The sequence below is a fragment of the Enterobacter adelaidei genome (assembly GCF_041937165.1).
Taxonomy (GTDB): Bacteria; Pseudomonadota; Gammaproteobacteria; order Enterobacterales; family Enterobacteriaceae; genus Enterobacter; species Enterobacter adelaidei.
The window spans coordinates 1,945,602-2,175,418 of the sequence record NZ_CP154353.1 but is presented as its reverse complement, the minus strand read 5'-3'; the positions used below and the strand labels follow the sequence as shown (position 1 = coordinate 2,175,418).

The following is a 229,817-nucleotide window of genomic DNA, read 5'->3' as shown; positions in this document are numbered from 1 at the left end:
CGCGTTCGTTACCTTACCGGTCAGGGTTTGCCCTGCCGCCACTTCCGCTGCGTTAACGATGTTGTCGCCCGCCAGCGTGTTGATCGTCACAACCGGCAGCGAGCTGTCCACCAGCACGTCGTGTGAGGTTGACGCGCTGTTACCTACGCTGTCGGTGACGTCCGCCGTCACGGTGTAATGGGCTTCACCCAGCGCGCTCACCGCGTAAGCAGGCACGGTGACGCTCCAGTTTCCGCTGGCGTCAGTAGTGGCTGTGTAGTGAATGCCGTTCAGGGTCACCGTAACGGTGGTGCCTTCCGGCTGGTTGCTGGTGCCGGAGAGCAGCAGATCTTCGCCTTTCTCTGTAGCATTGATCACATCGTCCGCCGCCAGCGTGTTGATACCGATGACAGGCGTCACGGTATTCACTACCACATCCAGTGAATGGCTTCCGGTATTACCGGACTGGTCGGTCACGGAGACGTTAATCGTCCAGGTACCGTCAGCCAGACCTTGCACCACTGACGCAGGCAGTCCCAGGCTCCAGTGACCTGCCGCATCGACCACGGTGGTGTAATCCACGTTATTAATGGAGATGGTTACCCTGTCGCCCGCAGCCGCACCGGTGACGGAGCCGCTCAGGATCTGCGCCTGTGAATGGGCGATTTGGTTAACGGTGTTGGTATCGGTGACAAAGTCGTTAATCGTCACCTGCGGCACGGTCGCGTCCACCAGCCCAATGCGATCGGCACTGCTGGTGTTCCCCGCCACATCGCTCACGGTTGCCGTCACGGTCACAATGCCATCTGCCAGCGCGCCGACGTCAGCCGCTGTTACACTCAACTGCCAGGTACCGTCCGTCTGAACCGTGGTCTGATAGGTTTTACCGTTCATCGTCACAGTGACCACCTGGCCTGCTTCAGCATTGCTGCTGCCGCTTAACACTAAATCCTGCTGCGCTTCTGCCGCATTGATGATGTTGTCGGTGGTCAGATTATCGATCGTTATTGTCGGCGGCTGAGTATCTACGGTGACCACGCGCGACGCCTCGGCACTGTTACCGTTGACGTTAGTGACGCTAACGCTCAGCTGCGCGCGACCGTCGATCAGGGTTTCCATGGCGCTGACGGGTACGGTCAGGCTCCAGGAGCCATCCTGCTGCACCTGTGCGGTAAAGGTCTGGTCAGCGAATTTCACCACCACTGTCTGCCCCGCTTCCACGCCCTGCGTCTGGCCGGAAAGGGTTAAATCACTGCCTTTTTCTGCCGCATTCAGCAGGTCATCGCCGGAGACGGTATCAATAGTGACCGCCACTGCGTTCAGATCGAGTTCGATCGGGTGTTCAGCCGCAACAGTGTTGCCCCAGGTATCTTCAGCGCTGACGCTGACCGTCATACCTCCCGCCGTCCAGGCCTGAAGGTCCGCCGCGGGTACGCCGATCTGCCAGTTGCCGCTGGCGTTAACCGCGGTGACATACTCGACGTTGTTAATGGTGACGACAATCTGCGTCCCCGCTGCCAGATGAGTACTGGAGCCGGTGACGCTCAGATCCTGCTGCTGCTCGATGGCGTTGATCACGTCATCGCCGGAAATGGTGTTCACGCGCAGGCCCGGCAGCTCAGCGTTGATATTGATATCACGCTCGCCGGTGCCGGTATTGCCGTGCCCATTGGTCACCGATGCGGTGAAGGTTAAATCACCGTCGCCGAACGCCTGAAGATCCGCTGACGTGATTTTCACGCTCCAGGTCAGATCGCTGCCAACCGTTGCGGTATAGCTCTTGCCGCCGACGGTGACAGAAACGGTATCGCCCGCCGCCGCGCCGGTGACGCGGCCGCTGAGGGTTTGATCGACGCCCGCTTCGGCGTTATTGACCAGGTTGTCGCCCGCAAACGTATTGATAATGACCTGCGGAAGGATAGTATCCACCAGCAGATTCGCTTCTGCAGAACCGCTGTTACCCACGCTGTCGGTACCGCTGACGCTGACGGTATAAAGCGTGTTCGCCAGATTCAGCACGTCGGAAACCGGCACCTGGACCGCCCAGATACCGTTTTCGACGGTCGCCTGATAGTTAACGTTGTTCAGCGTCACCGTGATAGCGCTGCCGTTCGGCAAATTGCTGGTACCGGTCAGGCTCAGCGGCTGCATCGCCTCCTGAGCATTCAGAACATTGTCCTGACTGATGGCGTCAATCGTAAATTCTGGCGGGTGTCCGCTCAGCGTAATGCCGTGCGTGGCGCTGCCGGTGTTGCCTGCCGCGTCAGTCACGGAAACCGAAAGCGTGTGGCTGCCTTCACCCAGCGCGCCCAGCACGGACGCAGGAACGCCGACGCTCCAGCTACCGTCCGCAAGCACCACGCCGGTGAAAGTCTGGCCGCCAAGGGTCACGGTGACCACATCGCCCGCAGCTGCACCGTTCGCCAGGCCGGAAATAATCTGTGCCTGACCCTGCTCGCTGGTATTGAGAACATCGTCGCCCGCCACGGTATTGACGGTGACAACCGGTGCGGTGATATCAACCGTGAAATCTGCGGTAACAGACGAGCCGTTGCCCGCTTTATCGCTGACGTTCACCGTCAGGGTGTGATTGCCCTCGCTGAGCGCCTGCACCTCGTTCGCCGCCAGCGTGACGGTCCAGGTACCGTCACCCGCCACGGTGGCGTTGTAGTTTTTACCGTTCAGCGTCACGGTGACAATCTGACCGGCTTCCGCATTGGTTTTACCGGTCAGCGTCAGCGGCTGGTTGTGCTCAGCCGCATTGATGATGTTGTCCTGCGCGAGGGTATCAACAGACAGCGTTGGCGCGGTGGTATCGACGCCAATCGTCTGGCTTCCGCTCACGGTGTTCCCCGCCGCGTCCTTACCGCTGACGTTGACCGTCCAGGTGCCGTCGCCCAACGCCTGCGCGTCAGCTGCAGGCACGTTAACGAGCCATGCGCCGTCTGCGCCCACTTCAGTCGTGTAGGTTTTGCCGTTCAGCGTTACGGTGAGTTCAGTACCCTGCGCCAGGTTTTTGCTGGCACCGGAAAGCGTAAAGCCCGCGGATTGCTCGCTGGCGTTAAGCACGTTATCGCCCGCCGTGGTGGCCAGCGTAATAGAGGCATCGGCGGTAGAAACCGTCACGGTAATACTGCCCGCAGCGGTGGTTTTACTGCCGTCGATCTGCACGACCGACCAAGTATGCTCCCCGTCGGTCTGGGTTGGTAATTTTACCGTCCAGGTACCGTCTTTAGCGACCATTGCACTGGCGATGGTACTGCCGCTGCTGTCTTTGATCTGGATGGTTGCGCCCGGTTGGCCGGTACCACTAAAGGTTGGGGTGTTATCGTCCGTGACCTCTTTTGCACTCAGCACCCCCTGCTTGTCACCCGCTTTATCTGTCAGCAAAAAGGTGGGCGTTGCGCTTTCAACCTCTTTGGTATTATCAACAACCCTTGTTTTGGTTTCGCCGTCTCCCCCGTGAGCCAGCAGTGCCCCGATGGCACCACCGCCTAACGCAGCGCCCGCAATCCAGCCCCACGGCGCGTCGCTCAAAACGCTTCCCTGCTCGAGGAAAGGCTCAATGCTGCTAATCGGTGTGGCCTGCACGGTTAATTCAGTTACTGCAGCGCCTGACGCTTCCCCGGCATCGGCAAAAGAAATATGTGTCAGTTCCTGACGGTCGTTGAACACCAGTTCTGACTGATTATGCGTTTCTGGATCTTCGACAAAATAGTTATTGCAGCGAATAACGCTGCCATCTTTCATATAAATGAGGAGATCTTTACCCTGGCGAACATAACGCGCCACATCCTGAGCAGAGCCCTGGATTTCAATCACACTTGGCGATGAAATAGAGACCGACAGATTTCCTTCACCTGTTAATTTCGTTTTCTCCGCCGTTTTGCGAATGATGACATCAACAACCTTTACGTTACTCATTTTCTTCTCCTTGCAGGTGTAAGGATTCCTGTGGATATGTCCACCAGATGGATGTAGCTATCCCTGGGAAAAATCACCCATTATTTTCAGACTTATTTTGCGCAACCAATGTGCGCCATTTTTTAACTCAAATCGGGTAGTTTTGCGGTAGCGCTTTTCTCTACTCCAATAAGTGGCATTAAATTATCAACCGCAGCAGCATAATTAATTGCCGAACTCCAGCCATCATACTCAGCGATTATTTTTGCCGAGGTGGCCTGCCAGACATCCTGCTCAACGCTGAGCAGATCGTTAATGCTCCGCTTGCTCAGGGTGTATTCATTTTTATAGACATCGCGGGCGCGCAGTGCATTTTCCAGCTGTTGCTTCCCGGCTTCCATTCTTCCCCGAGCGCCGGTCCAGTCCGCCTGCGCCACGGAAGCCTTTTGCAGGACATCGAAACGCGCCTGATCGACCTGAGAGGAGGCCATGGCTCGTGCGCCTTCCGCCTGCCGAACGCGTGCGGAAACCGCGCCCCCCTGATACAGTGGGGCATCAATGTTGAGCTGTATCTGGTCGTCCCAGTAAGAACGGTTGTCCGATTCATAACGGGTACGCCCTCCTTTCAGACTTAGCGTCGGCCAGTGCTGGGACTTCGCCGTTTCCACACCATACTGAGCAGACCGTTCCATGTTCTGCGCGGCCATCACCGCCGGTATCAGCGAATAATCTATGCGATTAAGCGAGTCCGGCTCCACGGCAAGATTTGCAGGCACCGGCGAATAGACCTCTGCCTGCATTCCGGTTAAAACCGCTAGCCTGGCGCGGGCGCCGTTAAGGGCGGCCTGATACTGAGCGACCGTCGCCTGCATGCCGGCAATACGCGTGCGGGTCTGGAGCTCATCGGACGTGGAGCTCACGCCTGCATCAGCGCGCAGTTTTGCCAGCTGCTCGACGTTTTTGAGCGCCTGAACATTCTCTTTTGCCGCCAGCAACAGATCGGAATAGCGTTTGACCTCTACATAGCTCAGCGCCGTTTTTTCCGCCACATCCGAAAGCGTGCCCATCAGCTGATAGCGGTAGCTATCACGCTGGGCGGAAGACTGACTGATGCTGTTATTGGTTTTGCCAAAATCGTACAGCAGCTGCGTCAGGCTCAGCCCCCAGGCGGCTGAATTCTTCAGTGACCCGCTGGAATCGGTGGTCTGGCTGTGCCCTGTACTCCCGTTTAACGATATTTGCGGCATCCAACCGCTGCGCGCTTCATCTATTTGTGCCTGACCAATATCTAATTGCGCGGCCTGCTGACTAATTGACGGATCGCGATCGATAGCAAAAAGAATACTTTCTTTTAATGTTGTTGTGGAAACCGGGGCAATCCCCACTTGCCCGCTATTGGCACAAGCGGTATTTATGGCTATCGAAAATAGTGCCATCGCGGCGGTATATCGAAGTAACATAGGTTTACTCAATTTCGTCATTTTATCTCCCTGACTCTGAGTGATACTCAAACAAATACCCAAAAAGAGGTATGGATAATTAGACAAATATTTCTTCGGTTTCCTTGCCGGATTTCAGGTAATACTTCCCATACCCATTTCCATTGGAACTGAGTTCTGTCTGCGTCTTATTTCAATTAAGAATTTACTTATTTCTTAAACTGATTAGCAGCATAACAAAATGCGGTATAGGCCACTACACCCACAATGTTAATGCGGTGTTACAAATAAGAAAAAACATGGGGTTTCTGGACAAAACCTCGAAAATGGACTTTCAAATGAAACATATAAACCCCCTGTTATTTAAGGAAAATTCCTAATTCGTTATATGCACATTTTTGCGTTAATTTCATGACGGGTCAGACACAAAGATTTTCAAAGAAGTGTCAACTTACGTAGTTAAAGCCTACACTTCGGCATATATGACCATTAAAAAACAAATTTACGTTATTTTAATTCGTTAATTCAAATTTAATTGAAATATATAGCCAGGTAAGGGTGATACAATAGCAACATAATCCAAACTATTAAATAAAACATAACAATAACACTATGATTAACATTTAAAACGGTTTACTTATAAGCACTTAATATAATTTTAATAATCACCCACCTGAATCATTACCCCACTTGCATATCCTGGTGACGACATTGTGCTTCTCTCTGCGCTGAAATGCTGTATTATGCGAACTATTGCGACATTTTGCAGGATTTGTTCATGCACAAAACGGCTCGTCAACGATATGTACTTGATATTATTAGTGAGCAAGGACAGGCCAGTATCACCGAGCTGGCAGAAAAGCTTCAGGTTTCAGCAGACACCATCCGCCGCGATCTGACTGACCTTGAAAACCAGGGCCTTGCGCAGAAGAATCATGGCGGGGCTATTGCACTCAATCTTTCCGCCATGAATCGTCAGGGGCGCAGTACGTTGCTGCCCGAAGCCAAACAGCGTCTGGGTAAACAGGTCGCGCAGGCAGTTCCGCCGGGCTCCACCCTGTTTCTGGATGCCGGAAGCACGGTGATGGCTGTTGCCACCTTTCTTCAGGGGCCGCTGACTGTTATCACCACCTCGCTGGATATTGCCCAGCATTTTAGCGACCAGGATAATATTGAGCTGATCCTGCTCGGTGGAAAATGGGACCAAAAGCAGCGCCTGTTCGCCGGAAGCGCCACCCTGTCCCTCCTGTCCCGTTATCGTGCGGATATCGCTATTCTCGGGGCGTGCGCCATCCATGCCGATCTCGGTCTGAGTGCCAGTACAGAAGCAGATGCGGAGGTCAAGCGCGCGATGCTTGCCGTAAGCCATGCTCACTGGATTGTCGCCGACCACCTTAAAGTCAACCGCTGCGAACCGTATCTGGTTTGCGAGTTATCCAACATCCAACAACTGTTTCTGGATCGTCCCTGGCCTGAGCTTGGGGACCATAGCGCATTGCAGGTCACGGTTTGCGCGAATCAACGTGGAGAAGGTCATGAGTAAAGTGAAAACAATCAACATTGCATTGATCGGGTATGGATTTGTCGGCAAAACTTTCCATGCACCGCTGATCCAGTCCGTTGATGGACTTAAGCTGGCGGTCGTCTCTTCTCGTGATGAAGAAAAAGTAAAACGCGATCTTCCGGATGTTCAGGTGGTTGCAACACCGGAAGAGGCCATTCAGCATCCGGATGTCGATCTGGTCGTTATTGCCTCCCCCAACGCCACCCACGCGCCGCTGGCCACGCTTGCGCTGAACGCCGGGAAACATGTGGTCGTGGATAAGCCTTTCACCCTCGACATGCAGGAAGCCCGCGACCTGATTGCGCTGGCGGATGAAAAGCAGCTTTTGCTCTCCGTCTTTCACAACCGCCGCTGGGACAGCGATTTCCTCGGCATTAAGCAGCTTATTGAGCAAGGTACGCTCGGCAAGATTAAACATCTGGAGTCGCATATTGACCGTTTCCGTCCGGAAGTACGCGTGCGCTGGCGCGAGCAGAACGTCCCCGGGAGCGGCCTGTGGTTTGACCTGGGTCCTCACCTGATTGACCAGACGCTTCAGCTCTTTGGCCTGCCGCAGTCGGTTCAGGGGAATATCGCGACGCTGCGCGACGGTGCAGAAATTAACGACTGGGCGCACGTGGTCTTAAATTATCCGCAACATAAGGTCATTCTGCATGCCAGCATGCTGGTCGCAGGCGGTACGGCACGCTTTACGGTCCACGGGGATAAGGGCAGCGTGGTGAAAGCCAGAATCGATCAGCAGGAAGCGCAGCTGCTCGCAGGGGTGATTCCCGGCAGTGCAACCTGGGGCGAAGACAGCGACAGCATGGTGCTCTATGGAGCAGACGGAGCACAGCAGACTATTGCGACCCCGAAAGGCGATCAGCGCCAGTATTACATTAACGTACGTGATGCGGTTCTCGGGAAAATCACCAACCCCGTTAATCCTGTCGAAGCATTAGCGGTTATGGCTGTACTGGAAGCGGCAGTGAAATCATCTGAGACCGGATCAACGCAGGCGCTGGCGTTAACTGCTGAAGAGCGTGCTCAGCTGCGCTAAAAAAAAAGCCGGGTGGCGCTGCGCTTACCCGGCCTGTTTTCCGCATTTATTGACGCTTTTTCGGCATCATGCGCAGAAGGGTATTATCTTTCCAGAAATAGTGGTGCATCAGTGCTGCCAGTGCGTGCAGGCCAATCATAAAATAGCCCAGATTCGCCAGCGTAACGTGCCACTCTTTCAGCACATCGACCAGGTCAAAATTGGATTCCGCCGCATGCGGCATCACCATGCCAAAAGCAAACCAGTCGCTGCCCCGGTTGTACATCATCACAATACCAATCAGCGGTAACGCAATGAACAGCATATACACCACCAGATGCCCCAGATGAGACATCCCCGTCACCATCGCTTTTGGCTTTGGTTGAATCGGTGGCGCGCGGAACTTGAGACGAACCAGCAGACGCGTCACCATCAGCACCAGAATGGTGATTCCGCATGAGACGTGGATCATATTGATCAATGGGCGAGCGGTACGCGGGAAGAAACCTTTAAACTCCATCGCGCAATAAGCAACGATGATTAACAGAAACACCAGCCAGTGAATTGCGATTTGCAGGCTTGTATATTTAGTACGCATGGGATTTCCTGAAAAAAACGGATATCGCGTCAACATAATCCCCTTTCCTTAAAAATTCATCAATTTTTCTGTATGGTTTTTCAAATACTTCCTTCCGCATGAAGCATCTTCAATTGCCGCCCAGCCCGTGATGGTCTAAGCCTGGATGAGTTCAAACTGTCGTATCGACACGTTCACAGGAGAACACCATGAGTAAAATTGGCATTAACGGATTTGGACGCATTGGACGCCTTGTACTGCGCCGCCTTCTTGAAACCCAGGATAGCAACACCGTCGTCGCCATCAACGACCTCACCTCTCCCAAAGTATTGGCCTATCTGCTCAGGCATGATTCCAACTACGGTGGTTTCCCGTGGAGCGTGGATTTCACTGAAGATGCGCTGATTGTTGACGGTAAAACCATTGCGGTATACGCCGAAAAAGAGGCGAAGCATATTCCGTGGAAAGCCGCAGGTGTGGATATCGTTGTGGAGTGCACCGGCTTTTACACCTCCGAAGAAAAATCACGAGCGCATCTGGATGCAGGCGCAAAGAAAGTGCTTATTTCTGCCCCTGCCGGAGAGATGAAAACCATCGTTTATAACGTGAATGACGACACCATTGACGCCAGTGATACCATCATTTCCGTCGCTTCCTGTACCACCAACTGCCTCGCCCCACTGGCAAAAGCGCTGCATGATGCCTTTGAAATTAAAGTCGGTACCATGACGACTATTCACGCCTATACCGGTACCCAGGCACTGGTAGATGGGCCTCGCGGAAAAGATCTTCGTGCCTCACGCGCGGCGGCAGAAAATATCATTCCGCATACCACCGGTGCGGCGAAAGCCATCGGCCTGGTCATCCCCGCGTTGAGTGGCAAACTGAAAGGCCACGCGCAGCGCGTGCCGGTTAAAACCGGCTCCGTCACCGAACTGGTCGCCATTCTGGGTAAAAAGGTCACGGTTGAGGAGATCAATACCGCGTTGAAAAAGGCGACGCAGGGAAATAAATCGTTTGGTTATACCGATGAAGAGATTGTGTCGTCAGATGTGATCGGTTCGCACTTTGGTTCGGTATTTGATGCCACGCAAACTGAGGTAACGGAAGCGGGCGATCTGCAACTGGTGAAAGCCGTCGCCTGGTATGACAACGAATATGGTTTTGTGACGCAGCTGGTGCGTACGCTGGATAAGTACGCCGCACTGTAATGCCTTCCCCCTCTTTGCGGAGGGGGAAACCACAGGATGCTCAGAGAAGCGAGCGCCGGGATAAGGCGGTTTTCAGGACCGGATCCTGCTGTAGCAATGCCCATGCGTCAGCCACGGCATCAGGAAACTCAACGTGAGCGATAAAATCACGTCCGGCAGGACCATAGCCGTTAACGTCATCATACAGTCGCGGCAGTTCCCCCAGAACCAGTGACAGGTAGCGGTCAACGGGCCACAGTCCGGTGTTGCCCTCGCTAAATTCCACCCCATCTTTGCCGTTCTGCAGTGTCGGTATAACCCCCGGGTGACTTATCCACCGCGGTGCAACGGGTTCATCCCGGCACACGCGGGCAAACGTCGCCATGGTACGTCGCTGCATCGTCGGATCCTGCACCACCAGCACTCGCCCGGTAGCTCGCTGATGCTGTTTCAGTATGTTCCAGCTAAAACGCGCGTTTTCACCACAGTTGGTGGATTGATCTTCGATCCACAAACGTCCCTCAGGGATCTGCCAGAACTCGCGCGCAATGTCGGCCAGAATACTGGCTTCCGCCCGCCCAGTGACCGGTATCGTGTGATAACGCGGGTGACTGCCAATGGCCGCATATAGAAACGCGGTCGAATGGCCGATACCGCCGCTAATCAGCAACGGGATCTCGTTTTGCGCGGCGATACGGCAGGCCGCATCAATAGTCGGAATGACCGCGTTTCCTGCCAGAACCACCCCATCGACATCCGGGTTCTGACGGGAACCGCTCAGATCATCCTGCGCCAGCCATGTGCCGAGAGTATTAATCGCCGCCAGAGTGGCATCAGGCAGAATGGGGAAATGGGTCTGAACCATGATGAACTTCTCCTGTGAGTCTCTTCAGGGGGACGGCTTCTGGCTAATAAAGTACAGGCGAGCGCCGAATCGGATTGCATCTGCCTATTATGCTATTGGTTTTCTATCACTCAAAACATTCTGTTGCGTGTGCTGTTTAAAAAAGTACCCAGTGCGGCTCAATTATACCGTGAACGATTTTACAGGGAACTTCGGGGCCAGATTTACGAAGGTTCAATGCCTGAAGTGCTACGATTACCAGGTCCCTATTTCGCCCCCAGTTTTTACTCTCAGGAGCCAATCTATGCAACAACAGTGGTCAGCAGTAGATAATTTCATGATTTCTTCGCTTATTCCTGAAGATGATGTCTTGCGTCAGGTACTGGAAAACAACAAACGCGGCGGGCTCCCCGAACACGATGTAGCGGCCAATCAGGGTCAACTGCTGGCGCTGTTTGTCCGTCTGACGCAGTCGCGGCGTGTTCTTGAGATTGGCACGCTCGGTGCCTATAGTTCCATCTGGATGGCTCGCGCTCTGCCGCCAGACGGAAAGCTGATTACGCTTGAAGCGGATCCAACCCATGCCGAAATTGCCCGCCAGAATATCCACCTCGCGGGGCTAAACAACCGTATTGAACTGGTAGAAGGCCCGGCTCTGAACTCGCTCGAGAATTTCGGTGATATACCGCCATTCGACCTGATCTTTATTGATGCAGATAAGCCAAACAACCCAGGTTATCTGGAATGGGTGCTGCACTACTCCCGCCCAGGGACGTTGATTATTGGTGATAACGTGGTACGCGAGGGCGAAGTGATTAACGAGCAAAGTGACGATGCGCGCGTGCAGGGTGTTCGTCGGTTTATCGAGATGATTGGGGACAATCCCCGTTTAACCGCCACCGCGTTGCAGACGGTGGGGGTTAAGGGGTGGGACGGGTTTACGCTGGCAATTGTGGAACGATAACCAGCCAGGTGGCGGCTACGCCTTACCCGGCCTACATTTTCTTCCGTAGGCCCGGTAAGCGCAGCGCCACCGGGCAAGGGTTTTAACCGGAAATCTGCTCCATTGTCTGCAAAATACGTTTATCCGAAATCGGATACGGCGTACCGAGCTGCTGGGCAAAGAAGCTGACACGGAGCTCTTCGATCATCCAGCGGACTGCCTGAACGTCTTCATCGTCGCGGCGTGTCGGTGGCAGTTTATTCAGCCACTGCTGCCACGCCTGCTGCACGCTCTCAACTTTCAACATCTGAGCGCGATCGCGATGTGGGTCGATAGCCATTTTCTCGAGCCGTTTTTCAATCGCCTGCAGGTAACGCAACGTATCGCCGAGTCGCTTAAAGCCGTTTCCGGTGACAAACCCGCGGTACACCAGCCCGGCCATCTGTGCTTTTACATCTGACAGCCCCAGCGCCATGGTCATATCCACGCGCCCTTTCAGACGTTTGTTGATATTGAAAACGGTGGTGAGGATTTGCTCGACCTGTTTGGCAATATCTACCACCGTGTCGTTCAGCTCCGCGCGCACCTTGTCATGAAGCTGAGCAAAACCTGCTTCCGTCCAGACCGGACCACCCGCCTCGTGGATCAGTTTGTCCACGCCGCAGGAGATGCAGTCGTCGATCAGATCCAGCACTTTACCGTATGGGTTAAAGTACAGCCCCAGTTTGGCTTTGTTCGGTAACTTCTCGTGCAGATACTTAATCGGCGACGGGATATTCAACAGCAGCAAGCGGCGCAGGCCGCGCCACATCATCTGTTGCTGTTCCTGCGGGTTATCAAACAGCTTGATCGCCACACTGTCGCGCTCATCGACCAGCGCAGGCCAGGCCTTCACCTTATAGTTACCGCGCTTCTGCTCGTAGCTTTCCGGAAGCTGACCAAAACTCCAGATGTGCAATCCGCTCTGCTCGATACCGTCATCCGCAACCGCAGAGAGCGTCTCCTGGACTTTGCCTTTCAACGCCTCTTTCAATTCGGTCAGGGAACGCCCTTCCTGCAGCTTTTTGTTTTTATCGTCCACCACGCGGAAGCTGATTTTCAGGTGATCGGGCACCTGATCCCAGTTCCAGTCATCGCGGTCGATGGTCGTGCCGGTCATGCGTCGGAATTCACGCTCCAGCGCGTCCAGCAGCGGCAGTTCCAGCGGTGTGACGCGGCCTAAAAAGGCTTCCGCATAGTTTGGCGCAGGCACAAAGTTGCGGCGCACCGGTTTAGGCAGCGATTTGATTAATGCAATGACCAGTTCGCGACGCAGGCCAGGAATTTGCCACTCGAACCCGCTCTCTTCCACCTGGTTTAACAGTGGTAGCGGAATGTGTACGGTCACCCCATCCGCGTCTGCGCCGGGTTCAAACTGATAGGTCAACCGCAGCTTGAGGTTGCCCTGATGCCAGAAGTTCGGGTAATCAAGTTTGCTGACTGACTCTGCCCCTTCCTTAATCAACATGCTCTTCTCAAAGTTGAGCAGGTCTGGCGTCTCTTTGCTGGCCTTCTTCCACCAGCTGTCGAAGTGACGGGCAGAGATCACATCATGGCTGATGCGCTGATCGTAAAACTCAAACAGCGCCTCGTCGTCCACCAAAATGTCGCGACGGCGGGATTTGTGTTCCAGCTCTTCCACCTCGGCGCGCAGTTTGAGGTTTTCACGGAAGAAGGCGTGGCGAGTCTGCCAGTCACCTTCCACCAGCGCATGGCGGATAAACAGCTCGCGGCACAGCGCCGGATCGATCTGGCTGTAGTTGACCTTACGCGCGGCCACGACAGGCAGACCGTAGACGGTCACCTTCTCAGTTGCCATTACCGCGCCCTGCGCACGCTCCCAGTGTGGCTCACTGTACGAGCGTTTCAGCAGATGTTGCGCCACCGGCTCAACCCATTCCGGATCGATACGCGCCGCAATGCGCCCCCACAGACGGCTGGTTTCCACCAGCTCGGCCACCATGGTCCATTTCGGCGGTTTTTTGAACAAGCCGGAACCGGGGAAGATGGAGAAACGGGCGTTACGCGCGCCGGTATACTCCTGCTTTTCTGCGTCCTTCATCCCGATATGGGACAACAAACCGGTCAGCAGTGCGATATGCACTTCCCGGTATTCCGCCGGTTCACTGTTGACCGGAATGCCCAGCTCTTTCACCACCTGGCGGAGCTGGGTGTAGATATCCTGCCACTCGCGTACGCGCAGGTAGTTGAGGAAATCCACGCGACACTGGCGGCGGAACTGGTTCGAGGAGAGCGCTTTCTGCTGCTCGCCGAGGTAGTTCCACAGGTTCACGAAAGCGAGGAAATCGGACTCTTTATCGTGGAAGCGGCGGTGTTTTTCATCAGACGCCTGCTGTTTGTCCATCGGACGTTCACGCGGATCCTGAATGGAGAGCGCCGAGGTGATGATCATCGCTTCACGCACGCAGCCGTGTTTTTGTGCTTCCAGCACCATACGCGCCAGACGCGGGTCGACCGGCAACTGGCTGAGCTGACGGCCCAGCGGCGTCAGCTTATAAGCCGTTGCCTGCTCATCGGTGGCAATAGCGCCGAGCTCTTCCAGCAGACGTACACCGTCCTGAATGTTGCGTTTGTCCGGCGCTTCCACGAACGGAAACGCCGCGATGTCGCCCAGCCCCAGGGCAGTCATCTGCAGGATAACGGACGCCAGGTTGGTACGCAGAATTTCCGGGTCAGTAAATTCCGGACGCGACAGGAAATCGTCCTCAGAGTAAAGACGAATACAGATCCCTTCTGACACACGACCACAGCGGCCCTTACGCTGGTTCGCCGAGGCCTGGGAAACCGGCTCAATCGGCAGGCGCTGAACTTTGGTACGGTAGCTATAGCGACTGATACGCGCCGTACCCGGGTCGATAACGTATTTGATCCCCGGTACGGTCAGCGAGGTTTCCGCCACGTTGGTCGCCAGCACGATACGTCGCCCGCTGTGCGCCTGGAACACGCGGTTCTGTTCGCTGTTTGACAGACGTGCGTACAGCGGCAGGATCTCCGTGTGGCGCAGATCGCGCTTGCTGAGCGCGTCGGCGGTGTCGCGAATTTCGCGCTCGCCGCTCATAAAGATCAGAATATCACCCGCGCTTTCGTTACCCAGTTCGTCAACGGCATCGAAAATAGCCTGCAGCTGGTCACGCTCGGTATCATCCGCCTCTTCCACAATCGGGCGATAGCGCACTTCCACGGGATACGTGCGTCCTGACACCTCGATAATCGGCGCATTGTTGAAATGCTTCGAGAAGCGTTCCGGGTCGATGGTTGCGGAGGTGATGATGATTTTCAGATCCGGGCGACGCGGCAGCAGCTCTTTCAGGTAGCCGAGCAGGAAGTCGATGTTCAGACTGCGTTCGTGCGCTTCGTCAATAATGATGGTGTCGTACTGCATCAGCAGGCGATCCTGCTGGATTTCCGCCAGCAGAATACCGTCGGTCATCAGCTTGACCATGGTGTTATCGCTAACGTGGTCGCTGAATCGCACCTTGTAACCGATGCAACCGCCCGGCTCCGTTTGCAGCTCTTCGGCAATACGGTTCGCAGCAGTACGCGCCGCCAGACGACGCGGCTGGGTGTGGCCAATCAGCCCTTTGATCCCGCGCCCCAGCTCCATACAGATTTTCGGCAGCTGGGTGGTTTTCCCCGAACCGGTTTCACCCGCGACAATCACCACCTGGTGATCGCGGATAGCTTCGAGGATGTCCTGTTTTTTCTGACTGACGGGCAGGTTATCCGGGTAATTGATCGCCGGACGTGCAGCTTCACGCAGCACAACTTTCCCTGCCGCCTGTTCAATCTCTTTTGCCATCTCCTGGTAAATGGCCTGTTGTGCATCAGGATTTTTAACCTTCTTCACGCCGTGTAAACGTCGGGCAAAGCGCTGTTTATCACGCAGCGTCAGCGAATCAAGCTGTTGCAGTAGCATCGCGAAGGTGAGTTTTTGTTGTTCTGTCATAGCGTTAACGGGCAGTGCACTGCCAGGTAAAATCTCTTTTTAATGATTGCTATAGAGTACCACATTGGTGCTTTCAGCGCCTTATTCAAAAAATTCGAACATAGGCTTCGATATATTGCGCTATCTCTATGGCAGGATTGTGAATAGAGTGTCAACAAGCAACGGGGCAACCCCCTTCAATCAAATGCAATAACAGGAATCACCCATGAGCAAAGTATTAGTTTTGAAATCCAGTATTCTGGCAGGGTACTCTCAGTCTGGTCAGCTGTCTGATTACTTCGTTGAACAGTGGCGTGAACAGCATTCTGCTGACGAAATCACCGTGCGTGACCTGGCTGCAAACCCAATTCCTGTGCTGGACGGCGAGCTGGTTGGCGCGCTGCGTCCAAGCGATGCACCACTGAGCCCACGTCAGCAGGAAGCTCTGGCCCTGTCCGACGAACTGATTGCTGAGCTGCAGGCGCACGACGTTATCGTCATTAACGCCCCAATGTACAACTTCAACATCCCAACTCAGCTGAAGAACTATTTCGACCTGGTGGCGCGTGCTGGCGTAACCTTCCGTTACACCGAGAACGGTCCTGAAGGCCTGGTAAAAGGTAAACGTGCGATCGTACTGACCAGCCGTGGCGGTATCCACAAAGACACCCCAACCGACCTGGTTGCACCATATCTGACCGTTTTCCTGGGCTTCATCGGTATCACTGATGTGAACTTCGTGTTCGCTGAAGGTATTGCCTACGGTCCTGAAATGGCGACCAAAGCGCAGACCGATGCGAAATCCGCTATCGACAGTTTCGTAGCTGCTTAAGATATTCCCCTCTCACCGCCCGGTGGGAGGGTTTTTCTTTTCTCCGCATTTCGTTATCATCCGCACCCACTCTCCAGCCGGGCGGCCTGATGTCTGCGATTATCGATTCTTTTATTGCCCCACCGTGTCACGACGACATCGAGATCCTCTGGCAGGATGAACATCTGCTGCTGATCAATAAACCTTCCGGTCTGCTCAGCCTCTCGGGCAAAAATCCGCAAAACCTCGATTCTGTCCATTATCGTCTGGTCCAGACGTTCCCTGGCTGCACGCTGGTACACCGCCTGGATTTTGGTACCTCAGGGTTGATGGTGGTTGCGCGCAATAAAGCTATCAATGCCGCACTGTGCGAACAGTTCAGCCAGCGCAGCGTGGAGAAAGTCTACAGCGCCCTGCTTTGCGGACATGTTGAAAATGACGAAGGTGTAATTGATGCGCTGATTGCCAAAGATCCGGCGCTATTCCCATTGATGTCGATCTGCGCGAAAAACGGTAAACCCGCCCGCTCCCACTATCGGGTGGTGGAACGGTTTTATCAGGAGACGGGACTGCCGTTAACACGGGTGAAACTCACCCCGGAGACCGGGCGAACCCACCAGCTGCGCATTCACTGCCAGCAGCTGGGGCACCCGATTCTGGGCTGCGATCTGTATGGTGGTCTCGAAGCGCCGGGAGCGGAAGACGCGCCCCGGCTGATGCTGCATGCCTGCGAATTGAATTTTATTCATCCCGTGAGCGGAGAGCCGGTTAACGCCCGTCACGCCGCCCCGTTCTGAAGGGGATTTACCACATCAAATCGTCCGGAATTTTGAAGTCCGCGTACGGATCGTCTTCGTCCTGCTCTTCCTGGCTGAGCGCGCTGTTTAATACGATACTGTCGGCATCGCGCTGGGCAATTTTGTCTGCCACCACCGCCGGGATAATTGCGTATTCGCAGTCGCCGCTGGCGTTGATGACCAGGCGGGCAATCGCCAGACGACCGTTAATCAACTGAGTTTGAGTCTGCTTATCAACCTCGATTCTCTTGATCAGATTACCGTCGGTGAAGTTAAAGGTAATGTTGCCCCTTGAAACAGTGATGCGGTTCATCTCAATCAACTGTTTCACCTGGGCTTTAAACTCTTTCGCCAGTACTGCCTGTTTTTGCTGCTCGCTCAGCAGTTTATCGCGCTCGATCTGCGCTTTCTTGTTCTCTTCAACCGCTTCCCGAGCTTCACGCGCCTGAACGCGTGATTTCTTTGCCGTGCGCTGCACTTTCGCCGCTTTCTTGCTGCTGACCAGGCCTGCTTTCAGCATCTGCTCTTGTAAGGTGAGTTTTGTCATGATCGTTTCTAAACCGATTGGAAATTTTGGGGATTATAGCGGGAATTGGTCTCGCGGTGCTAGTTATCGAGGATGTTAAAATGCATTATTAGACTATGTAAAGTACTTCATCCATGTATTATAATCACAACGATATCGTTAAGGTATATAGTATCTTATAACTACTGTTTTTAACTCCCCTTTTCATAAAGGACTAATATGTTCACTAAAAATGATTATGATAAGAAAATAAAGAAAATAGTCGAGCGAAACAAAGGGAAATGCTACTTTCCAGGTTGTAAGAATATTAACATTTTTTCCCATGTAATTTCCAAATCCATTTCAATGAGTGTCATAGCAAAAGACAATCATGTCCTTAAGTTTTCTCCATCCAGATTCAAGGACGAAAAGATCCCTAAATTTCTCCCAGCCGGAATTAATGAGACACCCGCATTTAATGGTTTCTGCAAAGAACATGATAATATTTTCAAACAAATTGATGATCACGAGATTGAGAATTTATTTGGTGTATACCTTCAAATATATAGAACGATTACTAGTGAAATTCATTCGTTAGGAATTGGCTCAGTTCTGTACCCAGATCTCGACATAGACACCGCCATAGCAAAGATAGCTGCTGATACAAGATGCGAGCTTGAGGAAAAAAATGAAATCATTGATGAAGAAAAATTCCAAATAGCACTCACCAAAATTAAAGAAACCCTTGTAAAAACAAACATTGAGAAAAATAAAAAATTAGAATCATCACACAAGACAATTGAGGTAACACAAGGTTATTTTTTAAGTGAAATAATATCCAACAAAACAAAGCTGACTAACACCTCACTCACCAAAAACACACTCCAGGTATTTGATCTTGAAGTAATAAAAAGTCAGTTATTTATATACATAACAGACTTTCAAATTCCTGTTGCAATTAGTACAATGCACACATGCCCAGGCATTTACATTGATCAACCTAACACAAATCATTTTTTTATCGTAATACCTTATGTAAACGGAAATATTATCATAGGTTTGATAAATAACCTTATACCTCAAAAAATGCTTTGGAAAATAACTAATAAAGTTAATAATTCTTTTAAGAATGAGATCTCCATACTCAATTTCGTAGAAACTCTGGTTATTTCATCGCCCGATGGTACATATTTTTCTCCAGATGTTATTGAAAGCATGGAGGATACAAAGCGTAAAGCGTTCACGGAAGACTGTATGTTCCTCCATGAATTCTTAAGCTCCGAGAAATATTTTTCTGACTATGATCTCTCGATCTTTGATCACGTCAGATCTAATCTTTTCACTAAATTATCCATAGAAAGTCAAGATGTTATAGCCAAAATATACTCAATTCCAGCCAGGAAATCTTACGAAGAGAGACTTTACGAAATGAAGGATAAAATAGATAAAGAAAACATTATTTTACAAACACTTAACTGATAATCCTATTCCATCCGCTACTATCCAGTAGCGGATTTTTCTTCAAACAAGGGAGTTTCATTCATTACATCATGAACTTCCCTCATGTTGCATTGAAATTAAGTCACTTCCCCTGCGCCGCGGGCTCAGGCATAAATTATGCATCGGTAACTTCTTAGCAACATGAACTTAGGATGCATAACCACAATGAGCAAAGCTTTCACATATACCCTTAAGCGCAGTTGCTTCGATGAGAATTACAACCCGTCTGAAAATACGCGTACGACCACCAACTTTGCCAACCTGGCGCGCGGGGAAAAGCGTCAGGAAAACCTGCGCAATACGCTGGTGATGATCAACAACCGTTTTAACGCCCTGGCGCGCTGGGATAACCCAAATGCCGATCGCTATGTGGTCGAACTTGAAATCATTTCAGTTGAGATGAATATCGGTGCTGAGAAAGCATTCCCGGCCATTGAGATACTGCAGACCACCATTGTCGACAAGAAAAACAACCAGCGTATCCCTGGCATTGTCGGGAATAACTTCTCGTCGTATGTGCGGGATTATGATTTCAGCTTGCTGCTGCTCGAGCACAACAAGAACCAGCAACACTTCAGCATTCCGGAAAAATTTGGCGAACTGCATGGCAATATCTTCCGCCATTTTATGAACTCATCGGAGTACAGAGAGAACTTCAATAAGGCACCTGTAATTTGCCTGAGCGTCTCCAGCAAAGATACCTACCGCCGTACGGGAAACGAGCACCCTGTGCTCGGCATCGAGTATCAGCCGGATGGCGAGTCTTTAACAGAACAGTACTTCGCGAAAATGGGCCTGAACGTACGCTATTTCATGCCTGAAAACAGCGTCGCACCTTTTGCGTTCTTTTTTACCGGCGATTTGCTGAGTGATTACACCGATCTGGAACTGATCGGCACCATCAGCACGATGGAAACGTTCCAGAAAATCTATCGCCCGGAAATTTATAACGCTAACTCGGCGGCGGGACTTTTCTATCGACCGGATCTGAACCAGCAGGATCACTCATTAACAAAAATTGTTTATGACCGCGAAGAGCGAAGCCGTCTGGCGATTGAACAGGGTCGATTTACCGAAGAATACTTCATTAAGCCTTACCAACACATTCTTGAGCAGTGGTCTGATAACTACACGCTTTAATACATCAAAAAAGGTCTTTTACTATGAAAACATTGCTCCCGACTTCTACGGCTGGCAGCCTGCCTAAGCCGACCTGGCTTGCTCAACCTGAAACGCTGTGGTCACCCTGGAAATTACAGGATCAGGAATTACTCACGGGGAAACAGGACGCACTTCGTTTATCTCTGGATGAGCAGATCCGTGCGGGTATTGATATCGTCAGCGACGGTGAACAAACCCGCCAGCACTTTGTCACCACCTTTATTGAACACCTGAGCGGCGTTGATTTTGAAAACCGCCAGACGGTGCGCATTCGTAACCGCTATGACGCCAGCGTGCCGACCGTGGTCTCTGCCGTTGCGCGCCAGAAACCGGTATTCGTGGATGACGCGAAGTACCTACGCCAGCTCACGGACAAGCCAATCAAATGGGCCCTGCCCGGGCCGATGACCATGATCGACACCCTTTACGACGCGCACTATAAAAGCCGTGAAAAGCTGGCCTGGGAGTTCGCCAAAATCCTGAATCAGGAAGCAAGAGAATTAGAAGCAGCTGGCGTCGATATTATTCAGTTTGATGAGCCAGCGTTTAACGTCTTCTTTGATGAGGTCAACGACTGGGGCATCGCCGCGCTGGAACGCGCCGTTGAAGGCCTGAAATGTGAAACGGCGGTACATATCTGCTACGGGTACGGTATTAAAGCCAACACTGACTGGAAAAAGACGCTCGGCTCGGAGTGGCGCCAGTACGAAGAGGCCTTCCCTAAACTGCAGACCTCTACCATCGACATTATCTCCCTGGAGTGCCACAACTCCCGCGTACCGATGGATCTGCTGGAGCTGATTCGCGGTAAAAAAGTGATGGTTGGCGCGATTGATGTCGCCACTAACAGCGTCGAAACGCCAGAAGAAGTGGCCGATACGCTGCGTAAAGCCCTGCAGTTTGTTGATGCCGATAAGCTTTACCCGTCAACCAACTGCGGTATGGCTCCTCTTTCCCGTCAGGTTGCCAACGGTAAACTGAAGGCCCTGAGCGCCGGGGCGGAGATTATTCGCAAAGAGCTCGCATAACGGCGAATCACTCACCCTTCCGGTTAAAGAACAGCGTCACCGTGGCGACGGTGACGCCCAGCTTCTTCATCTCGGTTTTGTTGAACAGATGTGTCTCATCCTGCAGGTACATCCAGTCGTCAAACTTGAGCAGCCAGGTACTGCCGTTAGCCTTCACATTCATGCTGTAATGCCAGTTAAAGGCGTTGCCTGCTGCCTGCCCGGTGGCGACCCCTTCAATGTCCCCTGCCGTTCCCTCGTAGCGATCGTTCCCCACGCGGCGGATATGCCAGACCCGCTGCTGCTTTTCACCGTCGTCATAAACAAAGTGTTCATTGAGCGTCAGCGTATCGCCGATAACGTCCCCGGTAATCTCCACATGAAAACGGCGGATCTGCTTGCCGCTGCGATCCTGCACCATCCCCCACGCTTCGGTTTTGCCCTGGAAATAGTGGAAGATATCGAGCCGTGGCTGCTGCTGGCGATACTCGGTCACGTCGGTGCTACAGCCGGCCAGCAGCATCAAGAATGCCAGCGCCATCATCAGGATACGTTTCATTTTTGGCCTCCGATTAACTGCTGACGCAGGTCTGGATACTGCGTGCGTGGGCCAAGCCAGATCGCCAGAAAGCGAGTACTGAATGCTTCTGACTGGCGTGGTCCCAGGGGAATAAAACTTTTCTGGGAAGTGGGCTCGCGATACCAGAACTGCCCCTGCTTATCATTGAGGACAAATGCCAGTTGCGAACCCGGTCTGACATCCGGCCACAGTGACTGAAGCATACGCAGCCAGGCTTCGCTTTGCGGTTCCTGCGCCAGGATCCCCTGAGCCTTCCACTGGTCGCGGGTCGCTTCAACCAGCTCATCGCGATCGATATCGCGCGCATAGGTAATAATTAGCGCCTGATCCTGATTTTCCCGGCTGTATCGACCATCGGGAGTGCGCAGCTGAGAGGTATAGACGGTGAACGGTCCCCACGTCAGCGTGGCATCCCCTACCTTACGCCAGGCCAGCCAGTCGGCCGCCTGAACCAGAGGGGATATGGTCATCAGCCAGATAAGCAAAACGGCAGACCTCATTTTTGTCTCCCAAGCAGCAGGTGGAAAAACAGCATCAACACCAGCCAGCCCGGCACCATCCAACTGACGACGATAAAGGTCGGCTCCAGAAACGTGATGGCCCCCAGTCGCTCGCCAATCAGGTACGCCACCGGTCCTCCTGCGGCTGGCAGCAGAGTCAGCAGCCAGCCGGGTAAGGTCGTAGTGAGCGTAAGCTGTGTCCAGACGGTGGCGAACATCAGCCACAATGCCACCATCCATAGCGGTATCAGGGACTCGCTCCTGAAGGAAATCAGCCCCGTTAACACCCAGAGCGCATCCAGCAGGCAGCCCGCTGCGGCCAGACCAATTGCGTACAGACGGTATGCTGACGGCAACAACAGACAGGCAAGGATCGCCAGCGCGAGCCAGATAATCAGGCCCTGTTCTCGAAAAAGCACCACCAGCGCCCAGTAAAGATCGAACGCTATGGCCAGCAGGAAGACCTGAATGTATCGTTTCATACGCGCTCAGCGGTCAACTGCACTACGCTAATGGTGCGGGCGTTAAACCCGGCTTCGCAGTAGCCAAAGTAGTAAAGCCACATCCTGCGAAAACGCTCATCGAACCCGAGTTTTTCAATCTCCTGCCAGGTATGGATAAAGCGCTGCCGCCAGTGGGCCAGCGTGCGGGCGTAGTCAGGCCCCATGTCGAAGAGATTACGCACCACGAAATCGGTGTGGCGTGTCATCAGCTCATTCATCGCGGTAATGCTTGGCAAGAAGCCGCCGGGAAAAATATAGCGCTGAATAAAATCGACGCTTTTGCTGTAGTCGCGATAGCGCTGATCCTGAATGGTAATGGCCTGAATTGCCATGCGACCTCCCGGACGCAGCCGCGCCTGGCAGGTACGGAAGAACACTGGCAAGTAGCGCTGCCCTACGGCTTCAATCATCTCTATTGAGACCAGCTTGTCATACTGCCCGGTAAGGTCACGGTAATCGCAAAGCAGTACCTCGACGCGATCCTGCAATCCCGCGCGGGCGATCCGCTCCGTCGCCCAGAGATATTGCTCTTTCGACAACGTGGTAGTGGTTACCCGACAGCCGTAGTGACGCGCGGCGTATTCCGCCATCGCACCCCAGCCCGTGCCAATTTCCAGCAGGTGATCGGTTTCGCTCAGTGCCAGTTGTTCGCACAAACGCGCCATTTTTGCCTGCTGCGCCGCCGTCAGATCCTGCTCGTCCGCGGTAAACAGCGCGCTGGAATAGAGCAGCTCCTTATCCAGAAAATGGGCATAAAAGGTGTTGCCCAGATCGTAATGGGCGGCAATATTTTCACGTGCCTGCGCGCGGGAGTTACGCCGAGTCCAGTGACGTAAGCGCTCCAGAGGCTTACCGAGAAAACGGAATCCTTTCTCCAGACGGCCAAGTACCTCGCCGTTAAGCGCCAACAGCTCGAGAAGCGGCGTGAGTTGCGTGGTTTCCCATTCGCCGTCCATCCAGGCTTCTGCCGCGGCAAGGCTTCCGCCGGTTAAGACACGCCAGTAGACGCCGGGAGAAAGGATTTGCACATCCGCATGCAGCGCGGAGGATGTCTCGCCAAAATGGAAAGTTTGTGCCCCTTCGCGCAGCGTCAGCGAGCCGCCGCGAATACCGCTTAGCAAACGAAAAAGCAGCCAGCGCGCGATGCGGACGTTGCGCGGGATATCGGGTTCAAGCGCAAAGACAGGATCGGTCATGAGCGTTCACTCCTGCTGACGGGATGGTTATACAGCGGCACACGCTTGAGCCACAGGCGCAGCGCCTGCCAGTAAATGGCGAAAACGGTTTTCAGGGTCATGAGCGGGATGCGCAATAGCAGTGAGCGCAGTGCCGGGCGTGTCAGAGGCGCCCGGCGTAGCGCCAGCGTGGCATCGAAAACTTTCCCTTCCTGATGATTTTCAATGTGCATATGCAGCGTGTTATCCGGGTCGTTAAAGCGCCAGTGATAGACCATGTCCATCGGGTTGAAGGGGGAAACGTGAAACGCTTTTTCGGTGGGCTGCGCATTTTGTCCGTTAACGGCATAGTAATGACGTTCATTCCACGGCATGTTGCGAACCTCCGCCAGCACCCAGCGCAGCATTCCCTTCCCGTCGTAGCAGTAGTAAAAGTTGACCGGATTGAAATGAAAGCCGAAATAGCGCAACTGTGTCAGAAGCATCACCCGCCCGTCCGGGCGTTCTCTGGTCAGGCTTTCCAGCCTGTTCAGCACGTTCTCTTTGAGCGGCAAGCCGAGCGGATAGTCCGCGTCATAAAACGCGGCGGCGGCAAAGCGATTGCGCCGCACGCCGATGGAGGCCAGCAGCGGCAGTTCATCCAGATCCAGCCAGGCCATAAAGACGCTGTAGCGAAATTCATGGGTTTTCGGCTGAAGGCGACGGTGGCGCAGTACGCCATGATAGAGGCAGCTGTTCATCTCAGTTCCCCTCTCCGGACGCTATCGCATTGACCACGTCCAGCGCGCTGCGCACGCCATCTTCATGAAAACCGTTGTACCAGTAGGCCCCGCAAAACCAGCTTCTCTGGTGGCCGTTGATCTCGCCCCGCCGCGCCTGTGCCCGCCAACTTTTCGGGTTAAAAAGCGGATGTTCATAAACAAAACGTTGCAGAACGAAGCGTTCATCCACCGGCGTGTCCGGGTTCAGGGTGACGCAGAACAGCGGGCTACCCACAGGCAACCCCTGCAAAATATTCATGTTGTAGGTAACACAGGCGCTGGCCTGCTCGTGTTCGCTCAGGCGGTAGTTCCAGCTGGCCCATGCCCGCTGCCGCACCGGCAGCCAGCGCGGATCGCCGTGTAAAACGACCTCGTTGCGCTGCCAGCCGATATCGCCCAGCACCTCGCGCTCTGCGGGCGTGGGGTCATCAAGCATCGCCAGGGCACTGTCGGAGTGGCAGGCAAAAATGACCTGGTCGAAGGTATGGCTGCCGTTTTCAAGCTGAAGCGTAACCCCGCGAGCGTGTCGGCTCACCCGCTGCACCGGCACGTTGAGGTGTAGCGTCATGCGGTTGCCCAATTTGTCCAGCATGGCGCGGATATACTCCCGCGAGCCGCCGGGTACCACGTACCACTGCGGGCGATGGGTGATATCCAGCAGGCCATGATGGTGAAAGAAGCGTAAAAAGAGCGGCAAGGGGAAACGCTTCATCTCCTGCAACGACGATGACCAGATGGCGGCCCCCATCGGCAGAATGTAGTGGCGCGCAAAAAACGGCGTGAAGCCGTGCTGCTCCAGAAACGTTTGTAGCGTGGCATTCGGGTTCACCTCCCCAGCCAGCGTCTCTTTCGCCAGCCGATTGAAGCGGACTATCTCCCCGAGCAGCCGCCAGAACGTCGGATTCGCCAGATTTCGACGCTGGGCAAACAGCGATGTCAGGGTGTGTCCGTTGTACTCCAGCCCCGTCGCGGGATTGTGCACCGAAAAGCTCATCTGCGTTTTTTGCCCGCTGATGCCCAGCTCGCTGAGTAGCCCCATAAACCGCGGGTAGGTGCGGTCGTTGTAGACGATAAACCCGGTATCGATCGCGTATGTGCCCTGAGGTGTCGTCACGTCAACCGTTGCGGTATGGCCGCCGGGCGTGGCTCCCGCTTCAAACAGCGTCACCCGATGGTGCCCGGCCAGGCGCCAGGCGCAGGTCAGGCCGGCGATGCCGCTGCCGATAATCGCAATGTTCATGAACGCACCATCCTGCGCAGCAGCGCACGCTGAAGAAACGCAGGCAGTCCGGAGAGTAATCGCATAATCAGGCCGAAACCGTCAGGAAACGCGATATGCATTTTTCCTGCCGCCAGCCCGGTGCGGATCGCCTTAACCGCGTCGTCGACAGTCACCCGGCCAGGCATGACAAAATCATTTTTGCGCGTCAGAGGCGTGTCAACAAAACCCGGAGAAACAACCGTGACAGCAATCCCTTTTGGCTCCCAGTCAAGGCGCAAGCTCTCGGCAAACCAGCTCAGCGCCGCTTTGGACGCGCCGTAGGCCTCCGCGCGTGGAAATGGAAGCCAGTGGGCCATCGAGCTCACCAGCACCACACGGTTGCCAACAGCCATCTGCGACTGCAGCATCTCAAGGCAATTCACCGGGCCGAGGAAGTTTGTCGCCATAACGCGTTCCACCAGCGCCGCATCTACCTCGCCATGATCGAGGTATTCGCAGGTACCGGCGCAAAGAATGATCAAATCGGCATAGCTGCCGGTCAGGGCCTGGCGACAGGCGTCCCTGTCTGTCATATCGAACAGGCGAACGGTAAGATTGGGGCAACTCTGGTGCAGGGCTTCAAGACGTGCAGGGTCGCGCCCGCAGGCAATCACGTGGTAGCCGTCAGCGGCAAATGATTTCGCCAGCCCGGCGCCAATACCCGAGCTTGCGCCAGTAATGAGCACCGTCTTCATGATTTCACCCTCCGCTTCACGCCGCGTACCGCCCAGCCAAGTAGAGGAAGGTGTTCGTAGAGCATCTCTCCCGCATCGTAGTAATCACGTTGACGCGTGATGAGATGGTTTTCCGTCTCCACTACCGAACACCCCGGCAGTTCGAGCGGCTCTCCACCCGCAATGCGCGGATGCGACCAGTGCATTACCCAGGTGACAGCAAAGCAGCTTTCGCTGCACAGCGGCGGATCGATAGTGAAACGGCAATCTTCGACATTGGCCAGCAGATGGGTGAAATAGCGCTGAAGTGCAAAAATCCCCTGATGCTCGCCGAACGGATCGATAAGCGTGGCATTTGAATGATAAAGCTCAGCCAGCGCAGAGGGTGGCTGGCTATCCAGTGCGGTGTAGTAATTCACAAAACGACTCACGACAGTGTGCAACGTGCTCATGGGTCACATCCCGGCTGTATATAACGTGGCGTAATCGCATAATTAAAACTTACACAATTGTAGTTATTTGTCCAAGTTTGTGTGATGATTTTTTTTATATCATTTATATTTCAGTTGGTTAAAACCATACTTCGAATGACTAATGATGTAGCCCGGATAGATGCCTTCCCCCTGCTCGTTATATAGAACGCGTACTCCCCACTAAAACAAGTGGTAGAACATTTTCGCCAGAACGCGCTAGTCTGCCTGCGACGAGTGGATGACAGACGATAAGATTTTTATGGAAATTATTTTGATGCGACATGGAAAGCCCCAATACGCAGGCGCGCCAAAAGTGTCGTGCAGGGAAATGCCGGAGTGGATCGACAACTATAATCTCTCTTCTACGGGCCGCGATATGCCACCGGAAATCAGTAAAGTGCTGATTTATCGCGCACTCACCTTCATCAGCAGTCCGCTTCCGAGAGCCCTCTCATCGCTAAAAACACTGGGGTGTGAACCCGGCTTCATTGATGACGTGTTTCGGGAGGCGGAGCTACCGGTATTCCGTATCCCGGGGTTGCGGTTATCGCCTTTTTACTGGGCAGCGTTATTTCGAGTACTTTGGCTCTGTGGCCTGTCTGGAGAGGTAGAGTGCGTAAGAATGGCAAAAAGTCGTGCCGTTAAGGCGGCAGAGCTCCTCGTGACGGCGGCTAAGGGCTCCGACGGACCCGTTTTGTTCATGGGACATGGGATCATGAACCGGTTTATTGCAAAAGAACTGATCGCATTGGGCTGGAAAGAACAGACTCGCCCGGGTAAGGGATACTGGGGAGCCGGTGTTTACAGCATTGTATAGCGGCGCATACGGAGGCCGAGGTTTTTTATCCTCGGCGCTTGGATCATCGGGTCTGGCTAAGAATAACGCGATCGAACAGACGGTCACCCAACCAGACGCGCATGCGGATGAGCATCTTTGCATACTTGCCGGCAGCATAACGTGTACGCGGATGAGGACTGTTAACGGCGCGGGCAACCACGTCCGCAATCACCTTCGGGTCGCTGCCTCTGCCATTCCCGTAAGCATTTTTGACCGAGTTCGCCACCTTCCTCACCAGATGACCATAAGGGCCACTAGCTGAACGTTTGACAATACTGCCGCTGACCACTTCACCAAAGCCTGTCTCGATTAAACCCGGTTCAACAATCACAACCTTAATTCCATATTCAGCCACTTCAAGACGCAGACAGTCAGACCATCCTTCGAGCGCATGTTTCGTTGCGTGATACCAGGCTCCCAGGGGGGTGTAAATTTTCCCTCCTATCGAAGTGATATTGATAATGTAACCACGGCGTCTGGCGCGCATGGCCGGGAGCAGCAGTTGCGTAAGGCGGGCCGCTCCAAACACGTTCACCTCAAACTGATAGCGAGCTTCATCAATACCGATCTCTTCTACCGGTCCATAGAGCCCAAAACCCGCATTGTTGACCAGTACGTCAACCCCACCTGTCTGCGACACGATGGTATCTACTGCAGCCAAAATGTCTTCATCACGCGAGATATCCATCCGCAGAGCGCGCGCACCAAGCTGGGCGAGATCGTTCATTTTCTCAACGCTACGGGCAGCAGCGTAAACCTGATAGCCATCCTGAATAAGACGACGGGCGATGACTTTGCCCATACCTGACGATGCACCGGTGACCAGCGCGGTTTTCTTGTCCTGAGTAAACATAAATACCTCGGTGAGTAGACTGTCGTTATTTTGCCCTCCTTCGGCCCTACGTTAACTAGCGTACCGCGCCATATGACTCGCAAACTGCGCCATCGAGCGATAAATATGCACCTGCTTACTCAAGACGCATGGCTGTCCTGGCCGCTTCAGGGGTCTGGCCCGTCCAGGTCATAAATGCGCGATAGAATGAGTTAGGATCTTCAAAGCCAAGCAAAAATGCGATCTCATACCCGGAAAGACGCGTATTACGAAGATAATGACGGGCCAGGTGTTCACGACAAGCATTAACAAGGTTGCGAAAGTTGCCCCCTTCCTGCTCAAGCCTGCGTTGCAGCGTGCGTTTGCTCATTCCCAGACGCTCCGCCGCTTTTTCAATAGTCGCTTCGTTACCGGGAATAAGTTCCAGGAGTACCGCACGTACGCGCTCGGCGGTTGAAGCCAGTTCATTTAACTGACTGAGACGACGCTGAAGTTCTGGTTCAAATACCTGCCACATCCCCTCATTTGCCGTTAAAAACGGCCGAAGAGCATCGGTCGAGGAAAAGCTGATGGCAGGCTGTTCTCCATATTGCACGTCAGTTCCAAAGAAATGGGAAAAGTGGCTGTTCTGAACCGCTGACGGCAGTGCAGAGACACGGACCTGTAAGGGGTTAACCGGTTCGCGGGTCCCCAGCCGCAGAAGCTTGAGCAGGAAGCCCAGCTCTGCCACCTGCAGAGACGGCGGGATAGCTATCGCATAGAGCCAGCGCGGTGAAACGGTAAGTATGCCGTTTTGTTCCACCGTTGTTTCCAGAACCATGGGTGCAATAAGCTGTTTATATCTGGCCAGACGCTGGACAGCCTGCATCATATTGCTACTACACAGTGCGGCAAAAAGTGGCGGATCAAACACATCCGCTGAGATCAACTCAATGAGCGGTACGGGAAAGGCAGGATCGTTCGTTTCGGCCTCCAGCGCGCTCCAGAAGCGGATGTATTCATGCGTATCGAGTCCGCGCGCTTTTTGCAAAAAGAGATCGTCAGGTAATCCTGCCCTGCGGAGAATGCGTACTGGCTCAAGCCCCGCGTCTTTCAGCAGCGTTTTCCAGCTTATATCGAGAGCGAAAGTACGGTTATAGGCCATTTGCTCATTTCCGGTGTGAAGGTTATTCAACGCTTAGCGTTATTGCTCATAGACTATGCAGTATTGTTGGCTCGCACGTCACAGGGAAATTCAGCGAGTTAGCAATAAAGCAAAGCTCATGCGCGCGGTGATGAAGTGCCACAGCGCGATCGATATCATCCCCAGGACGAAGCGTAATGTCGGGCTTGAGCACAATAGAGGTGAAACATCCCTTTTCTCCTTCGCGCATCGTTCCTTCCGCCCGGTCAATATAGGTATAAACGCTTATCCCCGCTTCAGCGCAAAGATGCAAATACCATAATTTGTGACAGGCAGAGGCTGACGCGACAAGAAGATCTTCAGGATTCCAGCATGATGCATCACCAAGAAATGCAGGGTCTGATGAACCTGCAATCGGAGATTTATCGCCCGCCGTGATGTCATAAAGCCGATCATAGGCTTTATAGGCTTCCGTCCCACGGCCTTTGTTCCCTTTCCACTCAACCTTAACCTGATAATGATGCTCACGATGGCTCATCTTGATACTCCCGATAATGATACCCGATGGGTTTTACTCGCGATGTTTGTTCGCACATCCCCTGACTCGACGTAAGCTAGCAGATGGTATACCATTATTCCATCTTTTCAGGAGAAACAGTATGCAACTGAACGCCCTTTCGACCCCGGACGTGCTCGCCAGTGAATTAAGAAAGATGATCAACAGCGGACGTCTGCGTGATGGAGAAAGGCTTGTTGAAAGGGATCTCGCCAGTTATTTCTCTGTCAGCCGAATTCCCATGAGAGAAGCGATCAGACAGCTTGAACGCGATGGGCTGGTGGAAATTTTCAGGAATCGCGGCGCTGTTGTCAGAACGCTATCCGTTGAGGATCTGGATGAGATTTACTCCCTACGCGCCTTGCTGGAAGGTGAAGCCGTCTTTCAGAGCGCGAAAATGGTGAATTCTAATACGCTGGCGAGAGCAGAACTGACGCATACGCTGCTCGCCAGAACGACTGAATTTGAAATGCAGGGCGCACTAAACCGGGAGTTCCACGATCTTATCTACAGTGGGTGCAAAAACCAACGCCTGCTGAAGTTGATTAATGATACCCGCAATCAGATAGAGCGATATGAATATCTCCAGCGAAAGCTCCTTTCCGAAACCCCAGTTTTTCAGGATGACCATGCTGGCATCCTTACAGCCTGCAAGGAACGGGATGCAGAGAAAGCACGGGCTGAAGTCATGCGACATATTCATAGTGCAGGAGAAATACTGAAAACGTTCATCAGCCGCCGCGTTGAGGGTTAAGGGGAAGTCTCATTAACCCTCTATCAACCCGGCTAATGCCCTCCTCAATGGAGGGATGACATCATCCGTATCCATGCCCATTTGTGCATGGATAATTGCGCCGTCAATGAGCAACATGATTTCGTTGGCGACGTTCTCATTCGTCATGCCCGTCAGCTGCGCAATGATTTTCTTTGTTTCGATTTTATGATCGCGGCATATCTCTTTTATTTCGCTTTCAATATCTTCCGATTTTGCCTCTGCGCTGGCATTAATAAACGCGCAGCCGTGGAAATCGGACGAAATAAACCATTCGTAAAGCGTTTCAGATATCGCATCAGAAGGTTTTTTACCTTTGACGAGATGTCGACGCAGCGTGGACTCAAACCAGCTAATCCATATTTCATGCCGATAGTGCAAATAGGCAAGAATAAGTAAACTTTTACTCGGGAAATGGCGATAGAAAGTCACCTTTGTCACTTTCGACGCTTTAATCAGCGTATCCACCCCCGTCGCCCTGAAACCTGTGGAATAAAACAGATCGTGCGCCGTCAGTAATATCTTATCCCTGACGCTGATTTTTGTATCGTTGCTTACGGGGTCTGTTTTCACTTTTCGGTAGCCTCAAAACGGATGTTGACAACGTTATTTCACAGGCATAGATTACCGCAAGTAGACAGACCTGTCTACATAATATAATCCTGAGGTAATCGCCATGAACACACGTCCTCCTTTACCGCCCTTCACGCGTGAAAGTGCTATCGAAAAAGTCAGGCTGGCAGAAGATGGCTGGAACAGTCGCGACCCGGCGAAAATCGCACTGGCCTATTCACTTGATACCCAATGGCGCAACCGTGCGGAATTCGCCACCAACCGTGAAGAGGCCCAGGCGTTTCTGGAGCGGAAATGGAAAAAAGAGCTGGATTATCGCCTGATTAAAGAGCTCTGGGCATTTACGGATAACCGGATCGCGGTTCGCTACGCCTATGAATGGCATGATGATTCAGGCAACTGGTTCCGTTCATACGGCAATGAAAACTGGGAGTTTGAGCCGAATGGGCTCATGAAGCGTCGTTTTGCCTGTATCAACGATATGCCGATCAACGAATCAGAGCGACTGTTCCACTGGCCACTGGGCAGACGCCCGGACGATCACCCCTCTCTGAGCGATCTGGGTTTATAGGATTTTCGCATCACTCCGGGCAGACCCCGGAGTGATGAATTTACAACGCCCCCAGCTGTTTCATCAGCGTCAGGTTGTCCTCAATATGCCAGTTAGCCACAATTTTGCCGTCACCGATCTCATAAATATCCGTGGCGATAAAATCTATTTTCTGCCCCTTTCCTTTTAGCTTGCCAAATGTCCCGGTGAATGTGCCGTGAAAATGTAAATGGGATACGACACGGCTACCCGAAATAATCATTTGCTCAACGTCACAGCGTAAATCAGGTACGGCCGTACGAAATGCCCGGGAAGCTAAAATAGCGCCTTCGGGACCTTGCTTGCGACCTTCAGGAGGCGTTTTATCAATAAAATTAATCGCCAGGGCATCACGGGCCAGGGACTCTTTCCCCGTATTCCAGAACGTTGCATACTCTCTGGCAACATATTCATTCGCCGCTAATTGCGTCTGCGTCAGGCTTTTATCGACAATAAGATGTTCCGGCTTCACCAGTTCAACCTGGGCCGAAAATGCGGTTCCCGTGGTACCAGCAAGAATAAGCGCCATTATGCCTGGGGAAAAAAATGTTGAATATTTCATAATCTCTCTCGATACGTTATTTAGATAACTGCAGATCATTCTCTTGCAGGTTGTATATTGGATAATCGGTATATCCCGTCGCAGTGCCACCAAACAACGTGGCGGGGTCTCGCACCTGAGCCAGAGGCAACTGGTGCGCCAGCCGGTGAGGTAAATCCGGGTTGGCAATAAACGGCCGTCCGAACGCAATCAAATCGGCATAACCGGCAGCAAGTATTTTTTCCGCTTTATCAAGGTCATAGTTTCCTGCGACGATAAGGGTTCCGCTAAACGTCTCGCGAAGCGATTGACGGAAATGATCAGGCACCTGAGGCGCATCGTCCCAGTCAGCTTCCGCCAGGTGGATGAACGCGATCCCTTTTTGCTCACACCAGGCCGCGAGAGCGAGTATGGCTTCCGTCACCTGCGGATCGTTCATCCCACGTTGGGTAATAAACGGTGAAAGTCGGATGCCCGTACGCTCGGGACCAATAGCCTCCGCAATCGCGTTCAACACGTCCTGGGCAAAGCGGATCCGGTTAGCAAGCGTGCCGCCATACTCATCCGTGCGTTTGTTGGAGGTTTGACGCAGGAACTGGTCGATCAGATAGCCGTTTCCGCCGTGAACCTCTACGCCGTCAAACCCGGCCTGAACGGCATTCAGTGCCGCCTGGCGGTAATCCGCGATGATGCTGTGAATGTCCTTTCGCGAGAGCGTTCTCGGCTGCGGGCAGTCAACCATTTGACCTTCCCCCTGTTCATTCACCACCCACACTTTGGCGTCCGGCGCCAGTGCTGAAGGGGCGACGGGCTTACCGTCCTTGTGAAAACTGGCGTGCGACATCCGGCCGACGTGCCAGAGCTGAGAAAAAATCACCCCACCCGCCTGATGCACAGCGCCCGTCGTGAGTTGCCATCCTGAAACCTGCTCCGGCGAATGGATGCCGGGTGTCCATGAGTATCCCTGGCCCTGAGGCGAGATCTGCGTGGCTTCCGTAATGATCAATCCCGCGCTGGTACGCTGTCGGTAATACTCAGCCATCAGTGAGGTCGGAATATTTCCTGGCTGAAGGGAACGCGCACGGGTCATCGGCGCCATAACGATACGATTTTTGAGGTTTAGCTCACCTAGCCTGTAACGTTCAAAAAGTGAAGTACGGTTCATGATTTCATCTCGAGTGGTTTGGATGAAATCACTATACAGCTCACACTTTCTTTTGATAATTACAGCAAAAACAGATGCACTTTTCGGAAAAAATGAATAATGGGCAAACTTGAAGACATGGCCTTACTGGTTGAAATTGCCGAGGCGGGTAGTCTTTCCGCCGCCGGACGACGCCTGTCGCTTTCCCCTGCCACCATGACGGCCAGGTTAAAAGCGATTGAAGAGCGTTACCAGACACGCCTGTTCCATCGTTCTACGCGCGCCATTACGCTGACCCGTGCAGGCGAAGAGTTTTACCATGCCGCGCTTCGCGTGCTGGAAGAGATGCATCACGCCGAGTCGTTACTGACGCAAAAAGAAGGTGTACTCAGCGGCAATATTCGCCTTTCTGCACCCTCTGACTTTGGCAGACAGTATCTTAGCCCCGCCATTATTGAATTTTCCCGATGCCATCCTGAAGTGAAATTTTTCATCTACCTAAGGGAACATGTTGAGGATCTGGTCGCTAACCGGCTGGATATGAGCATTCGCTTCGGCAACCTGCCGGACAGCAGCCTTGTCGTCAGAAACATCCGTCCGAATCATCGGGTGCTGGTCGCCTCCGGGGCATATCTTAGCGATCGCGGTACCCCCTCCACCTTTGCCGATTTAGCCCAGCACCGGTGCCTAGCACTTGAGTCTCAGGGCGTGGTGATGAACGAATGGCGTTTTGAAAGTGAGGGAGAAGAAACCATCGTTCGTATAGAACCTGCCATGGTGTGCGACGACGGAGCATTGCTTCGTCAGTGGGCGCTCAGTGGCGCGGGTATTGCAGGAAAATCGTGGTGGGACGTCAAAGACGATGTTGAGAGCGGTAAGCTCATGGTGCTGTTTGCCGACAGCTTCACCGGGTTTAGCCGTTACGACCGCAAAGACGTCGGGCTGCAGTTTGTTTACCCACAACGCAAATTACAGCCGCTTCAGGTCACGGCATTTAGTCAGTTTTTTCTCGACTGGCTAAAAGAGCATTAATTTGTCGCCGAAATAAGAGACAGCACGCATTTCGGTGACACCCTCAGGACTACCCTAAGAGCGGTTTTCAGGAGGAACAAAACATGAAAAAGCTTCTGATATGTTGTTTGTTTGGTAATACCGCAAACTCGCTCGCCAAAAAGATGCAGTCTCTGGCAGAACGCGAAGGTTATCCGCTGATGATTAGTGCTGTAGGGCTGGATAATTTCGCCAGTGTCGCTCCCGCTTTCGATGGTTTCCTCATTGCGCCGCATATTCAGTACAAACTCGATGAGATAAAAGAAACGGTGGGGAATACGCGTTCAATCGCCATTGTTGAGAGTCTGCCATATGCGTCTCTGGACGCGAAAAAGGTATTGAATTTTGTGAAGGAGCAGATGCCTGAACTGGCTGCCTGACATATAAGGCCGCATTGCACTGGAGTACCCTGCTCGGGTACTCCAGACAACGCCTGCAAGCATCTGCATTGATAAAAATGATTGTAGCTAAACCGGCTATAGCGTTCAGGAACTGGAACACCGTAGCACGGTATACTCGATGGAAGCCCCAAATTTTACATCACTGCCAACGACGGGAACCTGCCTACTACACGAGTTGTAGCCGATAACCCCGTCCGCTCCGGTGAGAAGTACCTCACCAGACAGGGGCTGGTAGTCTGTTATCTGGGAAATGAGGCCTCCTGCCTGTTGAGCTGACCGTAACATCGACTCCCTGATGAGGATTTCCTGTCATAGTAATCACCGTCAGCGCCTGATCGCTCAGTAGAGCGTACTTCTGTATCAGGTGCCGCCTCAGCAGATCGCTATTGGTGGTCAGCACAAGATTCATATCTGGATTCTGTACTGAAAGCACCCTGAAGATATCGACCATTGCAGCGCGGTTTAGATCGTCAAGATGTGCCACGGGTTCATCCAGAAAGAATGTGCCCCCCAGAGAGCGTGCCCGCGCCAGATAGAGAGAAAGTGCCAGATCCTGACGTTGCCCCTGGCTGAAGTAGCTGTCGGCCACCAAAGCATCATCATTGTCTCCCGGACCTTCAACCAGAGCCCGCCAGCGAAGTTCTCCTTTGCCTGCAATATTCAGTCCCTTATAGACCTCATTGGCATGCATTCTGGAGAAGAGCTCTGAAGCCGGCACGATCAGCTCATTAATGCGTGCATCTGCCAGTTTCTCAATTTCATGCGTAACTTCTGACAGAGCAACATTAGCGACCTGTTTGCGTTTTGCCTGTAATTCAATACGCTGACGAAGTTCCTTCTCTTCACTGAGCAGAAGGATATAGTCTTCACCAGCTGCGGCGGCATGAACGGCAATCTTAGCCTTTTCATATAGCAGGGTGATGTTCTCGTCGGCAGTAAGATCGCTATCCAGTGTGTTTTTGTATTCAGAAAGTGTTTTCTGACTTACCGGAGAGTTTCCGGTAAAACTGTCCCATAATGTTCTGAATGAGTCCCAAGTTTCCCTGTACCCTCGAAGCACTATTTCAATGTGATTACGCTCGGAAATCAGTTCATTTAACAAAACAGACTCCTGCCCGAGCTTTAGTTCAAGCTCTGCTTGCTGGCGAGCAAGATTGGTCAGCAAAATATCATGTGTTCGTTGCGTAGTTGTAAGTCTTGAACTGTATTCCTCAGGTAGATCCCCCAGAGCGACATCATTTCTCAGTGTCTGGTCATCCAGTAGCCTCTCAGCTTGCCTAATTTTATCCGCAAATTCGGCAATCATCCGGCCCATATTCAGCCGGGTTAAGTAGTTTTCCAGTGTCTCATGTCGCCACGTTTCCGGAGTCAAGGGCGTGAGCCACTCCACATCAAGAAGCGCTTTTTGTTCAAGAAACGTTTTATCAGCACGACGCAGACGTTCCTGATAGCTAGTAGCGCGATCTCTTTTAACTTTCAGGTCACGGATCTCTTCCCGGAGCTGCCCCATCTCCTCTTCGGTTTGCTGCAGCTCGGTCTTAAGTGCCTGTAAAGCTGGCGAGAGCATGCTTTCTGACTGCCGTATCGCCTCCATCAGAGATGCATTTCCCTCCCAGTCATGGCTGCATAATGGACAATGAGTTTCACCAGAATGACTGACGATACGCTCGCCGAGGTTCATGAGCTGAGTCAGAGTGTCGTTGAGATGTATCTGTCTGAAACGGAAAGAATCGCGCTTTTCCCTAAGCACCTGAAAACGCTCCCCCCTGGCTTTCAGCGGAGCTTCATCACTGTATTCCAGTATGTATTCTTGCCACTCCTTTCTCGTATCTTCGTCAAGCCAGCATGCCCGGTGTACGGCGAGAGCTTTATGCAGTAAGGAAAGTCGTTTTCCGCTCATGGCAGAGGAGAGATGGGATTCAGGCACCATTGCCTGCAACTGCGCTAATGTGAGTCGGTCTGGATACTCCCCTATGGTTTCAAAAACGCGCTCACTGACCATTTCCCACTGATTGTTAAGAGTGGTGAGAGTTTCGGTTACCCTGTCCCGTTGGTGATTCACTTCCGCAATATGGTGTTTTAAAGCACGTATCTGCGTCTTCCGTTCACTCTGCTTTTCCTCACGGGAACGGATCTCAGATTCAAAATAAAGATGTTTTTGATCCGCAAGCGTCAGTTCTTTTTCCGCATAGTGTGCAGATTCCCAAGTTTCGGCGAGTTGTCTGTAGCGAGTTTGCTGAAGCTGATGATCAAACTGCCGTATCTGCAGTGTCATCAAGGCCCGATCAAGCTGTGTCCGGGGAGGAACGTTTTCCCTAGGGATCCGCAGCGCATCACATAACGCTGTCAGCCTCTCTTCAGTGCGGGTAGCAAGTATCCCATAATGCTCACGCTTTTGTTCGAGTTCCTGCCGTTTTGTTTCCGTATCCCTGAGCTTTTTATAAAGCGAGACGGAATGTGGCAAATGCCGCAGATAGTCCATCAGTAATTTCTGCTGAGGAAGTAAGTGACCATAGCCAAGTATATTTGCAAAAATTTGTGAACGCTGTTCCGATTCGGCTTCATCAACCAGCAGAGCCAGCGAATGCGAATAAAGCCAGCGACTGTGCCGTAACCACTCGCGTTTGTTTCTCGTGGCAATGTTTGATCGCGCTTTGAGACCAGCTTCTGCCGGCGTCAGCATCGCGAGCAACTCGTCATCTTTTATATGCCTCTCTTCTCCTTCCTCTGTTTGAAGAGTGGCACCCTGCAGGGTGCGAACCAGGGTTGTTTTTTTTCCATCAAGAAGACAAACACAGGTCACCTCCGTCGTGCCGGTGGCGAAATGGCACACCAACGCATCCGCAGGGACCTCAGCCACTTCACCTGTGAGAACCCACTCAACGGCATGACATAACGTGCTTTTCCCCGTACCATTTACCGCATAAATGACGGTCAGCCCCGCATCAAGTGGAAGTGTAACCTCTCCCTTAATACCCCTGAAATTCTTAATCTTTACCGATAAAATGCGTAAATCAAACATCACCACTCTCCCATTCATTTGCATGTCGGCGGGCAAGACCGGAGGGACTGCTGTGGGTAATGTCCATGATCAGACGCTCTGTAGCGTCGGTAAAACGTGCGCCATCGGATGCATGAATTTCTGTCGAGACTGGGGAAAGCCCCAGAACAGTGATCCGTTCTGTCCGGGTCCAACGGCCGCCTACCCTGATAACAACGTGCTTACGGGCCAGATGTGTGTCACGTTCGATCCGCCCGACAAGAGCTGAAGGACATAGGGACGGATCCCTGAAGGCATAAATGAGAGAGGCATCGATAACGTACCCTTTTGTTTCTCTTTCGCGCGTCAGGGTATCAAGAACCTGCTCACCGTAATTTATCACACGGATGAGGTCGTTTTGAGGCACATAACTGACATCCCAGAGCAGAAGCGAGGCATAATCGGACTCCCAATACCCTGCCGCATGCTTCACCTGCGCAAATCGGGTGCGGGCTTTTTTATGGGGTAAAAACCCTGTCATGCTGGCTCTGGCATTTATCAGGTTTACTAGGTTATCCATTTTTTAGACCCTGTATCTGTTTCAGAAAGGACGTGCGATCCGCTGCGGTTGTGCTTGTCATGCTGTTTTGCACCAAGTCCATCAGCCCCACCACCCAGGCCCTGCGGGAAATCCTTGGCATAACGGTGCTGTCCGGAATTTCGTCGGGCTGTACAATGTCATTGCGGGTCAGATCGAGCGGTACCCGGTTTTGCCCGGCTGGCATATGCCCCTCGAAAAGAGCGAAAACAAATAAGTCGGGGTGCCATGAACCATCCCTCATCCATTCGAGCAGGCGACTCTGCACCTGGATATAATTCATTCCCTGAGCATCCCAGCCAAGGATCCCGTCCTTCTGCCCACCCGACTGCTCCCAGGAAAGGTGTGCCGTCATGCTTGTGTCAGACTGCCAACTGATATTGACATCACCGGAGAGATAACTAAGCGCTTGCAGGATCCGTAGCAGGGCAATCCTATGATAGTGCAGGGAGTCCGGTTCGGTGTTGTTTTCAGAGCCCGTACCATTGAGTGCATATTGCACCAGGTTTTCCGGATATGGGATTGTTCCCGTCAGTATTCCCTGGCGCAGATCAGTAAGACCGACGGAAGTCATAGGATACATCGTCGACGGGATCAACGGGCTTAACATACGGTCAAGCTCCATCTGAATGCCCTTGCTGAGAGACAGTAACTGCCCCGCATGCCGCTGATATAAAAAGGAATCAATCAGGCTAAAACTGTTACGGGTCTTGTCAAAGGCAAGCGTTAGTATAACGGAGGCAATGTGGCTGCTTCTCAGGAGGAAGAAATCCTGCGCCTTCGGACAGAGGAACAACCGGTCGTCGCCGGTACTCAGCGGGAAAAATCCCGTGGCATGTCGCAGAGCCTCACTGATTTCCGGGTTTTCTGCCGCGTGACAAAGTACCACCCCTAACTCCGACTGCCTTCTGAGCATATTGAACAGGTTCACCTGACGACAGACTGTGTCCTGCTGAATGGGGCCGGCAGAAGAGACGAGCAGGATATTACCTCTTCCTGAACGATCATCCTTCATCCCGACCAGAACTTTTTCGCACAGCAAGTGTTTATTCAGCGTATCCGGGTAAAAATCACCACTCAGGGTGCACCAAAGATTGATATCCGCAAAACTCAGTCGAAGGGACAATCTGCCGTGTCCAGTCCCCGAACCGCGGTCAGTGGTTTCGAGTAATAACCACACCTCTGGAGCTGAATTCTCTTCCTTTATCCAGCACCAGCCCCCCTTATAGTCTGCGTCAGCCGGGTAAAGCGTTGTGTCACCGTCCGGGAAATTTATCGCTAATTTTCGTAACCCATTAAGCTCACTGCCTTTTACGCACCCGAAACCAGCTTGCAAAACAACGGGAAAGGGATAGCTGCTGACCAGATTATTAAGGGTTGCATAATCAGATAGCGTGAAGGCATCTGCACAGAACACAATTACAGAAGGCTGTGAGCCCGTCTGGCGGGGAAGATGCGTTGTCAGCATCTCGTCTAGTGTCTTGAGCGCCTCATGTCCTCGCTGGTGGATGAGTACCGAATGAAGTCGTTTACCGTACAGCATTGTTGCGTTGGAATACCGTGTATATACGGACCTGTAAGCAAGGTAATTTGACGCAAGCAGCTCTGGCTGTTCCGGCATATACTCCCGGAATAACCGGTGGATCTCATCTACCGAACAAACTTGCTCCCGGGCAAAATAGGTATTCATGACATAGTCGCACCTCCTCACTAGCGGAGAAAGTGACTCCTGACGGAACAGCGTATATTTAAATGCTTTTAATCTGTCGCTCACCATCGCCAGAAGCTGGGCATCGGTTTTACCGGTAAACACAGAGCTGTTTTTAAGAAGGGCATATTTGCTCTTAACGATTCTGGCCGCCGTTTCCCACTTACTTTGGTTATTCGTGAGATCTTTAACCACAGCATTTTCTTTGTAAAGAAACTGAACACATCTGCCGCGACGTTGTTGGATACCGCAAGAATATACCGGAAGGGTGTTGAATGATCCTCGGGAGGAAGCAGGTCGTCAATGACAAGTCCGCGCAGAGTAAGAGCAAGCAACTCCTGACGAACCAGCGTCATGGTAACGTCAGCACTTGAATAACGTTTGCACTGCACAATGCCCCGGCTTTCTTGATCGAGAGATAATAGGACATCAACGCCATTATCGGCACCATCATTTACGCGGCAGACATCATCATACCAGTTCCAATCGACTCCAGTGCCCTGCAGATGCCGGAAAAGATCGGCAATCAATAACTCAAAATGTGAGGCATCAATGTTTCCGAACGGAAGCTGACCACTGTCATGCTGATAGACATTTACCCCCCCGGATTTGTTCCCTTAGGGAGTCGTCATCAAGCCGCCGTAATGAATGGGTCATTTTATCATTCCGTTTTAAAAGAGGACCGTTCGTAATATTCCTGACCGCAAGTGACTGGCCTTTTAAAATGCCAGTTGAAAAGGAACGCATTTCGGCGCGCCTGACACATTGTAGATAAATTACAACGTAAAACCACCGTCACCCACTTGTGCCTGAGCGTACCATTTCATTAGCTCCGCGGTACCTGGCTCGTTTTCAGCAGGTGCCCATGGGGCTGAATCTTGTTCGGCAACAGGCTGGTAGCCACCGTGTTTTACCTCAAAAATGACCCCGCCTTTATCCAGCGATAACACGGCATGCCAGATCCCCGCGTCCATCTCCAGCACCTTGCAATCTTCACCCAGTACAACACGCTGGGTCACGTTACCGTTGTCATCAAAATTCAGTACTAAAAAGCGCCCGCTAAGAGCCGTCAGCAGTTCAAACGTGTGCGGGTGACGATGAGGACGAACATAGGTACCTGGTTCCATGGCAATAGCCAGACGCTGAACCGGATCGCTGAGCTCAGGGTGCAAATTTCGATGAGCGCGTAAGCGAGGGGAATTTGCGGCTTGCTCGCTTTGTTGCTGCAGGTCACTGAACGTAATTTGTTTCATATAAACCTTTGGGAGTGTAGTTAGCTTACGGCAACTCGATTGCCGCAGCACGTTATACCATTAGAAACAGACAATCAGCTACGGCGATCCTCAATAAATTCTCCTCAGAGCCAGCAAAGACCTTAACGCGTCTGCAGGTTCCGAGCCCTGTGTTATGGGTAAAATTCAATGTTGAGTAAAACTCACGCTGAGTCTTACTATTTGTCGTTTTTCAATTTAACCGCACTGAAATATCATTCCCTCAACCTTTTTTATTGCTGTTCGATGAAATGAACATCGAGACGCATACTCTAAATAATAATGAGAGTTGATGAGGAACCTATGACGCTAGAAATTTTATGCCATTTAATGAATATAGTTTTGCCACATAAAAATACCACGACTGAAAATTTACATACGTTTATAAAAATACTTTCAGCTGAGAAAGGAAACTCTGAAGCACTTTCACAATTTATACATCGCCTGCATCTGCTCTCATTCGCCCTTAGTGAGCCTGGCAAAGCTGAGGAGTTGCTTTCTGCGTATTTACCCAAAGAAGACATCCCCCTTCCCCTGCCTGACTTCGCGGAATGGTCCCGGGTGCCTAACACCGCGTCAGATGAAATGCAGGCATCTGAAGCAGTGGATTATTTTCATAAAATGACAGCGGCTGCCAACGTATTACGCACTGCGTTGATCGATGCAGAGCGGGAAAAAGGAGCACCTGCCCTCTACATTCTGGATAAATTGCTCAACCTGAATAGTGCATTGCCGGATAGATATAAGAAAATGGCTAACATCCCCTACGCATAAATAATGCTGACAGACAGGATACTCCGCAGGGAATATCCTGTTTCAGTACGACCTTTTATAATCCCAATCAAGACATACAATATCCAGAGAAGGAACAACCGGAGTATTAAGATTAAGCCAGCCTAACAGGCGTTCGATACTTTGCTTTCTGAGCGAATTTTTCGGCCAGACAATATAGTAGCCCTCTCCTGTTGCGATGGCCTCCCGAAAGGGAAGGACGAGAAGGCCACCCGTCAGGGCTTCTGACGAGAGACGAAGGTCAGTCATAGCGACACCATGACCGTTCATGGCTGCAAGACTTCCCTGTTCAAGGGTATCAAAGACAATCCCGCCACTCACGTCGAGTCCGGGAAATTTCCCCGTCCTTTTCAGCCACCTTCTCCAGTCTCGTCTGTCCGGTGAGGGATGGATAAGATCGCACTGAGGAAGATGATGCCGGGCAGATTCCAGCAAAGAGGGGGCGCAAGCGGGGATAAGCCATTCACTGAAAAGCAACCGGCTCTCTGTGGCTTCACCAAAATACCCATTTCCGAGGAGTATCGCGCAATCGTAAGGCTCGCGAGTGAAATCAACGGTATCAATGTCCATCCAGACACTGGCTATTTCAACTTTGGGTTTCGCATGGCTCTCGCGAAAAGTTCTCAGGGCATCGAGCAACCACCTCATGGTAAGCGAGCTGGGGGCTTTGAGGCGCAGGAGGTGATGTTCACTTCTGAATGCCCGACAGGCCCACTCCATGCTGGCGAAACTTTCGCTGAGTTGCCCGGCAAGAATCCGTCCGGCCTCACTCACCTCGACTCTCGGGCCTTGTCGTTTAAAAAGCTCACAGTCGAACCACAACTCAAGCGTCCGGACATGTCTGCTGACCGCGCCCGGCGTAATATTGAGCGTTTCAGCGGCTTTACTGAATGAGTTCAGCCGTGCGGCCGCTTCAAACGCGCGTAGGGCATACAGTGGTGGTAATGACATCATTCACCTTGTTTTTTGCGATATTCCGGCCAGTGCTCAGTCATTTATCCCCCGACGCCTCCGGAGGAAATGTCAGCAGTAATTCCCTCAGCAGGGATTCAAGCTGCCCGTGTTGTTCGCCCGATAACGGTTTCAGTAGTGCATTCTGTGTTTCTGTATGAACGATCAACGCGCGTTCAATACACTCCTGCCCGTGAGGCGTCAGGCTGACGAGGGTGCTGCGTTTGTCTTCAGGGTCAGCAATCCGCCGGATAAAACCTTGTTGTTCCAGATGATTGAGCCGGTTAGTCATTGCCCCAGAGGTGATCAACAGCGATTTATACAGCTGCGTGGGCGACAGGCAATAGGGTTCACCGGCGCGACGCAACGTGGCAAGCACATCAAATTCGCCCTCGCGAAAACCGAACGACGCCATGGCCTGCGCACGCTTTTTTGCAAGATGCTTCATCAACCTGAGCATGCGGCCAAAAATTTTCATCGATGAGACATCCAGTTCCGGCATGGCACTGCCCCACTGGTCAACAACAAAATCGACATGGTCTTTCATTTTCACCCCTGATAACGCGGGAATTTATCCTGTTGTGCGGTACATCTTACACAAAAAAAGATTTTATCTTAACGTTAAGATAAATGCTTGCGGTGTTTTGCCCTGGCTGCTCACTACCGAAAAGGATCTCATGTTGAAACGCACATCGCCTTTACTCTTTGCCGTTCTCGCTTTTATCGTCGGGTTGAACCTGCGCCCTATACTTGCTTCTGTCGGACCGTTGTTTTCAGTACTTCAACGTGAAGTGGGGTTATCAGCCACAGAGTTCAGCCTGCTTACCACGCTACCTGTCGCCATGATGGGGCTGGCGGCATTAAGCGGCCCCTGGCTTTTAGCCAGAGTGGGCGCCGTCCGGGGGATTATGATCGGACTTTTCATCCTGCTCCTGGCCTGTTCATTCCGGGGGATGAGCGCCACGCTGACCGGCCTGATGACCACAGCATTATTGGGCGGGGCCAGCATAGGCATGATCCAGGCGTTAATGCCTGCTCTGATAAAAAGGGAGTATGTACAGACGGCCAGCACGGTGATGTCCCTGTTCAGCACGGGCATTATGGCCGGGGCCGCATTAGCGGCCGCCAGTGCCGAGCCGTTATTTTCATGGCTTGCGCTGAAGCCCGCGCTGGCGATGGCAGGTGTGTTAACGCTGCTTGCGCTGGTACTGTGGCTGGCGTTGGTTAAGCATCATCGCGGGCAAACGCCAGTGCGCGAATCAGTGACTCTCTCCTCTTCCCGTACCGGGCTATTGCTGCTCTTTTTCGGTGTGGGGACGGGAGCCTACACGCTGGTTCTGGCGTGGCTGCCACCGCTCTATATTCAGGCGGGATGGAGCGCACGCAGCAGCGGTTATATGCTGGCCTGGCTAACATTAACCGAAGTTGTCGCAGGGTTTGTTGTCTCTGCGCTGATTGGTAAATTCCCCGACCGTCGCGTTCCGCTGATTACTGTTCTGCTGTTGCTGCTGGCGGGGTTAATGTGTCTGGTCTTTTCGCCAGGAACCACGCCCGTAATATCAACCTTACTGCTTGGCACAGGTATCGGCGCCCTCTTCCCGCTGTCGCTCATCGTCACATTCGATCACGCACAAACACCCGCCCAGGCAGGGAAATTACTTTCGAAAGTGCAAGGCGGCGGGTACTTGATTGCGGCACTCATGCCATTAATTGCGGGGATCGTTCGCGACAATGCGGTTTCACTGACCAGCGCCTGGCTGGTAATGAGCGCCGGTGTCGTGCTGTTGATCGTCATCGCCCTTACGTTTAAACCCGTGGCGGCATGCCCGATACGGTAAATGAGATACCAGAATTGAGGGTAGTGTTAATGCCAGCCATACTTTAAATTCAGCATTAATTTCAGGCAATCCAGGGGGTGCTATGTCGCAGATTTTACCGGGAGTTGACGTGTTATTTATCGCGGGTTTCGGACCCATTTCGCGAAATACAGAGTCCAGTTACGGGTTTTATGTCGAGACGCTCGGATTGCCGCTAAAGCCGATGGAAGGTAATAGCGACTATCTTCTTGCCGAAGAAGGTCTTTTGCAGGGGGTTAAACATTTTGCCGTCTGGCCGCTTTCGCAGGCTGCCACGTCATGTTTTGGCCAGGAGCAGTGGCCAGCCGATCATCCGATACCTCAGGGATGGATTGAATACGAGGTGCAGGATCTCGCTTCTGCTACCCGTATCCTGAGGGATAAAGGTTATCGCCTGCTGGTGGCTAACCGTACTGAACCGTGGGGGCAAACCGTCACTCGCCTGCTTAGTCCGGAAGGTTTGCTGACCGGGCTGACGATCACACCGTGGCTTCGGGGGTAAACGGTGTCCGCGTCCGGCACGAAGCAGACCTGCATGAGTAAATGTGGGGGTATTCTTTGAGCGAGGAGCGGACGTTGCGACCAGGATCTAAACGCGCTTCGACTCAGGCGTTCCCTGATGGAATACCAATTGCCATTGGCCATTTCCATTCATTTCCCAGCATGAAGAACGAAGAGAGGCATTACTACCATCTGGATCAAAAGTCCTATAATGCAATATTGCGAAATTATTTCTAACGATGATAAGTCTAAATTCGTCACTGTGTATTATTGAACCACCAACTTCAGTAGAAAGTACCTCTATTGTTTCTGCCCGATCAACTAACATGCCAGATCGCGTTATCTCTCGAAATTCCTCATGAAGTATCTGTTCAAGCCATTTCCGATCGTTCCGCTTGTTATTATGAAGAGAGCATTCGAGACGTTTAAGTTTCTCAAGGAGCATAGTATTGTCCTGATTACATAGGGTCATTAATTTTTAGGACAATCAACGCTGGAAAGCCACGTCCGCCTTTGGCACTGAGCTGACATACTATCGTCAGGCAACGTCCGTTTCTGGTAAATCAATGATAACCAGTGTGCCAAAACTGCCGGGTTCTACCGTATGAGGAATACCCGCTTTCGCGACATAAAGCTGGCCGGACGTAACAGAGATTTTGTTTCCTTTCACACTCAGCTCCAGACGTCCATCAATAACCAGTAACCCCTCGTCGTACGCATGTACCTCTTCAATGACTGAGCGTTCATCCATGCGTAAAACTTTGAGATTTGCGGTGCCAATGCGGCCTAATACAGTAGAGTGCCAGCTCTCAGGTAATGCAATTGCTTCGGCTCGAAGGTCATAAAGCGTCATAATGTCACTCCTTTTTATGTTCGTTAATCACTCTTATGCCATACAAACTCGCTGTCGTCATATGACAAATATGGACAAACAAGTCGAATAAGATGCTAAACCCTTTGGCTATGCAACATTACCTTGTGTTACTCAGGATTTTTGCTCAATTTCTGCTGCATGAAATCAATGAGCGCTCGTGTTTTAGCAGGCAAATAGCGTCGTTCTGAATAAAGTGCAAACAATTGCAATGGCGCTGGCGATTGTTCAAACTCAACTTCGATTAACTGTCCATTGTTAATGTATGGCTGACAGGCTTGTTTCGAAAGAATGGCAAAACCGACACCTGCGACCGCCGCTCGCCCTGCCATTTCTCCGCTGTTTACCCGGTAATGACCTTTAACCTTAATGGTTTCAAATCCCCCTTTTTTACTAACAAACTGCCAGGGAGCACCTCTCAGTGCACTTACCGTTGTAATACAGGGTAACTCTTCAAATTGCTGTATCCGAGAAGGTGTACCATAACGCTGAATAACGGAGGGGGCTGCAACAATAGTGCAAGGGATAGTCACCAGATGACGGGCTATGTAGTCACAGTCATCCATTTGACCACGGCTAACGATAACAGCTAAATCAAGATCATCTCGCAGGGATTCAAAACCAGACAAATTTGTTACGCAGCTTATTTCCAACTCGGGATACTGGCAAGCGAAATCGGCAACAACAGAGCCCAGCAATGCAGGACCTATTTCATTCGGAATACAAATGCGTAATGGACCCTTGAGTTGCATTTGCCGTAACGTTAATTCTGTTTCAGTTTGCTCAAGCGCCTCCAGTAGTGGCTTAGCCCGGGCATAGAGTAAGTGCCCCGCCCGCGCGTTTCGCCGATCATGACGCATCTCCTGCATGTTTAAACGGCAAAGAATAAGTGATTTTACGCAACGGCTTCAATCAGTTTATCCCTTGCGGTATTGTATACGCCCCCCTGTCAACGGGCGGTCATACTACCTGCCGTTTGCCGAAAGTACGCCAGAAGCAAATATCTCGAATAACGGGAACACTCAGATCTTGAGTGCGGCGAGGATGGAGGCTTCCATTTTCTCCGGCGTCGTGAACGGTGCAAAACGCTTAAGCGGTGTGCCGTCGCGACCTATCAGGAACTTCGTGAAATTCCACTTGATCCGTCCCCCCAGCACCCCGGGCAATTCATTTTTCAGGTAACGAAACACCGGGTGCGCGGCGTTGCCGTTGACCTCTACTTTCTCGAACATCGGGAAGCTCACACCGTAATTGATATAACAGGTCTGCTCGATTTCATCAGCACCGCCGGGTTCCTGCTTACCAAACTGGTTACAGGGGAAACCCAGCACCACAAACCCATGGCCAGCATACTTCTTGTAGAGCGCCTCAAGGCCAGAGTATTGTGGCGTGAATCCACACTGACTGGCAGTGTTCACCACCAAAACCAGTTTGCCAGCATAGTCAGCCATTGAGATAACCTGGCCGCGCAGACTGGTAGCAGAAAATTGATAAAAGGTGGTCATATCGCGCTCCTGAGAGTAACAACTGTCAATGCCGGCAAAGCCTGGAACCATTTTAAAACAAAAATTTTATTTAGAAGCGTGCCATCATTACGTAGGTAAGATCAATATCCGGAGAATAACGTGTTCGGAAAATTTTTTTTAAACTACATGCCAGGGCTGCAAAATTTATTAGCCTACGATAAAAGCTGGCTAAAACATGATGTTAAAGCTGGGTTATCCGTTGCGGCTGTAGCACTGCCCGTTGCTATTGCTTATGCTGAGTTGGCGGGTGTTGGGGCTATCGTAGGTCTGTATTCATGCGTTTTACCAATGATAGCCTATGCGCTGTTTGGCTCTTCACGTCAGCTTATTGTTGGCCCCGACGCAACGACCTGCGCGGTGATTGCCGCCGTCGTGTTTCCTCTTTCTGCCGGAAATCCCGAACTGCACTGGCAACTGACGATCGTCATGACATTGATGATGGGCGGATGGTGTCTGCTTGCCAGTAAATTTCGCCTGGGTGCCCTTGCCGATCTGCTTTCTCACCCTATTCTGACTGGCCTGCTTAATGGCGTAGCCGTAACGATTATTGTCGGGCAATTAGGCAAGGTTTTCGGGATCAAGCTTGATGAAGCGCAGGTTATTGAGAAAATAATTGCCTTACCGGGCCGAATTTCAGAGAGCCATTTATTAACCTTAGGAATATCCATTTTAACGTTAGCGATTTTAATGGCGATCAAAACGTTTCGCAGCCACTGGCCCGCACCGTTGATTGCCATCGTGATAACGACGTTTCTGGTATGGGGGACATCTGCGCAACAGTATGGTATTGCCACTATTGGGGGGGAAGGCTTCCAGCCCGGTTTACCGGTCGTTAACTGGGTGGCGTTCCAGCCGGGCCCGATGCGTGATTTAGTGATCCCTGCGCTGAACCTGGCTTTGGTTAGTTTTGTCAGTCTGATGCTGACCGCCCGCAGTTTTGCCGCGAAAAATGGCTATGAAATTAATGCTGATGCAGAGTTCAGAGCGCTGGGTATTGCGAATATCATGTCGGGGTTATCTCAGGGGTTTGCTATTAGTGGGGCCGATTCCCGGACCGCGGTTAATGATTCCACTGGAGGAAAAAGTCAGCTGGTATCCATTGTCGCAGCCTTAATCATTGGAGTCGTATTACTCTTTTTCACCCAACCCTTACAATTTATTCCGGTCTCTGCCTTAGGCATTGTTCTTATGTATGCGTCGTGGTCATTAATTGATTTGCGTGGGCTATGGAACCTGAGACGAAGAAATAAACAGGCATTTCGCCTGGCCTTTTTCACGTTTGGTTGTGTTTTAATTATCGGCGTTATTCAGGGGATCGGCCTTGCTGTGCTGCTTGGCCTGTTACAGTTCCTCCGTACAGTCTTTCGCCCCTCTGAGCATTTACTGGGAACAGACGAAAATGGCATGATCCACTCATTAGGGAATACCACCGATATTAAAATGGTTCCGGGCGTGCTGATGTATCGATTTAACTCACCGTTGACCTATTTTAATGTGGCTTATTTTAAACGCCGCGTGTTGAACTTAGTTGAAGGCGCAGCAGAACAGCCTAAATGGGTGGTCATTGATGCCGTTGCCTGCTTCACGTATTCAGATATCAGTGTCCTGGCAACCATTAATGAGCTAAAGCGTGACCTGAAGGGTCGGCAGATTAAGCTCATCCTTGCGGGCAGGAAAACGGAATTAACACGCTGGTTCAAAGAAAGTCGACCAACTATCAATGATGATGAAATGATTCTGGCGCCAGACCTCTATCTGGCACTCCGCTTCATTCAAAGCAAAGAGACTGCGAGTGAGGGTGAAACCGGTAGTGTTATATAACCCCAAACGGGTTGAAGGCGAATATTACCAGAATTTTCAAAGGGCTGCTGTCGCAGCCCTGCGATAAAGCGGAGAGAAAGATGTTACTATATGTCGCACAATCAACAGGTGGTACATCACTTCATTCTATAATGTCGTCACACCAGGTGAAGGATTCATCTAAAGCTCCACTGTGCTGTAATGACAAATACGGATGGAATTATAATACCTACATCCATCCCAAAATAAGACGTAAAATTGTATTGAAATCCATGGTATATGTAGGGAGAAAAGCCGATTCCTGTTACTTTTTTGAAATCATGGTATGACCCATGGTCACCGCAATCATTGAAAGCATCAAAGAAAAACTCGCCGACATATCCATATATCCCTTTAAAAACCCAACCGTTATCCCACCCTGCCCAGTCTCTTCTGACGCCGGCAGCCAGACATCTGTTATCAAAGCTGTTTTTCATTGTGCCTAGCACAAAGCTATATTTCGAATCATCCGAGAACTTCCTCTCCACGGATATAAAGTTATTCTCAAAATTCTCAGTATATTGTCCGTGATTGTTTGTAAGATGATAGACGTATGAACCCGTGTTTATTGAGTACAGGTTTATTTCATCTGCAGAACAATGCAATGCAACCAGATAAAAACTTCCGCACCACAACCATGCGCGGTATCTTTTCCAAACTGTCTGTTCATGTGGACTATTATCCATAATCACTCACTTTGGCTAACGCGCTGAAATTGCGACGTTTTATCTTCGGCTTATCGCTGTACAAATTTTAGCATACTTTCGGATATGTGGGAGACACCCAATATTGGTTGGGTTGCTGAGATGACCTCCCAACAACGCCAAAAAATATTGCTTCCCTATCGTGTACTGGCGGCCAGCCTCGTCTACCAAATGAACGTCTTTTTAACCCGAACGGAGGTACGGAAGTACGGGATCCAGATACAAGCGTATATCACATGCATAATAATAGGCATTATCTGAGCCATATTCAGGGAGATCTGCGGAAAGATGTAAGAAGTGGCGACCCTGTCAATTAGCATCAGAGCGATACCCGAAACAAGCAAAGCACAATAAGCCAGAGGTAACTCTTTCTTTTTCCGCAAAAACAGAGAAACAATATAGATGATAAAAAGCAGGAAAACTAAGTTAATCCCACTAGCAACAAAGAGATAGGTCGTCTGGGAGAGCGGAAGACGACCTACCGTTTCCATCCCGGCACTTAACGTTACTGCCATAGAGTTAAAGTAGGCGTAAGCGATAAACAGCATATTGATAAATGGCAGATATAACAAACCACCTATTTTGCGATATCGTTTTTCTTCGCACTCAGAACAATATTCAAGATGCTGTGGGATCTCTTTATCACATTTAATGCACGTCCACTGAAACGCTGAATTGGTCATTTTATGTCCTTATTTCATAATAGCTCGGTAAGGCCTGGTTATTGATTATCGCGTCACACTCACATTTTCCAGCGTCACCAACCTTTCAGGCTTATCGCCCAGTTGCTGAGCAACAGGGACGAAGATATTGAGATCCTGCAGCCAGGCTAATTTGCTCCTGTTATCCGGTTGCCCCTCATTACTTTCGTGACACTCAACTAACAAATATTTCCCACTAAACTCAGGTGCGATACGCTGTGCATCCCCTTCCCCCGTCACTTCACAGCGCATCGCTGACGATGTGACTTTCTTATCCGCATCAATATTTTCCAATTTAGCCTGATATTTTTGACCCTGTACTAACGGGAAATGCAGATCCGTCTGCAATGTGTTGAGCAACATGGCACCGCTACTGATGGACATGGCGAATTTCAGTTGCAACAGATTAGCCAGCGTTAAACGTTGAACAGTCCAGATGCCATAATCTTCCAGCTTACGTATATAACCATCCGATTGCGCATCCAACTGGACTTTAATCTTACCGAGCGCGCTGACTTCGGTATACCGAACCTGTTTAAAACGCGGTATCGCCCAGGATTTGATCAATGCCTGCGCCTGGCGATCAACGGCAGCAGAAAGGGGGTATTTGCTCAACCATTGCGGATTATTATTGCTCAGATCGGGCATTGAGGGCCCCATCAACGTGGACGCTGACTTGTTCACCGCGGGTACAAAGCGCCCTTCAGCGGTGAACGTTTTGCCTGCAGGTAGCTGGCAGAGTTGCTCAAAGTGTTGTGCCTTTTGAGCGTCAATCTTGAAGCTACTTTTGCGGCGAACAATATCAGCCGTGATGAGTGAGTCCGTTACGCGACCCTGGCCATCGAAGTTCATTGCAGCGACAGCGTCGCCCTGATGGGTTTTGCAATTATAGAAATAGTGCTCAATCTTTAATTCAAGCGGCGCGTCATAAGGCGGTTCCCAGATGATATCGGCAAAATCATATCCCATGCGTACCGTTAAAATGTCGCCAACGCGATGAATGCTGTTAACATCGACAAGATCGGTAATGCCCGTTGCAGACGTGGCTGATAATCTTTCCCACAGAGGTTCTTTTACCGGTAGCTGGCAGATCTTACGGATATCCTCTGCCGTCATCAGCTTATCATCCTGTGCTGGCGCATACCGCATGTAGCTGTCGCCGTAAAAACGGACTTTGGTTAACCCTTCATCATCCAGTAAATCCTTGTACAGAAGCTCGGACTTACCCTGCTTACAATCCACTGAACGCCATTGTTGCGCTGTTTTGCCGTTATTGAAGTTTAACGACACCATATAACTCACACGATCGTGGATGCGGGTAACAGACAAGGGGTTAATGCCACCGCCGATAAGTTCAGGCTTTTCAGCGGCCTGAGCAAAAGAAAACGGCAACAGAGAAAGTAAAAACAGAGGGCGAAGAAGAGGCCGTGCGTAATGCATACATGTTCCTTCATATATAACCAGAGAAAAAGATTATCGGCAGCAGGGATTAAATAATTAGCCTCATTTAATTGCAACTGTACAGATAACCGCAGCATGGGTCGGTTCCATCCGCCCCTGCTTCAATATCTCACCTCACACCGCCGACTTCGGCCTTAAATTCTCATCAAACGTCAGCCTTTTCCGCCCAGGCTCCACTTCACGCAGCGGTTCCACCTGGTGCATGGTCAGCTTACAGCGCTCCACCAGCACCTGATATTCCCTTGTACCCTGTTTTTTCCACGCCAGTTCCTGCTCGCTCAACTCGCGAATCGCTTTGGCCGGGCTGCCAATAATCAAATGCCCTGCGGGCATTTCCGCTTTCGCCTTCACAAATGCCGCCGCGCCGACGATGCTGTTTTCACCAATCACCGCGCCGTCCATCACCACAGCGTTCATTCCCACCAGTGCGTTACGGCGAATAACACAGCCATGCAGAATCGCGCTGTGGCCGATATGTCCGTCCTCTTCCACCACCGTGTCCTGCTCAGGGAAACCATGCATCACGCAGTTATCCTGAATGTTCGCGCCATCTTTCACCACAATACGGCCAAAATCTCCGCGCAGGCTGGCGTTCGGGCCGACATAAACACCTTTCCCCAGGATCACATCACCAATGAGTACCGCCGTCGGGTGAACATAGCTCTCGTCAGGTACGACCGGCGTCAGACCATCAATTTGATAAACAGGCATCCTCACTCCTTATGTGCTCGTAAGACCACCAAAGCGTTGATAGTAGAGCGTGCCGGGCACGGGCAGTTCACCGACGGAGGTTTCGCCTTTCTCACTGACAAACGCCAGCGCCCCTGGTGCCACACGCTGATAAATATTGATGCAGAGCTGCCGGGCGCTTTGCCCGGCCCAGTGCGCTGGCAGTAGCTCTTCCGGCAGCAATGGGTCTTTCAGCACCACACGACGATAAAAATGGATAAGCAACAGCTGGATCTGGAAACAACGCTCTGGCGTCAGCTCCTCTGGTGTCGCCTCTTTCAGCAGCGGCAGCAGCGGTCGGAACGAGCTAATAAACGTTTCGTACATCGTGTTTTGTTCGGTCAGTTGCCAGCACTCTTCCACCCGCGAACGCAACGCAGCGCGGGATAAAGCCAGCGGCGAGTGAGCTTCAAAGAAGATGACGTTTTCCGCCACGCCAGCATCATGAAGCAGGGACTGCACATCCGCCAGATGCTGCGATGGCGAGGCCATCAGGCTCGGCGCCAGCGTGCCAAACCCCTGCCAGATCAGCTGTTTTTTGACATCGGCAAGCGTGGTTTTGTCCAGGCCTTCAGAGAGCAGCAATAACCATTTTCCGTCCCAGGCGGGCAACTCCGCGCGATAGATCTTATTCTCCGCGCGGCGGGTTAAGCGTAGCCCTTTGTCGCTCAGGCGATAAAAGCTGCGGCGTCCAATGCGCGAGACGTCAAGCCAGCCCTCTTTGTTAAGGCGGAATAACGCAGTTCGCACGAACCGTTCGCCGAACCCCATACCCTCCAGTAATGCCGCCAGGCTTCCGAGCCAAATCTCGCCCCCGCGATGGGAAAGCGCGTCACCGTATAATGAAGAGATAAGGGATGTCCCGCTGACCGGAACGGAGCTGACCGCGTGCTGGATGAAGGCGTCGAGTTTCATGTGATTCATTCTGTTGTAATTTTTGTCCCGGATGAATCATAGCATAGTTCTGCATTCCCTCTCTCCGGCGGAGAGAGGGAAGAAGAAACTCAGCCGTTGGCCGCGACTTTACGCAAATCAAACACCCGGCAGGCTTTCCCCTCTGAGCGCGGGATACTGCCGCAGTTAACGATCATCACGTCGGTTGAAATCCCGACCATCGATTTAATGCGGTGGCGCAACTGGTGGCACACCTGGCAACGCTGTTCGTGCGTCAGCGTCAGGCTGCTCTCTTTCAGCTCCACCTTCACGGAAAGTGAATCAAGATGTCCGCGACGGTTCACCTCCAGCTGGTAATGCGGCGAGAGATGTTCGAACTTCACAATTTCCTCTTCCAGCTGCGACGGGAAGACGTTGACGCCACGGATGATCAGCATATCGTCACTGCGACCGCTGATCCGGTCCATACGACGCATACTGCGCGCGGTTGCTGGCAGCAGGCGTGTCAGGTCACGGGTACGGTAGCGGATCACCGGCAGCGCCTCTTTCGTCAGCGTGGTAAACAGCAGTTCGCCCTGCTCGCCGTCATTAAGCGGCGTGCCGTCGTTCGGGTTGACGATCTCCGGATAGAAATGATCTTCCCAGATGGTCGGACCATCGGCGGTTTCGATACACTCCATCGCCACGCCGGGGCCCATCACTTCAGAGAGACCATAAATATCCAGCGCTGTGATCCCTAGCCGTTTTTCAATCTCACGGCGCATGGCCTGCGTCCACGGCTCGGCGCCGAACACGCCCACACGAAGAGAACAGGTACTGGCATCGCCGCCCATCTGGCGTTCCAGTTCTTCAATCAGGTTAAGGCAGTAGGATGGCGTCACCATGATCATATCTGGCTGGAAATCCCGGATAAGCTGCGCCTGCTTCTCCGTCTGACCACCCGACATCGGGATCACCGTTGCGCCTAAACGTTCCGCACCGTAATGCGCGCCCAGACCGCCGGTAAACAACCCGTAACCATAGGCTACGTGAATTTTGTCTTTTGCACTGCCGCCCGCGGCGCGCAGGGAGCGGGCCACCAGATTGGCCCAGGTGTCGATATCATTTTGGGTATAACCCACCACCGTTGGCTTGCCGGTGGTGCCTGAGGAGGCGTGAATACGCACTACCTGCTCCATCGGTACGGCAAAGGTATCGAACGGATAGTTATCCCGCAGGTCCTGCTTGGTCGTGCACGGGAATTTACGGATATCCGCCAGCTCTTTGAAATCGTCAGGGTGAACGCCCGCTGCGTCAAACTTGCGTTTGTACATCGGTACGTTGTTATAGGCATGGTGCAGCGTCCATTTCAGACGCTCGGTCTGAAGAGCCTGTAATTCGTCAAGGGATGCTGTTTCGATCGGGTCAAGCTTTGTTGTATTTGTCATTGTAGGGTACTCACATTGTTATTCGCTCAAACACGCTCAAGGATCATGGCAATGCCCTGACCCACACCGATGCACATCGTACACAGCGCATAGCGCCCGTTGCGTCGATGCAATTCATTGCTTGCGGCCAGCGCCAGTCTGGCACCGCTCATCCCCAGCGGGTGGCCTAACGCAATAGCGCCCCCGTTCGGGTTAACGTGAGCGGCATCATCGGGTAACCCTAACTGACGCAGCACGCCCAGCGCCTGCGAAGCAAAAGCTTCGTTAAGCTCGATGACGTCCATATCGTTGATACTGAGTCCGGCTCGCTCCAGCACTTTGCGGGTGGCAGGTACCGGGCCTAAGCCCATCAGACGCGGCTCCACGCCTGCCGTCGCCATCGCCACAATACGCGTACGCGGGACTAATCCCTGCGCGAGCGCCATCTGTTCACTGGCGACGATCAGCGCTGCTGCGCCGTCGTTCACGCCAGAGGCATTCCCCGCCGTAACCACCCCATTTTTACGAAACGGTGTTTTCAGCCCGGCAAGTTGTTCAAGTGTCGTATCCGCTCGTGGATGTTCATCCACGCTACATTCCGTTACCGCGCCTTTTTTACCTGGCACCAGCACCGGCACAATCTCCTGCGCCAGAATACCGTTCTGCTGCGCCCTGGCGGTTCTCTGCTGGCTGCGTAGCGCAAAAGCGTCCTGATCGGCACGGCTGATATTTAACAATTCAGCTACATTCTCTGCCGTTTCCGGCATACTGTCAGTTCCGAAGTGCTGATGCATGAGCGGATTCACAAAACGCCAGCCGATGGTGGTATCAAAGATCTCTGCCTGACGCTGAAACGCGGCGGTGGCTTTCCCCATCACAAACGGCGCGCGGGACATAGACTCCACGCCGCCCGCCAGCAACAGATCGCCATCGCCTGCTTTAATAGCGCGGGCTGCAAAGCCAATCGCGTCCAGCCCCGAACCGCACAGGCGGTTAATGGTGGTGCCGGAAACCGTCTGCGGCAATCCCGCCAGCAGGGACGACATGCGCGCCACGTTGCGGTTGTCTTCCCCCGCCTGGTTGGCGCAACCGAGGATCACATCATCAATCCGCTCCAGATCAAGCTGTGGATAACGCGCCAGCAGCGCACGCAGCGGAACGGCGCCCAGATCGTCAGCGCGAACAGCGGAAAGTGCGCCGCCGTAACGCCCCACCGGGGTTCGTACGCCATCACAAATAAATGCATCACGCATCAGGCTTCTCCTGTCACACTGCCGCCAATGCGGTGCGATTTTCCGCGAAAAAGGGCGACGGTTTTCTGTTGTTGATTCTGAATTTCAATGTCATACACGCCGGTGAGTTTGCCCTGATGCTTTACCCGCGCGGTGGCGGTCAGCGTATCCCCCGCAAAGCCCGGACGCAGAAAATCAATCGAGCAACCGGAGGCGACCGCAGCCAGCCCCTGGCTGTTGCAGGCGTAGGCAAAGGCGGTGTCCGCCAGCGAGAAAAGCTGTCCACCGTGACAGGTTTTATGGCCGTTAAGCATCTGTGGGGTGATGGTCATCGTCACCACCGCATAACCTTCGTCCATTTCAATGATGTCGATTCCAAGCGCCTGCGCGCAGGCGTCCTTTTCGTACATCGTGCGGGCGTTATGCCAGGCGTTAGGACTCATAGCTACTCTCCAGAAGCGCACGCTGGCGCAGCAGTGAACAGGGACGATAACGTTCTTCACCATAATGACGTTGCAGGTTCTCCAGCAGCGTCAGCAGACGTTGCCAGCCCAGACGCTCCCCCCAGGCAATCGGACCGCTCGGGTAGTTCACGCCGAGGCGCATGGCGGTATCAATATCCTTCTCGCTGGCCACCCCTTTTTGCAGGGCATCCAGCGCTTCGTTGGCAATCATCGCCAGCGTGCGCCAGACCAGCATGCCCGGATAATCGGCAATTTGTACGACCCGTTTGCCCTGCTGTTGCAAGTACCAGATGGCTTTTAACGTCGCGGTCTGCGGGTTGCTGGCTGCCGCCGCAATCACCGCCACATCGCGCTCAATACGGTCAACCATCACCACCGGGCAGTTAAACCGTAACGCCAGCGCCTGAGCGGTTTCACCCTGCGTTTCCATCAGATACACATCGTCAATTTCAGTGACGCCGTCACTTTTCTTTTCGATGCGCATCGGACGATAACTGTCATCCACGGGCTCAACCCACTGCACGTCGGGTTTATCCCCTTGCCAGTCGTAAACGCCCTTTCCGCTTTTTTTACCGAGTCGCCCCGCCAGCACCAGCTCCTGCTGGACCAGCGAAGGCAGAAAACGGCGTTCCTGCCAGAAGGCGTTAAACACCGAACAGGTCACGGCAAAGTTAACGTCCTGACCAATCAAGTCTGTGAGTTCCAGTGGCCCCATCGGGAAACCGCCGCCTTCGCGCAGTGCGGCGTCAATCACTTCCGGCGCGGCCACCTGTTCTTCCAGTGCGCGCCAGGCTTCAGAGTAGAACGGACGTGCAACGCGGTTCACGATGAACCCCGGCGTTGACTGGCAGCGAACGGGTTGTTTCCCCCAGTTGAGCGCCAGCTCGCACAGCGCATCGGCCACTTCCGGAGAGGTCGCCAGCCCGCTGACCACTTCCACCAGCTTCATTACCGGTGCCGGGTTAAAGAAATGCAGTCCCGCCACGCGCTCCGGGTGGTGCACGTCGGCCGCAATCGCGGTAACTGAAATAGACGAGGTGTTACTGGTCAGCACCGTCTGAGCCGGGCAGATCGCGGCCAGCTGTGCAAACAGCGCCTTTTTCACCTCCAGACGCTCAGAGGTCGTTTCAATCACCAGATCTGCCGCCGAGAGTGCCTCGATATCGGTCACTGGCAGCAGTCTGGCCAGGATTTGGCTACCGGCATCTGCGGAGAGTTTTCCCCGCGTCACCCGGGAAGCCAGACGCTGGCGAATGCCGTCAATGGCGCGCGAGATCGCATCTGCGGAGATGTCGTATATCAGGACGTGATGACCATGGCTGGCCGCGACTTCGGCAATTCCGGCGCCCATCGTGCCGCTGCCAATCACGGCGACAGTGCGTATGTTCAACATCTTATTTCCCCGTAAAGTTCGGCGCGCGCTTTGCCAGGAAGGCGCTGACGCCCTCGCGGTAGTCGTCGCTGCGCCCGGCCAGGCGTTGATAGTCGCGCTCGAGATCGAGTTGCGCATCGAGGGTGTTGGTTTCCGCCGCGTTGATGGCCTGCTTGATCAGCCCCAGACCAAACGTCGGCTGTGAGGCAAAATGCAGCGCCATCTGCTGTGCCGTGGCGGAAAGCTGCTCGTCGTCCACCACCTGCCAGATCATCCCCCAGGCCTGCGCTTGTTCGGCGCTGAGTTTGTCCCCCAGCAGCGCCAGCCCCATGGCGCGAGCGCGTCCGGCAACGCGCGGCAGCAGCCAGGTGCCACCGCAGTCCGGGACTAACCCAAGCTTGCTGAAGGCCATCACAAAGTTGGCGGAACGCGCCGCAATGACCATGTCGCATCCGAGCGCCAGCGTAGCCCCGGCACCGGCCGCCACGCCGTTGACCGCGCAGATGACCGGCTTCGGCAGTTTTGCCAGGCGGCGCACCAGCGGGTTGTAAAACGTCTCCACGGACATGCCCAGATCCGGCGCCGGGCCGTTGGGGTCAACATTGCGGTCATTCAGATCCTGACCGGCACAGAAACCGCGTCCTGCCCCGGTGATCAGCAGACAGCGGATGGTGTCATCACGCTCGGCCTGTTTCAGGCACTCCGAAAGCTGCTGATGCATCACGTCGTTAAAGCTGTTCAGACGCTCCGGGCGGTTCAGCGTAATGGTCATTACGCCTTGCTCTACGTTACTCAGGATAAATTCCACAATTAGCGTCCTTTAAAGTCGGGGGTGCGTTTCTGTAAGAAGGCATTGATTCCTTCCCGGCGGTCTTCGGTCGCGGAAAGCAGCGTAAAAAGCTGACGTTCCTGTGCCAATCCTGCCTGCAATGGCACTTCCTGAGACTGGCGCAGCGCCTGTTTCGCGGCCTGCAATGCCAGCGGCGAATGACGCGCCATCAATGCCGCCTGCTTCAGGGCATACTCCAGCGTCAGGGAGACCGGGAACACATCGCTGACCAGCCCAGCACTCAGCGCCTGTTGTGCGGAGAGACTTTCCCCGGTCAGCACCATTTTGCTGGCGAGGGATTTGCCCACGCTGCGAATGAGACGCTGCGTGCCGCCCGCGCCAGGCATAATCCCGAGGGTGATTTCCGGCAGACCGAAACGCGCGTTATCCCCGGCGATCACCACGTCGCAGAGCAGTGCCAGTTCACATCCAGCCCCCAGCGCGAAGCCGTTCACGGCGGCAATCAGCGGTTTGTTAAATGCGTCTATCCGCTTCCACAGCTGCGGACGGATATCGTTCAACGTGGCCGGCAAGTCTTTATCTGCCATTTCGTTGAGATCCGCCCCGGCCGCGAAGCAACGCTCGTTGCCATAAATAACGCAGGCAGAAATGCCGCTATCACAGGCCGCCGCCTCAAGCTGTTCCGCAATCTGCGTCAGCAGCGAATTGTTGAGGGCGTTGCGTGCCGCCGGACGGTTCAGCGTCAGCTGCAACACGCGGCCATGGCGGGTGACAATCAGTTCGCTCATGCCATCCCCTTCGCGTCGAAATCGACGATCACGTCAGCGGTTAACGGCAGCGACTGACAGCTCAGCACATACCCGGCGGCCAGTTCGTCCGGCTCCAGGCTATAGTTGGTCACCATGTCCACTTTGCCGCGCAGCACTTTACATTTACAGGTGGCGCACACGCCGCCTTTACAGGCATACGGCAGATCCGCCCCCTGGCGCAGCGCGGCATCAAGAATACTTTCATCGTCCGCCGTTAGGGTGATTTCACGGTCACGGCCGTCCTGACGAACGGTGACTTTCTGCCCCTCAGCCTGCACGCTAACCGTGCGTTTAGCCGCTGAGCCTGGCGTATTAAAACGTTCCAGATGGATGGCTTTTTCCGGCATCCCCAGCGCTTTTAATGTGCTTTCGGCCTCATCCATCATCGCCGACGGACCGCAGATAAACGCTTCGTCGTACTGGCGGAAGTTGATCAGCGTTTTCGCCAGTGCCTGCAGTTTTTCCCCGTCAATACGACCATGGAGAAGATCGCTGTCCAGACGCTCCTGGCTGAAGATGGAGACCAGCTGCAGCCGCTGCGGGTATTTGTCTTTCAGGTCCGCCAGCGCCTGGCGGAACATCATGCTCTGGCTGCTGCGGTTGCCGTAAATCAGGGTGAAATGACTGTTCGGTTCGGTGGCAAGCGTTGCGGATAAAATCGCCAACATCGGGGTGATCCCGGAGCCTGCAGCAATCGCCAGATAGTGTCCTTCACGTTCCGCCTGCGGCTGGTAGCCAAACTGGCCCTGAGGAACCATCACCTCCAGCGCCATACCCTGTTTAATCTGATCCCGGGCATAGCGGGAGAATCGTCCGCCCTCGATGGCTTTGACCGCCACGCTGATCTCACCCGGTGCGCTGCTCCGGCAAATGGAGTAACAGCGGCGCAGTTCATCCCCGCCCAGTTTCGTTTTCAGGGTCAGGTGCTGCCCCGGACGAAAGCGGTACGCGTCCTGTAATTCCTGCGGCACCGCGAAGGTGATCGTTACCGCATCACGGGTTTCGGGTTCCACTTTTGCCACTGTTAATGAATGAAACGTTGTCATGGCAGCCTCAAATACATTTGAAATAGTCGAAAGGCTCACGGCAGGTGTTGCAGCGATAGAGCGCTTTGCAGGCCGTTGAACCAAATTCACTGATAAGCGAGGTATCGGTGCTCGCACAGCGCGGACACGTCACCTCAGCGGGCGCATGGGCATGGCAGCTGTGGCCGACCGGCGGGCTGATGCCATATTCACGCAGACGCTCGCGGGCATCGGCGGTCATCCAGTCGGTGGTCCAGGCGGGTTCAAGCTGGAGCACAATATGAACCGGCGTAAACCCGTGTGCGGTCATCGTTTCGCGGATAGCACCCAGCAGGTGTTCCGTCGCCGGGCAACCTGAGTAGGTCGGCGTGAAGCCAATGACCCAGCCTTCACCTTGCGGTGCGACGCTTCGCACCATGCCCAGATCGGTGATGGTTAACACGGGCACTTCCGGGTCCGGGATCTGGCTTAGCAGCGACCAGATCTGCGGGATCTCCGCCGGTGCAATCTCAGCAAAACGCTGCATCATGACCTCCGCTATTACCACTGTTGACCCGGATACGCGCGCTGGAGATATTGCATTTCCGCCAGCATCGGGCCCAGATGTTCGGTATGTAGCCCTTTCTTGCCCCCGGTGCGATACGCCACTTCGTCGGGTACCTTCAGGTTGGCTTCTGCCAGACCGGCAAACACTTCGCTTTCCCACGGTTGGCGCAAGGTGCGCGGGTCAACCGCCACGCCGGAGGCAATCAGCTCCAGCTCGACGTCATCGGCTTCGAACAGTTCGGCCGTAAAGCGCCACAAAGTGTCGATGGCCTGCTGCATTTTTTGCGTGGAGGTTTCGGTGCCATCACCCAGGCGCACCAGCCAGCCACGGCTAAAGCGCAGATGGTAGCGCGCCTCTTTAATGGCTTTTGCAGCAATGGCGGCAAGCTGACTGTCGCTGCTGTGTGCAAGGCGTTCATATAGCGCCACATTCCAGGCATCCATCAGGTACTGACGGGCAATCGTGTCGGCGAAGTTGCCGTTCGGCTGCTCCACCAGCAGCACATTACGGAACTGACGCTCGTCACGCCCAAATGCCAGCGTGTCTTCATCGCCCTGACCTTCCAGCTCCGCGGCATAGGTCAGGAAATTGCGCGCCTGCCCCAGCAGGTCGAGACCGATATTGGCCAGCGCGAGGTCGATCTCAAGCTCCGGTGCGTGACCGCACCAGGCGCCGAGACGCTGCGAAAGCACCAGACCGTTGTCGCCCAGACGCAGGGCATATGCAGTGACTGTTTTCATCCCCAACCTCACATGTGCTCGATGCCATCAGGGATGGTGTAAAACGTCGGGTGGCGGTAGACCTTGCTTTCCGCCGGGTCGAAAAACTCGCCGCTCTCTTCCGGCTGGGAGGCGATAATCTCGCTCGCCTTGACCACCCAGATGGAGCACCCTTCGCTGCGGCGGGTATAAGCATCACGCGCATTTTCCAGCGCCATGCGATCGTCAGCGGCATGCAGACTTCCCACGTGACGGTGGGACAAACCTTGTTTGCTGCGTACGAACACTTCGTACAGCGGCCAGTAGACATTGCTCATCGTGATTCCTCTCAAGCCACTTTGCGGGCATGTTGTTTTTCTGCGTGCGCCAGTGCAGCTTCACGCACCCACGCCCCCTCTTCCCAGGCCTTGCGTTTGGCGGCCAGGCGTTCGTGGTTACAGATGCCACGCCCGTTAATCACCTCTTCAAATTCCTGCCAGTCGATCTCGCCGAAACGGTAATGACCGCTCTCGTCGTCAAAACGCAGGTCGGGATCGGGCACCGTCATGCCGAGCATCTCCACCTGGGGAATGGTGTTGTCGACAAAACGCTGGCGAAGTTCGTCATTGCCGAAGCGTTTGATTTTCCAGGCCAGGCTGCGGGCGCTGTTCGGCGAGTTGTCATCGTTCGGCCCAAACATCATCAGTGCCGGCCACCAGAAACGGTTGATGGCGTCCTGCAGCATCTGGCGTTGGGCTTCACTACCCTGCGCCAGCGCCATACAGGCTTCAAAGCCCTGGCGTTGATGGAAGCTCTCTTCTTTACAGATTTTCACCATTGCCCTGGCATACGGCCCATAAGAAGTCCGGCACAGCGCCACCTGATTAACGATGGCAGCGCCGTCCACCAGCCAGCCGATCACGCCGATATCGGCCCAGCTCAGGGTTGGGTAGTTGAAAATGGAGGAGTATTTCATCTTGCCGTCGAGCATCTTCTGGTAGATGTCTTCCCGCGCGCAGCCCAGCGTTTCTGCCGCGCTATACAGGTACAAACCGTGTCCGGCTTCGTCCTGCACTTTCGCCAGCAGGATCGCTTTACGACGCAACGTCGGTGCGCGGGTGATCCAGTTACCTTCGGGCAGCATGCCGACAATTTCGGAGTGCGCGTGCTGGCCAATCTGGCGGATCAGCGTCTTGCGGTAGGCCTCAGGCATCCAGTCCTGGGGCTCTATCGCCGTCTCCTGCGCTATGCGCTGCTCAAACCGTTGTTCTTGCGTCACGTCATCACCTTTATGATTCGTTAGTTTGCAATCTAAAGCGAAATGTTGAATCACTTTGTTTTTTAAAAGTTACACAAAGGTTAAATATAACCCCAAGAATTGTTTCCTGGTTTTGTGATGCCGCTCGCAAGGCTTTTACAGCACACCCTAACATCCGGGCGTTTGCGCACTGCACTTCATCAGTGCCGGATCACAATGTTAACAAATCATTAAAACTCAGCTTGATTTTTATGATTCACGATCAAACTATTAATGGTGAATTTTCGTAACATTTGGAGATAAGCGATGCAGCAGTTAGCCAGCTTCTTGTCCGGTACCTGGCAGTCTGGCCGGGGCCGCGAACGCACTATTCATCACGCCATCACTGGCGAAGCGCTGTGGAGCGTGACCAGCGAAGGGCTGGATATGGCGGCCGCCCGTCGCTATGCCATTGAGCACGGCGGCGAAGCACTTCACAAAATGACCTTTATCGAACGTGCTGCCATGCTGAAGGCGGTGGCGAAACATCTGCTTAGTCACAAAGAGACGTTTTATGCCCTGTCCGCCCAGACCGGGGCGACAAAGGCAGACAGCTGGGTGGATATTGAAGGCGGTATCGGTACCCTCTTCACCTATGCCAGCCTGGGCAGCCGCGAACTGCCGGATGACACACTGTGGCCTGAGGATGAGTTGATCCCTCTGTCGAAGGAAGGTGGTTTTGCCGCACGCCATGTCCTGACGTCAAAATCGGGCGTGGCGGTTCATATCAACGCCTTTAACTTCCCGTGCTGGGGCATGCTGGAAAAGCTGGCCCCTACCTGGCTCGCCGGGATGCCTGCCATCATCAAACCCGCTACCGCCACAGCGCAGGTGACCCAGGCGATGGTGAAATCCATTATCGACAGCGGCCTGGTACCGGACGGCGCCATCAGTCTGATCTGCGGTGGCGCAGGGGAGCTGCTGAATCATCTCGACAGCCAGGACGTGGTGACGTTTACCGGCTCCGCCAGTACCGGGCAAAGCCTGCGCGTCCACCCCAATATTGTGGCGAACGCCATTCCCTTCACCATGGAAGCTGACTCCCTGAACTGCTGCGTGCTGGGGGAAGACGTTACGCCAGACCAGCCAGAATTTGCCCTGTTCATTCGGGAAGTCGTCCGTGAAATGACCGCCAAGTCCGGACAAAAATGTACGGCGATCCGCCGCATCATTGTGCCGCAGACGCGGCTCGATGCCGTCAGCCAGGCGCTAATCGCGCGGCTGGAAAAAGTGGTGGTGGGTGACCCGGCGCAGGAAGGGGTAAAAATGGGCGCGCTGGTGAACAGCGAACAGCGTGCGGACGTTCAGGAGAAAGTGGATCAGCTGGTTGCCGCAGGCTGTGAAATTCGCCTGGGGGGCAAAGCGGATTTGCAGGCTACTGGTGCCTTCTTCCCACCGACCCTGCTTTTCTGTCCGCAGCCGGATGAAACACCGGCAGTTCACGCGACTGAAGCCTTTGGTCCGGTTGCGACCCTGATGCCGTATCGCAATGCAGCCCACGCGATGCAGCTTGCCCGCGCGGGCGGTGGAAGCCTGGCCGGGACGCTGGTCACTGCGGATCTGGCAACCGCCCGTCAGTTTATTGCCGGCGCGGCACGCGCTCATGGACGTATTCAGGTCCTCAATGAGGAATCCTCGAAAGAGTCTACCGGCCACGGTTCTCCGCTTCCTCAACTGGTCCACGGTGGTCCAGGTCGCGCGGGCGGCGGTGAAGAGCTGGGCGGCCTGCGGGCAGTGAAGCACTATCTGCAGCGCACCGCCATTCAGGGCAGTCCATCCATGCTGGCTGCCATTGGCAAACAGTGGGTGCGCGGTGCCGACGTGCAGGAAGACCGCGTTCATCCGTTCCGTAAATACTTCGAGGAGTTGCAGCCGGGCGACAGCCTGCTGACGCCGCGTCGTACGCTCACAGAAGCAGATATCGTGAACTTTGCCTGCCTGAGCGGCGATCACTTTTACGCGCACATGGACAAGATTGGCGCGGCAGAGTCAATCTTTGGCGAACGCGTGGTCCACGGTTATTTCCTGATTTCCGCCGCAGCAGGATTGTTCGTTGATGCCGGTGTCGGGCCGGTGATTGCCAACTACGGCATGGAAAACCTGCGCTTTATCGAGCCGGTTAAACCGGGCGATACCATTCAGGTGCGCCTGACCTGCAAACGTAAAACGCTGAAGAAACAACGCACCGCCGAGGAAAAACCGACGGGCGTGGTGGAGTGGGCCGTTGAGATTTTTAACCAGCATCAGCAGGCCGTGGCGCTCTACTCCATTCTGACGCTGGTGGCGCGCCAGCAGGGTGACGCCTGACACTTTTCTCTCTCGCACGTTGACCGGGGTGTGATGCCACCCCGGTCTTTTTTTAACCTGGCAAGACTGACAAATAATCTGGCAGATGCAGGCAAACGCTTTTCTCAGGCGCCTGTCAGGATAAGGCTGTCACCACACAATAAACACAACAAGATGAGGTCTACGATGGGAAGCAATTCTTCTTTTTCTGCCCGTAGAACGGCACTGGCTATGGCTGTTGCGCTGTGTTGCGCCTGGCAATCCCCTGTTTTCGCTCACGGCAGCGAGGCGCACATGGTCCCGATGGACAAAACGCTGCAGGACTTTGGCGCGGATGTCCAGTGGGATGATTACGCACAACTGTTCACCATCGCGAAAGACGGTGCTTATGTGAAGGTCAAACCGGGGGCGAAAACCGCTATCGTCAACGGTAAAACCCTCAAGCTGCAGGTACCGGTGGTGATGAAAGGCAAAAAGGCCTTTATCTCTGACACCTTCATCAACGACGTTTTCCAGTCCGGCCTCGACCAGACTTTCCAGGTTGAAAAACGCCCTCACCCGTTAAACGCGCTAACGGCTGACGAAATCAAACAAGCCGTAGAGATCGTCAAAACCTCTGCGGATTTCAAACCGAATACCCGTTTTACCCAGATTGCACTTGCTGAGCCAGATAAGACCAAAGTGTGGGACTTTGTGCTTAACGGTACGGCAGTGGATTCTCCCCGCCAGGCAAACGTGGTTATGCTCGACGGGAAGCACGTTATCGAAAGCCGGGTGGATCTGAAGGACAAAAAGATCCTGAGCTGGGAACCGGTAAAAGACGCACACGGCATGGTGCTGCTGGATGACTTCACCGCGGTTCAGCAGATCATCAACGAGAGCACTGAGTTTGCAGAGGTGCTTAAAAAACACGGTATCACCGATACGAAGAAAGTGATTACCACGCCGCTGACCGTCGGCTATTTTGACGGTAAAGACGGCCTGAAGCAGGAAGATCGCCTGCTGAAAGTGGTCAGCTACCTGGACGTCGGTGACGGTAACTACTGGGCGCATCCGATTGAAAACCTGGTGGCCGTAGTCGATCTTGAGCAGAAGAAAATCCAGAAAATTGAAGAAGGCGCTGTTATTCCGGTTCCCATGGCTCCGCGTCCGTATGACGGCCGTGACCGTATCGAAACAGCGAAAAAGCCCCTTGAGATCGTCGAGCCAGAAGGCAAGAACTACACCATTACCGGTGATATGGTGCACTGGCAGAACTGGGATTTCCACCTGAGCCTGGATTCCCGCGTCGGCCCGATGATTTCGACTGTGACGTACAACGATAACGGCAAAAAGCGCCAGGTTATGTATCAGGGCTCCTTAGGTGGCATGATCGTCCCTTACGGCGACCCGGACGTGGGCTGGTATTTCAAAGCCTATCTGGATTCCGGCGACTATGGCATGGGCACCCTGACCTCTTCGCTGGTACGGGGGAAAGACGTGCCGTCTAACGCCGTGATGCTCAATGAAACGATCCCGGATTACACCGGTGCGCCAATGGAGATCCCGCGCGCAATCGCCATTTTCGAACGCTACGCCGGGCCAGAATACAAGCACCAGGAGATGGGACAGCCAAACGTTAGCACCGAGCGTCGTGAACTGGTGGTACGTTGGGTGAGTACTGTCGGTAACTACGATTACATCTTCGACTGGGTATTCCATGAAAATGGCACCATTGGAATTGATGCTGGTGCGACGGGTATCGAAGCGGTGAAAGGCGTACTGGCGAAAACCATGCATGACGCCACCGCGAAAGACGACACCAAATACGGCACACTGATCGATCACAACATCGTGGGTACCACCCACCAGCATATCTATAACTTCCGTCTTGATATGGATGTGGATGGCATCAACAATAAACTGGTAGCGATGGATCCGGAGGTTAAACCGAACACCGCCGGTGGCCCGCGCACCAGTACCATGCAGATCAATCAGTACGACATTGATACCGAGCAGCAGGCAGCACAGAAATTCGACCCGGGCACCATTCGCTTGTTAAGCAATACCAGCAAAGAGAACCGCATGGGCAACCCGGTCTCGTACCAGATTATCCCTTACGCGGGCGGTACACACCCGGTAGCGACGGGCGCGAAGTTTGCCCCGGACGAGTGGATTTACCACCGGCTGAGCTTTATGGATAAGCAGCTGTGGGTCACCCGCTACCATCCTGATGAGTTGTACCCGGAAGGGAAATTCCCTAACCGTTCCATCCACGATACGGGCCTGGGGCAGTACAGCAAAGATAACGAGTCACTGAATAACCAGGATGACGTCATCTGGATGACCACAGGGACAACCCACGTCGCCCGTGCCGAAGAGTGGCCGATCATGCCGACGGAATGGGTACATACTCTGCTTAAACCGTGGAACTTCTTTGACGAGACGCCAACGCTCGGCAGGAAAAAAGACGAACAAAAATAATCAGCAGCCGGGCGTAATGCCCGGTTTTTTTTGCCTTTCATTTTGATGATTCATCCAACCTGCTTATAGTTAATGATATCTCACCTTCACGCCCCCGGACGGGTAAACAACCTTTATGGAAAAAAGACGCAATACACCACCCGAGCTAGCCACCTGGCCCACCCGAAAATCCATGGTGCACCATGGCCTGGCGATGAATCTACCGTGGCTGGCTTTCGTGAACGTGAGCTTTGCGCTGATGCTCCTGCTGCGCAACGTCTTGTTCGGTAACATCGACAGCCAGGTCGGTGCAACGAAATACCTAACGATGATGGTCGATACCTCAATGCTGGGGGTCATTATCCTTTCAACTGCGCTGATGGTTATGGCCTGGCGACGTATCGTCGGGATCAGTGTCGTGCTGTTTATCTGCAGCCTGCTGTGGTCATTGTGTAGTTATTTGTTGATCACGGTTGTTCAGCTTCCTCACGCCTGGCCAATCTTCGTGATTCTGTTGCTCGCGGGAATGACCGCGCTCTATTTTCACCCGTCGGGGCTGCTCTCTTTTGTCCTGCCGCTCTGGATCGCCCTGCCGTCTGCAAGCATCGCCCTGAACCAGAGCGTTAACCTGCACTTTGCCGTGATCTGGGTGGTATTCACCCTGATCCTGATTTGCGGGCGCTTTATCCTCCTGAACTGGTTCGAAGAAGCCTGGCGACGTAACCAGCAGAATCAGCGACTCATTCTGCGGCTGGATGCGCTGGCGCATCTGGATGCGTTAACCCAGACGGCAAACCGCCGGGCCATGGAAACCGTGCTGGAAAACGCGGTTGATCAGAAAAAAGCCTTCTCGCTGATTATGCTGGATGTCGACTATTTCAAACTTTACAACGACACTTATGGCCACCAGGCGGGTGACGACTGCCTGGCGCAGGTAGCGCAGGTGCTGAAAAAGTCAGTACGTACACCTCACGACGTTGTTTCTCGCTACGGTGGTGAAGAGTTTGTAGTGATCCTGTTTGACTGCCCGGAGAACATGGCAGAACAGGTTGCTATACGCATTCAGGAGGGGTTGTATTCAGCCGCGATACCGCACAGTGGCTCGAAGGTTAGCGGGGTTGTCACCGCCAGCATGGGGATTGCGGGAATGGAGGACGGTCTGGCTGGCCCCGAGATCATCGCCCGGGCTGACGCGGCGCTGTATCGGGCGAAAGAGGCCGGGCGGGATCGGTGGTCCCGTTAATAAAGCCGGGTGAGGCGTAGCCGCCACCCGGCTTGTTTTTTAATACCGCACGCACACCGACTTCGTTTCGCACCAGCCGTCCAGCCAGTCCGGGCCAAAGTCACGTCCGGTGCCAGACTGTTTCATCCCGCCGAACGGCAGGTTAGCGTCGATCAGCGTATGGCTGTTTACCCAGACGGTACCCGCCTGCAGCCTGTCGGTATATTCCAGCGCCTTGCTGATATTCTGCGTCCAGACGCTGGCCGTCAGGCCATACTCGGTGTCGTTTGCCAGCTGGAGCGCCTCTTCACCATCGGCCACTCGCACCAGGTTGACCACCGGGCCAAATACCTCTTCACGAGTAAGCCTCAGCGCGGCATCCGGGTTCACCACCAGCGTTGGTGAAACGTAATAGCCTTTGCCTTCCGGGCCACGGTTACCGGCGATCAGTTCCGCATGACGGGACTTCGCTTCATCGAGGAAAGTCTGCACCTTGTCGCAATGCGCACGCGAAACCAGCGGGTTAATAAAGGCTTCCGGCGACATGCCCGGCCCGACGCTCAGCGATTTCACCGCCTGTTCAAACCCGCTGACCAGCGTGTCGAACAGCGGCGCTTCGATATAGATGCGGGAGCTTGCCGCACAGACCTGTCCCTGATTCAGGAAGCTGCCGGTCATCAGGCCTTCAATCACCCAGGCAGGATCGGCATCTTTCAACACGATGGCCGGGTTTTTCCCGCCCAGTTCCAGGGTCACCCCGGTTAACGTGTCCGCCGCCGTGCGGGCAATTTGCTTACCCGTTGCCGTTGAACCGGTAAAACTCACTTTCGCAATGTGCGGATGCGAGGTCAACGCTGCGCCACACACCGCGCCGCTCCCGGTCACCACGTTGAACACCCCGTCCGGGATGCCCGCTTCACTGGCCAGCTCCGCCACGCGCAGCATGGTCAGCGGCGTGGTTTCTGACGGTTTAATCACAATGGAACAGCCCGCGGCCAGCGCAGGCATCACTTTCCACATCCCGATCATTAGTGGGAAGTTCCAGGGTACAATTCCGGCCACCACGCCAACCGGCTCTTTGCGCGTCCACGCCTGGTAGCGGGCCCCCTGTGGCAATGGGATAGAGAGATCCAGCGTTTTGCCAGCGATCTTCGTGGTCAACCCGGCGGTATAGCGCATCCAGTTCAGGGTGCAGCCAACTTCAAAAGCGCGGGAAATGTTAATGGATTTACCCTGCTCCAGCGTTTCAAGCTGAGCCAGCTCCTCACTGTGCTGCTCAACCAGATCGGCAAAATGGAGCAAGATCCGCTCGCGTTCAGCCGGTAATTTTCCGGCCCAGCTGCGGGCAACAAACGCGCGCCAGCCGGACATCACGGCACGGTCAACATCGTCAACGCTGGCATCGGCAGTCGAGGCAATCACCTCGCCCGTGGCCGGGTTGTAGACATTCAGCCGTTTTTCACTGTCTGATGCGGCCTGACGCCCTTCGATCCACAGGCCATGATGTCGGTCTAGAAACTGCTGCACAGCAGGTTGGATTGCCACCAGTGATTCAGACATAGGGTACTCCTTCGTTATTATTCGTCGGGTGTTGATCCAGTCTAAGAGGGGTTTCGCATTCTCGCTTTTGTCTGTGTGACATTCGCTTTGCCACCTGTGACAGGCTCCGCAAATCGTGATAATTCCGCCTTATATCACTGTTCCCGGTGAGTGTTCTTTCCTATATTCAGCCTCATAGCTCTGACAAAATGCAACACAAATGCAACAATGCGAAAACGTTGACGGCGCAGTGAGAGAAACGATGGCGTGTGCAAGCGAGCAGGAACAGTATCAGCAGTGGCTGGCGCAAATTAACCAGGTTTGCGGGCGCTTTAACGCGCGTCCTCTGGAGGGAAAATTCTTCGGCGAACTGGAAACCAGCTACGCGCGCAGCCTGAAGCTCAGTACCGTTACCGCAGGCGGCGTGAATCTGTTCCGCTCCCGTCAGGAGATCGCTCAGAGTAATGATGCCTGGTTCTATACCGTGTTCCAGCTTGAAGGCAGCGCAGAAATTGAGCAGGATGACCGGCGCTCTGTGCTTAAAACCGGTGATATCACGCTGCTTGACGCATCCCGCCCCTGCTCAATCAACTGGCAGGAAAAATCCCGTCAGATTTCGCTGCTGGTACCCCGTCAGATCATTGAGCAGCAGTGTCGGTTTCAGGAGATCAACTGCGCGCTCACCCTTTCCCGTTCGTTGCCAACGGTACAGCTGAGTCATCGTCTGTTAATGGACAGTATGAACAATGCCGATCTGAGTGACCGGGAGAGTGAAGCCGCGCTCGAAGCGATGGTCTGCCTGCTGCGCCCCGCTTTCCAGCAGCGCGAGTTGATTCAGCCGCGTAAGGAACGCCAGTTCCAGCACGTGGTGGCACTGATCGACGATCATATTCAGTCTGAATCTCTGCGTCCGGAATGGATTGCCGCCGAGAGCGGTATGTCCGTGCGCAGCCTCTACCGCATGTTTGCCGAGAAAGGGCTGGTGGTGGCGCAGTACATTAAAAACCGTCGTCTGGATCTGTGCGCGCAGGTGTTGCGTTCTACCAGTGATGACGAAAAGCTGGCGGGGATTGGCTACAGCTGGGGATTTACCGACCATAGCCATTTTTCCACGGCGTTTAAGCAGCGTTTTGGCGTCTCGCCAGGTGAATACCGCAAGCGCTACCGCTAACTATTTTTTCAGCCATTTTCCGTTAATGCCCTTCACATACTCGCCGGGTTGAGCACGGGCAACCAATTTTTGTCCCGCCATTTTCGCCACTTCATCGACCGGTAAATTATTGCTGTCAGCCAGCTTCTGGTAGTTTTCCGTGCGCGCCGCATTGATACGGTTAACCAGCGCCAGCGTTTCCGCATCCTGTTGGATCGGGGCAAGATACCCGCTCAGGGTTTCTCCTACACGCCCCTGCGCCCGGGCATCATTTAAGGTGAGCGCGGCCGCCTGCACGTTCATCCCCAGTGCCAGTAAAATCAGAGCTAATCGTTTCATGGCGTCCTCAGAACAGATCGCTGCGCGATTTCAGCAGAGTTTCAACGTCTTTATCGACCTTAATGTGGATCTCATGTTCGATTTTGACATTCATATTGATGGTAATCGGCTCTTTCGGTGCCGCGACTTCAATGCGCGGCGTACAGCCAGACAGTAGCGCGACAACGGCAACGGTGAGTACACCAGCCATCTTTTTCATTGTTGTTCCTCACTTTCCTTGCCAGTCGAACTGCGGGGACCGGGTATCGCCGCGTGTTGCTCAAACCAGGTTTGCAGGTTGTCTCCAAAACGCAGGCTGCGCCAGAGGGTAAAGACATTCTCGTCATGGGTATAGTTCAGGTTGACGGTGCTGCTTTTGCCATCGACACGGCTGGTCCCCTTGATGGTGGCCTGCATGGTTAATTGCCCCAGGTTATCTAAATTGATTCTCGTCCACGAACGCGAAATTTCCATATAGCGGAGCCAGTTAATCGCGGCACCCGCGACCATATTATCGTTCACAATGGCGTCTGCAGTATCTTTGTCGATACGCAGCGTCATGGGCCCGGGGTTGCTCAGCCAGCCATCTTTGATGATCCATTTTTCATTGTCCAGCCAGAACGGTAGCGCCCCGCTGACCGGCCCCGACATGGCAAACTGTTTCGGATTGACGGCGCTAATCAGCTCGCTGGAAGATATATTGTCTACGCGCAGCAAGGCCGGATCGTGTTGCGGCATTCTCAGCTGCTGCATGGTGATTTTCCCGCCGAGGGTTTCCACCTTCACGTTGGTGAGCAGGAGCGGGTTTTCCTCGGTCCATGGGTAGTCCCCCTGGAGGTCCGCCGTAATATTTCGCGCGGTCACCAGGTTTTCCACTTCATCTATGCGCAACGTTACCGGGCCTCGCGTGCCCAGGGACCAGGTCCCTTCGCTGAAGCGGAACGGCAGCACAAAATCGACGCCGTTGACCTGGTTATCAGGCATCCAGGCGCTGCCGGATTTCAGCACGCCGTGCCCACCGGCTTCAAAGCCCTGATCGGCCGCCGCCGAGAAGGCGACCTGCGCATAGAGTTCCCCGTCACGCAGCGTCATTTTCCAGTCCGGTGGTATCAGCGGCTGAAATACGGTAAGCGACTGTTTCGGCCACCAGGCCTGCCCGCGAAGACGTTCCCCATCCCATCGACCATTTACCTGTACCGGGCCAATTTTGTCTGCATGGAGGTCGCCCTTGAACTGGAAAATCGTTGGGTCTGTTCCGTCGACGCTAAAGGTCAGTACTGAGGGCGGTAACACGCTCCCGCCGGAGAAGCGGGTTTGTCCCGCATTGAGCGCCAGCGCGCCGCTGAAGGTGGGTTTTTCGGGGTCACGGAACCAGCGCACCGGTTGATCCAGCACCAGACGTGGCTTGCTAACTTCCATCGTACCGTACTGAAGTTTGTCAAAACCGGTGGAGAGCGCAGTTAGCTCAATGAGATTGTCACGCCATTCGCCTTTCCCGGCGACATCCCAGCGCGCATTCATCGGCGTAAAGCCCCCTTTTCCCCAGTAGCGCCACTGCCACAGACCATTGTCGGGTAAAAAGTCGTTGGCCTGGCCGTCCAGGTGGAGCTCAAAATCGCCCATTTCGTTTTCATGGGCCCGCAGAATGGCCTGCAAACGGCCATCTACACCCTTTTGCGTGAGCTTGACGCCCGCCAGTGGCCAGCGAATTTCATCAATATTGAGGGAGTTAATAATGCGTCCGCGTGAACGAAGCAGCGCCCCCGGCTCAAAGGAAAGCTGAGGTTCATACAGGCTTCCGGTCAGTTTTGCCGGCAGTCTGGCGTAGAGAATAAGGTCGTTTTGTTTCACCTCACCGCTCAGATACAGCGGCATGTCGCTGTTTTCCATACTGAGCCTGCCCGGCCCAAGGTTCAGAACTGCGTTGCCTTTCCCTGCATCACCTCGGGTAAGCACATTGAGACGTCCGGACAAGGTTGCTTTCTCCAGTCCCTGCTGCCAGTTGTCGACTCGCAGGCCAACTCGCCCGCTCAGCGGCATACCGGAGAGGTCCCAGTTCCAGCGTCCGTCACTGATATTCAGCTGTTCTGCCGTGATCTGCCACGGGAGGTCGAGCAGCGGGTCGGGGTTATCGCGCGCCATCACCACCAGTTGTCCCTGATTTTCCTCCCAGTCCAGATCGGCATCGACCAATGAGGTGAGCTGTGGCACGTTAAAGGTCGCGACCGCGTGGCCTTTAACCGGTACCCCATCGGGAACCAGCGGCAGAGTGAACTCGCCCACCAGTTTTATGGGCTGAGGCCGGTCGGGAAGCTGTACATCGAACTGGCTGACGGAGAGCAACTGTCCACGAAGTTTCCCTTTAATGCTGACCTGCTCGCCTTTATAGGTAATCTCCTGGCTGGCTGGCGTCAGCGAGGCATAAAGCTCGCCCTGCCATTGTTGCCAGGGCGAGAGCGTCAGGCGATGAACGGTAAGCCAGGTCTTCGGTAAAACCGCCTGCCACTGTGCCAGCGTTTTGGGCGCAACCGTTGAGGGTGCAGACTGAGGGATTTTGCTTAAACACGCGGAATTAAGCTCAAGCGCACCGATATCCAGTTTCCAGCGACTGGGACGTGACAGCGTCACGTTATCGACCCGGGCAATCTCACAGTCTTCAACCAGATAGCGAACATCGGGAATGACCAGTGCGTGACGGGTGATTTTGGGGCTTTGTTCAAAGGCGATACGTGTCCCGACGGGCAGCCAGATACCGGCAAGCGTTGGGACCCACTGGGCGAGCGTCATCAGCAGCGTCAGCGGCAAGAGGATGAACAGCAGTAAAAGCGCAATTGCGGCTTTGTATTTACCCTTCATGGGCAGTTAATATCCTGATTTAGCGAAAGAATTAAGCCGACATTGCCGATCATTGTCGCATGTTTAGCCAGTCAGTTGAAGGGAATGCCATTTTTAAGGATAGATGCTCTAGAATAATTGATAGAACTTATTGAATTCAATAATATTTCAAAAATTGTAAGATAATTTTAATCATGCTAACGTGAATGCAAAATCACTGGAGAAAGTCTTATGAAACTCGCGGTATATAGCACAAAGCAGTACGACAAAAAGTATCTGCAACATGTTAACGAGGCTTACGGGTTTGAGCTTGAATTTTTCGACTTTCTGCTGTCCGAAAAAACCGCCAAAACGGCGCACGGCTGCGAAGGCGTCTGCATTTTTGTGAACGATGACGGCAGTCGTCCGGTACTGGAAGAGTTGAAAAAACAGGGGGTGAAATACATCGCCCTGCGCTGCGCGGGTTTTAACAACGTTGACCTCGACGCGGCGAAAGAGCTGGGCCTGAAGGTGGTTCGCGTGCCGGCGTACTCCCCGGAAGCGGTCGCGGAACATGCGATTGGCATGATGATGTCGCTCAACCGTCGTATTCACCGCGCTTATCAGCGCACCCGTGATGCTAACTTCTCGCTGGAAGGACTGACCGGCTTTACCATGTACGGCAAAACCGCCGGCGTGATCGGCACCGGTAAAATTGGCGTCGCCGCCCTGCGCATTCTGAAAGGCTTCGGCATGCGTCTGCTGGCATTTGATCCCTACCCAAGCGCTGCGGCGCTGGAACTGGGCGTCGAATACGTCGACCTGCCAACCCTGTTCTCACAGTCTGACGTGATCTCCCTGCACTGCCCGCTGACGCCGGAAAACTACCACCTGCTGAACCAGGCGGCATTTGACCAGATGAAAGATGGCGTGATGATCATCAACACCAGCCGCGGTGGGTTGGTTGACTCTCAGGCCGCCATCGAAGCGCTGAAAACGCAGAAGATTGGCGCGCTGGGGATGGACGTGTATGAAAACGAGCGCGATCTGTTCTTTGAAGACAAGTCTAATGATGTGATCCAGGACGATGTGTTCCGCCGCCTGTCTGCCTGTCATAACGTGCTGTTTACCGGACACCAGGCGTTTCTGACTGCCGAAGCGCTGATCAGCATTTCGGAAACCACGCTGGGGAATCTACTGCAGTTGGAAAAGGGCGAAGCGTGCCCTAACGAACTGGCATAAGCCTAGCGCCGGGTGGCGGCTATGCCCCACCCGGCGAACTGTCAGTTTCCCATGTCCGATGAGCACAGCGCCACCACAGCAGGACGGCCACCAGGGCAATCGCGCTCAGTACGCTGAACGCCGTCGCAAAAGAGTAATGACCGGCGATCGTACCGGTTAACGCCGGACTCATGGATGCCCCAATCCCCTGCATCAGCATCACCACGCTTTGCCCGGCATTGACGTGCCCGCTTCCGCGCAGCAGCACCACAATAAACGACGGTACCACGACACCCAGGATCCCGGCGGCCAGTCCGTCGAGGATTTGTACCGGTATCATCATTAACGGCGCGTCCGTAGATGCCGCCAGCGCCGCGCGCACCGGCATAACCAGCAGCGCCAGCATAATTAAGCGCCAGTAGCCGTAGCGTTCTATGCGGTGTGCGACCCAGATGGCAACGGGGATCATCACGGCCTGTGAGATGATGACGGTACCCGCCGCATACAAACCGGGGTTAATCGAGGCAGGTGCCGCTGCAACTCTCATGCTCAGCATCGGCAGCAGCGCGGCGTTTGCCAGGTGGAACAGCAGCAGCGTCAGCCCGGTCACAAACAGCGCACGGTTTTTCATCAGCACCGCAAAGCCGGGAACCGGCAGGCTCGCCTGAGATGACAGTCCGCGCGCGGCGTTGTTGTCGATATCGCCGTGGCGAATGGCAAGCAGCGCGCAGAGCGTGAGCAGCGTCGTGCAGGTCATCAGCAGGAAAATCCCGCCCACGCCCCAGTACCAGGCAATGCCGCCTGCAATCAGTGCAGTGACAAAGTTGCCGCCGTGATTGAACGCCTCATTTCTGCCCATCTGCGCACTGAACCCGCCCTGGCCGGTCAGCCCCAGCGTTATACCGGCGATCAGCGGCCCCACAAATGCCGCACTGATACCGCTGACAATTTGCGAAACAGCGACAACGCTGCTCTGCTGGCTAAACCAGAGCAGGAGCGTACTAAGGGTGATGAGCAGGCACACCAGCGCCAGCACGGATCGCTTGCTGCGTGAGGTGTCGGTGATAAATCCCGCCGGCAGCGTGGCCAATAATCCCGCCAGACCACCGGCCGTCATCAGTATGCCGATATCATCAGGGGACCAGTGACGTTCAGTCAGAAAAATACCGAGAAAAGGACCAAGACCATCGCGGACATCCGCAATGAAAAAACTGGTCAGGCACAACGCCCGCAGTGAACGAAGAGACATACTGTCTGCCTTAGCATGTTACAGCCTGTTATAAATACAATCGAGTATACCGGGTATTGTTGAAAATCAGGTGACATCTTTAAAAACTTTTTCCCGAACTTAAACAATTCATAACGAACGTTGTTTTTTTGCTTTACTCATTATAAAGCCTTATTATACTGGCGATAAATTTACACAGGAGTCCTTCGGTGGAAAGTCACCTTATATATGATACGAAGGTAAGCTAGTGCGATTTCACGCTGCTTACCTGAACGGTGGGCAGCAATCATCTCAACGCGATTGCATCCCGACACTTTAAGAACCGCTATAATTGTGGGTAATCGCTATGTTTCTGTTTACACATTCACTCTTCCCGCCGCCGTCGCGCTGAAAATACGTAGTGTTTAAATGGCGTCATATAGTGCTTTAGCACTGACGTTTATTATTGAATAACGTAAACAGGCGACAGGATGATGTTCCCATATATCTCTCATCTGCTCGCAGCAATGCTGCTGGGCGCAATTATTGGCGCAGAAAGACAATGGCGCCAGCGGATGGCCGGGCTTCGTACCAATGCACTGGTTGCTACAGGCGCGGCAGTATTTATTTTAAGTTCCGTCTCCACTTCTCCTGATAGCCCGGGGCGCATCGCAGCACAGATCGTCTCCGGAATAGGTTTCCTCGGCGCAGGCGTGATTATGCGTGAGGGAATGAATATTCGGGGTCTGAATACCGCGGCAACGCTGTGGTGTTCGGCCGGAATTGGTGTGCTATGCGGATTAGGTCAATTCTGGAATGCCGCGATGGCCAGCGTAATTATTCTCTGTGCCAACATATTGCTTCGCGAAGCCGCGCAGCGGATTAATCAACTCCCCGCGCTTCACGAAGGCGAAAAATGTTATGTTCTGAAAGTGACCTGCAATGATGAGCATGAAGATGCCGTGCGGCAGAATGTTGTCAAAATGGCTCAGGAGCTGACGTTAAGTCTGAAAGCCATTTATTCAACGGCAGCGAAAACAGAAGGAACCACCGAAATTCGGGCTGAAGTGATTACCCGGGAGGAATACCGAAAATTACTCGATTTGATTATGGGTAATATGGGTGGTAATAAAATTATCGCTTCCGTAAGCTGTCATGCAATATGAACATAAGCCGGGCCCTGTGCCCGGTTACGCGACCACTCAGCAAGCCCACGCGCCCAGACGGCTAAAATAAAATTTGCTAATTAATCCAGTCCGTGTATTAATGATCTCGTTGGTTCGATGCAATACTGAATGTAACATTTTACTAAGCAGTCCTCATAACCAGGCGCTATCGCTGATACCCCCTCCTTTTGAGTCCATACGTATACAACTTATACGTTCTCTATCATAACGTTACTACTTTAAAAGCATTCAAATGGAGTATATATGTCGTCAAAAATTTTAGGTCTGGTTAAGTGGTTTAACGAAGATAAAGGCTTTGGTTTTATCTCCCCGCTTGATGGCAGTAAAGATGTTTTTGTCCACTTTTCCGCCCTTGAGGGGGACAGTTTCAACACGCTTTTTGAAGGTCAAAAAGTCGAGTTTGCTATCATTAGCGGCAGTAAAGGCCCTGCGGCAGGCAACGTAACGCTGTGCGATAAATAATATCACCACGGACCCGCGATAACGATGACGGTTTTCCTGAGTAGACGGGTCCTTAGCATTGCTTTTTAATTGTCTGGCGAAATTATTTTTTTAAAATCGTTGAGAGGACTTAAAAAGAGTATTGCAATATGGGCAAACAAGCTGTGCGCCCTTTTGTACGCGATTATAGCTGTGCTCTGAATCTTTCGAGCAGTTTGGGCAGGGACATTTGACTAAATGATTTCGACGAAATTGCGTATTTTTACGTCCAGACATAGGCTTCTCCTGATTAAATGGACTGCCACAGTACACGTTAAGTCAGGATATTGCTTGCTTTAATTTTCGAAAAAGTTAAAGCAATGAATAAATCAGTCTCTTTGGACGGCATCAGCTTAAAAAATCACGAATGATTACAGGGTGATATATGAAAAAGGTGATAGTGTTCTTTAATGGTAAGCCGAGCAAAGTTATGACCGTGCTTAAGGGCATTACATCCATACGTGAAGAATACCCGAATGGCGAAGAGGTTAATCTTCAGATAATGTCTGCTGGTTTTCCGTCTTTAACAGGCGATCATGATGTTATCTATGTTGCCTCGGATCGGGAACTTACCTCTCAGGAAATACTCGCTGCAGCACAAAAATATTTGTGATGTATCGGGTTCGCAATTAATTTTTTGAATTAAGATTAGAATAACAATTATGCATCATCATTAGCGCCTGCTTAACGCAGGCTTTTTTTATGACCATTTGTCCTCAACGGTGAGCGGGTCAAGCGGGCGCTAACCCTGGATGACCCGCCAACTATGGCATTACGCGCTCAATCCGCGATTCTCCAGCATCGGTTCAATCTTTGGATCGTGCCCGCGCCAGTTACGATACAGTTCCGCTAAATCTGTACTATTCCCACGGGATAAAATCGCCTCACGGAATTTTTGCCCGTTTTCACGGGTTAAACCGCCCTGCTCGACAAACCACTGATAGCCATCGTCCGCCAGCATTTGCGTCCACAGGTAAGCGTAATACCCCGCCGCGTAACCGCCACCAAAGATATGAGCAAAGTAGCTGCTGCGATAACGCGGCGGTACGGCGGGCAGATCCAGCCCCTCTTTTTTCAGGGCGGCGGCTTCAAACGCCTCGACACTTTCAACAGGCTCACGAATACTGTGCCAGTTCATGTCCAGCAGCGCGGCACTGAGTGTCTCCGTCATGTCATAGCCTTTGTTAAACTGAGTCGCACTCAGCATGCTTCTCCGCAGCGCTTCCGGCATCGGTTCACCGGTTTCAAAGTGACGGGCGTAATGGGCAAATACCTGAGGATGGCTGGCCCAGTGTTCGTTTATTTGCGACGGAAACTCAACGAAATCACGTGGGGTATTGGTCCCCGCGAGCGTGGCGTAGCGCTGGCTGGCAAACAGCCCGTGTAGCGTATGGCCGAACTCGTGGAACAGGGTAATCACGTCATCCCAGGAGAGTAGCGCCGGGCGTCCATTACCCGGTTTCTGATAGTTACAGACGTTGTAGATAACCGGACGGGTGGCAAATTCATAGGATTGCACGACAAAACTGTCCATCCACGCCCCACCTTGCTTGGAGTCACGGGCAAAGAAGTCACCGTAGAACAGTGCCATACCAACACCCGTGTGGTCGAAAATTTCCCATACGCGAACGTCAGGGTGGTAAAGCGGAATATCGAAACGCTCCACAAAGCGGATGCCAAACAGCTGGCTGGCCGTCCAGAATACGCCATCGTGCAGTACGTTATTGAGCGCAAAATACGGCCTGATTTGCGACTCATCGAGGGCATATTTTGCCTGACGTACGCGCTCCGCATAGAAGGCCCAGTCCCAGGCCTGCACGGTGAAACCACCCTGTTCGTCATCAATGACATTCTGAATATCGGCCTGCTCGCGTTCCGCGCGGGTACGTGCGGCAGGCACAATGCCACGCATAAATTCCAGCGCGGCGGCCGGGGTTTTCGCCATCTGGTCAGCGATGCTCCAGCTGGCGAAGTCCTCATAACCCAGCAATCGGGCCTGCCGGGCACGTAGCGCCGTAAGACGGAGGATCAGCGCGCGGGTGTCGTTTTCATCCCCTTTCTGAGTACGCGTCCAGCCTGCGTTAAACAGATTTTCGCGCGTCTGACGATTGCGTAGCGCCGAAAGCGCGGGTTGCTGGGTGGTGTTCAGGAGCGGGATCAACCAGCGATCGTTAAGCTCTCTCTCGGTGGCAGCCTGTGCGGCATCAGCGATTTCGTCAGCGCTAAGCCCATCAAGCTGGTGTGCGTAATCCACCACCAGCCCGCCAGCCTTATCAGCAGCCAGCAGACGCTGATTAAACTGGCTGGTCAGAGAGGCCGCCTCGGTATTAAGCGCCTTCAGCTCGGTTTTTTCTGTCTCATTCAGACGTGCGCCGGCCAGAATAAACCGCTGATATGTCTCCTCAACCAACCGACGGGATTCAGCGTCCAGCGCGGCACGGTCCTGCCAGACGCTCTCCACGCGTGCGAAAAGCGTGTCGTTTAGCCAGATATCGTTCGCCAGCGCGGCAAGTTCGGTAGAGAACTGCTCTTCCAGTTCCTGCAGGTACGCATTGGTGTGTGCGGAGGTCATGGCGAAGAAAACGCTGTTGACGCGCGTGAGCATGGCGCCGCTTTTCTCCAGCGCCAGTACGGTGTTGGTGAAGTCTGGCGCAGTGGTCTGAGAGACAATGGCGTCAATATCCGCCCGCTTCTGGCGAAGCGCTTCATCGAAAGCCGGGCGATAGTGGCTATCGTTGATTTCATCAAAATGAGGTGCCTGGTAAGGTAAAAGGCTGATTTCAAAAAAGGGATTCGTGGCCGTCATCTTTTGCTCCTGAGTACGGGTATCCTCCCAGATTAGGCCAGGCCGCCATCCCCTGCAATGCTGCCATACAAATGTTGCCTTAACGCACCCTCGGCGACCGTGCTATGTTAGTACAACACAAAAAGCGTTGAGGAACAGTGAGATGATTATTTTAGTTACCGGGGCGACAGCGGGTTTTGGTGAAAGCATCACGCGTCGCTTCGTCGCCAACGGACACAAGGTGATTGCAACGGGCCGTCGTCAGGAGCGCCTGCAGGAGCTGAAAGACGAACTGGGTGACAGCATCCTGACCGCGCAACTGGATGTGCGTAACCGCGCGGCCATTGAAGAGATGATTACTAACCTGCCTGCCGAATGGCGTGCCATTGATGTGCTGGTCAACAATGCCGGTCTGGCGCTGGGCATGGAGCCTGCCCACAAAGCCAGCGTTGAAGACTGGGAAAACATGATCGACACCAACAACAAAGGGCTGGTCTATATGACCCGCGCGGTGCTGCCGGGCATGGTCGAGCGCAACCGCGGCCACATTATCAATATTGGTTCCACCGCCGGGAGCTGGCCATATGCGGGCGGCAACGTCTATGGCGCGACCAAAGCGTTTGTGCGCCAGTTCAGCCTGAACCTGCGTACCGACCTGCACGGTACGGCCATTCGCGTCACCGATATCGAACCGGGTCTGGTTGGCGGGACTGAATTCTCCAACGTGCGTTTCAAAGGCGATGACGCGAAAGCGGGTAAAACCTACGAAAACGCTAACGCGCTAACGCCGGAAGATGTCACTGAAACGGTGTGGTGGGTGGCGACGCTGCCGAAACACGTCAACATCAACACCGTAGAAATGATGCCGGTCAGCCAGAGTTTTGCCGGACTTAACGTCCATCGTGGCTAACTGAGCCCTTCCCGGCCTGCGGGCCGGGTCTGTTTCGGGTTATAAAAGAATGGTAGTATGTTCAGGCTAACTCTCTGAGAAATGACAACTCATGGCCGCTGAATCGCAACTCAATCCCACCCAGCCAGTAAACCAGCAAATCTATCGCATTTTGCGACGTGATATTGTCCATTGCCTGATCCCACCTGGTACACCGCTTTCTGAAAAAGAGGTGTCCGTGCGTTTTGACGTTTCCCGTCAGCCGGTGCGCGAAGCGTTTATTAAGCTCGCAGAAAACGGTCTGATTCAGATCCGCCCGCAGCGCGGCAGCTATGTGAACAAAATTTCACTCTCTCAGGTGCGCAACGGCTGTTTTGTTCGCCAGGCGATTGAATGTGCCGTCGCACGCCGTGCTGCAACGCTTATCAACGACAACCAGTGTTATCTGCTGGAGCAAAATCTGCACCAGCAGCGTATTGCGATAGACCGTAAACAGCTCAATGATTTCTTCCTGCTGGATGACGAATTCCACCAGAAACTGGCGCAGATTGCCGATTGCCAGCTGGCCTGGGACACCATCGAGAACATTAAGGCCACCATCGACCGCGTGCGCTACATGAGCCTCGATCACGTCTCCCCGCCGGAAATGCTGCTCCGCCAGCATCATGATATTTTCAGTGCGCTTGAAAAACGCGATGCAGACGGTGTGGAAAAAGCGATGACACTGCATTTGCAGGAAATTAGTGAATCTGTGCAGCTTATTCGCCAGGAAAATAGCGAGTGGTTCAGCGAAGAGTAACATTTGCCGCACCCCTTACGGATGCGGTGAAGAAATTAACGAACGACTAATACCGGAATAGTGGCGTAGCGCAGAATAGATTCCGCATTTGAACCAAGCAGATGAGTGGTGATGCCCGGGTTTTTCGACCCGATGACGATCACATCATATTCCCCCTCCTTGCTCAGCTTGATAATTTCATCGCGGACATTGCCAAAACGAACCATGCCGTGAATATTCTCAGGGGAGATATCGAACAGTCTCTTTAACTCGTTCATTTTCTTCCCGGATTCAGCGGTCATATACTCTTCAAACTTTTTAATATCAGCGTTAAACCCGCGCAGCAGTGAGCGACTGCTGGCCGGAAGAATGTTGACCAGGGTAATCGACGCACCCTCAGCCTTTGCCAGGTTGGCCGCATGGCGTACCGCTTTATCGCTTAACTCCATTTCAAACACATCAACAGGCATCAAAATCTTCTTATACATAAGCCTGACTCCTTATTCCGATGAAGGGTTATTTCCTGCCTCCAGAATGGCATCACAAATATAAACCAACCCTCAACGCTTCCCTATCGAAACTATCAGCTTATGAAAATAACGGTCTGCTTTGTAAATTGCTGTCGTGAACCGTCAGCACTCGATGCAATAAACAAAAAAGTGTGAGTTTGATCAAAAACAAAAACATGAAGCGCGGACAGGCGTATTTATATGCCCCGTGAACGGCAAACCTGAATTAGCGCCGTAACGGATAAGTTAGAGAGGAGAATATACCATGATGACATACGACCGTAACCGTAATGCAATTACCACTGGCAGCCGCGTCATGATAAACGGCACAGGCCATACCGGGGTCATTAAAGCGATCCATAGCGACGGTCTTGATGCCGCGCAAGTGCGTCGTAGCAAAACGGTGGAAGTGGAAGGATGCGAAGGTAAGTTCGAACCGATTGAACTGATTCGCCTGGGTATGCACTAAATTGTACCCGTACATGCCGCCGCGAACGGCGGCATGAGATGAATTATCGTTGCGCGGCGTACTGTGCCACCGTGGCTTTTGCTCCCTTCTGTAGCAACGTCTGATACGCGCTCATCACCGCATCCACAAAGCTAGCCTCTTCAGGTAACTCTCTGCCAAAAATAGCCTCGATGCCAAGCAGGGCTTTCACACGGCTTTCCCCCTCGGTACTTCCCTTCACTGCCGCCTGAATCACGGCCAGTTGCGGATCGCTCACCTCAATGGTATTACCCTGTTCATCCACACCGCCAACATAGCGCATCCAGCCAGCCACACCCAATGCCAGTAGCGGGAACGGCTTTTGATGCACCAGATGCCAGCGCACAGAATCCAGCATACGCTGCGGGAGCTTCTGGCTACCGTCCATCGCAATTTGCCAGGTTCGATGACGCAGGGCCGGGTTACTGTAGCGAGCAATCAGCAGATCGGCATAATGACCTAAATCGACGCCTTTCACTTTTAAGGTTGGCGCCTGCTCGTTGAGCATCAGCTTATGCGCGGCGAGGCGGTAATTTTCATCCTGCATACAGTCGTTGATATGCTGGTAACCCGCCAGATAACCAAGATAGGCAAGGAATGAATGACTGCCATTGAGCATACGCAGCTTCATCTCTTCAAACGGAATAACGTCTGACACCAGCTCGGCCCCGGCTTTTTCCCATTCAGGACGCCCGGCAACAAAGTTATCTTCGATCACCCACTGGCGGAACGGTTCGCAGGCCACTGCCGCCGGGTCGCGCACGCCAGTCAGTTGTTCGATTTTATTCAGCGTGTCTGCCGTTACTGCAGGCACGATGCGGTCCACCATCGTTGACGGGAAGGTGACACTGGATTCAATCCAGTCCGCCAGCTCACCATCGACAGCGCGAGCATAAGCACAGGTGACATTGCGCATCACATGGCCGTTCTCCGGCATGTTGTCACAGGACATCACGCTGAAAGCAGGCAAACCCGCAGCTTTACGGCGCGCCAGGGCTTCAACCACTACCCCGGGTGCGGATGTCGGGTGATGGGGGTTTTGCAGGTCGGCAGCAATTAACGGATGATCGAACATCAGTTGTCCGGTCGCGGGTGAGTGACAATACCCTTTCTCGGTGATCGTCAGCGAGACAATTGCCACCTGCGGTTCACACATCGCGGCCAGCACGGTCTCCAGCCCGTCAACCTGCGCATGGAGTGCTTTTTTGACCACTCCGACCACGCGAGATGTCCATGCATCGGCAGACATCTCCGCCACGGTATAGAGGTTATCCTGCGCGTTGAGATCGGCAATCTGCTGCTCGCCGCCAATCAGGTTTACTTCACAATAACCCCAGTTGCTGCCGTGTTCCGCTGCGAGAATGTCGGCATAAACCGCCTGATGCGCACGGTGAAATGCGCCGAAGCCAAGATGAACAATGCGTGCCTTCAGGTCGTCGCGAGTGTACTGAGGAAGCGTGGCTTTCGCCTGTAATAACCGGTTTTCCATGATTAAGACTCGTTAAGTAGAACGCTGTGAACCACTGCCGCTCATTGACCAGAGCGGCAGTGCCTGCTGACTACACCAACTAGAATGGCAGTTGGGGTAAAAAAATAACTGCCATTAACCATACTGATACTTCAGTTTGAAATTTTGATTTATATTAACTTTTGTTCATGTGGTGTGACACACGCTGAAAGTTGTGTGACAAATTACTCAAGTTATAAACCATCAGCGCCGTGAGGAGACGGCTCCGAAGCTTACGGACTCTTCTGGCGCGACTTCCGCTGCATCTTGCGCCGCGCTCAGATCACGGTCACGCACTTCCGGCATCAGGAATGCAGAAACCAGCCCAATCACGGAATAGGCCACCAGCATGGCGACAATCGGCCACCAGGAGCCGGTCATATTGCAGAAGATCCCGGCCAGCACAGGGCCAAACCCGACCGCCACCAGACCACCCGCCTCTTTTGAAATGGCCATACGGGTAAAGCGATTACGCGAACCAAACATCTCCGCCATGGTGATGTTTTCCAGCGCAAACAGCCCCAGAACGGCAAAATTATGGATAACGATGATCGAGAGCATAATCACGCCCGGCGCATAACTTTTATCAACGATGATCGACAGCATCGGGTACGCCAGAATAATGGCGGAGATATTCAGGATAATGTACGGCAGACGACGACCTACTTTATCCGACAGCCAACCTAACAGTGGGATGGTGATAAACCCGAGAATCGAACTGATCATCAGCGCATCAGTGGGAATCGCTTTATTAAACAGCAACGTCTGGACCAGATACCCGGCAAGGAACGTCTGAATCAGACCTGAGTTACCCGCCTGACCAAAACGCAAACCTGTTGCCAGCCAGAAGGATTTGCTCTTAAACATGGCACCTAAAGATGTATCGGGAACCACGGTCTCTGTATCGCTGACTTTCTCAAATACCGGGCTCTCTTTGAGATTCATCCGCAGCCAGATGGCGAAGATCATCACCACCACACTGGCAAGGAACGGTACGCGCCAGCCCCATGCGAGCAGCTGTTCACGATCGAGGGCAAAGAACATCACTGCCCAGATAGCCGTTGCGCTCAGCGTCCCGCAGTTGGTCCCCATCGCCACCAGCGAGGAGATTATGCCGCGTTTCCCTTTCGGGGCATATTCTGCCAGCATGGTCCCGGCTCCGGAGATCTCTGCCCCGGCGCCCAACCCCTGAATAATGCGCAGCGTCACTAACAGAACAGGTGCAAAAATCCCGATTTGCGCATAGGTTGGCAGGACACCGATGAGGGTGGTACAGATCCCCATCATCGTGATGGTGATGAACAACACTTTTTTACGGCCGATGCTGTCCCCCATTCTGCCAAAGATAAAGGCCCCGACGATGCGCGCAATATAGCCTGCACCGTAGGTTCCCATCGCCAGGATCAGCGCCATCGCAGCAGACTGTTCCGGGAAGAAGATCTCATGGAAGACCAGGGCGGCCCCAAGCGAGTAGAGCTGGAAATCCATAAACTCCAGAGCGGTGCCCAGCCAGCCAGAAACGGCGGCTTTCACCAGATCGGAGGTCGTTCTTTGAGGTTGTATTTGCGTCATAATGGCTATCTCTGAAAGGTAAGATGCGTACCACATAGAGCCTGTCTGCGCAGGCTCTTAACCGCGTGAATTATTATTTGTCGAACGTCAGCAAGACCTTGCAGCATTGCCGCTGATCTTTTTCAAACAGTTCGATGGCGTCTGTTACGTGGTGATAGTCAAAGGTGTGCGTAATCAATTTTTCAGGGTCGATAAGCCCCTTTTCCAGCCAGTCAATGACGACCGGGAATTTGTTGGCGTTCAGGCGTGAAGAGAAAATCGTCAGCTCTTTACCGGTGATGCCCTGCTGGGCAATCTGGCTTGGTTCGCTTGAGAAGCCCATCAGCACGATGCGCGCCGCCGGAGAGGCCAGCGTAATGGCCTCCTGCAAAATCGACGGATGACAGGCGGCATCAATGATTAACGTCGGTTTGATGCCTTTTTCGTCTAGCGCGGCCTGCAACGACTGCTCTCCGTTATTCAACACCCAGTCCGCGCCGCTGCGCTGGGCCATTTTCAGGCGTTCATCGATGCGGTCAACCACGATAACCTGCTTCACCTTGTAGACACCCTTCAGCGCCTGAACGGTGACCAGCCCCATCGGTCCTGCGCCGTATATCAGCGCAACGTCCTGCTCGGTGGGGTTGGCCTGCCCCGTCACGTTGGCGGCAATGGTGAAGGGTTCAACCATGACGGCGTGTTTATCCGGGATCGCGTCCGGGATAGGCCAGGCATTTTTAGCGGGCACTGCCGCATAGTCGCTGAATCCGCCGTCACGGTGAACCCCCAGCACCACCAGCGAGGTGCAGACGTTCGGTTTTCCGACGGAACACGGATAGCAGTGCCCGCAGCTGATCACCGGGTCAACCGAGACGCGCTGGCCCAGACGCGAACTGTCGACGCCCTCGCCCACTGCATCAATGACGCCAAAAAACTCATGGCCAATCACACGCGGATACTTCGCAAACGGGTTATGCCCCCGGTAAATATGGCTGTCTGAGCCACAAATCCCGGCCAGTTTAATGCTGACACGCACTTCTCCGGCTGCAGGTTCCGGGCGTGGACGCTCTTCAATCACCAGTTGGTTCGGCTGCTGAATCACTATGCTTTTCATCGTTCGCTCCTCACTTACCAGTTCCACAGTGTGCCGTCTTCAAGACGGGCCACCGGCAGATAGGCAGGATCGTACGGATACTTCGCTGCCAGCTTTTCATCAAATTCAATGCCCAGGCCCGGCTTATCGCCCGGGTGCATATAACCATTATCAAAGCGCCAGCTGTGCGGGAAGACCTCCAGCATCTGTTCGGAATAGCCCATATATTCCTGCACGCCAAAGTTCGGTACCCACAGGTCGAAATGCAGCGCGGCCGCATGGCACACTGGCGAGAGATCCGACGGGCCGTGTGAACCCGTACGCACCTGGTAGAGCGAGGCAAAATCCGCGATGCGGCGCATCCCGGTGATCCCCCCCGCATGGGTAATGGTGGTACGGATATAGTCGATAAGCTGCTCCTCAATGAGCTGTTTGCAGTCCCAGATACTGTTAAACACTTCACCCACCGCAATTGGCGTAACGGTGTGCTGGCGGATCAGGCGGAAGCACGCCTGATTTTCCGCAGGCGTGGGGTCTTCCATCCAGAACATACGGAATTCTTCGATGCTTTTGCCGAAACGCGCCGCTTCGATGGGCGTCAGACGATGGTGCATGTCGTGCAGAAGATGTTCATTGAAACCAAATTTACTGCGTACCGCGTCAAACAGCTTTGGAGTGAAGTCGAGGTATTTTTCGGTGGACCAAAGCTGCTCTTCCGGCCAGTCTCCTTTCGTGGCAGGCTCATACGCCAGCCCTTTCCCTTTTGACATGCCGTAGGTGGTTTTCATGCCCGGTACGCCACACTGGACGCGGATCGCTTTAAAACCCATCTCTTTGTGACGGGCGTAATCTTCCAGCACGTCGTCAAGGGTGTGCCCGGTGGTGTGGCAATAAACCATCACCCCTTCCCGGGACGCGCCGCCCAACAACTGGTAGAGCGGCATGTTCGCCGCTTTGGCTTTGATGTCCCACAATGCCATATCCACGGCAGAGATGGCCGACATGGTAACCGGGCCACGACGCCAGTAAGCACCTTTATAGAAAAACTGCCAGATATCTTCGATGCGGTGGGCATCACGACCAATCAACTGCGGGCAGAGGTGATCCTTCAGATAAGACGCTACGGAAAGTTCGCGCCCGTTCAGCGTGGCGTCGCCAAGACCGATAATCCCCTCGTCGGTAGTGATTTTAAGCGTGACAAAGTTCCGCCCCGGGCAGGTAACAAACACGTCAGCCGCGACAATCTTCATAATTCCTTTCCTTACATCGTTGGTTGTGATGTTGGAAATTTACTCAACTACACTACTACCATACAAGTATAATGATCATAAAATCAGCGAGCGGTCACAAAAACCGGGCGCTCAGGCTCGCCCCCATCCCGCAACAATAATCAGCATACCGCACAGGGCAATCAGCGCGCCGGCCCAGTCGTATGCGCTGAGTTTTACGCCATCCACCACGCGCAGCCACAGCAGTGCGGTACAGACATAGACTCCACCGTAAGCCGCATAGACACGACCGCTGGCTGCCGGGTGTAGCGTTAACAGCCAGACAAACAGCGCCAGCGCCACGCCGGCCGGGATGAGCAACAAGACCGTTCCGCCCTTCTTCAGCCAGAGCCAGGGCAAGAAGCATCCGATGATTTCGCAGAGCGCGGTGGCGAAAAAAAGGAGTGTGGTTTTGATCATATTTAACGTTGTATGAGGATTTATTTAGACATCATACCTGATGATGTCCTTTACTTTTCCATACCCTGGCTACGGGTATGACGTAATTTTACTTTGGTGTAGAATCTGAACGGGATAACGTGATTATCTGCACTCACTTAAAAGGAAACGCGATGACTACATTAAGCAAACGCCTTTGTCTGACAGCCCTGCTGGCGCTGTCATCGTTCGCCTTTGCCGCCTCAGCAACAGCGGAAACCAGTAAACTCGTTATTGAGTCTGGTGATAGCGCGCAGAGCCGCCAGAACGCCGCCATGGACAAAGAACAATGGAATGACACCCGCAACCTTCGTCAGAAGGTTAACAAACGTGCGGAAAAAGAGTGGGACAAAGAGGATGTCGCTTTTGACGCGCGTGATAAATGCCAGCAAAGTGCAAACGTTAATGCTTACTGGGAGCCAAATACCCTGCGCTGCCTGGATCGCCGTACTGGCCGCACGGTCGCGCCTTAATGTCAGCGCCCTGTGATATAAAACTCCGTCCGCTGGAGCGTGAGGACCTGCGCTTTGTCCACCAGCTCGATAACAACGCCAGCGTAATGCGCTACTGGTTCGAAGAGCCTTACGAGGCTTTTGTCGAGCTGTCCGATCTTTACGATAAGCACATACACGATCAGAGCGAACGTCGTTTTGTGGTGGAGTGTGAAGGTGAAAAAGCCGGGCTTGTTGAACTGGTTGAAATCAACCACGTTCACCGTCGGGCAGAGTTTCAGATTATTATTTCACCGGAACATCAGGGGAAAGGTCTTGCTTCACGCGCGGCGAAGCTGGCGATGGATTACGGATTTAACGTCCTGAATCTCTACAAGCTTTACCTGATAGTCGATAAAGAGAACGAAAAAGCGATTCACATCTACCGCAAGCTGGGCTTTATGGTGGAAGGTGAGTTGATACACGAATTCTTTATCAACGGTGAATACCGCAATACCATCCGCATGTGCATCTTCCAGCACCAGCACCTGGCCGGACATAAACCCTCCAGTGCCAACCTGCTGAAACCTACCGCGCAGTAACCTGCGCGGCTTTATGCTCAGTAGTACTCAATCGTGTTTTTGATCGTGTATTTGCGCTCAACGGCGGGTTTGACGCTATCGTCCGTTATTGTGAGATCGCAACTGACAGGATTATTATGACGATCGTAGTCGCAGCTCTGCTTCACGTTGCCCAACGGCTTGTCATTCAGCATGCTCACTGCCGAGTAATCCATCCTTTTGCGAATATCCTTAGACGGTGTCGACTGAACGGATAAATGCTGATCCCCGGAGACGGTGGTTTTACCCAGCGGGTAACCGTCCGCGTCGTAGCGGTACTTCACCTCCATCTCTTTGCCGTGCGCCGCCACCACAAAACCGTTATCGTCGGTGTCCCACGTCACCCCGGCTGATGGTAATTCCGCCAGCTGGCATTTCCCCTGCAGTTTCACTTTGCGCTGCTGAGTTTCCGCATCAAGGTAGTAATTGGCATCCAGCACCAGCGCCACACCGGTGTTAGCCTCGAGGTCATGCAGCTCCAGGGTATCGAAGCACCCTTCTGTCGACACGGTACCGGCGACCCGTTTAGACACTTCCCCTTTTTCATTGAACAGCGTCTGGGTAAAGTCTTTGACCGGACCGCGCAGAGGGTCAAAATCAAACTCGTTAGAGAAGCTCGCCATCTCGGGGGTAAACGACAGCGGCGCGGTGTTGTTATCACACCCCACCAGTGTCGCTGCCAATAGCGTTATCGCTGCGTATTTATTCACATTCATTACCGTACAGAGAGATTATTCCCAATCATATTAGCAAATACAGTTGTTTACACGAAGCCTGCTAAAATTAATCTACACACAGAGATAAGGAGCTACAGATGAAACGGTTACCCTGGATTACCGCCCTGCTGTTAATGAGTGCTTCAACGGCCGCGCTGGCGGCACCGGATTCCTGCGAACGCGTGAAAAGCGACATTCAGCAGAAAATCATCAACAACGGCGTGCCGGAGTCAGGTTTTACCCTGAGCATTGTGCCAAACGACCAGGCTGACCAGCCGGGCACGCAGGTGGTGGGTCATTGCGCCAACGATACCTTTAAAATCTTGTACACCCGTACGGGCAACGGTGCTGCTGAAGCTCAGTAATTCACCCTCAATCCCCTTTGATTTGATGAGGATTAATATTTAATACCCCCACCCATCATTAGCCCGGTTGTAATTACGGGAAAAATAATACGCAATTATAATGATGGGGTGAGCCATGTCCGATACTGAACATCACGGCGGAATTAGCCGTCGAACACTCGTGAAATCTACTGCCTTAGGTTCTCTGGCGCTTGCCGCCGGTGGTTTATCGTTGCCCTTTGGCGTGAAAAGCGCCGCCGCTGCGGTGCAAAACGCCATAAGCCCCGTGGAAGATAAAGTGGTCTGGGGTGCCTGCTCGGTCAACTGCGGTAGCCGCTGCGCATTGTGTCTGCACGTCCGTGACGACGAAGTGTATTGGGTCGAAACCGATAACACCGGTGAGGATATTTACGGTAATCACCAGGTTCGTGCCTGCCTGCGCGGGCGTTCTATTCGGCGTCGCATCAATCACCCTGACCGTCTGAACTACCCGATGAAACGCGTGGGCAAACGCGGTGAAGGCAAATTCGAGCGTATTTCGTGGGATGAAGCGCTGGATACGATCGCCAGCAACCTGAAAGGGGTAGTGGAAACATATGGCAACGAGGCGGTGTACATTAACTACTCCTCCGGTATTGTTGGCGGCAATATCACCCGCTCCTCCCCTTATGCTTCTCTGGTCGCGCGCCTGATGAACTGTTACGGCGGTTTTCTGAGCCATTACGGCACCTACAGCACCGCGCAAATCGCCTGCGCGATGCCGTACACCTACGGCAGCAATGACGGCAACAGCACGTCTGACATCGAAAACACCAAACTGGTGGTGATGTTCGGCAATAACCCGGCGGAAACCCGCATGAGCGGCGGCGGGATTACGTATTACCTCGAGCAGGCTCGCGAGCGTTCCAACGCGCGCATGATCGTCATCGACCCGCGCTACACCGACACCGCTGCAGGACGTGAAGATGAATGGATCCCGATCCGTCCAGGCACCGATGCCGCACTGGTGGCCGGTATCGCCTGGGTATTAATCGACGAAAGCCTGGTTGACCAACCTTTCCTGGACAAATACTGCGTTGGCTACGACGAAAAAACGCTCCCGGAAGGCGCTCCCGCTAACGGTCACTACAAAGCGTATATTCTCGGCCAGGGTGACGACCAAACAGCCAAGTCCCCGGAATGGGCCTCTCGCATTACGGGCATACCGGCAGACCGCATCATTAAGCTTGCGCGCGAAATTGGCTCCGCAAAACCGGCCTGTATCTGTCAGGGCTGGGGGCCACAACGTCAGGCTAACGGCGAGTTGACAGCCCGCGCCATCGCCATGTTACCGATTTTAACCGGAAACGTGGGGATCAACGGTGGTAACAGCGGCGCGCGTGAGTCGACGTATACCATCACCATCGAGCGAATGCCGCTGCCGGATAACCCGATAAAAACGCAAATCTCCTGCTTTAGCTGGACGGATGCCATCGCTCGTGGGCCGGAAATGACCGCCCTGCGCGACGGCGTTCGCGGTAAAGATAAGCTTGATGTGCCCATCAAATTTATCTGGAACTATGCAGGCAACACCATCATCAACCAGCACTCGGATATCAACAAAACCCACGACATCCTGCAGGACGAAACCAGGTGCGAAACCATCGTGGTGATCGATAACTTCATGACGTCATCGGCGAAATACGCCGATATCCTGCTGCCGGATCTCATGACCGTCGAGCAGGAAGACATCATTCCCAATGATTACGCCGGGAACATGGGTTACCTGATTTTCCTTCAGCCCGTGACCGCACCGAAGTTTGAACGCAAGCCGATCTACTGGATCATGAGCGAAGTGGCAAAACGTCTTGGGGCTGATATTCATCAGAAATTCACGGAAGGCCGTACCCAGGAACAATGGCTGAAGTATCTGTATGCCAAAATGCTCGAAAAAGATCCGCAGCTGCCGTCGTATGATGAACTGAAACAAATGGGCATCTATAAGCGCAAAGATCCCAACGGGCACTTCGTGGCCTATAAAAAATTTCGCGATAACCCGGAGGCTAACCCGCTGAAAACCCCTTCGGGTAAGATTGAGATTTACTCCAGCAAACTTGCAGAGATTGCGGCAACCTGGGAGCTGGCCAAAGATGAAACCATCAGCCCTCTTCCGGTTTACGCTTCGACATTTGACGGCTGGGATGCTCCCGAGCGCACCCAATTCCCGCTGCAGCTGTTCGGTTTCCATTTTAAAGCTCGTACTCATTCGAGCTATGGCAACGTCGACGTGCTGAAAGCGGCCTGTCGTCAGGAGGTCTGGATTAATCCTGTTGATGCTGAAAAACGCGGCATTAAAAACGGCGATACGGTGCGCGTCTTTAACGATCGCGGTGAGGTGAGAATTGAAGCGAAAGTCACGCCGCGCATCATGCCCGGCGTGAGTGCCATGGGACAGGGAGCCTGGCACGACGCCAATATGAACGGCGATCGTATCGACCATGGCTCTTGTATCAACACCCTGACAACCCATCGACCTTCTCCGCTGGCGAAAGGCAACCCGCAGCACACCAATCTGGTGCAGATCGAGAAGGTGTAGGGAGTGAAACGCAAGACCATGGTTTATTCTATGGTCAGTATTATAGGTTAACACAGTCGCGCGGACGTCATCCGCGCGAGCAAGGAAGGTTTAATGAAAGACATATCGCATCGTGAATCGTTAGCGTTTAGCGCCCGGGTACTGGGCGCGCTGTTTTATTTTTCTCCTGACAGCGAGCAGGCTGCACCGCTGGTGCAGGCCCTTTGCGCTGGTGAATGGGTTCAGGACTGGCCCCTGCCATCGGAAACGCTGCTGCCTGTTGCCGATACGTTTGCCTTATCTTCCGATGAGCCGCTGACGGACGCCTGGCAACGGCTGTTTATCGGCCCTTACGCCCTGCCCGCTCCGCCATGGGGTTCCGTCTGGCTCGACCGCGAATCCGTGCTGTTTGGCGACTCGACTCTCGCGCTGCGCCAGTGGATGCGGGAAAACAATATCGCCTTTGAGATTCAGCAAAACGAACCGGAAGATCATTTCGGTACCGTGCTGCTGCTTGCGGCGTGGCTGGCCGAGAATGGCCGCGAGGCGCAGTGCGATCAGCTTCTGGCCTGGCATCTATTGCCGTGGAGCACCCGCTTCCTGTCGGTGTTTGTCGACAACGCCGGGCATCCGTTTTATGCCGCGCTGGGCAAGCTCGCACAGTTGACGCTTGCGGACTGGCAATCAAGATTGATTATTCCAGTCGCGGAAAAAACGCTCTACCGCTAAGGGCTGTGGCTTGCTTACGATTTAAGGGTTGGCTGCAGTTGGTGCAACCCACTCATTCTTAAGAGATAGTGTATGTCTGCCATGGATTTATCAAAAATGGGCATTGCCAACGTGGCGCTGAATATAAGTGACTGCGGTCATACCGTTATTGAAAAATATCCAGTTGGCGAGGTGGAGTACCGTTTCTATCAAGACGTTGCCACGGAGCTTAATCAGGCAGGAATTGCGACCCCAAAGCTCTTTTCTGCTGATGCTTCCATGCGTATGTTAAGAATGGAATATATTCCTCACAAGGTTGAACAGAACGATGTCGCAGATGATGATGCCATCATTATGCTGGAACGCTTGCACTGTTACCCTGCAAATTCTGAATGGCGCTACCACACTCACTTATGGTCAGAACTCGCGCTCGAAAAGGCCCTCAAGCTCCTGGCATTACCTGATAAAACTGCGCAGCAGCTACGGCTTTTTCAGAAATGTAGTGAGGTTTTGTTTGGTAAACAAAACCTGGTATCAGGCGATAGCAATGCCGGCAATTGGGGAAGAAGAGAAAACGGTGATTTAGTTCTTTTCGACTGGGAAAGATTTGGAAAAGGAAGTGCCGCTATCGACCTTGCGCCTCTGATAAAAGGCCTGGGAACGAAGCAAGCGTTTATTGATATTTCTAAACGCTATTGCCAGTTCTCTTTCCATTACGATGCTAATACGTTAGCGAGAGAAATTGCCATTGCCAAAGCATGGATTGTCACCGAAGTCATTGTGCTGCTCAATGAACGGCAAAAAGCAGCATTTCCCTTGTATCTCAAGTGGTATAGAGAACATCTTCCAGACTGGCTGGATGATGTCGTCAAAATGCTATGAATGAACAATGGTCTAGTTACAGACAAAGATGTCTGCTCTGTGCCAAGACGGAAGTTGCTAAAAACAGTTTGTGTGGATTACGGGGGGCAGGTCAGGCTTTCCGTGGGCTATCAGTGTGGGATCTCATTTGCAAACACACACTGAAAAAGATCTGCCGTATTGACTCAAAATAGAGCAGATGCCATATCATAGGTCCGAAGCTTCGGTAGACAAGCGATAATAATAAACAGGAGTGTCGATTTGGTAACCAGTACGCCCTTATTAGACAATTGTTCTTTGTCGGACCTGATTTTCTTGAAGGTGAACAAAGGTGACAGCAGCAATCCGGAAAAAGTAGCTGACGATTTATTGAGAGAGGCTCGCTATGAGCAGGCATTATCCAGCTACCTTCAATTAGATCAAACCGACCCTCGACTGGTGGCAAAGATTGCCTATTGTGAATGGATGCTAGACCAATACGAAGAGGCCAGGCAACGCCTGATAGTGCGAATTGAAACGCTTGATGGGGATGGTATTGCACTGTTGAGCAAACTCATCAGTATTGACCGTGATTTCTGGAAAAGAGATGGCGATGATGAAGCGCTTATTTGGCCGCGATTGAAAACCGTCACCTCCGCTAGTACCGTCCCATTAATAGCGGTTTTCGCTCGTATTCAGGGCCGCTGGACAGCAGATATCCGCGATCCTGCACAAAAGCTTCATGACTTATCCCGCTTGCTTGCTTTTTATCCAGACTGCCAGCCTCTTCGAATTGCCGTTTTTGAGAGCATGCAACGGATGAAAGTCTCTGCTGAAGAGCAATATGCGTTACTGCATGCCCACTCCTCTTCACCTCTAATGCCTAAATTTATGTGGCTACTGGCCAGTGCCGCCGCTGAGGTAGGTAGATTCGATGAAGCATTGGGATATCTGACTCAGCTTGAGTCAAATGAACATCTCGCCGATCAACCCTCACAGGAGGTTCTGTGGGAAATTGAGATTGCCCGATGTGCTATATACGCAAAAACCAATCCCCTTGAACCCGCATCGGGTTTTATCCGACTTGGAAACGATGCCTCCTGTTCATTTGAGGGGCGGGTGATTGCCCACAGATCAGCGCTGGCTGTTGCCTGCGAAAGCGCAGTCCATCTGATCCCTGAACTGGCAGACTCCTTTTTAAATACGCTCGAATCAATCAAGAATGACATACTCATAAGTTCTGCAGGATTAATGAATCCACTCTCCCCATTTACCGGTAATCGATGGGGTGGTTACGTGACGTCCTGGTCCTGCGGAGACCTGACACCCTATAAGCAACTCCTTATCGACACTACTAAGGACCGTTCTAATCGACTCATTTGTGCACTGTTCGTCATTGAAACATTGGAATCGGCTTTCCTTTATACAGACACCGATGAGCTTAGCGCAGAGTTCTGGGATAACTTGGCGAGAGATCTCGGAGATGTTACTGAGTATCCTGATGAGTTCAAGGGAGAATTGCTCTCACTTTATACCGTTATTCACGCCCATAGAGTCCGCCCCAATTGGGCAAAATTGGGTCAGTACTGGATGATTTCTGCCCGGGTGGCTCAAGAGCATGAGGCCGAACTGCCTCACCACGCCTTAATAATTGAAGTCCTTGATAAACAGGCAGAATCTGCGCGTAAGTTTGCCACTGGTGTGATTAAATATCTTAAAAATCATTCAATTACATCACCAAGCGCCTTTGACCTAGTGGAAGAGCTGGTGCAGTCTCTGACCCGTCACCGATTATATAAAGAGCTCTATCAGTTAATGGTCATCGTGGCAAAGGATGACGAACGAAGTGATGTCCAATTTTACCTGGGATTATCATCTCAAAACATGAAGCAAAAAAACGAGGCTGTTTCTGCATACCAGCACGTGCTTACGAAAAACCCCGAGCATCATTCAGCCCTTTTCAACGTGCTATTACTTTGTACAGATCACTCGGATACCCCTCTACTTCAACAGATTGAGCCCTATATCCTCAACTTCAGCGGTGATGCTGAACAGGAAGAAGAGCTGAGTGAAGCTTGGATCAGTGCACAGAAACGCTGTGAAGACAAAAACGCGGCAAAGACACATATTATCACTCGCTATTTGTCCACATTCCCCCCGCTACTTGAAGACATCGTGAGACCGGAGGATATCTCTTTGCGCTCAGCAGTTGCATTGATGGCGCTTTACCGGTGTACTCATGCAGAACCACATGATACAGACCTCTACTCGCTTGACGAAAGCAGCCTTTCGTTTTCTCCTGTTATTCCAAATAGAGCCATTTTGTTTGATCTTCTGCAATCTGGGCTTGCATCCATCCACCCGGCAACTCCCGCTGATGCTTTTCCAGTTTCTGATGGAAAAGTGTCTGGCATTCGCTTCGGCAGTGTTCGCTGGCATATGTCCGCTTCATGCGAGGCACTGATCAAACAACTCCGAACCCTCAACGGAGACCTTCCTGAACGCTGGCAAAAAGAGCTTATACCTTTCGCCCGGGAAATCGCGCAGGGAGAAATCATGGAGTATTTAGGCTTTCTCGCGGAAGAACGCAGATGGCCTGAACCCCGCAATACGGAAACACTTTCGGATCTAACACGTGAGCTAATCAATGAGTTATCCGTCGCCCAGGCTTTCAACCTGGCATATCTGGGTGCTATGTCAGCGAGCGACTACAAACAGAAATATCCAGTTAATGCACAGCAGGCGACGGATATGCTGATCAGGCGTACCGGAGACAGACTCGAATCTGTGCGCAGCGGGAGGTATCAAGCCAAACCTTACGATCGGCCATGGAAATTACCACGCTCTGCTGTAAGCATCGTACTGTGGGGAACATTGTTAAACCGGGGAGACGATGGGTTTACTCAAAGGATGTCAGATATAAAATTAGAGTTTTTATCTAAATAACTAAAAAAGCTGATTCAGAATGGTACTTCAGCTACTCAATACGCTCGTGTAATGCTAATACAGGAAACACGACGCTAATAAAAGCCTTTGCATCAGTCTTTCGCCCATTCAGCCGATATAATCAGATACAATCCGGTTGGGTGGGCAAAATAGTCCATAAGAAAACAACTCAACAACCCGCCTACTAACACTAAAAGTCATATTGGCTGAGCAATGCACCTCCACTGACTTGAGTTAGCAGCAACTTAACCGAATTTTTAAGGAGTCTGTGACCAGCCTCTGTTGATTATCTCACGGAAATGCTATAGATGCCCTTCGCGATTCAATTGCAAACTCCCGCTCCTCGCTCACAGCGGCCCCTTCAGTTATTGAGGCGATCCGCTTTGTGCTGTGAGGCATCCCAGTCCCTGTAATGTCATACGAACAGCCTCATCAAGAGGGGTATGCGGCTCGGCACCTAAAAAAGTCACGAGCTTCGTATTGTCCAGGCGGACCGATTGACGCCACAGATACCGCATTTCCAGAAGTTCGCGCAAGGTTGCGTTGAAAGGTGCCGCCAGGTACATAAACCACCACGGAAATGAGTGTATTTTGGCAACAACGCCATAGTATGCGGTGATACGTTGTATCGCCCTGACCATTTGGCTGCCGTCGGGATCCCAATGTCCTTGCATATGGAATCGCGCAAATGGCTCAAGTTCTTCACGTCGCGCCAGCAATGCAGTAATAGTTTTCGCGATATCAGGTAAATAGGCCCACTGATGACCTGTTTCAGCCGTACCTGGATTAGAAATTACTTTTGGCAGCGTGCCAGGCTTGATCAAACCTTGAGAAAACCAGCTATTACCAGCGTGTGGACCGAAAAAATCCCCCGCGCGGACGACCAGAACCCGTCCGCCACGCTGTGAATAGGCCTCAAGTTCTTTCTCCATTTGTACCCTGATCGCTCCTTTCCTTGTGACTGGCCTTTGCTGAGCATCTTCTCGTAACAGCGGGAAGGCATCAGGGCCATAGTTGTAAACGGTACCTGGAAGCACTATCAAGGATCCATTTCGTTCTGCTGCATTGATTGTGTTGCGCAGCATAGGCAATACAAGATGCTGCCAGTTTCGGTAGCCGGGTGGGTTGACGGCGTGAACGATCACAGAACAGTCTTTCGCCGCAGAGGCGACTTGTTCTTTGTCGAGAGCATCGCCCGCTATCCACTGGATTTCGCCATTAAGTTCGCTTCCATGGCTTCCTCGTTTTAATGCACGTACCTCCCATTTTTCCCGAATGAGTTGTCGAGCAGTTTCACCACCAATACCGCCTGTAGCGCCTAGTATTAAGACCTTCCCTCTGGTTTCCATCGTATTTGCCTCTTTGCTGATTTCAGATTGACAGCATAAGTACAGGCAGAGCTAAATGGTATTGCATATCAATATAGGGCAGGTATACAAATTTGTATGAAGACATCTATTCCATGGGAGTGGTACCGAACATTTCTTGCGGTGCTCAGAGAAGGATCTCTTTCCGGTGCATCGCGCATGCTTGGTATTACGCAACCAACGGCAGGTCGGCACATAGCTGCACTGGAATCTGCCCTCGGCCAGGTATTGTTCACGCGGTCGCAAACGGGATTGCTGGCAACTGAAACTGCGCAGGCGTTGAGGGTACATGCCGAAGCGATGGAGAGTACGGCTAACACCCTGGAGCGTACAGCGGCCAACGTTGGTGCTAGCAGCGCGTCCATTCGCGGTGTAGTACGTGTCTCTGCAAGTGAGATTATTGGTGTCGAGGTACTCCCGCCACTCATTGCGCAGCTCAGGGAATCCAACCCGCAAATCACGATTGAATTAGTGCTGTCCAATCGGGTTCAGGATTTACTGCATAGAGAAGCAGACATTGCGATACGCATGACGACGCCAATACAGGAGCAGCTTATTGCTCGTCGCGTTGGCAGCATTGAGCTCGGTCTACACGCGTCCACTGCTTATCTTGCCCGACATGGCGCGCCTGAAAGTACCGAAGATCTGTTGAAACACGCGCTGGTTGGTTTTGATCGGAATACGCCCTTCATCCGTAATGTATTGAAAAAATACCCGCAGCTAAATCGGGATCTCTTTTCTATACGCACTGACAGCGACGTGGCTCAGTTGAGCCTGATTCGCGCCGGTGCAGGCATTGGCATATGCCAGGTACAACTGGCCAATGGATATGTTCCGCTACAGCGGATACTTCCACATTTCTTTTCTTTATACCTTGATACATGGCTCGTTATGCACGAAGACCTGCGTAATAGTCGGTGCTGCAAATTAGTTTTCGATGTTCTGTCAAAGGGATTAGCGGAATATATCTACCCGAAGCGAACGTAAAAATGCCAAAATACATCACCCATGTAATGGCATGCCACCATACAGTTCGGCCTTAGATCGTCCTTAATCAGATTACACTGAGCGCTATCGTGCAAGAAATATTGACTCATGCACGCGTGTTTATCGGCGTTCTTCATATTTGCTGCGTTTATGCTGATAGAGTAACTCGTCGGCTTTCAGCATCGCGACATCCAGCGTGTCTCCAGGCCGCAACTGATATGCCCCCCAGGAAAATGCCACCAGTTTATCCGGGTCAATCGTGAGTAATTGCTTCTGCGCACGGGTAATAACTTCGCGGGATTTATTCAGCGTATAATCGATAAGAAGTAAACAGAACTCATCGCCCCCAAGCCTGATACCGTAGTCACTTTTACGAATGACATTGCCAAGAACCATCCCCAGCGTCTGTATCGCTTTATCCCCCATATGGTGACCGAGAGAATCATTGATTCTTTTGAGGCCATCACTGTCAATGGCGATGATCGTGACAGGGATAGCTCTGTCAACGAGTGAGCGGATTTTATGTTCCAGCTCAGGTGTAATGACTTTTCTGTTATACAGTCCGGTCATTGCATCCGTCACATTATCCCTGGAAAGCAACGTTTGTCTGATTAACTGCTTATACGCATATCGGCATAATGCCCAGGTTCCGAGGAGATAAAGCAGAAACAGCCACAAATTCGCAATAATGACGTAGAAAGCATCCAGTTTCACATGCAGAGTGTAATACTGGGTGAGTGAATCTTCATAACTGATCAAAGCAAAAGATTTGATATATGGCTTATGGAAAGCAATATGGATGCCGGTTCCATTATCGGTGACATATAAAGAAAGGAATCGCCATAACAACGGACGATCGACAGTATTAAATGAAACAACCAGATCGTCAACATTGATGTCTGTAATCAGAATGCCTTTTACTTTATCACCCAGAAATACCGGGGTAAGCATGCTAATAATATTATTGCGAGTGTAGCCATCCTGATAAATATGAGACAGCGTGGTTTCCCCCTTCAGTAGATCTTTAAGGGCATTATCATCAATCGAAATCGTGTGTGCGCTATGTGCAATATTGATGCTGCCATTATTACCCTCAAGCCAGTTACTGAAGGTATAGTTGTGGGTATTAACTAGCTGATTAATATAAATATAGTTATGAGCAAGATCGATATAGTATCTGATGTTCCTGAACGTATAGCCGGAATAATTTGAAAAGCTGTACTTCGACTGGGCTGCGCGCTCAGCGGTGTGGATAACCGAAAGTGCGCCAATGTCTCCCGCCCACTCGTTACACGAGGTATTGCGGGTTTGCAGCGTACCTTCAAGGTTATTCCTGTTTTTCTTCAACAGATTGAATCCGTAAATATTACCCTCGGTTTCTAACTGCTGACATATTGATGCCCGTTCGCTATCGTCAGAGTGCGCATCGGCTATTCGACGATAAAACTCGCGCGAGAGCCGGGTGGCAATATTCTGGTTAATAGACTCTTCATGAAAAAGTGCCGATTTCCCATTTTCAGCAACGTACCCCAGATAGTTCTGTAAATCATGCACGTTACGAACAGCCAGCGCGGTAAACAGTGAGGTTGTGCAAACCACGATCAGAATAATCGCACTGATATATTTTTGTCTGATCAAGATGGCTCATTCCCTGTTGTACCACCTAAAAATAATAGCAATTATAGCACTGGCATCTTAGCCGATGCTTGCTCAAGGAATAAATTTTCAATGCCACCCATAATGCCAATCTATTCCAGACAACCACCAAAGGTTACGATGGGATAAATGCCATAGATATCAAATAGTTGCAGTGATATTTTATATGACGAAGGTATAACAAATGCTGATGCCGCATGAAATATATTAATATTGCCGGAATCTAATGCAATTCATAATGACCTTGATTATGGAATGAGATATAACGTGCCCCGAAGAAAATTAACATTTTCATAACGTAATTAAGGTTAAGCAAATGAAGCAAGTTGGTATTGTTGGCTGGCGAGATATGGTCGGTTCTGTTTTGCTACAGCGAATGGTTGAAGAGAACGACTTCGACAATATTTCTGCACATTTTTTCAGCACCTCCAGTGCAGGTGCTGCTGGTCCTGTCATTAATGGTGTCAGCTACACGCTTAAAGATGCTAATTCCATTAGCGCCCTGGCCGATATGGATATCATCATAACCTGTCAAGGTGGGGATTATACCAAAGCCGTTTACCCGGCTTTGCTTAACCATGGCTGGCAAGGCTACTGGATTGACGCGGCCTCCGCGCTGCGGATGGATGAGAAAGCCTGCATTATTCTCGACCCCGTCAACCGCACAAATATTGATCGAGCAATCAAAGAAGGTATTAAGCTTTTTGTCGGTGGCAACTGTTCCATTACGCTGAGTCTTATGGGCCTGGCTGGGTTGATAAAGGCTGACTTAATCGAATGGATGAGTGTGATGACCTATCAGTCCGCATCGGGTGCGGGTGCACAATATGTACGGGAATTAATCACACAAAGTGCTTACATAAGTAACCATTTATCTTCGGATGAGCTGGCGTCCTCAGGTTCAGTGCTTCCTTTAGTTAACAAGGTCAGTGAGTTGATTAACAGCGCTGATATGCCGACCCAGAACTTCGGTGCTCCTTTGATGGGCAGCATCATTCCCTGGATTGACAGCGATTTAGGCGATGGCAATAGCCGTGAGGAATGGAAAGGTGAGGCTGAAACGAACAAAATTTTAGGTCTGTCTCCCGGCACGATCCCGGTAAACGGCTTATGCATACGAGTCGGCGTAATCCGCTGCCACAGTGCTGCTATAACCCTTAAGCTCAAGCGTGAAGTCCCTGAAGAGGAATTTGCAGAATTAGTGATGAATTCTCACCCTTGGGTTAACTATGTGCCCAATAACAAGGCTGAGAGTATCAGCACACTAACACCGGCATATATCAGCGGTTCGCTTAAGGTGGGTATTGGCCGTTACAAAAAAATGTCGCTAAACAATGAACCTATCTACTCGGTCCTGACGGTAGGCGATCAGCTATTGTGGGGAGCAGCGGAACCATTGCGTCGCATGTTGAATATTCTGCTTGGTAAAGTGTAAATCATAATATTCCGACAAAACACCTACTTAGTAGGTGTTTGCAGAACTTACTTTAGCGATTTCGTTTCACCTCGTATTGCAGGCACACTACCCCCGACGGGAAAATATGACTCTTCACCAACATGAGTGAGGTTCTGTCTTGTATATTTTTGAACAAGGGAATGCCTTGCCCCAGCAGAACGGGATTGACGAATAGCCAATATTCATCGATGAGGTTTTCCGCCATTAGCGCGTGAGTCGCTGAGGGGCTACCAAACAATAAGATTTCGCTGCCCGCGTTTTGCTTGAGCTTATTGATTTCGTCGCTTAAGTTGCTACTGATAATTTGCGTATTAGGATGATTTTTTTCCAACAGCGTTTTCGACAACACCACTTTTTTGGCAGATTTATACCAACGCGAATGCGCAAGGTCATGCGGGCTGGCGTCAGGCTTATCGGCAGCAGTGGGCCAGTACGATTCCATCATCTGGTAGGTGGTACGCCCATATAGGGCGGTGTCGGTCTGCTGAATCCGCTTCTCCACGTATTCAAACAAATCGGGGCTTATGCAAATCCAGTCCAGACTCGCCTGCCCCTCAGCGTTAGATGCGACAAAACCATCCAGCGACACATGAACAAACGAAACGATTTTTCTCATGGTTTTCTCTCTGATTAAGTGTTGATTACGTAGCCTTTGGTTTGTCCATTCACCACCGATCACGCTCAAGTTGTATCGGATCGCGATGAACAAAAGCGTGAAGCGGTGAAAAAACCAGGATGTTCGATCACGAATGCCGCAGATTGCTTCAAAAAAATGACCGTATTTGTTATATTGTTGCTCATTGATTATTCACCTCTGCGGTGCCAAAAAGAATAAGATTCACCGCAACCCAGGAAAGAGAAATGTTAGATTACCGCTTCCCGACAGCTTTGCAGATGGTTCTCAGCGTAGCGATGGCGGAGCAATTGGGTGAACGTTCGACGAGTGCCATTCTGGCCTACGGCCTGGAAGCCAACCCGAGCTTTATCCGCAAATTGATGGTTCCGCTCACGCGTGATGGCATTATTGTCTCAACGCTTGGCCGTAACGGCTCTATTCATCTTGGTCGCCCGCCGGAAGAGATCACCCTGCGCGACATCTACCTTTCGGTCATCGAAGATAAAAAGCTATGGGCGTCGCGTCCAGACGTACCGGCTCGCTGCGTAGTCAGCGCTAACGCCTGCTGGTATTTCAAGTCAATTTCCGAAGAAGCGGAGCAAGCTTCGTTAGCGGTATTAGCACGCCACACTGTGGCAAGCGCGCTGGAAGAGGTCAAAAAAGCCGATACCAGCGGGTGCGATCCGGTGCCTGAACTTATCGCCCTGTATAAAAAAGCCCATTAATTTTTACGAAAAAAAACCGCCTTCACAGTGAAGGCGGTTTTTTATTATCTGCAATGTCCTTACGCAGGCAGCACTTCCCTTTCCGCTTTACCGCGCGTCACGAGTTTACGCAGCGTCACGTAGAACACCGGTGTCAGGAACAGACCAAACAGGGTCACGCCCAGCATCCCGGAGAAGACGGTGATCCCGGTGACGCCGCGCACTTCCGCACCCGCACCGTGACCGAGTATCAGCGGAATTGTCCCGGCAATAAAGGCGATGGAGGTCATCACAATCGGACGTAAACGCAGACGACAGGCCTCCAGCGCCGCTTCCATAATGCCTTTGCCCTGAATTTCCAGCTCGCGGGCAAACTCCACGATAAGAATCGCGTTTTTACAGGCCAGCCCCATCAGAACCACCAGCCCCACCTGCACGAAGACGTTGTTATCGCCCCCGGTCAGCCAGACGCCAAACAGCGCGGAGAGCATGGTCATCGGCACGATGAGGATCACCGCAAGCGGCAGCGTCCAGCTTTCATACAGCGCCGCCAGCACAAGGAACGCCAGCAGTACCGCTACCGGGAAGACGATCAGCGCCGTATTGCCCTGGGTGGCCTGCTGGAAGCTCAGATCCGTCCATTCAATATTCATCCCGTTCGGCAGGATCTGCTTAGACATCGCGTCCAGCTGCGTCATCGCCTGCGCTGATGAGAGCACGCGCGGGTCAGCATCACCAATCAGGTCCGCCGCCGGATAACCATTGTAACGAATCACCGGATCCGGCCCGTAGGTGGTCGTGATTTTCACCATACTGCCAATCGGCACCATTTCGCCCTGGCTGTTACGGGTGCGCAGATTAGCAATATCTTCCACGCTGTCACGGAACTGCCCATCGGCCTGCGCCATCACGCGCCAGGTACGCCCGAACTGGTTGAAGTCATTCACGTACGACGAACCCAGATAGGTCTGCAGCGTACCGAAAAGATCGGTCAGCAACACGCCCTGCGCTTTCGCCTTATCGCGGTCAACCTGCACGTCCAGCTGCGGCACGTTAGCCTGGTACGTTGAGATCGGGAAATGCATCCCCGGCGTTTGCATAATCGCACCGGACATGGTGTTCACCGCGTTTTGCAGCGCGCCATAGCCCAGACCACCGCGATCCTGGATGTACAGCGAATAGCCCGACCCCTGACCCAGACCTAAAATCGGCGGTGGCAGGATGGAGAAGCCAAAGCCTTCCTGGATTTGCGCGATTTTTGCGTTGATCTCAGCGTTAATTTCCGCCGCAGTATGTTTGCGCTGGTCGAACGGTTTCAGGCCAAAGAAGACCGTCCCGGTATTCGGCGTGTTGGTGAACTGCAGCGCATTCAGCCCCGGAAACGCGACCGCATAGTCCACACCTTCGGTATTCATCCCGATTTCGCTCATTTTGCGGATCACCGCATCGGTGCGCGCCAGCGACGAACCTTCCGGCATTTTCACGCCACCAATCAGGTACAGCTTGTCCTGTGTCGGAATAAAGCCGCCGGGCACCGCTTTAAACATCACGCCCGCCGCACAGAGCAGCAGCAGATACACCGCAAATACCGCACCGCGTCGTCCGAGCGTTTTCCCCACCAGCCCCTGATAACCGTTCGAGCTGCGGTGGAAAAAGCGGTTAAACGGACGGAAAATCCAGCCGAACAGACGGTCAATAAGCCGGGTCGGAAAATCCTTCGGTGCACCGTGCGGTTTTAACAGCAGAGCCGCCAGTGCCGGAGAAAGCGTCAGCGAGTTGATGGCGGAAATCACCGTCGAAATCGCGATCGTCACCGCAAACTGCTTATAGAACTGCCCGGTGACGCCTGAGAGGAACGCCATCGGCACAAACACCGCACACAACACCAGCGCAATCGCGATAATCGGCCCCGAAACCTCACGCATCGCCTGATGCGCCGCCGCAAGCGGAGCAAGCCCTTCTTCGATATTTCGCTCGACGTTTTCCACCACCACGATGGCATCGTCCACCACGATACCGATAGCCAGTACCAGCCCGAACAGGCTCAGGGTGTTTAGTGAAAAGCCCAGCAGGTAGAGAATGCTGAATGTCCCCACGACAGAGACCGGCACCGCGATCAACGGAATGATCGACGCGCGCCAGGTTTGCAGGAACAGAATCACCACCAGCACCACCAGCACCACCGCTTCCAGCAACGTTTGTACGACAGCACGAATCGAATCGCGCACAAAGACCGTCGGATCGTAAGGAGCCGCCCACTTCATGTCTGCAGGGAAACGCGTGGATAGTTCGTCCATTTTGGCGCGCACCGCGTTAGACAAATCAATGGCGTTCGCCCCCGGAGACTGGAAGATACCAATCCCGACCGCGTCTTTATTGTTGAGCTGAGAACGCAGCGCATAGCTGCCGGAACCCATTTCGATACGCGCCACGTCGCGCAGGCGGACAACCGTACCGTCCTGCGTCGTTTTCAGGACAATATTGCCAAACTCGTCTTCAGTATGCAGACGCCCCTGGGCGTTAATGGAGATCAGGAAATCACTCTCTTTCGGCAGCGGCTCGGCACCCAGTTGCCCGGCGGACACCTGAACGTTCTGCTCCTGCATCGCCGTGACCACATCCGAAGCGGTCAATCCGCGGGCTGCCACCTTGTTAGGATCCAGCCAGACGCGCATCGCGTATTCGCCTGAGCCGAAAATCTGAATCTGGCCGACGCCGGGCAGGCGCGCCAGCTCGTCCTTCACCTTCAGCGTGGCGTAGTTACGCATATACAGGGAGTCGTATTTCCCGTTGGGCGAAAACAGATGCACCACCAGCGTGAGCGTTGGCGACTGTTTCTGGGTGGTAATCCCCAAACGCCGCACGTCTTCCGGCAGGCGCGCCTCGGCCTGCGCGACGCGGTTTTGCACCTGTACCTGCGCCTGATCCGGGTCGGTTCCCGGACGGAAGGTGACGGTGGTCACCAGTACGCCGTCCGAGCCCGCAACGGACTTCATGTACATCATGTTTTCAACGCCGTTGATCGCCTCTTCCAGCGGCGTCGCCACGGTCTCGGCAATCACTTTCGGGTTGGCGCCCGGATATTCCGCGCGCACCTGCACGCTTGGCGGCACAACGTCAGGATATTCGCTCACCGGCAACAGCGGGATGGCGATCAATCCTGTGATAAAAATCAGAATCGACAGGACGGCGGCAAAAATGGGCCTGTCGATGAAAAAACGGGAAAAGTCCATGGGTCGGATTCTCAGGTAAGGGATCAGTTAAGGGCGGCGCTGGTAGTCATGGCAACGGTTTTCGCGTTAACCGGCATCCCCGGCATGAACACTTTTTGTAAGCCCTCGACGATGACTTTATCGCCAGGGTTCAGCCCCTGCCGCACGATGCGTAAACCGTCTGCCAGACGCCCCGGCGTGATGTCGCGACGCTGTGCTTTCCCCTCTTTATCCACGATATACACGTATTTGCGATCCTGATCGGTCAGCACCGCTTTGTCGTCGATCAGCGTGGCTTTGAATTCCGCGCTGCCCGGCAGGCGTACGCGGGCAAAGAGCCCTGGCGTGAACTGACGCTGCGCGTTATCCAGCAGCGCGCGCATACGGATGGTGCCGGTACTCGGCGTTAACTGATTATCAAGGAAGTCCACTTTGCCCTGATGGGGATAACCCTCCTCGCCCGTCAGACCAATCTCCACCGGAAGCGCCATGTGATTGCTGGACGCCCCCTGCCCGCTGCGGGCCAGATTTTGGTAGTGAAGATAGGTCGACTCATCCACGTCAAAGTAAACGTAAACCGTTTTCTGCGAGACCAGCGTGGTGAGGACGCTGGCGGTGTCCCCCGCAGTCACCAGATTACCGCTGGTGATCAGCGCCCGGCTGGCGCGGCCATCAATAGGCGCGGTGACTTTGGTGAAATCCAGGTTAAGTTGTGCGGCGTCCACTGCCGCCTGAGCGGCGCGAATGTCGGCCTGTGCCTGGGTGGCAGCTGAACGACGCTGCTCCCATTCTTCACGGGAGACTACGTTGGTATTGACCAGTTTATCGGTACGGTTGGCCTCGCTTTGTGCCAGGCTGGCCTGCGTTTTGGCTCTCGCCAGGTTCGCCTGCGCCTGTTCCAGCGCCGCACGATAGGTTCGGTCATCAATGGTGAATAACACCTCGCCCTTTTTCACCTCCTGGCCATCGGTGTAATTCACTTTATCAATGTAACCGGAGACGCGCGGACGTAACTGAACGCTCTCCACCGCCTCAATCCGACCGTTAAAGCTATCCCACTGGCTAATGGATTTCACAACCACGTCAGCAGCGCTGACGGCGGGCGCAGGTGGCGCAGCGTTTTGCGCGACACTGTTATCGCATCCGACGAGCAGCACGGAGAGCAACATTACCCCCAGCGCGCTCAGATGAAAGTTACCCCAGGTTTTTTGCAGGCTCATTATTTTTATTCCGATAATTGTAGCCGCCGGACAAGACGCCGCAGGAGATGCCGCGCCACTTCCTTTGTCCGGTAGCTGGCTTAAGGCCATTTGTGCCGTTCATCGCCACAAAACTGTAACAGTAATGAATACACTATTCGCGGCGATTGTAGGAAGGCGCTTAACTAAGTGCAAGAATAATTGTTGCACTTTATGTGCTATTTGAGTCGAAGGGAAAAGAGCCGTTTCGCTCAAGGATTTAAATGCAACAATAAAACTTGCAATTAACGTAAAAACCAGCCAACCTTTAAATGCAACAGACAAAGATACTTTTAGACGAGCGGTATGAGGGTAACCAGATGAACACTGGCGCATTTATGCATGATTTACTCGACTGGATCGACAACAACCTTGATAGCCGTCTGGACATTGAGTCCGTCGCCAGGCGATCCGGTTACTCAAAATGGCACCTCCAGCGGCTCTTCAAAGAGCATACTGGCTCCCCTCTCGCCGAGTATATTCGCGCGCAAAAGCTGCAAAAATCGGTCGAACGGCTGGCTCAAAGTGATGAACCGATCCTGAATGTGGCGATCGCGCTGGGCTTTGACTCACAGCAGTCCTTCAACCGCAGCTTTAAGCGTCAGTATGGTCAGGCGCCTGGCGCATGGCGGCGGAGTCTGGGTGGCCCGGAAACGCAGCAGCTACGCTAGCAATGAAATTGTCACGGATGACATCCTCCCTGCTTGCATCCCTGGCGATGCCCACCTCCCAGCTTATTGACTCCCCCGTTAGCGGAAAAATCATCAGTTCCGGCGGCGCGATATGGGTCACGCTGGTGGGCAGAATGGCCACACCGATCCCCGCAACCACCATCGCGACGATAGTTTGTATATCGTCAGTCAGTTGCGTCGATGAGATGAAAAGACCGTTGTCATGCAGGAAGCGGTCAATCTGTGCGTTTAAACCCCGTCCTCGCTCATCATATAGCCGCAACAGAGGGCGTTTCGTGAGCCACTCAGCCACAGACATTGTCGGCGACGCGGCGGGCGCAACCAGAACCAGCCGATCGGTAAATAACGGCAGGTATTCAAGCGCCACGGGGGGAGGAACCCTGACAAACCCCACCTGTAGCTCATCATTTTGCAATTGCTCGTACTGCTGGAAGGAAGGCAGATCCGTCAAGGACATCTCGACTCCCGGGAAGTCGCGACGAAAGTCTGCAATACAGCGTGGTGCCAGATAAAAGCTTGAGAGACCAAACCCGACGGCAATATGCCCTTCAACCCCTTTTGAGACCCGCTCAGCATGCTGCATAAATAACTGGGTTTGCCTGACCACTTTTTCAGCCTCTGGCAGTAAACGTTTGCCGTTGGCCGTCAGTACTGCGCCGTGACGACCTCGTGAAAAAAGAGACATATTCACCTGAGATTCGAGGAGATTAATCTGTTTGGTCAATGCCGGTTGCGAGATAAACAGCGCCCGCGCCGCATCGGCATAGTTCCCTTTTTCAGCCAGTACCACAAAGGCTTTAAGCAACCGGATGTTCAATTTTGCATTCCAGATGGTTATTAAAATCAGAAATAATTTGATTATACAGTTATTGATTTGATTATACAGTTATTGGAAAGCGTTATGTAATTCAGTTTCGAAAACAACTGGAGACGCATCATGAACGAACATCAATCCTTAAAGGCGGCAACCGTACAGTTTCAGCATCAGGCCAGTAATAAAAAATACAACCTGCTGATAATGGAGAAATTTATTGAGCAAGCGGCGCTTGAGCAGGTGAAAATTCTCACCTTCCCTGAAATGTGTATCACCGGCTACTGGCATGTCCCCAAACTCACCTCAGCGGAGGTATCAGCTCTGGCAGAGCCGATTGCTGAAAGCCCTTCCCTGACGCTCATTCGCTCTCTGGCGATCAAACATCAAATGCTTATTGGCGCCGGTCTTATTGAACGCGCCGACGATGGCCGCCTCTACAATGCGTATGTTGCCTGTATGCCGGACGGCTCAATGCATACGCACCGTAAGCTCCATGCTTTTGAACATCCGGCTATCAGCAGCGGGGACAGCTTTACCGTTTTTGATACGCCGTGGGGAGTGAAAATCGGCATATTGATTTGCTGGGACAATAATCTGGTCGAAAATGTACGCGCGACGGCGTTGCTGGGTGCCGATATTCTTCTCGCACCTCATCAAACAGGCGGTACCGATTCCCGCAGTCCTCACGGAATGAAGCCTATTCCGCTGTCGCTCTGGGAGGAGCGGGAAACGCGCAAGGAGGAAATTACGGCCGCATTCAAAGGGGCAAGCGGTCGGGAATGGCTCATGCGCTGGCTGCCTGCCCGTGCACATGACAATGGATTAATTGTTCTCTTCAGCAACGGTGTGGGTGCAGATGATGACGAAGTGCGCACAGGGAATGCCATGATCCTCGACCCATATGGAAGGATCGTGAATGAAACCTGGGCGGCTGAAGATGCGATGGTGAGCGCTGAGCTGGATTTAAGTCTGCTTGCCATGAGCACCGGTCGCCGCTGGATCCACGGTCGCCGCCCCGATTTATACCAGATATTGACCCAGCCGCAGGGCTATGAACGTGATGCGATCAGCGCACGATTTTCGAATGAGCCCCCTGCCCGCTAGAAATGTGCGCATTTTTTAGCTGCAACATAAACCCGGAGCTGTTATGCTGTATATAATTACAGTACGAGGTGCGCATAATGGCTGTTGAAACAAAATATGTTGTCGTAAGAAAAGGTGAAGAGAAAATGACATTTGCCAGTAAGAAAGAAGCTGACGCTCACGACAGGCTGCTTGATATGGCAGACGCGTTCACCGACTGGCTGTTGCAAAGCGGAATGCAGATGGATGAAACACAGGCTGAAGACCTTGGTCTGTATCTCGCCGAGCAGAAAGAGGCCGTGCAGCATATTCTGCGTACCAGCAAGCTTCCCGATCTCAATGCCGCCGCTGTTGCAGATAAAACAGAATCCGATGCGGTTGATGATAAAAAAATCAGAGCGGTGAAAGTGGCTTGATTGCAAGAATAATCATTACCTGTTCCGAAGCCGTAAGGAGATAACTCCTTACGGCTTTTTTAGTTGTCTGTAGGGTTCCCCTTTAATCTTTCAGCAGGCTTATTTCTTCGAGCAGCCATTGCTTCAGCGTTCGTATTTTAAACGAATCCTTATTATCCAGACGGTAAACTAAATCGTATCCCCGCTCTGCTTTAAGTTTGTATTGCGGAAACGGAACAACAAGCCTTCCGGCAGCGACATCATCTGCAATCAGCACACTCCGTCCCAGAGCCACGCCTTCGCCACGTATAGCGGCTTCGGTCGCCATGCTGCCAAGCGTCCATAAGGTCCCCTGATGGCCGCTGAAATGGTTTTCTCCGGCCATTTCAAACCATGCCTCCCAGTTCGCCAGCATTCTGTACTCATGAAGAAGGACGCAGTTTGAAAGATCCCTAATATCTTTCAGACCGTTATGTTCCTCAATAAAGTCGGGGCTACAGACAGGAGTGACTGTTTCACTCAAGATTCGCTCAGAACAGACGTCGCGATAATTACCACGGCCATAACGAATTGCTGCATCGACCTGACCATCGTTAAGGCAGTGGCTTCAAAAGCCCGAAGCGTTTGCAAGGGTGGGAGGCGATCGAACATCATATGCGTGATAATAATTCACGCATGGTGTGAGAACAAATGATTTGTCAGACCCTCGTCCCAAAATCAAAATCGACACAAATGACTATTTTATTTTCATCATGTTATCGGAGGGATAATGGAAAGTTTGTTCGTGTACGGGACGCTCGGTCCAGGCAGACCTAATGCGCATATTCTTGAGAATATCGGTGGGTCGTGGCAGGAAGGACACGTGGGCGGGTCTCTGTTAAATAAAGGCTGGGGTGCAGAGATGGGGTATCCGGGGATCGTGCTGGATGACTCAGGTAATCGTGTTCAGGGTTTTATTTTCACTTCAGCGAATTTGCATAATCACTGGGATGTACTCGATCGGTTTGAAGGTACTGAGTATGAGCGTGTACCGGTAGACGTCACGACGACTGCCGGTCAGACAATACATTCGTGGGTGTACCGGCTTAAGCCATTCGCTCATTTTACGCAACACTGCATTTACTGAATGCCCGTTTTTAACGCGGTTCGAACGCATTATGATGGCGCTATTCCGTTATGAAGGGGGCAACATGCGTTTTGAAAGGCTGCAGTATTTATTTGATCCACTTTGCGGCTGGTGCTACGCCAGCGCGCCGGCGCTGGGTTACCTTGCTCAGCACCACGCTGATAAACTTGAGCTAATGCCCAGCGGGCTTTTCAGCGATGAGGGAGCCCGGGACATCACCGCGGAATGGGCGGAGTACGCCTGGTCCAACGATCGACGCATCGCTTCACTCACCGGGCAGCCTTTCAGCGAGCGCTATCATCAGCTTTTGCTGACCGGTACGCGGTTTGATTCGACGTTTATGAATCGTGCACTGACCTTGGTTCGTGACATCAACCCGTCGGCCGAGACACATCTTCTTCATACGCTACAGCATGCCCGCTATGTTGAGGGGCGAGATACCTCAAGACCTGACGTGGTGGGTGATATCGTTAAGGACTGGGCCGGGAAAAACAACCTCGCGTTAAAGCATGAACGGGTCGCTCTGGCGCTTGAAACCGATAACGCGCTGCGGCATATCACGGACGAGAGGATCGCGACAGTGAAGCGTCTTATGAATCAGCGAGGTATCCGAGGAGTGCCTTTGCTGCTGGCGACGGTTAATGGCACGGAGCATATGATTAGTGGACATGCTCTTTACGGTGGCGCAGAGAAATTACGCGCTACGCTATCAACGCTTGCCTGAATGAATTTTCCAGCATAACGGCCATTCCTTAGCTAATCGGGCTGCAGCTGGCGTAAACCATTCTATATTGCACCGGGAACCCATTCTCTGACAGGTTCCCAGGTCAATATTAACGCCAGCAGGCTTAGTGGCGAGAAAGGCTGCAAAAACATGCTGTTACGGCACAAGCTGTCAGAACTAATCCCAGCTGCTGCACGATACCGGCAAGTCCCAGCATCATTCCCAACAGCATATAGTAGACTAATCCAAACAGCGCTCCGGCTGCTCCGGCCTGTTCACGATACTGGCTCAGGGCCTGGCTCAACACGTTTGGAATCGCGATGCCATAGGCAACCACAATCCCGGCCATCGGCAAAAGGATCCATACAGATTGCTGTAAAACCCATGCTGCAATACCCGATAACAGGGCCAGCAGGCACGCATTCTTCACCAGCTGTTCTGGTGACAAACCGACAGACAACAGTTTCCGGTTCCAGAGGCTGCCCGACAGAGAGGCAAAAGCCAGTAAAACTCCCGTCCATCCAAAAGCCCTGGGGCTCCAGCCCAGTTGCCCGAAAAGAAACGGCGCAAGGCTGTAGTAACTGAAAATCATCGTATTGAGCAGCGCAACAAGCACTGCATTTTTCCACAGCCTTCCATCACCCGCCATTCGGTAAAACAGCCCGCCAAAACGGGCACTGGAAGTATTTTCCGACCGCGTTTCTGGCAGCAAGAATGCGGTCAGTATCAGCAGAACCAGCGCCAGTGACGCCAGCGCAACAAATACGCCGGTATGTCCGTACAGGCTAACCAGCCAGCCTCCACTCACCAGACCGAAAACCGGGCTGATTGCCAACGCCGCACCCATAACAGAAAAGACGCGGGCTAAGGCCGTCGATTCGTAACGATCACGTAGCATGGTCTGAACGACAACGGATCCGGCTGCTGCCCCCATGGCCGCGACCATGCGTGCCATGAGCAAAACACTAAAGCCTGGAGCGACAAGCGCCAGTGCAGAACCGGCCCCGTAGCACAGTAGTCCGGCCATCATCGCCGGTCGCCGACCGATATGGTCGCTTAACCAGCCCCAGAGCGTAACGCCGACGGCAAACGCGACAAAATAGACAGAAAGTGTCTGCGCGGCACGTTCACTGCCTACCTGAAACGCACGGGCAATGCCAGGCAATGCGGGGCTGTAAATGGTTTCGACCAGTTGAGGAAACATAATCAGTAATGTCAGAAGCCACAACGGTGGCTGTTTATCGGTGTTCATAACAACAATCCTCAGATAAGCAGAATATGCTGCTATCATTGCGGAAGTTGCTATGTCGAATTACCATTATTACGACTACATATATTTAAAATCGGACATTCAATGAAGATAAACCCTCAAGATTCTTTCGATCCGGATCTGTTCGACGATCTGGTTATCGGAATTGCATCCGATATGGGGGTACATGATTCAGGGATGCACAGCCACCTTCGTCATCAGTTACTTTTTTCGGCGGCGGGAAGTATCACAATTGAGCTGGATAATACCCTTTGCCTGCTTCCACCCAGGCGTGCGGCATGGATACCGGCCGGCACGGCTCATCGCGCCATAATGAAGGGTACGATGGCCTACCGTTCTCTGTACTTTTCTAGCACTTTACCGTTATCAGCATTACCTCTGCAGATTGTTGAAGTTAATCCCCTGTTCTTTGAGGTGATCGAGCGGATGGCATTCTGGCCATGGAGAATGCCCGCAGAACGACAAAGCAGTCTAATCAATGTTTTTTGTGAGGAAATTAAAAATGCCCATCGCGAAAACTGGACGTTACGGTTTCCCTCAGATATTCGCCTGAATACCTGGTTAAACACCATCCGCAATGGCGAATTACCCCCACGGCTTGGACAATTAGTCCAGAAGGTAGGGGCATGTGAACGCACGATAAGCCGTATATTTATCCGGGAAACGGGAATGAGTTATCAGAGCTGGAGGCAACAGTGGAGGCTGCTGAAAGCGATGAAAATGTTGTGCGAGGGTATGTCGCTAAGTCAGGTTGCACAGCAGCTGGATTTTGTCAGTGACAGTGCCTTTATTGTCTTCTTCCGCCAATATACGGGGACAACGCCGACCCGCTACCTCCGGCATTCAATTGCTGAACTGACATGTTCCCAATTGTTTGACTCACGGCATTGCTAGCAATAACCATGGATACTCAATGACAAACGTCTGCTGTTCGCTCAAAGCAGACCTCTAGTCCTGTAAGCTTGTCTGCTTTGTGCTAACAGCGGAAGTTGGAGCGCCAGAGACTCTAAAAGTTGATGGTTCTTTTTGCAGGGATGCTTACTCCTCTGATTGTGTCCATGTATTATTCTCTAAATGTGATAAATTGTATGAACGTTAAGCTCAGGCGTAAATTATAATGGCTATACATCCCTAGATCTCAACTTCAGCACCCTATTAAAAAGGAATAAAAATGGATCCGGATAAAATTCAAAACGATATTGATGCTTTATTGATTTTTATGAATGACGATATGGAACGAATCGGGGGAACTATAAAGGATACGTATTGGGGTTTTGCTCAGGGGCAAGGGGATCGTAATGCAGTAGAAAAGTTACATGGTTGGTCAGAAGAAAATTTATTTGGAATTATAAATAGATGCCATTCACGCGGCTTGTTGAAAAACATGTCAACCAGATACGATCGTGTGGTATTAACAGAAGAAGGACAGAGCCGCGCTCTGTCGGTTAAGCACGGTAAGAACCGCTCTTATGAACTTGCAAGGAGCAGTTATACCATTGGCTCTATCCATGTTGCCGGGTCAGCTCAGGTAGGCGATGGTAATACGCAAAATATTTACAATGTCTTTCAGGAAATAATAGACAAAATTGACCGTGCTGAAGCGACTTCAGAAGAAAAGGCAGAAGCTAAGTCACTTTTAACAAAGTTCTTGGAGCATCCACTCACTTCTTCTGTGGTAGGAGGTGTTGCTGGTTCTCTTACCGGACTTTTATAAAAGGTAAGCCACATGGAAGAACTGAAGAAATCCATCGGCCTGAGATGTACTTTCTGCCACTCCGTGCTGTTTGCATTGCCACACGAAAAATACGCCCCTCTTCATGGCTCGCTGATTGTGTGCGCAAACTGTGGGCGCGAAAATGATGTGACTTCTCTCATCTTTGTTGTTAAGGCTAAAGCGATGAATATCGCAGAAGACTATGCAGACAAGCTCATTGATAAATTTCAAAAGGATTTAAAGAAAGCATTCAAAGGAAGTAAGCACCTAAAATTTAAATAAATTCTGTAAGAATGTTGCAAGCTATTAGTTAACCATCTGTTTTAAAAGGAGTTTACCTTTTCATGTTCAAAATTTACTTTCATTTAACATGATGGTGAATAATTCTTAACACAAAACCATCTACTCAGGATTTTTTGTGAACCATATTGATTTACATAGCAATGAGTTATCAGGTGGTTTTACATCGATAATTTTACTTAAAAACAGGTGTGGTACCTTAGGGCTAGTTACGTTTTGCACAAGATTAAATGCTGGGTCTTTCTGACCTCAGCAATAACTTTATGGTGATTGTCTGTAATTCGCTCTTAGCAGACCTCGCAACGCTTCAGGCGGTCCGCTTTGTGCCAGGAGCGGATGTTGCTATGTTGTGGTGTGTTAATCAAGCGTACGGCCAAGAAAAATGCGAGAAGAAAAAGGCCGCTAATGCGACCCCAAATTGAACAGGAAATCAGCTATTGATATTGAGAAAGATACTCTGCAACTCCATTCGCCGGATTTAGTCCACCGGTATAGACTGTTCCTAGTTCTTGAGGCGTAACATATGTTGTAGGCCATATAACCATATCTTTAAAATAGTTATCTATTTTAATTCTTTTGAGCTCTTTAAAGAGATAATCATCTAATTCATTTCGTTTTAAACAATTAACATAATAAGCTGCCGCACTTGCTACTATATCTGCGATTTGTAGTTGAGGATATTCTTGCGATGAATGGAATGTCAAAGAGCGAGCTTTAATTGGTAGCTCAAAAGTCCTTCTATCATATCCATATACCTCCGTAATTTTTGACATATCCATAAATTTATTAAAAATATCTTGTTGTTCTGTAATCGCTTTGGAATCGTCATGCTTAATATAAAAACCGTTGGGATATAATTTACCCCATTCTATACAGTGCTTGAAGAGAGAGGGTATGGAAGGATCTAGTGTATTTTTTTCAACATCTTCTAGAATGTCATCAATTTCATTTTTGGTAATGCTAATTCTATTGATTGTGTCTATAAACCTTTTGTCGCTTGAACATGCCTTTAGCTCATCAACTGACGTGTAAAATTCATCAATAGATTCAGGGGCTTGATTTCTAATCATGCTCATAAATTTTTGATACATTTTATCTGTTTTCTCCTCTCCACAGAAAGCAGGAAAACAGAAATAATAAACATTAGATAGAGCAAGATTCTGCCCATTTTTATAAAGATCCAACCCTCGATTGTAACACCATGTTTCAATTAAAATATCAACAATTTTTGTTGTTAACATATACTTTTTATCGACCAAAAAAATTTTGACATTTTCTTCATTGACGTACTTGCTTTCAAGCAGTCTAATAATTCCATCTTGGCCTGATTTTCTACGTCTAAGAGTTTTAAAGTGAGCTTCTGCTGGTGACTTGCTTCCAGTTAGCTCTAATGCTTTAAGTGCATCTGCTTTATTAATGCTACTTGAACTTAAGGTGAAAAAAGGTTGTGTTGAATCAAGTAAATTTCCGCCGGTATTACCCGACTCATCAAAGAATATATCAGGTTTTGTGTACATCATTTTATTTTTCTTTGCAGTTAATACTCTAATTTTTTCGTTTTTCTGCTTTTTCTTATTCACGCGTCTACTTTGACTATTCTTACCCATAAAACCTCCTGATTAATTTGCAACAAGAATGTTAATTTAAAACATTAATGACATAGCGATGATAATATCACTTAATACAAGTTTAATTCTATATTTTACATCAAGATTGACTCATTATTTTTTGATAAGAGTAAAATAGTGAGCATGTCCGCTCCCCGCTCAGAGCAGACCTTCTGCACAGTGAGTTAGTCCGCTCCGTGCCAGAAGCGGACGTCGAAATATGTCACAAGTTCAAACATGTGATTAACTATTTTTTCATTTAATGCTATAGTTTTAATGCATTATATCAGTCCATTTTTATTAGGCATTCATGATAAATAAGAGGGATTATGAAGTTTGAATTTGGTGATTTATACAGATTTATCGTTTCATTGGGTATTTTCTTGATAAGTTCTGCATTTGTTTTTCCATGGTTATTTTTAAAGGAGAAACTGGAATTAAATACCGATGCTATATGTAAGATATCAAGTCTTGATTGTGATGTTGCGCATACAAAAAAAGAAATAATTTACTATATTCTTAAATCAATACCGGTTATTTCCCCTGTGTTTTTTATCGTAGGGATATTGGTTGTTATTTTTGGTGTGGCAAAATGGAGAAAGAATCAATTACTATTGGATGAGCAAATAAAAATTGAACACGATTTGAAACAAGCCAGTCTAAGACCTGCTACTCAGGATGAGATCATTGATAAACTTGAGAGTGAGATTATAGAGTCAGAACCTGAAGTAAGTTGCGTGAATAACTTTTCGGAGAAGGTAAGTGTTTGGGAACGTATGGAGGATAAAATTGCCGAAAAATTAACAAACACTAATGTAGGCAATGGACTGGAAAGAAATGTTATCATAGCAAATCATGAAGTGGACTTTATTATTAAAGGTAACCTCTTCAGAAGGGATTGTTTGATAGAAGTAAAATACATACGCAAAGGATTTAATTTTGGTTGGTTAAAAGAGGTATTTCTAAAGCATCTTTATAAAAAAAGCTTATATGAACAGTTCAGAGGAAAAAAAGCAATCGCTCTTGTATTAATATTAATAGAGGATGGGGTTTTCAGTAAAGATAAATATGAAGAATTGCAGACAAGATTGATTCAATCAAATGTTTATCATGATAAAAATGACAGGATAAAAATCTTCCCAGTGAGTCAATTTATGAACATTGAAGCATCCAAAATGGATTCAGTATTGTTTGGCTAAACTTACAGACGTATACTTTCTCCGTTGCACGTAAGAACCATATATATGGCAGCTCTTCGCTCATAAGGGACAACCATACTCAAATCTCCCACATTGCAGGAGATTTGAGTATGAACACGTCACGGTGGAACAAAGACCGTATCATCGGCCAAAAAAACCACTTCAGATATCTCATATCTGGGAGATCCGAATCCGGCTTGAACTGGAAGGTAAAACGCGCGATTTAGCTCTGTTCAATATGGCCCTGGACAGTAAGCTTCGGGGCTGTGATCTGGTCAAACTCAAAGTATCGGATGTGGCATATGGTAGTTCGGTTTCAAGCAGAGCAACGGTGTTGCAACAGAAAACCGGTAGCCCTGTGCAATTCGAGATAACCAAAGGGACAAGAGAAGCTGTTGCTGCATTGATAAAGCTTAGCAATTTGCACAGTAAAGACTTCTTGTTTCGGTCTCGGGTCGGAACTAACCAGCACATTTCAACCCGGCAATACAACCGAATCTTTCATGGGTGGGTAGAAAAGCTTGGTCTCGAAGATTCTCTTTACAGCACACATTCCATGAGAAGAACAAAACCTTACCTGATCTACAAGAAAACCAAGAATCTCCGGGTGATCCAACTTCTGTTGGGTCATAAGAAACTGGAAAGCACAGTCCGTTATCTGGGCATTGAAGTCGATGATGCGTTAGAGATCTCTGAATCGATTGAAGTCTAAGGTTGTCAGGGCTGCAACAGCAGCCCTGTGCCAGAAGCGGACATTTTAAGCATTCGAGTGTAAGATCTGTTTTTTAATTTGTAATTTTAGGAGGTAACATGCCAAAGAAAAGACGGTCTATTAGCCAAGTAAAAGAAGACATTTCAATCAGGGTTCTGCGGGAAAAACTACCTCGCGAATGGGTCGTACATAGCTATGGCGCTGACTATGGTATTGATTGCGTTGTTGAATTATTTGATTTTATTGATGACAGTGAAAGTATTGCAGAAACCCTTGGTGAAAACTTCTTTGTACAACTAAAATCTTCAGATTGTATTGAATATTGTACACGTAAAGCCTATGCTCGTGGAAATGTAACCAAAGGAAATTTAACAGAAGATAAAAGCGATTTTGTCGAAATCCCTGTCGCAAAATTCAAGTTAGATATATCAGATGTTTTGACTGTTCAGTCTATAGGTATTGCAATTCCAGTATTATTGATACTAGTTGACACTAATACAGAAAAGGCATTTTTTATTTGCCTTAATGATTACATAGATAAAGTTCTTATACCAGAAGACCCGAACTATTCTAAAAAAGACTCAAAGACTATATATATACCTCTTGAAAATGAGATTCTGGATGATGAAGATGCGCTTATTCCATTACGTGCATATGGTAAAAGATCAAAAATGTATGGTGCATTCTCACTTTTTAACTATCAATTAAAAGAAATAAACCGATTACAAGGTAAAGCGGCCGTACAATTTCCTGTCTCTTTCGATGAAGCTATAGAGATGGTAAATAACTTTATTGTAATTGCTCTTAGACAAGATATATGGTCTGGACATGAATTTTGGAAACCGATGGTATGGAGCCAAAAGGAGTTGATCCAACTTCAAATAGATATTGATAAAGAGGTAAAACCTGAACATTATGAACATTTATTGAGTTACTGTTCCGAAGTGGTTTGGCATAAGTTAACAAATCTTTCAAATATGTATGAGGAGCTTGTTAGAGAATGGTTCATGCCAACCTTGCTAGCGACATTAACATCAGCCCGCCCTAAATAATAATAGTAGCAATGCTACGCAAAAGCATCCTAGCCCTAAATTCTTAAATAAGGGCTTCATATCAAATTGAAGCCTTTGTGAACAATAGAAACAACACTAAAGGACACCCCTATCACATTTAGTTGAATAGAAAAATAATAATGCGCCCACGACGATACAATTACTAACGTCCGTTCCTCGCTCAAAGCTGTCCTTGGGCCTAACCTACGATAGCTTCGTGCAAAGAGCAGACATACATATCTTTATATTGAGAGACTTAAACCGCTTTGCTAATGAGGACAGGCGATCTGTGCCCAACACGCAATACGACTTCCACAACTCGTTCAGCGCTGAAACTCACCAAAGCCAACGTCTCCTGGGCTCCTGCCAGGCTCCCTGCCACAGGTCAAAACGTGTGAGTGGTTCAATTTTTTTTAGGATGGCAGCTTCACCCGCGGATGAGAGACTTCGCTCCGAAATGGAAATACCGAAAAGGCCTTCAGCGATCGGGAATATTTCACATTCTGACGTCAGCAATCCCAATGCTTTTTCTATCTTGCTACGTTCTGCTTTGATAATTAACTGAAGTCCCATCAGCTTTTAAACTCCACAATGGCTACTTGTTCAAGCGCTTGCCTGACCTGGGCCTGAACATGATCAGGGATGGATTGCCCTCTGATGTCATAGACGACCCGGCATGTGTGAATATGCGGTGGAAGCTGCGATAGTCCCCAGCCTATTCTGGCAATATTGTATGCAATACTGAGTCTTATCGATTCTGGTGATAGCAGACCGTGGTTGGCCACAAGGAGAAACTCGCCGCGTTCTTCATTTATAAACTCCGGGGTAAACATTATTCCTCCCTTCCATTGTCTTCGCCAGCTTCTGGCAATTGAATGCTTTTTCATCAATGCCTTATTTTAGCAGGAATCCTGTTCGAGTTACGACGTCCGCTGGACGTTCAGAACGGATCTTAAACGTCGTTATCTCGTCAGCTATTCGCTCATAGCCGCCCTAACGTTACCTAAACCCCGAACTCCCCCCATAAAACCTGGTAGCTATACAAACGGACCAGGCTGTTACGTTAATACGTGTTAATCACTTAAAAAGGAAATGCGCATGACCCCACATCCGCTGCGTCAGATCATCGAATCCTGCGATCGCGCCATCACCACCAAAAACTATGACGCCCTGATGGTGTACTACGCCGAAGATGCGGCTCTGGTGGTCAAGCCCGGCATGACCGTTAAAGGTAAAGAAAACATCCGCAGCGCGTTTATTGCCATCGCAGATTATTTTCAGGATCAGCTGGTTGTCGAACAAGGAGAGATGCAGGTGATAGAAGGTGGCGGCAATGCGCTTGTTATCATGGAAACCATTCTGCGTTTTCCTGATGGCAAGGGTGGAAGAACGGAAATATCACGTCGCGCCACCTATGTTTTTCGACAGGAGAGCGACGGTCGCTGGCTTTGTACCATCGACAATTCCTACGGGACGTCACTGCTGGATACCGGGAACTGACAACTTCTATCACGACGTCAAAGGGGCACTACCGCCCCTCCATACCAGCACCCTTAATGCGCAGTAATGCGCGGCTCCTTCACAAACTCCGCCAGCAGCCACACCATATCGTGCAGCAAGCCCGTTAGCTCTTTCGCTACATTCGCAGGTAGCGTTCCGCCCTTAACCGCTTGTGTCAGCGCCAGAGCATAGTCCACCTGGGTCACGGTATCTTGCCAGCAGTCCGGTACGCAGGAGTTCAGTTTCTCACCCATGATCAGTTGCGCGATCAGGTCTGGCGGAAGATCGACATCGCAGAGTTCCCTTAGCTTCCGCAGGGCGTGCAGCAGACGCTCGCAAAGCGTCGTTAACATCGTTGCATCCTCGATTTCGACCAGCACACTTACCAGTGCAGCGCAGTTGTCGGCGACGACAAACAGATCGGCGTCAGCCGGAAGTGGCCGGGAGATAAGTTGCAGAATGACGCTTTCGTCAGATGGGAGGTAAGTCAGGGTTGGGATCGTAGACATCGTAAGGCATCCTCAGTGTACAAATTGGGTGAACCACCCGATGAGTTCCTACGCTCGAGGGGGTAGCGCTGACAGAGGTAGGAATACCGCCCACAGAGAAAACGGCCAGCCTTGCGGCTGCTCCGCCAGCGCCACCGCAATTTTAGCGATTGAAGCGCTGCCGCGACAAATAAATATCACTCTGTAGATACGGGTTCCTACGCCCGATTGCGGATGTGCCGCAACGCAGGCACTTTACGACCGCGATCGGTATAAGAAAAGACATAACCCTTAATTTCACAAGGTTACTTTGCGGTTTGCGAGGCGTCTTCCAGAAACGTTCCGTCTGGTCAGGAAAAGCACTCCCCACCAAATTTTGCCCCAACCTCCTCTGCTGAACTGATGTATTGTTTTCGCACAATGAACGCCTCTAAAGGACACCTGCGCAATGATAAACATCCTCGGTAAAACCACCTCTATCAACGTTCGTAAAGTGCTCTGGACCTGCGAAGAAGCCGGTATCGCGTACCAGCAGGAAGATTACGGCAGCGGCTTTGCCTCCACCGAAACGGATGAGTTTCGCGCGCTGAATCCTAACGCCATGGTGCCTGTGCTGATCGATGACAATTTCGTGCTGTGGGAATCCAACTCTATCTGCCGCTATCTGGCGCGCAAGGCAGGACGTTATGATCTGCTGCCGTCAGAGCCTCAGGCCTGTGCCAATGTCGAACGCTGGATGGACTGGCAGGCAACCGAGTTCAATAACGCCTGGCGCTATGTCTTCCCTGCGCTGGGGCGTAACAACCCGGACTATAACGATGCCGAAAGGATTGCAGCGGGGATAAAAGAGTGGAACAGGTGCATCACCCTCCTTGAGGGGCAGTTACAGCGCACCGGTGCCTTTGCCGCAGGCGAAGTGTTTACGCTTGCAGATGTTGTGCTCGGGCTGTCGGTGAATCGCTGGAAAATGACCCCTTTCGACAAACCTGATGTACCCGCCGTTGATGCCTGGTTTGAACGACTCAACCAGCGCCCGGCATTTTTGCGTCACGGTAATAACGGAATGGTGTAGAAATACGGCCGGGCGTCGCCCGGCTTTTTCGCACGCATACCTTTTGCTAACCCTGCCATTTCCCGCCACAATATTGCATCGACTCCGTTTAATCGCGACTCATGCAACGTCTTCACACTTATCCCGACATCCGGGCAATGTTTCGTCGACTCCTGATAGCCACCATCACTGGCGTACTGGCCGCGCTGGCCGTTGCGGTGTTCCGCCACAGCATGTATCTGCTGGAGTGGCTGTTTCTCAGTAACGACAGCGGCAGCCTGGTGAATGCCGCCGCCGCGCTCTCTCCCTGGCGGCGCGCACTGACGCCTGCCCTGGGTGGGCTGGCGGCCGGGTTACTGTTATGGGGATGGCAACGATTTACCGCGCAGCACCCTCACGCCCCAACTGATTATATGGAAGCGCTGGAGACCGGTGACGGTCAGTTTGACTACGGCGCCAGTCTGGTGAAATCCCTTGCGTCACTGCTGGTCGTTGCCAGCGGGAGTGCCATTGGCCGCGAAGGCGCGATGATCCTGCTTGCCGCCCTCGCCGCCTCCTTTTTCGCCCGCCGCTTTACGCCGAAATCCGAATGGAAACTCTGGATCGCCTGCGGCGCCGCGGCCGGGATGGCCAGCGCCTACCATGCTCCGCTAGCCGGAAGCCTGTTCATTGCGGAGATTCTGTTTGGCACGCTGATGCTGGCCTCGCTTGGCCCCGTGGTTATTGCTGCGGTGGTGGCGCTGCTCACGACGCATCTTTTAGCGCCCGGAACCCTCACGCTCTATGACGTACATCTGAGTGGCATACTCACCGCGGCAGATTATGCCCTGTTGCTCGCTATGGGTCTGCTGGCGGGCCTCTGCGGCCCACTGCTGATGTGGCTGATGACGTTCAGCCATGGGCTATTCCTGCGTATCAAACTTTCACCGCCGTGGCAACTGGCGCTCGGCGGTTTGATCGTCGGGCTGCTGTCCCTTTTGACGCCTAAGGTGTGGGGGAATGGCTACAGCGTGGTTCAGGCTTTTCTACTCGCGCCCCCGTTGCTGTCGGTCATTGCCGGTGTGTTTATCTGTAAACTGCTGGCGGTACTGGCCAGCAGCGGCTCGGGTGCGCCGGGAGGGGTATTTACGCCTACGCTGTTTGTCGGTATGGCGACGGGGATGCTGTTTGCTCAACTTTTCGCGCTGTGGTTACCGGGCTCTGAGACGGCAATTTTGCTGGGGCTGGCAGGGATGGCAACGTTACTCGCCGCAACCACACATGCGCCCATTATGTCGGCGCTGATGGTCTGTGAAATGACCGGGCAGTATTTTTTACTGCCCGGCTTGTTGGTCGCCTGTGTCGTGGCGTCCGTGCTGTCGAGGACGTTACGCCACGACTCGATCTACGGTCAACACGCCACCGAGGGCAGAGAGATCGATGTATTGCGCTAACTCGCGCTGCTCTGCGCGGGGCAGGTACGGCAACTCACCGACCAAAGGCCCAGGCAGTTTTGTGCTCAGCACGTCGATGATTTCAGCGTAGTGCGCAAGTCCTGGGTTGATGCGGTTTGCCACCCAGCCAATCAACGGCAGGCCGTCATTGGCAATGGCTTGTGCCGTCAGCAGCGCATGGTTAATGCAGCCTTCCTGGATACCCACAACCATCACCACAGGAAGTTGTTCCTGCACCACCCATTCAGACAGCGGGCGCAAATCATTCATCAGGCTGCGCCAGCCGCCCGTCCCTTCAACCACAACGTGATCAACCTTCCCGCTCAGGTTTGCCAGGCCATCAGACAGCAGGGGGTAATTAATCATACCGCTGTGCGCCACGCTGCTCTCCTCTTCGCTTAACGCAATTGGATTAACCGCGTCATAAGGCAGCTCCAGCGACGAGACGCTTTGCAGCACCAGAGCGTCTTTATTACGCAATCCCTCTGGCGTCTCTTTACTGCCTTTTGCGACCGGTTTGTACCCTGCAACGCGTTTACCGCTTGCAGCCAGTGCCTGCAGTAATGCGCGGGATACCACTGTCTTTCCGACAGAGGTATCTGTACCAGTAACAAAGAAACGCTTAAGCATGACTCGCTCCACCTCTTGGGTATGCTTCGAAATATAAACCAGGTAAATAATTCAGTGGGGGAAGTCTACGGGAAGCGTGCGCTACCCGGCTTGAGATAGCGCAATTTTTCTTACATCTGCGGAAAAGAGTTAACCCTGTAACAGGCGGATCAACAGCGAGCCGTTATACATGGCATCTTTGACCAGCGCCGCACCTGCCATCGTGCCCTGGTTGGAGAATTGGGTACTTTCTACCGCAATATTTTTGCTATACGCAGGGAGCGACTGCTGATGAATGCAGGCCGAAATAGCCGGGAAGAGGATCTCCGCCGCCTGGCTGAGTGGTGAACCAATCAGGATTTTTTGCGGATTAAAAAGATTCACCATAATGGCCAGAATGCGGCCAACGTTGTTACCTACACCGGTAATAATGTCCTTCGCCAGGAGATCGCCCTGACGCGCGGCAGCGCAGAGGGAATCCACCGTTAAGGGTTGTCCGTGTAGCGAGGAACTCATGGACTGGCCGAGCCTCGCCTGCGCCAGTTCCAGCACGCTTTCCACGCTGGCAATCGTCTCCAGACAGCCATGGTTCCCGCAATAACAGCGTTTACCGTAAGGGTCGACCTGGGTATGGCCGATTTCGACCAGACTACTGCTTCCGGCATGCAGAAGGCGTCCGTCAGTGATAACACCCGCCCCGACGTTATGATCGATGACAACCTGAATGACGTCTCGCGCACCACGTGACGCGCCAAACAGTGCCTCAGCCATCGTCCAGGCGCTGATGTCATGCTGAATATAGACCGGCACACCGGTATGGTTTTTCAGCACTTCACCCAACGGCATCTCTTTGACATCGTCGTAAAACGGCATACGGTGAACAATGCCGTTTTCGGTATCAATAATGCCCGGCATGGTGATAGCTATCGCCGTTAAGCGTTCAAGCCGCTGCTGATGGCGGATAAAGAAGTTATCAATATGCGAGACAATCGCATCGAGGAGCGGTTCCTCAGCATTGAGCGGCAGTTCAAGCCTGTCTTCCACCACCAGTTTGCTGCTCAGGTCGCGCAGCGCAAGGAAGATTTCTCCCCGACTGATGCGCAGTGACAGGTAGTGCCACGCTTCCGTCTCGACCACCAGCCCGACCGCCGGACGGCCACGGCTGCCCGGCTCCTGGATCTCGGTCTCCTGAACCAGGTGGGCTTCCAGCATTTCGCGGACAATCTTGGTGATACTGGCAGGTGCCAGTTGTGCCAGGCGCGAAAGATCGATACGCGAAACCGGACCAAGCTGATCAATCAGGCGATACACCGCGCCAGCGTTGGTCTGCTTAATCTGATCAATATGCCCTGGCTGACTATCAGCAACCACCTCGTACTCCCTTATTTTCGAGCTTCGAAATAAACTGTGGGCTATGGTGAAGCACTTCCATGGCCGTCGTCAAATATTTACTTAGCCATGTGATTTACTGCACATTTTTACCCGTATTTCCCTATAAATATCGCCCGGCAGAGGCGCTAATTAACTGCTGTTTAAAACGCTGAGCGGCATGACTCTGTTCATGATGTTTTGACCATACCAGCCACATCTCTGAAACGGCGTCCTCTTCAGCGATGGTAACCCAGCGCATTTCGCGCAATTGTACCCGTTTAAAGGAGGCCGGAAGAATAGACACGCCCAGCCCGGCAGCGACCAGACCAATAATGGTCATCGCCTCCCCAACTTCCTGAGTGATAACCGGGGCAAGATCGTAGCGGCGCATCAAACCCAGAATATCATCATACAGGCCCGTCCCGACCTGCGGGTCAAAAAAGACAAACGGTTCTTTTGCCAGCTCTTCCAGCGTGACAGACGAACGCGAAGCCAGCGGATGATCGTGAGGGATCATCGCCATCAGCGGTTCGCGCAGGATCACCTGCCACGACAGCGTGTCCGGCAATTGAGTGTTACGCATCAGCCCCAGATCCAGCGAACCTTCATTCAGTGGCGCAATCTGTTCGCGGGTATTAATTTCGCGCGTCTGAATATGAACATCCGGAAAATGCCGGCGGAATGAGGAGAGTGTCTCCGAGACGGGGCTGATAAACGGTGCGGACGAGGTAAACCCGATCCGCAGTTCTCCGGTTTCCCCGAGATACAGCCGTTCTGCCCGGGCCGCGGCCTCCTCGACCATACTCAGGATTTGTCTGCTGTCGGCCAGAAACTGTTTTCCCGCTGCCGTCAGACTCACGCTGCGGTTAGTACGGGCCAGAAGACGCGCCCCAACCTGCTGCTCCAGGATCTGAATCTGCTGGCTTAGCGGTGGCTGAGAGATATTCAGTCTTGCCGCCGCGCGGCCAAAATGCAGTTCTTCTGCAACGGCAACAAAGTAGCGGAGGTGACGCAGCTCAATATTCATATTTTTAAAGTATCATTTGAGATTATTAATATATTAGACAGAATATTTACATTTTCCTACTCTGATCGTGTGGTCATACCCGTCACCAGAAATCACGGGGATGTTTAAGCAAGGAAACTGTGTGAGTCGTACAACTGCCATTGATATCGATCCGGCCAGAGATATCAATGATTTACCCGTAGCATCTCAGCCGGTTCAGTTCATTAAACGCGGTACACCTCAATTTATGCGCGTCACGCTGGCGCTCTTCTCAGCGGGTCTGGCAACGTTTGCATTGCTCTATTGCGTTCAGCCGATCCTGCCCGTTCTCTCTCACGAGTTTGGCGTATCGCCTGCCAGCAGCAGCATTTCGCTCTCAATTTCCACCGGGATGCTGGCGATTGGCCTGCTCTTTACCGGCCCACTTTCCGATGCCATCGGTCGCAAACCGGTGATGGTTACCGCGCTGATGCTGGCCTCGGTCTGTACGTTACTCTCGACCATGATGACCAGCTGGCACGGTATTCTGGTGATGCGCGCGCTGATTGGTTTATCGCTCAGTGGGGTTGCCGCTGTAGGGATGACCTACCTCAGCGAAGAGATCCACCCGAGTTTTGTTGCCTTCTCAATGGGGTTGTACATCAGCGGGAACTCCATCGGCGGGATGAGTGGGCGTCTGCTGAGTGGGGTATTTACGGACCTCTTTAACTGGCGTATTGCGCTGGCTGTCATTGGCTGCTTCGCCCTTGCCTCTGCACTGATGTTCTGGAAAATTCTGCCGGAATCGCGCCATTTCCGCCCCACCTCGTTGCGCCCTAAAACGATGTTTATCAACTTCCGTCTGCACTGGCGTGATAAAGGGTTGCCGCGCCTGTTTCTGGTCGGCTTCCTGCTGATGGGCTCCTTCGTCACGCTGTTTAACTATATTGGCTACCGCCTGATGCTCTCACCGTGGCATCTGAGTCAGGCCGTTGTCGGTTTGCTTTCTGTCGCTTATCTGACCGGAACATGGAGCTCCCCAAAAGCCGGAGCGATGACGGCACGCTTCGGGCGGGGACCGGTGATGCTGGTATTCACAGGCGTGATGTTACTCGGCCTGCTGTTGACGCTCTTCTCCTCCCTGTGGCTGATTTTTGCCGGGATGCTGCTCTTCTCCGCGGGATTCTTCGCCGCCCACTCGGTTGCCAGCAGTTGGATTGGCCCACGCGCCCGTCGGGCCAAAGGTCAGGCGTCGTCGCTTTATCTGTTCAGCTACTATCTCGGTTCCAGTATTGCCGGGACGCTCGGCGGCGTGTTCTGGCATAACTACGGCTGGAACGGCGTGGGTGGGTTTATTGCGCTGATGCTGTGCGCCGCGCTGCTGGTTGGCGCCAGTTTGCATAAACGTCTGCATTAACAATCCGCCGCCTTCGTGTTTAAATCAAGCCGATGCTAATTTTTGTCATCGGCTGATTCAGACACGAGGACTTCATGAAAAACAACAACTACCAACAACTCACCCGCACCTTCCAGCGTCTCTCCCGATTCTCCCACCTCTCCTCCATCGCCAGTTGGGATATGTTCACCATGATGCCGCCAGGCGGCAGCGCTGCCCGTGGCGAGGCGCTGGCGGAGATAAGCGTCCTGCAACACCAGATCCTGACCGATAAAAAAGTCGGCGACCTGTTAGCGGCGGCGGCAGATGAAAATCTGAATGATATCGAACAAGCCAACCTGCGCGAAATGACGCGTCAATATCAGCAGGCCTCGCTGCTGCCAGAATCGCTGGTGGAAGCCAAATCCCTGGCGGGCAGCAAGTGTGAACACGCCTGGCGCACGCAGCGCCCCGCCAACGACTGGCAGGGCTTTTCCGCCAACCTGAAAGAGGTGGTCAAACTCAGTCGCGAAGAGGCTCGCCTGCGGGCCGAAGCCAAAGGCTGTACGCCGTACGACGCGCTGCTGGATATTTTTGAGCCCGACATGACCAGCGCGCGTCTGGACGTCCTGTTCGGCGATATGAAATCCTGGCTGCCGGACCTGCTGGCAAACGTGGTGGAAAAACAGGCTCAGCGTGCGTTTGTTCCACCGCAAGGCCCCTTCCCGACAGCAACACAGCGTGAGCTGGGGCTGGAAGCTATGCAGATGTTGGGCTTCGATTTTAACGGCGGACGCCTGGACGTCAGTGCGCACCCTTTCTGCGGTGGCGTACCGGAAGATGTGCGAATTACCACGCGTTATGATGAGAATGAACTGCTGAGCGCGCTTTTTGGTGTGATTCATGAAACCGGGCACGCCCGCTACGAACAAAACCTGCCGCGAGCGTGGGCAGGACAGCCTATCGCTCTGGCACGCTCCACCGCCATCCATGAATCCCAGAGCCTGTTCTTTGAGATGCAACTCGGCCGCAGTGAGGCCTTCCTCAAACATCTCCTCCCTGCAGTGCACGCTCGCTTTGGCAGCCAGGCGGCGTTCAGCGAAGAGAACTTTATTGCCTGGAACCAGCGCGTGAAGCCGGGCTATATTCGCGTCGATGCGGACGAAGTGAGTTACCCGGCACATGTGGTGCTGCGCTATGAGATTGAACGTGCGCTGATCAACGGCGAGATCGAGGTGGACGATATTCCCGCCCTGTGGGACGAGAAAATGCAGGCCTGGCTCGGATTATCCACCAAAGACAACTACCGCAACGGCTGCATGCAGGATATCCACTGGACCGACGGCGGTTTTGGTTACTTCCCGTCCTACACGCTGGGCGCGATGTATGCTGCACAGCTATTCCATGCAGCAAAGACTGCGCTTCCGGGTCTACAGGCCTCCATCGCTGAGGGCGATTTTTCCGCTTTGTTTGACTGGCTGCGCCAGAACATCTGGCAGCACGGTAGCCGCTTTACCACGTCGCAGTTAATTACCCAGGCGACAGGTGAAGATCTGAATATCCGCTACTTCCGGGAACACCTGACTTCGCGTTATCTGTAATCTGTTTGGCCAGGGCTGAGGGATCTCCAGTAAATTTTTTAAGCAGAAGCGATTCAGATTTTCCAGGCGTAATAATTGACTCGCAGCGACGCCCTGGCCCGGGGTCGCCATGGTGGTGGCGATTGAGCCACCCTGGCACGTTCACCGGTGTTGTCATTACAGAGTAGCAAGGAACGACCACTACAGCCGTATGTTCCCCCTCACTCCTGCCCTCTCCCTCTGTACACCCTCAAGGGAGAGGGGGTCATCTGTGCAAGCATTATTTTCTGGGGAGCCCCGGCAATGTACATATGGTTACACAGCGATACCAATCACTCACGGAAACCTCGAATTTACAGGGATATAGTTATTTCAACGGCCCCGCAGTGGGGTTAAATGAAAAACCAAATTCGAGGGTATGAGAATGAATAAAGTATTAGCTCTGGTTGTTGCCGCTGCTATGGGTCTGTCTTCTGCTGCGTTTGCTGCTGAAACTACTGCAACCGCTGCACCGGCTGCCGCTCCAGCTGCAACCACTACTGCTGCTCCAGCAAAAGCGGTTCACCATAAGAAACATCATAAAGCAGCAGTGAAAAAAGAAGCCGCTGCACCAGCAACCGCAGCACCAACCGAGCAGAAAGCTCAGGCTGCCAAAAAGCACCACAAAAAAGCCGCTAAACCGGCTGTAGAGCAGAAAGCGCAGGCCGCTAAAAAGCACCACAAAAAAGCGACCAAACCAGCTGTAGAGCAGAAAGCGCAGGCTGCTAAAAAGCACCACCACAAAAAAGCGACCAAACCAGCTGTAGAGCAGAAAGCTCAGGCCGCTAAAAAGCACCACAAAAAAGCAGTAAAACACGAAGCTGCTAAACCAGCTGCACAGCCAGCTGCGTAAGAGTACAAGCTTAATCGTGCCCTTCGGGGCACGTTGGTAAACCGGCGCTGAACCGGAACAGGTTCCGCGCCGTTTTTTTATCCGGAGGGCGTATGCTGCGACGCTATCGGTTTGAGCTGATCCTGATCCTGCTTATTTTATGCGCGCTCATCGCAAGCCATTTTTATCTTTCCTGATTGTAGCACGCTGATTTTACTCCCACTTTAGCGCTGTCCCGTCTATAGTATTTTCATAGGGTTCACTTTTAATAATCATAATTACCCCCACCAGAGTGTGATATGCGTAAATCTGTTGTGTTGTTACTGGGAACGTTTGGCCTTTTTTCTGGATTTTCACATGCGGATGATGGCGGTGATGACACCATTAGCGCGAAAGATCTAAAAACGCTTTTTTTCGGTCATGATGACCGGACTCGCGTCACCGATCCTACCCAGGCGCCCTGGGATGCGATAGGGCAACTGGAAACCGCCAGCGGTAACTTGTGTACCGCGACGTTGATCACCCCGCAGCTTGCCCTGACGGCCGGCCACTGTCTGTTGACACCGCCAAACGGTAAGCCAGACAAAGCGGTTGCCTTGCGGTTTGTGTCGCAAAAAGGAATCTGGCGCTATGAAATCCACGGTATTGAAGGCCGGGTTGACCCTTCTCTCGGCAAACGCCTGAAACCCGATGGTGATGGCTGGATAGTGCCACCGGCAGCCGCCTCATGGGATTTTGGCCTGATCATTTTGCGCTACCCGCCTTCAGGTATTACGCCGCTGCCGTTATTTGACGGAGATAAAGCCGCACTCACCGCCGCCCTGAAAGCTGCCGACCGCAAGGTGACGCAGTCAGGCTACCCTGTTGATCATCTGGATGCGCTTTACACTCACACCGACTGTGTTGTGACGGGCTGGGCACAAACCGGCGTGCTTTCGCATCAGTGCGATACGCTGCCAGGCGACAGCGGTTCACCGTTAATGCTGAAAACGGATAATGGCTGGCAATTGATTGGCGTCCAGAGTTCCGCGCCTGCGGCGAAAGATCGCTGGCGCGCAGATAACCGGGCGTTGTCTGTTACCGGTTTTCGCGACAAGCTGGAAGCGCTGGCGCAACAGTAAATCAGCACGATCTGATCTGATAGTACGACAGGCAGCGAATTTCGCTGCCTGTAAATAATGGCTGTCAGTATATCAGGCGAGTTTTATCATGATCATACCAGCAAGCAGTAATATCAATCCTACCCAGCCTTTGTTATTTAAACGCTGACCGAAGAGCACCCAACCTGCTGCCAGCGTGGCGGCGATACCAAACCCTCCCCACAACGCATAGGCAACAGAAAGGTCGATTCCTTTTACCGCCTGGGACAGGGCACTGAACGCCCCCAGAACCGCCGCAATCGACATCAGTCCGTACACTTTACGGCGAAAACCATCCGAGAATTTCAGCAGGACGTTAGCCAGAATTTCCAGCACGATGGCAAAACCCAGCCAGGCCGCATGAACCCATTCAAACTGTTGCATGGTTCTGCTCCTTCTGCTGTTTTGTCGGCTTACGAGTACCCGATTTAATCAGCACAATACCCGCAACCAGGGTCGTTAACCCGGCAACCTTCATCGTGGAGAGCGTTTCGTCAAATATCATGACGCTGAACAGTGTAATCAGCAAAATACCGATCCCCTCCCACAGGGCATAGGCCACACCCAGCGCAATTTTTTTCACTGCAAATGAGAGGAAAATATAGGAAAGTGAAATCATCACCAGCATTAAAATAAAACCGGTGTTGCCATCGCTGACACTTGCCCATTTCATCGACAACGTGCCAGTAATTTCAGCGATAATAGCCAGAGCTAATAAAATCCAGTAAAACATGTTTTTCTCCTGCTTGAGAATATAATCCATCGTGGCCCGCCGCGAACAGCAAACCAAAAAATATGAAATTAAATCGGACAGCTAAGCGCGTAGCGCCAGCTCAGGCAGAAGATGTGACTATAGTGCGGTGCGCCAGTGTTGCTCACCAGAAAGCAGGCAGAAGGAAGAGGAAAATACAGCAGTATTGTTTGAAAAGTACGTCCTGAACAAATTGTCCATAAAATTACAATTATCCGCGGTGTTGCTTCTCGTCTTTGCGGATCAAAATTGTCCTCGGTAGTTAAACACGCCAGATTTGTACCATAAGTCAGGATTTTACTCAAAGTCTTTGCAATTCTTTACCCACCCCGTTTGATTTTGGTTGCTTTATTACAGCGGGTTTCGCATTTATTATAAATAAAAAGATTATTCCGGAGTCACCATGGCTAAACCCATCATTACCCTGAACGGGTTAAAAATTGTCATCATGCTGGGCATGCTGGTGATCATTCTGACAGGCGTTCGTTTTGCCGCCGACATCATTGTCCCCTTTGTTCTGGCGCTGTTTATTGCGGTGATCCTTAACCCGCTGGTACAGCGTATGACTCGATTACGCATTCCGCGCGTACTGGCGATCACCCTGCTTATCAGCATCATTATTATTGCGATGGTTCTGCTCGTCGCTTACCTGGGGACGTCGCTCAATGAACTGGCGCGAACATTGCCGAAATACCGTTCGTCACTGGCGATACCGCTCCTGCAAATTGAACCCTGGCTGCAGCGCGCAGGCATAGAAGTCTCGGTTGAGGAGCTCCTGAAATATATCGATCCCAACGCGGCCATGACGCTTGTCACCAGCCTGCTGGCGCAACTCTCCAATGCCATGACCTCTATTTTCCTGCTGTTCTTAACGGTGGTGTTCATGTTACTGGAGGTACCGCAACTTCCCACAAAGCTGCAGCAGATCATGGTTCGTCCGGTTGAAGGTATGGGGGCAATTCAACGTGCGCTGGACAGCGTTTCCCGCTATCTGGTGTTAAAAACGGCCATTAGCCTGGTCACAGGAGGGGTGGTCTGGGGAATGCTCATGGCGCTGGATGTCCGCTTTGCATTTGTCTGGGGGTTACTGGCATTTGCGCTGAACTACATCCCTAACATCGGCTCCGTACTGGCAGCAATTCCTCCTATTCTTCAGATGCTGGTTTTCAGCGGGTTCTATGACGCGTTGATTCTGCTGGCAGGATATCTGGTGATTAATCTGGTGTTCGGCAACATTCTTGAGCCACGGATGATGGGACGTGGACTGGGGTTGTCCACACTGGTGGTATTTTTGTCCCTTATTTTCTGGGGCTGGCTGCTCGGCCCCGTTGGGATGCTGCTTTCCGTTCCGCTGACCATCATTGTGAAGATTGGCCTGGAACAGACGGCAGGTGGGCAAAGTATTGCCGTGCTGCTGAGCGATATGAGCCATCAATAGCGGTCACGCCATCATCGACAGGATAGGCTTGCCGGTTCTGCCACCTTCACGGTACGCACTTAGCGCCCTCTGCCATTCCGTCAGAGGGTACACCGTGGCATGGCTGTACTGGCTACCACGCAACTGAGGCCAGATGCGTTCGAACTCGGCATGCCACGCCTCCACGCTGAGGGCATCGAGATAGTTGCGAATATGAAACCATGCCACGCGCGGCATGGGGCGCTGCTGACGGAAGGTTTGCCCGGAGAGCAGTCCGTAGCAAACAAACATGCCCTGCTCGGGCATCACGTTGAGAATAGCTTCCGCAAGCGCTCCTCCGGTCGCATCGTAAACAACATCGGTACACGCAGCGATAGCGCCGATTCTCGTCGTATCCTGTTGCGCGACGGGAATGATCCCCATCGCATCCAGCCTTTCAGCATGTACAGGCGAACGGTGAATACCGTATACCGCTTGCGCTCCCCTCTGACGCGCCCACTGCCCGAGCAGAATGGCACAGTCAGAACCGGCAGCCGTGAGCAACACCCGCTTTCCCTGTGGTGGATAGTGAGCGAGCATCATCTGCGCCGCCAGCGGATTGATATAGGCCCGTGCGGCCAGGCGTGAGTCGATATTGTCCGGAACGGGGATCGCATACTCAGCCGGGCAATCAACATAGCGCTGCCAGGTTCCCTGCCCCCGTAAGGGTAAGACGCGCTTGCCCACCAGCCCCGTGAAGGGGGCTGGTGCCTGGGTCACAATCCCGACGCCTTCATACCCTGCCACCGCCGGTAGCGGCGTCCGGTGGCGATAGGCCCCGGTAATGGGGATAAGATCGGACGCGTTCACCGGGGAAAACAGCATTTGCACACGAAGATGACCCGGTGCAAGCTCGCCCAATGGCGCTGTTTCCGGCTGCAGAACAGAATCTGGCTCGCCAAAACGTCGATACCAGAGGGCCAGGTTTTCCATTACGATCTCACGGCTGATTACAGAATGGCTACTCGCGCCAGCCCATTGCCGGTGCGACATGTTTGAGAATGGACTCAATCACATGCGCATTGTAATCCACACCAAGTTGATTCGGCACGGTCAATAATAACGTATCTGCCTCGGCAATCGCGTCGTCCTTTTTCAACTGTTCAATCAGCTTATCAGGCTCTGCGGCATAGCTACGTCCGAAGATTGCACGCGTTTTCTCATCAAGATAACCGACGCTATCGCTGTCGCTCCGGCTGGAGCCGAAGTACATCCGATCGCGATCGTCCATCAGCGCAAAAATACTGCGGCTAACCGAGACTCGTGGCTGACGCGTATGCCCTGCTTCCGCCCACGCCTGACGGTAAGCGCGGATCTGTTTTGCCTGCTGAATATGGAACGGCTCACCGGTTTCATCGTCTTTTAAGGTAGAACTTTGCAGGTTCATTCCCAGTTTTGCCGCCCACACTGCAGTCGCATTCGAACCGGCTCCCCACCAGATACGCTCGCGCAAACCGGCGGAATAAGGTTCAAGGCGCAGCAACCCCGGCGGGTTCGGGAACATAGGTTGTGGATTCGGTTTTGCAAAACCTTCTCCACGCAATACCTCAAGCAGTACCTCGGTATGGCGGCGTGCCATATCAGATTCGTTTTCCCCTTCCTGCGGGACATAGCCAAAATGACGCCAGCCATCAATAACCTGCTCCGGGGAACCCCGGCTGATGCCAAGCTGCAAACGCCCACCTGAGATCAGATCCGCGGCTCCAGCATCCTCTGCCATGTACATCGGGTTTTCATAGCGCATATCAATGACGCCAGTACCGATTTCAATGGTTTTCGTTTTGGCGCCTATTGCGGCCAGCAGGGGGAACGGGGAGCTCAGCTGCCGGGCAAAGTGGTGCACACGGAAATACGCGCCGTCTGCACCCAGCTCTTCGGCCGCCACGGCCAAATCAATGGACTGAAGCAATGTATCCGCTGCTGAACGCGTGCCGGACTGCGGTGAAGGTGTCCAGTGACCAAACGACAGAAACCCGATCTTTTTCATAACGATTTATCCTGATGGGACTTTGCATCTCACCTACTTTACGCATTACCCGGTAAGAATAAATGCCGTTTATTTAACGGAATGATTCAAATAAATTGACAGAATTGAGGGGTTCGTCATTACGCTCCATAATGGGATATAATATCCCCCACTCTTTTCATGGCAGGTAAAACCGGCAATGGCTTTGATCCCTAAAAACTACGCGCGACTGGAAAGCGGCTATCGCGAAAAAGCATTAAAAATCTATCCATGGGTGTGTGGACGCTGCTCGCGAGAGTTTGTTTATTCCAATCTGCGTGAACTCACGGTTCACCATATCGATCACGACCATACCAACAACCCGGAAGATGGCAGCAACTGGGAACTGTTGTGCCTGTTTTGCCATGACCATGAACACTCGAAATACACCGAAGCGGATCAGTACGGTACCACCGTGGTTGCAGGGGAAGACGCGCAAAAAGAGGTGGGCGTCGCCACGTTTAACCCGTTCGCCGATTTAAAAGCGATGATGAATAAGAAGAAATAAGCTCGCACCGCCCATACCAGCCGTATGGGCGGCTCAGGAAAGGATAAAGGCCATGGACACCCTCCGCTGCTACTGGGATATGTTTTATACACCTACGGTTTACTTTTCACGAGAATACTTTGCCTCATACTTCTGGTCTGGCTGTGCCATGATTTTCTGCGCCGCCCAGGGAAAAACGCTGCTGATGCCGCTGGCCCGATCGCAGAAGCCGATGCCCGGGAGCGATATCAATGGCGTTTTCAGCTGTGGTCATTGCGAACGTTACAACTCCTCTGCCTGCTCTCACTTTTCTGGATGCTTATTAAGGGACTCTTTGCCTGACCCTTTCCCTCGTTAAAATGTCCAGGTAATTGCGGCGGTTGCAGACCCCTCATTACGCCGCATCACGATCGGGCTGTTATTCGCATGGTCGCCCAGCCAGGTATAGTCCGCACTCAGCACCGTCCCCCAGTGGGCATCGAACTGATGGCTCCAGGTCAGGCTGGTGTCGACGCCATAGAATCCACCCGGCGCAGCATAGCGGCGATATCCGGTGCGTCGGCTCTGCTGCTCGCTTACCCCATACCAGGTATTCAGATAACGGCTGTCGCCAAACAGGGCCGCAGACTGAAAGGCGACCGTGTCCTGGTTATTTTGTACGGGGATCAGCGTAACGGAAGCCTGATAGCTTGCCCCCTGGCTGTCCGTTAACGGCAGCGTCGCTTTGCCTTCCATACTCAGCCATGGTGTGGCCTGCCAGCCCACGGCAAGGCCGGTATTCAGGGTGGCATCAATGCCCCTCATCCCTTTCAGATTGTTTGCGCCCTCACGCCAGCCAGAATTTTTATCAGCCCTTCCGAAGTCGTAGCCCAGCGTGTGTTCGAAATACCAGCCGCTGTCGTTTTGCAGGTCATATCCCCCCCCTTTTTGCGCATCAATAAAGAAAGCGCCTTTGCGTCCCTGCAGCACCGGAACCACCTGCCACACCTGCTTGTCTGAGCCTGAGTAACGCGGGGCATACTGCCCCCCAAGCCCGACTGTGAGGGAATCGAACGCGGTGCCATCATCCGCCTGCGCGCCGGAAGCCACGGCCATCAGAAGCGGGACGGACATATACAGGACTTTTTTTATCGCTATCATACTGCTCTCCATACGGACGCTGGCGCCTCCTGATACGGGGGCAGCCACACAACGTTGGCGCAGTATGATTTGGGTGAATCAATGAATCGTCGGGATAGTGTTAAGAAATGGTCAAGGTGAACGGATGTTGTCCAGAAGAGTGCTGATTATTGAAGATGACGCCGATGCGGCCGGCGTGCTCGAAGCCTATTTACGGCGGGAAAATTACGACGTGACCATTACCGGAGACGGTCATTCCGGGCTGGATATGGCGCAGCGGTGGAAGCCCGACCTCATTCTGCTGGACGTGATGCTGCCGGGGCTTAACGGCACCGAGGTGCTGGCTGGCCTGCGTCGTAAAAGCGATGTGCCGGTGATCATGGTCACGGCCATGGGGGATACCCCTGACCGCATTGGCGCCCTGCGATACGGTGCCGATGATTACGTTGTGAAGCCTTATCATCCGGGCGAAGTGGTGGCTCGGGTGCAGGCGGTGCTGCGGCGCAGCAGTAAAAAAGAGACGGACGAAGCAATCCTTCGCTGGCAAACGCTGGAGGTGGACGTGGCCGCCATTGTGGCGAGCGTGGATAACGGCGGCGACGCGCCAGTGATGCTCGATCTTACGCCAACGGAATTCTCGCTTCTGGCAACGCTGCTGCGTTCTCCGGCGCACCCGTTCTCCCGCCAGTATTTACTGGAGCACTGTTTGCCGGAAAGCGAGGCGCTGGAGCGCGTGGTGGACACCCATATTTATAACCTGCGTAAAAAACTGGAAGCGGCGGGGATCTCCGGCGTGCTGATCAACGTTCGCGGCGTGGGTTACAGGTTCAGACAGCCATGATTAAAAATCAGCACTCCTCTCTGTGGCGCTGGATTTGCGCGCGTATTCTGGCGCTGGCTATCGGCAGCGTGATCGTCATTGCCACCTGCATGTGGCTGCGCTATGCGGTTCAGAACTACTGGATAATGGGCAAAATGCCAGCGGCGGTCCGCCAGGAGTTTCTGACGCTCAGCCAGAACCCGCAGGCCAATCCGGCCCGCTTCCACTCGATTGTGGACACCTGGTGGGGCCTGAGCTATTCCACGCCGTCTATCGCCTCAGCCGACTGGGCCACGGTGGCCCTGCTGGTGCTGGTGATGATCCCGTTTATTGTGGTGATGGGGCTCAAACACGCCCGGCCGCTGGCGCTGCAGTTCAGCCGCCTTCGCGATGCGGCAAAGGATGTCGCCGACGGGCAGTTTGGCCGCCAGGCGGAACTGATCGAGGATGCGCCGGCTGAAATGGTCAGCTTTGCGACCGACTTTAACTCCATGACGGGGCAACTCGCCCGCTATGAAAAAGAGCTCCGCGCATCGCACGTCGCGATGGCGCACGAGCTGCGCTCGCCCCTGACGGCCGCCATAGGGCGTCTGCAGGGCATGTTAGACGGCGTGTTTGATGCCAGCCCGGCGCAGCTGGGCATGGTGATGAAACAGCTCCAGCACCTCAACCGCCTCACCGATGAGCTTCACCTTCTCTCGCTCGCCGACGCGGGTAACCTCGTGCTGGAGGACCAGCCGTTCTGTCTGGATGAGCTGATTCAGGAGCGGGCTGCCTGGATCATGCCCGAGGCTGACGCGCATCATTTTCGGATAACGCTTCGCAACCCGCGTACCAGCCCCTTCAGAGGCGATGCGTTCCGTCTTGGACAGGTCGTTACCATCCTCATTGAAAATGCGCTACGTTACGGGCGCGATGGCGGCCACCTTGAGGTGGCGCTGCACTACGCCAGCGGGCATTACATCCTCGAATTTACCGATGACGGGCCGGGCGTTTCGCCACAGTTCTTACCGGAAATGTTTAAACGCTTTAGCCGCGAGGAGCAGTCCCGCGCGCGGCATTCCGGCGGCAGCGGCCTCGGTTTATCCATCGCCCGTGCGATTTGCGAGGCGCATGGGGGTGAGATTAGCGCGTCATTACCGGAAACCGGCGGCCTCGCCGTGTGCATTTTATTGCCCTGGCATCCGTCCGGTAATGAAAATCTTCACTCTTGATAAAGCCTTGACAGAACATCGAATCTTTCTCGACGTAGCGCGCATTTAATAACTCCATTCCCTTTATGGAGCGGCGTTATGTCAGACGAATTTTTTCTCTCCCTCCGCCACTGCCTGCATCATTTGTACGGCGTGGCGCGCACCCTTTCCTGGCTGCATTTTCTTCCCCTGGCCCTGCTTGCGCTGGCGATTTTTCCGCTAACCGGCTGCGGTGATAAACACGAAAATAAGCCCGACCCTGCGCGAGCGGTACGCTACGTCGTCGTCGGGACCGCCCAGACCCTTCCCGCGCTGGAAAGAACCGGTGAGATCCATGCCCACGATGAAACGACCCTGAGCTTTCGGACCGGGGGCCGGATACTGACGCGCAGCGTTGATATTGGCGACCGGGTCACTGCCGGACAGCTGCTGGCCACGCTTGACAACACGACCGGACAAAACCAGCTCGACGGCGCGGCGGCCGACTATGAAGGTGCCAAAGCCTCAGCGCAGGTCGCCGCGCTTAACGTCAGTCGAATGCAAAAGCTCATGCCAACGGGCGCGATAGCCCGCACGCAGCTCGACAGCGCCCGTGCGGACTGGCTTGTCGCCCGCGCGCGCTTAAAAAGCAGCGAGGCCGCGTGGAGAAATTCCCGCGAAAGCCTGGTCTGGACGCGCCTGATCGCGCCGCAGGCGGGCGTCATCACGGCCGTGAACGCTTCTGCGGGACAGGTTGTCAGCGACGGTCAGTCCGTGCTGACGCTGGCAACGGGTGAAGCCCGCGACGTGGCGTTTGATATTGCCACTCCGGATGCGATCCCGCCTCTGGATAAGGCGGAATTGCGGGTTTCACTCCTCAGCGACCCGTCGGTACAGGCGTCTGCCGCGCTGCGGGATGTCACCCCGCAGGCCGATCCTCAAACCCGCACCTGGCGCGTCAGGGCCACCCTGCAAAACCCGCCGGCGGCCATGGCGCTGGGCGCCAGCGTTACCGTCACGTTGCCATCGTCTGCCCCGCGCGGATACACCCTTCCCGTCTCGGCGCTGACCCGCATCGGCGACAAACCGGCCGTTTTTGTGATTACCCCGCAGTCGCGGGCGCAGCTGCGCGCGGTGGTGCCCGCGAGCTATACGGCCACCTCCGTCATGATTGCCTCCGGCCTTGAGCCGGGCGACAGGGTGATTACGGCGGGCGTGAGCACATTGCGGTCCGGTGAGCCGGTAGTTGCCGGAGAGGTTCAGCCATGAACACAGGACCGGAAGCCAAATTTAACCTCTCCGCCTGGGCGCTGAAGAACCAGCAGATGGTCAGCTTTTTCATGCTGCTGGTAATTGCGATGGGCGTGTTTTGCTATGAGAAGCTGCCGCGTAACGAAGATCCGGCTTTTACCATTAAAACGGCCGTCGTCTCCGCGCAGTGGCCGGGAGCCTCCGTGGCGGATACCACCCGCCTGCTGACCGATACGCTTGAAAAAAAGCTGCAGGAAACGCCCTGGCTGGACTATCTCGAAAGTGAAACCCGGGCCGGACGCACCGTTATCCACGTCAACCTCCGTGACGATACGCCCCCGCAGAGCGTGCCGGACATCTGGTATCAGGTTCGCAAAAAAATGCAGGACATCGCGCCGTCCCTGCCTGAAGGGGTGCAGGGCCCTGCCGTGGACGACGAGTTTGACGACACATTCGGCACAATTTATGCCTTTATTCCCGAGGGTTTCACCCTGCGGGAGGTGCGGGATCGCGCAGAGACAATTCGTCGCGAGCTGATGTCCCTGCCGGATATAGGCAAAACCACCCTGCTGGGCGAACAGCAGGAGCAGTGGGTTCTCGCCTTTTCTCCCGCGCGCCTGGCCGGGATGGGGCTCGATATTCAGGAAGTTGCCGACGCCCTCCGGGCGCAAAACGCCGTTGTCCCGGCTGGCGTTATGCGTACCGGACAGGAGAACATGGCGATAAAGGTCAGCGGGGCGCTCACGACCGAAGAGAGTTTACGTGCCGTCACGCTGCACGTTAACAATCGCTATATTCCGCTGACCGACATTGCCACCGTCACCCGGGAAATCGCCGAGCCACCGGCCCCAGCCTACCGGGTGAACGGCAAGCCGGCTATCGGGCTGGCGGTGTCGATGGCGCCAACGGGCAACATGCTGCGTTTCGGCGCTGCGCTGAATGCCAGAATGGCGGCCCTCAGCGCCGGGCTGCCGCACGGTATCGAGATGGTGAAAGTTGCCGATCAGTCAGCGGTGGTCAGTGACGCGGTAAGCGGGTTTATCCGGGTGCTTATCGAAGCCGTTGTGATCGTGCTGGCGGTTTCATTTGTCTCGCTGGGGTTACGGGCCGGACTGGTGGTGGCGACGGCCATTCCGCTGGTGCTCGCCATGACGTTTGCCGGCATGATGCTCGCAGGTATTGGCCTTCAGCGTATCTCGCTCGGGGCGCTGATTATTGCCCTGGGCCTGCTGGTGGATGACGCCATGATCGCCGTCGAAACGATGGTCTCCCGGCTGGAAGCGGGGGATTCCCGTCGGCATGCGGCCACCCATGCGTTTAAAACGACGGCATTTCCGATGCTCACCGGTACTCTGGTGATGATTGCCGGTTTTATTCCCGTTGGTTTTGCGGCCTCCAGCGCCGGTGAATACTGCTTTTCCCTGTTTGCGGTGGTGCTCATTGCCCTGCTCTGCTCCTGGGCCGTCGCGATCCTGTTTTCGCCGCTGACGGGCACGTGGCTGCTGCAGGAAAAAGTCAGACACCACGCGGCAGGCCCCGGCAGGATCGCGCGCGGGTACGGACGCCTTTTACGCCTGGCACTGCGCCACCGGCTCGCTACCGTGCTGTTCGCCCTTTCCGCGCTGGGGCTGTCCGTGTACGGCACGACGTTTATGCAGGGCGAGTTTTTCCCCGTTTCGGACAGGCCTGAGCTGCTGGTCAGCCTGACGCTTCCGGCCAACGCGTCGCAGCCGGAAACGCTAAGAGAGGTGGAAAAGCTGGAAAAGGCGCTGGCCGGCAACGGCAACATCGATCGCTATTCGACGTACGTCGGGTCGGGCGCCATCCGTTTTTACCTGCCGATGGACGTGCTGCTGGAAAATGAAAATATCGCCCAGATGGTCGTGGTGGCTAAGGATCTTGAGGCGCGGGATCGTCTGCATGCGCAGCTCAACAGGATCCTGGCGACGCAGTTTAGCGACATCATCACGCGCGTGTCGCCCCTTGAGCTGGGGCCGCCCGTCGGCTGGCCCATCAAATACCGGGTGAGCGGGCCAGATTATCTGCAGGTTCGGGCGTTGGCGAACCGTCTCACGGACGCGATTGGCCGGTCTCCGTTCTCACGCGACGTTAACCAGACGGCCGGAGAGCCGGAGAGGGTCATCACCCTTAAGGTGAATCAGACGGCGGCCAGGGCGGCGGGAATATCGTCAGAAAGCCTCGCCCGCACGCTGAACACCGTCTGGTCCGGCAGCGTTGTTACCGCCATCAGGGATAATGACCGCCTTGTCGACGTTGTGCTGCGGGCCACGGACGATGCACGTCACAGCACCGCCACCCTCTCCTCGCTCACGATGCAGGGGAATGACGGTAAAAAAATTCCGCTCAGCGCCGTCGCGACGCCGGTCTGGGGCGTGGACGATCCGGTCATCTGGCGTCGCCAGCGCGTGCCCTTTATCACGGTGCAAACGGACCTTGCCCCGGGGCTGAAGGCTGAAGCGGTATCCGCGGCGCTTCGTCCGGCGGTCGACAAGCTGCGCGCGAGCCTGCCCGCTGGTTACAGCATTGAAGAGGGCGGCGCGGTTGCCGAATCGGACAAGGGGAACAGCTCCGTCTTTACCGTTCTTCCGGTAACGCTGGTCCTCATGCTGTTCCTGCTGATGCTTCAGCTGCGGCGATATTCCCGTATGCTGCTGGCCCTCCTGATGGCCCCGTTTGGCTTGCCGGGGATCGTGCTGGCTATGCTGCCCGGCGGCACGCCAATGGGGTTTGTCGCGCTGCTGGGCGTCATCGCCCTGGCGGGGATGATCGTGCGCAACGCGGTGATACTGATTAGCGAAGTTGACAGCAATCTTGCTCAGGGGATGGCAAACGATGCCGCAATTATGGCGGCCGCGGAACACCGGGCCAGACCCATCTGTCTGACCGCCTGCGCCGCCATCCTGGGCATGATCCCGATCTCTCATCAGGTCTTCTGGGGGCCAATGGCCTATGCCATTATCGGCGGGCTACTGGTCGCGACGCTGGTGACGTTGACCGTGTTACCCGCGTCGTTTAGCCTGCTGTTACAGTGGGGCGCTCAGCGCAACGCCGCAGAAGACGGACTGCGCTGAGGCCCCCTCGTTCCCCGGCAGTTTACGCGGCGGTCAGCGCAAAACGATCCTTCAGGACATGGCGGATTTCATCCTCCGCCAGTTTCCGCGTTTCAGTGCCGTTCGCCGTGATGGTTTTCAGCATATCGCCCAGTAAAATCTGGCGTCCTTCCGGGCTGTGCTGCACCACCACCCGCTTCTGCACAAAGATGGCATCCGGGTGAGTGGAGTTAAGGTAGTTGGCCGGAACGAAATCAATCCATTCCTGAGGGGTGAGATCAAAGCCGTACTGCCGGGCCCACTCTCCCTCAACCTTCGCCTCAAGCAAATACTCACCCTCCGCGCTGCGGCTCAGTCGGAACGTGTCGAAATCCTGTGCGATCTCAACATCAAGCGTGTCCAGCGCCATCGGTACACGGATGCCGTAACTACCGAACCCGAGATCGCAAAGCCACTGTCGACTATCTACCTCAGCGATGAGCGCCATATGGGTTTTCGGCCGTCGCGCAGGGTAGAACATCGGGCGTGCCGCCACGAAACGGTAAGGAATACCTACCGCCTCCAGCGCCATGGCAAAAAGCCCGTTCACCTCATAGCAGTAACCGCCGCGCCCCTGGGTTAACACCTTATCGGCAATATCGTCTGGCGCCAACGAGACAATTTTGCCCGCCTGCACGTCCAGATTTTCAAAGGGAACTGAAAATAGCTGATGGCGCATAAGTGCATGCAACGTGGCCGTATCAGCAGCCACCGGTCCGGTGTAGTTTATGCGTTTGAAATAATTAGAGATGTTGAAATTATTGCTCTGCATAATGCCTCCTTGTCCTGAACATGTCGGACACTATAGATGGCGCGCATCATTGGCTGTATAGTCAGTTTTATCGAAAATCAGCCTGAACAGATGCCCATGTCTGCCCCATCTCCGTCGTCCCCACATTACCGCCGAATAGCTGAGATGCTCCGTCTAACACTGACTTCTGGTGCGTTGCGGGTCGGTGACCGGATGATCTCCGCGCGTAAACTGGCCGAACGCGAGCACGTTAGCCTTCCGACGGCGCTGGAAGCCCTTCGTTGTCTTGAAGCCGAGGGGCTGATTGTGGCGCGTCCACGTTCGGGCTACTTCATCTGCCAGACCAGTATCACTCCGCGTGCGGAACCTTCGCACTCCGTACCAGGCCCGGTCCCTGTGACAATGTCCGCCGTGGCCCGCTCGCTGTTCAGCAGTGCAGAAGCCCGTCTGATACCGTTGGGCGCAGCCCTGCCTGACCCCGCATGGCTACCCGGCGATATGCTGCAACGGGCGTTGCACTCTGCCGTCCGCCGTCTGGACGCACACGGACAAAGCTATAGCCTGCCTCCGGGAAGGCGTGATTTACGAAGTAAGATTGCCGCGCGTTCTGCGCAATGGGGGGCTCGTTTCGGCGCGGATGATCTCATCATCACCGCGGGTGCTACACAGGCGCTGCGCCTTGCCCTTCAGGCAGTGTGCCAGCCAGGTGATATCGTAGCGATTGAGCAGCCTGCCTACTTTGGTACACTCCTGCTGCTGGAAGATTTAGGCCTGAAAGCCTTAGCGATCCCGACCGATCCCGTTGAAGGCCTGTTACTGGAACCGCTGGCTGACGCCATTCGCTGCCACCGCCCCGCTGCCGTTTTGGCCTCACCCACCGTGCAAAACCCTTTAGGTGCCAGTATGCCCGTTGCACGCAAGCAAGAGCTTGTTGCTCTGCTTGAGCAGGCAGAGATCCCTTTAATTGAGGACGATGTCTATGGTGACCTCGTTGGCGAAGGGCAACGCCCTCCGGCCTGTAAAGCGTTCGACCAGAGCGGAAACGTGATTTACTGCAGTTCGCTCTCTAAAACGCTTGCGCCAGGCTGGCGGATCGGCTGGATTGCCGCCGGGCGCTACCACGCGCAGGTATTGCAGACGCGTATGGCCGGAGAGTGGGCAGGTGCGCCAATGCTGGAAGCCGCAACGAGCGAGATCCTCGCAAGTGGCGACTACGATCGTCATCTGCGGCGGTTAAAGCACCGGATCGCAGAGGGAATAGACGCCGTCGTTGCGCGGGTCGAGACGAGTTTCCCACCGGGTACACGTGTTAACATGCCCACTGCCGGCTTCCTGTTGTGGGTAGAACTTCCTCAGCAGATCAACGCGCTGGAAGTGCATCGTCGTGCGCTGGCGTTGGGCATCGGCGTCAGCCCTGGCCCGCTGTTTTCCCCTGGCGCAGAATTAACGCACTTTCTGCGGCTAAACTGCGCAAACGAACCAACGCCCCTCCTGCTGAATGCCGTGGAACAGATTGGCGCGCTGTGTCACGAGCTGGCTGGCAGAAAAGTCGTAAAGTTACGGGTCCAGAGAGATTGAAGGGTTGGGAGATATCTTTTTTAGACTCTCGTGCATATTCCTGCCCTGCCATACCTTATTATCAGCGCGTGAGTATAACGCGCCGATCGTCACTGCCCCCCCCTCTTACAGTCAGGGAATAATACGTGCCGCTCTCAGCTGCGCGAACAGGTTGAAAAACATCTCATCGGTTGCCTGTATTCGCGTGAAGCCAGACCGCCGAAGCTTGCTGCCATCACCGAACATGTCGTAATTCCAGCTAAAGACGAAATCGGCAAAATGTCCGTCATTCAGCTGCATAATATCCGTTTCTACCAGCCGATCTCTGGCAAGCTCGCGCCATACCTCACGATAGTCCTTAAACAGCTGATGAAATGACAACCTCACGGGCGGAGCAGATTCCAGTTCAAACCAGCGTGCGATGCGCGGCCATAGCTCACTCCAGCGCCAGATATCGCCGTTATTCACGTTGAAAGCCTGATTCTGCGCCGCAGATGTCGTGGCAGCCCACAGCGTTGCCTCGGCCAGCAACCCGGCGTCAGTATGATCAACGATACTGTGCCAGGTCTGCTCGGTACCGGGAAAGCGCAAAGGTAGCCCCTGAGCCTTACACAAAGACGCATACAGAGCGATGCTCAGCGCCAGATTCATCGTGTTGCCGGGCACGGTACTTCCCACCACGCCCGGTCTGATGGCATTCCAGTGCCAGCTTTTTCCACGCTGAAAATCGCTGAGCCACGTGAGCTGAGCGGCGTTAAATTCTGCACCCGGTACGCCAGGATCGCTTTCGCGTGCCGGGGTTTTGAACGGCCCCAGATGTGCACCATAGACTTTGTACCCCTGCATCAGGCTGACCGTCTGCAGCGGTGCTGTTTTTTCGATATGACTGACCAGATGACGCAGCATCGTAACGTTCGGCTCGACCATGTCTGTCCAGTTTGCTGCGTTCGCCCAGGCGCTGTAAAAAATATGGGTGATACCACTCAGGGGTTGCAGCACCTCTGCGCTGTTCTGCGCATCCAGTAAATCGACATTCACCATCGGAATAGCATCCGGATGGGTCACTGCATTGCGACTGAGACCGATCACCTGCCATTTATTGTGCAGGAGCGTTTTGACGAGCTGTCTGCCCACAATTCCGCTGGCACCAGCGACCAGCGCGACGTTTTGTTGCGCCATCTTATTCATGAAGTTTCTCCAGAAAGGGTGACAGGCGCAGTGTCATATATTATTTTTTTATTGGATATCCCCTTAAACCGATGGCACTTATCAGAAAAATCATTAAATGAATAATAAACTCAACGCCATTTCCACCTTTCTTTGCGTTGCAAAAGCAGGTTCCTTTTCTGCCGCCGCCCGCCAGAGCGGGATGAAGCAATCTGCGGTCAGCCAGCAGATCGCCGCCCTTGAACAAGAGCTTGGTGTCGTGTTGCTGCATCGTACAACGCGATCAATGAAGTTGACTGAACAGGGAGAGCGTTACAGCCGTGATATGCAGCTTGTGCTGGATGCCATGCGGGAAGCTGAGATGCGGCTGGATCCTGTCGATCAGCAATTTCAGGGGAGAGTGCATGTCCAGCTGCCGAGCGGGCTGGGCCAGATCTTTTTGCCACATTTGCTTTCGCTGCAACGCCTGCATCCAGAATTGCACCTGATGCTTTCCCTCGATGACCGCATTGCCGACCTGGTGACAGAAGGGGTGGATGTCGCAATACGACTAAGCAGTGAGCCTCCTCTGGCGCATGCGGCTCGCGTGCTGGCACGTGTTGAAACCGCGCTGTTTGCCGCCCCCGAATTTCAGGCGGTGCACAGCGTCAGCGAGCTGGCGACGCTGCCACATGTACGATTTAGCGGCATCCCGCTGGATGCCCCATTGCGGCTGCTTTCTCAGGAAGAGACCCTCGACGTGAAGGTGAATACCGTTTTCCGCGCCAATACCAGCGACGCGCTATTACAGGCGCTGGAGTCAGGCATCGGAATCGGAGGCATGCAGCTACCGCTTGCGGCCAGAGCATTGAAAAATGGCACACTGGTGCCGATCTTACCCGCCTGGCGGTTACCCGACCGATTCCTCTATGCCGTTTTCCCTGATGCCCGCTTTATTCCACAGCGCGTCCGACGTGTCGTCAGCGTGATTGAGCAATTACTGCCTGAGATCATGAAGAAAAACTGAACATTCCCCCCGCAAATCACGTGCACTTTTTGACCATAAGGAATAGAGTATTTTCACCGTATCCTCTTCTTTATGGAGCACATATGCCCGATTACAGTTTCTTCAGGAAAGGCCCGGATCTCGTTGCGATCGAGAGCGCAAACATCGATGCAGCTTCTCAGCTGACCGCTCAGGGGTTTGAAAAGCAGTTTGAGGAGATCAGCGCTGCGGATGAAAAAACGGCGCTTACCCGCTTTGCTGATATCCATAAAAATAATGACATCGATCGCCATAACTTCCTGGCAGGTGCGGGCCAAATGCCGTTGATCGGCGTGCTGACGGCGGCGGCAACCTGGTTGACGCAAAAGAAATAACGCAGGAGTACTCTACCTCGCCACCGGCAAATCCGCGTACCGCGTGGTATAAGCCGGAGACAGCATCTCGCGTTTCATTGCCCAGGATTTCTCAATCCCCTGCCCGGCAAACCATATCTTCCCTTTGCCGGAATGATTGACGCTATCGATCATGTCCATCAGTGCCGCACTGTTGACGCGCAGACGGTTATCGTCAAACAAATTAAGCTGGGCGACACCTGTACTGAAAAAGTCCGCCAGCATCACCCCCGCTTTCATGTAGCGATACCCGTCAAGCCATATACGCCCCAGCGCCTCCGTGGCAGCACGGATGATATCGCGTGAGTCGTTGGTCGGCGTCATCAGGATGGTTGAAGCCTGATTGCCGTAATAAATTTCGTTGTCGGCATGAGGGCTAGTGCGCAAAAACACGCTGATAAAGCGGCAGTATTGATGCTCGCCGCGTAGTTTTTCTGCGGCACGTTCCGCGTAGGCACAAATGGCCTGATGCATCTCTTCGTATTGCGTAATCCGGTGTCCAAACGAACGGCTACAGATAATTTGCTGCTTTGTAGGAGTAAACTCTTCCAGATCAAGGCAGGGTTCGCCGCGAAGCTCTCGCACCGTGCGCTCCAGTACCACGTTAAAATGTTTACAAATGACCCAGGATGAGGCATCCGCCAGCGCCAGTGCCGTGGAGATCCCCATTGCATTAAGTTTTTTCGTGATGCGCCGTCCAACGCCCCACACCTCGTCTACCGGTACATTCGCCAGCAGTTTGCGCTGCCGCTCGCGATCCGATAAATCAACCACACCGCCAGTGCCCGACCACCGCTTGGCCGCATAGTTGGCCAGCTTCGCCAGCGTTTTTGTCGGAGCAATACCGACGCCAACAGTTAAGCCCGTATTTTTAAGTATCTGTGCGCGCATCTGACGACCAAACGCTTCCAGCGACATGCAGTGGCTGACACCTGACACATTCACGAACGCTTCATCAATGGAATAGATCTCTATTGCCGGGGCAAGATCGGTCAGGATTTGCATTACCCGGCTGCTGAGATCGGCATAGAGCGCATAATTCGAACTAAAGACGTATACCCGGGAGGGGTAGCTCTTCTCTTTGAATTTGAAATAGGGCTCACCCATTTTTATACCGAGCTGCTTTGCCTCCCGCGACAGCGAAATAATGCAGCCGTCGTTATTCGAAACCACTACGATGGGCTTCCCCTTCAGATCGGGACGGAACACCTTCTCACAGGAGGCATAGAAACTATTCACATCAACCAGCGCGAACATGTTTATGCGTTTTGAGCGTGTGAGTGACGACACCGAAGATTTGCAGCTCCTCTTCGGACTGAAAGGTAATCGGCTGATAGCGGACATTATGTGGCAGGAGTCTCAGGACCGGACGGGTCTGCAACTCCTTCACGGTAAATTCACCGGCGACCGACGCCACCACAATATCGCCATGTTCAGCATTTAACGAGCGATCAACCACCAGCAGATCGCCGTCGCCGATCCCGACGCCAATCATCGAGTCTCCGCTCACCTTGACGAAATAGGTTGCACTCGGGTGTCTGACCGCCAGTCTGTTGAGATCGAGACGATCCTCCACATAATCCTGCGCAGGGCTTGGGAAACCACAGGCAACACGCTCCAAAAATAAAGGTAATTCAATGTATTGATTTGGATGATAAGAAAAGAGAGTGCTCATAAATGCCTTTCTCGCCATATACTGTATATAAATACAGTATTACGGATATTGACCCAGGATCAAGGTCATTTCCGCAGACGATCCCAAACGCATTGAAGTTTGAGCGGATTTAATTCAGCAGCAGCGTCTGTAGATTACTCCACCACCACTTTCACCTTCGGCTTCGACAACAAAATTTGGATAAGCCTGGTAAAAGGAACCGGTTTAAAAAAGTAGTACCCCTGCTGAAAGACGATGTGATTGCGATTGAGGTAGTCTAACTGCGCCTTCGTCTCTACGCCTTCCGCTACAATGCTGATGGAGAGTTTACGCGCCAGATCCAGCACACAATCAAGGATGCGGGTTGAGTCCACGTGCTCGTTAACCCGGCTAACGAAGCTCTGGTCAATTTTGATATAATCAATATGCAGATCATGCAGATAAGAGAGTCCGGAATAGCCGGTGCCGAAATCATCCAGTGCAATGGCGAACCCTTTGTCATGGAGCACATTCAGGGTCTGGACAAGGTTCTCATCAATATCCAGCGGTTCCCGCTCTGTCACTTCGATCACCAGGTTCAGATCTTTTCTGACGAAACTATCCTTGTACTTCAGGCACTCATCCAGGAAGGTCGGCATCGCAATATGGGGAGCACTGAAATTCAACCCGACGTGAAACCCTTCCGGTAATTTCGTGGAAATCGCGTTCATCTGTGTCGCCACCTGCGCCATCAGGCTCTGCGTCAGCGGAACAATCAACCCCGATTTTTCGGCAATGGGAATGAATGTGGCCGGAGAAATATAACCCGCCTGCGGATGTTTCCATCTTGCCAGCACCTCTACGCCCCGCAACGTGCCTTCCCTGCCATTCACCACAGGCTGGTAAAACGGAACGATTTCCCCTCGGGCAATAGCGGTACGAAGTGACTCTTCAGGTAGCGTGTTTTTGTTCAGATATTTATACAAAACGTAAGCGGCAGTAGCGGACATCAGCAGTAAAAACAGCATGATGCCCGCCCCCTGTTCGATCAGCCTTTGTACGCTAAACAGAGGAGGAAGATTATATCTGACGCTATAGGGGTAATTTCCCGACCGGGCCTGCCCGGCCTGCGTTTCCTGGCGATGAGTGATGGTGAAATTGCCGGAAGCATCAAGAGCGTAACCGCCCACCACCAGTGCGTAATTAACATGCTCCAGAGGCGTACTCAGAGCGTCACGGATATGGCTATCGCTCACGCTGACTATAATACGCCTGGTGGCAAAGTGAGTCTGAAATAACAGAACCGGTCGTCCATTTACCGTATCGCTCGCCGGCGTGAGCAGTAATTCTGAAAAAGGTATACTGTCAATATTCAATAATAAAATCCGATTCCCCGGCAGAGAAGAACACCAGGGTTGCCCCTTTTTGAGAATGACGATGGTTCTGAGATGGGGTTGCAGAGCGGCCTCCGTACCAAGCTGATACTGCCCTTCTGCATCGCATCCTTTCGCAATAATTTCCGTCGCGGTTCTGGCTGCAACCCGTGCTTCATCAAGAATGGCATTGATATGGTTAACGGCGTATCTGGCTCCCGACGAGCTATCAACCCGAGCTGAATACCATAGCTGTATATTGAGGATAAAAATGCCTGCAATAAAAATAGCCACTGCTGTTATGACAGGAATAAAGACATTGCGCATTGTCATCTCTTTATATTTAGCGTTATCAGTACAAAGAGCATGGTCGACAACATTAAAAATAACCACTGAAAAAAGAGACCAATCTCAGGATGTTGCAAACAAAACCCGGAAATTTTCCGGGCTTTGCTTAAATCAGGTTTAGTCCACCAGCGAATTGAGCGTTTTCACAACTTCAGGCGGTAAGTGCAGATCCCCCGCCGCGAGGTTTTGCCGCAGATGGGCCACGGAAGAGGTTCCGGGGATCAGCAAGATGTTCGGGGAACGTTGCAGCAACCACGCCAGCGCCACCTGCATTGCCGTTGCGCCCAGTGAATCAGCAACGGCCTGCAGCCCGGAAGATTGCAGTGGCGTAAAACCTCCCAGCGGGAAGAACGGTACATACGCAATGCCCTGCTGTGCCAGCCCATCCACCAGCGCATCGTCCTCCCGGTTTACAATGTTGTACATGTTCTGCACGCACACCACCGGCACCATCTTCTGCGCTTCCGCAACCTGAGTGGCCGTCACATTGCTCAGACCAATATGACGCACCAGCCCTTGCTGTTGTAACTCTGCCAGGGTGGAAAGCGGTTCCGCAATCGACCCTTCTGCAGGCCCGTGTGTGCTGAACATAATTCGCAAATTCACCACGTCCAGCACGTCAAGCTGCAGATTACGCAGGTTGTCATGCACCGCCTGAGTCAGTTCCTGCGCGGAAAAGGCCGGCAGCCAGGCACCTTTACTGTCGCGACGGGCACCGATTTTGGTCACGATAGTCAGATCGTCCCGGTAAGGATGAAGTGCTTCGCGGATCAGCTGATTGGTAATATGCGGACCATAAAAATCACTGGTATCAATGTGGTTCACCCCCGCCGCGACGGCTTCACGCAGCACCTCCAGCGCGGTGTTTTTGTCCTTCGGTGGGCCAAAGACGCCCGGCCCGGCAAGCTGCATCGCGCCATAGCCCAGTCGTTTAACCGTCCGCGTCCCGAGCGCGTACGTCCCGCTTTTATCAATGCTGCTCATGTTAACCTGCCTCATAAAAATGATCCGGATTTACAACAGGTTCCCTGAGAGAACCCTTGGTTAAGCGCGAGTTAAATTAAAGTTTAAATTCTCTACGACGATAGTATTGGAGTACCCCTGCATTTTCTCTAACGGACGACCGCTATGCTGAAAAACCTGCACGTGATTACCGGTATTATCTTTGCCCTCACCATATTCTGTCTGTTGCAAGTTGTCACGGGAGGGTTGTTCTACTCTGCTGTCAGCAACGATCGCCATAACTTCCAGAACTCCGGGGTGCTCAATGCCCAACAGGAGAGTCTGAGCGACAGCGTGAACACGCTGGTGAAAACCCGCGTCACCGTCACCCGCGTGGCGATCCGCTACCTGAAAAACCAGCGTGACCCGGCTTCCCTTGCGGCGATAAACAAACTGCTTGGCACCGCAGGCGACTCGCTGGCAAAAGCCGAGGCCTACAACAAAGAGTGGCAGAAACTGCCGCAGGTTAAGGGTCAGGATGCGGCATTAACCGACGAAATGCAGAAGTCCTGGAACCAGATGCACGAAGTGATGCGTTTATCGATTGAGTACCTGCGTGCCGATAACTACCAGGCCTATGGCGATCTGGACGCTCAACAGGCCCAGGACGATATGGAAGCGGTCTATAACCGCTGGCGTGCCGAAAACAACACCCTGCTGAAGGCCGCTACGGAAGAGAACCAGAGCAGCTTTACCCAGATGCAATGGACGCTGGCGGCTATTTTGCTGGCCGTTATCGCGGTACTGGTAGTGATCTGGCAGGGCTTACAACATCTGCTGTTAAAACCCCTCAACACCATTATGAACCATATTCGCGCGATTGCGGGCGGCGATCTGACGCAGGATATCGTCATCACGGGTCGCAATGAGATGGGTCAACTGGCCGCAGGTCTGCAGGATATGCAGCAGTCGCTGGTGACCACCGTCAGCGCCGTACGTGGGAGCACTGACTCCATCTACACCGGCGCTGGCGAAATTGCCGCAGGCAGCAACGATCTTTCCGCCCGCACCGAGCAGCAGGCCTCCTCGCTCGAGGAGACCGCCGCCAGCATGGAAGAACTGACCGCAACGGTTAAACAGAACTCCGATAACGCCCGTCAGGCTACGCTACTGGCGAAAAACGCCTCTGAAACCGCAGCCCGTGGCGGTCACGTGGTGGATAACGTTGTTCGCACCATGACCGAAATTGCTGACAGTTCGCAGCAAATTGCGCACATTACCGGCGTGATTGACAGCATCGCTTTCCAGACGAACATTCTGGCACTTAACGCAGCGGTGGAAGCTGCTCGTGCCGGGGAGCAGGGTCGTGGTTTTGCGGTTGTGGCAGGCGAAGTCCGTACGCTGGCGAGCCGCAGTGCGCAGGCGGCGAAAGAGATCAAAGGGCTTATCGAAAACTCCGTCAGCCGGGTGAATACCGGTTCTGAGCAGGTTAGCGAAGCAGGCACCACCATGAAAGAGATTGTCGCTGCCGTTACCCGTGTGACCGATATTATGGGTGAGATTTCGTCGGCATCCGATGAACAGAGCCGTGGTATCGAACAGGTAAGCCTGGCCGTTTCACAGATGGACAGCGTGACACAGCAAAACGCCGCGCTGGTGCAGGAGTCCGCCACGGCGGCGGCGGCGCTGGAAGATCAGTCTGAACAGCTGCGCCAGGCAGTGGCGGCATTTCGTCTGAACGGCAAAGAAAAAGTCGCAGCCCCGCGCCCGGCCAATGTGAAGACACCGCAGTTGCTGCGTCCGGCAACGACAACCGCCTCTACCGACAGCAACTGGGAAACGTTCTAAGTCTATGGCGGGCGAGGCTATCGCCCGCTAGCGGCTGCGCTTGGCGTGCCGCTCCCAGTTTTCCTGTTTCGCTTCATCGGATTTTCGTAGCGAAACATAACATGCCCCGCTGCCGCCGTGATGCGGCAGCGCCACGCAGAAAGCCTGCACTTCCTCAAACTCGGTTAACCAGCGCGCCAGATAGCTGCGCACCACATTAGGATGGGAGTTCTGCTCACGCCCTTTCCCGTGAATGATAATCAGGTTACGTAACCCGTCACGTCCGGCCTGGCGAATAAAAGAATACAGCATCTGACGGCAGCGTTCGGCGGGCTGACGTAAGAGATTTAAGCTGGCCTGGCGGGCATATTTACCCGTGCGTAGCTTATCAATAACGCCCTGCTGCACCCCTTCGCGCTGGAACGCCAGCGCCTCTTCAAGGGGCAGAAGTTCCAGAAAGCCCAGGGTCAGGAAGTTATCCAGCTGTTCGGTATCCATCTCCTGGCGCGACCGCGTATTGCGGCTTGGCTGCCAGTGAATATCCGGGCTGCGCTTCAGGGGCTGGACATCCTCCATGGCGTCAAGAAAAAAGGATTTGTCGTCAGGGTTCATGGATATCCTCCGGCTACATCTGAGGACTGTACTATACCTGTGCCAGACAGGGGCCTCAATAACCGTTATACCGCAAGGTATGGTATAAATATTAACCTAATGAATAGATATAATAATCCCCCCACAGACTTAAACCACACTTAACTAAAATTTTAGCAAAGATAAAATAAGTGATTTGTGTTAAAAATTCGTGAAATCAATCACTCACCCGCCTTTCAATTTTCAGGAAAGGTGTTATAACTAAATAAACCTGCCCCATGGATATAACACTCAGGATCTGCGAAAGGACGCACTGCTGTGTGTACTGTAGGGTCTGTCTGATGTCGGGCAGACCCTTTTTTTTTATTATATAAACTTCACTCTACGACTATTTTTCTCGCTTCTCTTCTGAATTGCGTTATTAACGATTCGGCAAGAGGCGTCTGACGTGAATCACGGCGCTGAACTAAATAATATGCCGCTTTTGGAAGCGACTCGATAACCGGGATCATGACCAGACGGTGCGCCAGCAGCGGGTCACAGCCCAGTTCCAGTGGCAATATACTTAAAAAATCACTTTGCGCGACAAGGCTAATACAGGAAGTAAACGTTTCACAGACCACACCAATCCGCGGTATTTGCGAGCGATGGTTAAATACATCCTCTAATTGCTTATAATAACTTCCCCGTGGCGTCGGCATTGTCCAGTTATAATGCAAAAGTTCATTAATAGAGGTTGCTCCTGTCGCCGGATGCCCTTTCCGGCAAAATACCGCAAACGGTTTTTCGAACAGCTTTTCAAACGTAAATTCATGGTCGTAAGGTCCCTGATAATAGGTGTTGATGGTAAAGTCCAGCTCCCCCTGGCGTAGTTCATTGATCATCGACACCAGTTGCCCTTCCATAATCCGGACTTTGACCTGCGGGTGCTGCGCATGAAAGCGGGTGATGACGGCGGGCATGAGGCTGCGTGAAACACTGGCCCCCATCCCAATGTTGATTTGCCCGGCCAGTTCCCCCTGCCGCTGGCGAATGTCATCCTGCGCCGCACGTAACTCTTCCAGAATCAGCCTGGCGCGCGGGTAAAAACCTTCGCCACATTCGGTCAACGCCACGCCCTTACTCCTGCGCACAAAAAGCTGCGCCGCCATGCCCTCTTCCAGCTCTTTGATGGATTTGGTCAGCGCCGGTTGTGACAGATTGAGCGCCCTGCTGGCACCACGAATACTGCCCTGGCGCGCGACTTCAACAAACGCCCGGATTTGATGAAATTTAATCTGAAATGACATAGCCCGACCGATAACCGTTGTTTATCAGAGTAAAGAAACTGTCATCTACTTTAATAGAAAGGGATGTGCGAGGGTAATTCCTGAACGGTTAAAACTGTGAAAAAACGGTTAGTGATAAGTAAAAACTATCACAGCGTGAAGCAGTTCACATATTTTAATGATAACAGGAACAGATATGGACACACTGGCGCAATACATCCAGACATTAACGCCGCAGCTAAGGGCATGGCGTCGCGATTTTCACCATTTTGCGGAATCCGGCTGGGTGGAGTTTCGTACCGCCGCGAAGGTCGCGGAAATCCTTGACTCAATGGGTTACGAACTGGCGATGGGCCGCGACGTAGTGGATGCCGAAAGCCGTATGGGGCTGCCTGATGACGACACCCTTGCGCGGGAGTTTGACCGAGCCCGTGCACAAGGCGCGCCTGAAAAATGGCTCGCGCCGTTTGAAGGCGGATTTACCGGGATTGTAGCGACCCTCAATACCGGCCGACCAGGGCCGACTCTGGCGTTTCGCGTGGACATGGATGCCCTTGATTTAAGTGAAGCACTCGACGACAGGCACCGCCCGTATCGCGACGGATTTGCCTCCTGCAATCCTGGGATGATGCACGCCTGCGCGCACGACGGCCATACCACCATTGGTCTGGGACTGGCACAGGTGCTTAAGCAGAGTGAATCACAACTCAATGGTACCCTCAAACTGATCTTCCAGCCTGCCGAAGAAGGGACGCGCGGCGCACGCGCCATGGTCGCTGCCGGAGCGCTGGACGACGTGGACTATTTCACGGCCATCCATATTGGTACCGGCGTGCCTGCCGGTACGGTTGTCTGCGGCAGCGATAACTTTATGGCGACGACCAAGTTCGACGTGAACTTTACCGGCGTTGCCGCACACGCAGGTGGTAAACCGGAGGACGGGCGTAACGCTCTGCTCGCCGCGGCGCAAGCCGCCATCGCCTTGCACAGCATTGCACCGCACAGCGAAGGTGCATCCCGGGTGAACGTTGGGGTAATGCAGGCGGGCAGCGGACGCAACGTGGTGCCCGCCAATGCGATGATCAAGGTTGAAACCCGCGGCGAAAGCGAAGCCATTAATCAGTATGTCTTTGAACGGGCACAGTCTGTCATCACCGGCGCGGCGGCACTCTATGGCGTGACGGCCGAGATACGCCTGATGGGAGCCGCCACCTCCAGCGCCCCCACCCCCGCCTGGGTCGATTATCTGCGCGAGCAGGCAGGCCAGGTGTCCGGCGTGGTGCATGCCATTGATAACGTTAAAGCCCCGGCGGGTTCCGAAGACGCCACGTTAATGATGGCCCGCGTGCAGCAGAACGGCGGCATGGCGTCATATATGGTGTTTGGCACGGATTTGAGCGCCGGACATCACAATGAAAAATTCGACTTTGATGAGCAGATAATGGCTGTTGCCATCGAAACGCTGGCGCGGACTGCGCTTAATTTCCCGTGGACGCGAGGTGTGTGATGCAGGAGAACTACGCTTTTATTGCCGATGCGATCGACACGCGATGTCGGATGTTAACCGATATTGCCGACGAGATTTGGGATCATCCCGAAACGCGTTTTGAAGAGTTCTGGTCAGCTGAACGGCTCGCCAGTGCGCTGGAGGCCGAAGGCTTCACGCTAACCCGTGAAGCGGGTGGCATTCCGAATGCCTTTATCGCCAGCTTCGGCAGCGGGAAACCGGTTATCGCTCTGCTGGGCGAATACGACGCGCTGGCCGGCTTAAGCCAGCAGGCGCACTGTGCAGCAGCGCAATCCGCCACGCCGGGAGCTAACGGCCACGGCTGCGGGCATAATCTCTTAGGTACCGCAGCATTTGCGGGGGCAATGGCGGTAAAAAGCTGGCTGGAACAACACGGTGGTAGCGGAACAGTGCGTTTTTACGGCTGCCCCGGTGAAGAAGGCGGCTCCGGAAAAACCTTTATGGTGCGTGAGGGTCTGTTTGATGACGTCGATGCCGCCGTCACCTGGCACCCGGAAGCGTTTGCTGGCATGTTTAACGTCAGTACGCTGGCCAACATTCAGGCCGCCTGGCGTTTTCACGGCGTGGCGGCGCATGCGGCCAACTCTCCCCATCTTGGACGCAGCGCGCTGGATGCCGTAACACTGATGACTACTGGCACCAACTTCCTTAACGAACACATCATCGAGAAAGCGCGCGTCCATTACGCCATTACTGACACCGGGGGCATTTCACCCAACGTGGTGCAGGCGCAGGCCGAAGTGTTGTACCTGATCCGCGCTCCGGAGATGGCCGACGCGCAGCAGATCTATGAACGCATTGGGAAAATCGCCCAGGGCGCAGCGATGATGACCGAAACCACCGTCGAGTGCCGCTTTGATAAAGCCTGCTCCAGCTACCTGCCGAACCGTACGCTCGAAGCGGTGATGTATCGCGCAATGCAGCACTACGGTACGCCCGAATGGACCACCGAAGAGCGCGATTTTGCCCGCGAGATCCGCGCCACGCTGACGCCAAACGATCTGCAAAACAGTCTGAAAAATATTGCTGCAACAGGTGGGGAAGCAGGTAAGGCCTTTGCCCGGCGCCACCAGGAGACGCTGCTGGTGGATGAAGTCGCGCCCTATGCCATCACCGACAACGTGCTGGCGGGTTCAACCGACGTGGGCGACGTCAGCTGGAAAATGCCGGTCGCCCAGTGCTTCAGCCCCTGCTTTACCGTCGGCACGCCGCTGCACACCTGGCAACTGGTGGCGCAGGGACGTACCTCCATTGCCCATAAAGGCATGCTGCTGGCCGGAAAAGTGATGGGAGCTACCGCGCTAAATCTGCTACAGGATGCAGAACTGCTGAAAAAATGCCGGGAAGAGTTCGAACAACAAATACAAGAAAAACCGTACGTGTGTCCGATCCCACAAGGTGTGACACCGTCACCTTTAAAATAAAAAAACACAACACAACAACACAATAGTCACGAGGAACGCCCATGAGTATGTCATCCATACCTTCGCATTCCCCATCCGGTAAGCTCTATGGCTGGGTTGAAAGGATCGGCAATAAAGTACCGCACCCTTTCCTGCTGTTTATCTATCTGATTCTGATTTTAATGGTCGCCACTGCCGTGCTCTCCGCCTTTGACGTGAGCGTGCGCAGCCCGGCTGACGGCAGCCTGGTGGCGGTAAAAAACCTGCTCAGCGTTGACGGGCTGCATTGGTTTTTACCCAACGTCATCAAAAACTTCAGCGGTTTCGCCCCGCTTGGCGCCATTCTGGCGCTGGTTCTGGGTGCAGGGCTCGCGGAACGCGTAGGACTGTTACCGGCCCTGATGGTGAAAATGGCCTCTCACGTCAGCGCACGTTACGCCAGCTATATGGTGCTGTTTATCGCCTTCTTCAGCCATATCTCTTCCGATGCTGCGCTGGTCATTATGCCGCCCATGGGCGCGCTGATTTTCCTCGCAGTCGGACGTCATCCTGTAGCGGGTCTGCTGTCGGCAATTGCGGGTGTCGGGTGCGGTTTTACCGCCAATCTGCTGATTGTCACTACCGACGTACTGCTCTCGGGCATCAGTACGGAGGCGGCGAAAACTATCGACCCCGCGATGCATGTCAGCGTCATCGATAACTGGTACTTTATGGCAAGCTCGGTCATTGTCCTGACGATTGTCGGCGGGCTGATAACCGATAAGATCATCGAACCGCGTCTGGGAAAATGGGAAGGTCGCAGCGATGAAAAGCTGGAAACCCTGAGCAAAGAACAGCGCTTCGGCCTGCGCGTGGCGGGCGTGGTCTCGCTGGCCTTTATCGCGCTGGTGGCGCTGATGGTGGTGCCGGAAAACGGCATATTGCGCGATCCGGTTAAACATACCGTTCTTCCCTCACCGTTTATTCAGGGCATTGTGCCGCTAATTATTCTGTTTTTCTTTGTCGTGTCGCTCGCGTATGGCATCGCTACCGGCAAGATTCGCCGTCAGGGCGATCTGCCGCAGCTGATGATCGAGCCGATGAAAGAGATGGCGGGCTTTATCGTGATGGTTTTCCCGCTGGCTCAGTTCGTCGCCATGTTTAACTGGAGCAACATGGGCAAATTTATGGCCGTCGGCCTGACCGACGCGCTGGAGGCTGCCGGGTTAAGCGGCGTCCCGGCGTTTGTCGGTCTGGCGCTACTGTCATCCCTGCTGTGCATGTTCATCGCCAGCGGATCGGCCATCTGGTCAATTCTGGCCCCGATCTTCGTGCCGATGTTTATGATGCTGGGGTTCCACCCGGCATTTGCCCAGATCCTGTTCCGTATCGCTGACTCCTCCGTCATCCCGCTGGCGCCGGTATCACCGTTTGTTCCGCTGTTTTTAGGCTTCCTGCAGCGCTATAAACCGGAAGCCAAACTGGGTACCTACTATTCGCTGGTTTTGCCCTACCCGCTTATCTTTTTAGGAGTATGGCTGGTCATGCTGGTGGCGTGGTATCTTGTCGGCCTGCCAATTGGACCGGGGATCTACCCGAGGCTGAACTAAAGGAACGAGGATGCTGAGATTACTCGAAGATAAGATTGCGACGCCGCTTGGGCCGCTGTGGGTGATCGCGGACGAGCAGTTTTGTCTGCGTGCCGTTGAGTGGGAAGAGCACAGCGATCGCATGGAAGATCTGCTCGATATTCATTACCGCTCACAGGGGTATGAACGTATCAGTGCCACCAACCCTGGTGGACTGAGCGACAAGCTTGCGGCGTACTTTGAGGGCGATCTCAGCAGCATCGACACCCTACCCACCGCCACGGCCGGAACACCTTTCCAGCGCGAAGTGTGGCAAGCACTGCGGACTATCCCGTGCGGACAGGTCATGCATTATGGCCAGCTCGCGGAGCAGTTAGGCCGCGCCGGGGCGGCACGCGCAGTGGGTGCCGCGAATGGCTCCAACCCGGTCAGCATCGTGGTGCCCTGCCATCGAGTGATTGGCCGCAACGGCACCATGACGGGGTATGCCGGAGGCGTACAGCGCAAAGAGTGGTTACTGCGTCACGAAGGGTATCTTCTGCTGTAAATCCCAGGCTTTTTGTGCTTAATTTTCTAACGGTTAGGCTAAAAATCCATAATCAAGCTGTGGAATTTCAAGGAGATGGCAGCACATTGCCGTCTCTTGTTCTTATTGAGAGTTTGCCAGGCTTACGTACTTACCAAAAAGATGTTAAAATTGACCAATATCAATTAAGGCTTGAGCAAACCTATGATCCCGGAAAAGCGAATTATACGACGCATTCAGTCTGGCGGTTGTGCTATCCATTGCCAGGATTGCAGCATCAGCCAGCTCTGTATCCCGTTTACCCTGAATGAGCATGAACTTGATCAGCTTGATAATATCATCGAGCGTAAAAAGCCTATTCAGAAAGGGCAGACGCTGTTTAAAGCGGGAGACGAACTGAAATCGCTCTATGCTATCCGTTCTGGCACCATCAAGAGCTACACCATCACCGAACAGGGTGATGAGCAGATCACCGGCTTCCATCTGGCGGGTGACCTGGTTGGCTTTGATGCCATCGGCACTGGCCACCACCCGAGCTTTGCTCAGGCGCTCGAAACCTCTATGGTTTGCGAAATCCCATTTGAAACTCTGGATGACCTGTCCGGAAAAATGCCTAATCTGCGCCAGCAGATGATGCGCCTGATGAGCGGTGAGATCAAAGGCGATCAGGACATGATCCTGCTGCTTTCCAAAAAGAATGCAGAAGAACGCCTGGCTGCGTTTATCTACAACCTCTCCCGTCGCTTCGCTGAGCGTGGTTTCTCTCCACGCGAATTCCGTCTGACCATGACTCGTGGCGATATCGGCAACTACCTGGGCCTGACCGTGGAAACCATCAGCCGTCTGCTGGGCCGTTTCCAGAAAAGCGGTATGCTGGCTGTTAAGGGTAAATACATCACGATCGAAAACGGCGAAGCACTGGCCGTTCTTGCCGGGCACGCCCGTAACGTGGCATAAAGCCCATATGTATATTGCCAGACCAATAAATTTTCTTGATTTATTGGTCTGGCATATTAACACTTCCGTTATCTGACATTTTCACCGTAGCACGTCCCCACACAGCGCCCAAAAGGTTCTCGTTGAGGTTATGAATTGAGAGAAAGTTTATTTTTCGTTTCAGTCGTGATTGCCTCAGTGACCTTTATCTTCATCTGGATCATGCTTGTCGGCCCGATGAAGGGGGAGGAAAAAACCTACGTTCAGGATTCCACGACCTTTGCGATAGCAGTGATGGTGTTGCTGTTTATTGCATTTATTGCGGTGACAACGACCGTTCTTTTCCTCTGATAATTTTTCATGAATTATTGATCTGGCAAAACCTCCCCCCTGTTTCATTCAGGATATATAGGTTACTCTTTTAATTACAGACTGTGGTGACAGTAGTAAGGAGACCTGTATGGCAAAGTATCAAAACATGCTGGTAGCTATCGATCCGAATCAGGACGATCAGCCGGCATTACGACGTGCTGTGTATTTACATCAACGGATTGGCGGCAAAATCAAAGCGTTTTTGCCGATCTATGACTTCTCATATGAGATGACCACCCTTCTGTCGCCTGACGAGCGCACCGCTATGCGTCAGGGAGTGATCGGCCAGCGTACCGCGTGGATCCGCGAACAGGCGAAGTATTACCTGGAAGCGGGAGTTCCTATTGATATTAAGGTGGTCTGGCATAACCGACCTTTCGAAGCCATTATCCAGGAAGTCGTTGCCGGTGAGCATGACCTGCTGCTGAAGATGGCGCACCAGCACGACAAGCTGGAATCCGTGATCTTCACCCCTACCGACTGGCATCTGCTGCGTAAATGCCCTTGCCCGGTCTGGATGGTGAAAGACCAGCCGTGGCCTGAAGGCGGTAAGGCCGTCGTGGCAGTCAATCTCGCCAGCGAAGAGGATTACCACAATGCGCTGAACGAGAAGCTGGTTAAGGAGACAATCCAGCTCGCTGAACAGGTCAACCACACCGAAGTGCATCTGGTTGGCGCGTATCCGGTGACGCCGATCAATATCGCCATTGAACTGCCTGAATTTGACCCGAGCGTGTATAACGACGCCATCCGTGGTCAGCACCTGTTGGCCATGAAAGCGCTGCGCCAGAAATTCAGCATTGATGAGAAAATGACCCACGTGGAAAAAGGGTTGCCTGAAGAGGTTATCCCGGATTTAGCCGAACATTTGCAGGCCGGGATTGTCGTGCTGGGCACCATTGGTCGAACCGGTATTTCTGCCGCATTCCTCGGCAATACCGCCGAACAGGTGATCGACCATCTGCGTTGTGACCTGCTGGTCATTAAACCGGATGAGTACCAGACGCCGGTTGAGATGGACGACCCGGAAGACGATTAAACAGCGTTTGGGGATAAAAAAGCCGCCAGAATTGGCGGCTTTTTCATTTAGTACAACTTACAGCGCTTTCAGAATAGCATCCACGCTGGCTTTGGCGTCGCCAAACAGCATATGGGTGTTCTCTTTGAAGAACAGCGGGTTCTGAACCCCGGCATAGCCAGTGTTCATGGAGCGTTTGAAGACAATGACGTTCTGCGCCTTCCACACTTCCAGAACCGGCATACCGGCGATTGGGCTACGCGGATCGTCCTGCGCCGCCGGGTTAACGGTGTCGTTAGCACCGATGACCAGCACGGTGTCGGTCTCGGCGAAATCATCGTTGATCTCGTCCATTTCCAGCACGATGTCGTAAGGCACTTTCGCTTCCGCCAGCAGTACGTTCATGTGACCTGGCAGACGCCCTGCCACCGGGTGAATACCAAAGCGAACCTTGATCCCGCGCGCGCGCAGCTTCTCAGTGATCTCCGCGACCGGATACTGAGCCTGTGCTACCGCCATGCCATAGCCTGGGGTGATAATGACCGAATGCGAGTTTTTCAGCATATCAGCAGTATCTTCCGCGTTAATCTCGCGGTGCTCACCCACTTCTTCGTCAGAACCCGTCGAGGAACCATCAGAACCAAACCCACCGGCGATAACGCTGATGAACGAACGGTTCATCGCTTTACACATGATGTAAGACAGGATCGCACCGGAAGAACCCACCAGCGCACCGGTGACGATCAGCAGGTCGTTGCTCAGCATAAAACCTGCCGCCGCAGCCGCCCAACCGGAGTAGGAGTTCAGCATGGAGACAACCACTGGCATATCCGCACCACCGATGGAGGCTACCAGGTGCCAGCCGAATGCCAGCGCAATGATGGTCATCACCAGCAACGCCAGTACCTGCAGACCCACGCTTTCGGTACGCACGAAGACCACCAGCAGCACAAACGACACCACCAGCGCCGCCAGGTTCAGCTTATGACGGTTTGGCAGCATCAGCGGTTTAGACGAGATCTTCCCGCGCAGTTTACCGAACGCAACAATGGAGCCGGTGAAGGTGACCGCACCGATGAAGATTCCGAGGAACACTTCCGTCAGGTGGATGTTCACCAGAATCGGTTCCAGACCCGGGGTGTGGTACAGGTAGCTGTTGAAGCCTACCAGCACCGCCGCCAGACCGACAAAGCTGTGCAGAATCGCAACCAGCTCCGGCATCTCGGTCATTTCAACGCGTTTCGCCAGACGAATACCAATCGCACCACCGATGATCATCGCCACCAGGATCCACGCAACGTTGCCGGTGTCCGGCCCAAAGATGGTGGCAATCAGTGCAATCGCCATCCCGGCGATACCAAAGTTATTACCCTGCTGAGACGTTTCGTGTTTGGAAAGCCCCGCCAGACTGAAAATAAACAGGATTGCAGCAACAATGTATGCGGCTGTCACTAATCCTCCAGACATATGCTACCCCTTAGCCTTTACGAAACATTTTCAGCATGCGCTGAGTCACGGTGAAACCACCGAAAATATTGATACTGGCGATCAACACCGCAACAAAGCTCAGGAAGCTGATCCAGCCGCCGTGACCAATCTGCAGTAACGCCCCAACCACGATAATCCCCGAGATGGCGTTGGTGACCGACATCAGTGGCGTATGCAAGGCATGGGAAACGTTCCACACCACGTAGTAACCCACCACGCAGGAGAGCGCGAAGACGGTAAAGTGGCCAAGGAACTCTTTCGGTGCAACGTTAGCCAGCCAGCCGAACAGAATAATCGCCAGCGCCATGATCGCGTATTTGCGCCATGGAGAAGCGGGTTTGGCGGGTTCTTTAGGTTCTGGTGCCGCTTTCGGTGCAGCCTGAGGCTGAGCAGAAACCTGAATAGGTGGCGCAGGCCAGGTGATTTCACCTTCACGAACCACGGTAACGCCACGTACGACCACATCGTCGAAATCAACGGTGACGTTGCCGTCTTTCTCTTTGCAGAGCAGTTTCAGCAGGTTAACGAGGTTGGTGCCGTACAGCTGAGAAGACTGCGTTGGCAGACGGCCTGGCAGATCGGTATAACCGATCACCTTCACGCCGTTCGCGGTCGTGGTCACCTGATTCGGGACGGTATATTCACAGTTACCGCCGTTTTGCGCCGCCAGGTCGACAATCACGCTGCCCGGCTTCATGGAATCTACCATTTCACGGGTGATCAGCTTCGGCGCGGGTTTACCCGGGATAAGCGCAGTGGTGACAATAATATCGACATCTTTCGCCTGGGCGGCGAAGAGTTCCATTTCGGCTTTGATAAAGGCTTCAGACATGACCTTCGCGTAACCATCGCCGCTGCCTGCTTCTTCCTTGAAGTCCAGCTCAAGGAATTCGGCACCCATACTTTGAACCTGTTCCTTAACCTCAGGACGGGTGTCAAACGCGCGCACGATAGCCCCCAGGCTATTTGCTGCACCGATTGCAGCAAGACCCGCAACGCCCGCGCCAATCACCATCACCTTCGCCGGAGGGACTTTACCCGCCGCAGTGATTTGACCGGTAAAGAAGCGACCAAATTCGTGGGCCGCTTCAACAATGGCGCGGTAGCCGGCAATGTTTGCCATGGAGCTTAAGGCATCCAGCGACTGGGCACGCGAAATACGCGGCACAGAATCCATGGCCATCACGGTCACGCCACGTGCCGCCAGCTTCTCCATCAGCTCAGGATTTTGCGCAGGCCAGATGAAACTCACCAGCGTCGTACCTGGATTGAGCAGCACAATCTCACTCTCTTCCGGTGCGTTCACCTTCAGAATCACCGGTGACTGCCAGACTTCAGCACTGTCCACCACTTCCGCGCCAGCCTGGATGAAGGCTTCGTCATCGAAACTCGCCAGTTTGCCTGCGCCGCTTTCAACCGCGACGGTAAAACCCAGTTTAAGCAGTTGCTCCACCGTTTTCGGTGTTGCCGCTACGCGGGTTTCATTGGCTAACCGTTCTTTTGGTACCCCAATACGCATAGTTTTCCCTTCCATCGGTTTTTGATGATGGTTTGTCGATAAATGCCCGCGGTTTGTATCAATTTTCGCCATCACAATAGCGACGAGATATGATTAACCCCGGAAAATAAAACAGTAACAAACTGTCTATAACCTACTGAAAATAGCGCCCGTGATCTACCGCCAGAAAACACTATTTCTTACTTTATCTGTGAAAAATAAGCGATCGGCGTCACTGACAGTGATATTTACCTTAAATTCATCGTCGAAGCCGATAAATCGCGCAAGCGAAGCGGTAAAAACATGATATAGCGCCATAAGAGAACAAGTTATTAACATTAAATTAACTTGTGAAAGTCATAAGCTTTATCAGTTTTACTTGTCAAACGTCTGTTTTTTCAACATATCACTAAATGTTATCGAATTCGGTGATTCAGTAAGCACTGGCAGTGAAAAATGCCGCAGACAGCGACAGGTTTTAAATGCCATAATCGGGACCGTCTCAAATTAACAACAATACCAGTACATGGTTTGCGCAAGGCGAAGGATTATTTTTATGAAGCTTAAGAACACACTCCTGGCGTCCGCACTTCTCTGTGCGACCGCCCTGTCTGCGAATGCCGCAACAGAGTTAACGCCGGAGCAAGCGGCAGCGTTAAAACCTTTTGACCATACGGTCATTGTGGGTCGTTACAATTCCATTGGCGATGCCGTCGCCGCCGCATCAAAAGCCGCCGATAAAAATGGTGCGGCCTCGTTTTACGTCGTTGACCAGTCTGATTATGGCAACAGCGGTAATCAGCGCGTAACGATTGCGCTGTTCAAAGACAATGCACCGAAAGCTGATGCACCGAAAAATCGCGTGATTAATGGCATCGTTGAACTGCCAAAAGATCAAGCGATCGCATTGGAACCTTATGACACCGTCACCGTTCAGGGCTTCTATCGCAGCCAGCCTGAAGTGAACGATGCCATCACCAAAGCGGCGAAAGAGAAAGGTGCATATTCTTTCTATATCGTGCGTCAGGTGGATGCTAACCAGGGCGGCAACCAGCGCATTACCGCGTTCATCTATAAAGAAGATGCGAAAAAACGTGTTCTGCAAAGTCCGGATGTTATCCCGGCTGATTCCGAAGCAGGCCGCGCGGCAATCGCGAAAGGCGGTGAGGCAGCGAAGAAAGTTGAAATCCCTGGCGTAGCAACATCTGCTGCACCAAGCGCTGAAGTGGGCCGTTTCTTCGAAACGCAATCCACGAAAGGTGGCCGTTATTCCGTGACGCTGCCAGACGGTACCAAAATTGAAGAGCTGAACAACGCCACTGCTGCGCAGATGGTGCCGTTCGACAGCATCAAGTTTACCGGCAACTACGGCAACATGACGGAAGTCTCTTATCAGGTCGCGAAGCGTGCGGCGAAGAAAGGGGCGAAATACTACCACATCACCCGCCAGTGGCAGGAACGTGGCAACAACGTGACGATCAGCGCCGATCTCTACAAGTAACAAAATCATTGATCAAAGGCGGCGCAATGCCGCCTTTTTTTGTTACTTTTTTTGAATTTCTGCCACACGTCATTGCATGCTTTCGTTACACTCCGTAAAATCCCGCGCCTTAGTGTGATCCACCATTTTTATGCGCCTGTGCGAAATAATTATTCTGGATTTGGACTTTTCATAACAGGAAGCCAATGGAAAAGAAACTTGGCCTGAGTGCTCTGACTGCACTCGTTTTAAGCTCAATGCTGGGCGCGGGCGTATTCAGTTTACCGCAGAACATGGCGGCGGTGGCAAGCCCAGCCGCACTCCTCATTGGCTGGGTTATCACCGGCGTTGGGATATTGCTGCTGGCGTTCGCAATGTTGCTGCTGACCCGCATCCGACCGGATCTGGACGGCGGTATTTTCACCTATGCACGTGAAGGTTTTGGTGAGCTGATTGGCTTCTGCTCCGCCTGGGGATACTGGTTATGCGCGGTTATCGCCAACGTCTCCTATCTGGTGATCGTCTTCTCGGCGCTGAGTTTCTTTACCGACACGCCTGAGCTGCGTCTCTTTGGCGATGGTAACACCTGGCAGTCTATTGTGGGTGCCTCGGTACTGCTGTGGTTCGTTCACTGGCTGGTTTTACGTGGCGTACAAACAGCAGCCAGTATTAACCTTGTGGCAACCCTCGCGAAGCTGGTCCCGCTTGGTCTGTTTATCGTGCTGGCCTTTATTGCGTTCCGTATGGACGTATTTAAGCTCGATTTCACCGGCGTTGCGCTGGGCGTACCTGTCTGGGAGCAGGTGAAAAACACGATGCTCATCACCCTGTGGGTGTTTATCGGTGTTGAAGGCGCGGTCGTGGTTTCCGCCCGGGCACGCAATAAACGCGATGTGGGCCGTGCAACTCTGCTGGCCGTACTGGCCGCGCTGGGGGTCTATCTGCTGGTGACGCTGCTGTCGCTGGGCGTGGTAGCTCGCCCTGAGCTGGCCGGGATGCGTAACCCATCAATGGCAGGACTGATGGTAAAAATGCTTGGTCCCTGGGGCGACGTGGTAATTGCTGCGGGGCTGATCATCTCCGTCTGTGGCGCTTACCTGAGCTGGACCATCATGGCCGCTGAAGTCCCGTTCCTGGCCTCTACGCATAAGGCGTTTCCACGCCTGTTTGCCCGTCAGAACAAAAACAGTGCGCCGTCTGCGTCACTCTGGCTGACTAACATCAGCGTGCAGGTCTGTCTGGTGCTGATCTGGCTCACAGGTTCTGACTATAACACTCTGCTGACCATCGCCTCAGAGATGATTCTGGTACCCTATTTCTTAGTGGGCGCGTATTTGTTAAAAATCGCCACACGCCCGGCGCACTATGTTGTGGGTGTAGGAGCCTGTATTTACGGTCTGTGGTTGTTGTATGCTTCCGGGCCTATGCATTTGCTGCTGTCTGTAGTGTTATATGCACCGGGTTTGCTGGTGTTTATCTATGCACGCCGCACGCATCAGCTGGAAAACGCACTTAAACGCCGCGAGATGGCCTTAATCGGACTGTTACTGGTTGCTGCTTTACCGGCAACCTGGATGTTAATGGGATAGCATCGCCTTTCCCATTGTTGAACTGTAAAGGAGAATACGATGGGAAATGAACAGCTTCACCCAATACTGATTACCGGTGGAGGCCGCCGTATCGGCCTCGCCCTTGCCCATCATTTTCTCAACCTTCGCCATCCGGTCATCGTCAGTTATCGTACTGAATATCCCTCTGTCGAAGGATTACGGAAAGCAGGAGCTGTCTGCATTCAGGCGGATTTTTCAACCGATGAAGGCATTCTGGCCTTTGCGGATAAGGTGAAGTCCACCACGACGGGGCTACGTGCCGTTATCCATAACGCCAGTGCCTGGTGTGCCGAAAAGCCCGGCACGTCGCTCAGCGAAACGCTCTCTGCCATGTTACAGATCCACGTTAATACGCCCTATTTGCTTAATCACGCGCTGCAGGATCTGCTGCGCGGCCACGGGCATGCTGCGGGTGACATTATCCATTTCACCGATTATGTGGTGGAGCGTGGCAGCGACAAGCACATTGCCTATGCAGCCAGTAAAGCCGCGCTGGATAACATGACGCGCTCGTTTGCCCGCAAACTCGCGCCCGAGGTGAAGGTAAATGCCATCGCTCCGGCAATGATTTTATTTAACGAAACCGATGATGCGGAGTATCGCCAGCAGGCGCTGAACAAGTCGCTGATGAAAATCGCCCCAGGCGAAAAAGAGGTGATCGACCTTGTGGATTACCTGCTCACCAGTTGCTACGTTACCGGCAGAACCTTTGCCGTAGACGGAGGCCGCCCGCTGCGCTAGTGAAAACGGCTCCAGAAAAAGATTAACACCCAGGCGCTGAGCCCCCAGCAGACCACTGCCCCGCTCAGCGCCAGGGGAAGTCGCAGAAAACCGGTGAAATACCAGAGCGATAACAGGTAGAGGAAATACGGGATGATAGACCACATGCCAAACACGATGGTCGTTCGCAATGCTTCTGTGCCCCGTTCAGAGGCCACAATATAGTGTGCAATGAGCGCAAAAGTCGGAAAGAGTGGAATCAGCCCGGCAATATAATAATTTTTGGTTTTTGCCAGAATGCCAATCAGTAACACCACCAGCGCCCCAAGCACGGCTTTAATCACCAGTCCCATACTTTTTCTTTCCTGAAACAATCAAGTAACAATATGAGTCAGAATAACGGAACTGATGCTAATTTTGAAAGATTAATGGAAGGTTAAGGTTCTGCGGTGTATGTTGACATTTTTCACGATAACAGACGTTGTATGAATAAGATTGTTTATGTTGAAGACGAACCCGAAGTCGGGCAATTGATCGCCGCCTATCTGGGTAAACATGATATGGACGTCATTGTTGAGCCTCGTGGCGATCGCGCCGAAGAGGTCGTCGTGCGTGAAAACCCGGACCTGGTACTGCTGGATATCATGTTGCCAGGAAAAGATGGCATGACGCTCTGCCGCGACCTGCGCGCCCGCTGGGACGGTCCTATCGTCCTGCTCACCTCGCTGGACAGCGATATGAACCATATCTTGTCGCTTGAGATGGGTGCCAATGACTACATTCTGAAAACCACACCGCCTGCCGTTTTGCTCGCGCGCCTGCGTCTTCATTTACGCCAGCACGCCAGCATTGAACGCGAAGCGCCTGCTCCGTCGCTGACGCCGCACAAAGCGATGCGTTTTGGTACGCTTTCCATTGATCCGATCAACCGTCAGGTACTGCTTTCCGACGAGCTTATTGCGCTCTCGACAGCAGATTTTGACCTGCTTTGGGAGCTGGCAACACATGCCGGGCAAATCATGGATCGCGATGCGCTGCTGAAAAACCTGCGCGGAGTAAGTTATGACGGCATGGATCGCAGCGTTGATGTGGCGATATCGCGCCTGCGCAAAAAGCTGCAGGATAACGCCACCGAGCCGTACCGCATTAAAACCGTGCGTAACAAAGGCTACCTGTTTGCCCCGCACGCCTGGGAAACCTGATTATTTCATCATCCGGAATCGTTAATGAAAAAGCTGTTTGTGCAGTTTTATCTTCTGCTGTTTGTCTGCTTCCTGGTGATGACCATGCTGGTCGGGCTGGTCTATAAATTCACTGCCGAACGTGCAGGCAGGCAGTCGCTGGATGACCTGATGAAAAGCTCGCTGTATCTGATGCGCAGCGAGCTGAGAGAGATCCCACCGCACGACTGGGCAAAAACCCTGAAAGAGCTGGATCTGAACCTGTCGTTTGATTTACGCATTGAGCCGTTGAAAGATTTCGATTTGGACGCGCGTGCCATGCAGCGTCTTCGCGACGGAGACATTGTCGCGCTGGATGAGAAATATACCTTTATCCAGCGTATTCCACGCAGCCACTACGTGTTGGCCGTCGGGCCGGTGCCCTACCTCTATTATCTGCACCAGATGCGTCTGCTGGATATGGCCCTAATGGCCTTTATCGCCATTTCACTCGCGTTTCCGGTTTTTATCTGGATGCGGCCACACTGGCAGGACATGCTGAAACTGGAATCCGCCGCACAGCGTTTTGGCGAGGGACATTTTACCGAACGTATTCACTTCGACAGCGGTTCCAGCTTTGAACGTCTGGGCGTGGCCTTTAACCAGATGGCCGATAACATCAATGCCCTAATCGCCAGTAAGAAGCAGTTGATCGACGGGATTGCACACGAGCTGCGGACGCCGCTGGTTCGCCTGCGCTATCGTCTTGAAATGAGCGAGAATCTGACGGAAGCGGAATCTCAGGCTCTGAATCGCGATATTGGCCAGCTTGAAGCGCTGATTGAGGAGCTGCTGACCTACGCGCGCCTCGACCGCCCGCAGAACGAGCTGAACCTCAGCACGCCGGATCTGCCTGACTGGCTGCAAACTCACATTGATGATGTCCAGAGCGTGAACCCACAACGCACGCTGTTGACCCGCGTTACCTCGGGTGATTATGGTGCTCTGGATATGCGCCTGATGGAGCGCGTGCTGGACAACCTGCTCAACAACGCCATGCGTTACAGCGAAAGCACATTGCAGATTGGACTGGATTTACAGGGCAATCAGGCTTGTCTGACGGTGGAGGATGACGGGCCGGGGATAGCCCCGGAAGCGCGAGAAACGGTGTTTGAACCGTTTGTGCGTCTCGATCCCAGCCGCGATCGCGCCACTGGCGGATGCGGCCTGGGGCTGGCGATTGTCTACTCTATCGCACAGGCGATGGGCGGAACGGTGCATTGCGAGGAGAGCGAACTCGGTGGCGCGCGCTTCTGCTTTAGCTGGCCGGTATACCATAACATCGCCCTTCCCGTTCCTGCCTGACTTAAACCGCACGCTGGCCTGACCCAGCGTGCTGTGCTATATGATAAGTATGTTGTAACTAATGAGTATATTTATGGCGACTTACGATCTCATCGAAAGGCTCAACAGCACCTTTCGCGAAATAGAACATGAATTACTTACGCTGACAGAACGCTTGCAAACCTGCCGCCTGCTGGCCGCGCGCGTCTTTACCCTACCGGATGTAGCCAAAGGGGCTGAACACGATCCGCTGGATACCATCGACGTGAAACAGCACATCGGCAAAGCCGCATTTGAACTGGCATTAAAACATTATCGTCACCTTTTTATTCAGCAGCAGTCAGAACAACGCAGCAGTAAGGCGGCTGTTCGTCTGCCTGGCGTGATCTGCCTGCAAACCGATACGACAACGCGTGAAGCGCTGGAAGGTCAGATTACGTATATCAACACTCTGAAAGCGGCATTTGAAAAGATCATCACCGAAGAGTCAGGCCTGGCCCCTGCTGCCCGGTTCGAGTGGGTGCATCGTCAGCTTCCGGGATTGATTACCCTGAATGCCTATCGCACGCTGACGGTATTGCGTCATCCCGCCACGCTGCGCTTCGGCTGGGCCAATAAGCACATCATTAAAAACTTCACCAAGGATGAGATTCTGGCGCAACTGGAAAAAAGTCTGAAGACGCCGCGCACCGTGGCACCGTGGTCGCGGGAACAGTGGATTGAACGCCTGGAGCAGGAGTATCACAGCATCGCCTCGCTACCGGCGGACACGCGCCTCAAAATAAAGCGCCCGGTGAAGGTCCAGCCTATCGCCCGCGTCTGGTATTCCGGTCAACAGAAACAGGTGCAGTATGCCTGTCCGACACCGCTGATTGCGCTTTACGATGACGATCGGGGTGCTATCGTGCCGGATATCGGTGAACTTCTGAATTACGATGCTGAAAATATCCAGCACCGTTACAGACCTCAGGCGCAGCCGCTACAGCTGATTATTCCGCGGCTGCACCTTTATGTGGCGGGATGATTATTTCAGACTGCCGACCATCGCTTCCGGACGAACCCAGGCGTCGAACTCCGCCTCCGTCAGGTAGCCCAGCGCCAGGGCGGAGGCTTTCAGCGTCAGCCCCTCTTTATGCGCTTTTTTGGCAATCTCGGCGGCTTTATCGTAGCCGATATGGGTATTGAGCGCGGTCACCAGCATCAAAGACTCGTTGAGCAACTGGCTGATGCGCTCGCGGTTTGGCTCAATGCCTACCGCACAGTGCTCGTTAAAGCTCTCCATTCCGTCCGCCAGCAGCCGAATGGATTGCAGAACGTTGTGGATCACCATTGGACGATAGACGTTCAGCTCGAAGTTGCCGGATGCGCCTCCCACGTTAACGGCCACGTCGTTGCCCATCACCTGACAGCAAAGCATAGTCATGGCTTCGCACTGGGTCGGGTTCACTTTACCCGGCATGATGGAGCTGCCCGGCTCGTTTTCCGGGATGCTGATTTCACCGATGCCGCAGCGCGGGCCCGAGGCCAGCCAGCGCACGTCGTTGGCGATTTTCATCAGCGAGGCCGCCAGCCCTTTCAGCGCACCGTGGGTGTGGACCAGCGCATCGCAGGTCGCCAGCGCTTCGAACTTATTGGGTGCCGTAACGAACGGCTGCCCGGTGATGTTTGCCAGCTCCTCCGCCACGCGCACCGCGTATTCAGGGTGAGTATTTAACCCGGTCCCCACCGCCGTACCGCCGAGCGCCAACTCCGCCAGATGCGGCAGGCTGTATTCAATGTGCTTCAGGTTATGTTCCAGCATCGCCACCCAGCCGGAAATCTCTTGTCCGAGGGTTAACGGCGTGGCGTCCTGCAGGTGAGTACGACCAATTTTGACGATATCGCGGAAAGCCTGCGCTTTTTCGTTGAGGGTCTTTTTCAGCACATTCAGCTGCGGGATAAGCTGCTCGCGAAGAGCGATGACAGCCGCCACGTGCATTGCCGTCGGGAAGACATCATTAGAGCTTTGGCTCTTATTGACGTCATCATTCGGATGAACCTTACGCTCCATACCGCGCACGCCGCCCAGCAGCTCGCTTGCGCGGTTTGCCAGCACTTCGTTCATGTTCATGTTGCTTTGCGTACCGGAACCGGTCTGCCAGATGGCCAGAGGGAATTCATCGGGGTGCTTGCCTGCCAGCACCTCGTCAGCCGCGCTGATGATGGCCGAGGCTTTTTCTGAAGCCAGCAACCCTAAGTCCTGATTCACTTTGGCTGCGGCGCGTTTCGTCAGCGCCAGCGCCTGAATCAGCGAAACGGGCATTTTCTCTGTTGAGATGCGGAAGTGTTCCAGCGAACGCTGGGTTTGTGCGCCCCAAAGTTTGTCGGCCGGGACGTCGATCGCGCCCATAGAATCTGTCTCGCGACGATGCGTTGTCATTACTTTCTCCTTGATAACAAAGATGGGATTGCTCACATGCTTAAGAGATAAGTATTGATGGCTTCTGAATTACCGTATGGCGCTTTGTGCGCTCTTTATTATGCCGGGTGGAACTGACGCCACCCGGCAGAGTTTTAGCTTACTTTACACACGCCGAACATTGGGAGGACTGGATCTGCTTGAAGAAGTCATTGCCTTTGTCATCCACAAGGATAAACGCCGGGAAATCTTCCACTTCAATTTTCCAGATCGCTTCCATACCCAGTTCCGGGTATTCCACGCACTCCAGGCTCTTGATGCTGCCCTGCGCCAGCACGGCAGCCGGGCCGCCGATGCTGCCCAGATAGAAACCGCCATGCTTGTGGCAGGCATCCGTCACCTGCTGGCTACGGTTGCCTTTCGCCAGCATGATCATGCTGCCGCCGTTGGCCTGCAGCTGGTCAACGTACGAGTCCATACGCCCTGCCGTGGTTGGGCCTAACGAGCCAGAGGCGTAGCCTTCCGGGGTTTTCGCCGGGCCAGCGTAGTAGATCGGGTGATCTTTAATGTACTGCGGCAGCCCTTCGCCATTGTCCAGACGTTCTTTCAGCTTCGCGTGCGCGATGTCGCGCCCCACGATAATCGTGCCGTTCAGTGAGAGACGCGTAGACACCGGATACTGGGAAAGCTGCGCCAGGATCTCTTTCATCGGACGGTTCAGATCAACGCGAACCGCTTCACCCTCACCTGCTTTACGCAGTTCTTCCGGAATGTACTTACCTGGGTTGTTTTCCAGCTTTTCGATCCACACACCTTTGCGGTTGATCTTGGCCTTGATGTTGCGATCCGCAGAGCAGGACACGCCCATCCCGACCGGGCAGGATGCACCGTGACGCGGCAGACGGATCACGCGCACGTCGTGAGCAAAATATTTGCCGCCAAACTGCGCCCCCAGGCCCAGATTACGTGCTTCTTCCAGCAATTCCTGCTCAAGCTGCACGTCGCGGAACGCCTGGCCGTGCTCGTTCCCTTCCGTTGGCAGGCCATCGTAGTATTTGGTTGAGGCCAGCTTGACGGTCTTCAGCGTGCTTTCAGCCGAGGTACCGCCGATCACGAAGGCAATATGGTACGGCGGGCACGCCGCGGTGCCGAGGGTGCGCATCTTCTCAACCAGGTAATTCTTCAGCTTGCCCGGGGTGAGCAGCGCTTTGGTTTCCTGATAAAGATAGGTTTTGTTGGCTGAACCGCCGCCTTTGGCGATGCAGAGGAATTTGTACTCGTCACCGTCTACGGTATAGAGGTCAATCTGCGCAGGCAGGTTGGTACCGGTGTTAACCTCTTTGTACATATCCAGCGCCGCGTTTTGCGAATAGCGCAGGTTATCTTCGGTGTAGGTGTTGTAGACGCCGTGCGCCAGCGCCGCTTCGTCACCGCCGCCGGTCCAGACGCGCTGGCCTTTTTTACCGACAATGATTGCCGTGCCGGTGTCCTGACAGGTCGGCAGAACGCCTTTCGCCGCGATGTCTGAGTTACGCAGGAACTGCAGGGCAACGTATTTATCGTTCTCGCTGGCCTGCGGGTCGCTCAGGATATCGGCAACCTGCTGCTGATGCGCGGGACGGAGCATAAACGAAGCGTCGTGGAACGCATGCTGCGCCAGCAGCGTCAGCGCCTGCGGATCGACCTTGAGGATCTCCTGTCCTTCAAACTCAGAGACGGAAACGTGATCGCGGGTTAACAGGTAATACTCGGTCTGATCCTTACTCAGCGGGAAAGGATCCTGATAATGAAAGGGTTTATTCGACATTGTTCTCTCACTTACTGCTTCAGTCTGATTATTTGGGCAGATGTTCCGCTGCCCGCTTAAAAGCGAGTCAGCTTATCCTACACAATTTTTTAACAAAAACTGAGACTAGTACGACTTTTTACATCCGCAGGTTACTTCCACGTGGTTTATTGCTTTAATACCCGGAGTTAATTCCACATTTGAATCAGGGCTTGATAATGCAAAAACTCATTAACTCAGTGCAAAACTACGCCTGGGGAAGTAAAACTGCGTTAACGGATCTCTACGGTATCGCTAACCCGAACAACCTGCCGATGGCAGAACTGTGGATGGGGGCGCACCCGAAGAGCAGCTCAAAAATTGAAGATGCCAGCGGCCAGATTCGCGCTCTGCGCGACGTCATTGATGCCGATAAAGGCGCGCTGCTGGGCGACAAGGTTGCCAGCCGTTTTGGCGAGTTGCCGTTCCTGTTTAAAGTACTGTGCGCCGACCAGCCGCTCTCCATTCAGGTTCACCCGAACAAGAAAGCCTCTGAGATTGGCTTCGCCAAAGAGAACGCAGCAGGTATTCCGTTAGATGCCGCCGAGCGTAACTACAAAGATCCTAACCATAAGCCGGAGCTGGTCTTTGCGCTGACCCCGTTCCTGGCGATGAATGCGTTCCGCGAGTTTTCAGAGATCATTTCCCTGCTGCAACCGGTCGCGGGTGCCAGCAAGGCTATCGCCCACTTCCTCGAAAACCAAAACGCAGACGCGCTGAGCCAGCTGTTTGCCAGCCTGCTTAACATGCAGGGTGAAGAGAAATCGCACGCGCTGGCGGTGCTTAAAGCAGCGCTAAACACGCAGCAAGGTGAACCGTGGGAGACTATCCGCCTGATTTCCGAATTCTACCCGGACGACAGCGGACTGTTCTCTCCGCTGCTGCTGAACGTGGTGAAGCTGAACCCGGGCGAAGCGATGTTCCTGTTTGCCGAAACGCCTCACGCCTATCTGCAGGGTGTCGCCCTGGAGGTAATGGCCAACTCCGACAACGTGCTGCGCGCGGGTCTGACGCCGAAATACATCGATATTCCTGAGCTGGTTGCCAATGTGAAGTTCGTGGCGAAACCTGCCGGCGAGCTGCTGACTCAGCCGGTGAAAAAAGGCGCAGAGCTGGACTTCCCTATCCCGGTTGAGGATTTTGCTTTCTCACTGCACGACCTGAGCCAGACAGAAACGACCATCGCGCAGGAGAGCGCGGCGATCCTGTTCTGCGTAGAGGGCGAAGCGGTGCTGCATAAGGGAGAACAGCGTCTGGTGCTCAAGCCGGGCGAGTCGGCTTTCGTTGCGGCCAATGAATCTCCGGTTAGCATTAGCGGTAAAGGCCGCCTGGCGCGCGTTTTTAATAAGCTATAGGGACTTACTGAATTTTTTAACAACTCTTGCTAAGCTAGTTGCTGGCTTTATATCTCCGGGCGGTGTCTACCGCCTGGTTTCATTTTAGGGATAGTCGCAATGAAAAAATCGGTCGTAGCGGTTGGAGTGATTGTAGCGTTAGGCGTGGTCTGGACAGGTGCCTCCTGGTTTACCGGGAAACAGCTGGAAGGCCGTCTGGCTGAGATGGTGGCGCAGGCTAACAGCGAGCTTAAACGCAGCGCGCCGGAAGCAGGTCTTGAGCTGAGCTACCAGAATTATCAGCGCGGCGTATTTACCAGCCATATGCAGGTTGTGGTGAAGCCGGTTGCCGGTACTGAAAACGGCTGGCTGAAATCGGGCCAGAGTGTGGTGCTGGATGAAGTGGTCAGCCACGGTCCGTTGCCTCTGGCGCAGTTGAAGTCCTTTAACCTGATCCCGTCGATGGCATCCGTTCACACCGTACTGGTGAACAACGACCTGACCAAACCGCTGTTCGACCTGGCGAAGAATGAATCACCTTTCGAGATTAACACTCGCATCAGCTATGCCGGTGACACGAGTTCCGATATTGCTCTGAAAGCGCTGAACTACGAGAAAGAGAATGAGAAAGTCGCCTTCAGCGGCGGTAACTTCAAGCTTGATGCTGACCGCGACGGAAACGTGTTCTCCCTGACGGGTGAAGCGGAAAGTGGCCTGGTCAATGCCGTCAATGAATACAACCAGAAAGTTCAGCTCACCTTCAATAATCTGAAAGCCGACGGCAATAGCCGAATGACCGATTTTAAAGAGCGTATCGGCGATCAAAAACTGTCTCTCGATAAGGTTGCCATTGCGGTTGAAGGAAAAGAGATGGCCGTGCTGGAAGGCATGGACGTCAACGGCAAATCTGACGTTTCCAAAGACGGTAAGAGTATCAATACTCAACTGGACTACACGCTGAAGAGCCTGAAAGTGCAGAATCAGGATCTGGGCACCGGCAAACTCTCTCTGAAGATCGGCAATATCGACGGCCAGGCGTGGCACGAGTTTAGCCAGAAATACAGCAAAGAGAGCCAGGCGCTGCTGACCGATACCGCACTGCAGCAGAACCCTGAGGTATATCAGCAGCAGGCGATAGCGGTGCTGTTCAATAACCTGCCGATCCTGCTGAAAGGCGAGCCGGTGATAACCGTTGCGCCACTGAGCTGGAAAAACAGCAAAGGCGAAACCAACTTCAACCTGTCTCTTTTCCTGAAAGATCCGGCAACTGCCACGGGTGAACCGCAAACGCTGGCACAGGAAGTGGATCGCAGCGTGAAATCGCTCGACAGCAAGCTGACCATCCCAATGGAGATGGCAACCGAGTTTATGACCCAAATTGCGAAACTGGAAGGCTACGGTGATGAAGACGCCGGCAAGCTGGCGAACCAGCAGGTGAAAGGCCTGGCGGCGATGGGCCAGATGTTCCGCATCACCAAGGTGGAGAACAACACGATTTCCACCAGCCTGCAGTACGCCAACGGCCAGGTCACGCTTAACGGCGACAAAATGCCGCTGGAAGACTTCGTCGGCATGTTTGGTATGCCGGCTCTGGGGATGCCGGACCCGGCTGAACCGGCAGCACCAACCGAACCGGCTGCACCTCAGCAGTAAACAACGAAAACCCCTCGCTAGAGGGGTTTTTTATTGCCGGGTGGCGCAGAGGAGTCTATTTCACCGTCACCAACCGCGCCGCCACAATCTGGTGCCCGGCCTGGACATCCGTATTCTCGATGCGCTGCATAATCCTGTCTGCCAGCGTGTAGCCCATCTCCCGCGCGGGCGTCGTGGCCCAGACGATTGGAAGATCGTCCAGCGCGTTTTCGCCGACGTCGGCAAATGCCCCTAGCGCCACCTGATGGCCGAAGAAGGTTTCTACCCCGCCCTCGCCGCTCTGACGCCCGGCGCGGATCAGGCCAAACCAGGCGCCCATGGCAATCACGTCGTTGTAGCAAATCACGGCGCTGATCGTCGGGCTGCTGCGCAACAACGCGCTTATCGCTTCCGCCGCTTTCTTCTGGCTGGATTCGCACTCAACGACCCATTCACTGTGGAATGGCAGGCCGTATTTAATCAGCGTCGCGCAGTAGCCGCCTACCCGCTCGGCCCGGGTCAGGGACGAACTTTTGCCGCCGAGCCAGGCAATGCGCTGATGACCGCGACGAATAAGATGTTCGGTTAACATTTGTGCGGCCTGCATGTTATCCGGGCGCAGCGTATCAGCCTCATCCAGGTAACTGGCGCGCGAGGCAAACACCAAAGGCACGCCTTTTTCGGCGGCACGTTCACACAGCTCACTGCCCACGCCTGACGCACCGGCGACGATCACCCCGTCGACCCCCTGGTTAAGCAACATATCCAGGCGGGAAAGCAGCTGATCGGCCTCACGACCGCCGTGCAGCAGAAAGACCATCCGTCCCTGCGCTTCAAGCGCCTCGGTTAACCCTGCGGTCAGTTCTGCATAGAAGGGAGACGTCAGGTCACGAACAATCAAACCGATCACCCCGCTTTGCCCACCGCGCAGCGCCGATGCCTGGCGGTTGCGCACAAAGCCCAGTTGTTCAACCGCCTCGTTCACCCGCTGGCCGGTCGCAGGAGAGATCCGCCCTTTCCCGCTAAGCACCAGAGAAACGGTGCTGACGGAAACACCTGCCGCCAGCGCAACATCGTTGATGGTGATTTTTTTCGCTACAGCCATGTGTCGGCGTGACTCCCTGAAATGAGATCGGTAAAACGTTTTATCAATACGTTATCTTTATACTACCAGTCAAAGCCTGAGAATGTGATTTAGCGCGCACTAAACTTTGATAAAACGTTTTATCTTCTCGCAGCATTGAAGCAGATAAACTGATTTTAACAATAAAGGAGTCGTTTTATGACGGCGAAAGCAGCACAAAAAATATCGTTGTGGGAGTTTTTCCAGCAACTGGGTAAAACCTTTATGCTGCCCGTGGCACTCCTCTCGTTCTGCGGGATCATGCTCGGGATCGGCAGTTCACTCAGCAGTAAAGACGTCATCACGCTGATCCCATTCCTCGGCGCGCCAGTGCTGCAGGCGATCTTTATCTGGATGAGTAAGGTCGGCTCCTTTGCCTTCAGTTTCCTGCCCGTGATGTTCTGTATTGCTATCCCGCTGGGTCTGGCGCGCGAGAATAAAGGCGTGGCCGCGTTTGCCGGTTTTGTGGGTTACGCGGTGATGAACCTGGCCGTTAACTTCTGGCTGACCGCGAAAGGCATTCTGCCTACCACCGACGCTGCGGTGCTGAAAGCCAACAACATTCAGAGCGTGATTGGTATCCAGTCTATTGATACCGGGATCCTCGGTGCGGTGATCGCCGGGGTGATCATCTGGATGTTGCACGAACGCTTCCACAATATCCGTCTGCCGGATGCGCTGGCGTTCTTCGGTGGTACCCGCTTTGTGCCGATTGTTACCCTGGTGGTAATGGGTTTGTTTGGTTTGATCATTCCGCTGATCTGGCCAGTCTTTGCGATGGGTATCAACGGCATTGGGCGTATCATTAACGGCGCGGGAGATTTTGGACCGATGATCTTCGGTACCGGCGAACGTCTGCTGCTGCCGTTTGGCCTGCAGCATATCCTGGTGGCCCTGATTCGCTTCACTGAAGCAGGCGGCACCATGGAAGTGTGCGGTCACGACGTGAGCGGTGCATTGACCATCTTCCAGGCACAGCTGAGCTGCCCGACTACCCACGGCTTCTCCGAAAGCGCAACCCGCTTCCTGTCTCAGGGGAAAATGCCTGCCTTCCTCGGCGGTCTTCCTGGCGCCGCGCTGGCGATGTACCACTGTGCACGCCCGGAAAATCGTCATAAAATTAAGGGCCTGCTGATTTCCGGGGTGATCGCCTGCGTGGTAGGTGGTACCACTGAGCCAATCGAATTCCTGTTCCTGTTTGTCGCACCGGTGCTGTATCTCATCCACGCCGTGCTGACCGGTCTGGGCTTTACCGTGATGGCGGTGCTGGGCGTCACCATCGGGAATACCGACGGCAACGTGATCGACTTCGTGGTGTTCGGTATTCTGCACGGCCTGTCCACCAAGTGGTATCTGGTGCCGGTCGTGGCGGCTATCTGGTTCGCGGTGTACTACGGAATCTTCCGCTTCGCCATCACCCGCTTTAATCTGAAAACGCCGGGTCGTGATACCGATACAGCCAGCAATGTTGAGCAGGCGGTTGCGGGGACCGTGGGTAAATCCGGCTATAACACCCCTGCTATTCTGGCGGCGCTGGGCGGTGCGGATAACATCACCTCTCTGGATAACTGCATTACCCGCCTGCGTCTGTCGGTGGCGGATATGTCGAAAGTAGACACCAACGCCCTGAAAGCCAATCGGGCCATCGGCGTGGTACAGTTAAATCAGCACAATTTGCAGGTGGTTATCGGCCCTCAGGTACAGTCGGTGAAAGATGAGCTGGCAACCCTGATGCGAACAGTAGAAGCCTGATGCCTCAGCCCCCTCACCATGAGGGGGTTTTACTTTAAGGACGCACGTCATGTTTGATTTTTCTCCCGTCGTGGATCGTCACGGCACCTGGTGTACACAGTGGGATTTCGTCGCCGACCGTTTTGGCGCGGCCGATTTGCTGCCCTTCACTATCTCGGATATGGATTTCGCCACCGCCCCCTGCATTACCGATGCGCTGCAACAGCGCATTCATCACGGCGTGTTTGGCTATAGCCGCTGGAAGAACGAGGAGTTCCTGGCCGCCGTCGCGCACTGGTTCCAGCAGCGGTTTAACAGCCAGATTGATACGGAAACCGTCGTTTATGGTCCTTCAGTCATTTATATGGTCTCTGAATTGATTCGTCTCTGGTCAAACCCCGGCGACGGCGTGGTGGTACACACCCCGGCATACGATGCGTTTTACAAAGCCATTGAAGGCAATGCTCGTCAGGTGGTGCCCGTCGAGATGAAAAAGCATGCCGCAGGCTGGCAGGGAAATATGGCTGCACTGGAAGCGGCCCTTGCAAAATCTGAAAACAAAATTTTGCTGCTGTGCAGCCCGCAAAACCCGACCGGCAAGGTCTGGACGCGGGATGAGTTGACCCACATGGCGGAACTGTGCGCACGCTATGACGTGGCGGTGATCAGCGATGAAATACATATGGACATGGTGTGGGGAGATCGTCGTCACACGCCGTGGAACGCGGTAGCACGGGGCAAATGGGCGCTTCTCACCTCCGGTTCGAAAAGTTTCAATATTCCGGCGTTGACCGGCGCTTACGGCCTGATTGGTGATGAAGAAAGCCGTAACGGTTATCTTAGCGCGTTGAAAGGCCGGGACGGACTCTCTTCCCCTTCCGTGCTGGCACTGACGGCACATATCGCCGCCTATCAGCAGGGAGAGCCGTGGCTGGATGCCTTGCGGCGTTATCTGGAAGAAAATTTGTCGTATATCGCGCAGGAAATAAACAGCGCTTTTCCGAAACTGAACTGGCAGCCGCCAGAAGCGACCTATCTGGCCTGGATTGACCTGCGCCCACTGAACATTGACGACCGGGCGCTGCAAAAAGTGCTGATCGAGCAGCAAAAAGTCGCCATCATGCCAGGAAATACCTACGGCAAAGAGGGAAATGGCTTCGTGCGCCTGAATGCTGGCTGCCCGCGCAGCAAGCTGGAACAAGGGGTTCAACGCCTTATCGCCGGGATTAACACGCTACTGTAATTCATTTGCGCAACGGAATATTCCATTGCGCAAATAGCTTTTTACCTCGTTTTGTTTTTATAATATGGCGCACTTTAACCAGAAAAGAGTGCGACCATGATTGATACACGCCTGCCATTAACTGATATTCATCGTCACCTTGACGGTAACATTCGTGCCCAAACCATCCTCGATCTTGGCCGCCAGTTCAATTTAACGCTTCCTGCTCAGACACTTGAGTCCTTGATCCCTCATGTTCAGGTCACCTCCAATGAACCGGATCTGGTCAGCTTCCTGAGTAAACTCGACTGGGGCGTGAAGATGCTGGCCTCGCTGGATGCCTGCCGCCGCGTGGCGTTCGAGAACATCGAAGATGCCGCCCGTAACGGTCTGCATTACGTCGAACTGCGTTTCTCGCCAGGCTATATGGCGATGACCCACAACCTGCCCGTTGCAGGCGTAGTGGAAGCCGTCATTGAAGGCGTCCGCGAAGGCTGTAAAACGTTTGATGTCCAGGCCCGTCTGATTGGCATCATGAGCCGTACGTTCGGTGAGGCAGCCTGCCTGCAGGAACTGGAAGCGCTGCTGGCGCATCGCGATGCCATCACTGCGGTCGACCTCGCCGGTGATGAGCTGGGCTTCCCGGGCAGTCTGTTCCTGTCCCATTTCAACCGCGCGCGTGACGCCGGGTGGCACATTACCGTTCATGCAGGTGAAGCGGCAGGTCCGGAAAGCATCTGGCAGGCCATCCGCGAGCTGGGCGCCGAGCGTATCGGCCACGGCGTAAAAGCGGTAGAAGATCGCGCTCTGATGGATTTCCTGGCGGAACAGCGCATCGGAATTGAGTCTTGCCTGACGTCTAATATTCAGACCAGCACCGTGTCAACGCTGGCACAGCACCCGCTGAAAACGTTCCTTGAGCACGGTGTGCTGGCTACACTGAATACTGACGATCCGGCGGTTCAGGGGGTGGATATTATTCACGAATACAACATTGCTGCACCTCAGGCGGGTCTGAGCCGCGAGCAAATTCGTCAGGCGCAGATCAACGGCCTGGAGATCGCTTTCCTGACGCCTGAAGAGAAGCAGGCGCTGCGGGATAAGGTGGCATCCGCGTAAGACTTTTTGCCGGGTGGCGGCTGCGCCTTACCCGGCCTACAAAATACCTGTACCTTATGCCAGACAGAGCGTGGCGCGATGTTTGGCTGATTCGATGCCCAGCTCAATCAGCTCCATAATCTGAATGGCCTGGCTTGCCGGAACCGGATTTTCCCCCGTTCCGTTCAGCGCATCGCGGATAGCTGCATAATAAGCCGGGTAGTTACCTGGAATAGTCAGCAAGGTTTCCTCCACCAGCTCCTCACCTTCAACCCGCGTCACGACACCGTCTCGCATATCATAGCCCCAGTCTTCCTGTGGCAAACGCTCCCCGTTTTTTAAGCGATCTTCCTGCGGGTCGAGACCAAACTTCACATAGCTACCGCGCGTACCGTGAATGATATAACGCGCGGATTCTGCGGCCGCCACCATCGTCCCGTGGAGCACAATTCGACGCTGTGGGTAACTCAAAACCGCATGGAAATAATCCGTTGTCTGCGCGCCAGGCCTGAGCTGTGCCAGATCGACCGTCATACTCACCGGCAGGCCAAACAGATTCACGGCCTGATCCAGAAGATGCGGGGCCAGATCGTACCAGATGCCGCTGCCCGGACCGGCCTGCTCGCGCCAGCGGTTTCGTACCTGCGGGCGAAAACGGTCAAAATGCGATTCAAAAAAGAGGATCTCCCCCAACGTACCTTCGCTGAGAAGCCTTTTTACGGTCAGAAAATCGCTGTCCCAGCGACGGTTATGGAATACCGAAAGTAACCTGCCCAGGCTCTTTGCCAGCGCATCAAGCTCGCGTGCTTGTGACAACGTCACGGTAAAGGGTTTATCAACGACCACGTGCTTGCCGGCTTCCAGCGCCGCCTTTGCCAGCGGAAAGTGCGTGTCGTTTGGCGTGGGGATGATAATTAAATCAATATTCGGATCGTTAAAAAGATGTTTAGGTTCAGAGACAACCGGCACGGAAGGCCAGTCGGCATGGACTTTAGTTGCATCACTACTGGATACGGCAGCCAGCGCCATTCCGGGCGTCCCGTCGATCAGAGGCGCATGAAACGTTTTTCCCGCATATCCATAACCAATAAGCCCGACGCGGATATTATCACTCATAGTGTCATCCTCTTTTATGGCGTTCTTATTTCACACTGGCTAGCCTGGCATTACCACAGATTAATAATGTGCCATATGACTTAAAATAGCAGGTTGTATGGGTTGTTTTTGTTACATAGTATTAACCACCTGATTTTGTTTAAGGGAACCGTTCCCAAAGCACTTGCCGCCGGGGAAACGCCGCTGTAACATCTGCTCCCTGTATTTATGGATAAATTACAACTCCGAATCATGACGTCAATTATTAATCGAATCATTGAATTAGCGGGATGGATTGTTCTTGGGGTATCGGTCATTTTGCTTGGCGTTGCCAGCCATATCGATAACTACCAGCCGCCGGAGCCTGTCACAGTCGCCCAACCTAAGTAACCGGTTACTGCAATAAAGAGTGACACAATATGTCAGTTACGTATTGCCAGCCCTGGTGAACACGGTTAACCTTCTCTTCCAGGCATCATTTGATGCCTGAAACTTTCAGCAAAGAAAACTCCTAATTTAGTCGCATTACCTGAGTGGGCTGTTTACGTCTTTATTAATCCGTTTATTATTCGAACGAATTACCTTAACTGGTATTACTCACTTTTATATGGAAAATTATTAATATGACAGTTCAGGACTATTTATTAAAATTTCGCAAGATCAATTCGCTTGAAAGCCTGGAAAAACTGTTTGACCATCTGAACTACACCCTGTCGGATAATCAGGAAATCATCAACATGTATCGTGCCGCTGACCATCGCCGTGCGGAACTGGTCTCCGGAGGCCGGTTGTTCAATGTGGGTGAAGTGCCTAAGTCTGTCTGGCGTTACGTTTTATAAGAAAGTAGCCATCAGCGCGAAATGTTATATACTCTCCGCCCTGCAAACTGGCTGAACAACATTTCGCGCAGATTATGGGAGAGTTTATGACCGCAACGCCTGGAGAACGCATTGGAGGCTGGTTAATCGCCCCACTGGCATGGCTGCTGGTTGCCTTATTAAGCGCATCACTTGCGCTGCTGCTTTATACCACCGCACTGATTACCCCGCATGTCATCCAGACGCTGATGTCGCAAAGTGTGCTTAATATTGCGATGTGGTTTGTATCGTTCGTTTTCGCGATAGGGATGTGGTACTACACGCTGTGGCTGACCATCGCTTTCTTTAAGCGCCGTAAAAGTGTGCCTAAGCATTACATTATCTGGCTGCTGATTTCGGTCCTGCTGGCGGTAAAAGCTTTTGCTTTTTCGCCGGTTTCTGACGCACTGGCCGTCCGCCAGCTACTTTTCCCTTTACTGGCCGCTGCGCTGCTGGTGCCCTATTTCAAGCGTTCGACACGGGTGAAAAACACCTTTGTGAACCCGTAATAACCTTACAGATAACCTGTTGTCGCCTGCGTTGGTTTATCCGATAATAGGCGGCTTTTTTATTTCAGGCTAAATAATGACCGATTACTTACTGCTCTTTGTCGGCACAGTGCTGGTTAACAACTTCGTCCTGGTGAAGTTCCTTGGCCTATGTCCATTTATGGGCGTTTCCAAAAAACTGGAAACTGCAATGGGCATGGGGCTGGCGACCACCTTTGTCATGACGCTGGCGTCTATTTGCGCGTGGTGGATTGATACCTGGATCCTTATCCCGTTGGGGTTAACCTATCTCCGTACGCTGGCCTTTATTCTGGTTATTGCAGTGGTTGTGCAATTTACCGAAATGGTGGTGCGCAAAACCAGTCCGGCGCTCTATCGCCTGCTGGGGATTTTCCTGCCGTTGATTACCACCAACTGCGCCGTGCTCGGCGTAGCGCTGCTGAACATCAACCTTGGCCATAACTTTATGCAATCGGCACTGTATGGTTTTTCTGCGGCCGTCGGTTTTTCTCTGGTGATGGTGCTGTTCGCCTCTATTCGTGAGCGCCTCGCCGCAGCGGATATCCCTGCGCCGTTTCGCGGTAATGCGATTGCGCTGGTGACCGCAGGTTTAATGTCTCTGGCCTTTATGGGCTTTAGTGGTCTGGTGAAGTTGTAATGAATGCTATCTGGATTGCCATCGCCTCTATCAGCGTCCTGGGGTTGGTGTTTGGCCTTATCCTGGGTTACGCCTCCCGCCGTTTTGCGGTAGAGGACGATCCTGTTGTTGAAAAAATTGATGAGCTTCTTCCACAAAGCCAGTGTGGACAGTGTGGCTATCCCGGTTGCCGCCCCTATGCCGAAGCGGTAGGGATTCAGGGTGAAAAAATTAACCGCTGTGCACCGGGTGGTGAAGCGGTAATGCTGAAAATTGCGGCTCTGCTGAACGTTGACCCGCAGCCGATTGACGGTGATGGAGATATCCAGGAGCCGGTTCGCGCACTTGCTGTGATCGACGAAGCGAACTGCATCGGCTGCACCAAATGCATTCAGGCCTGCCCTGTAGATGCCATCGTTGGCGCAACCCGCGCCATGCACACCGTCGTCGCGGATCTGTGTACTGGCTGCAACCTCTGCGTAGCGCCCTGCCCGACGCAATGTATTGAACTGCGCCCGGTTGAAACGACTACCGAAAGCTGGAAGTGGGATCTTCAAACCATTCCGGTTCGCAACATTCCTGTGGAACAACATGCTTAAGTTATTTTCTGCTTTCAGAAAAGAGAAGATCTGGGACTTTGACGGCGGTATTCATCCGCCGGAGATGAAAACCCAGTCCAACGGCACCCCACTGCGTCAAATTCCGCTGGCGACGCGCTACGTTATGCCGCTCAAGCAGCATATTGGCGCGGAGGGCGAGCTGTGTGTGAAAGAAGGCGATACGGTTCTTCGCGGCCAGCCGCTGACCTTTGGCCGGGGACGAATGCTGCCTGTACACGCACCAACGTCCGGTAAAGTGGTGGCAATCGCCCCGCATACGGTGGCTCACCCGTCAGCACTTTCAGAACTCAGCGTCATTATTGAAGCCGACGGTGAAGATCGCTGGATCGAGCGTGACGGCTGGGGCGACTACCGCAACCGGAGTCGCGACGCGCTCATCGAGCGTATTCATCAGTTCGGTGTTGCCGGACTGGGCGGCGCAGGCTTCCCTACCGGTGTCAAACTGCGTGGCGGTGGCGATAAAATTCAGACGCTGATTATCAATGCCGCTGAATGCGAGCCGTATATTACCGCAGACGATCGTCTGATGCAGGATTGCGCCGCCCAGGTGGTGGAAGGTATCCGCATTCTCGCGCACATTCTGCAGCCGAAAGAAGTACTGATTGGAATTGAAGACAATAAACCACAGGCCATCTCAATGCTGCGCGCCGTACTGGCCGGTAGCCATGATATCGCCCTGCGCGTCATTCCAACCAAGTACCCTTCTGGTGGCGCAAAACAGCTGACGCAGATTCTTACCGGTAAACAAGTGCCGCACGGTGGACGTTCCTCAGATATCGGTGTGCTGATGCAAAACGTCGGGACCGCCTATGCGGTGAAGCGCGCGGTGATTGACGGCGAGCCGTTGACCGAGCGCGTGGTAACGCTGACCGGAGAGTCTGTCTCGCGTCCGGGGAACGTCTGGGCGCGACTGGGAACGCCGGTTCGTCACCTGCTGGAACAGGCTGAATTTTGCCCTGGCAGCGACCAGATGGTGATCATGGGCGGCCCACTGATGGGCTTTACCCTGCCGTGGCTGGATGTCCCGGTGGTCAAAATCACGAACTGCCTGCTTGCGCCTTCCCCAACCGAAATGGGCGAAGAGCAGGAGGAGAAAGGTTGTATCCGTTGCAGTGCCTGTGCCGACGCTTGCCCGGCGGACCTGCTTCCGCAGCAGTTGTACTGGTACAGTAAAGGCCAACTGCACGACAAAGCACAAGCCCATAATCTGGCTGACTGTATTGAATGCGGAGCCTGCGCCTGGGTTTGCCCAAGTAACATTCCACTGGTGCAGTATTTCCGCCAGGAGAAGGCTGAAATTTATGCCATCTCAATGGAAGAAAAACGTGCAGCCGAAGCAAAAGCCCGCTTTGAAGCGCGCCAGGCTCGACTGGAGCGCGAAAAAGCGGCTCGTCAGGAGCGCCATAAGCAGGCTGCTGTTCAGCCAGGCGAGAAAGATCAGGATGCCATTAACGCGGCACTGGCGCGCGTTCGCGAGAAAAAAGCGACCGCAGCCCAAACCGTGGTCATCCCAGCGGGTGAGAAACCGGATAATAGCGAAGCGATTGCCGCCCGAGAAGCGCGTAAAGCAGCGGCTCGTGCCCGTCAGGCTGAAAAAGGGCAAACAGCTCAGGCTGAAGTTGAGGTTGATCCACGAAAAGCCGCCGTTGAAGCGGCAATTGCCCGCGCCAAAGCCCGAAAAGCCGGTGAGCAAAACGTGGTTGTCGAGAAAGAGGCGGTGGACCCGCGCAAAGCTGCCGTCGAAGCGGCAATAGCCCGTGCCAAAGCCCGTAAGTCAGCACAACAGACGCAAACAACCGAACCCGAAACGCCGGTCGATCCGCGCAAAGCCGCCGTTGAAGCGGCAATTGCCCGCGCTAAAGCCCGTAAAGCGGCGCAACAGGAAGAGCAACCGCAGGCCGCAAATGACGACCCGCGCAAAGCTGCCGTCGCCGCTGCCATCGCGCGCGTTCAGGCGAAGAAAGCCGCACAGCAAGCAGTTAACGAGGATTAAATGGTTTTCAGAATCGCAAGTTCCCCTTACACCCACAACCAGCGCCAGACATCGCGCATTATGATGCTGGTCTGCCTGGCCGCGCTGCCGGGCATTGCCGTTCAGTGCTGGTTTTTCGGCTGGGGAACCCTGTTCCAGATAGTCCTGGGCTGTGTCAGCGCCTTAGCCGCTGAAGCCCTGGTGCTTAAACTGCGCAAGATGGTAGTTTCCCGCATCCTTGCCGACAACTCCGCGCTACTGACCGGCCTGCTGCTGGCCATCAGTATTCCACCGTTTGCCCCATGGTGGATGGTGGTACTCGGTACCGTCTTCGCAGTGATAATTGCCAAACAACTGTATGGTGGGCTCGGTCATAACCCGTTTAACCCGGCAATGATCGGCTACGTGGTGCTGCTGATCTCCTTCCCGGTACAGATGACAAGCTGGTTGCCACCGCATGAGATTGCGGCAACGGTTCCGGGCTTTATGGATGCCCTGCACGTGATCTTTTCCGGCCATACTGCACTCGGTGCTGATATGAACACGCTGCGTATGGGCGTGGATGGTATCAGCCAGGCGACGCCTCTCGATACGTTTAAAACGTCCCTGCACGCGGGCCACAGCGTTGAACAGATTATGAAATCAGCCATCTACAGTGGCGTGCTGGCAGGCGCAGGCTGGCAGTGGGTTAACCTGGCGTATCTGCTGGGCGGTCTGTTCCTGCTGCAACAAAAAGCCATTCGCTGGCATATCCCGATCAGCTTCCTCGTGACGCTGGCGGTTTGTGCCACGCTGGGCTGGGTGTTCTCCCCCGAGTCACTGGCCAGCCCGCAGTTGCATTTGCTCTCCGGCGCGACCATGTTAGGCGCATTCTTTATCCTGACGGATCCGGTTACCGCGTCAACGACCAACCGTGGCCGCCTGATCTTCGGTGCGCTGGCTGGGTTGCTGGTATGGTTGATCCGCAGCTTTGGTGGCTATCCGGATGGTGTGGCATTTGCCGTCCTGCTCGCCAACATTACCGTTCCGCTCATCGACTATTACACGCGTCCGCGCGTGTACGGACATCGTTAAGGGTTTCGCCATGTTGAAAACAATGCAAAAACACGGCGTTACGCTGGCTGTCTTCGCCGCGGTCCTGACTGGGCTGACGGCACTGGTGAATTCGTTGACCAAAACGACCATCGAAGAACAGGCTTCGAAGCAGCAAAAAGCGCTGTTCGATCAGGTGATCCCGTCTGACTTCTACGATAATGACCTGCAGCAAAGCTGTTTCATCGTCCAGGCGCCGCAGTTAGGCAAAGGCGCACATCGCGTCTTTATCGCCCGTAAAGGGGATAAACCGGTGGGCGCGGTGATGGAAGCGACAGCCCCCGATGGCTATTCCGGTGCCATTCAACTGCTCGTTGGCAGCGATTTCTCCGGTACGATACTGGGCACCCGCGTAACGGAACATCATGAGACGCCGGGTCTTGGCGATAAAATTGAAACCCGTCTGAGCGACTGGATTTTGCATTTTGCCGGTAAAGTGATTCATGGCGAAGGAGATACTGCCTTTGCGGTGAAGAAAGATGGCGGCGAGTTCGACCAGTTCACCGGGGCGACCATCACCCCACGCGCCGTGGTTAACGCCGTAAAACGAGCCGGGCTGTATGCTGAAACGCTGCCCGCGCACATCAACAATCTTCCGGCCTGTGAGGAGTAATCATGAGCCAGGTTAAAGAAGTTATTGTCCAGGGGTTGTGGAAGAACAACTCCGCGCTGGTACAGCTTCTGGGAATGTGTCCATTGCTGGCGGTCACCTCCACCGCCACCAACGCGCTTGGTCTGGGTCTGGCGACCACGCTGGTACTGACCCTGACCAACCTCTCCATCTCAGCCCTGCGCCGCTGGACGCCGTCGGAAATCCGTATTCCGATTTACGTCATGATCATTGCCTCGGTCGTGAGTATCGTCCAGATGCTGATTAACGCTTACGCATTCGGTCTGTATCAGTCGCTGGGCATCTTTATTCCGCTTATCGTCACCAACTGTATCGTGGTTGGACGCGCGGAAGCCTTCGCTGTGAAAAACAGTCCGGCCATGTCGGCGCTGGATGGTTTTTCGATTGGTATGGGCGCCACGGGAGCCATGTTTGTGCTGGGCTCAATACGTGAAATCCTCGGCAACGGTACGCTGTTTGACGGTGCAGACGCGCTGCTGGGCGGCTGGGCCAGGGCGCTGCGCATTGAAGTGTTCCACACCGATACGCCATTTCTGCTGGCCATGCTGCCGCCAGGCGCATTTATTGGCCTCGGCATGATGCTGGCGATAAAATACCTGATTGATGAGAAACGTAAGCGCCGCGCGGCAGAGCGCAGCGTCCTGGAAGGGATACCCGAGAAGGCCTCATGAATAAAGAAAAGCGCATTGCGATCCTGACTCGTCTGAGGGACGAGAACCCACACCCGACGACAGAGTTGAACTTTAACTCCCCGTTTGAGCTGCTGATCGCCGTGCTGCTCTCTGCGCAAGCTACCGATGTAAGCGTCAATAAAGCCACCGCCCTGCTCTATCCTGTTGCCAATACGCCGAAGGCCATGCTGGAACTGGGCGTGGAAGGCGTGAAGTCTTATATCAAAACCATCGGCCTGTTTAACAGCAAAGCGGAGAACGTGATTAATACCTGCCGGATCCTGCTGGAACAGCACGGTGGCGAAGTGCCGGAAGATCGCGCGGCGCTTGAGGCGTTACCCGGTGTAGGTCGAAAAACCGCGAACGTTGTGCTAAATACGGCATTTGGCTGGCCGACTATCGCTGTCGACACGCATATCTTCCGCGTATCTAACCGCACCAACTTCGCACCCGGCAAAAATGTCGAGCAGGTTGAGGAGAAACTGCTCAAAGTGGTTCCTGCCGAATTTAAGGTTGACTGCCACCACTGGCTGATTCTGCACGGGCGTTATACCTGCATTGCGCGCAAGCCGCGCTGCGGCTCCTGCATTATTGAAGATCTTTGCGAATACAAAGAAAAAGTGTATCCCTGATCGTCGTAACCCCTTATTAAAAGAAGGGCTACCAGAGACCCTTCTTTTGCCCATTATTTGTCCGCCTTTCGTGTTCCCTCACCTGTCACTTCTTCGGTTGTTTAACGCTAAAACAGGTTAATAGTTTTTTCATAGCCAAAAATTTCCATACATCTGTGATCGCGATCACCCTGATAACTTCATGTTGTATTTTTGTTGTCAAAATCAACCTAAACCCTTTGCCTGACAAGACACTCCTCTTTCTTTGCCGACGATAAGACCAGCTATTTTTCAGAATATGGGCTATATCACTGCCACAAGCGGCAAATAGCAGAACATATCGCCATACACCGCCCTTTACAGGTTTTTTCTAGTGAAAAAAACTACCAATTCTCAACCAATGAAATTTAACGCTGAATAACATTTGTATGAACCGATGATTATACCACTAAAGATATATGTAACAGATTATTACAAACATCTTGCCAGAATGAACAGGATAGTGAACATTACCCGCCGTTTCTCCTCCCAAAATAACTATAAGGCGTATGGACTACGGCCATCACGCTATGAACACCCCCGTTAATATGGGATGTAAAAAAAGAGGTATATGTGTCTACTGCAAACAATAAACCAACAGATGAAAGCGTAAGTCTTAACGCTTTTAAACAACCAAAAGCGTTCTATCTCATCTTCTCTATCGAGTTATGGGAGCGTTTTGGTTATTACGGCCTGCAAGGGATCATGGCGGTTTACCTGGTAAAACAGCTGGGTATGTCCGAAGCCGATTCCATCACGCTGTTCTCCTCCTTCAGTGCTCTGGTTTACGGTCTGGTCGCAATCGGCGGCTGGCTGGGTGATAAAGTTCTCGGTACTAAACGCGTTATCATGCTGGGTGCCATTGTACTGGCAATCGGTTATGCGCTGGTTGCGTGGTCTGGTCATGATGCTGCTGTCGTGTATATGGGCATGGCGACCATCGCCGTGGGTAACGGGCTGTTCAAAGCGAACCCATCTTCCCTGCTCTCTACCTGTTACAGCAAAGATGACCCGCGTCTGGACGGTGCATTCACCATGTACTACATGTCCGTGAACATCGGTTCCTTCTTCTCCATGCTGGCAACACCGTGGCTGGCCGCTAAATTCGGCTGGAGCGTGGCGTTCTCCCTGTCCGTGGTCGGTATGCTGATCACCGTTGTCAACTTTGCCTTCTGCAAACGCTGGGTTAAAAACTACGGTTCAAAACCTGACTTCGAACCTGTACATGTGGGTAAACTGCTGGCGACCATTGTAGGCGTTGTGATCCTTGCTGCAATCGCGACCTGGCTGCTGCACAACCAGGGTATCGCGCGTGCGGTTCTGGGTGTGGTTGCACTGGGTATCGTGATTATCTTCGCGAAAGAAGCCTTCGCCATGCAGGGTGCTGCACGTCGTAAGATGATTGTGGCGTTCATTCTGATGCTGGAAGCGATTATCTTCTTCGTACTGTACAGCCAGATGCCAACCTCTCTGAACTTCTTCGCTATTCGTAACGTTGAGCACTCAATTCTGGGTATCGCATTCGAACCGGAGCAGTATCAGGCCCTGAACCCGTTCTGGATTATGATTGGCAGCCCAATTCTGGCCGCTATCTATAACAAGATGGGTGACCGTCTGCCAATGCCGCACAAGTTTGCCATCGGCATGGTGTTGTGCTCCGGCGCCTTCCTGGTGCTGCCACTGGGTACCAAATTCGCGACTGATGCAGGTATCGTTTCCGTTAACTGGCTGATCCTGAGCTACGCTCTGCAGTCTATCGGTGAACTGATGATCTCCGGTCTGGGTCTGGCGATGGTTGCACAGCTGGTACCACAGCGTCTGATGGGCTTCATTATGGGTAGCTGGTTCCTGACCACTGCCGGCGCAGCAATCATTGCAGGTAAGATTGCAAACCTGATGGCCGTTCCGGATAACGTCACTGACCCACTGGTCTCTCTGAACGTCTACGGTACTGTATTCATGCAGATTGGTATCGCTACAGCAGTCATCGCTGCTCTGATGCTGCTGACGGCGCCGAAACTGAATCGTATGACTCAGGACGACGACAAGACCGCTAAAGCGACTAAAACCGCTACCGCGTAATATCATTGAGAAACGACATAACAGAAGCCGCTAATGCATTAGCGGCTTTTTTTTTACCCGTTCGCGCACTAACATAGCTGAAACCTCAGCAAAAAGGAGTTACCGATGAAACTGTTCTACAAACCGGGCGCGTGCTCTCTTGCTTCCCATATCACCCTGCGCGAGAGCGGCAAAGATTTTACGCTGGATGGCGTTGATCTGATGAAAAAACGTCTGGAAAACGGTGATGATTTTCTTGCCATCAACCCGAAGGGACAAGTTCCGGCACTGTTGCTGGATGACGGTACTCTGCTGACCGAGGGTGTGGCGATTATGCAGTTTCTGGCAGATAGCGTGCCCGATCGCCAGTTACTGGCACCGGTAAGTACGGTTTCTCGCTATAAAACGCTGGAGTGGCTGAACTACATTGCGACCGAGCTGCACAAAGGCTTTACGCCGCTGTTCCGTCCCGATACGCCAGAAGAGTACAAACCCACCTTGCGTGCGCTTCTTGAGAAAAAGCTGCAGTACGTTAACGAATCGCTGAAAGACGACCAGTGGATTTGTGGTTCGCGTTTCACAATTGCCGATGCGTACCTGTTTACCGTACTGCGCTGGGCGCGCGCGGTTAAGCTGAACCTGGAAGGGTTAGACCATATTGCATCGTATATGACACGCATGGCAGAACGTCCTGCGGTAGCTGCAGCGCTGAAAGCGGAAGGTCTTAACTAACATCGCCCGGCGGCGCGGCGCTGGCACGGGCCTACGGGTTGAGTAGGCCGGGTAAGCGCAGCGCCACCCGGCATATTTTAAAGCTGCGTTGCGCTAAAATAGTGTTCCGGCTTAGCAATACGATCCTGTGCCGCAACGACCTGTAATTCATACTCCTGCATTTCTTTCGTCGCAATCATGATTTCGTATACCGCCGCGGTGACATGCTCCAGGGCATCTCGCAACGTTGCACCCTGCAGGAGTTTCACCAACAGCAGACCGCTGGTCACATCCCCAACCCCTACCGGCTGACGTGGGCCAAAATCCACCAGCGGACGGCTGATATGCCAGGCATCGTCTTTCGTCACCAGCAGCATCTCAAAACGGTCCTTACTAAGCCCTGCACGCGCGAGATGTTTCACCAGCACAGTTTCTGGCCCCAGAGCTATCAGCTCGCGGGACGCGCTTACCGCCTCTTCTACGCTGTTAACGGGATGCTCGCAAAGGATCTCCAGTTCGACCAGATTTGGCGCAATGATATCGCTGGCGGGCAGCGCATGGCGAACATGAAACTCTGCGACACCCGGTGCCACGATGCAGCCTTTCTCCGGATGGCCCATAACAGGGTCACAGAAGAATTTTGCCGCTGGGTTTGCCGTTTTCACCTGGCGAACAATACCGAGGATATGCTCTCCCTGCTCTGCTGAACCGAGATAACCGCTCAGTACGGCGTCACAACGTTTGAGCTGGCCGATATCGGCAATACCTTGCACAACTTCCGTGAGGTGTGAAGGCGGCATTACGCAGCCGGTCCATTGGCCGTATTGCGTGTGGTTGGAGAACTGTACGGTGTTGAGGGGCCAGACGTTGGCACCGAGGCGGCGCATTGGAAATTCCGCGGCGCTATTGCCAGCATGTCCGAAAACAACGTGGGACTGAATGGCGAGGATGTTCTTCATTTTTTTCTTACCAAACCCTGTAAAAACAAAAGGGGCGTGGTTTCCCACGCCCCTGGCTACTTTTAATTATTTCCAGCAGATCAGACAGTAATTTTTCTTGCCGCGACGCAGCAGCGTGTAGCGACCATACAGACGATCGCTGTCAGTGAAGGTATATTCCGGGTCGGACTGCTTCTCACCATTGATGGTGATAGCGTTGGACGCGATGGTTTTACGCGCCTGACCACGGGAAGGCTGCAGCTCGGAGTCCACCAGCGCCTGCATCAGGTCAGCACCTTTTTCCATCTCGACCATTGGCACGCCGTCCTGCGCCAGCTGTTCGAAGTCCGCTTCGCTCAGATCGCTCAGTGTACCGTTAAACAGGCTTGCCGTAATGCGTTTTGCCGCGGCCAGACCTTCTTCACCGTGAACCAGTTTGGTCACTTCGTCCGCCAGCACGTACTGTGCACGTGGCGCCTTACCGCTATTTTTGTCCTCTTCTTCCAGGGCATTGATTTCTTCAATGTCCATAAAGGTGAAGAACTTCAGGAAGCGGTATACATCGGCATCAGCCGTGTTGATCCAGAACTGGTAGAATTTGTACGGGCTGGTCTTTTTCGGATCAAGCCATACCGCGCCACCTTCGGTTTTACCGAATTTGGTCCCGTCGGCTTTGGTGATCAGCGGAACGGTCAGACCAAAGACCTGGTTCTGGTGCAGACGACGGGTCAGGTCAATACCGGAGGTGATGTTACCCCACTGGTCAGAACCGCCAATCTGCAGGGAAACACCGTGCAGTTTGTTCAGACAGGCAAAGTCATAACCCTGCAGCAGGTTGTACGAGAACTCGGTGAAGGAGATACCCTGGTCATCACGGTTCAGACGCTGCTTCACGGCTTCTTTGTTAATCATCTGGTTAACAGAGAAATGCTTGCCGATGTCACGCAGGAAAGTCAGCACGTTCATGCCGCCAAACCAGTCATAGTTGTTAGCGGCAATGGCGGAGTTATCACCACAGTTGAAGTCGAGGAACGGTGCAACCTGTTTGCGGATCTTATCCACCCACTCCTGCACGGTGTCTTCGGTATTCAGTTTACGCTCAGCGGCTTTAAAACTTGGGTCACCAATCAGACCTGTCGCACCGCCAACCAGGGCAACAGGTTTATGGCCCGCCATCTGGAAGCGTTTCAGGCATAACAATGGAACAAGATGCCCCAAATGCAAGCTGTCAGCGGTGGGATCGAAGCCGCAATAGAGCGCGATCGGGCCTTGCGCCAGTCGCTCTGCTAACGCTTCCTCGTCCGTCACCTGAGCCACGAGGCCCCGCTCTTGCAATTGTTTAATCAAGTTACTGCTTGCCATCAAATTCTCCATGTATAAACGACTGCACCTTTGCCGGTACACGACTTTTCGCCTGATGCGAAAGTACCATAGAATAAAGCGCAAGCGCGGTGTGCGCTAGCGCTTAAATCAACAAATTTCGGGGATTATGGTGCCAGTCTGTCGATTTTCCAGCCGCCATTGTCGCGCTGGTATAAAAAGCGATCGTGCAGGCGATGTTCGCCCCCCTGCCAAAACTCCATCTGCTCAATCGGGATGCGGAAACCGCCCCAGAAGCTTGGCAGGGGAATTTCACCCTGCTGGAACTTCTGTTTCAGCTCAAGAAATTTGCTTTCCAGCACGCCTCGAGCTGAAATTCGGCTCGACTGTTTTGAGACCCAGGCGCCAATCTGGCTGTCGCGCGGACGGCTGTGGAAATACTTCACCACTTCCAGCGTCGAGAGACGTTCCGCTTTGCCTGTCACCATGACCTGACGCTCCAGCATATGCCAGGGGAACAGCAGGCTGATACGCGGATTGTTTTCCAGATGGTGTGCTTTGCGACTGCCCAGGTTGGTGTAGAACACCAAACCTTTCTCGTCATAATGCTTGAGCAATACGATGCGCTGATACGGTTGACCGTTTTCATCGACCGTTGCGACAACCATAGCCGTTGGGTCGGCCAGTTTCGCTTCACAAGCCTGTTTCAGCCAGCGTTCAAAAAGCACGAGGGGTTCAGCGGGAAGGTCCTGGCGACGCAGGCCACCTTTAGTGTATTCACGGCGCAGATGCGCGATTTGCTGCAGTTCGTCGTTATCTGACATGGCGTTAGCTGACATTGAGATTGGGTGGCGCTATTGTGCGCCGCCCCTGTAAAAATCTCAACGCTTCGGATTTTCGAGCTGACAATTGTTCAGCACGATACGGTCACGTTTGTAGACCGTGGCGCTGTCCCCTTTCGACCAGAAGACATAGATACCATCGGTATAACGTGCACCGGAGGCCGAGATGCCCTGCTTCAGGGTCAGCAATTTATTGTCGTACACAAAACTGGCTTCCTGGCGCGGGTTATTCAGCTTAACGGTCAGCGGCTTTTCATCGCAACGATACTCTAGCGTATCGGTCTGCATACGCTCAACGAGTTGGTTATAGACGCTGCATCCTGACAGCAACAAAGGCGCGACAATAAGAAGAAGTTTTTTCATGAGCGTATTCCGACGACTTTCCTGGTCCTGGAGGGCGTGACTGCCCTCCTGTTTTTATTCCATTCTAACGACAATACGCGACGCTGAATTTCAGTTAACTCTGATTCTGACGAGGGTTGGCCGGGAAAATGGCACCAAGGACGCTCGCCTCACGCGCACCGGTTACCGACGGTAAATTGCCCGGTAGCCCGGCAATCGTGCGCCAGGCAAGCCATGCAAAGGCCAGCGCCTCCATATCATCTCCACTGATACCCGCCTCATCTGTCGTCGTGACTTCTGTACCCGGCAGTAGCCCGGCAAGACGCGCCATCACCAGCGGATTTCGGCTTCCTCCCCCGCACACCAGCAGACGTTCGCATCCGCCACTGAGAAGCACCTGTTCAGATATCGACACGGCCGTTAACTCAGCAAGTGTTGCCTGGACATCCTGCGGCGCGAGTGCCGGGAATTGCGCCAGCTGGCGCTCAAGCCAGCCATAGTTGAAATATTCGCGCCCCGTGCTTTTCGGTGCCGGTAGTGCAAAATAAGGGTCGCTTAACATGGACTGCAACAGCGGAATAATCACTTTACCCGCGCTCGCCCACTCCGCGTTTTTATCATACGGTTGACCGCACTGACGCCAGATCCAGGCATCCATTAACATATTGCCCGGGCCGGTATCGTAGCCACGTACGGGCTGTCCCGGGATGAGCATGGACAGATTGGCGATACCACCAATATTGAGCACCATACGGCGTTCTGAAGGGTGCGCCAGTAAAGCCTGATGGAAAGCGGGCACCAGCGGTGCACCCTGTCCTCCAAGCGCAATATCGCGACGACGAAAATCGCCCACCACCGTTACACCGGTCTTTGCCACAATCTGGTTGTTATCACCAATTTGCAGGGTATGCGGTGCTTCGCCACCTGGCTCATGCCAGACCGTTTGTCCGTGACACCCAATGGCAACCACATCCTGTGGACGAAGATGTTCTTTGTGCATTAACGCCTGTACCGCATCAGCAAACAGCGCTCCCAAGCGTACATCGAGCTGCCCTAGCTGGGAAAGGGTGAGTTGCTGCCCCTGACAGATACTCAGAATATCCTCTTTCAGTGAAATGGGGATTGGCCAGGTCAGGCTCGCCTGCTGCGCCACCATGTTTTCATCAATGGCGGCCAGAACGACATCTACCCCATCCAGACTGGTGCCTGACATCACACCAATGTAGCGACCCGATTTCATGCGCTTTCCTTACGTTGCGTGGGCTAAGAGTATCCACTCAACCATAAACAGCGCTGCTTTGCTATCCGGCGATAATATTTTTTAACAATGTCAGACGGGTAACACGTGCGAAGACTGTTTATGTCTCGTTAAGTCAAATTCAAGTACAATTTTCCCATTGTTAGTGCAAAGATATGAACTATGGCCCCTTATGCCATATAATTTAGCCATAACGGATGCCCTCAATCGGGCGTTTTTGGTGAACAGGAGATTCAAATGATTTTACGTGTACTGGGCGTTTCGCTGATTGGTTTAACTCTGGCTGGCTGTGTGAATGACAGTTCACTTTCTGGCGACGTTTACAGCGCTTCTGAAGCGAAACAGGTTCAGAATGTGACTTACGGTACCGTTGTTAATGCCCGTCCTGTACAAATCCAGGGTGGTGATGAAAACAACGTGATGGGTGCAATCGGCGGTGCTGTGCTGGGTGGTTTCCTGGGTAATACCGTCGGCGGTGGTACAGGCCGCTCTCTGGCGACCGCAGCAGGCGCCGTTGCCGGTGGTGTAGCAGGACAGGGCGTTCAGGGTGCGATGAACAAAACCCAGGGTGTAGAGCTGGAAATCCGTAAAGATGATGGCAGCACCATCATGGTTGTTCAGAAACAAGGTAGCACGCGTTTCTCTGCAGGCCAGCGCGTTGTTCTGGCGAGCAACGGAAGCCAGGTTACCGTTTCTCCACGTTAATTCGTTTTTGGATGTGGTCACCAGGCCACATCCATTTACAAAAATATAATATTAATTAATATTTTCACACAAATATATACTTAACTTATTATTAATTAGTCTTGATATTGTTCCTGCGCAAAGTATTTATAAAATTCATTAGTTAAACTCATCGCAATTGCCTTTTTTTATTTATTATAATTTTGTTAAAACTTATATGCTTGCGATGAATAATTGTGTGAAGAACCGTTATTTCTTATTCTGTATCGGCTGCATTGCCGTCATTGGGCTATTGCAGGGTTTATTTTTAGAACTTGTCGAACGGGTACCGTCGTTCTCTCCGCTATTATTCCCTACACTGACCATTTTCTTACTGGTATTTCACCTGTTTATTGCCTGTTTTATGGCAATGAAATACTGGTGTGATCGAAGAAGGTTGTATCTGATTGCAATTGCCTTAGCCTTTGCCGGCTCGGCGATGATGATGGTAGGAACGCTATCCAGCTTCCCTTCCTGGTTAGCTCTCTATCAGTTCAATGCAGTTAACTATAATGATGCCATGATCTTCTTTATGTTCCGCCATCTTATCATGGCGGTTCTCATCATCCTTTCAGCCTTGCTTTATACCATCCGGGATTACCCGCTTTCACGTCCGGCACATATTTCCATCGTGACTGGCGGATTTATCTTTACTGTTTCTATGGTGGCTCTGGCGTGGTTTTGTTCCAGTCATTCATCACTGTTATTACTGGATCTTGTCGATAATGAAACCCGGCAATTTATGGTTCTCTGGAGCCAGGCCATTAATATTCTTCTTATTGTTCTCTGGATAGTAACGTTAGCAACACTAATGTTTATTACCCGGGTACGTAACCTTTTCTGGGTTGGCGGTAATTTCTTATGCGTCTGTTATATTGTGACGCTGACAATGCTACTGGCTGGCGGACACGCTGAAGATATCGCCTGGTATCGGGCCCGATTATTTGAAACAGTTGCTACGCTGCTTATTATTTTTGTTCTGCTTTATGATGTCTTCAGGTTGTATCGTGACTCACATTTAAAGTATCAGCAATCGTATCAGAACTCGATTCGCGATCCGCTCACCCGGCTTTATAACCGCAGTTATTTCTATGAATCATTAAATCAGGCCCTGGATATCGCCAAAGCCAGTCGTCCTGTTTCTGTTATCGTCAGCGATCTCGACCGCTTTAAGCGAATCAACGACAACTATGGGCATCTCCAGGGAGACAAAGTGTTGCAGTTTGTCGCTCATCTGCTGATGGATTCCGTGCGCCCACAAGATATTGCGGCCCGTATCGGTGGCGAAGAGTTTGTACTGATGCTGGCTAACACCTCTTCAGAAGAGGCTTACAAGGTGGCTGAACGCATACGGCTCAATCTGAGCGGCTTTGATAAGGCCAGCAGCGAGGGGCAGTTACCAGAACCGATCACTATCAGCATGGGAGTATTTACGGCAACCTCATCAGGGATTACTGCAGAAGAGTGCGTGGAAAGTGCCGATAAGGCAATGTACGAAGCAAAAGAGACAGGCCGTAACCGCGTAGTCGTCTTTAAATGAAAAAGGCCTTGCTGTTGCAAGGCCCTTTGGAATGTCAGTCGCGCGACTGCAGCTCATGGATGTTTTGTTCCAGGCGACCAATAAGGCTGATGAGCATTTCAAGCTCCGCCGGAGAAACACCCGAGAGGATTTCACCCCGCGTTTTGGTAATCACGGCTTCCATTTCAGTAATGATGGGAGTCGCTTTCTCTGTGAGTTTAATCCGCTTAGCGCGACGATCGCTGGCGCAGGTTTGCCGGGAGATGAGTCCCTTCTCTTCCAGCTGGTCAAGCGTGCGCACCAGCGACGGTTGCTCAATACCTATCGCTTTTGCCAGTTGAATTTGCGACTGTTCAGGCGGCAGCTGATGAATGTTATGCAGCGTAACCCAATGTGTCTGTGTCAATTCCAGAGGTTTCAGGCGATGGTCAATCAGAGCACGCCAGACGCGTACCAACCTTGCCAGATCAGAACCTAATGGCGATTCCAATTTCATCTCCTTATAATTAGCTTGCTAAGTTATTATACTGATTTTAGAATAGTGTGCAGCATTTATATTGCCAAAACAAATGCAATACTGCATTCATGGAACTTAAAAGTATGACTTACACTGAATTGTGATACCTCATCATACTAAGACAAGCCATTGTGACATTCTGTTCACTGCAAAGGATTTCTACCTGTGACGTTTTTTCATCACTCAGAAGGTTTGCCCCTTCAGGACTTGATCTTCGGTGCATCAGTCTACTTTCCGCCTTTGTTTAAAGCCGTACTGATAGGTTTTATTCTCTGGCTCATCGCACATCGTCTGCTTCGTGACTGGATGTATTCCGGCGAAATCTGGCATCCCATGTTGATGGATCTCTCCCTGTTTGCCCTCTCCGTGTGTCTGGGCCTTGCTGTCTTGCTGGTGTGGTGAATATGCCCCTGAAAACGCTGAAGTACTTTTCCACGTTGTTTGTCCTCGCTCTCGCGCTGGTTGCAGGCTGGTGGCTGTGGAATTTTTATATGCAATCACCCTGGACGCGTGATGGCAAAATTCGCGCTGAACAGGTCAGCATTACTCCCCAGGTTTCAGGGAGTATCACGGCGCTTCTTGTTAACGATAACCAGTATGTTAAAAAGGGGGACGTGCTATTCCGTATCGACGATACCCCGTATCACATTGCGATTCTGAATGCCCAGGCTCAGCTGGCAAAAGCCCAGTCTGACTTAGCGAAAGCCAACAACGAGGCAAACCGCCGCCGACATTTATCGCAAAATTACATCTCTGCAGAAGATTTAGATACTGCGAATATCAACGTTAAGGCCATGCAGGCAAGCGTCAATGTGGCTGAGGCTACGCTGAAACAAGCCCAGTGGGAGCTAACCCAAACCGTTATAACATCGCCTGTCGACGGATGGGTGACCAACCTTTCAGCGCGTGTGGGTAACTATGCCACTACCGGACAGCCGGTGTTTGCCCTCGTCGACAGCCACTCCTTCTATGTCGTGGGCTATTTTGAAGAGACCAAACTTCGCCATATCCGCGAGGGTTCTCCGGCAACCATTACCCTTTATAGCAGTTCGCAAAAGTTACAGGGTCACGTATCCAGTATTGGTCGGGCGATATACGATCAAAGCGTTGAAACGGATTCCGGCCTGGTACCGGACATTAAGCCGAACGTTCCCTGGGTGCGTCTGGCTCAACGCGTTCCGGTTCGTGTAGAGTTTGACCGTCTACCGCAGGACATCACCCTGGTATCCGGCACGACCTGTACCGTCTCCATCGGAACCCGTTAATGAAACTGCAGGTGCTCTCCTGGCGTAACACGCCGTGGATGAAAGCGACGCGTCCCCAGTGGCGCTATGCGCTGCGTAATGGCATCGCGATGTGTCTTGCGCTGACCATCGCCTATTACCTGAACCTTGATGAACCCTACTGGGCGATGACCTCTGCGGCGGTGGTGAGTTTTCCCACTGTCGGAGGTGTAATCAGTAAAAGCCTCGGTCGTATCGCAGGCAGCCTGCTGGGTGCCACTGCAGCGTTAATTATCGCCGGTCATACGCTGAACGATCCATGGCTGTTCTTGCTGAGCATGGCGGCATGGCTGGGATGCTGTACCTGGGCCTGCGCTCATTTTACCAACAACGTCGCCTATGCTTTCCAGCTGGCGGGCTATACCGCCGCCATCATTGCCTTTCCGGTGGTTAACGTACTCGATACCACCGAACTGTGGGATATCGCTCAGGCGCGCGTCTGTGAAGTGATTGTCGGTATCCTCAGCGGCGGGTTTATGATGATGATCCTGCCCAGTACGTCCGACGGCACCGCGCTCATCACCGCGCTGAAAACCATGCATGCCCGATTACTGGAGCACGCAAGCCTGCTGTGGCAACCTGATACCAACGATGAGATCCGTCTCGCCCATGAAAAGGTCATCGGGCAGATCCTGACCATGAATCTGTTACGCATCCAGGCCTTCTGGAGTCATTACCGCTTCCGCCGTCAGAATACCCTGCTTAACTATCTGCTGCACCAGCAGCTGCGCATGACCAGCGCTATCTCCAGCCTGCGCCGGATGTTACTCAATTGGCCGACGCCACCAGAAAACACCCGTGCGGTGATTGACGTACTGCTCGCAACCCTTGCACGCCCGGATGCGGACATCTACACCGTCGCGAAGATCATTGCGCCGCTCGCCCCGGTCGATGAGTACGATTATCGTCATCGCGCCTTCTGGCAGCGTCTTAATTATTTTTGCCGGCTGTATCTACGAAGCAGCCGCTGGATTAGCGCCGTCGAGAATGCCACCCCGGTGACTGAATTCAACGTCCCGGGTAGTCCAGCGCTCGCACGCCATACAGACTATCTCGAAGCACTGTGGAGCGGCTTTCGCACCTTCTGCGCACTGATGCTGGTGGGGGCGTGGAGCATTGCCACGCAGTGGGACTCCGGTACAGCTGCCCTGACGCTCGCTGCCATCAGCTGCGTGCTTTACTCCGTTGCTGCCTCACCGTTTAACTCTCTTACGCTGCTAATGCGCACCCTGGTATTACTGTCGTTGTTCAGTTTTGTGGTGAAGTTCGGCCTGATGGTGCAGATAAGTGACCTGTGGCAGTTTCTGCTGTTTCTGTTTCCGCTGTTAACCACCATGCAGCTTCTGAAGCTGCAAATGCCCAAACTGGCGGGGCTATGGGGACAGTTGATTGTTTTTATGGGGTCGTTTATTTCCGTGACGAATCCACCGGTTTACGATTACGCCAGTTTTCTCAATGACAACCTGGCGAAGATCCTCGGTGTCGGACTGGCCTGGCTGGCCTTCGCGGTGTTACGCCCCGGTTCAGATGCGCGCAAGAGTCGTCGGCACATCCGGGAGTTACGCCGGGGGTTTGTCGACCAACTCAGTCGTAAACCGCATCTGAGTGAAAATGAGTATGAATCGCTGGTTTATCACCATGTCAGCCAGTTGAATAACAGCCAGGACGCACTTTCCCGCCGCTGGCTGTTGCGCTGGGGCGTAGTGCTGTTGAACTGTTCGCACGTAGTCTGGCAGCTTCGCGTATGGGAAACACGCTCTGATCCCCTCTCACAGGTTCGGGATGTTTGCATCTCCCTGCTACGCGATGTCATGAGTGAACGCGGTGTCCAGCAACGTCCCCTCGAAGCCACACTGGCTGAGCTGCAGCGGATCTGCGATACCCTCGCGCGGCACCATTTGCCCGCTGCACGAGATTTGGCCTCGATCATCTGGCGCCTGCACTGCTCGCTGTCGCAGCTGGAGCAAGCGCCTCCTCCGGGAACCATTGGGGATCAAATTACGCCGCAGGCATAACGCACTCCGCCACCGCCAAGCGGTTTAGGCTGATCGGACATATTGTCACCGCCAACATGGATCATCAGCGCTTTGCCTTTAATCTCAGCCAGCTTTTTCAGCCGTGGTGCAACGACGGGTTCCGTGGCTTTGCCGTCGTTATTCACCACCAGCACAGGGAGATCGCCGAGATGCCCCATCCCGTTAGGACCTTCGTGTTTACCGGAATGTTGGGGATCAAAGTGGCCTCCCGCCGATTCCGCCGCCGAGGCTTTTCCCTCTTTCAGTGCAGGCTGACAGCTACCGTTGGCATGAACATGGAAACCATGTTCACCGGGTGGGAGTGCTTTGAGGTTGGGTGCGAACTCCAGTCCTTTGTCGGTTTCGGTTATTTTCACCGTTCCGATGGACTGCCCCACACCCTGAGAGGTGACAAGATTCATTTCCACTTCATCACTGGCCGCCTGCGCACCAGCGCAGACTACCAGCGTGACGAGCGCCAGAGCAAAACGCTTCATATGACCTCCACGGGTTATTTTTTGCCCCTTAAGTTTATACCAGGGGCAAACATTTCACCGGAAAGTCACTTTTTGCTGGTTTACGGTACGTCGTAGCCGAGTGCGGCTTTACGGATGCGGAACCACTGCTGACGGGTCATCTGCAGCTCTTCTGCCGCAATCGCAGAGCGTACGCGTTCAATTTTACCAGAACCAATAATTGGCAGTGGTTTTGACGGCAGGCGCAGGATCCACGCGTACACCACTTGTTCGATGCTCTCAGCATTGAGCTCGCGGGCGATGGTTTCCAGTTCATTGCGCAGCGGCTGGAATTCATCGTCATTAAACAAGCGTCCCCCTCCCAGGCACGACCACGCCATCGGGCGAATACGCAGCTGTTGTAGCTGGTCAAGCGTCCCATCCAGCAGCAGCGGCTGGTGAACCGGGGAGATCTCGACCTGGTTAGTGGCCAGGGTAAATGGCAGGCGCGACTGAAGCAGCGCAAACTGTGCCGGGGTAAAGTTTGAGACGCCAAAATGACGGACTTTCCCGCTCTGATGCAGATTCAGAAACGCTTCGGCCACGTCATCGGCATCCATGAGCGGATCGGGACGGTGGATTAACAGCAGGTCGATATGATCCGTCGCCAGATTGACCAGCGACTGCTCAGCACTTTTGATGATATGCGCACTGTCGGTGATGTAATGACCGAGGGCATGCTCAGGTTTTGCCGTGGTGGCAATACCGCACTTCGTGACGATCTCCATGCGTTCGCGCAGGGCCGGAACCAGCTTGAGCGCCTCTCCGAACGCGGCTTCACACTGATAGCCACCATAAATATCGGCATGATCGACCGTGGTGATCCCTAAATCGAGATGCTCTTCAATAAAGCTCGCCAACTGGAGGGGGGACATATTCCAGTCCATCAGGCGCCAGTAGCCCATCACAAAACGGGAGAATTCTGGCCCCTGGGGGGCAAGGGTAATTCGCTGAACCATAACATTTTCCTCAAGGACGTGATGTCATGAGTATACGCAATTACCGTGTTAAAAAAGTGAAGGTTGCTGGGGTTCTTCTGCCTCACCCGCTTTATTTGCGCGTATTTTGCGCAGAAGTCGCTGTCGGCAGAGTCGAAGCACCTCCTGTTTTTGCGTGTCGCTAAAGGTTTGCCAGTTGAAACGTTCATCACGGGTACGCATGCACCCGCGGCAATATCCACGTTCATCTACCTGACAAATACCCCGGCACGGGCTCTGGATGGGGAAAAACTCCAGTTGCTCTGCCACACTCACCTCCAGATTACCGCTATCACTTACAGTGAAGACGTTAAACATGCCTCGTGCAAGGGCTTTACCACAGATTTGTGGCATTAAGGTTTCACTAATCTTCCCTCTCTATACTCGCCCCATCATTAAAATGACAGGTTTTTCATTCGATGCGGTTAATTAAAAAGTTACAGTGTAACGACATTAAATTTACTCTTGGCTGTGCGCTCTTCTTTACCCTGGTAAACGCGCTATTTATACAACGCAGCTGGGCAATTATCGCCCCCGCTCATCTTCACGATATCCTCTTTGCCGCTACCGTACCGCTGGTGCTGTTTTGCGGCTGGGTGATTGTGTTTAGCCTGCTCAATATTCCCTTTATTCGCAAGCCGCTGCTGATTGTGCTGACGCTCGGGTGCGCCGCTGCCACCTACTTTATGTACACCTACGGCGCGGTTATCGATCAGAACATGATCGTGAACGTGTTCGAAACGAACTCCCAGGAAGCCACCGCCCTGGTAACGCCACAGATGATTTTGTGGATTGTTGTTGCCGGTCTCATTCCATCCGTAGTGCTGGTATTGACCCGCATTCGTACCGGGAAATGGTGGTATGCCCTGTTGATGCGCGTTGCCGCAATGCTCGGTGCCCTGCTGGTGATTATCCTTATTGCCGCCGTATTTTATAAAGATTACGCGTCGCTGTTTCGTAATAACAAAAGCATTGTCAAAATGGTCACCCCCGCGAACTACGTCAGTGCCGTGATGAAGTACAGCAAAATGCGCTGGTTTGCAGGCGATCAGACGCTGGTGCGGATTGGCGAAGATGCACACAAAGGACCCTTGATTTCAGGTCAGCAAAAGAAAACCGTTCTGGTGCTTGTCGTCGGCGAAGCGTCACGCGCGGCGAACTACTCCCTGAACGGCTACGAACGCGAAACAAACCCGGAACTGAAAAAGCAGGATGTGATTAACTTCCCGCAAGCCTCCTCGTGTGGTACTGAAACCGCGGTATCCGTTCCCTGCATGTTCTCCGGCATGACGCGCAGCAAATACGATGCTGACCTGGCTCATCATCGGGAAGGACTGCTCGACGTGCTCAAGCATGCGGGTATCAATCTGCTGTGGCGCGACAACGATGGCGGCTGTAAAGGTGCCTGCGATCGCATTCCGCATACCGACATGACGCAGTGGAAACTGGATCAGTTCTGCAAAGACAAGTCCTGCATCGACGACGTGAATTTCTACCGCCTGGACAACATCCTGGATGGCCTGAAGCAAGATACCGTTCTGGTTATCCACCTGATGGGCAGTCACGGCCCCGCGTACTATCGCCGTTATCCGGATAATTTCCGTAAATTCACCCCAACCTGCGACACCAACGAAATCCAGGATTGCGATCATCAGGCGCTGATAAACACCTATGACAACACGATCCTGTATACCGACAGCGTGGTCAGTAAAACGATTGATACGTTGAAAGCACGACAGGCAAGCATGAACACTGCGCTGATTTACCTCTCAGATCACGGCGAATCGCTGGGTGAAAGCGGTATCTATCTGCACGGCACGCCTTACATGCTGGCACCGGAGCAGCAAACGCACATTCCGTTTATGTTCTGGTTGTCACCGGACTATGCGAAAAACTTTGGCATTAACGAGCAGTGTTTACGTGACCATGCGGCAAAAAATGCGGTTTCTCAGGACAATTTGTTCTCGACTGTACTGGGTATGATGGACGTGAAATCAACGGTTTATCAACAGCAACTGGATATTCTGCACGCGTGTCGTCAATAAACTTGCTTGCATTAGACCGAACGGTCTATTAGAGTGCGGCCATGAGCAGAAATACTGAACACGATACCCGCGAACATTTACTGGCGACCGGCGAGCAACTTTGCATGCATCGCGGATTCACCGGTATGGGTCTGAGCGAGCTATTAAAAACCGCTGAGGTACCGAAGGGGTCGTTTTACCACTACTTCCGGTCCAAAGAGGCGTTTGGCGTCGCAATGCTGGAGCGTCATTATGCTGGTTATCACCAGCGTCTGGCGACCCACTTTGCATCGGGTAAAGGTAACTATCGCGATCGTGTTTTGAACTACTATCAGGAAACGCTGAACCAGTTCTGCCAGCAGGGCATTATCAGCGGATGTCTGACGGTAAAACTTTCTGCTGAAGTGTGCGATCTCTCCGAAGACATGCGCACGGCAATGGATAAAGGTGCCAGTGGTGTTATCGCTCTGCTGGCTCAGGCACTGGAGAAAGGCCGCGATGAAAAAACGCTGGCCTTTCCCGGTGAGCCGCTAACCCAGGCGCAGGTGTTATACGCCCTCTGGTTGGGCGCTAATCTGCAGGCCAAGATTTCGCGCAGTGCCGTGCCGCTGGAAAGCGCACTGGCACATGTGAAAAACAGCATTACTACGCCTGGCGTTTAACAGGCGTTTTTATTTACCTCATTACTAGTCGACTGGTCTACTCAGGAGTCTTTATGTCAGCTGAAAAATTATTTACCCCATTGAAAGTGGGTGCCGTCACTGCGCCAAACCGCGTGTTTATGGCTCCGCTTACCCGTCTGCGCAGCATTGAGCCGGGTGACATCCCAACCCCACTGATGGGTGAATACTATCGTCAGCGCGCAAGCTCTGGCCTGATCATCACGGAAGCCACACAGATTTCTGCTCAGGCTAAAGGTTATGCGGGCGCGCCGGGTCTTCACAGCCCGGAACAGATCGCCGCATGGAAGAAAATCACCGCGGGCGTTCACGCTGAAGAGGGTCGTATTGCGGTTCAGCTGTGGCACACCGGTCGTATCTCTCACAACAGCATTCAGCCAGGCGGTCAGGCACCTGTTTCCGCTTCCGCACTCAGCGCGAATACCCGTACCTCTCTGCGCGATGAAAATGGTCACGCAATCCGCGTTGATACTTCTATGCCACGCGCGCTTGAGCTGGACGAGATCCCGGGTATCGTTAACGACTTCCGCCAGGCCGTAGCCAATGCGCGGGAAGCCGGGTTTGACCTGATTGAACTGCACTCCGCGCATGGCTACCTGCTGCATCAGTTCCTGTCACCGTCGTCTAACCATCGCACCGATCAGTATGGCGGCAGCGTCGAAAACCGTGCCCGTCTGGTACTGGAAGTGGTTGACGCCGTATGCCAGGAGTGGAGCCCTGAGCGTATCGGTATCCGCGTCTCCCCGATTGGCTCTTTCCAGAACGTCGACAACGGTCCGAACGAAGAAGCGGACGCGCTGTATCTGATTGAAGAGCTGGCGAAACGTGGTATTGCCTATCTGCACATGTCCGAGCCCGACTGGGCCGGTGGTCAGCCTTACACAGAGGCTTTCCGTCAGAAAGTACGCGAGCGTTTCCATGGCGTGATCATCGGTGCGGGAGCCTATACTCCTGAGAAAGCCGAAGATCTGATCAATAAAGGTCTGATCGACGCCGTCGCATTTGGCCGCGACTACATTGCCAACCCGGATCTGGTTGCCCGCCTGCAGCAGAAAGCGGCACTGAACCCACAGCGTCCGGAAAGCTTCTACGGCGGTGGTGCAGAAGGCTACACCGACTACCCTTCTCTGTAATCCCTCCATTGAGCATTGATAGCGGCGACAATTCGCCGCTATACTAAAACATCGTTTCTGTTCAAAAACATATTCTATTCCATAGGTTAATGAGGAAATTATGCGCCTACTTCACACCATGCTGCGCGTTGGCGACCTGCAACGTTCTATTGATTTCTACACTAACGTCCTGGGTATGAAACTGCTGCGCACCAGTGAAAACCCGGAATACAAATACTCGCTGGCTTTTGTGGGTTATGGCCCGGAAACGGACGAAGCGGTGATTGAGTTGACTTACAACTGGGGCGTAGACAGCTATGAGCTGGGTACGGCCTACGGCCATATCGCGCTGGAAGTGGACAACGCGGCCGAAGCGTGTGAGCGCATTCGCAGCAACGGCGGTAACGTGACGCGCGAAGCGGGCCCGGTCAAAGGTGGCACTACCGTGATTGCGTTTGTGGAAGATCCGGACGGTTACAAAATCGAGCTGATTGAAGCCAAAGACGCCGGTCGCGGTCTGGGCAACTGATCCCTCAGGGCGCAATATGCGCCCGTAGTTTTACTGCATACCCTTCCAAAATTTGCCATAATGCGCTCTGCTTTTTCCCCATGTAAGAGACCCTGATGTCCGATAACGCTCAATTTAGCGGTCTGTGCGACCGTTTTCGTGGTTTTTATCCCGTTGTCATTGATGTAGAAACAGCCGGATTTAACGCTAAAACCGATGCGCTGCTCGAAATTGCCGCCATCACGCTGAAGATGGATGAACAGGGCTGGCTTACACCGGACACCACGCTGCATTTCCACGTTGATCCTTTTGAAGGGGCAAACTTACAGCCGGAAGCACTGGCGTTTAACGGTATCGACCCGCATAACCCGCTACGTGGTGCAGTCAGTGAATATGATGCGCTGCACGCCATTTTTAAGATGGTGCGTAAAGGCATGAAAGAGAGCAACTGCAGCCGCGCGATCATGGTGGCCCATAACGCCACGTTCGATCACAGCTTTACCATGGCCGCCGCAGAGCGTGCCTCGCTCAAACGAAATCCCTTCCACCCATTTGTCACCTTCGATACTGCCGCCCTGAGTGGCCTGGCGCTTGGACAAACAGTGCTATCAAAGGCCTGTATCACGGCAGGTATTGAGTTTGACGGTACGCAGGCGCACTCTGCCCTGTATGACACGGAACGCACTGCAGAGCTGTTCTGTGAGATCGTCAACCGCTGGAAACGTCTGGGCGGCTGGCCGCTACCGATGGGCGACAGCGAAGAGTAAAAAAAAGCGACCTGAAGAGGTCGCTTTTTTATTTCGGCAGAAAGTTACTCTGCGTCCGGCTCTTCAGTTTTGTACTTAGCCGCCGTCTCTTTGATCAGCTGCTGCAGTTCACCGCGCTGATACATTTCAATCAGGATATCGCAACCGCCAACCAGTTCACCGTCTACCCACAGCTGTGGGAACGTCGGCCAGTTAGCGTACTTAGGCAGCTCAGCGCGGATGTCCGGGTTTTGCAGGATATCAACGTAAGCAAAACGCTCACCACAGGCAGACAGTGCCTGAACGGCTTGCGCGGAGAAGCCGCAGCTTGGCAGCTTCGGAGAACCTTTCATATACAGCAGAATCGGGTTTTCAGCGATCTGGCGCTGGATTTTTTCAATAGTGGTGCTCATGTCTTGCTTCCTTTAACTTCTGTTACGGCATTAGTCTGACATTGTAGCGGTTCAGACTGGCATCGGAAAATAACATTTTTGTCACGTTTATTTATTTTACCGCGACTCATGAAAAGTTGCATTGCAAATGGTGTTTAACCCTGCTGCACTGAGGGTTTTGCTTAGGGAGTGAACAAATGTGCGACAGAACGATGAATTTTTTTGCACTTGCTAACGAAACACGATTGTAGATTGAAAAATGCTATTAACTTCTCGGGTTTTTATGGATTAGAATCGACGGGCTTTGTAAATCATACGCAGGTACTATAGATGGCCTGCATTTATCAGGGGACTGCCCAGTGGCGCGGATAAATAAAATCTCGATCACGCTCTGTGCTTTACTGTTTACATCACTCACTTTCACGCCAGTGGCAAACGCCTCTCAGCAGGCGCGGCATTCTGCTGTGCAAAAGAACCATCTGGTGAAAGCCACAGAACGTAAGAAAAAAACCACCAGTAAGAACGACAAGAAAAAAACAACTGCTCAGACTAAACAAACCGCTTCCAGCAAGACAAAAACAAAATCTTCCCGCACTGCTCACACATCCAAAAGTAAAGCCTCGCAGACTGCCGCCAACCTCGTGACTGAAAAATGCATCACGCGTAAAGGCCACAAGGCGAAATGCACGAAGGTCACGAAAATAGCGGAAGTGCATAAAGTGCGGGTACAGAAAGCGCAAAAAACCGCGATGAACAAACTGATGGGGCAAATTGGCAAACCTTATCACTGGGGTGGCAGTTCACCGCGTACCGGTTTTGACTGCAGTGGTCTCGTCTATTACGCCTATAAAGATCTGGTGAAGTTCCGCATTCCACGTACTGCCAATGAAATGTACCACCTGCGCGATGCTTCTCCGGTTGACCGTGGTGAGCTGGAAAACGGCGATCTGGTCTTCTTCCGTACACAGGGTCGCGGCACGGCTGACCACGTCGGTGTCTATGTCGGTAACGGAAAATTCATTCAGTCACCACGCAGCGGTCAGGATATTCAGATCACCTCGCTGAGTGAAGACTACTGGGTTCGCCACTACGTCGGCGCGCGTCGCGTCATGACACCTAAAACCATTCGCTAATCCCTGCCCTGCCGCGTCGCGGCAGGGTAAGTTCCTCTTTTGCATACCCTTTCAATTTGCTATCCTCTCCTCGTTGTCTGTGTGGTTATTGGCAACACAAAATACAATAAGGAGAGAAGCAATGTCGTTCGAATTACCTGCACTACCGTATGCAAAAGACGCCCTGGCACCGCACATTTCTGCGGAAACCCTGGAATATCACTACGGCAAGCATCACCAGACGTACGTCACCAACCTGAACAACCTGATCAAGGGCACCGATTTCGAAGGCAAAACGCTGGAAGAGATCGTCCGCAGCTCTGAGGGGGGCGTATTCAACAACGCAGCTCAGGTGTGGAACCATACCTTCTACTGGCACTGCCTGGCGCCAAACGCCGGTGGCGAACCTGCCGGTGAACTGGCTACCGCCATCAATGCCGCCTTTGGCAGCTTCGCGGATTTCAAAGCGAAATTTACCGATGCAGCTATCAAGAACTTCGGTTCTGGCTGGACGTGGCTGGTAAAAGAAGCCGATGGCAAACTGGCTATCGTTTCCACCTCTAACGCGGGTACCCCACTGACCACCAGCGCTAAGCCGCTGATGACCGTGGACGTTTGGGAACACGCTTACTACATTGATTACCGTAACGCGCGCCCGAACTACCTGGAGCACTTCTGGGCACTGGTTAACTGGGAGTTTGTGGCGAAGAACTTCGCCGCATAAGAGACACGCAGAAGGGTTCGCCCTTCTGCGTTTTTTTGCTTATTCAGCAGCGCAGGCTGTTTCTGGCTGCTTACGACCGGACATCATCACCAACAGCAGACCAAGCGCGGCAATAATCGCCCCCATCACCGGTACAAAACTGTATCCCAGCCCCCCGGAAATAACCGCGCCACCGGCGGCTGCACCGAGCGCATTACCGAGATTGAACGCGCCAATATTCACTGAAGACGAAAGACCCGGCGCCTCATGGGCGACCCGCATCACGCGCATTTGCAGCGGTGGAACCACAGCAAAGGTGGCAGCTCCCCAGACGACCATCGCAATGGCTGCTCCGAACTCATTACGTGCCAGCCACGGAATAGCAATCATGATGACAATCAGCAGGGTTAAGAAGCCCTTCAACGTCCCGCTCACGGAACGGTCGGCAAATTTCCCACCCAGATAGTTACCAATCGAGAAGCCCACGCCAATCAACACCAGCATCGCAGTGATAAAGATCGGTGTCGCGTGAGTGATGTCGTGAAGCACGGGAGAAATGTAGGTATAGAGGGTAAACATCGCCCCTGCCCCCAACACGGTCGTCAGCAATGCCGAGAGCACCTGCGGGCGTACCAGCACAGACAACTCTTTGCGCACGTCAGGACGTTCCCCCGCGCTGCCTTTCGGCAGGGAGAAGAACAGTGCCACCATCGCGATCACACCGAGACCGGCCGTCGCCAGGAAAGACATACGCCAGCCGATCGCTTCACCCAGCCAGGTTGCCGCAGGCACCCCGCCGATGTTGGCAATCGTTAGTCCCATAAACATGGTTGCCACGGCACTCGCCTGCTTGTGTTTTGGCACCACGCTTGCGGCAACAACCGACCCCAGCCCAAAGAACGCGCCGTGGTTAAGGCTGGTCAGAATGCGTGACAGCATCAATGTGGTGTAGTCCGGCGAAATGGCGGAAAGCACGTTGCCCAGTGTGAAAATCGCCATCAGGAAAATCAGCGCATTGCGGCGCGCGCGATGCGAAAGCAGAAGCGTCATCAGCGGCGCCCCGACCATCACGCCGATAGCGTAGGCGCTGATTAACATCCCTGCGGCAGGGATCGAGACATCCACGCCTCTGGCAATAACAGGCAGTAAACCCATCGGGGAGAATTCAGTGGTGCCAATCCCAAAAGCGCCAATCGCCAGGGCCAGCAGGGGAAAATTGATTTTCATACGTCAACTCCGGATGCCGTGTCATGAGGTGACACAGAACAAAGAAGCGGAAAGCATGACATCAATCACAAAAAATGAGAAGTTAACAAAACGGCAAAAGATTTTTGCCAGAGAAGTAACAATCCGGGGAATCGGGAGGGAGAAAGCTCTCCCTCCACGTAAATCAGTGCAGTGCGGCCGTCAGACCCGCTGCGACAATCAAAGCCAGCACAATAACGGTGGTGAACAGCGAAAACTTCAGATCGGAACTCATCAATTTTTCTCCTTTGAATCCCCCCACGAAAAGTGAGCTTGCTCATTTTTGCACAATTTACGTCAAAAATCTTCCTGGATTTAAACGGATAACCACTTTACCTCTTCCCCTTTTCATCAAGATAGGACAAAATTCCACGCTAAATTTATTAGCGTACCGGCCATTGACCCCCTCCTGACGTCCTGTGTCGTTTTCCCGGCGTGTCGCAATTCAAAATTGCGTGATAAGGGTGAGAGAAGGCAAACGTTTACCTTCAAGTTTTTCAGGAGTTTAGGATATGGTCTGGAGTGACATTTAATGGCAACAATTAAAGATGTAGCAAAACGCGCAAACGTTTCCACTACAACCGTATCACATGTAATTAACAAAACCCGCTTTGTGGCGGAAGAGACGCGCAACGCCGTCTGGGCAGCGATCAAAGAGCTGCACTATTCGCCAAGTGCGGTTGCGCGTAGCCTCAAGGTTAATCACACCAAGTCTATTGGTTTGCTGGCGACCAGCAGTGAAGCGGCCTATTTTGCCGAGATCATTGAAGCGGTTGAGAAAAACTGTTTTCAAAAAGGCTATACCCTGATTCTGGGCAACGCGTGGAACAGCATTGAAAAACAGCGCGCCTACCTGTCGATGATGGCGCAAAAGCGCGTGGATGGCCTGCTGGTGATGTGTTCCGAGTACCCGGAATCTGTGTTGTCGATGCTGGAAGAGTATCGCCATATCCCAATGGTGGTGATGGACTGGGGTGAAGCCCGCGCGGACTTCACCGATTCCGTTATCGATAACGCCTTTGAAGGCGGTTATATGGCGGGTCGTTATCTGATAGAACGCGGTCACCGCGAGATCGGCGTGATCCCGGGTCCACTGGAGCGCAATACCGGTGCAGGTCGTCTGGCTGGGTTTATGAAAGCGATGGAAGAAGCGCTGATCACCGTGCCGGAAAACTGGATCGTGCAGGGCGACTTCGAACCGGAGTCGGGCTACCGCGCGATGCAGCAGATCGTCTCCCAGCAGCATCGTCCGACCGCCGTTTTCTGCGGGGGCGACATCATGGCAATGGGTGCCCTCTGTGCTGCCGATGAGCTGGGTCTGCGTGTACCGCAGGATATTTCTGTGATCGGGTATGACAACGTGCGTAACGCGCGCTTCTTTACGCCGGCCTTAACGACCATTCACCAGCCGAAAGACTCACTGGGTGAAACCGCCTTCAATATGCTGATGGACAGGATCGTCAACAAACGTGAAGAGTCGCAGTCCATTGAAGTTCACCCGCGTCTTATTGAACGCCGCTCCGTTGCGGATGGTCCGTTCCGCGACTACCGCCGGTAATCTCTTCACGGGGCCAGTTAAGCTGGCTCCCGTAACCATTCCCGGTTTAGCGTTTCGCTGTCTCCCAGATAATCCAGCAGCCAGGCCATCGCTGGCGAGACATCATTTTGTTGCCAGGTGAGGCAGCAGGCCGCATCCGGGAACGGGTTCTCCAGTGTCAGTTCAACCCACTCTCCGGTGTCAATTCGCGGCCGCGCAAAATGAACGGGCACCATCGCAACGCACAAGCCAGCACTGAGGCACGTCGCCGACGATTCCCAGTCGGGTGCAACCACCCGCCGCTGGTTGTCCAGAAGCCAGGTGATACGCTTGGGTAATGAACGGGACGTATCCTCCAGTACCAGAGACGGCCAGTTGCGTAGCGTATCGTCGCTCAAGGGGCCTTCCAGAGCCGCCAGCGGATGATCGCTTGCCACCACGCATTTCCAGCTCAGCATCCCCATATCGCGAAACGCATAACGTCCCCCAACCGGAATCGCCTGCGTGGCCCCGATCGCCATCTCTGCCCTGCCGTCCGCCAGCGCATCCCAGACGCCGTTAAACACTTCCTGCGACACCCGCAATTCGACGTCAGAAAAATGACGATAGAAGTCGACAATCATTTGCCGGGTACGCTCGGGTTTGACGATATTATCCACCGCGATGGAAAGATGCCCCCGCCAGCCGTTAGCGATCTGCTGACACTGTTCGCGGGTGATCTGCATTTTTTTGATGACAGAACGTCCTTCTTTCAAAAACCACGCGCCGGCGGGCGTTAATTCCACATCACGATGTCGCCGTTCAAACAGCGGAACCGCCAGCCACTCCTCCAGCTGACGTACTGTATAGCTGATAGCTGAAGGCACGCGGTGTAACTCCTGCGCCGCTCCACTGAAACTGCCGTTACGCGCGACAGCATCGACCACTTCAAGAGAATAATCTGACCACATTTTCTGCCTGCAAAAAATTTGAATGCACACGCCAAATATTAGCGTTTCACAAGCGGCTTTGCACTCCCTACACTCAGCGCCAATGTATACCTGCCTCCTCAGGAGAATAAAACAATGCAACCCAGGAAAGGTTTTTTAGTCTGGCTCGGCGGCTTAAGCGTGCTGGGCTTTTTGGCCACTGATATGTACCTGCCGGCTTTCGCCGCCATGCAGGAAGATTTGCAAACCCCTGCAGCGGCCATCAGCGCCAGCCTGAGTTTGTTCCTCGCCGGTTTCGCCTTCGCGCAGCTACTTTGGGGGCCGCTATCAGATCGTTTTGGCCGTAAACCAGTACTGTTGCTGGGACTTGGCATTTTTGCCGTCGGCTGTCTGGGTATGTTATGGGTACGCGATGCGACCTGGCTGCTGGTGCTGCGCTTTGTGCAGGCCGTCGGCGTCTGTGCAGCAGCGGTGACCTGGCAGGCCCTTGTTACCGACTACTACCCAGCCAACCGCACCAACCGGATTTTCGCCACCATTATGCCGCTGGTAGGGCTTTCACCTGCCCTCGCCCCGCTGCTGGGCAGCTGGATCCTGGTGCATTTCGAGTGGCAGGCTATCTTTGCCACGTTGTTTGCCATCACACTGGTACTTATGCTGCCGGCATTCGCGCTCAAACCAGCGCATAAAAAAGAGGCACATGCGGATGCGAAGCCCATTACCTTTACCTCTTTGCTGAGTGCCAAAGCGTATCGCGGTAATGTCCTGATTTATGCCGCCTGCTCGGCGAGCTTCTTCGCGTGGCTGACCGGTTCGCCATTTATTCTGCACGATATGGGGTACAGCCCAGCGGCGATCGGCCTGAGCTATGTCCCGCAAACCATCGCATTCCTGGTGGGTGGGTACGGCTGTCGTGCGGCGCTGCAGAAATGGGAAGGTCAGCAGATGCTGCCGTGGCTGCTGGTGCTGTATGCATTGAGCGTTATCGGGACATGGGCCGTTGGTTTTATCCCTGGCACCGGTCTGGTAGAAATTTTAATGCCATTCTGCGTGATGGCCGTCGCTAACGGGGCAATCTACCCTATCGTTGTGGCGCAGGCATTACGTCCGTTCCCGCAGGCGACGGGTCGCGCGGCTGCGCTGCAGAACACCCTGCAGTTGGGTCTGTGCTTCCTGGCAAGCCTGGTGGTCTCTGCGCTGATTGCCACACCGCTCCTGACCACCACTACCGTGATGCTGGTGACCGTTGTGCTGGCCTTTGTGGGCTACCGTATGCAGGCTTCCGCACAGCGTGAGCTGAATAACAGCACGCCGGTTGAAACATCGCATGCGTAATCGCGCCGGAAATTATGTTAACTCCCAGTGATTAGGTTGCTAAGAATTTTTTATTGAATCACCAAATTTTGCGGCCTATACTAAATTTGGTTCGATTAAATACGATAAATATTAAGTGTTAACGGGAGCCGGAGTGCTCCCGTTTTACCATGGAAGGCATTTCGGCAAGGGTTATCTCCCTTCCTCTGTTCTACGTCGGATATTAGCCTCGCGGTATTTACCGTGAGATTTCTCACAAACCAAAAAAAGCGTCTACGCTGTTTGAAGGTTCTGATCACACAGGGTGATGGAGAAGCTATGAGTTCATCGTGTATAGAAGAAGTCAGCGTTCCGGACGATAACTGGTCCCGGATCGTCAGTGAACTGTTAGGTCGAGCAGGCATCACTATCAATGGATCGTCGCCAGCCGATCCCCAGGTTAAACATCCCGACTTTTTTAAGCGCGTGTTGCGGGAGGGTTCGTTAGGCCTGGGGGAAAGCTATATGGACGGCTGGTGGGAGTGCGAACGGCTGGATATCTTCTTCTCCAGCGTGTTGCGTGCCGGTCTGGAAAATCAACTCCCCCGCAATCTGAAAGACACACTGCGCGTCGCCTCTGCCCGGCTGTTTAATCTGCAAAGTAAAAAACGCGCGTGGATCGTCGGCAAAGAGCATTACGATCTCGGCAACGACCTGTTCAACCGTATGCTTGACCCCTTCATGCAATATTCCTGCGCTTACTGGAAAGAGGCTTCGACGCTGGAAGAGGCTCAACAGGCTAAGCTGCATCTGATTAGCGAGAAACTGAAGTTAGAACCCGGAATGCGCGTGCTGGATATCGGCTGCGGCTGGGGTGGGCTGGCCTGGTTTATGGCGAAGCACTACGGCGTCAGCGTGGTGGGTGTCACTATTTCAGCTGAACAGCAAAAGATGGCGCGGGAACGCTGCCAGGGTCTCGATGTGGATATCCGGCTACAGGATTACCGCGATCTTAACGAACAGTTTGACCGTATCGTTTCGGTGGGCATGTTCGAGCACGTGGGACCGAAGAACTACAACACCTATTTTGACGTGGTGGATCGTAATTTGAAACCGGACGGCATCTTCCTGCTGCATACCATCGGCTCTAAGCGAACCGATAACAACGTTGACCCGTGGATCAACAAATACATCTTTCCGAATGGCTGTTTACCGTCCGTTCGCCAGATTGCCAACGCCAGTGAACCCCATTTCGTGATGGAAGACTGGCATAACTTCGGTGCGGATTATGACACCACGTTGATGGCATGGCATGCTCGTTTTCAGGAAGCCTGGCCTGAGATTGCGGACAACTATTCTGAACGATTCAAGCGGATGTTTAGCTATTATCTGAATGCCTGCGCGGGGGCGTTTCGCGCGCGGGATATTCAGCTCTGGCAGGTGGTCTTCAGCCGTGGCATTGAACACGGTTTGCGGGTCGCCCGCTAAAAAAATAACCCCGGTTACCCGGGGTTATTTTTTATTCTTCTTCTGCTGTTTTAATTATTGCAGCTTCTTTTGCCGCCAGCACACGCTCAACGGTATCCACCACCGCCTGAGTTTGCGGATCGATTTCGATATTTACGCGATGCCCCAGTTTTTTCGCCCCCAGCGTGGTGCGCTGCAGCGTTTCAGGAATTAAATGCACACAAAAACGCGTCGGCGTCACTTCCCCGACAGTCAGACTAATCCCATCAATACCAATAAACCCTTTGTACAGGATGTATTTCATTAATGAAGGATCCTGCATTTTAAACCAGATTTGACGGTTATTTTCCGAGGTCACAATTTTCGCCACTTCGGCAGTGGTCATGATGTGCCCAGACATCAGATGCCCGCCAATCTCATCGCTGAACTTCGCCGCCCGTTCTACGTTGACGGTATCCCCAACAGCCAGCTCACCCAGGTTGGTGATACGCAGCGTCTCTTTCATTAAATCAAAGCTAATCTGGTTGCCGTTAATTTCGGTCACGGTCAGGCAGCAGCCGTTATGCGCAATCGAGGCACCGGTTTCAATGCCCTCAAGCATATATTCCGGCAGCTCAACAACATGAGTACGGAAATTAGGTTTTTCATCAATGGACACCACTTTGGCGGTGCCCTGCACAATACCAGTAAACATGCTTACAACTCCTGTTTTTTCCGGACGGTGGTGACACCGTTTAATCCCATCACAATAACAGTTGGAAAAACAGGTTGCCAGCGGAGCGCATTTTCTGGCGATTTTTTCACTAGATAAATAGCTAAAGCCCGCTACAATAGCTGGCACCCCCCTGCATTTTCTTCTTGCTGCCCGTTTCGGCGGCTTTTTTAGTCTCTCAAATAACAACAAAATAAAGGTGTTCACGTGCAGAAGTACATGAATGAAGCGCGCCAGTTATTGGCACTGGCTATACCAGTGATCGTCGCGCAAGTGGCCCAGACCGCAATGGGATTTGTGGATACGGTAATGGCGGGTGGCTACAGCGCCACCGAT

220 protein-coding genes and 3 pseudogenes (2 of these 223 cut by a window edge) are annotated in these 229,817 nt (G+C 53.1%); 113 read left to right on the top strand and 110 right to left on the bottom strand.

Annotated elements, in window-relative coordinates:
* On the bottom strand, positions 1–3,903 hold the beginning of the coding sequence (locus tag AAHF05_RS10655; RefSeq protein WP_374936461.1) for an Ig-like domain-containing protein. The gene continues 14,103 nt to the left of window position 1, outside the view; only the first 3,903 of its 18,006 coding nucleotides appear in the window; it begins with the start codon at positions 3,901–3,903; the stop codon falls past the left edge of the window.
* 122 nt (positions 3,904–4,025) lie between these two features.
* Positions 4,026–5,363: a TolC family outer membrane protein gene (locus AAHF05_RS10650; RefSeq protein WP_129324975.1), complete on the bottom strand. Its 1,338-nt coding sequence runs from the start codon at positions 5,361–5,363 to the stop codon at positions 4,026–4,028.
* Positions 5,364–6,099: 736 nt separating this feature from the next.
* Here AAHF05_RS10650 and AAHF05_RS10645 point away from each other — a divergent pair.
* Both AAHF05_RS10645 and AAHF05_RS10640 read left to right on the top strand, forming a co-directional pair.
* Positions 6,100–6,864, top strand: coding sequence for a DeoR/GlpR family DNA-binding transcription regulator (locus AAHF05_RS10645; protein WP_049006022.1), 765 nt, complete (start codon positions 6,100–6,102; stop codon positions 6,862–6,864).
* Positions 6,857–7,924: an oxidoreductase gene (locus AAHF05_RS10640; RefSeq protein ID WP_129324783.1), complete on the top strand. Its 1,068-nt coding sequence runs from the start codon at positions 6,857–6,859 to the stop codon at positions 7,922–7,924. The genes AAHF05_RS10645 and AAHF05_RS10640 overlap by 8 nt, the downstream gene beginning before the upstream one ends.
* Before the next feature lie 46 nt (positions 7,925–7,970).
* Here the strand turns inward: AAHF05_RS10640 and cybB are convergent, their stop codons facing one another.
* On the bottom strand, positions 7,971–8,501 hold the full coding sequence (cybB, locus tag AAHF05_RS10635; protein ID WP_032666827.1) for a cytochrome b561: 531 nt from the start codon (positions 8,499–8,501) through the stop codon (positions 7,971–7,973).
* A 188-nt stretch (positions 8,502–8,689) separates the two neighbouring features.
* Between cybB and gap the strand changes: the two genes are divergently transcribed.
* On the top strand, positions 8,690–9,691 hold the full coding sequence (gene gap, locus AAHF05_RS10630) for a type I glyceraldehyde-3-phosphate dehydrogenase (RefSeq protein WP_028017482.1): 1,002 nt from the start codon (positions 8,690–8,692) through the stop codon (positions 9,689–9,691).
* A gap of 40 nt (positions 9,692–9,731) precedes the next feature.
* Here gap and AAHF05_RS10625 read toward each other — a convergent pair whose 3' ends face one another.
* A complete protein-coding gene (locus AAHF05_RS10625) occupies positions 9,732–10,535 on the bottom strand; it encodes a YdcF family protein (RefSeq protein WP_129324784.1) in 804 nt (267 codons plus the stop codon).
* Between the two features lie 283 nt (positions 10,536–10,818).
* Between AAHF05_RS10625 and AAHF05_RS10620 the strand changes: the two genes are divergently transcribed.
* On the top strand, positions 10,819–11,478 hold the full coding sequence (locus AAHF05_RS10620) for an O-methyltransferase (RefSeq protein ID WP_129324785.1): 660 nt from the start codon (positions 10,819–10,821) through the stop codon (positions 11,476–11,478).
* 82 nt (positions 11,479–11,560) lie between these two features.
* Here AAHF05_RS10620 and hrpA read toward each other — a convergent pair whose 3' ends face one another.
* A complete protein-coding gene (gene hrpA, locus AAHF05_RS10615; protein WP_129324786.1) occupies positions 11,561–15,463 on the bottom strand; it encodes an ATP-dependent RNA helicase HrpA in 3,903 nt (1,300 codons plus the stop codon).
* A 205-nt stretch (positions 15,464–15,668) separates the two neighbouring features.
* Here hrpA and azoR point away from each other — a divergent pair, with 205 nt between their 5' ends.
* Both azoR and AAHF05_RS10605 read left to right on the top strand, forming a co-directional pair.
* Positions 15,669–16,274, top strand: a complete 606-nt coding sequence (gene azoR / locus AAHF05_RS10610) for an FMN-dependent NADH-azoreductase (protein ID WP_028017486.1) — start codon at positions 15,669–15,671, stop codon at positions 16,272–16,274.
* An 89-nt stretch (positions 16,275–16,363) separates the two neighbouring features.
* Entirely contained in the window at positions 16,364–17,050 is a 687-nt protein-coding gene (locus AAHF05_RS10605; RefSeq protein ID WP_129324787.1) for an RluA family pseudouridine synthase, read from the top strand.
* A gap of 7 nt (positions 17,051–17,057) precedes the next feature.
* On the opposite strand, the gene AAHF05_RS10600 is transcribed toward AAHF05_RS10605, so the two are convergent.
* Positions 17,058–17,597, bottom strand: a complete 540-nt coding sequence (locus AAHF05_RS10600) for a DUF2058 domain-containing protein (protein WP_049006011.1) — start codon at positions 17,595–17,597, stop codon at positions 17,058–17,060.
* Positions 17,598–17,795: 198 nt separating this feature from the next.
* On the opposite strand from AAHF05_RS10600, the gene AAHF05_RS10595 reads away from it, so the two are divergent.
* The 3 genes from AAHF05_RS10595 (at position 17,796) to AAHF05_RS10585 (ending at position 21,244) form a co-directional block, all read left to right on the top strand.
* Entirely contained in the window at positions 17,796–19,034 is a 1,239-nt protein-coding gene (locus tag AAHF05_RS10595) for a hypothetical protein (RefSeq protein ID WP_129324788.1), read from the top strand.
* A 186-nt stretch (positions 19,035–19,220) separates the two neighbouring features.
* Complete coding sequence (locus AAHF05_RS10590; RefSeq protein ID WP_129324789.1) at positions 19,221–20,195, top strand: DUF1852 domain-containing protein; 975 nt, start codon at positions 19,221–19,223, stop codon at positions 20,193–20,195.
* 23 nt (positions 20,196–20,218) lie between these two features.
* On the top strand, positions 20,219–21,244 hold the full coding sequence (locus tag AAHF05_RS10585) for a methionine synthase (protein ID WP_129324790.1): 1,026 nt from the start codon (positions 20,219–20,221) through the stop codon (positions 21,242–21,244).
* 7 nt (positions 21,245–21,251) lie between these two features.
* Here AAHF05_RS10585 and AAHF05_RS10580 read toward each other — a convergent pair whose 3' ends face one another.
* The 8 genes from AAHF05_RS10580 to AAHF05_RS10545 are packed head-to-tail and all read right to left on the bottom strand — an operon-like array spanning position 21,252 to position 27,129.
* Positions 21,252–21,782 (bottom strand): DUF3833 domain-containing protein, encoded by a 531-nt coding sequence (locus AAHF05_RS10580; protein WP_129324791.1) that lies wholly within the window; start codon positions 21,780–21,782, stop codon positions 21,252–21,254.
* On the bottom strand, positions 21,779–22,303 hold the full coding sequence (locus AAHF05_RS10575) for a hypothetical protein (protein WP_129324792.1): 525 nt from the start codon (positions 22,301–22,303) through the stop codon (positions 21,779–21,781). The genes AAHF05_RS10580 and AAHF05_RS10575 overlap by 4 nt, the downstream gene beginning before the upstream one ends.
* A complete protein-coding gene (locus AAHF05_RS10570) occupies positions 22,300–22,785 on the bottom strand; it encodes a DUF2878 domain-containing protein (protein WP_129324793.1) in 486 nt (161 codons plus the stop codon). Before AAHF05_RS10570 ends, AAHF05_RS10575 begins: the two co-directional genes overlap by 4 nt.
* Positions 22,782–24,002: a cyclopropane-fatty-acyl-phospholipid synthase family protein gene (locus AAHF05_RS10565; RefSeq protein WP_129324794.1), complete on the bottom strand. Its 1,221-nt coding sequence runs from the start codon at positions 24,000–24,002 to the stop codon at positions 22,782–22,784. The genes AAHF05_RS10570 and AAHF05_RS10565 overlap by 4 nt, the downstream gene beginning before the upstream one ends.
* Complete coding sequence (locus tag AAHF05_RS10560; RefSeq protein ID WP_374936460.1) at positions 23,999–24,721, bottom strand: DUF1365 domain-containing protein; 723 nt, start codon at positions 24,719–24,721, stop codon at positions 23,999–24,001. The genes AAHF05_RS10565 and AAHF05_RS10560 overlap by 4 nt, the downstream gene beginning before the upstream one ends.
* A gap of 1 nt (position 24,722) precedes the next feature.
* A complete protein-coding gene (locus AAHF05_RS10555) occupies positions 24,723–25,982 on the bottom strand; it encodes an NAD(P)/FAD-dependent oxidoreductase (protein ID WP_129324796.1) in 1,260 nt (419 codons plus the stop codon).
* The gene (locus tag AAHF05_RS10550; protein ID WP_128348938.1) at positions 25,979–26,698 is read right to left on the bottom strand and encodes an SDR family NAD(P)-dependent oxidoreductase; all 720 of its coding nucleotides are present in this window, start codon (positions 26,696–26,698) and stop codon (positions 25,979–25,981) included. Before AAHF05_RS10550 ends, AAHF05_RS10555 begins: the two co-directional genes overlap by 4 nt.
* Positions 26,695–27,129, bottom strand: coding sequence for a nuclear transport factor 2 family protein (locus AAHF05_RS10545; RefSeq protein ID WP_028017499.1), 435 nt, complete (start codon positions 27,127–27,129; stop codon positions 26,695–26,697). The genes AAHF05_RS10550 and AAHF05_RS10545 overlap by 4 nt, the downstream gene beginning before the upstream one ends.
* A 259-nt stretch (positions 27,130–27,388) precedes the next feature.
* Here AAHF05_RS10545 and AAHF05_RS10540 point away from each other — a divergent pair, with 259 nt between their 5' ends.
* On the top strand, positions 27,389–27,967 hold the full coding sequence (locus AAHF05_RS10540) for a histidine phosphatase family protein (protein ID WP_241697893.1): 579 nt from the start codon (positions 27,389–27,391) through the stop codon (positions 27,965–27,967).
* Positions 27,968–28,010: 43 nt separating this feature from the next.
* On the opposite strand, the gene AAHF05_RS10535 is transcribed toward AAHF05_RS10540, so the two are convergent.
* From AAHF05_RS10535 to AAHF05_RS10525, 3 genes are all read right to left on the bottom strand, one after another.
* Positions 28,011–28,841 carry an oxidoreductase gene (locus tag AAHF05_RS10535; RefSeq protein WP_129324797.1) on the bottom strand — a complete coding sequence of 277 codons (831 nt, stop codon included), beginning with the start codon at positions 28,839–28,841 and terminating at the stop codon, positions 28,011–28,013.
* A gap of 115 nt (positions 28,842–28,956) precedes the next feature.
* Entirely contained in the window at positions 28,957–29,964 is a 1,008-nt protein-coding gene (locus tag AAHF05_RS10530) for an AraC family transcriptional regulator (protein WP_129324798.1), read from the bottom strand.
* Positions 29,965–30,010: 46 nt separating this feature from the next.
* Complete coding sequence (locus AAHF05_RS10525; protein ID WP_332614797.1) at positions 30,011–30,481, bottom strand: OsmC family protein; 471 nt, start codon at positions 30,479–30,481, stop codon at positions 30,011–30,013.
* Positions 30,482–30,602: 121 nt separating this feature from the next.
* Here AAHF05_RS10525 and AAHF05_RS10520 point away from each other — a divergent pair, with 121 nt between their 5' ends.
* Entirely contained in the window at positions 30,603–31,253 is a 651-nt protein-coding gene (locus AAHF05_RS10520) for a GntR family transcriptional regulator (RefSeq protein WP_129324800.1), read from the top strand.
* 12 nt (positions 31,254–31,265) lie between these two features.
* Here the strand turns inward: AAHF05_RS10520 and AAHF05_RS10515 are convergent, their stop codons facing one another.
* Positions 31,266–31,844, bottom strand: a complete 579-nt coding sequence (locus AAHF05_RS10515; RefSeq protein WP_129324801.1) for a TetR/AcrR family transcriptional regulator — start codon at positions 31,842–31,844, stop codon at positions 31,266–31,268.
* A gap of 103 nt (positions 31,845–31,947) precedes the next feature.
* Between AAHF05_RS10515 and AAHF05_RS10510 the strand changes: the two genes are divergently transcribed.
* On the top strand, positions 31,948–32,415 hold the full coding sequence (locus tag AAHF05_RS10510; protein WP_129324802.1) for a nuclear transport factor 2 family protein: 468 nt from the start codon (positions 31,948–31,950) through the stop codon (positions 32,413–32,415).
* Between the two features lie 40 nt (positions 32,416–32,455).
* Here the strand turns inward: AAHF05_RS10510 and AAHF05_RS10505 are convergent, their stop codons facing one another.
* Both AAHF05_RS10505 and AAHF05_RS10500 read right to left on the bottom strand, forming a co-directional pair.
* Entirely contained in the window at positions 32,456–32,962 is a 507-nt protein-coding gene (locus AAHF05_RS10505) for an ester cyclase (protein ID WP_374936459.1), read from the bottom strand.
* 49 nt (positions 32,963–33,011) lie between these two features.
* Entirely contained in the window at positions 33,012–34,139 is a 1,128-nt protein-coding gene (locus AAHF05_RS10500; protein ID WP_129324804.1) for an alkene reductase, read from the bottom strand.
* A 99-nt stretch (positions 34,140–34,238) separates the two neighbouring features.
* Here AAHF05_RS10500 and AAHF05_RS10495 point away from each other — a divergent pair, with 99 nt between their 5' ends.
* Both AAHF05_RS10495 and AAHF05_RS10490 read left to right on the top strand, forming a co-directional pair.
* Entirely contained in the window at positions 34,239–35,150 is a 912-nt protein-coding gene (locus AAHF05_RS10495) for a LysR family transcriptional regulator (RefSeq protein WP_129324805.1), read from the top strand.
* An 83-nt stretch (positions 35,151–35,233) separates the two neighbouring features.
* On the top strand, positions 35,234–35,548 hold the full coding sequence (locus AAHF05_RS10490) for a PTS sugar transporter subunit IIB (RefSeq protein WP_028017510.1): 315 nt from the start codon (positions 35,234–35,236) through the stop codon (positions 35,546–35,548).
* 235 nt (positions 35,549–35,783) lie between these two features.
* Here the strand turns inward: AAHF05_RS10490 and AAHF05_RS10485 are convergent, their stop codons facing one another.
* From AAHF05_RS10485 to AAHF05_RS10465, 5 genes and pseudogenes are all read right to left on the bottom strand, one after another.
* A complete protein-coding gene (locus AAHF05_RS10485; protein WP_374936458.1) occupies positions 35,784–38,591 on the bottom strand; it encodes an AAA family ATPase in 2,808 nt (935 codons plus the stop codon).
* A complete protein-coding gene (locus AAHF05_RS10480) occupies positions 38,584–39,129 on the bottom strand; it encodes a hypothetical protein (protein ID WP_129324807.1) in 546 nt (181 codons plus the stop codon). Before AAHF05_RS10480 ends, AAHF05_RS10485 begins: the two co-directional genes overlap by 8 nt.
* A complete protein-coding gene (locus AAHF05_RS10475) occupies positions 39,122–41,050 on the bottom strand; it encodes an ABC-three component system protein (RefSeq protein WP_241697894.1) in 1,929 nt (642 codons plus the stop codon). The genes AAHF05_RS10480 and AAHF05_RS10475 overlap by 8 nt, the downstream gene beginning before the upstream one ends.
* Before the next feature lie 203 nt (positions 41,051–41,253).
* Positions 41,254–41,385: pseudogene (locus AAHF05_RS10470) on the bottom strand (hypothetical protein); the annotation flags it as partial.
* A 246-nt stretch (positions 41,386–41,631) separates the two neighbouring features.
* A complete protein-coding gene (locus AAHF05_RS10465; RefSeq protein WP_028017518.1) occupies positions 41,632–42,108 on the bottom strand; it encodes a WbuC family cupin fold metalloprotein in 477 nt (158 codons plus the stop codon).
* Between the two features lie 321 nt (positions 42,109–42,429).
* On the opposite strand from AAHF05_RS10465, the gene AAHF05_RS10460 reads away from it, so the two are divergent.
* Complete coding sequence (locus AAHF05_RS10460; protein ID WP_129324808.1) at positions 42,430–42,900, top strand: hypothetical protein; 471 nt, start codon at positions 42,430–42,432, stop codon at positions 42,898–42,900.
* 42 nt (positions 42,901–42,942) lie between these two features.
* Here AAHF05_RS10460 and AAHF05_RS10455 read toward each other — a convergent pair whose 3' ends face one another.
* Together AAHF05_RS10455 and AAHF05_RS10450 are read right to left on the bottom strand one after the other, a co-directional pair.
* Positions 42,943–43,869: a LysR substrate-binding domain-containing protein gene (locus AAHF05_RS10455; protein ID WP_129324809.1), complete on the bottom strand. Its 927-nt coding sequence runs from the start codon at positions 43,867–43,869 to the stop codon at positions 42,943–42,945.
* 40 nt (positions 43,870–43,909) lie between these two features.
* Positions 43,910–44,416, bottom strand: a complete 507-nt coding sequence (locus AAHF05_RS10450) for a MarR family winged helix-turn-helix transcriptional regulator (RefSeq protein WP_049006818.1) — start codon at positions 44,414–44,416, stop codon at positions 43,910–43,912.
* Positions 44,417–44,546: 130 nt separating this feature from the next.
* On the opposite strand from AAHF05_RS10450, the gene AAHF05_RS10445 reads away from it, so the two are divergent.
* Positions 44,547–45,707, top strand: a complete 1,161-nt coding sequence (locus AAHF05_RS10445) for an MFS transporter (protein ID WP_129324810.1) — start codon at positions 44,547–44,549, stop codon at positions 45,705–45,707.
* Positions 45,708–45,789: 82 nt separating this feature from the next.
* A complete protein-coding gene (locus AAHF05_RS10440) occupies positions 45,790–46,227 on the top strand; it encodes a glyoxalase/bleomycin resistance/dioxygenase family protein (protein WP_028017524.1) in 438 nt (145 codons plus the stop codon).
* 87 nt (positions 46,228–46,314) lie between these two features.
* Here AAHF05_RS10440 and AAHF05_RS10435 read toward each other — a convergent pair whose 3' ends face one another.
* The 4 genes and pseudogenes from AAHF05_RS10435 to AAHF05_RS10420 form a co-directional block, all read right to left on the bottom strand.
* On the bottom strand, positions 46,315–46,671 hold the full coding sequence (locus AAHF05_RS10435; protein WP_129324811.1) for a DUF4440 domain-containing protein: 357 nt from the start codon (positions 46,669–46,671) through the stop codon (positions 46,315–46,317).
* Positions 46,672–46,764: 93 nt separating this feature from the next.
* Positions 46,765–47,079 carry a cupin domain-containing protein gene (locus tag AAHF05_RS10430; RefSeq protein ID WP_028017526.1) on the bottom strand — a complete coding sequence of 105 codons (315 nt, stop codon included), beginning with the start codon at positions 47,077–47,079 and terminating at the stop codon, positions 46,765–46,767.
* A gap of 128 nt (positions 47,080–47,207) precedes the next feature.
* Positions 47,208–48,005: pseudogene (locus AAHF05_RS10425) on the bottom strand (substrate binding domain-containing protein); the annotation flags it as partial.
* A gap of 114 nt (positions 48,006–48,119) precedes the next feature.
* Positions 48,120–48,602 carry a glutathione peroxidase gene (locus AAHF05_RS10420; RefSeq protein ID WP_028017533.1) on the bottom strand — a complete coding sequence of 161 codons (483 nt, stop codon included), beginning with the start codon at positions 48,600–48,602 and terminating at the stop codon, positions 48,120–48,122.
* 120 nt (positions 48,603–48,722) lie between these two features.
* On the opposite strand from AAHF05_RS10420, the gene AAHF05_RS10415 reads away from it, so the two are divergent.
* Positions 48,723–50,444, top strand: coding sequence for a SulP family inorganic anion transporter (locus AAHF05_RS10415; protein ID WP_129324813.1), 1,722 nt, complete (start codon positions 48,723–48,725; stop codon positions 50,442–50,444).
* A 155-nt stretch (positions 50,445–50,599) separates the two neighbouring features.
* Here the strand turns inward: AAHF05_RS10415 and AAHF05_RS10410 are convergent, their stop codons facing one another.
* From AAHF05_RS10410 to paaA, 16 genes are all read right to left on the bottom strand, one after another.
* Entirely contained in the window at positions 50,600–51,148 is a 549-nt protein-coding gene (locus AAHF05_RS10410) for a hypothetical protein (protein WP_239664024.1), read from the bottom strand.
* A gap of 182 nt (positions 51,149–51,330) precedes the next feature.
* Positions 51,331–51,849, bottom strand: coding sequence for a DUF2569 domain-containing protein (locus AAHF05_RS10405; RefSeq protein WP_028017536.1), 519 nt, complete (start codon positions 51,847–51,849; stop codon positions 51,331–51,333).
* A gap of 45 nt (positions 51,850–51,894) precedes the next feature.
* The gene (locus AAHF05_RS10400; protein ID WP_129324815.1) at positions 51,895–53,307 is read right to left on the bottom strand and encodes a hypothetical protein; all 1,413 of its coding nucleotides are present in this window, start codon (positions 53,305–53,307) and stop codon (positions 51,895–51,897) included.
* A 135-nt stretch (positions 53,308–53,442) separates the two neighbouring features.
* Positions 53,443–54,039 carry a phenylacetic acid degradation protein PaaY gene (gene paaY, locus AAHF05_RS10395; RefSeq protein WP_028017538.1) on the bottom strand — a complete coding sequence of 199 codons (597 nt, stop codon included), beginning with the start codon at positions 54,037–54,039 and terminating at the stop codon, positions 53,443–53,445.
* A gap of 9 nt (positions 54,040–54,048) precedes the next feature.
* Positions 54,049–54,981, bottom strand: a complete 933-nt coding sequence (paaX, locus tag AAHF05_RS10390) for a phenylacetic acid degradation operon negative regulatory protein PaaX (RefSeq protein ID WP_028017539.1) — start codon at positions 54,979–54,981, stop codon at positions 54,049–54,051.
* Between the two features lie 80 nt (positions 54,982–55,061).
* The gene (gene paaK, locus AAHF05_RS10385; protein ID WP_028017540.1) at positions 55,062–56,378 is read right to left on the bottom strand and encodes a phenylacetate--CoA ligase PaaK; all 1,317 of its coding nucleotides are present in this window, start codon (positions 56,376–56,378) and stop codon (positions 55,062–55,064) included.
* A gap of 26 nt (positions 56,379–56,404) precedes the next feature.
* Positions 56,405–57,610: a 3-oxoadipyl-CoA thiolase gene (gene pcaF, locus AAHF05_RS10380; RefSeq protein WP_129324816.1), complete on the bottom strand. Its 1,206-nt coding sequence runs from the start codon at positions 57,608–57,610 to the stop codon at positions 56,405–56,407.
* The gene (paaI, locus tag AAHF05_RS10375) at positions 57,610–58,032 is read right to left on the bottom strand and encodes a hydroxyphenylacetyl-CoA thioesterase PaaI (protein WP_049006797.1); all 423 of its coding nucleotides are present in this window, start codon (positions 58,030–58,032) and stop codon (positions 57,610–57,612) included. Before paaI ends, pcaF begins: the two co-directional genes overlap by 1 nt.
* On the bottom strand, positions 58,022–59,446 hold the full coding sequence (gene paaH, locus AAHF05_RS10370; protein WP_374936457.1) for a 3-hydroxyacyl-CoA dehydrogenase PaaH: 1,425 nt from the start codon (positions 59,444–59,446) through the stop codon (positions 58,022–58,024). The genes paaI and paaH overlap by 11 nt, the downstream gene beginning before the upstream one ends.
* 1 nt (position 59,447) lies before the next feature.
* The gene (gene paaG, locus AAHF05_RS10365; RefSeq protein ID WP_128347900.1) at positions 59,448–60,236 is read right to left on the bottom strand and encodes a 2-(1,2-epoxy-1,2-dihydrophenyl)acetyl-CoA isomerase PaaG; all 789 of its coding nucleotides are present in this window, start codon (positions 60,234–60,236) and stop codon (positions 59,448–59,450) included.
* Positions 60,236–61,003, bottom strand: a complete 768-nt coding sequence (gene paaF, locus AAHF05_RS10360) for a 2,3-dehydroadipyl-CoA hydratase PaaF (protein ID WP_028017545.1) — start codon at positions 61,001–61,003, stop codon at positions 60,236–60,238. Before paaF ends, paaG begins: the two co-directional genes overlap by 1 nt.
* A complete protein-coding gene (gene paaE, locus AAHF05_RS10355; protein ID WP_049006792.1) occupies positions 61,000–62,070 on the bottom strand; it encodes a 1,2-phenylacetyl-CoA epoxidase subunit PaaE in 1,071 nt (356 codons plus the stop codon). Before paaE ends, paaF begins: the two co-directional genes overlap by 4 nt.
* Positions 62,071–62,077: 7 nt before the next feature.
* Positions 62,078–62,575, bottom strand: coding sequence for a 1,2-phenylacetyl-CoA epoxidase subunit PaaD (gene paaD / locus AAHF05_RS10350; RefSeq protein ID WP_028017547.1), 498 nt, complete (start codon positions 62,573–62,575; stop codon positions 62,078–62,080).
* A 14-nt stretch (positions 62,576–62,589) separates the two neighbouring features.
* Positions 62,590–63,336 carry a 1,2-phenylacetyl-CoA epoxidase subunit PaaC gene (paaC, locus tag AAHF05_RS10345; RefSeq protein WP_129324818.1) on the bottom strand — a complete coding sequence of 249 codons (747 nt, stop codon included), beginning with the start codon at positions 63,334–63,336 and terminating at the stop codon, positions 62,590–62,592.
* An 8-nt stretch (positions 63,337–63,344) separates the two neighbouring features.
* Positions 63,345–63,632, bottom strand: a complete 288-nt coding sequence (gene paaB / locus AAHF05_RS10340; protein ID WP_006175064.1) for a 1,2-phenylacetyl-CoA epoxidase subunit PaaB — start codon at positions 63,630–63,632, stop codon at positions 63,345–63,347.
* An 11-nt stretch (positions 63,633–63,643) separates the two neighbouring features.
* On the bottom strand, positions 63,644–64,573 hold the full coding sequence (gene paaA, locus AAHF05_RS10335) for a 1,2-phenylacetyl-CoA epoxidase subunit PaaA (RefSeq protein ID WP_028017549.1): 930 nt from the start codon (positions 64,571–64,573) through the stop codon (positions 63,644–63,646).
* A 285-nt stretch (positions 64,574–64,858) separates the two neighbouring features.
* Between paaA and paaZ the strand changes: the two genes are divergently transcribed.
* The 3 genes from paaZ to AAHF05_RS10320 all read left to right on the top strand — a co-directional run bounded on the left by paaZ (position 64,859) and on the right by AAHF05_RS10320 (position 70,562).
* Complete coding sequence (gene paaZ, locus AAHF05_RS10330) at positions 64,859–66,898, top strand: phenylacetic acid degradation bifunctional protein PaaZ (RefSeq protein WP_129324820.1); 2,040 nt, start codon at positions 64,859–64,861, stop codon at positions 66,896–66,898.
* 165 nt (positions 66,899–67,063) lie between these two features.
* On the top strand, positions 67,064–69,340 hold the full coding sequence (tynA, locus tag AAHF05_RS10325) for a primary-amine oxidase (RefSeq protein WP_129324821.1): 2,277 nt from the start codon (positions 67,064–67,066) through the stop codon (positions 69,338–69,340).
* Between the two features lie 115 nt (positions 69,341–69,455).
* Positions 69,456–70,562 (top strand): GGDEF domain-containing protein, encoded by a 1,107-nt coding sequence (locus AAHF05_RS10320; RefSeq protein ID WP_129324822.1) that lies wholly within the window; start codon positions 69,456–69,458, stop codon positions 70,560–70,562.
* Between the two features lie 39 nt (positions 70,563–70,601).
* Here AAHF05_RS10320 and AAHF05_RS10315 read toward each other — a convergent pair whose 3' ends face one another.
* Positions 70,602–72,101 carry an aldehyde dehydrogenase family protein gene (locus AAHF05_RS10315; protein ID WP_049006774.1) on the bottom strand — a complete coding sequence of 500 codons (1,500 nt, stop codon included), beginning with the start codon at positions 72,099–72,101 and terminating at the stop codon, positions 70,602–70,604.
* A 241-nt stretch (positions 72,102–72,342) separates the two neighbouring features.
* On the opposite strand from AAHF05_RS10315, the gene feaR reads away from it, so the two are divergent.
* Complete coding sequence (gene feaR / locus AAHF05_RS10310) at positions 72,343–73,251, top strand: transcriptional regulator FeaR (RefSeq protein WP_028017555.1); 909 nt, start codon at positions 72,343–72,345, stop codon at positions 73,249–73,251.
* Here feaR and AAHF05_RS10305 read toward each other — a convergent pair whose 3' ends face one another.
* Genes AAHF05_RS10305 through AAHF05_RS10295 form a run of 3 tightly spaced genes read right to left on the bottom strand, consistent with a single transcriptional unit; the run spans position 73,252 to position 76,404 of the window.
* Entirely contained in the window at positions 73,252–73,569 is a 318-nt protein-coding gene (locus AAHF05_RS10305) for a YdbL family protein (protein WP_028017556.1), read from the bottom strand. It abuts the gene before it with no gap.
* A gap of 7 nt (positions 73,570–73,576) precedes the next feature.
* Complete coding sequence (locus AAHF05_RS10300) at positions 73,577–73,768, bottom strand: YnbE family lipoprotein (protein WP_028017557.1); 192 nt, start codon at positions 73,766–73,768, stop codon at positions 73,577–73,579.
* Positions 73,765–76,404, bottom strand: coding sequence for a YdbH family protein (locus tag AAHF05_RS10295; protein WP_129324823.1), 2,640 nt, complete (start codon positions 76,402–76,404; stop codon positions 73,765–73,767). The genes AAHF05_RS10300 and AAHF05_RS10295 overlap by 4 nt, the downstream gene beginning before the upstream one ends.
* A 210-nt stretch (positions 76,405–76,614) precedes the next feature.
* Here AAHF05_RS10295 and AAHF05_RS10290 point away from each other — a divergent pair, with 210 nt between their 5' ends.
* Positions 76,615–77,604: a 2-hydroxyacid dehydrogenase gene (locus AAHF05_RS10290; RefSeq protein WP_028017559.1), complete on the top strand. Its 990-nt coding sequence runs from the start codon at positions 76,615–76,617 to the stop codon at positions 77,602–77,604.
* 19 nt (positions 77,605–77,623) lie between these two features.
* On the opposite strand, the gene AAHF05_RS10285 is transcribed toward AAHF05_RS10290, so the two are convergent.
* Complete coding sequence (locus AAHF05_RS10285) at positions 77,624–78,832, bottom strand: MFS transporter (protein ID WP_129324824.1); 1,209 nt, start codon at positions 78,830–78,832, stop codon at positions 77,624–77,626.
* A 449-nt stretch (positions 78,833–79,281) separates the two neighbouring features.
* Between AAHF05_RS10285 and AAHF05_RS10280 the strand changes: the two genes are divergently transcribed.
* Together AAHF05_RS10280 and AAHF05_RS10275 are read left to right on the top strand one after the other, a co-directional pair.
* A complete protein-coding gene (locus tag AAHF05_RS10280) occupies positions 79,282–79,956 on the top strand; it encodes an MgtC family protein (RefSeq protein WP_371128440.1) in 675 nt (224 codons plus the stop codon).
* A 264-nt stretch (positions 79,957–80,220) separates the two neighbouring features.
* A complete protein-coding gene (locus AAHF05_RS10275) occupies positions 80,221–80,439 on the top strand; it encodes a cold shock domain-containing protein (RefSeq protein ID WP_049006765.1) in 219 nt (72 codons plus the stop codon).
* Positions 80,440–80,529: 90 nt separating this feature from the next.
* On the opposite strand, the gene AAHF05_RS10270 is transcribed toward AAHF05_RS10275, so the two are convergent.
* Positions 80,530–80,694 (bottom strand): YnfU family zinc-binding protein, encoded by a 165-nt coding sequence (locus AAHF05_RS10270; RefSeq protein ID WP_218064858.1) that lies wholly within the window; start codon positions 80,692–80,694, stop codon positions 80,530–80,532.
* A 148-nt stretch (positions 80,695–80,842) separates the two neighbouring features.
* On the opposite strand from AAHF05_RS10270, the gene AAHF05_RS10265 reads away from it, so the two are divergent.
* A complete protein-coding gene (locus AAHF05_RS10265; RefSeq protein WP_129324825.1) occupies positions 80,843–81,070 on the top strand; it encodes a hypothetical protein in 228 nt (75 codons plus the stop codon).
* A gap of 159 nt (positions 81,071–81,229) precedes the next feature.
* Here the strand turns inward: AAHF05_RS10265 and dcp are convergent, their stop codons facing one another.
* Positions 81,230–83,263, bottom strand: coding sequence for a peptidyl-dipeptidase Dcp (dcp, locus tag AAHF05_RS10260; RefSeq protein ID WP_129324826.1), 2,034 nt, complete (start codon positions 83,261–83,263; stop codon positions 81,230–81,232).
* A gap of 142 nt (positions 83,264–83,405) precedes the next feature.
* Between dcp and ydfG the strand changes: the two genes are divergently transcribed.
* Together ydfG and AAHF05_RS10250 are read left to right on the top strand one after the other, a co-directional pair.
* Positions 83,406–84,152 (top strand): bifunctional NADP-dependent 3-hydroxy acid dehydrogenase/3-hydroxypropionate dehydrogenase YdfG, encoded by a 747-nt coding sequence (gene ydfG / locus AAHF05_RS10255; RefSeq protein ID WP_129324827.1) that lies wholly within the window; start codon positions 83,406–83,408, stop codon positions 84,150–84,152.
* A gap of 91 nt (positions 84,153–84,243) precedes the next feature.
* The gene (locus AAHF05_RS10250; protein WP_028017566.1) at positions 84,244–84,930 is read left to right on the top strand and encodes a GntR family transcriptional regulator; all 687 of its coding nucleotides are present in this window, start codon (positions 84,244–84,246) and stop codon (positions 84,928–84,930) included.
* 35 nt (positions 84,931–84,965) lie between these two features.
* Here the strand turns inward: AAHF05_RS10250 and AAHF05_RS10245 are convergent, their stop codons facing one another.
* The gene (locus AAHF05_RS10245) at positions 84,966–85,397 is read right to left on the bottom strand and encodes a universal stress protein (protein ID WP_028017567.1); all 432 of its coding nucleotides are present in this window, start codon (positions 85,395–85,397) and stop codon (positions 84,966–84,968) included.
* A 286-nt stretch (positions 85,398–85,683) separates the two neighbouring features.
* Here AAHF05_RS10245 and ydfZ point away from each other — a divergent pair, with 286 nt between their 5' ends.
* Positions 85,684–85,887 (top strand): putative selenium delivery protein YdfZ, encoded by a 204-nt coding sequence (gene ydfZ, locus AAHF05_RS10240; protein WP_014831738.1) that lies wholly within the window; start codon positions 85,684–85,686, stop codon positions 85,885–85,887.
* A gap of 43 nt (positions 85,888–85,930) precedes the next feature.
* Here the strand turns inward: ydfZ and AAHF05_RS10235 are convergent, their stop codons facing one another.
* The 5 genes from AAHF05_RS10235 to AAHF05_RS10215 all read right to left on the bottom strand — a co-directional run bounded on the left by AAHF05_RS10235 (position 85,931) and on the right by AAHF05_RS10215 (position 91,744).
* Positions 85,931–87,394, bottom strand: coding sequence for a mannitol dehydrogenase family protein (locus AAHF05_RS10235; RefSeq protein ID WP_129324828.1), 1,464 nt, complete (start codon positions 87,392–87,394; stop codon positions 85,931–85,933).
* A 222-nt stretch (positions 87,395–87,616) separates the two neighbouring features.
* Positions 87,617–88,984 carry an MFS transporter gene (locus AAHF05_RS10230; protein WP_028017569.1) on the bottom strand — a complete coding sequence of 456 codons (1,368 nt, stop codon included), beginning with the start codon at positions 88,982–88,984 and terminating at the stop codon, positions 87,617–87,619.
* Between the two features lie 73 nt (positions 88,985–89,057).
* On the bottom strand, positions 89,058–90,077 hold the full coding sequence (locus AAHF05_RS10225; protein ID WP_129324829.1) for a Zn-dependent oxidoreductase: 1,020 nt from the start codon (positions 90,075–90,077) through the stop codon (positions 89,058–89,060).
* Between the two features lie 14 nt (positions 90,078–90,091).
* Entirely contained in the window at positions 90,092–91,306 is a 1,215-nt protein-coding gene (manD, locus tag AAHF05_RS10220) for a D-mannonate dehydratase ManD (RefSeq protein WP_108090004.1), read from the bottom strand.
* 111 nt (positions 91,307–91,417) lie between these two features.
* A complete protein-coding gene (locus AAHF05_RS10215; RefSeq protein ID WP_028017572.1) occupies positions 91,418–91,744 on the bottom strand; it encodes a YnfA family protein in 327 nt (108 codons plus the stop codon).
* A 152-nt stretch (positions 91,745–91,896) separates the two neighbouring features.
* Here AAHF05_RS10215 and AAHF05_RS10210 point away from each other — a divergent pair, with 152 nt between their 5' ends.
* Together AAHF05_RS10210 and speG are read left to right on the top strand one after the other, a co-directional pair.
* Positions 91,897–92,235, top strand: coding sequence for a DUF1283 family protein (locus AAHF05_RS10210; RefSeq protein ID WP_028017573.1), 339 nt, complete (start codon positions 91,897–91,899; stop codon positions 92,233–92,235).
* The gene (gene speG, locus AAHF05_RS10205; RefSeq protein WP_129324830.1) at positions 92,235–92,795 is read left to right on the top strand and encodes a spermidine N1-acetyltransferase; all 561 of its coding nucleotides are present in this window, start codon (positions 92,235–92,237) and stop codon (positions 92,793–92,795) included. Before AAHF05_RS10210 ends, speG begins: the two co-directional genes overlap by 1 nt.
* 17 nt (positions 92,796–92,812) lie before the next feature.
* On the opposite strand, the gene AAHF05_RS10200 is transcribed toward speG, so the two are convergent.
* On the bottom strand, positions 92,813–93,523 hold the full coding sequence (locus tag AAHF05_RS10200) for a YnfC family lipoprotein (protein WP_206737116.1): 711 nt from the start codon (positions 93,521–93,523) through the stop codon (positions 92,813–92,815).
* Positions 93,524–93,627: 104 nt separating this feature from the next.
* Between AAHF05_RS10200 and AAHF05_RS10195 the strand changes: the two genes are divergently transcribed.
* From AAHF05_RS10195 to AAHF05_RS10175, 5 genes are all read left to right on the top strand, one after another.
* Entirely contained in the window at positions 93,628–93,894 is a 267-nt protein-coding gene (locus tag AAHF05_RS10195; protein WP_028017576.1) for a DUF1161 domain-containing protein, read from the top strand.
* A 115-nt stretch (positions 93,895–94,009) separates the two neighbouring features.
* On the top strand, positions 94,010–96,448 hold the full coding sequence (gene ynfE / locus AAHF05_RS10190) for a selenate/tellurate reductase subunit YnfE (RefSeq protein ID WP_129324832.1): 2,439 nt from the start codon (positions 94,010–94,012) through the stop codon (positions 96,446–96,448).
* A gap of 93 nt (positions 96,449–96,541) precedes the next feature.
* Complete coding sequence (gene dmsD / locus AAHF05_RS10185; protein ID WP_129324833.1) at positions 96,542–97,156, top strand: Tat proofreading chaperone DmsD; 615 nt, start codon at positions 96,542–96,544, stop codon at positions 97,154–97,156.
* A gap of 72 nt (positions 97,157–97,228) precedes the next feature.
* Positions 97,229–98,017, top strand: coding sequence for a phosphotransferase family protein (locus tag AAHF05_RS10180; RefSeq protein WP_129324834.1), 789 nt, complete (start codon positions 97,229–97,231; stop codon positions 98,015–98,017).
* Between the two features lie 240 nt (positions 98,018–98,257).
* Positions 98,258–100,921, top strand: coding sequence for a tetratricopeptide repeat protein (locus AAHF05_RS10175; RefSeq protein ID WP_129324835.1), 2,664 nt, complete (start codon positions 98,258–98,260; stop codon positions 100,919–100,921).
* 365 nt (positions 100,922–101,286) lie between these two features.
* On the opposite strand, the gene AAHF05_RS10170 is transcribed toward AAHF05_RS10175, so the two are convergent.
* Positions 101,287–102,270, bottom strand: a complete 984-nt coding sequence (locus AAHF05_RS10170; RefSeq protein ID WP_129324836.1) for an NAD-dependent epimerase/dehydratase family protein — start codon at positions 102,268–102,270, stop codon at positions 101,287–101,289.
* Positions 102,271–102,366: 96 nt separating this feature from the next.
* On the opposite strand from AAHF05_RS10170, the gene AAHF05_RS10165 reads away from it, so the two are divergent.
* Positions 102,367–103,275: a LysR family transcriptional regulator gene (locus AAHF05_RS10165; protein WP_049005657.1), complete on the top strand. Its 909-nt coding sequence runs from the start codon at positions 102,367–102,369 to the stop codon at positions 103,273–103,275.
* Between the two features lie 120 nt (positions 103,276–103,395).
* Here the strand turns inward: AAHF05_RS10165 and dgcJ are convergent, their stop codons facing one another.
* Positions 103,396–104,913 (bottom strand): diguanylate cyclase DgcJ, encoded by a 1,518-nt coding sequence (gene dgcJ, locus AAHF05_RS10160; protein ID WP_241697896.1) that lies wholly within the window; start codon positions 104,911–104,913, stop codon positions 103,396–103,398.
* Positions 104,914–105,247: 334 nt separating this feature from the next.
* On the opposite strand from dgcJ, the gene asd reads away from it, so the two are divergent.
* Positions 105,248–106,366: an aspartate-semialdehyde dehydrogenase gene (gene asd, locus AAHF05_RS10155; RefSeq protein WP_129324837.1), complete on the top strand. Its 1,119-nt coding sequence runs from the start codon at positions 105,248–105,250 to the stop codon at positions 106,364–106,366.
* 52 nt (positions 106,367–106,418) lie between these two features.
* On the opposite strand, the gene AAHF05_RS10150 is transcribed toward asd, so the two are convergent.
* Entirely contained in the window at positions 106,419–107,003 is a 585-nt protein-coding gene (locus AAHF05_RS10150) for a dihydrofolate reductase family protein (RefSeq protein ID WP_049005660.1), read from the bottom strand.
* A gap of 245 nt (positions 107,004–107,248) precedes the next feature.
* On the opposite strand from AAHF05_RS10150, the gene AAHF05_RS10145 reads away from it, so the two are divergent.
* Complete coding sequence (locus AAHF05_RS10145) at positions 107,249–107,728, top strand: Rrf2 family transcriptional regulator (RefSeq protein WP_028017381.1); 480 nt, start codon at positions 107,249–107,251, stop codon at positions 107,726–107,728.
* Positions 107,729–107,787: 59 nt separating this feature from the next.
* Here the strand turns inward: AAHF05_RS10145 and oqxB are convergent, their stop codons facing one another.
* The gene (gene oqxB, locus AAHF05_RS10140; RefSeq protein WP_129324838.1) at positions 107,788–110,940 is read right to left on the bottom strand and encodes a multidrug efflux RND transporter permease subunit OqxB; all 3,153 of its coding nucleotides are present in this window, start codon (positions 110,938–110,940) and stop codon (positions 107,788–107,790) included.
* A 23-nt stretch (positions 110,941–110,963) separates the two neighbouring features.
* The gene (locus AAHF05_RS10135; protein WP_049005664.1) at positions 110,964–112,139 is read right to left on the bottom strand and encodes an efflux RND transporter periplasmic adaptor subunit; all 1,176 of its coding nucleotides are present in this window, start codon (positions 112,137–112,139) and stop codon (positions 110,964–110,966) included.
* Between the two features lie 338 nt (positions 112,140–112,477).
* Between AAHF05_RS10135 and AAHF05_RS10130 the strand changes: the two genes are divergently transcribed.
* Positions 112,478–112,828, top strand: coding sequence for a helix-turn-helix domain-containing protein (locus AAHF05_RS10130; protein ID WP_028017378.1), 351 nt, complete (start codon positions 112,478–112,480; stop codon positions 112,826–112,828).
* Here the strand turns inward: AAHF05_RS10130 and AAHF05_RS10125 are convergent.
* Entirely contained in the window at positions 112,752–113,666 is a 915-nt protein-coding gene (locus tag AAHF05_RS10125; protein WP_206737117.1) for a LysR family transcriptional regulator, read from the bottom strand. The genes AAHF05_RS10130 and AAHF05_RS10125 overlap by 77 nt on opposite strands.
* A 120-nt stretch (positions 113,667–113,786) precedes the next feature.
* On the opposite strand from AAHF05_RS10125, the gene AAHF05_RS10120 reads away from it, so the two are divergent.
* Both AAHF05_RS10120 and AAHF05_RS10115 read left to right on the top strand, forming a co-directional pair.
* Entirely contained in the window at positions 113,787–114,767 is a 981-nt protein-coding gene (locus tag AAHF05_RS10120) for a nitrilase family protein (protein ID WP_129324839.1), read from the top strand.
* Positions 114,768–114,844: 77 nt separating this feature from the next.
* The gene (locus AAHF05_RS10115; RefSeq protein WP_129324840.1) at positions 114,845–115,162 is read left to right on the top strand and encodes a YebG family protein; all 318 of its coding nucleotides are present in this window, start codon (positions 114,845–114,847) and stop codon (positions 115,160–115,162) included.
* Positions 115,163–115,244: 82 nt separating this feature from the next.
* On the opposite strand, the gene AAHF05_RS10110 is transcribed toward AAHF05_RS10115, so the two are convergent.
* Entirely contained in the window at positions 115,245–115,712 is a 468-nt protein-coding gene (locus AAHF05_RS10110; protein ID WP_241697897.1) for a LysR substrate-binding domain-containing protein, read from the bottom strand.
* Between the two features lie 198 nt (positions 115,713–115,910).
* Between AAHF05_RS10110 and AAHF05_RS10105 the strand changes: the two genes are divergently transcribed.
* Positions 115,911–116,267, top strand: a complete 357-nt coding sequence (locus AAHF05_RS10105) for a gamma-glutamylcyclotransferase family protein (protein WP_129324841.1) — start codon at positions 115,911–115,913, stop codon at positions 116,265–116,267.
* Between the two features lie 64 nt (positions 116,268–116,331).
* A complete protein-coding gene (locus AAHF05_RS10100; protein ID WP_129324842.1) occupies positions 116,332–116,991 on the top strand; it encodes a DsbA family protein in 660 nt (219 codons plus the stop codon).
* Positions 116,992–117,115: 124 nt separating this feature from the next.
* On the opposite strand, the gene AAHF05_RS10095 is transcribed toward AAHF05_RS10100, so the two are convergent.
* Positions 117,116–118,243 (bottom strand): Bcr/CflA family efflux MFS transporter, encoded by a 1,128-nt coding sequence (locus AAHF05_RS10095; protein ID WP_028017372.1) that lies wholly within the window; start codon positions 118,241–118,243, stop codon positions 117,116–117,118.
* A 102-nt stretch (positions 118,244–118,345) separates the two neighbouring features.
* Here AAHF05_RS10095 and AAHF05_RS10090 point away from each other — a divergent pair, with 102 nt between their 5' ends.
* The 3 genes from AAHF05_RS10090 (at position 118,346) to AAHF05_RS10080 (ending at position 120,257) form a co-directional block, all read left to right on the top strand.
* Positions 118,346–119,155, top strand: a complete 810-nt coding sequence (locus AAHF05_RS10090) for a helix-turn-helix transcriptional regulator (RefSeq protein WP_129324843.1) — start codon at positions 118,346–118,348, stop codon at positions 119,153–119,155.
* 277 nt (positions 119,156–119,432) lie between these two features.
* Positions 119,433–119,975, top strand: a complete 543-nt coding sequence (locus tag AAHF05_RS10085) for a hypothetical protein (RefSeq protein ID WP_129324844.1) — start codon at positions 119,433–119,435, stop codon at positions 119,973–119,975.
* Between the two features lie 12 nt (positions 119,976–119,987).
* The gene (locus AAHF05_RS10080) at positions 119,988–120,257 is read left to right on the top strand and encodes a hypothetical protein (RefSeq protein WP_129324845.1); all 270 of its coding nucleotides are present in this window, start codon (positions 119,988–119,990) and stop codon (positions 120,255–120,257) included.
* Positions 120,258–120,709: 452 nt separating this feature from the next.
* On the opposite strand, the gene AAHF05_RS10075 is transcribed toward AAHF05_RS10080, so the two are convergent.
* Complete coding sequence (locus tag AAHF05_RS10075; RefSeq protein WP_129324846.1) at positions 120,710–121,882, bottom strand: DUF3800 domain-containing protein; 1,173 nt, start codon at positions 121,880–121,882, stop codon at positions 120,710–120,712.
* Between the two features lie 329 nt (positions 121,883–122,211).
* Between AAHF05_RS10075 and AAHF05_RS10070 the strand changes: the two genes are divergently transcribed.
* From AAHF05_RS10070 to AAHF05_RS10060, 3 genes and pseudogenes are all read left to right on the top strand, one after another.
* Positions 122,212–123,081 carry a hypothetical protein gene (locus AAHF05_RS10070; protein ID WP_048255080.1) on the top strand — a complete coding sequence of 290 codons (870 nt, stop codon included), beginning with the start codon at positions 122,212–122,214 and terminating at the stop codon, positions 123,079–123,081.
* 110 nt (positions 123,082–123,191) lie between these two features.
* Positions 123,192–123,793: pseudogene (locus AAHF05_RS10065) on the top strand (site-specific integrase).
* A 98-nt stretch (positions 123,794–123,891) separates the two neighbouring features.
* A complete protein-coding gene (locus AAHF05_RS10060; protein ID WP_129325383.1) occupies positions 123,892–124,845 on the top strand; it encodes a DUF4365 domain-containing protein in 954 nt (317 codons plus the stop codon).
* A 336-nt stretch (positions 124,846–125,181) separates the two neighbouring features.
* Here AAHF05_RS10060 and AAHF05_RS10055 read toward each other — a convergent pair whose 3' ends face one another.
* A complete protein-coding gene (locus AAHF05_RS10055) occupies positions 125,182–125,418 on the bottom strand; it encodes a hypothetical protein (RefSeq protein ID WP_129325381.1) in 237 nt (78 codons plus the stop codon).
* Positions 125,418–125,678 carry a hypothetical protein gene (locus tag AAHF05_RS10050; RefSeq protein ID WP_028017368.1) on the bottom strand — a complete coding sequence of 87 codons (261 nt, stop codon included), beginning with the start codon at positions 125,676–125,678 and terminating at the stop codon, positions 125,418–125,420. Before AAHF05_RS10050 ends, AAHF05_RS10055 begins: the two co-directional genes overlap by 1 nt.
* Before the next feature lie 265 nt (positions 125,679–125,943).
* On the opposite strand from AAHF05_RS10050, the gene AAHF05_RS10045 reads away from it, so the two are divergent.
* Positions 125,944–126,345: an SgcJ/EcaC family oxidoreductase gene (locus AAHF05_RS10045; RefSeq protein ID WP_129325378.1), complete on the top strand. Its 402-nt coding sequence runs from the start codon at positions 125,944–125,946 to the stop codon at positions 126,343–126,345.
* Positions 126,346–126,398: 53 nt separating this feature from the next.
* On the opposite strand, the gene AAHF05_RS10040 is transcribed toward AAHF05_RS10045, so the two are convergent.
* Entirely contained in the window at positions 126,399–126,854 is a 456-nt protein-coding gene (locus AAHF05_RS10040; RefSeq protein ID WP_129325376.1) for a hypothetical protein, read from the bottom strand.
* Between the two features lie 427 nt (positions 126,855–127,281).
* On the opposite strand from AAHF05_RS10040, the gene AAHF05_RS10035 reads away from it, so the two are divergent.
* On the top strand, positions 127,282–127,905 hold the full coding sequence (locus AAHF05_RS10035) for a glutathione S-transferase family protein (protein ID WP_108090028.1): 624 nt from the start codon (positions 127,282–127,284) through the stop codon (positions 127,903–127,905).
* A gap of 101 nt (positions 127,906–128,006) precedes the next feature.
* Positions 128,007–129,317, top strand: a complete 1,311-nt coding sequence (gene clcB / locus AAHF05_RS10030; protein WP_129325374.1) for a voltage-gated ClC-type chloride channel ClcB — start codon at positions 128,007–128,009, stop codon at positions 129,315–129,317.
* On the opposite strand, the gene bioD is transcribed toward clcB, so the two are convergent.
* The 3 genes from bioD to AAHF05_RS10015 all read right to left on the bottom strand — a co-directional run bounded on the left by bioD (position 129,252) and on the right by AAHF05_RS10015 (position 132,324).
* Positions 129,252–129,947, bottom strand: a complete 696-nt coding sequence (gene bioD, locus AAHF05_RS10025) for a dethiobiotin synthase (protein WP_028017363.1) — start codon at positions 129,945–129,947, stop codon at positions 129,252–129,254. The two genes, clcB and bioD, sit on opposite strands and share 66 nt — an antisense overlap.
* A 129-nt stretch (positions 129,948–130,076) precedes the next feature.
* Positions 130,077–131,297, bottom strand: a complete 1,221-nt coding sequence (gene mlc, locus AAHF05_RS10020) for a sugar metabolism global transcriptional regulator Mlc (protein WP_028017362.1) — start codon at positions 131,295–131,297, stop codon at positions 130,077–130,079.
* Between the two features lie 121 nt (positions 131,298–131,418).
* A complete protein-coding gene (locus tag AAHF05_RS10015; RefSeq protein WP_129325372.1) occupies positions 131,419–132,324 on the bottom strand; it encodes a LysR family transcriptional regulator in 906 nt (301 codons plus the stop codon).
* Between the two features lie 121 nt (positions 132,325–132,445).
* Between AAHF05_RS10015 and AAHF05_RS10010 the strand changes: the two genes are divergently transcribed.
* From AAHF05_RS10010 to AAHF05_RS09995, 4 genes are all read left to right on the top strand, one after another.
* Positions 132,446–133,699 (top strand): MFS transporter, encoded by a 1,254-nt coding sequence (locus tag AAHF05_RS10010; RefSeq protein ID WP_049005701.1) that lies wholly within the window; start codon positions 132,446–132,448, stop codon positions 133,697–133,699.
* A gap of 74 nt (positions 133,700–133,773) precedes the next feature.
* A complete protein-coding gene (locus tag AAHF05_RS10005; protein WP_129325370.1) occupies positions 133,774–135,258 on the top strand; it encodes a carboxypeptidase M32 in 1,485 nt (494 codons plus the stop codon).
* A gap of 403 nt (positions 135,259–135,661) precedes the next feature.
* Complete coding sequence (gene asr / locus AAHF05_RS10000; RefSeq protein WP_028017358.1) at positions 135,662–136,129, top strand: acid resistance repetitive basic protein Asr; 468 nt, start codon at positions 135,662–135,664, stop codon at positions 136,127–136,129.
* Positions 136,130–136,407: 278 nt separating this feature from the next.
* On the top strand, positions 136,408–137,229 hold the full coding sequence (locus AAHF05_RS09995; protein ID WP_129325368.1) for a serine protease: 822 nt from the start codon (positions 136,408–136,410) through the stop codon (positions 137,227–137,229).
* Positions 137,230–137,301: 72 nt separating this feature from the next.
* Here AAHF05_RS09995 and mdtI read toward each other — a convergent pair whose 3' ends face one another.
* On the bottom strand, positions 137,302–137,631 hold the full coding sequence (gene mdtI / locus AAHF05_RS09990; RefSeq protein WP_028017355.1) for a multidrug/spermidine efflux SMR transporter subunit MdtI: 330 nt from the start codon (positions 137,629–137,631) through the stop codon (positions 137,302–137,304).
* Positions 137,618–137,980 carry a multidrug/spermidine efflux SMR transporter subunit MdtJ gene (gene mdtJ, locus AAHF05_RS09985; protein WP_028017354.1) on the bottom strand — a complete coding sequence of 121 codons (363 nt, stop codon included), beginning with the start codon at positions 137,978–137,980 and terminating at the stop codon, positions 137,618–137,620. The genes mdtI and mdtJ overlap by 14 nt, the downstream gene beginning before the upstream one ends.
* 421 nt (positions 137,981–138,401) lie before the next feature.
* On the opposite strand from mdtJ, the gene AAHF05_RS09980 reads away from it, so the two are divergent.
* Positions 138,402–139,436, top strand: a complete 1,035-nt coding sequence (locus tag AAHF05_RS09980; RefSeq protein ID WP_028017353.1) for an AI-2E family transporter — start codon at positions 138,402–138,404, stop codon at positions 139,434–139,436.
* Between the two features lie 3 nt (positions 139,437–139,439).
* Here the strand turns inward: AAHF05_RS09980 and AAHF05_RS09975 are convergent, their stop codons facing one another.
* Positions 139,440–140,387 (bottom strand): zinc-dependent alcohol dehydrogenase family protein, encoded by a 948-nt coding sequence (locus tag AAHF05_RS09975; protein WP_049007253.1) that lies wholly within the window; start codon positions 140,385–140,387, stop codon positions 139,440–139,442.
* A 28-nt stretch (positions 140,388–140,415) separates the two neighbouring features.
* On the bottom strand, positions 140,416–141,441 hold the full coding sequence (locus AAHF05_RS09970) for an LLM class flavin-dependent oxidoreductase (protein ID WP_028017351.1): 1,026 nt from the start codon (positions 141,439–141,441) through the stop codon (positions 140,416–140,418).
* A 178-nt stretch (positions 141,442–141,619) separates the two neighbouring features.
* On the opposite strand from AAHF05_RS09970, the gene yajD reads away from it, so the two are divergent.
* A complete protein-coding gene (gene yajD, locus AAHF05_RS09965) occupies positions 141,620–141,967 on the top strand; it encodes an HNH nuclease YajD (RefSeq protein ID WP_049007252.1) in 348 nt (115 codons plus the stop codon).
* 333 nt (positions 141,968–142,300) lie between these two features.
* Here the strand turns inward: yajD and AAHF05_RS09960 are convergent, their stop codons facing one another.
* Complete coding sequence (locus AAHF05_RS09960; RefSeq protein WP_129325366.1) at positions 142,301–143,086, bottom strand: MipA/OmpV family protein; 786 nt, start codon at positions 143,084–143,086, stop codon at positions 142,301–142,303.
* 124 nt (positions 143,087–143,210) lie between these two features.
* Between AAHF05_RS09960 and AAHF05_RS09955 the strand changes: the two genes are divergently transcribed.
* The 4 genes from AAHF05_RS09955 (at position 143,211) to AAHF05_RS09940 (ending at position 149,400) form a co-directional block, all read left to right on the top strand.
* Positions 143,211–143,906, top strand: coding sequence for a response regulator (locus AAHF05_RS09955; RefSeq protein WP_029739347.1), 696 nt, complete (start codon positions 143,211–143,213; stop codon positions 143,904–143,906).
* Complete coding sequence (locus tag AAHF05_RS09950; protein WP_049008080.1) at positions 143,903–145,099, top strand: cell wall metabolism sensor histidine kinase WalK; 1,197 nt, start codon at positions 143,903–143,905, stop codon at positions 145,097–145,099. Before AAHF05_RS09955 ends, AAHF05_RS09950 begins: the two co-directional genes overlap by 4 nt.
* 78 nt (positions 145,100–145,177) lie before the next feature.
* Positions 145,178–146,326, top strand: coding sequence for an efflux RND transporter periplasmic adaptor subunit (locus tag AAHF05_RS09945; RefSeq protein ID WP_049008082.1), 1,149 nt, complete (start codon positions 145,178–145,180; stop codon positions 146,324–146,326).
* Entirely contained in the window at positions 146,323–149,400 is a 3,078-nt protein-coding gene (locus AAHF05_RS09940) for an efflux RND transporter permease subunit (protein ID WP_129325362.1), read from the top strand. Before AAHF05_RS09945 ends, AAHF05_RS09940 begins: the two co-directional genes overlap by 4 nt.
* 22 nt (positions 149,401–149,422) lie before the next feature.
* Here the strand turns inward: AAHF05_RS09940 and AAHF05_RS09935 are convergent, their stop codons facing one another.
* Entirely contained in the window at positions 149,423–150,190 is a 768-nt protein-coding gene (locus AAHF05_RS09935; protein WP_129325360.1) for an arylamine N-acetyltransferase, read from the bottom strand.
* 36 nt (positions 150,191–150,226) lie between these two features.
* Between AAHF05_RS09935 and AAHF05_RS09930 the strand changes: the two genes are divergently transcribed.
* Positions 150,227–151,747, top strand: coding sequence for a PLP-dependent aminotransferase family protein (locus tag AAHF05_RS09930; RefSeq protein WP_129325358.1), 1,521 nt, complete (start codon positions 150,227–150,229; stop codon positions 151,745–151,747).
* Between the two features lie 111 nt (positions 151,748–151,858).
* Here AAHF05_RS09930 and AAHF05_RS09925 read toward each other — a convergent pair whose 3' ends face one another.
* Positions 151,859–152,914 (bottom strand): SDR family oxidoreductase, encoded by a 1,056-nt coding sequence (locus AAHF05_RS09925; RefSeq protein ID WP_129325356.1) that lies wholly within the window; start codon positions 152,912–152,914, stop codon positions 151,859–151,861.
* 97 nt (positions 152,915–153,011) lie between these two features.
* On the opposite strand from AAHF05_RS09925, the gene AAHF05_RS09920 reads away from it, so the two are divergent.
* On the top strand, positions 153,012–153,899 hold the full coding sequence (locus AAHF05_RS09920) for a LysR family transcriptional regulator (protein ID WP_129325354.1): 888 nt from the start codon (positions 153,012–153,014) through the stop codon (positions 153,897–153,899).
* Between the two features lie 83 nt (positions 153,900–153,982).
* Complete coding sequence (locus AAHF05_RS09915; RefSeq protein WP_028017344.1) at positions 153,983–154,252, top strand: hypothetical protein; 270 nt, start codon at positions 153,983–153,985, stop codon at positions 154,250–154,252.
* Between the two features lie 12 nt (positions 154,253–154,264).
* Here the strand turns inward: AAHF05_RS09915 and umuC are convergent, their stop codons facing one another.
* The 4 genes from umuC to AAHF05_RS09895 all read right to left on the bottom strand — a co-directional run bounded on the left by umuC (position 154,265) and on the right by AAHF05_RS09895 (position 158,608).
* A complete protein-coding gene (gene umuC / locus AAHF05_RS09910) occupies positions 154,265–155,527 on the bottom strand; it encodes a translesion error-prone DNA polymerase V subunit UmuC (RefSeq protein WP_129325352.1) in 1,263 nt (420 codons plus the stop codon).
* Positions 155,511–155,945 carry a translesion error-prone DNA polymerase V autoproteolytic subunit gene (umuD, locus tag AAHF05_RS09905; RefSeq protein ID WP_114977425.1) on the bottom strand — a complete coding sequence of 145 codons (435 nt, stop codon included), beginning with the start codon at positions 155,943–155,945 and terminating at the stop codon, positions 155,511–155,513. The genes umuC and umuD overlap by 17 nt, the downstream gene beginning before the upstream one ends.
* A 134-nt stretch (positions 155,946–156,079) precedes the next feature.
* Entirely contained in the window at positions 156,080–157,603 is a 1,524-nt protein-coding gene (locus AAHF05_RS09900; RefSeq protein WP_332614989.1) for an EAL domain-containing protein, read from the bottom strand.
* Positions 157,604–157,741: 138 nt separating this feature from the next.
* The gene (locus AAHF05_RS09895) at positions 157,742–158,608 is read right to left on the bottom strand and encodes an aldo/keto reductase family oxidoreductase (protein WP_129325311.1); all 867 of its coding nucleotides are present in this window, start codon (positions 158,606–158,608) and stop codon (positions 157,742–157,744) included.
* 144 nt (positions 158,609–158,752) lie between these two features.
* Here AAHF05_RS09895 and AAHF05_RS09890 point away from each other — a divergent pair, with 144 nt between their 5' ends.
* Entirely contained in the window at positions 158,753–160,414 is a 1,662-nt protein-coding gene (locus tag AAHF05_RS09890; protein WP_028017339.1) for a methyl-accepting chemotaxis protein, read from the top strand.
* A gap of 27 nt (positions 160,415–160,441) precedes the next feature.
* Here AAHF05_RS09890 and smrA read toward each other — a convergent pair whose 3' ends face one another.
* Together smrA and AAHF05_RS09880 are read right to left on the bottom strand one after the other, a co-directional pair.
* Positions 160,442–161,005 carry a DNA endonuclease SmrA gene (gene smrA, locus AAHF05_RS09885; RefSeq protein ID WP_028017338.1) on the bottom strand — a complete coding sequence of 188 codons (564 nt, stop codon included), beginning with the start codon at positions 161,003–161,005 and terminating at the stop codon, positions 160,442–160,444.
* Between the two features lie 356 nt (positions 161,006–161,361).
* On the bottom strand, positions 161,362–162,273 hold the full coding sequence (locus AAHF05_RS09880; protein ID WP_028017337.1) for a LysR family transcriptional regulator: 912 nt from the start codon (positions 162,271–162,273) through the stop codon (positions 161,362–161,364).
* A 175-nt stretch (positions 162,274–162,448) separates the two neighbouring features.
* Here AAHF05_RS09880 and AAHF05_RS09875 point away from each other — a divergent pair, with 175 nt between their 5' ends.
* The 7 genes from AAHF05_RS09875 (at position 162,449) to uspE (ending at position 169,624) form a co-directional block, all read left to right on the top strand.
* Complete coding sequence (locus AAHF05_RS09875; protein ID WP_129325313.1) at positions 162,449–163,759, top strand: M20 family metallo-hydrolase; 1,311 nt, start codon at positions 162,449–162,451, stop codon at positions 163,757–163,759.
* On the top strand, positions 163,759–165,204 hold the full coding sequence (locus tag AAHF05_RS09870; protein WP_129325315.1) for a M20 family metallopeptidase: 1,446 nt from the start codon (positions 163,759–163,761) through the stop codon (positions 165,202–165,204). Before AAHF05_RS09875 ends, AAHF05_RS09870 begins: the two co-directional genes overlap by 1 nt.
* A 41-nt stretch (positions 165,205–165,245) precedes the next feature.
* Complete coding sequence (gene abgT / locus AAHF05_RS09865; RefSeq protein WP_129325317.1) at positions 165,246–166,772, top strand: p-aminobenzoyl-glutamate transporter; 1,527 nt, start codon at positions 165,246–165,248, stop codon at positions 166,770–166,772.
* Between the two features lie 10 nt (positions 166,773–166,782).
* On the top strand, positions 166,783–167,298 hold the full coding sequence (gene ogt / locus AAHF05_RS09860) for a methylated-DNA--[protein]-cysteine S-methyltransferase (RefSeq protein WP_049006287.1): 516 nt from the start codon (positions 166,783–166,785) through the stop codon (positions 167,296–167,298).
* A 183-nt stretch (positions 167,299–167,481) separates the two neighbouring features.
* Positions 167,482–168,234 (top strand): fumarate/nitrate reduction transcriptional regulator Fnr, encoded by a 753-nt coding sequence (gene fnr / locus AAHF05_RS09855; protein WP_006174991.1) that lies wholly within the window; start codon positions 167,482–167,484, stop codon positions 168,232–168,234.
* A gap of 135 nt (positions 168,235–168,369) precedes the next feature.
* The gene (locus AAHF05_RS09850; protein ID WP_008500541.1) at positions 168,370–168,564 is read left to right on the top strand and encodes a hypothetical protein; all 195 of its coding nucleotides are present in this window, start codon (positions 168,370–168,372) and stop codon (positions 168,562–168,564) included.
* 109 nt (positions 168,565–168,673) lie between these two features.
* Positions 168,674–169,624 (top strand): universal stress protein UspE, encoded by a 951-nt coding sequence (uspE, locus tag AAHF05_RS09845; protein WP_129325319.1) that lies wholly within the window; start codon positions 168,674–168,676, stop codon positions 169,622–169,624.
* 57 nt (positions 169,625–169,681) lie between these two features.
* Here uspE and pntB read toward each other — a convergent pair whose 3' ends face one another.
* Together pntB and pntA are read right to left on the bottom strand one after the other, a co-directional pair.
* Positions 169,682–171,070 carry a Re/Si-specific NAD(P)(+) transhydrogenase subunit beta gene (pntB, locus tag AAHF05_RS09840; protein ID WP_028017331.1) on the bottom strand — a complete coding sequence of 463 codons (1,389 nt, stop codon included), beginning with the start codon at positions 171,068–171,070 and terminating at the stop codon, positions 169,682–169,684.
* 10 nt (positions 171,071–171,080) lie between these two features.
* Positions 171,081–172,610: a Re/Si-specific NAD(P)(+) transhydrogenase subunit alpha gene (gene pntA / locus AAHF05_RS09835; RefSeq protein ID WP_028017330.1), complete on the bottom strand. Its 1,530-nt coding sequence runs from the start codon at positions 172,608–172,610 to the stop codon at positions 171,081–171,083.
* A 535-nt stretch (positions 172,611–173,145) separates the two neighbouring features.
* On the opposite strand from pntA, the gene ydgH reads away from it, so the two are divergent.
* The 3 genes from ydgH to folM all read left to right on the top strand — a co-directional run bounded on the left by ydgH (position 173,146) and on the right by folM (position 176,420).
* The gene (gene ydgH / locus AAHF05_RS09830) at positions 173,146–174,090 is read left to right on the top strand and encodes a DUF1471 family protein YdgH (RefSeq protein WP_028017329.1); all 945 of its coding nucleotides are present in this window, start codon (positions 173,146–173,148) and stop codon (positions 174,088–174,090) included.
* Between the two features lie 185 nt (positions 174,091–174,275).
* The gene (locus AAHF05_RS09825; RefSeq protein WP_129325321.1) at positions 174,276–175,658 is read left to right on the top strand and encodes an amino acid permease; all 1,383 of its coding nucleotides are present in this window, start codon (positions 174,276–174,278) and stop codon (positions 175,656–175,658) included.
* A gap of 39 nt (positions 175,659–175,697) precedes the next feature.
* Complete coding sequence (gene folM, locus AAHF05_RS09820; RefSeq protein WP_049006290.1) at positions 175,698–176,420, top strand: dihydromonapterin reductase; 723 nt, start codon at positions 175,698–175,700, stop codon at positions 176,418–176,420.
* Here folM and AAHF05_RS09815 read toward each other — a convergent pair.
* Positions 176,417–176,752, bottom strand: a complete 336-nt coding sequence (locus AAHF05_RS09815) for a GlpM family protein (RefSeq protein WP_023335472.1) — start codon at positions 176,750–176,752, stop codon at positions 176,417–176,419. The genes folM and AAHF05_RS09815 overlap by 4 nt on opposite strands.
* 132 nt (positions 176,753–176,884) lie before the next feature.
* Here AAHF05_RS09815 and rstA point away from each other — a divergent pair, with 132 nt between their 5' ends.
* The 3 genes from rstA (at position 176,885) to tus (ending at position 179,927) form a co-directional block, all read left to right on the top strand.
* Positions 176,885–177,601 (top strand): two-component system response regulator RstA, encoded by a 717-nt coding sequence (rstA, locus tag AAHF05_RS09810; RefSeq protein WP_028017325.1) that lies wholly within the window; start codon positions 176,885–176,887, stop codon positions 177,599–177,601.
* A 24-nt stretch (positions 177,602–177,625) separates the two neighbouring features.
* Entirely contained in the window at positions 177,626–178,924 is a 1,299-nt protein-coding gene (gene rstB, locus AAHF05_RS09805) for a two-component system sensor histidine kinase RstB (protein ID WP_129325323.1), read from the top strand.
* A gap of 73 nt (positions 178,925–178,997) precedes the next feature.
* The gene (tus, locus tag AAHF05_RS09800; protein ID WP_129325325.1) at positions 178,998–179,927 is read left to right on the top strand and encodes a DNA replication terminus site-binding protein; all 930 of its coding nucleotides are present in this window, start codon (positions 178,998–179,000) and stop codon (positions 179,925–179,927) included.
* On the opposite strand, the gene fumC is transcribed toward tus, so the two are convergent.
* Complete coding sequence (fumC, locus tag AAHF05_RS09795) at positions 179,928–181,322, bottom strand: class II fumarate hydratase (RefSeq protein ID WP_129325327.1); 1,395 nt, start codon at positions 181,320–181,322, stop codon at positions 179,928–179,930. It lies immediately after the preceding gene.
* 139 nt (positions 181,323–181,461) lie between these two features.
* Entirely contained in the window at positions 181,462–183,108 is a 1,647-nt protein-coding gene (gene fumA, locus AAHF05_RS09790; protein ID WP_129325329.1) for a class I fumarate hydratase FumA, read from the bottom strand.
* A 197-nt stretch (positions 183,109–183,305) separates the two neighbouring features.
* Between fumA and manA the strand changes: the two genes are divergently transcribed.
* Complete coding sequence (gene manA / locus AAHF05_RS09785; RefSeq protein ID WP_134707602.1) at positions 183,306–184,481, top strand: mannose-6-phosphate isomerase; 1,176 nt, start codon at positions 183,306–183,308, stop codon at positions 184,479–184,481.
* A gap of 99 nt (positions 184,482–184,580) precedes the next feature.
* Positions 184,581–186,113, top strand: coding sequence for a YdgA family protein (locus AAHF05_RS09780; protein ID WP_332615029.1), 1,533 nt, complete (start codon positions 184,581–184,583; stop codon positions 186,111–186,113).
* Between the two features lie 55 nt (positions 186,114–186,168).
* Here AAHF05_RS09780 and AAHF05_RS09775 read toward each other — a convergent pair whose 3' ends face one another.
* Complete coding sequence (locus tag AAHF05_RS09775) at positions 186,169–187,197, bottom strand: Mal regulon transcriptional regulator MalI (protein WP_049006298.1); 1,029 nt, start codon at positions 187,195–187,197, stop codon at positions 186,169–186,171.
* A gap of 177 nt (positions 187,198–187,374) precedes the next feature.
* On the opposite strand from AAHF05_RS09775, the gene malX reads away from it, so the two are divergent.
* The 3 genes from malX (at position 187,375) to add (ending at position 191,287) form a co-directional block, all read left to right on the top strand.
* Positions 187,375–188,967, top strand: a complete 1,593-nt coding sequence (gene malX, locus AAHF05_RS09770; protein WP_128347950.1) for a maltose/glucose-specific PTS transporter subunit IIBC — start codon at positions 187,375–187,377, stop codon at positions 188,965–188,967.
* A 49-nt stretch (positions 188,968–189,016) separates the two neighbouring features.
* Positions 189,017–190,189 carry a MalY/PatB family protein gene (locus AAHF05_RS09765; RefSeq protein WP_129325335.1) on the top strand — a complete coding sequence of 391 codons (1,173 nt, stop codon included), beginning with the start codon at positions 189,017–189,019 and terminating at the stop codon, positions 190,187–190,189.
* A 96-nt stretch (positions 190,190–190,285) separates the two neighbouring features.
* Entirely contained in the window at positions 190,286–191,287 is a 1,002-nt protein-coding gene (gene add / locus AAHF05_RS09760; protein ID WP_129325337.1) for an adenosine deaminase, read from the top strand.
* Between the two features lie 54 nt (positions 191,288–191,341).
* Here add and AAHF05_RS09755 read toward each other — a convergent pair whose 3' ends face one another.
* Positions 191,342–192,382, bottom strand: coding sequence for an oxidoreductase (locus AAHF05_RS09755; RefSeq protein WP_374936456.1), 1,041 nt, complete (start codon positions 192,380–192,382; stop codon positions 191,342–191,344).
* 243 nt (positions 192,383–192,625) lie between these two features.
* Between AAHF05_RS09755 and blr the strand changes: the two genes are divergently transcribed.
* The 12 genes from blr to gstA all read left to right on the top strand — a co-directional run bounded on the left by blr (position 192,626) and on the right by gstA (position 202,793).
* Positions 192,626–192,751: a division septum protein Blr gene (gene blr, locus AAHF05_RS09750; RefSeq protein WP_168112406.1), complete on the top strand. Its 126-nt coding sequence runs from the start codon at positions 192,626–192,628 to the stop codon at positions 192,749–192,751.
* Positions 192,752–192,984: 233 nt separating this feature from the next.
* Positions 192,985–193,200: a transcription modulator YdgT gene (gene ydgT, locus AAHF05_RS09745; protein WP_006174966.1), complete on the top strand. Its 216-nt coding sequence runs from the start codon at positions 192,985–192,987 to the stop codon at positions 193,198–193,200.
* 86 nt (positions 193,201–193,286) lie between these two features.
* Positions 193,287–193,727 carry a DUF2569 domain-containing protein gene (locus tag AAHF05_RS09740; protein ID WP_129325339.1) on the top strand — a complete coding sequence of 147 codons (441 nt, stop codon included), beginning with the start codon at positions 193,287–193,289 and terminating at the stop codon, positions 193,725–193,727.
* Between the two features lie 76 nt (positions 193,728–193,803).
* On the top strand, positions 193,804–194,385 hold the full coding sequence (gene rsxA, locus AAHF05_RS09735) for an electron transport complex subunit RsxA (protein ID WP_008500564.1): 582 nt from the start codon (positions 193,804–193,806) through the stop codon (positions 194,383–194,385).
* Positions 194,385–194,963 (top strand): electron transport complex subunit RsxB, encoded by a 579-nt coding sequence (gene rsxB / locus AAHF05_RS09730; protein WP_129325341.1) that lies wholly within the window; start codon positions 194,385–194,387, stop codon positions 194,961–194,963. The genes rsxA and rsxB overlap by 1 nt, the downstream gene beginning before the upstream one ends.
* Positions 194,956–196,977, top strand: coding sequence for an electron transport complex subunit RsxC (rsxC, locus tag AAHF05_RS09725; protein WP_129325344.1), 2,022 nt, complete (start codon positions 194,956–194,958; stop codon positions 196,975–196,977). Before rsxB ends, rsxC begins: the two co-directional genes overlap by 8 nt.
* On the top strand, positions 196,978–198,030 hold the full coding sequence (rsxD, locus tag AAHF05_RS09720; protein WP_129325346.1) for an electron transport complex subunit RsxD: 1,053 nt from the start codon (positions 196,978–196,980) through the stop codon (positions 198,028–198,030).
* Between the two features lie 10 nt (positions 198,031–198,040).
* Positions 198,041–198,661 carry an electron transport complex subunit RsxG gene (gene rsxG / locus AAHF05_RS09715; protein ID WP_028017310.1) on the top strand — a complete coding sequence of 207 codons (621 nt, stop codon included), beginning with the start codon at positions 198,041–198,043 and terminating at the stop codon, positions 198,659–198,661.
* A gap of 2 nt (positions 198,662–198,663) precedes the next feature.
* Positions 198,664–199,350: an electron transport complex subunit E gene (locus tag AAHF05_RS09710; protein ID WP_049006312.1), complete on the top strand. Its 687-nt coding sequence runs from the start codon at positions 198,664–198,666 to the stop codon at positions 199,348–199,350.
* Positions 199,347–199,982: an endonuclease III gene (gene nth / locus AAHF05_RS09705; protein ID WP_129325348.1), complete on the top strand. Its 636-nt coding sequence runs from the start codon at positions 199,347–199,349 to the stop codon at positions 199,980–199,982. Before AAHF05_RS09710 ends, nth begins: the two co-directional genes overlap by 4 nt.
* A 591-nt stretch (positions 199,983–200,573) precedes the next feature.
* The gene (dtpA, locus tag AAHF05_RS09700; protein WP_028017307.1) at positions 200,574–202,082 is read left to right on the top strand and encodes a dipeptide/tripeptide permease DtpA; all 1,509 of its coding nucleotides are present in this window, start codon (positions 200,574–200,576) and stop codon (positions 202,080–202,082) included.
* A gap of 105 nt (positions 202,083–202,187) precedes the next feature.
* Complete coding sequence (gstA, locus tag AAHF05_RS09695) at positions 202,188–202,793, top strand: glutathione transferase GstA (RefSeq protein ID WP_028017306.1); 606 nt, start codon at positions 202,188–202,190, stop codon at positions 202,791–202,793.
* 77 nt (positions 202,794–202,870) lie between these two features.
* Here gstA and pdxY read toward each other — a convergent pair whose 3' ends face one another.
* The 5 genes from pdxY to anmK all read right to left on the bottom strand — a co-directional run bounded on the left by pdxY (position 202,871) and on the right by anmK (position 207,454).
* Positions 202,871–203,731, bottom strand: coding sequence for a pyridoxal kinase PdxY (gene pdxY / locus AAHF05_RS09690; RefSeq protein WP_028017305.1), 861 nt, complete (start codon positions 203,729–203,731; stop codon positions 202,871–202,873).
* Positions 203,732–203,797: 66 nt separating this feature from the next.
* Positions 203,798–205,072, bottom strand: coding sequence for a tyrosine--tRNA ligase (tyrS, locus tag AAHF05_RS09685; protein WP_028017304.1), 1,275 nt, complete (start codon positions 205,070–205,072; stop codon positions 203,798–203,800).
* Between the two features lie 125 nt (positions 205,073–205,197).
* On the bottom strand, positions 205,198–205,854 hold the full coding sequence (pdxH, locus tag AAHF05_RS09680) for a pyridoxamine 5'-phosphate oxidase (RefSeq protein ID WP_028017303.1): 657 nt from the start codon (positions 205,852–205,854) through the stop codon (positions 205,198–205,200).
* Between the two features lie 57 nt (positions 205,855–205,911).
* Entirely contained in the window at positions 205,912–206,235 is a 324-nt protein-coding gene (gene mliC / locus AAHF05_RS09675) for a C-type lysozyme inhibitor (protein WP_028017302.1), read from the bottom strand.
* Positions 206,236–206,329: 94 nt separating this feature from the next.
* Entirely contained in the window at positions 206,330–207,454 is a 1,125-nt protein-coding gene (anmK, locus tag AAHF05_RS09670; RefSeq protein WP_028017301.1) for an anhydro-N-acetylmuramic acid kinase, read from the bottom strand.
* 255 nt (positions 207,455–207,709) lie between these two features.
* On the opposite strand from anmK, the gene slyB reads away from it, so the two are divergent.
* Together slyB and AAHF05_RS09660 are read left to right on the top strand one after the other, a co-directional pair.
* Positions 207,710–208,177: an outer membrane lipoprotein SlyB gene (slyB, locus tag AAHF05_RS09665; protein WP_008500578.1), complete on the top strand. Its 468-nt coding sequence runs from the start codon at positions 207,710–207,712 to the stop codon at positions 208,175–208,177.
* A 196-nt stretch (positions 208,178–208,373) separates the two neighbouring features.
* Positions 208,374–209,735: a GGDEF domain-containing protein gene (locus AAHF05_RS09660; protein WP_129324558.1), complete on the top strand. Its 1,362-nt coding sequence runs from the start codon at positions 208,374–208,376 to the stop codon at positions 209,733–209,735.
* A gap of 34 nt (positions 209,736–209,769) precedes the next feature.
* On the opposite strand, the gene slyA is transcribed toward AAHF05_RS09660, so the two are convergent.
* Positions 209,770–210,210 carry a transcriptional regulator SlyA gene (gene slyA / locus AAHF05_RS09655; RefSeq protein WP_028017299.1) on the bottom strand — a complete coding sequence of 147 codons (441 nt, stop codon included), beginning with the start codon at positions 210,208–210,210 and terminating at the stop codon, positions 209,770–209,772.
* A 186-nt stretch (positions 210,211–210,396) separates the two neighbouring features.
* Between slyA and AAHF05_RS09650 the strand changes: the two genes are divergently transcribed.
* Genes AAHF05_RS09650 through AAHF05_RS09640 form a run of 3 tightly spaced genes read left to right on the top strand, consistent with a single transcriptional unit; the run spans position 210,397 to position 213,529 of the window.
* Entirely contained in the window at positions 210,397–210,633 is a 237-nt protein-coding gene (locus tag AAHF05_RS09650; protein ID WP_129324553.1) for a DUF1656 domain-containing protein, read from the top strand.
* A 2-nt stretch (positions 210,634–210,635) separates the two neighbouring features.
* Positions 210,636–211,496 carry an HlyD family secretion protein gene (locus AAHF05_RS09645; RefSeq protein WP_028017297.1) on the top strand — a complete coding sequence of 287 codons (861 nt, stop codon included), beginning with the start codon at positions 210,636–210,638 and terminating at the stop codon, positions 211,494–211,496.
* Positions 211,496–213,529, top strand: a complete 2,034-nt coding sequence (locus tag AAHF05_RS09640; protein WP_129324552.1) for an FUSC family protein — start codon at positions 211,496–211,498, stop codon at positions 213,527–213,529. The genes AAHF05_RS09645 and AAHF05_RS09640 overlap by 1 nt, the downstream gene beginning before the upstream one ends.
* Here the strand turns inward: AAHF05_RS09640 and sodC are convergent.
* The 3 genes from sodC to AAHF05_RS09625 form a co-directional block, all read right to left on the bottom strand.
* The gene (sodC, locus tag AAHF05_RS09635; protein WP_028017295.1) at positions 213,508–214,026 is read right to left on the bottom strand and encodes a superoxide dismutase [Cu-Zn] SodC; all 519 of its coding nucleotides are present in this window, start codon (positions 214,024–214,026) and stop codon (positions 213,508–213,510) included. The genes AAHF05_RS09640 and sodC overlap by 22 nt on opposite strands.
* 80 nt (positions 214,027–214,106) lie before the next feature.
* On the bottom strand, positions 214,107–215,003 hold the full coding sequence (locus AAHF05_RS09630; protein ID WP_129324551.1) for an aldo/keto reductase family oxidoreductase: 897 nt from the start codon (positions 215,001–215,003) through the stop codon (positions 214,107–214,109).
* Between the two features lie 48 nt (positions 215,004–215,051).
* The gene (locus AAHF05_RS09625) at positions 215,052–215,339 is read right to left on the bottom strand and encodes a DUF1289 domain-containing protein (protein WP_161788399.1); all 288 of its coding nucleotides are present in this window, start codon (positions 215,337–215,339) and stop codon (positions 215,052–215,054) included.
* A 101-nt stretch (positions 215,340–215,440) separates the two neighbouring features.
* On the opposite strand from AAHF05_RS09625, the gene eptA reads away from it, so the two are divergent.
* From eptA to rnt, 5 genes are all read left to right on the top strand, one after another.
* Entirely contained in the window at positions 215,441–217,066 is a 1,626-nt protein-coding gene (gene eptA, locus AAHF05_RS09620) for a phosphoethanolamine transferase EptA (protein ID WP_129324550.1), read from the top strand.
* Between the two features lie 41 nt (positions 217,067–217,107).
* Positions 217,108–217,707, top strand: a complete 600-nt coding sequence (locus AAHF05_RS09615) for a TetR/AcrR family transcriptional regulator (RefSeq protein ID WP_129324549.1) — start codon at positions 217,108–217,110, stop codon at positions 217,705–217,707.
* Positions 217,708–217,760: 53 nt separating this feature from the next.
* Entirely contained in the window at positions 217,761–218,858 is a 1,098-nt protein-coding gene (locus tag AAHF05_RS09610) for an alkene reductase (RefSeq protein WP_028017290.1), read from the top strand.
* Between the two features lie 100 nt (positions 218,859–218,958).
* Positions 218,959–219,366, top strand: a complete 408-nt coding sequence (gene gloA, locus AAHF05_RS09605; RefSeq protein ID WP_013096923.1) for a lactoylglutathione lyase — start codon at positions 218,959–218,961, stop codon at positions 219,364–219,366.
* 95 nt (positions 219,367–219,461) lie between these two features.
* Positions 219,462–220,112: a ribonuclease T gene (gene rnt, locus AAHF05_RS09600; protein ID WP_049006331.1), complete on the top strand. Its 651-nt coding sequence runs from the start codon at positions 219,462–219,464 to the stop codon at positions 220,110–220,112.
* Between the two features lie 44 nt (positions 220,113–220,156).
* Here the strand turns inward: rnt and grxD are convergent, their stop codons facing one another.
* On the bottom strand, positions 220,157–220,504 hold the full coding sequence (grxD, locus tag AAHF05_RS09595) for a monothiol glutaredoxin 4 (RefSeq protein ID WP_003832760.1): 348 nt from the start codon (positions 220,502–220,504) through the stop codon (positions 220,157–220,159).
* A gap of 338 nt (positions 220,505–220,842) precedes the next feature.
* On the opposite strand from grxD, the gene AAHF05_RS09590 reads away from it, so the two are divergent.
* A complete protein-coding gene (locus tag AAHF05_RS09590; protein WP_028017288.1) occupies positions 220,843–221,616 on the top strand; it encodes a C40 family peptidase in 774 nt (257 codons plus the stop codon).
* Positions 221,617–221,737: 121 nt separating this feature from the next.
* Positions 221,738–222,319 carry a superoxide dismutase [Fe] gene (sodB, locus tag AAHF05_RS09585; protein WP_028017287.1) on the top strand — a complete coding sequence of 194 codons (582 nt, stop codon included), beginning with the start codon at positions 221,738–221,740 and terminating at the stop codon, positions 222,317–222,319.
* A 39-nt stretch (positions 222,320–222,358) separates the two neighbouring features.
* On the opposite strand, the gene AAHF05_RS09580 is transcribed toward sodB, so the two are convergent.
* Positions 222,359–223,525 (bottom strand): MFS transporter, encoded by a 1,167-nt coding sequence (locus AAHF05_RS09580; RefSeq protein WP_028017286.1) that lies wholly within the window; start codon positions 223,523–223,525, stop codon positions 222,359–222,361.
* Positions 223,526–223,688: 163 nt separating this feature from the next.
* The gene (locus AAHF05_RS09575) at positions 223,689–223,778 is read right to left on the bottom strand and encodes a YnhF family membrane protein (protein WP_020688313.1); all 90 of its coding nucleotides are present in this window, start codon (positions 223,776–223,778) and stop codon (positions 223,689–223,691) included.
* A 297-nt stretch (positions 223,779–224,075) separates the two neighbouring features.
* On the opposite strand from AAHF05_RS09575, the gene purR reads away from it, so the two are divergent.
* The gene (gene purR / locus AAHF05_RS09570) at positions 224,076–225,101 is read left to right on the top strand and encodes an HTH-type transcriptional repressor PurR (RefSeq protein ID WP_114979446.1); all 1,026 of its coding nucleotides are present in this window, start codon (positions 224,076–224,078) and stop codon (positions 225,099–225,101) included.
* A 17-nt stretch (positions 225,102–225,118) separates the two neighbouring features.
* Here the strand turns inward: purR and punR are convergent, their stop codons facing one another.
* Positions 225,119–226,030 (bottom strand): DNA-binding transcriptional activator PunR, encoded by a 912-nt coding sequence (gene punR, locus AAHF05_RS09565; RefSeq protein WP_129324548.1) that lies wholly within the window; start codon positions 226,028–226,030, stop codon positions 225,119–225,121.
* A gap of 114 nt (positions 226,031–226,144) precedes the next feature.
* Here punR and punC point away from each other — a divergent pair, with 114 nt between their 5' ends.
* Complete coding sequence (gene punC / locus AAHF05_RS09560; protein ID WP_128347965.1) at positions 226,145–227,344, top strand: purine nucleoside transporter PunC; 1,200 nt, start codon at positions 226,145–226,147, stop codon at positions 227,342–227,344.
* A 297-nt stretch (positions 227,345–227,641) separates the two neighbouring features.
* Positions 227,642–228,790, top strand: coding sequence for a cyclopropane fatty acyl phospholipid synthase (gene cfa, locus AAHF05_RS09555; protein ID WP_108090111.1), 1,149 nt, complete (start codon positions 227,642–227,644; stop codon positions 228,788–228,790).
* A 31-nt stretch (positions 228,791–228,821) separates the two neighbouring features.
* On the opposite strand, the gene AAHF05_RS09550 is transcribed toward cfa, so the two are convergent.
* Positions 228,822–229,463: a riboflavin synthase gene (locus AAHF05_RS09550; protein ID WP_028017281.1), complete on the bottom strand. Its 642-nt coding sequence runs from the start codon at positions 229,461–229,463 to the stop codon at positions 228,822–228,824.
* 225 nt (positions 229,464–229,688) lie between these two features.
* Here AAHF05_RS09550 and mdtK point away from each other — a divergent pair, with 225 nt between their 5' ends.
* Positions 229,689–229,817 carry the beginning of an MdtK family multidrug efflux MATE transporter gene (mdtK, locus tag AAHF05_RS09545; RefSeq protein ID WP_028017280.1) on the top strand. Its footprint extends 1,245 nt past the window's final position, so only the first 129 of its 1,374 coding nucleotides appear in the window; it begins with the start codon at positions 229,689–229,691; its stop codon lies off the right edge, out of view.

Coding starts and splice junctions, on each gene's coding strand:
- AAHF05_RS10585 (WP_129324790.1), top strand. CDS start 20,219: ATGAAAACATTGCTCCCGACTTCTACGGCTGGCAGCCTGCCTAAGCCG.
- ydfZ (WP_014831738.1), top strand. CDS start 85,684: ATGATGACATACGACCGTAACCGTAATGCAATTACCACTGGCAGCCGC.
- AAHF05_RS09660 (WP_129324558.1), top strand. CDS start 208,374: ATGCTTGCGATGAATAATTGTGTGAAGAACCGTTATTTCTTATTCTGT.
- fumA (WP_129325329.1), bottom strand. CDS start 183,108: ATGTCGAATAAACCCTTTCATTATCAGGATCCTTTCCCGCTGAGTAAG.
- AAHF05_RS09825 (WP_129325321.1), top strand. CDS start 174,276: ATGGAAAAGAAACTTGGCCTGAGTGCTCTGACTGCACTCGTTTTAAGC.
- AAHF05_RS10460 (WP_129324808.1), top strand. CDS start 42,430: ATGACGCTAGAAATTTTATGCCATTTAATGAATATAGTTTTGCCACAT.
- pdxY (WP_028017305.1), bottom strand. CDS start 203,731: ATGAAGAACATCCTCGCCATTCAGTCCCACGTTGTTTTCGGACATGCT.
- AAHF05_RS10305 (WP_028017556.1), bottom strand. CDS start 73,569: ATGAAACGATTAGCTCTGATTTTACTGGCACTGGGGATGAACGTGCAG.
- AAHF05_RS10075 (WP_129324846.1), bottom strand. CDS start 121,882: ATGGGTAAGAATAGTCAAAGTAGACGCGTGAATAAGAAAAAGCAGAAA.
- bioD (WP_028017363.1), bottom strand. CDS start 129,947: ATGCTTAAGCGTTTCTTTGTTACTGGTACAGATACCTCTGTCGGAAAG.
- rsxG (WP_028017310.1), top strand. CDS start 198,041: ATGTTGAAAACAATGCAAAAACACGGCGTTACGCTGGCTGTCTTCGCC.
- AAHF05_RS10060 (WP_129325383.1), top strand. CDS start 123,892: ATGCCAAAGAAAAGACGGTCTATTAGCCAAGTAAAAGAAGACATTTCA.
- AAHF05_RS10070 (WP_048255080.1), top strand. CDS start 122,212: ATGAAGTTTGAATTTGGTGATTTATACAGATTTATCGTTTCATTGGGT.
- AAHF05_RS09755 (WP_374936456.1), bottom strand. CDS start 192,382: ATGAGTGATAATATCCGCGTCGGGCTTATTGGTTATGGATATGCGGGA.
- AAHF05_RS09940 (WP_129325362.1), top strand. CDS start 146,323: ATGAACACAGGACCGGAAGCCAAATTTAACCTCTCCGCCTGGGCGCTG.
- AAHF05_RS10555 (WP_129324796.1), bottom strand. CDS start 25,982: ATGAACATTGCGATTATCGGCAGCGGCATCGCCGGCCTGACCTGCGCC.
- AAHF05_RS09925 (WP_129325356.1), bottom strand. CDS start 152,914: ATGAATAAGATGGCGCAACAAAACGTCGCGCTGGTCGCTGGTGCCAGC.
- rsxC (WP_129325344.1), top strand. CDS start 194,956: ATGCTTAAGTTATTTTCTGCTTTCAGAAAAGAGAAGATCTGGGACTTT.
- paaK (WP_028017540.1), bottom strand. CDS start 56,378: ATGACAAATACAACAAAGCTTGACCCGATCGAAACAGCATCCCTTGAC.
- AAHF05_RS10430 (WP_028017526.1), bottom strand. CDS start 47,079: ATGACGCTTTATGACCTTCGAGCCGAAGCAATTGCATTACCTGAGAGC.
- AAHF05_RS10450 (WP_049006818.1), bottom strand. CDS start 44,416: ATGAAAGACCATGTCGATTTTGTTGTTGACCAGTGGGGCAGTGCCATG.
- fnr (WP_006174991.1), top strand. CDS start 167,482: ATGATCCCGGAAAAGCGAATTATACGACGCATTCAGTCTGGCGGTTGT.
- fumC (WP_129325327.1), bottom strand. CDS start 181,322: ATGACAACGCATCGTCGCGAGACAGATTCTATGGGCGCGATCGACGTC.
- AAHF05_RS10050 (WP_028017368.1), bottom strand. CDS start 125,678: ATGTTTACCCCGGAGTTTATAAATGAAGAACGCGGCGAGTTTCTCCTT.
- AAHF05_RS10410 (WP_239664024.1), bottom strand. CDS start 51,148: ATGGATAATAGTCCACATGAACAGACAGTTTGGAAAAGATACCGCGCA.
- rsxB (WP_129325341.1), top strand. CDS start 194,385: ATGAATGCTATCTGGATTGCCATCGCCTCTATCAGCGTCCTGGGGTTG.
- AAHF05_RS10625 (WP_129324784.1), bottom strand. CDS start 10,535: ATGGTTCAGACCCATTTCCCCATTCTGCCTGATGCCACTCTGGCGGCG.
- AAHF05_RS10510 (WP_129324802.1), top strand. CDS start 31,948: ATGAACACACGTCCTCCTTTACCGCCCTTCACGCGTGAAAGTGCTATC.
- AAHF05_RS10445 (WP_129324810.1), top strand. CDS start 44,547: ATGTTGAAACGCACATCGCCTTTACTCTTTGCCGTTCTCGCTTTTATC.
- paaH (WP_374936457.1), bottom strand. CDS start 59,446: ATGTTGAACATACGCACTGTCGCCGTGATTGGCAGCGGCACGATGGGC.
- AAHF05_RS09580 (WP_028017286.1), bottom strand. CDS start 223,525: ATGAAAATCAATTTTCCCCTGCTGGCCCTGGCGATTGGCGCTTTTGGG.
- AAHF05_RS10505 (WP_374936459.1), bottom strand. CDS start 32,962: ATGGCGCTTATTCTTGCTGGTACCACGGGAACCGCATTTTCGGCCCAG.
- umuD (WP_114977425.1), bottom strand. CDS start 155,945: ATGAGCACTCTCTTTTCTTATCATCCAAATCAATACATTGAATTACCT.
- feaR (WP_028017555.1), top strand. CDS start 72,343: ATGGCGTGTGCAAGCGAGCAGGAACAGTATCAGCAGTGGCTGGCGCAA.
- eptA (WP_129324550.1), top strand. CDS start 215,441: ATGCGGTTAATTAAAAAGTTACAGTGTAACGACATTAAATTTACTCTT.
- AAHF05_RS10565 (WP_129324794.1), bottom strand. CDS start 24,002: ATGACCGATCCTGTCTTTGCGCTTGAACCCGATATCCCGCGCAACGTC.
- AAHF05_RS09615 (WP_129324549.1), top strand. CDS start 217,108: ATGAGCAGAAATACTGAACACGATACCCGCGAACATTTACTGGCGACC.
- AAHF05_RS09945 (WP_049008082.1), top strand. CDS start 145,178: ATGTCAGACGAATTTTTTCTCTCCCTCCGCCACTGCCTGCATCATTTG.
- AAHF05_RS09575 (WP_020688313.1), bottom strand. CDS start 223,778: ATGAGTTCCGATCTGAAGTTTTCGCTGTTCACCACCGTTATTGTGCTG.
- AAHF05_RS09920 (WP_129325354.1), top strand. CDS start 153,012: ATGAATAATAAACTCAACGCCATTTCCACCTTTCTTTGCGTTGCAAAA.
- abgT (WP_129325317.1), top strand. CDS start 165,246: ATGAGTATGTCATCCATACCTTCGCATTCCCCATCCGGTAAGCTCTAT.
- AAHF05_RS10180 (WP_129324834.1), top strand. CDS start 97,229: ATGTCTGCCATGGATTTATCAAAAATGGGCATTGCCAACGTGGCGCTG.
- ydgT (WP_006174966.1), top strand. CDS start 192,985: ATGACAGTTCAGGACTATTTATTAAAATTTCGCAAGATCAATTCGCTT.
- add (WP_129325337.1), top strand. CDS start 190,286: ATGATTGATACACGCCTGCCATTAACTGATATTCATCGTCACCTTGAC.
- rstB (WP_129325323.1), top strand. CDS start 177,626: ATGAAAAAGCTGTTTGTGCAGTTTTATCTTCTGCTGTTTGTCTGCTTC.
- AAHF05_RS10145 (WP_028017381.1), top strand. CDS start 107,249: ATGTTAGATTACCGCTTCCCGACAGCTTTGCAGATGGTTCTCAGCGTA.
- AAHF05_RS09915 (WP_028017344.1), top strand. CDS start 153,983: ATGCCCGATTACAGTTTCTTCAGGAAAGGCCCGGATCTCGTTGCGATC.
- AAHF05_RS10465 (WP_028017518.1), bottom strand. CDS start 42,108: ATGAAACAAATTACGTTCAGTGACCTGCAGCAACAAAGCGAGCAAGCC.
- ogt (WP_049006287.1), top strand. CDS start 166,783: ATGCTGAGATTACTCGAAGATAAGATTGCGACGCCGCTTGGGCCGCTG.
- pcaF (WP_129324816.1), bottom strand. CDS start 57,610: ATGCGTGATGCATTTATTTGTGATGGCGTACGAACCCCGGTGGGGCGT.
- AAHF05_RS09955 (WP_029739347.1), top strand. CDS start 143,211: ATGTTGTCCAGAAGAGTGCTGATTATTGAAGATGACGCCGATGCGGCC.
- AAHF05_RS10590 (WP_129324789.1), top strand. CDS start 19,221: ATGAGCAAAGCTTTCACATATACCCTTAAGCGCAGTTGCTTCGATGAG.
- slyB (WP_008500578.1), top strand. CDS start 207,710: ATGATTTTACGTGTACTGGGCGTTTCGCTGATTGGTTTAACTCTGGCT.
- AAHF05_RS10245 (WP_028017567.1), bottom strand. CDS start 85,397: ATGTATAAGAAGATTTTGATGCCTGTTGATGTGTTTGAAATGGAGTTA.
- AAHF05_RS10580 (WP_129324791.1), bottom strand. CDS start 21,782: ATGAAACGTATCCTGATGATGGCGCTGGCATTCTTGATGCTGCTGGCC.
- clcB (WP_129325374.1), top strand. CDS start 128,007: ATGCAACGTCTTCACACTTATCCCGACATCCGGGCAATGTTTCGTCGA.
- tyrS (WP_028017304.1), bottom strand. CDS start 205,072: ATGGCAAGCAGTAACTTGATTAAACAATTGCAAGAGCGGGGCCTCGTG.
- AAHF05_RS09930 (WP_129325358.1), top strand. CDS start 150,227: ATGGCGCGCATCATTGGCTGTATAGTCAGTTTTATCGAAAATCAGCCT.
- mdtJ (WP_028017354.1), bottom strand. CDS start 137,980: ATGTTTTACTGGATTTTATTAGCTCTGGCTATTATCGCTGAAATTACT.
- AAHF05_RS10095 (WP_028017372.1), bottom strand. CDS start 118,243: ATGAACACCGATAAACAGCCACCGTTGTGGCTTCTGACATTACTGATT.
- AAHF05_RS09980 (WP_028017353.1), top strand. CDS start 138,402: ATGGCTAAACCCATCATTACCCTGAACGGGTTAAAAATTGTCATCATG.
- AAHF05_RS10500 (WP_129324804.1), bottom strand. CDS start 34,139: ATGAACCGTACTTCACTTTTTGAACGTTACAGGCTAGGTGAGCTAAAC.
- AAHF05_RS09995 (WP_129325368.1), top strand. CDS start 136,408: ATGCGTAAATCTGTTGTGTTGTTACTGGGAACGTTTGGCCTTTTTTCT.
- AAHF05_RS10525 (WP_332614797.1), bottom strand. CDS start 30,481: ATGAGCCATCGTGAGCATCATTATCAGGTTAAGGTTGAGTGGAAAGGG.
- AAHF05_RS09895 (WP_129325311.1), bottom strand. CDS start 158,608: ATGAGCAGCATTGATAAAAGCGGGACGTACGCGCTCGGGACGCGGACG.
- AAHF05_RS09890 (WP_028017339.1), top strand. CDS start 158,753: ATGCTGAAAAACCTGCACGTGATTACCGGTATTATCTTTGCCCTCACC.
- AAHF05_RS10455 (WP_129324809.1), bottom strand. CDS start 43,869: ATGTCATTACCACCACTGTATGCCCTACGCGCGTTTGAAGCGGCCGCA.
- paaZ (WP_129324820.1), top strand. CDS start 64,859: ATGCAGCAGTTAGCCAGCTTCTTGTCCGGTACCTGGCAGTCTGGCCGG.
- AAHF05_RS09975 (WP_049007253.1), bottom strand. CDS start 140,387: ATGGAAAACCTGGCCCTCTGGTATCGACGTTTTGGCGAGCCAGATTCT.
- AAHF05_RS10015 (WP_129325372.1), bottom strand. CDS start 132,324: ATGAATATTGAGCTGCGTCACCTCCGCTACTTTGTTGCCGTTGCAGAA.
- folM (WP_049006290.1), top strand. CDS start 175,698: ATGGGAAATGAACAGCTTCACCCAATACTGATTACCGGTGGAGGCCGC.
- gloA (WP_013096923.1), top strand. CDS start 218,959: ATGCGCCTACTTCACACCATGCTGCGCGTTGGCGACCTGCAACGTTCT.
- AAHF05_RS09950 (WP_049008080.1), top strand. CDS start 143,903: ATGATTAAAAATCAGCACTCCTCTCTGTGGCGCTGGATTTGCGCGCGT.
- paaC (WP_129324818.1), bottom strand. CDS start 63,336: ATGAAAACAGTCACTGCATATGCCCTGCGTCTGGGCGACAACGGTCTG.
- AAHF05_RS09710 (WP_049006312.1), top strand. CDS start 198,664: ATGAGCCAGGTTAAAGAAGTTATTGTCCAGGGGTTGTGGAAGAACAAC.
- paaE (WP_049006792.1), bottom strand. CDS start 62,070: ATGACAACGTTTCATTCATTAACAGTGGCAAAAGTGGAACCCGAAACC.
- AAHF05_RS10545 (WP_028017499.1), bottom strand. CDS start 27,129: ATGAGCACGTTGCACACTGTCGTGAGTCGTTTTGTGAATTACTACACC.
- manA (WP_134707602.1), top strand. CDS start 183,306: ATGCAAAAACTCATTAACTCAGTGCAAAACTACGCCTGGGGAAGTAAA.
- pntA (WP_028017330.1), bottom strand. CDS start 172,610: ATGCGTATTGGGGTACCAAAAGAACGGTTAGCCAATGAAACCCGCGTA.
- AAHF05_RS10650 (WP_129324975.1), bottom strand. CDS start 5,363: ATGACGAAATTGAGTAAACCTATGTTACTTCGATATACCGCCGCGATG.
- azoR (WP_028017486.1), top strand. CDS start 15,669: ATGAGCAAAGTATTAGTTTTGAAATCCAGTATTCTGGCAGGGTACTCT.
- pntB (WP_028017331.1), bottom strand. CDS start 171,070: ATGTCTGGAGGATTAGTGACAGCCGCATACATTGTTGCTGCAATCCTG.
- AAHF05_RS09765 (WP_129325335.1), top strand. CDS start 189,017: ATGTTTGATTTTTCTCCCGTCGTGGATCGTCACGGCACCTGGTGTACA.
- AAHF05_RS10270 (WP_218064858.1), bottom strand. CDS start 80,694: ATGTCTGGACGTAAAAATACGCAATTTCGTCGAAATCATTTAGTCAAA.
- AAHF05_RS10575 (WP_129324792.1), bottom strand. CDS start 22,303: ATGAGGTCTGCCGTTTTGCTTATCTGGCTGATGACCATATCCCCTCTG.
- AAHF05_RS09935 (WP_129325360.1), bottom strand. CDS start 150,190: ATGCAGAGCAATAATTTCAACATCTCTAATTATTTCAAACGCATAAAC.
- paaF (WP_028017545.1), bottom strand. CDS start 61,003: ATGAGCGAACTGATTGTCACCCGCCATGGCCGCGTGTTGCAGCTGACG.
- AAHF05_RS10165 (WP_049005657.1), top strand. CDS start 102,367: ATGAAGACATCTATTCCATGGGAGTGGTACCGAACATTTCTTGCGGTG.
- AAHF05_RS10120 (WP_129324839.1), top strand. CDS start 113,787: ATGAACGAACATCAATCCTTAAAGGCGGCAACCGTACAGTTTCAGCAT.
- grxD (WP_003832760.1), bottom strand. CDS start 220,504: ATGAGCACCACTATTGAAAAAATCCAGCGCCAGATCGCTGAAAACCCG.
- rstA (WP_028017325.1), top strand. CDS start 176,885: ATGAATAAGATTGTTTATGTTGAAGACGAACCCGAAGTCGGGCAATTG.
- AAHF05_RS10605 (WP_129324787.1), top strand. CDS start 16,364: ATGTCTGCGATTATCGATTCTTTTATTGCCCCACCGTGTCACGACGAC.
- AAHF05_RS10290 (WP_028017559.1), top strand. CDS start 76,615: ATGAAACTCGCGGTATATAGCACAAAGCAGTACGACAAAAAGTATCTG.
- uspE (WP_129325319.1), top strand. CDS start 168,674: ATGGCAAAGTATCAAAACATGCTGGTAGCTATCGATCCGAATCAGGAC.
- tynA (WP_129324821.1), top strand. CDS start 67,064: ATGGGAAGCAATTCTTCTTTTTCTGCCCGTAGAACGGCACTGGCTATG.
- punR (WP_129324548.1), bottom strand. CDS start 226,030: ATGTGGTCAGATTATTCTCTTGAAGTGGTCGATGCTGTCGCGCGTAAC.
- cybB (WP_032666827.1), bottom strand. CDS start 8,501: ATGCGTACTAAATATACAAGCCTGCAAATCGCAATTCACTGGCTGGTG.
- AAHF05_RS10595 (WP_129324788.1), top strand. CDS start 17,796: ATGTTCACTAAAAATGATTATGATAAGAAAATAAAGAAAATAGTCGAG.
- AAHF05_RS09775 (WP_049006298.1), bottom strand. CDS start 187,197: ATGGCTGTAGCGAAAAAAATCACCATCAACGATGTTGCGCTGGCGGCA.
- AAHF05_RS10135 (WP_049005664.1), bottom strand. CDS start 112,139: ATGAGCCTGCAAAAAACCTGGGGTAACTTTCATCTGAGCGCGCTGGGG.
- AAHF05_RS10640 (WP_129324783.1), top strand. CDS start 6,857: ATGAGTAAAGTGAAAACAATCAACATTGCATTGATCGGGTATGGATTT.
- AAHF05_RS10005 (WP_129325370.1), top strand. CDS start 133,774: ATGAAAAACAACAACTACCAACAACTCACCCGCACCTTCCAGCGTCTC.
- AAHF05_RS10105 (WP_129324841.1), top strand. CDS start 115,911: ATGGAAAGTTTGTTCGTGTACGGGACGCTCGGTCCAGGCAGACCTAAT.
- punC (WP_128347965.1), top strand. CDS start 226,145: ATGCAACCCAGGAAAGGTTTTTTAGTCTGGCTCGGCGGCTTAAGCGTG.
- AAHF05_RS10435 (WP_129324811.1), bottom strand. CDS start 46,671: ATGCTCCTTGAGAAACTTAAACGTCTCGAATGCTCTCTTCATAATAAC.
- AAHF05_RS10550 (WP_128348938.1), bottom strand. CDS start 26,698: ATGAAGACGGTGCTCATTACTGGCGCAAGCTCGGGTATTGGCGCCGGG.
- AAHF05_RS09900 (WP_332614989.1), bottom strand. CDS start 157,603: ATGCGCAATGTCTTTATTCCTGTCATAACAGCAGTGGCTATTTTTATT.
- AAHF05_RS10115 (WP_129324840.1), top strand. CDS start 114,845: ATGGCTGTTGAAACAAAATATGTTGTCGTAAGAAAAGGTGAAGAGAAA.
- smrA (WP_028017338.1), bottom strand. CDS start 161,005: ATGAACCCTGACGACAAATCCTTTTTTCTTGACGCCATGGAGGATGTC.
- AAHF05_RS10040 (WP_129325376.1), bottom strand. CDS start 126,854: ATGTCTACGATCCCAACCCTGACTTACCTCCCATCTGACGAAAGCGTC.
- ydgH (WP_028017329.1), top strand. CDS start 173,146: ATGAAGCTTAAGAACACACTCCTGGCGTCCGCACTTCTCTGTGCGACC.
- AAHF05_RS10295 (WP_129324823.1), bottom strand. CDS start 76,404: ATGAAGGGTAAATACAAAGCCGCAATTGCGCTTTTACTGCTGTTCATC.
- cfa (WP_108090111.1), top strand. CDS start 227,642: ATGAGTTCATCGTGTATAGAAGAAGTCAGCGTTCCGGACGATAACTGG.
- dcp (WP_129324826.1), bottom strand. CDS start 83,263: ATGACGGCCACGAATCCCTTTTTTGAAATCAGCCTTTTACCTTACCAG.
- tus (WP_129325325.1), top strand. CDS start 178,998: ATGGCGACTTACGATCTCATCGAAAGGCTCAACAGCACCTTTCGCGAA.
- AAHF05_RS10265 (WP_129324825.1), top strand. CDS start 80,843: ATGAAAAAGGTGATAGTGTTCTTTAATGGTAAGCCGAGCAAAGTTATG.
- AAHF05_RS10490 (WP_028017510.1), top strand. CDS start 35,234: ATGAAAAAGCTTCTGATATGTTGTTTGTTTGGTAATACCGCAAACTCG.
- AAHF05_RS09630 (WP_129324551.1), bottom strand. CDS start 215,003: ATGGTTCAGCGAATTACCCTTGCCCCCCAGGGGCCAGAATTCTCCCGT.
- AAHF05_RS09640 (WP_129324552.1), top strand. CDS start 211,496: ATGAAACTGCAGGTGCTCTCCTGGCGTAACACGCCGTGGATGAAAGCG.
- AAHF05_RS09550 (WP_028017281.1), bottom strand. CDS start 229,463: ATGTTTACTGGTATTGTGCAGGGCACCGCCAAAGTGGTGTCCATTGAT.
- AAHF05_RS10035 (WP_108090028.1), top strand. CDS start 127,282: ATGATAAACATCCTCGGTAAAACCACCTCTATCAACGTTCGTAAAGTG.
- asd (WP_129324837.1), top strand. CDS start 105,248: ATGAAGCAAGTTGGTATTGTTGGCTGGCGAGATATGGTCGGTTCTGTT.
- paaY (WP_028017538.1), bottom strand. CDS start 54,039: ATGCCTGTTTATCAAATTGATGGTCTGACGCCGGTCGTACCTGACGAG.
- AAHF05_RS10300 (WP_028017557.1), bottom strand. CDS start 73,768: ATGAAAAAGATGGCTGGTGTACTCACCGTTGCCGTTGTCGCGCTACTG.
- AAHF05_RS09970 (WP_028017351.1), bottom strand. CDS start 141,441: ATGAAAAAGATCGGGTTTCTGTCGTTTGGTCACTGGACACCTTCACCG.
- AAHF05_RS10440 (WP_028017524.1), top strand. CDS start 45,790: ATGTCGCAGATTTTACCGGGAGTTGACGTGTTATTTATCGCGGGTTTC.
- paaI (WP_049006797.1), bottom strand. CDS start 58,032: ATGAGTCCTAACGCCTGGCATAACGCCCGCACGATGTACGAAAAGGAC.
- AAHF05_RS10400 (WP_129324815.1), bottom strand. CDS start 53,307: ATGCATTACGCACGGCCTCTTCTTCGCCCTCTGTTTTTACTTTCTCTG.
- AAHF05_RS10195 (WP_028017576.1), top strand. CDS start 93,628: ATGAAACGGTTACCCTGGATTACCGCCCTGCTGTTAATGAGTGCTTCA.
- ydfG (WP_129324827.1), top strand. CDS start 83,406: ATGATTATTTTAGTTACCGGGGCGACAGCGGGTTTTGGTGAAAGCATC.
- AAHF05_RS10130 (WP_028017378.1), top strand. CDS start 112,478: ATGAACACTGGCGCATTTATGCATGATTTACTCGACTGGATCGACAAC.
- AAHF05_RS10560 (WP_374936460.1), bottom strand. CDS start 24,721: ATGAACAGCTGCCTCTATCATGGCGTACTGCGCCACCGTCGCCTTCAG.
- AAHF05_RS10210 (WP_028017573.1), top strand. CDS start 91,897: ATGACTACATTAAGCAAACGCCTTTGTCTGACAGCCCTGCTGGCGCTG.
- AAHF05_RS10250 (WP_028017566.1), top strand. CDS start 84,244: ATGGCCGCTGAATCGCAACTCAATCCCACCCAGCCAGTAAACCAGCAA.
- AAHF05_RS10150 (WP_049005660.1), bottom strand. CDS start 107,003: ATGAGAAAAATCGTTTCGTTTGTTCATGTGTCGCTGGATGGTTTTGTC.
- manD (WP_108090004.1), bottom strand. CDS start 91,306: ATGAAGATTGTCGCGGCTGACGTGTTTGTTACCTGCCCGGGGCGGAAC.
- AAHF05_RS10230 (WP_028017569.1), bottom strand. CDS start 88,984: ATGACGCAAATACAACCTCAAAGAACGACCTCCGATCTGGTGAAAGCC.
- AAHF05_RS10600 (WP_049006011.1), bottom strand. CDS start 17,597: ATGACAAAACTCACCTTACAAGAGCAGATGCTGAAAGCAGGCCTGGTC.
- AAHF05_RS10080 (WP_129324845.1), top strand. CDS start 119,988: ATGGAAGAACTGAAGAAATCCATCGGCCTGAGATGTACTTTCTGCCAC.
- AAHF05_RS10645 (WP_049006022.1), top strand. CDS start 6,100: ATGCACAAAACGGCTCGTCAACGATATGTACTTGATATTATTAGTGAG.
- AAHF05_RS10055 (WP_129325381.1), bottom strand. CDS start 125,418: ATGGGACTTCAGTTAATTATCAAAGCAGAACGTAGCAAGATAGAAAAA.
- AAHF05_RS10215 (WP_028017572.1), bottom strand. CDS start 91,744: ATGATCAAAACCACACTCCTTTTTTTCGCCACCGCGCTCTGCGAAATC.
- nth (WP_129325348.1), top strand. CDS start 199,347: ATGAATAAAGAAAAGCGCATTGCGATCCTGACTCGTCTGAGGGACGAG.
- hrpA (WP_129324786.1), bottom strand. CDS start 15,463: ATGACAGAACAACAAAAACTCACCTTCGCGATGCTACTGCAACAGCTT.
- rsxA (WP_008500564.1), top strand. CDS start 193,804: ATGACCGATTACTTACTGCTCTTTGTCGGCACAGTGCTGGTTAACAAC.
- AAHF05_RS10315 (WP_049006774.1), bottom strand. CDS start 72,101: ATGTCTGAATCACTGGTGGCAATCCAACCTGCTGTGCAGCAGTTTCTA.
- AAHF05_RS10170 (WP_129324836.1), bottom strand. CDS start 102,270: ATGGAAACCAGAGGGAAGGTCTTAATACTAGGCGCTACAGGCGGTATT.
- AAHF05_RS10225 (WP_129324829.1), bottom strand. CDS start 90,077: ATGAAAAGCATAGTGATTCAGCAGCCGAACCAACTGGTGATTGAAGAG.
- AAHF05_RS10275 (WP_049006765.1), top strand. CDS start 80,221: ATGTCGTCAAAAATTTTAGGTCTGGTTAAGTGGTTTAACGAAGATAAA.
- AAHF05_RS10620 (WP_129324785.1), top strand. CDS start 10,819: ATGCAACAACAGTGGTCAGCAGTAGATAATTTCATGATTTCTTCGCTT.
- AAHF05_RS10280 (WP_371128440.1), top strand. CDS start 79,282: ATGATGTTCCCATATATCTCTCATCTGCTCGCAGCAATGCTGCTGGGC.
- speG (WP_129324830.1), top strand. CDS start 92,235: ATGTCAGCGCCCTGTGATATAAAACTCCGTCCGCTGGAGCGTGAGGAC.
- AAHF05_RS10320 (WP_129324822.1), top strand. CDS start 69,456: ATGGAAAAAAGACGCAATACACCACCCGAGCTAGCCACCTGGCCCACC.
- mliC (WP_028017302.1), bottom strand. CDS start 206,235: ATGAAAAAACTTCTTCTTATTGTCGCGCCTTTGTTGCTGTCAGGATGC.
- AAHF05_RS09610 (WP_028017290.1), top strand. CDS start 217,761: ATGTCAGCTGAAAAATTATTTACCCCATTGAAAGTGGGTGCCGTCACT.
- asr (WP_028017358.1), top strand. CDS start 135,662: ATGAATAAAGTATTAGCTCTGGTTGTTGCCGCTGCTATGGGTCTGTCT.
- AAHF05_RS10285 (WP_129324824.1), bottom strand. CDS start 78,832: ATGTCTCTTCGTTCACTGCGGGCGTTGTGCCTGACCAGTTTTTTCATT.
- AAHF05_RS10535 (WP_129324797.1), bottom strand. CDS start 28,841: ATGTTTACTCAGGACAAGAAAACCGCGCTGGTCACCGGTGCATCGTCA.
- slyA (WP_028017299.1), bottom strand. CDS start 210,210: ATGAAATTGGAATCGCCATTAGGTTCTGATCTGGCAAGGTTGGTACGC.
- AAHF05_RS10090 (WP_129324843.1), top strand. CDS start 118,346: ATGAAGATAAACCCTCAAGATTCTTTCGATCCGGATCTGTTCGACGAT.
- sodC (WP_028017295.1), bottom strand. CDS start 214,026: ATGAAGCGTTTTGCTCTGGCGCTCGTCACGCTGGTAGTCTGCGCTGGT.
- ynfE (WP_129324832.1), top strand. CDS start 94,010: ATGTCCGATACTGAACATCACGGCGGAATTAGCCGTCGAACACTCGTG.
- dmsD (WP_129324833.1), top strand. CDS start 96,542: ATGAAAGACATATCGCATCGTGAATCGTTAGCGTTTAGCGCCCGGGTA.
- AAHF05_RS09645 (WP_028017297.1), top strand. CDS start 210,636: ATGCCCCTGAAAACGCTGAAGTACTTTTCCACGTTGTTTGTCCTCGCT.
- rnt (WP_049006331.1), top strand. CDS start 219,462: ATGTCCGATAACGCTCAATTTAGCGGTCTGTGCGACCGTTTTCGTGGT.
- paaX (WP_028017539.1), bottom strand. CDS start 54,981: ATGAATCACATGAAACTCGACGCCTTCATCCAGCACGCGGTCAGCTCC.
- AAHF05_RS09875 (WP_129325313.1), top strand. CDS start 162,449: ATGGACACACTGGCGCAATACATCCAGACATTAACGCCGCAGCTAAGG.
- umuC (WP_129325352.1), bottom strand. CDS start 155,527: ATGTTCGCGCTGGTTGATGTGAATAGTTTCTATGCCTCCTGTGAGAAG.
- AAHF05_RS09960 (WP_129325366.1), bottom strand. CDS start 143,086: ATGATAGCGATAAAAAAAGTCCTGTATATGTCCGTCCCGCTTCTGATG.
- paaB (WP_006175064.1), bottom strand. CDS start 63,632: ATGAGCAATGTCTACTGGCCGCTGTACGAAGTGTTCGTACGCAGCAAA.
- gap (WP_028017482.1), top strand. CDS start 8,690: ATGAGTAAAATTGGCATTAACGGATTTGGACGCATTGGACGCCTTGTA.
- AAHF05_RS10480 (WP_129324807.1), bottom strand. CDS start 39,129: ATGGATAACCTAGTAAACCTGATAAATGCCAGAGCCAGCATGACAGGG.
- AAHF05_RS09625 (WP_161788399.1), bottom strand. CDS start 215,339: ATGTTTAACGTCTTCACTGTAAGTGATAGCGGTAATCTGGAGGTGAGT.
- AAHF05_RS10530 (WP_129324798.1), bottom strand. CDS start 29,964: ATGGCCTATAACCGTACTTTCGCTCTCGATATAAGCTGGAAAACGCTG.
- AAHF05_RS10085 (WP_129324844.1), top strand. CDS start 119,433: ATGGATCCGGATAAAATTCAAAACGATATTGATGCTTTATTGATTTTT.
- oqxB (WP_129324838.1), bottom strand. CDS start 110,940: ATGGACTTTTCCCGTTTTTTCATCGACAGGCCCATTTTTGCCGCCGTC.
- AAHF05_RS10100 (WP_129324842.1), top strand. CDS start 116,332: ATGCGTTTTGAAAGGCTGCAGTATTTATTTGATCCACTTTGCGGCTGG.
- malX (WP_128347950.1), top strand. CDS start 187,375: ATGACGGCGAAAGCAGCACAAAAAATATCGTTGTGGGAGTTTTTCCAG.
- paaD (WP_028017547.1), bottom strand. CDS start 62,575: ATGCAGCGTTTTGCTGAGATTGCACCGGCGGAGATCCCGCAGATCTGG.
- anmK (WP_028017301.1), bottom strand. CDS start 207,454: ATGAAATCGGGTCGCTACATTGGTGTGATGTCAGGCACCAGTCTGGAT.
- pdxH (WP_028017303.1), bottom strand. CDS start 205,854: ATGTCAGATAACGACGAACTGCAGCAAATCGCGCATCTGCGCCGTGAA.
- AAHF05_RS09870 (WP_129325315.1), top strand. CDS start 163,759: ATGCAGGAGAACTACGCTTTTATTGCCGATGCGATCGACACGCGATGT.
- AAHF05_RS09880 (WP_028017337.1), bottom strand. CDS start 162,273: ATGTCATTTCAGATTAAATTTCATCAAATCCGGGCGTTTGTTGAAGTC.
- AAHF05_RS10405 (WP_028017536.1), bottom strand. CDS start 51,849: ATGACCAATTCAGCGTTTCAGTGGACGTGCATTAAATGTGATAAAGAG.
- AAHF05_RS10520 (WP_129324800.1), top strand. CDS start 30,603: ATGCAACTGAACGCCCTTTCGACCCCGGACGTGCTCGCCAGTGAATTA.
- AAHF05_RS10495 (WP_129324805.1), top strand. CDS start 34,239: ATGGGCAAACTTGAAGACATGGCCTTACTGGTTGAAATTGCCGAGGCG.
- gstA (WP_028017306.1), top strand. CDS start 202,188: ATGAAACTGTTCTACAAACCGGGCGCGTGCTCTCTTGCTTCCCATATC.
- mdtI (WP_028017355.1), bottom strand. CDS start 137,631: ATGCAACAGTTTGAATGGGTTCATGCGGCCTGGCTGGGTTTTGCCATC.
- AAHF05_RS09780 (WP_332615029.1), top strand. CDS start 184,581: ATGAAAAAATCGGTCGTAGCGGTTGGAGTGATTGTAGCGTTAGGCGTG.
- rsxD (WP_129325346.1), top strand. CDS start 196,978: ATGGTTTTCAGAATCGCAAGTTCCCCTTACACCCACAACCAGCGCCAG.
- AAHF05_RS10420 (WP_028017533.1), bottom strand. CDS start 48,602: ATGACCACCTTTTATCAATTTTCTGCTACCAGTCTGCGCGGCCAGGTT.
- sodB (WP_028017287.1), top strand. CDS start 221,738: ATGTCGTTCGAATTACCTGCACTACCGTATGCAAAAGACGCCCTGGCA.
- AAHF05_RS10540 (WP_241697893.1), top strand. CDS start 27,389: ATGACAGACGATAAGATTTTTATGGAAATTATTTTGATGCGACATGGA.
- AAHF05_RS10485 (WP_374936458.1), bottom strand. CDS start 38,591: ATGTTTGATTTACGCATTTTATCGGTAAAGATTAAGAATTTCAGGGGT.
- AAHF05_RS10045 (WP_129325378.1), top strand. CDS start 125,944: ATGACCCCACATCCGCTGCGTCAGATCATCGAATCCTGCGATCGCGCC.
- purR (WP_114979446.1), top strand. CDS start 224,076: ATGGCAACAATTAAAGATGTAGCAAAACGCGCAAACGTTTCCACTACA.
- AAHF05_RS10570 (WP_129324793.1), bottom strand. CDS start 22,785: ATGAAACGATACATTCAGGTCTTCCTGCTGGCCATAGCGTTCGATCTT.
- AAHF05_RS10235 (WP_129324828.1), bottom strand. CDS start 87,394: ATGGAAAACCGGTTATTACAGGCGAAAGCCACGCTTCCTCAGTACACT.
- AAHF05_RS09815 (WP_023335472.1), bottom strand. CDS start 176,752: ATGGGACTGGTGATTAAAGCCGTGCTTGGGGCGCTGGTGGTGTTACTG.
- AAHF05_RS09740 (WP_129325339.1), top strand. CDS start 193,287: ATGACCGCAACGCCTGGAGAACGCATTGGAGGCTGGTTAATCGCCCCA.
- yajD (WP_049007252.1), top strand. CDS start 141,620: ATGGCTTTGATCCCTAAAAACTACGCGCGACTGGAAAGCGGCTATCGC.